The 224,104-nt window shown below is 63.2% G+C and carries 209 protein-coding genes, 4 tRNA genes, 3 rRNA genes and 2 pseudogenes (1 of these 218 only partly in view); 119 read left to right on the plus strand and 99 right to left on the minus strand.

The window, feature by feature from the left end; genetic code table 11:
• The 3 genes from BI347_RS11135 to BI347_RS11145 form a co-directional block, all read right to left on the minus strand.
• A protein-coding gene (locus BI347_RS11135) for a hypothetical protein (RefSeq protein WP_071115885.1) crosses the window boundary here: on the minus strand, window positions 1–561 show its 5' portion. It extends 441 nt beyond the left edge of the window; only the first 561 of its 1,002 coding nucleotides appear in the window; it begins with the start codon at window positions 559–561; the stop codon falls past the left edge of the window.
• A gap of 285 nt (window positions 562–846) precedes the next feature.
• The gene (locus BI347_RS11140) at window positions 847–1,272 is read right to left on the minus strand and encodes a hypothetical protein (protein WP_071115886.1); all 426 of its coding nucleotides are present in this window, start codon (window positions 1,270–1,272) and stop codon (window positions 847–849) included.
• Window positions 1,273–1,601: 329 nt separating this feature from the next.
• The gene (locus BI347_RS11145; protein ID WP_071112633.1) at window positions 1,602–2,303 is read right to left on the minus strand and encodes a hypothetical protein; all 702 of its coding nucleotides are present in this window, start codon (window positions 2,301–2,303) and stop codon (window positions 1,602–1,604) included.
• A 327-nt stretch (window positions 2,304–2,630) separates the two neighbouring features.
• Here BI347_RS11145 and BI347_RS23550 point away from each other — a divergent pair, with 327 nt between their 5' ends.
• From BI347_RS23550 to BI347_RS24800, 5 genes are all read left to right on the plus strand, one after another.
• Window positions 2,631–2,834 carry a hypothetical protein gene (locus tag BI347_RS23550; protein WP_139166934.1) on the plus strand — a complete coding sequence of 68 codons (204 nt, stop codon included), beginning with the start codon at window positions 2,631–2,633 and terminating at the stop codon, window positions 2,832–2,834.
• Between the two features lie 619 nt (window positions 2,835–3,453).
• Entirely contained in the window at window positions 3,454–3,738 is a 285-nt protein-coding gene (locus BI347_RS11150; protein ID WP_204378031.1) for a c-type cytochrome, read from the plus strand.
• Window positions 3,735–5,120: a D-arabinono-1,4-lactone oxidase gene (locus tag BI347_RS11155; protein ID WP_071115887.1), complete on the plus strand. Its 1,386-nt coding sequence runs from the start codon at window positions 3,735–3,737 to the stop codon at window positions 5,118–5,120. Before BI347_RS11150 ends, BI347_RS11155 begins: the two co-directional genes overlap by 4 nt.
• A complete protein-coding gene (locus tag BI347_RS11160; protein WP_071115888.1) occupies window positions 5,117–6,391 on the plus strand; it encodes an alanine racemase in 1,275 nt (424 codons plus the stop codon). The genes BI347_RS11155 and BI347_RS11160 overlap by 4 nt, the downstream gene beginning before the upstream one ends.
• 168 nt (window positions 6,392–6,559) lie before the next feature.
• A complete protein-coding gene (locus tag BI347_RS24800; RefSeq protein WP_071115889.1) occupies window positions 6,560–7,978 on the plus strand; it encodes a carbohydrate-binding protein in 1,419 nt (472 codons plus the stop codon).
• A 308-nt stretch (window positions 7,979–8,286) separates the two neighbouring features.
• On the opposite strand, the gene BI347_RS11170 is transcribed toward BI347_RS24800, so the two are convergent.
• Window positions 8,287–9,048: a DUF2076 domain-containing protein gene (locus BI347_RS11170; protein ID WP_071112638.1), complete on the minus strand. Its 762-nt coding sequence runs from the start codon at window positions 9,046–9,048 to the stop codon at window positions 8,287–8,289.
• Between the two features lie 337 nt (window positions 9,049–9,385).
• Window positions 9,386–11,002 (minus strand): methyl-accepting chemotaxis protein, encoded by a 1,617-nt coding sequence (locus BI347_RS11175; protein WP_071112639.1) that lies wholly within the window; start codon window positions 11,000–11,002, stop codon window positions 9,386–9,388.
• A gap of 269 nt (window positions 11,003–11,271) precedes the next feature.
• Here BI347_RS11175 and BI347_RS23555 point away from each other — a divergent pair, with 269 nt between their 5' ends.
• The gene (locus tag BI347_RS23555) at window positions 11,272–11,532 is read left to right on the plus strand and encodes a hypothetical protein (RefSeq protein WP_139167206.1); all 261 of its coding nucleotides are present in this window, start codon (window positions 11,272–11,274) and stop codon (window positions 11,530–11,532) included.
• A 198-nt stretch (window positions 11,533–11,730) separates the two neighbouring features.
• On the opposite strand, the gene BI347_RS11185 is transcribed toward BI347_RS23555, so the two are convergent.
• Window positions 11,731–12,711: a LysR family transcriptional regulator gene (locus tag BI347_RS11185; protein ID WP_071115891.1), complete on the minus strand. Its 981-nt coding sequence runs from the start codon at window positions 12,709–12,711 to the stop codon at window positions 11,731–11,733.
• Between the two features lie 95 nt (window positions 12,712–12,806).
• Between BI347_RS11185 and BI347_RS11190 the strand changes: the two genes are divergently transcribed.
• On the plus strand, window positions 12,807–14,030 hold the full coding sequence (locus BI347_RS11190; protein WP_071112642.1) for an MFS transporter: 1,224 nt from the start codon (window positions 12,807–12,809) through the stop codon (window positions 14,028–14,030).
• 73 nt (window positions 14,031–14,103) lie between these two features.
• Here BI347_RS11190 and BI347_RS11195 read toward each other — a convergent pair whose 3' ends face one another.
• The 4 genes from BI347_RS11195 to BI347_RS11210 all read right to left on the minus strand — a co-directional run bounded on the left by BI347_RS11195 (window position 14,104) and on the right by BI347_RS11210 (window position 17,210).
• Window positions 14,104–14,571, minus strand: a complete 468-nt coding sequence (locus tag BI347_RS11195) for a GNAT family N-acetyltransferase (protein ID WP_071115892.1) — start codon at window positions 14,569–14,571, stop codon at window positions 14,104–14,106.
• Window positions 14,572–14,975: 404 nt separating this feature from the next.
• The gene (locus BI347_RS11200) at window positions 14,976–15,365 is read right to left on the minus strand and encodes a hypothetical protein (protein ID WP_071112644.1); all 390 of its coding nucleotides are present in this window, start codon (window positions 15,363–15,365) and stop codon (window positions 14,976–14,978) included.
• Window positions 15,366–15,656: 291 nt separating this feature from the next.
• Entirely contained in the window at window positions 15,657–16,403 is a 747-nt protein-coding gene (locus BI347_RS11205; protein ID WP_083338825.1) for a hypothetical protein, read from the minus strand.
• Window positions 16,404–16,595: 192 nt separating this feature from the next.
• Entirely contained in the window at window positions 16,596–17,210 is a 615-nt protein-coding gene (locus BI347_RS11210) for a histidine phosphatase family protein (protein WP_071112646.1), read from the minus strand.
• A 509-nt stretch (window positions 17,211–17,719) separates the two neighbouring features.
• Between BI347_RS11210 and BI347_RS11215 the strand changes: the two genes are divergently transcribed.
• Window positions 17,720–19,615: a flagellar assembly protein A gene (locus tag BI347_RS11215; RefSeq protein ID WP_071115894.1), complete on the plus strand. Its 1,896-nt coding sequence runs from the start codon at window positions 17,720–17,722 to the stop codon at window positions 19,613–19,615.
• A gap of 277 nt (window positions 19,616–19,892) precedes the next feature.
• Here BI347_RS11215 and BI347_RS23250 read toward each other — a convergent pair whose 3' ends face one another.
• The 10 genes from BI347_RS23250 to BI347_RS11240 form a co-directional block, all read right to left on the minus strand.
• Window positions 19,893–20,036 (minus strand): DUF1484 family protein, encoded by a 144-nt coding sequence (locus BI347_RS23250; protein WP_239690866.1) that lies wholly within the window; start codon window positions 20,034–20,036, stop codon window positions 19,893–19,895.
• A gap of 97 nt (window positions 20,037–20,133) precedes the next feature.
• Window positions 20,134–20,292 (minus strand): DUF1484 family protein, encoded by a 159-nt coding sequence (locus BI347_RS24580; RefSeq protein ID WP_239690867.1) that lies wholly within the window; start codon window positions 20,290–20,292, stop codon window positions 20,134–20,136.
• 81 nt (window positions 20,293–20,373) lie between these two features.
• A complete protein-coding gene (locus BI347_RS24585; protein WP_239690868.1) occupies window positions 20,374–20,532 on the minus strand; it encodes a DUF1484 family protein in 159 nt (52 codons plus the stop codon).
• 80 nt (window positions 20,533–20,612) lie between these two features.
• Window positions 20,613–21,029, minus strand: a complete 417-nt coding sequence (locus BI347_RS11220; protein ID WP_071115895.1) for a DUF1484 domain-containing protein — start codon at window positions 21,027–21,029, stop codon at window positions 20,613–20,615.
• A 1,126-nt stretch (window positions 21,030–22,155) separates the two neighbouring features.
• A complete protein-coding gene (locus tag BI347_RS23560; RefSeq protein WP_139167207.1) occupies window positions 22,156–22,491 on the minus strand; it encodes a hypothetical protein in 336 nt (111 codons plus the stop codon).
• A 428-nt stretch (window positions 22,492–22,919) separates the two neighbouring features.
• Entirely contained in the window at window positions 22,920–23,687 is a 768-nt protein-coding gene (locus BI347_RS23565) for a hypothetical protein (RefSeq protein WP_139167208.1), read from the minus strand.
• Window positions 23,684–23,872: a hypothetical protein gene (locus BI347_RS23570; RefSeq protein ID WP_139167209.1), complete on the minus strand. Its 189-nt coding sequence runs from the start codon at window positions 23,870–23,872 to the stop codon at window positions 23,684–23,686. The genes BI347_RS23565 and BI347_RS23570 overlap by 4 nt, the downstream gene beginning before the upstream one ends.
• A gap of 223 nt (window positions 23,873–24,095) precedes the next feature.
• On the minus strand, window positions 24,096–25,604 hold the full coding sequence (lysS, locus tag BI347_RS11230) for a lysine--tRNA ligase (RefSeq protein WP_071115897.1): 1,509 nt from the start codon (window positions 25,602–25,604) through the stop codon (window positions 24,096–24,098).
• Window positions 25,605–25,687: 83 nt separating this feature from the next.
• Window positions 25,688–26,795, minus strand: a protein-coding gene (prfB, locus tag BI347_RS11235) for a peptide chain release factor 2 (RefSeq protein ID WP_139166937.1) whose coding sequence is annotated in 2 segments (ribosomal slippage) — window positions 25,688–26,710 and window positions 26,712–26,795 — 1,107 coding nt in all. Because the reading frame shifts where the segments join, the coding sequence is not laid out codon by codon here.
• 110 nt (window positions 26,796–26,905) lie between these two features.
• Complete coding sequence (locus BI347_RS11240; protein WP_071112652.1) at window positions 26,906–27,886, minus strand: malate dehydrogenase; 981 nt, start codon at window positions 27,884–27,886, stop codon at window positions 26,906–26,908.
• Between the two features lie 199 nt (window positions 27,887–28,085).
• Here BI347_RS11240 and BI347_RS11245 point away from each other — a divergent pair, with 199 nt between their 5' ends.
• The 13 genes from BI347_RS11245 (at window position 28,086) to sucD (ending at window position 42,047) form a co-directional block, all read left to right on the plus strand.
• Complete coding sequence (locus BI347_RS11245) at window positions 28,086–28,820, plus strand: GntR family transcriptional regulator (RefSeq protein ID WP_071112653.1); 735 nt, start codon at window positions 28,086–28,088, stop codon at window positions 28,818–28,820.
• A 223-nt stretch (window positions 28,821–29,043) separates the two neighbouring features.
• Window positions 29,044–29,421: a succinate dehydrogenase, cytochrome b556 subunit gene (sdhC, locus tag BI347_RS11250; protein ID WP_071112654.1), complete on the plus strand. Its 378-nt coding sequence runs from the start codon at window positions 29,044–29,046 to the stop codon at window positions 29,419–29,421.
• The gene (gene sdhD / locus BI347_RS11255; protein ID WP_071112655.1) at window positions 29,415–29,759 is read left to right on the plus strand and encodes a succinate dehydrogenase, hydrophobic membrane anchor protein; all 345 of its coding nucleotides are present in this window, start codon (window positions 29,415–29,417) and stop codon (window positions 29,757–29,759) included. The genes sdhC and sdhD overlap by 7 nt, the downstream gene beginning before the upstream one ends.
• Window positions 29,759–31,534 carry a succinate dehydrogenase flavoprotein subunit gene (sdhA, locus tag BI347_RS11260; RefSeq protein ID WP_071112656.1) on the plus strand — a complete coding sequence of 592 codons (1,776 nt, stop codon included), beginning with the start codon at window positions 29,759–29,761 and terminating at the stop codon, window positions 31,532–31,534. The genes sdhD and sdhA overlap by 1 nt, the downstream gene beginning before the upstream one ends.
• Before the next feature lie 14 nt (window positions 31,535–31,548).
• On the plus strand, window positions 31,549–32,259 hold the full coding sequence (locus BI347_RS11265) for a succinate dehydrogenase iron-sulfur subunit (protein ID WP_071112657.1): 711 nt from the start codon (window positions 31,549–31,551) through the stop codon (window positions 32,257–32,259).
• Window positions 32,256–32,504, plus strand: coding sequence for an FAD assembly factor SdhE (locus tag BI347_RS11270; protein ID WP_071112658.1), 249 nt, complete (start codon window positions 32,256–32,258; stop codon window positions 32,502–32,504). The genes BI347_RS11265 and BI347_RS11270 overlap by 4 nt, the downstream gene beginning before the upstream one ends.
• Window positions 32,505–32,562: 58 nt before the next feature.
• Window positions 32,563–33,852, plus strand: coding sequence for a citrate synthase (gene gltA / locus BI347_RS11275; RefSeq protein ID WP_071112659.1), 1,290 nt, complete (start codon window positions 32,563–32,565; stop codon window positions 33,850–33,852).
• Window positions 33,853–33,981: 129 nt separating this feature from the next.
• On the plus strand, window positions 33,982–36,807 hold the full coding sequence (locus tag BI347_RS11280) for a 2-oxoglutarate dehydrogenase E1 component (RefSeq protein ID WP_071112660.1): 2,826 nt from the start codon (window positions 33,982–33,984) through the stop codon (window positions 36,805–36,807).
• A 54-nt stretch (window positions 36,808–36,861) separates the two neighbouring features.
• Window positions 36,862–38,112, plus strand: a complete 1,251-nt coding sequence (odhB, locus tag BI347_RS11285) for a 2-oxoglutarate dehydrogenase complex dihydrolipoyllysine-residue succinyltransferase (RefSeq protein ID WP_071112661.1) — start codon at window positions 36,862–36,864, stop codon at window positions 38,110–38,112.
• A gap of 53 nt (window positions 38,113–38,165) precedes the next feature.
• Entirely contained in the window at window positions 38,166–38,351 is a 186-nt protein-coding gene (locus BI347_RS11290; protein ID WP_071112662.1) for a hypothetical protein, read from the plus strand.
• A 15-nt stretch (window positions 38,352–38,366) separates the two neighbouring features.
• Entirely contained in the window at window positions 38,367–39,800 is a 1,434-nt protein-coding gene (gene lpdA / locus BI347_RS11295) for a dihydrolipoyl dehydrogenase (protein WP_071112663.1), read from the plus strand.
• Window positions 39,801–39,962: 162 nt separating this feature from the next.
• Window positions 39,963–41,135, plus strand: a complete 1,173-nt coding sequence (sucC, locus tag BI347_RS11300) for an ADP-forming succinate--CoA ligase subunit beta (protein WP_021478969.1) — start codon at window positions 39,963–39,965, stop codon at window positions 41,133–41,135.
• 27 nt (window positions 41,136–41,162) lie between these two features.
• Complete coding sequence (sucD, locus tag BI347_RS11305; RefSeq protein ID WP_071112664.1) at window positions 41,163–42,047, plus strand: succinate--CoA ligase subunit alpha; 885 nt, start codon at window positions 41,163–41,165, stop codon at window positions 42,045–42,047.
• 88 nt (window positions 42,048–42,135) lie between these two features.
• Here the strand turns inward: sucD and BI347_RS11310 are convergent, their stop codons facing one another.
• Both BI347_RS11310 and BI347_RS11315 read right to left on the minus strand, forming a co-directional pair.
• A complete protein-coding gene (locus tag BI347_RS11310; RefSeq protein ID WP_071112665.1) occupies window positions 42,136–42,780 on the minus strand; it encodes a TetR/AcrR family transcriptional regulator in 645 nt (214 codons plus the stop codon).
• A gap of 45 nt (window positions 42,781–42,825) precedes the next feature.
• Complete coding sequence (locus BI347_RS11315; protein WP_158020768.1) at window positions 42,826–44,331, minus strand: MFS transporter; 1,506 nt, start codon at window positions 44,329–44,331, stop codon at window positions 42,826–42,828.
• A gap of 85 nt (window positions 44,332–44,416) precedes the next feature.
• Between BI347_RS11315 and BI347_RS11320 the strand changes: the two genes are divergently transcribed.
• The 4 genes from BI347_RS11320 (at window position 44,417) to BI347_RS11335 (ending at window position 50,105) form a co-directional block, all read left to right on the plus strand.
• A complete protein-coding gene (locus tag BI347_RS11320) occupies window positions 44,417–45,358 on the plus strand; it encodes a LysR family transcriptional regulator (protein WP_083338829.1) in 942 nt (313 codons plus the stop codon).
• Between the two features lie 130 nt (window positions 45,359–45,488).
• Entirely contained in the window at window positions 45,489–47,375 is a 1,887-nt protein-coding gene (locus BI347_RS11325) for a methyl-accepting chemotaxis protein (RefSeq protein ID WP_071115899.1), read from the plus strand.
• A 307-nt stretch (window positions 47,376–47,682) separates the two neighbouring features.
• Entirely contained in the window at window positions 47,683–49,566 is a 1,884-nt protein-coding gene (locus BI347_RS11330; RefSeq protein ID WP_071115900.1) for a methyl-accepting chemotaxis protein, read from the plus strand.
• 98 nt (window positions 49,567–49,664) lie between these two features.
• The gene (locus BI347_RS11335) at window positions 49,665–50,105 is read left to right on the plus strand and encodes a hypothetical protein (RefSeq protein WP_071112670.1); all 441 of its coding nucleotides are present in this window, start codon (window positions 49,665–49,667) and stop codon (window positions 50,103–50,105) included.
• Window positions 50,106–50,108: 3 nt separating this feature from the next.
• On the opposite strand, the gene BI347_RS11340 is transcribed toward BI347_RS11335, so the two are convergent.
• The 13 genes from BI347_RS11340 to iscR form a co-directional block, all read right to left on the minus strand.
• Window positions 50,109–50,561, minus strand: a complete 453-nt coding sequence (locus tag BI347_RS11340) for an LEA/WHy family protein (RefSeq protein ID WP_071112671.1) — start codon at window positions 50,559–50,561, stop codon at window positions 50,109–50,111.
• A 28-nt stretch (window positions 50,562–50,589) separates the two neighbouring features.
• Entirely contained in the window at window positions 50,590–50,916 is a 327-nt protein-coding gene (locus BI347_RS11345; protein WP_071115901.1) for a hypothetical protein, read from the minus strand.
• 103 nt (window positions 50,917–51,019) lie between these two features.
• Complete coding sequence (gene ampC / locus BI347_RS11350) at window positions 51,020–52,204, minus strand: class C beta-lactamase (protein ID WP_071112673.1); 1,185 nt, start codon at window positions 52,202–52,204, stop codon at window positions 51,020–51,022.
• A gap of 179 nt (window positions 52,205–52,383) precedes the next feature.
• Entirely contained in the window at window positions 52,384–52,998 is a 615-nt protein-coding gene (gene udk / locus BI347_RS11355) for a uridine kinase (RefSeq protein WP_071112674.1), read from the minus strand.
• 91 nt (window positions 52,999–53,089) lie between these two features.
• Window positions 53,090–53,725 (minus strand): glutathione S-transferase family protein, encoded by a 636-nt coding sequence (locus BI347_RS11360; RefSeq protein WP_071115902.1) that lies wholly within the window; start codon window positions 53,723–53,725, stop codon window positions 53,090–53,092.
• 143 nt (window positions 53,726–53,868) lie between these two features.
• Complete coding sequence (gene iscX, locus BI347_RS11365; protein ID WP_071112676.1) at window positions 53,869–54,063, minus strand: Fe-S cluster assembly protein IscX; 195 nt, start codon at window positions 54,061–54,063, stop codon at window positions 53,869–53,871.
• Window positions 54,064–54,078: 15 nt separating this feature from the next.
• Window positions 54,079–54,420, minus strand: a complete 342-nt coding sequence (fdx, locus tag BI347_RS11370) for an ISC system 2Fe-2S type ferredoxin (RefSeq protein WP_071112677.1) — start codon at window positions 54,418–54,420, stop codon at window positions 54,079–54,081.
• A 9-nt stretch (window positions 54,421–54,429) separates the two neighbouring features.
• Window positions 54,430–56,289 (minus strand): Fe-S protein assembly chaperone HscA, encoded by a 1,860-nt coding sequence (gene hscA, locus BI347_RS11375; protein ID WP_071115903.1) that lies wholly within the window; start codon window positions 56,287–56,289, stop codon window positions 54,430–54,432.
• A gap of 48 nt (window positions 56,290–56,337) precedes the next feature.
• On the minus strand, window positions 56,338–56,865 hold the full coding sequence (hscB, locus tag BI347_RS11380; protein ID WP_071115904.1) for a Fe-S protein assembly co-chaperone HscB: 528 nt from the start codon (window positions 56,863–56,865) through the stop codon (window positions 56,338–56,340).
• 105 nt (window positions 56,866–56,970) lie between these two features.
• Window positions 56,971–57,294 (minus strand): iron-sulfur cluster assembly protein IscA, encoded by a 324-nt coding sequence (gene iscA, locus BI347_RS11385; RefSeq protein WP_071112680.1) that lies wholly within the window; start codon window positions 57,292–57,294, stop codon window positions 56,971–56,973.
• Between the two features lie 13 nt (window positions 57,295–57,307).
• On the minus strand, window positions 57,308–57,691 hold the full coding sequence (gene iscU, locus BI347_RS11390) for a Fe-S cluster assembly scaffold IscU (protein ID WP_071112955.1): 384 nt from the start codon (window positions 57,689–57,691) through the stop codon (window positions 57,308–57,310).
• Between the two features lie 49 nt (window positions 57,692–57,740).
• Window positions 57,741–58,958, minus strand: a complete 1,218-nt coding sequence (locus tag BI347_RS11395) for an IscS subfamily cysteine desulfurase (protein WP_071112681.1) — start codon at window positions 58,956–58,958, stop codon at window positions 57,741–57,743.
• A gap of 30 nt (window positions 58,959–58,988) precedes the next feature.
• Window positions 58,989–59,480, minus strand: a complete 492-nt coding sequence (gene iscR / locus BI347_RS11400; protein ID WP_071112682.1) for a Fe-S cluster assembly transcriptional regulator IscR — start codon at window positions 59,478–59,480, stop codon at window positions 58,989–58,991.
• A gap of 306 nt (window positions 59,481–59,786) precedes the next feature.
• On the opposite strand from iscR, the gene BI347_RS11405 reads away from it, so the two are divergent.
• The 17 genes from BI347_RS11405 to BI347_RS11485 all read left to right on the plus strand — a co-directional run bounded on the left by BI347_RS11405 (window position 59,787) and on the right by BI347_RS11485 (window position 77,030).
• Window positions 59,787–60,908 carry a beta-ketoacyl-ACP synthase III gene (locus BI347_RS11405; protein WP_071115905.1) on the plus strand — a complete coding sequence of 374 codons (1,122 nt, stop codon included), beginning with the start codon at window positions 59,787–59,789 and terminating at the stop codon, window positions 60,906–60,908.
• Window positions 60,909–61,081: 173 nt separating this feature from the next.
• Complete coding sequence (locus tag BI347_RS11410; RefSeq protein WP_071115906.1) at window positions 61,082–62,677, plus strand: ABC transporter substrate-binding protein; 1,596 nt, start codon at window positions 61,082–61,084, stop codon at window positions 62,675–62,677.
• A 412-nt stretch (window positions 62,678–63,089) separates the two neighbouring features.
• A complete protein-coding gene (locus BI347_RS11415) occupies window positions 63,090–64,118 on the plus strand; it encodes an ABC transporter permease subunit (RefSeq protein ID WP_071112685.1) in 1,029 nt (342 codons plus the stop codon).
• A gap of 13 nt (window positions 64,119–64,131) precedes the next feature.
• On the plus strand, window positions 64,132–65,055 hold the full coding sequence (locus tag BI347_RS11420; protein ID WP_071115907.1) for an ABC transporter permease subunit: 924 nt from the start codon (window positions 64,132–64,134) through the stop codon (window positions 65,053–65,055).
• 10 nt (window positions 65,056–65,065) lie between these two features.
• On the plus strand, window positions 65,066–66,046 hold the full coding sequence (locus tag BI347_RS11425) for an ABC transporter ATP-binding protein (protein WP_071115908.1): 981 nt from the start codon (window positions 65,066–65,068) through the stop codon (window positions 66,044–66,046).
• Entirely contained in the window at window positions 66,039–67,010 is a 972-nt protein-coding gene (locus BI347_RS11430; protein ID WP_071115909.1) for a peptide ABC transporter ATP-binding protein, read from the plus strand. Before BI347_RS11425 ends, BI347_RS11430 begins: the two co-directional genes overlap by 8 nt.
• Before the next feature lie 112 nt (window positions 67,011–67,122).
• Window positions 67,123–67,530, plus strand: coding sequence for a VOC family protein (locus BI347_RS11435; protein WP_071112689.1), 408 nt, complete (start codon window positions 67,123–67,125; stop codon window positions 67,528–67,530).
• Window positions 67,531–67,630: 100 nt separating this feature from the next.
• On the plus strand, window positions 67,631–68,152 hold the full coding sequence (coaD, locus tag BI347_RS11440) for a pantetheine-phosphate adenylyltransferase (protein WP_193430970.1): 522 nt from the start codon (window positions 67,631–67,633) through the stop codon (window positions 68,150–68,152).
• A gap of 91 nt (window positions 68,153–68,243) precedes the next feature.
• The gene (locus BI347_RS11445; protein WP_071112690.1) at window positions 68,244–69,188 is read left to right on the plus strand and encodes a class I SAM-dependent methyltransferase; all 945 of its coding nucleotides are present in this window, start codon (window positions 68,244–68,246) and stop codon (window positions 69,186–69,188) included.
• Between the two features lie 130 nt (window positions 69,189–69,318).
• Window positions 69,319–69,660, plus strand: a complete 342-nt coding sequence (gene trxA, locus BI347_RS11450) for a thioredoxin (RefSeq protein WP_071112691.1) — start codon at window positions 69,319–69,321, stop codon at window positions 69,658–69,660.
• A 48-nt stretch (window positions 69,661–69,708) separates the two neighbouring features.
• A complete protein-coding gene (locus BI347_RS11455; protein ID WP_071112692.1) occupies window positions 69,709–70,257 on the plus strand; it encodes a glutathione peroxidase in 549 nt (182 codons plus the stop codon).
• A gap of 388 nt (window positions 70,258–70,645) precedes the next feature.
• Window positions 70,646–72,181 (plus strand): 16S ribosomal RNA (locus tag BI347_RS11460).
• An 82-nt stretch (window positions 72,182–72,263) separates the two neighbouring features.
• Window positions 72,264–72,340, plus strand: a tRNA-Ile gene (locus tag BI347_RS11465).
• Between the two features lie 118 nt (window positions 72,341–72,458).
• Window positions 72,459–72,534 (plus strand) — tRNA-Ala (locus tag BI347_RS11470).
• Between the two features lie 256 nt (window positions 72,535–72,790).
• Window positions 72,791–75,686 (plus strand): 23S ribosomal RNA (locus BI347_RS11475).
• Between the two features lie 130 nt (window positions 75,687–75,816).
• Window positions 75,817–75,931, plus strand: a 5S ribosomal RNA gene (rrf, locus tag BI347_RS11480).
• Together the 16S, 23S and 5S rRNA genes with 2 tRNA genes alongside form the textbook arrangement of a ribosomal RNA operon.
• Before the next feature lie 193 nt (window positions 75,932–76,124).
• Complete coding sequence (locus tag BI347_RS11485; RefSeq protein WP_071112693.1) at window positions 76,125–77,030, plus strand: ion channel; 906 nt, start codon at window positions 76,125–76,127, stop codon at window positions 77,028–77,030.
• A gap of 162 nt (window positions 77,031–77,192) precedes the next feature.
• On the opposite strand, the gene BI347_RS11490 is transcribed toward BI347_RS11485, so the two are convergent.
• A complete protein-coding gene (locus tag BI347_RS11490; protein WP_071112694.1) occupies window positions 77,193–78,983 on the minus strand; it encodes an ATP-binding protein in 1,791 nt (596 codons plus the stop codon).
• Window positions 78,984–79,112: 129 nt separating this feature from the next.
• Window positions 79,113–80,450 carry a CDP-diacylglycerol--serine O-phosphatidyltransferase gene (gene pssA, locus BI347_RS11495; RefSeq protein WP_071115910.1) on the minus strand — a complete coding sequence of 446 codons (1,338 nt, stop codon included), beginning with the start codon at window positions 80,448–80,450 and terminating at the stop codon, window positions 79,113–79,115.
• A gap of 186 nt (window positions 80,451–80,636) precedes the next feature.
• Between pssA and BI347_RS11500 the strand changes: the two genes are divergently transcribed.
• Both BI347_RS11500 and parE read left to right on the plus strand, forming a co-directional pair.
• Complete coding sequence (locus BI347_RS11500) at window positions 80,637–81,161, plus strand: RNA pyrophosphohydrolase (protein WP_071112957.1); 525 nt, start codon at window positions 80,637–80,639, stop codon at window positions 81,159–81,161.
• Window positions 81,162–81,275: 114 nt separating this feature from the next.
• The gene (gene parE, locus BI347_RS11505; protein ID WP_071112696.1) at window positions 81,276–83,240 is read left to right on the plus strand and encodes a DNA topoisomerase IV subunit B; all 1,965 of its coding nucleotides are present in this window, start codon (window positions 81,276–81,278) and stop codon (window positions 83,238–83,240) included.
• A 75-nt stretch (window positions 83,241–83,315) separates the two neighbouring features.
• On the opposite strand, the gene BI347_RS11510 is transcribed toward parE, so the two are convergent.
• The 3 genes from BI347_RS11510 to BI347_RS11520 all read right to left on the minus strand — a co-directional run bounded on the left by BI347_RS11510 (window position 83,316) and on the right by BI347_RS11520 (window position 85,426).
• Window positions 83,316–84,023, minus strand: a complete 708-nt coding sequence (locus BI347_RS11510; protein WP_071115911.1) for a hypothetical protein — start codon at window positions 84,021–84,023, stop codon at window positions 83,316–83,318.
• A 188-nt stretch (window positions 84,024–84,211) separates the two neighbouring features.
• Window positions 84,212–84,808, minus strand: coding sequence for a short chain dehydrogenase (locus BI347_RS11515; RefSeq protein WP_071115912.1), 597 nt, complete (start codon window positions 84,806–84,808; stop codon window positions 84,212–84,214).
• A 21-nt stretch (window positions 84,809–84,829) separates the two neighbouring features.
• Entirely contained in the window at window positions 84,830–85,426 is a 597-nt protein-coding gene (locus tag BI347_RS11520; protein ID WP_071115913.1) for a short chain dehydrogenase, read from the minus strand.
• A gap of 104 nt (window positions 85,427–85,530) precedes the next feature.
• Here BI347_RS11520 and BI347_RS11525 point away from each other — a divergent pair, with 104 nt between their 5' ends.
• The 11 genes from BI347_RS11525 (at window position 85,531) to BI347_RS11575 (ending at window position 96,022) form a co-directional block, all read left to right on the plus strand.
• Window positions 85,531–86,415 carry a LysR family transcriptional regulator gene (locus tag BI347_RS11525; protein WP_071112699.1) on the plus strand — a complete coding sequence of 295 codons (885 nt, stop codon included), beginning with the start codon at window positions 85,531–85,533 and terminating at the stop codon, window positions 86,413–86,415.
• Window positions 86,416–86,483: 68 nt separating this feature from the next.
• Window positions 86,484–87,041 carry a chromate transporter gene (locus tag BI347_RS11530; RefSeq protein ID WP_071112700.1) on the plus strand — a complete coding sequence of 186 codons (558 nt, stop codon included), beginning with the start codon at window positions 86,484–86,486 and terminating at the stop codon, window positions 87,039–87,041.
• On the plus strand, window positions 87,038–87,553 hold the full coding sequence (locus tag BI347_RS11535) for a chromate transporter (protein ID WP_071112701.1): 516 nt from the start codon (window positions 87,038–87,040) through the stop codon (window positions 87,551–87,553). Before BI347_RS11530 ends, BI347_RS11535 begins: the two co-directional genes overlap by 4 nt.
• 42 nt (window positions 87,554–87,595) lie before the next feature.
• On the plus strand, window positions 87,596–88,441 hold the full coding sequence (locus BI347_RS11540; RefSeq protein ID WP_071115914.1) for a type 2 periplasmic-binding domain-containing protein: 846 nt from the start codon (window positions 87,596–87,598) through the stop codon (window positions 88,439–88,441).
• Between the two features lie 47 nt (window positions 88,442–88,488).
• Entirely contained in the window at window positions 88,489–89,553 is a 1,065-nt protein-coding gene (gene hemE, locus BI347_RS11545) for a uroporphyrinogen decarboxylase (RefSeq protein WP_071112703.1), read from the plus strand.
• Between the two features lie 541 nt (window positions 89,554–90,094).
• On the plus strand, window positions 90,095–92,278 hold the full coding sequence (locus BI347_RS11550; protein WP_071115915.1) for a primosomal protein N': 2,184 nt from the start codon (window positions 90,095–90,097) through the stop codon (window positions 92,276–92,278).
• Between the two features lies 1 nt (window position 92,279).
• On the plus strand, window positions 92,280–93,686 hold the full coding sequence (gene dacB / locus BI347_RS11555) for a D-alanyl-D-alanine carboxypeptidase/D-alanyl-D-alanine endopeptidase (protein ID WP_071112705.1): 1,407 nt from the start codon (window positions 92,280–92,282) through the stop codon (window positions 93,684–93,686).
• Window positions 93,687–93,739: 53 nt separating this feature from the next.
• The gene (grxC, locus tag BI347_RS11560; RefSeq protein WP_071112706.1) at window positions 93,740–93,997 is read left to right on the plus strand and encodes a glutaredoxin 3; all 258 of its coding nucleotides are present in this window, start codon (window positions 93,740–93,742) and stop codon (window positions 93,995–93,997) included.
• A gap of 112 nt (window positions 93,998–94,109) precedes the next feature.
• Entirely contained in the window at window positions 94,110–94,562 is a 453-nt protein-coding gene (gene secB / locus BI347_RS11565) for a protein-export chaperone SecB (protein ID WP_071112707.1), read from the plus strand.
• Between the two features lie 8 nt (window positions 94,563–94,570).
• Window positions 94,571–95,011, plus strand: a complete 441-nt coding sequence (locus BI347_RS11570) for an SH3 domain-containing protein (RefSeq protein ID WP_071112958.1) — start codon at window positions 94,571–94,573, stop codon at window positions 95,009–95,011.
• Window positions 95,012–95,020: 9 nt separating this feature from the next.
• Window positions 95,021–96,022, plus strand: a complete 1,002-nt coding sequence (locus BI347_RS11575; protein WP_071112708.1) for an NAD(P)H-dependent glycerol-3-phosphate dehydrogenase — start codon at window positions 95,021–95,023, stop codon at window positions 96,020–96,022.
• 74 nt (window positions 96,023–96,096) lie between these two features.
• On the opposite strand, the gene BI347_RS11580 is transcribed toward BI347_RS11575, so the two are convergent.
• A complete protein-coding gene (locus BI347_RS11580; protein WP_071112709.1) occupies window positions 96,097–97,323 on the minus strand; it encodes an FAD-dependent oxidoreductase in 1,227 nt (408 codons plus the stop codon).
• 104 nt (window positions 97,324–97,427) lie between these two features.
• Here BI347_RS11580 and BI347_RS11585 point away from each other — a divergent pair, with 104 nt between their 5' ends.
• Window positions 97,428–98,249: an AraC family transcriptional regulator gene (locus tag BI347_RS11585; RefSeq protein WP_071112710.1), complete on the plus strand. Its 822-nt coding sequence runs from the start codon at window positions 97,428–97,430 to the stop codon at window positions 98,247–98,249.
• Between the two features lie 19 nt (window positions 98,250–98,268).
• Here BI347_RS11585 and BI347_RS24805 read toward each other — a convergent pair whose 3' ends face one another.
• The 3 genes from BI347_RS24805 to BI347_RS11600 all read right to left on the minus strand — a co-directional run bounded on the left by BI347_RS24805 (window position 98,269) and on the right by BI347_RS11600 (window position 101,704).
• Window positions 98,269–99,426, minus strand: coding sequence for an alpha/beta hydrolase family protein (locus BI347_RS24805; RefSeq protein WP_071112711.1), 1,158 nt, complete (start codon window positions 99,424–99,426; stop codon window positions 98,269–98,271).
• Between the two features lie 76 nt (window positions 99,427–99,502).
• Window positions 99,503–100,693: an FAD-dependent oxidoreductase gene (locus BI347_RS11595; RefSeq protein ID WP_071115916.1), complete on the minus strand. Its 1,191-nt coding sequence runs from the start codon at window positions 100,691–100,693 to the stop codon at window positions 99,503–99,505.
• A 45-nt stretch (window positions 100,694–100,738) separates the two neighbouring features.
• Window positions 100,739–101,704, minus strand: a complete 966-nt coding sequence (locus BI347_RS11600; protein ID WP_071115917.1) for a LysR family transcriptional regulator — start codon at window positions 101,702–101,704, stop codon at window positions 100,739–100,741.
• Between the two features lie 95 nt (window positions 101,705–101,799).
• Here BI347_RS11600 and BI347_RS23970 point away from each other — a divergent pair, with 95 nt between their 5' ends.
• From BI347_RS23970 to BI347_RS11630, 7 genes are all read left to right on the plus strand, one after another.
• Complete coding sequence (locus BI347_RS23970; RefSeq protein WP_158020770.1) at window positions 101,800–101,937, plus strand: hypothetical protein; 138 nt, start codon at window positions 101,800–101,802, stop codon at window positions 101,935–101,937.
• Entirely contained in the window at window positions 101,934–102,365 is a 432-nt protein-coding gene (locus tag BI347_RS11605) for an ester cyclase (protein WP_071112714.1), read from the plus strand. Before BI347_RS23970 ends, BI347_RS11605 begins: the two co-directional genes overlap by 4 nt.
• A gap of 80 nt (window positions 102,366–102,445) precedes the next feature.
• A complete protein-coding gene (locus BI347_RS11610; protein ID WP_338032392.1) occupies window positions 102,446–103,609 on the plus strand; it encodes an MFS transporter in 1,164 nt (387 codons plus the stop codon).
• Window positions 103,610–103,736: 127 nt separating this feature from the next.
• Window positions 103,737–104,600: a DMT family transporter gene (locus tag BI347_RS11615; protein ID WP_083338831.1), complete on the plus strand. Its 864-nt coding sequence runs from the start codon at window positions 103,737–103,739 to the stop codon at window positions 104,598–104,600.
• 91 nt (window positions 104,601–104,691) lie between these two features.
• Entirely contained in the window at window positions 104,692–105,789 is a 1,098-nt protein-coding gene (locus tag BI347_RS11620; protein WP_158020772.1) for a carbonic anhydrase, read from the plus strand.
• Between the two features lie 350 nt (window positions 105,790–106,139).
• The gene (gene adhE, locus BI347_RS11625; RefSeq protein ID WP_071112961.1) at window positions 106,140–108,803 is read left to right on the plus strand and encodes a bifunctional acetaldehyde-CoA/alcohol dehydrogenase; all 2,664 of its coding nucleotides are present in this window, start codon (window positions 106,140–106,142) and stop codon (window positions 108,801–108,803) included.
• Window positions 108,804–109,069: 266 nt separating this feature from the next.
• Window positions 109,070–110,461 carry an amino acid permease gene (locus BI347_RS11630; RefSeq protein WP_071115919.1) on the plus strand — a complete coding sequence of 464 codons (1,392 nt, stop codon included), beginning with the start codon at window positions 109,070–109,072 and terminating at the stop codon, window positions 110,459–110,461.
• Window positions 110,462–110,526: 65 nt separating this feature from the next.
• Here BI347_RS11630 and BI347_RS11635 read toward each other — a convergent pair whose 3' ends face one another.
• Window positions 110,527–111,429, minus strand: a complete 903-nt coding sequence (locus tag BI347_RS11635; RefSeq protein ID WP_071112717.1) for a LysR family transcriptional regulator — start codon at window positions 111,427–111,429, stop codon at window positions 110,527–110,529.
• A gap of 99 nt (window positions 111,430–111,528) precedes the next feature.
• Here BI347_RS11635 and BI347_RS11640 point away from each other — a divergent pair, with 99 nt between their 5' ends.
• Window positions 111,529–112,518 carry an aldo/keto reductase gene (locus BI347_RS11640; RefSeq protein WP_071112718.1) on the plus strand — a complete coding sequence of 330 codons (990 nt, stop codon included), beginning with the start codon at window positions 111,529–111,531 and terminating at the stop codon, window positions 112,516–112,518.
• Between the two features lie 69 nt (window positions 112,519–112,587).
• On the opposite strand, the gene BI347_RS11645 is transcribed toward BI347_RS11640, so the two are convergent.
• Window positions 112,588–112,962 carry a hypothetical protein gene (locus BI347_RS11645; RefSeq protein WP_071112719.1) on the minus strand — a complete coding sequence of 125 codons (375 nt, stop codon included), beginning with the start codon at window positions 112,960–112,962 and terminating at the stop codon, window positions 112,588–112,590.
• 39 nt (window positions 112,963–113,001) lie between these two features.
• Between BI347_RS11645 and BI347_RS23575 the strand changes: the two genes are divergently transcribed.
• Window positions 113,002–113,301, plus strand: a complete 300-nt coding sequence (locus BI347_RS23575; RefSeq protein ID WP_139166939.1) for a hypothetical protein — start codon at window positions 113,002–113,004, stop codon at window positions 113,299–113,301.
• Between the two features lie 30 nt (window positions 113,302–113,331).
• On the plus strand, window positions 113,332–114,531 hold the full coding sequence (locus BI347_RS11650) for a GGDEF domain-containing protein (protein WP_071112720.1): 1,200 nt from the start codon (window positions 113,332–113,334) through the stop codon (window positions 114,529–114,531).
• Here BI347_RS11650 and BI347_RS11655 read toward each other — a convergent pair.
• The 5 genes from BI347_RS11655 to mfd all read right to left on the minus strand — a co-directional run bounded on the left by BI347_RS11655 (window position 114,528) and on the right by mfd (window position 121,568).
• Entirely contained in the window at window positions 114,528–115,052 is a 525-nt protein-coding gene (locus BI347_RS11655; protein ID WP_071112721.1) for a DinB family protein, read from the minus strand. The genes BI347_RS11650 and BI347_RS11655 overlap by 4 nt on opposite strands.
• A gap of 83 nt (window positions 115,053–115,135) precedes the next feature.
• Entirely contained in the window at window positions 115,136–115,933 is a 798-nt protein-coding gene (locus tag BI347_RS11660) for a substrate-binding periplasmic protein (RefSeq protein WP_071112722.1), read from the minus strand.
• Complete coding sequence (locus BI347_RS11665) at window positions 115,930–116,700, minus strand: substrate-binding periplasmic protein (RefSeq protein WP_071115920.1); 771 nt, start codon at window positions 116,698–116,700, stop codon at window positions 115,930–115,932. The genes BI347_RS11660 and BI347_RS11665 overlap by 4 nt, the downstream gene beginning before the upstream one ends.
• 64 nt (window positions 116,701–116,764) lie before the next feature.
• Entirely contained in the window at window positions 116,765–117,394 is a 630-nt protein-coding gene (locus tag BI347_RS11670) for a Clp protease ClpP (RefSeq protein WP_071115921.1), read from the minus strand.
• A 775-nt stretch (window positions 117,395–118,169) separates the two neighbouring features.
• A complete protein-coding gene (gene mfd, locus BI347_RS11675; protein ID WP_071115922.1) occupies window positions 118,170–121,568 on the minus strand; it encodes a transcription-repair coupling factor in 3,399 nt (1,132 codons plus the stop codon).
• A 287-nt stretch (window positions 121,569–121,855) separates the two neighbouring features.
• On the opposite strand from mfd, the gene BI347_RS11680 reads away from it, so the two are divergent.
• Both BI347_RS11680 and rlmB read left to right on the plus strand, forming a co-directional pair.
• Window positions 121,856–125,125 (plus strand): bifunctional diguanylate cyclase/phosphodiesterase, encoded by a 3,270-nt coding sequence (locus BI347_RS11680; RefSeq protein WP_239690870.1) that lies wholly within the window; start codon window positions 121,856–121,858, stop codon window positions 125,123–125,125.
• A gap of 63 nt (window positions 125,126–125,188) precedes the next feature.
• Entirely contained in the window at window positions 125,189–125,938 is a 750-nt protein-coding gene (gene rlmB / locus BI347_RS11685) for a 23S rRNA (guanosine(2251)-2'-O)-methyltransferase RlmB (RefSeq protein ID WP_071115923.1), read from the plus strand.
• Between the two features lie 285 nt (window positions 125,939–126,223).
• On the opposite strand, the gene BI347_RS11690 is transcribed toward rlmB, so the two are convergent.
• On the minus strand, window positions 126,224–127,114 hold the full coding sequence (locus tag BI347_RS11690; protein ID WP_071112727.1) for a LysR family transcriptional regulator: 891 nt from the start codon (window positions 127,112–127,114) through the stop codon (window positions 126,224–126,226).
• A 104-nt stretch (window positions 127,115–127,218) separates the two neighbouring features.
• Here BI347_RS11690 and BI347_RS11695 point away from each other — a divergent pair, with 104 nt between their 5' ends.
• On the plus strand, window positions 127,219–127,662 hold the full coding sequence (locus BI347_RS11695) for a CidA/LrgA family protein (RefSeq protein ID WP_071112728.1): 444 nt from the start codon (window positions 127,219–127,221) through the stop codon (window positions 127,660–127,662).
• Complete coding sequence (locus tag BI347_RS11700; protein WP_071115924.1) at window positions 127,652–128,335, plus strand: LrgB family protein; 684 nt, start codon at window positions 127,652–127,654, stop codon at window positions 128,333–128,335. Before BI347_RS11695 ends, BI347_RS11700 begins: the two co-directional genes overlap by 11 nt.
• 72 nt (window positions 128,336–128,407) lie before the next feature.
• Here BI347_RS11700 and BI347_RS11705 read toward each other — a convergent pair whose 3' ends face one another.
• Window positions 128,408–128,914, minus strand: coding sequence for a Cd(II)/Pb(II)-responsive transcriptional regulator (locus BI347_RS11705; RefSeq protein ID WP_071112730.1), 507 nt, complete (start codon window positions 128,912–128,914; stop codon window positions 128,408–128,410).
• Window positions 128,915–128,994: 80 nt separating this feature from the next.
• Here BI347_RS11705 and BI347_RS11710 point away from each other — a divergent pair, with 80 nt between their 5' ends.
• Complete coding sequence (locus BI347_RS11710; protein WP_239690871.1) at window positions 128,995–131,370, plus strand: heavy metal translocating P-type ATPase; 2,376 nt, start codon at window positions 128,995–128,997, stop codon at window positions 131,368–131,370.
• A gap of 4 nt (window positions 131,371–131,374) precedes the next feature.
• Here the strand turns inward: BI347_RS11710 and BI347_RS11715 are convergent, their stop codons facing one another.
• Entirely contained in the window at window positions 131,375–132,085 is a 711-nt protein-coding gene (locus BI347_RS11715) for a putative metalloprotease CJM1_0395 family protein (RefSeq protein ID WP_071115925.1), read from the minus strand.
• A gap of 98 nt (window positions 132,086–132,183) precedes the next feature.
• Between BI347_RS11715 and BI347_RS11720 the strand changes: the two genes are divergently transcribed.
• On the plus strand, window positions 132,184–132,663 hold the full coding sequence (locus BI347_RS11720; protein ID WP_071116401.1) for an acyl-CoA thioesterase: 480 nt from the start codon (window positions 132,184–132,186) through the stop codon (window positions 132,661–132,663).
• Between the two features lie 81 nt (window positions 132,664–132,744).
• Window positions 132,745–133,419, plus strand: a complete 675-nt coding sequence (locus BI347_RS11725; RefSeq protein ID WP_071112733.1) for a TIGR01621 family pseudouridine synthase — start codon at window positions 132,745–132,747, stop codon at window positions 133,417–133,419.
• A gap of 6 nt (window positions 133,420–133,425) precedes the next feature.
• Here BI347_RS11725 and BI347_RS11730 read toward each other — a convergent pair whose 3' ends face one another.
• From BI347_RS11730 to BI347_RS11750, 5 genes are all read right to left on the minus strand, one after another.
• Window positions 133,426–134,235, minus strand: coding sequence for a ChbG/HpnK family deacetylase (locus tag BI347_RS11730; RefSeq protein ID WP_071112734.1), 810 nt, complete (start codon window positions 134,233–134,235; stop codon window positions 133,426–133,428).
• A gap of 54 nt (window positions 134,236–134,289) precedes the next feature.
• The gene (locus tag BI347_RS11735; protein WP_071112735.1) at window positions 134,290–134,679 is read right to left on the minus strand and encodes a GtrA family protein; all 390 of its coding nucleotides are present in this window, start codon (window positions 134,677–134,679) and stop codon (window positions 134,290–134,292) included.
• On the minus strand, window positions 134,676–135,689 hold the full coding sequence (locus BI347_RS11740; protein WP_071112736.1) for a glycosyltransferase family 2 protein: 1,014 nt from the start codon (window positions 135,687–135,689) through the stop codon (window positions 134,676–134,678). Before BI347_RS11740 ends, BI347_RS11735 begins: the two co-directional genes overlap by 4 nt.
• Window positions 135,690–135,706: 17 nt before the next feature.
• The gene (locus BI347_RS11745; RefSeq protein ID WP_071115926.1) at window positions 135,707–137,176 is read right to left on the minus strand and encodes an ArnT family glycosyltransferase; all 1,470 of its coding nucleotides are present in this window, start codon (window positions 137,174–137,176) and stop codon (window positions 135,707–135,709) included.
• Between the two features lie 135 nt (window positions 137,177–137,311).
• Entirely contained in the window at window positions 137,312–138,688 is a 1,377-nt protein-coding gene (locus BI347_RS11750; protein ID WP_071115927.1) for a peptide MFS transporter, read from the minus strand.
• 605 nt (window positions 138,689–139,293) lie between these two features.
• On the opposite strand from BI347_RS11750, the gene BI347_RS11760 reads away from it, so the two are divergent.
• On the plus strand, window positions 139,294–140,682 hold the full coding sequence (locus tag BI347_RS11760) for a tryptophanase (RefSeq protein ID WP_071112740.1): 1,389 nt from the start codon (window positions 139,294–139,296) through the stop codon (window positions 140,680–140,682).
• On the opposite strand, the gene BI347_RS11765 is transcribed toward BI347_RS11760, so the two are convergent.
• Window positions 140,657–140,875 carry a hypothetical protein gene (locus BI347_RS11765; protein WP_139166941.1) on the minus strand — a complete coding sequence of 73 codons (219 nt, stop codon included), beginning with the start codon at window positions 140,873–140,875 and terminating at the stop codon, window positions 140,657–140,659. The two genes, BI347_RS11760 and BI347_RS11765, sit on opposite strands and share 26 nt — an antisense overlap.
• 137 nt (window positions 140,876–141,012) lie before the next feature.
• On the opposite strand from BI347_RS11765, the gene BI347_RS11770 reads away from it, so the two are divergent.
• Together BI347_RS11770 and BI347_RS11775 are read left to right on the plus strand one after the other, a co-directional pair.
• Window positions 141,013–141,495, plus strand: coding sequence for a YbaK/prolyl-tRNA synthetase associated domain-containing protein (locus BI347_RS11770; protein ID WP_204378032.1), 483 nt, complete (start codon window positions 141,013–141,015; stop codon window positions 141,493–141,495).
• A gap of 3 nt (window positions 141,496–141,498) precedes the next feature.
• Window positions 141,499–141,831, plus strand: a complete 333-nt coding sequence (locus BI347_RS11775) for a hypothetical protein (protein ID WP_071112742.1) — start codon at window positions 141,499–141,501, stop codon at window positions 141,829–141,831.
• Window positions 141,832–142,080: 249 nt separating this feature from the next.
• On the opposite strand, the gene BI347_RS11780 is transcribed toward BI347_RS11775, so the two are convergent.
• The 6 genes from BI347_RS11780 to ccoN form a co-directional block, all read right to left on the minus strand.
• Window positions 142,081–142,611: a FixH family protein gene (locus BI347_RS11780; protein ID WP_071112743.1), complete on the minus strand. Its 531-nt coding sequence runs from the start codon at window positions 142,609–142,611 to the stop codon at window positions 142,081–142,083.
• A 3-nt stretch (window positions 142,612–142,614) separates the two neighbouring features.
• Window positions 142,615–144,048, minus strand: coding sequence for a cytochrome c oxidase accessory protein CcoG (gene ccoG / locus BI347_RS11785; RefSeq protein WP_071112744.1), 1,434 nt, complete (start codon window positions 144,046–144,048; stop codon window positions 142,615–142,617).
• 123 nt (window positions 144,049–144,171) lie between these two features.
• Window positions 144,172–145,101: a cytochrome-c oxidase, cbb3-type subunit III gene (gene ccoP / locus BI347_RS11790; RefSeq protein ID WP_071112745.1), complete on the minus strand. Its 930-nt coding sequence runs from the start codon at window positions 145,099–145,101 to the stop codon at window positions 144,172–144,174.
• A complete protein-coding gene (locus BI347_RS11795; protein ID WP_071112746.1) occupies window positions 145,098–145,289 on the minus strand; it encodes a cbb3-type cytochrome oxidase subunit 3 in 192 nt (63 codons plus the stop codon). Before BI347_RS11795 ends, ccoP begins: the two co-directional genes overlap by 4 nt.
• Window positions 145,290–145,292: 3 nt before the next feature.
• Window positions 145,293–145,907, minus strand: a complete 615-nt coding sequence (gene ccoO, locus BI347_RS11800; protein WP_071112747.1) for a cytochrome-c oxidase, cbb3-type subunit II — start codon at window positions 145,905–145,907, stop codon at window positions 145,293–145,295.
• Between the two features lie 19 nt (window positions 145,908–145,926).
• Window positions 145,927–147,351: a cytochrome-c oxidase, cbb3-type subunit I gene (ccoN, locus tag BI347_RS11805; RefSeq protein ID WP_071112748.1), complete on the minus strand. Its 1,425-nt coding sequence runs from the start codon at window positions 147,349–147,351 to the stop codon at window positions 145,927–145,929.
• Window positions 147,352–147,809: 458 nt separating this feature from the next.
• Between ccoN and BI347_RS11810 the strand changes: the two genes are divergently transcribed.
• Window positions 147,810–149,603, plus strand: a complete 1,794-nt coding sequence (locus BI347_RS11810; RefSeq protein ID WP_071112749.1) for a M61 family metallopeptidase — start codon at window positions 147,810–147,812, stop codon at window positions 149,601–149,603.
• A 94-nt stretch (window positions 149,604–149,697) separates the two neighbouring features.
• Complete coding sequence (gene pepN / locus BI347_RS11815; protein ID WP_071115928.1) at window positions 149,698–152,316, plus strand: aminopeptidase N; 2,619 nt, start codon at window positions 149,698–149,700, stop codon at window positions 152,314–152,316.
• Between the two features lie 80 nt (window positions 152,317–152,396).
• Here the strand turns inward: pepN and BI347_RS11820 are convergent, their stop codons facing one another.
• Complete coding sequence (locus tag BI347_RS11820; RefSeq protein ID WP_071112751.1) at window positions 152,397–152,822, minus strand: Hsp20/alpha crystallin family protein; 426 nt, start codon at window positions 152,820–152,822, stop codon at window positions 152,397–152,399.
• Window positions 152,823–152,938: 116 nt separating this feature from the next.
• Window positions 152,939–154,645, minus strand: a complete 1,707-nt coding sequence (locus BI347_RS11825) for an ABC transporter substrate-binding protein (RefSeq protein WP_071115929.1) — start codon at window positions 154,643–154,645, stop codon at window positions 152,939–152,941.
• 60 nt (window positions 154,646–154,705) lie between these two features.
• Here BI347_RS11825 and BI347_RS11830 point away from each other — a divergent pair, with 60 nt between their 5' ends.
• The 4 genes from BI347_RS11830 to BI347_RS11845 all read left to right on the plus strand — a co-directional run bounded on the left by BI347_RS11830 (window position 154,706) and on the right by BI347_RS11845 (window position 158,141).
• Window positions 154,706–155,923 carry an MFS transporter gene (locus BI347_RS11830; protein WP_071115930.1) on the plus strand — a complete coding sequence of 406 codons (1,218 nt, stop codon included), beginning with the start codon at window positions 154,706–154,708 and terminating at the stop codon, window positions 155,921–155,923.
• Window positions 155,924–155,981: 58 nt separating this feature from the next.
• Window positions 155,982–156,902 carry an alpha/beta fold hydrolase gene (locus BI347_RS11835; protein ID WP_071115931.1) on the plus strand — a complete coding sequence of 307 codons (921 nt, stop codon included), beginning with the start codon at window positions 155,982–155,984 and terminating at the stop codon, window positions 156,900–156,902.
• A gap of 88 nt (window positions 156,903–156,990) precedes the next feature.
• A complete protein-coding gene (locus BI347_RS11840; protein ID WP_204378033.1) occupies window positions 156,991–157,425 on the plus strand; it encodes a GNAT family N-acetyltransferase in 435 nt (144 codons plus the stop codon).
• A 92-nt stretch (window positions 157,426–157,517) separates the two neighbouring features.
• Window positions 157,518–158,141, plus strand: coding sequence for a 2OG-Fe(II) oxygenase (locus BI347_RS11845; RefSeq protein ID WP_071112756.1), 624 nt, complete (start codon window positions 157,518–157,520; stop codon window positions 158,139–158,141).
• Window positions 158,142–158,145: 4 nt separating this feature from the next.
• Here the strand turns inward: BI347_RS11845 and eutC are convergent, their stop codons facing one another.
• From eutC to BI347_RS11860, 3 genes are read right to left on the minus strand one after another with little or no spacing between them, the layout of a single operon-like run.
• The gene (gene eutC, locus BI347_RS11850; RefSeq protein WP_071115932.1) at window positions 158,146–158,949 is read right to left on the minus strand and encodes an ethanolamine ammonia-lyase subunit EutC; all 804 of its coding nucleotides are present in this window, start codon (window positions 158,947–158,949) and stop codon (window positions 158,146–158,148) included.
• Complete coding sequence (locus BI347_RS11855; protein ID WP_071112758.1) at window positions 158,946–160,325, minus strand: ethanolamine ammonia-lyase subunit EutB; 1,380 nt, start codon at window positions 160,323–160,325, stop codon at window positions 158,946–158,948. The genes eutC and BI347_RS11855 overlap by 4 nt, the downstream gene beginning before the upstream one ends.
• Entirely contained in the window at window positions 160,322–160,948 is a 627-nt protein-coding gene (locus tag BI347_RS11860) for a permease (protein ID WP_071115933.1), read from the minus strand. Before BI347_RS11860 ends, BI347_RS11855 begins: the two co-directional genes overlap by 4 nt.
• 233 nt (window positions 160,949–161,181) lie before the next feature.
• Between BI347_RS11860 and aroC the strand changes: the two genes are divergently transcribed.
• The 4 genes from aroC (at window position 161,182) to galE (ending at window position 166,219) form a co-directional block, all read left to right on the plus strand.
• Entirely contained in the window at window positions 161,182–162,282 is a 1,101-nt protein-coding gene (gene aroC, locus BI347_RS11865) for a chorismate synthase (RefSeq protein WP_071115934.1), read from the plus strand.
• 55 nt (window positions 162,283–162,337) lie between these two features.
• A complete protein-coding gene (locus BI347_RS11870) occupies window positions 162,338–163,759 on the plus strand; it encodes an EAL and HDOD domain-containing protein (RefSeq protein ID WP_071112761.1) in 1,422 nt (473 codons plus the stop codon).
• A 246-nt stretch (window positions 163,760–164,005) separates the two neighbouring features.
• Window positions 164,006–165,016 carry a terpene synthase family protein gene (locus BI347_RS11875; RefSeq protein WP_071115935.1) on the plus strand — a complete coding sequence of 337 codons (1,011 nt, stop codon included), beginning with the start codon at window positions 164,006–164,008 and terminating at the stop codon, window positions 165,014–165,016.
• Window positions 165,017–165,196: 180 nt separating this feature from the next.
• Complete coding sequence (galE, locus tag BI347_RS11880) at window positions 165,197–166,219, plus strand: UDP-glucose 4-epimerase GalE (RefSeq protein WP_071112763.1); 1,023 nt, start codon at window positions 165,197–165,199, stop codon at window positions 166,217–166,219.
• Between the two features lie 133 nt (window positions 166,220–166,352).
• Here galE and fumC read toward each other — a convergent pair whose 3' ends face one another.
• Window positions 166,353–167,738: a class II fumarate hydratase gene (fumC, locus tag BI347_RS11885; RefSeq protein ID WP_071115936.1), complete on the minus strand. Its 1,386-nt coding sequence runs from the start codon at window positions 167,736–167,738 to the stop codon at window positions 166,353–166,355.
• Window positions 167,739–167,883: 145 nt separating this feature from the next.
• Here fumC and acnA point away from each other — a divergent pair, with 145 nt between their 5' ends.
• Entirely contained in the window at window positions 167,884–170,559 is a 2,676-nt protein-coding gene (gene acnA / locus BI347_RS11890) for an aconitate hydratase AcnA (protein WP_071112765.1), read from the plus strand.
• A gap of 215 nt (window positions 170,560–170,774) precedes the next feature.
• Window positions 170,775–171,575, plus strand: coding sequence for a 4'-phosphopantetheinyl transferase family protein (locus BI347_RS11895; RefSeq protein ID WP_071115937.1), 801 nt, complete (start codon window positions 170,775–170,777; stop codon window positions 171,573–171,575).
• 87 nt (window positions 171,576–171,662) lie between these two features.
• On the opposite strand, the gene BI347_RS11900 is transcribed toward BI347_RS11895, so the two are convergent.
• The 6 genes from BI347_RS11900 to apbC form a co-directional block, all read right to left on the minus strand.
• Window positions 171,663–171,752: transfer RNA gene (locus BI347_RS11900), tRNA-Ser, on the minus strand.
• Between the two features lie 124 nt (window positions 171,753–171,876).
• Window positions 171,877–173,121 (minus strand): dicarboxylate/amino acid:cation symporter, encoded by a 1,245-nt coding sequence (locus BI347_RS11905; protein ID WP_071112767.1) that lies wholly within the window; start codon window positions 173,119–173,121, stop codon window positions 171,877–171,879.
• Window positions 173,122–173,527: 406 nt separating this feature from the next.
• Window positions 173,528–173,806, minus strand: a complete 279-nt coding sequence (locus BI347_RS11910) for a barstar family protein (protein ID WP_071112768.1) — start codon at window positions 173,804–173,806, stop codon at window positions 173,528–173,530.
• Entirely contained in the window at window positions 173,797–174,240 is a 444-nt protein-coding gene (locus BI347_RS11915; RefSeq protein WP_071112769.1) for a ribonuclease domain-containing protein, read from the minus strand. The genes BI347_RS11910 and BI347_RS11915 overlap by 10 nt, the downstream gene beginning before the upstream one ends.
• 59 nt (window positions 174,241–174,299) lie before the next feature.
• On the minus strand, window positions 174,300–175,076 hold the full coding sequence (gene murI, locus BI347_RS11920; protein WP_071115938.1) for a glutamate racemase: 777 nt from the start codon (window positions 175,074–175,076) through the stop codon (window positions 174,300–174,302).
• An 8-nt stretch (window positions 175,077–175,084) separates the two neighbouring features.
• Window positions 175,085–176,236: an iron-sulfur cluster carrier protein ApbC gene (apbC, locus tag BI347_RS11925; protein WP_083338835.1), complete on the minus strand. Its 1,152-nt coding sequence runs from the start codon at window positions 176,234–176,236 to the stop codon at window positions 175,085–175,087.
• A gap of 275 nt (window positions 176,237–176,511) precedes the next feature.
• Here apbC and BI347_RS11930 point away from each other — a divergent pair, with 275 nt between their 5' ends.
• The 5 genes from BI347_RS11930 to BI347_RS11950 all read left to right on the plus strand — a co-directional run bounded on the left by BI347_RS11930 (window position 176,512) and on the right by BI347_RS11950 (window position 181,858).
• Window positions 176,512–177,774 carry an MFS transporter gene (locus tag BI347_RS11930; protein ID WP_071115939.1) on the plus strand — a complete coding sequence of 421 codons (1,263 nt, stop codon included), beginning with the start codon at window positions 176,512–176,514 and terminating at the stop codon, window positions 177,772–177,774.
• A gap of 147 nt (window positions 177,775–177,921) precedes the next feature.
• The gene (gene metG / locus BI347_RS11935) at window positions 177,922–179,988 is read left to right on the plus strand and encodes a methionine--tRNA ligase (RefSeq protein ID WP_420837167.1); all 2,067 of its coding nucleotides are present in this window, start codon (window positions 177,922–177,924) and stop codon (window positions 179,986–179,988) included.
• 298 nt (window positions 179,989–180,286) lie between these two features.
• On the plus strand, window positions 180,287–180,472 hold the full coding sequence (locus BI347_RS11940) for a hypothetical protein (protein WP_071112773.1): 186 nt from the start codon (window positions 180,287–180,289) through the stop codon (window positions 180,470–180,472).
• Between the two features lie 219 nt (window positions 180,473–180,691).
• Window positions 180,692–181,330 carry a VC0807 family protein gene (locus BI347_RS11945; protein ID WP_071116403.1) on the plus strand — a complete coding sequence of 213 codons (639 nt, stop codon included), beginning with the start codon at window positions 180,692–180,694 and terminating at the stop codon, window positions 181,328–181,330.
• A gap of 451 nt (window positions 181,331–181,781) precedes the next feature.
• Window positions 181,782–181,858, plus strand: a tRNA-Met gene (locus BI347_RS11950).
• Window positions 181,859–182,038: 180 nt separating this feature from the next.
• Here BI347_RS11950 and BI347_RS11955 read toward each other — a convergent pair.
• From BI347_RS11955 to BI347_RS11965, 3 genes are all read right to left on the minus strand, one after another.
• The gene (locus tag BI347_RS11955) at window positions 182,039–182,920 is read right to left on the minus strand and encodes a GTPase family protein (protein ID WP_071115941.1); all 882 of its coding nucleotides are present in this window, start codon (window positions 182,918–182,920) and stop codon (window positions 182,039–182,041) included.
• Window positions 182,921–183,061: 141 nt separating this feature from the next.
• The gene (locus tag BI347_RS11960; protein WP_071115942.1) at window positions 183,062–183,574 is read right to left on the minus strand and encodes a hypothetical protein; all 513 of its coding nucleotides are present in this window, start codon (window positions 183,572–183,574) and stop codon (window positions 183,062–183,064) included.
• Between the two features lie 55 nt (window positions 183,575–183,629).
• Window positions 183,630–184,643, minus strand: a complete 1,014-nt coding sequence (locus BI347_RS11965) for a toxin-antitoxin system YwqK family antitoxin (RefSeq protein WP_139167210.1) — start codon at window positions 184,641–184,643, stop codon at window positions 183,630–183,632.
• Window positions 184,644–184,808: 165 nt separating this feature from the next.
• On the opposite strand from BI347_RS11965, the gene BI347_RS11975 reads away from it, so the two are divergent.
• Window positions 184,809–185,156 carry a helix-turn-helix domain-containing protein gene (locus tag BI347_RS11975; protein WP_071115945.1) on the plus strand — a complete coding sequence of 116 codons (348 nt, stop codon included), beginning with the start codon at window positions 184,809–184,811 and terminating at the stop codon, window positions 185,154–185,156.
• Window positions 185,157–185,164: 8 nt separating this feature from the next.
• Here the strand turns inward: BI347_RS11975 and BI347_RS11980 are convergent, their stop codons facing one another.
• The 3 genes from BI347_RS11980 to BI347_RS11990 form a co-directional block, all read right to left on the minus strand.
• Window positions 185,165–185,725, minus strand: coding sequence for a DUF5983 family protein (locus tag BI347_RS11980; protein ID WP_071115946.1), 561 nt, complete (start codon window positions 185,723–185,725; stop codon window positions 185,165–185,167).
• Entirely contained in the window at window positions 185,725–186,219 is a 495-nt protein-coding gene (locus tag BI347_RS22660) for a DUF3768 domain-containing protein (protein ID WP_083338837.1), read from the minus strand. Before BI347_RS22660 ends, BI347_RS11980 begins: the two co-directional genes overlap by 1 nt.
• A 79-nt stretch (window positions 186,220–186,298) precedes the next feature.
• Entirely contained in the window at window positions 186,299–187,252 is a 954-nt protein-coding gene (locus tag BI347_RS11990; RefSeq protein ID WP_071116405.1) for a DUF932 domain-containing protein, read from the minus strand.
• A 135-nt stretch (window positions 187,253–187,387) separates the two neighbouring features.
• On the opposite strand from BI347_RS11990, the gene BI347_RS11995 reads away from it, so the two are divergent.
• A complete protein-coding gene (locus BI347_RS11995) occupies window positions 187,388–187,618 on the plus strand; it encodes a hypothetical protein (RefSeq protein WP_071115947.1) in 231 nt (76 codons plus the stop codon).
• A 26-nt stretch (window positions 187,619–187,644) separates the two neighbouring features.
• Here BI347_RS11995 and BI347_RS12000 read toward each other — a convergent pair whose 3' ends face one another.
• On the minus strand, window positions 187,645–188,052 hold the full coding sequence (locus BI347_RS12000; protein ID WP_071115948.1) for a hypothetical protein: 408 nt from the start codon (window positions 188,050–188,052) through the stop codon (window positions 187,645–187,647).
• A 366-nt stretch (window positions 188,053–188,418) separates the two neighbouring features.
• Here BI347_RS12000 and BI347_RS12005 point away from each other — a divergent pair, with 366 nt between their 5' ends.
• From BI347_RS12005 to BI347_RS12010, 4 genes are all read left to right on the plus strand, one after another.
• Window positions 188,419–189,714, plus strand: coding sequence for an MFS transporter (locus tag BI347_RS12005; RefSeq protein WP_071115949.1), 1,296 nt, complete (start codon window positions 188,419–188,421; stop codon window positions 189,712–189,714).
• Window positions 189,715–189,744: 30 nt separating this feature from the next.
• Window positions 189,745–190,440 (plus strand): helix-turn-helix transcriptional regulator, encoded by a 696-nt coding sequence (locus BI347_RS22665; protein ID WP_083338838.1) that lies wholly within the window; start codon window positions 189,745–189,747, stop codon window positions 190,438–190,440.
• Window positions 190,437–191,186 (plus strand): class I SAM-dependent methyltransferase, encoded by a 750-nt coding sequence (locus tag BI347_RS22670; protein WP_083338839.1) that lies wholly within the window; start codon window positions 190,437–190,439, stop codon window positions 191,184–191,186. The genes BI347_RS22665 and BI347_RS22670 overlap by 4 nt, the downstream gene beginning before the upstream one ends.
• A 69-nt stretch (window positions 191,187–191,255) precedes the next feature.
• Window positions 191,256–192,749: an aldehyde dehydrogenase gene (locus BI347_RS12010; RefSeq protein ID WP_071115950.1), complete on the plus strand. Its 1,494-nt coding sequence runs from the start codon at window positions 191,256–191,258 to the stop codon at window positions 192,747–192,749.
• Window positions 192,750–193,470: 721 nt separating this feature from the next.
• Here the strand turns inward: BI347_RS12010 and BI347_RS12015 are convergent.
• Both BI347_RS12015 and yaaA read right to left on the minus strand, forming a co-directional pair.
• On the minus strand, window positions 193,471–193,983 hold the full coding sequence (locus BI347_RS12015; RefSeq protein ID WP_071115951.1) for a GNAT family N-acetyltransferase: 513 nt from the start codon (window positions 193,981–193,983) through the stop codon (window positions 193,471–193,473).
• 58 nt (window positions 193,984–194,041) lie between these two features.
• Window positions 194,042–194,815 (minus strand): peroxide stress protein YaaA, encoded by a 774-nt coding sequence (gene yaaA / locus BI347_RS12020; RefSeq protein ID WP_071115952.1) that lies wholly within the window; start codon window positions 194,813–194,815, stop codon window positions 194,042–194,044.
• A 125-nt stretch (window positions 194,816–194,940) separates the two neighbouring features.
• Between yaaA and dtd the strand changes: the two genes are divergently transcribed.
• Both dtd and BI347_RS12030 read left to right on the plus strand, forming a co-directional pair.
• Window positions 194,941–195,393, plus strand: a complete 453-nt coding sequence (gene dtd, locus BI347_RS12025) for a D-aminoacyl-tRNA deacylase (protein WP_071112778.1) — start codon at window positions 194,941–194,943, stop codon at window positions 195,391–195,393.
• 4 nt (window positions 195,394–195,397) lie between these two features.
• Window positions 195,398–196,462 carry an FUSC family protein gene (locus tag BI347_RS12030; protein WP_071112779.1) on the plus strand — a complete coding sequence of 355 codons (1,065 nt, stop codon included), beginning with the start codon at window positions 195,398–195,400 and terminating at the stop codon, window positions 196,460–196,462.
• 69 nt (window positions 196,463–196,531) lie between these two features.
• On the opposite strand, the gene BI347_RS12035 is transcribed toward BI347_RS12030, so the two are convergent.
• Complete coding sequence (locus tag BI347_RS12035) at window positions 196,532–198,361, minus strand: lytic transglycosylase (protein ID WP_239690873.1); 1,830 nt, start codon at window positions 198,359–198,361, stop codon at window positions 196,532–196,534.
• A 202-nt stretch (window positions 198,362–198,563) separates the two neighbouring features.
• Complete coding sequence (gloB, locus tag BI347_RS12040; protein ID WP_338032382.1) at window positions 198,564–199,331, minus strand: hydroxyacylglutathione hydrolase; 768 nt, start codon at window positions 199,329–199,331, stop codon at window positions 198,564–198,566.
• A 13-nt stretch (window positions 199,332–199,344) separates the two neighbouring features.
• Here gloB and BI347_RS12045 point away from each other — a divergent pair, with 13 nt between their 5' ends.
• From BI347_RS12045 to corA, 9 genes are all read left to right on the plus strand, one after another.
• Window positions 199,345–200,112: a class I SAM-dependent methyltransferase gene (locus BI347_RS12045; protein WP_071112781.1), complete on the plus strand. Its 768-nt coding sequence runs from the start codon at window positions 199,345–199,347 to the stop codon at window positions 200,110–200,112.
• Between the two features lie 11 nt (window positions 200,113–200,123).
• The gene (rnhA, locus tag BI347_RS12050; protein ID WP_071112782.1) at window positions 200,124–200,567 is read left to right on the plus strand and encodes a ribonuclease HI; all 444 of its coding nucleotides are present in this window, start codon (window positions 200,124–200,126) and stop codon (window positions 200,565–200,567) included.
• A gap of 49 nt (window positions 200,568–200,616) precedes the next feature.
• Entirely contained in the window at window positions 200,617–201,336 is a 720-nt protein-coding gene (gene dnaQ / locus BI347_RS12055; protein ID WP_071112968.1) for a DNA polymerase III subunit epsilon, read from the plus strand.
• 2 nt (window positions 201,337–201,338) lie between these two features.
• Window positions 201,339–202,025 carry a 2-C-methyl-D-erythritol 4-phosphate cytidylyltransferase gene (gene ispD / locus BI347_RS12060; protein ID WP_071115954.1) on the plus strand — a complete coding sequence of 229 codons (687 nt, stop codon included), beginning with the start codon at window positions 201,339–201,341 and terminating at the stop codon, window positions 202,023–202,025.
• Between the two features lie 22 nt (window positions 202,026–202,047).
• Window positions 202,048–202,524 (plus strand): 2-C-methyl-D-erythritol 2,4-cyclodiphosphate synthase, encoded by a 477-nt coding sequence (ispF, locus tag BI347_RS12065; RefSeq protein WP_071112784.1) that lies wholly within the window; start codon window positions 202,048–202,050, stop codon window positions 202,522–202,524.
• Window positions 202,525–202,626: 102 nt separating this feature from the next.
• A complete protein-coding gene (gene rpiA, locus BI347_RS12070; protein ID WP_071112785.1) occupies window positions 202,627–203,286 on the plus strand; it encodes a ribose-5-phosphate isomerase RpiA in 660 nt (219 codons plus the stop codon).
• Between the two features lie 101 nt (window positions 203,287–203,387).
• On the plus strand, window positions 203,388–204,092 hold the full coding sequence (phoU, locus tag BI347_RS12075) for a phosphate signaling complex protein PhoU (protein ID WP_071112786.1): 705 nt from the start codon (window positions 203,388–203,390) through the stop codon (window positions 204,090–204,092).
• Window positions 204,093–204,230: 138 nt separating this feature from the next.
• Window positions 204,231–205,724 carry an exopolyphosphatase gene (gene ppx, locus BI347_RS12080; protein WP_239690915.1) on the plus strand — a complete coding sequence of 498 codons (1,494 nt, stop codon included), beginning with the start codon at window positions 204,231–204,233 and terminating at the stop codon, window positions 205,722–205,724.
• A gap of 7 nt (window positions 205,725–205,731) precedes the next feature.
• On the plus strand, window positions 205,732–206,796 hold the full coding sequence (gene corA, locus BI347_RS12085; protein ID WP_071112788.1) for a magnesium/cobalt transporter CorA: 1,065 nt from the start codon (window positions 205,732–205,734) through the stop codon (window positions 206,794–206,796).
• A 46-nt stretch (window positions 206,797–206,842) separates the two neighbouring features.
• Here corA and pncA read toward each other — a convergent pair whose 3' ends face one another.
• Complete coding sequence (pncA, locus tag BI347_RS12090; RefSeq protein ID WP_071115955.1) at window positions 206,843–207,475, minus strand: bifunctional nicotinamidase/pyrazinamidase; 633 nt, start codon at window positions 207,473–207,475, stop codon at window positions 206,843–206,845.
• A gap of 129 nt (window positions 207,476–207,604) precedes the next feature.
• Here pncA and BI347_RS12095 point away from each other — a divergent pair, with 129 nt between their 5' ends.
• From BI347_RS12095 to BI347_RS12105, 3 genes are all read left to right on the plus strand, one after another.
• Entirely contained in the window at window positions 207,605–209,950 is a 2,346-nt protein-coding gene (locus BI347_RS12095) for a heavy metal translocating P-type ATPase (protein WP_071115956.1), read from the plus strand.
• Window positions 209,951–209,982: 32 nt separating this feature from the next.
• Window positions 209,983–210,192: a heavy-metal-associated domain-containing protein gene (locus BI347_RS12100; RefSeq protein ID WP_071115957.1), complete on the plus strand. Its 210-nt coding sequence runs from the start codon at window positions 209,983–209,985 to the stop codon at window positions 210,190–210,192.
• 127 nt (window positions 210,193–210,319) lie between these two features.
• Window positions 210,320–211,342, plus strand: a complete 1,023-nt coding sequence (locus BI347_RS12105; RefSeq protein WP_071112792.1) for a linear amide C-N hydrolase — start codon at window positions 210,320–210,322, stop codon at window positions 211,340–211,342.
• 27 nt (window positions 211,343–211,369) lie between these two features.
• Here the strand turns inward: BI347_RS12105 and BI347_RS12110 are convergent, their stop codons facing one another.
• Together BI347_RS12110 and BI347_RS12115 are read right to left on the minus strand one after the other, a co-directional pair.
• Window positions 211,370–211,687: a DUF190 domain-containing protein gene (locus BI347_RS12110; RefSeq protein WP_071112793.1), complete on the minus strand. Its 318-nt coding sequence runs from the start codon at window positions 211,685–211,687 to the stop codon at window positions 211,370–211,372.
• Between the two features lie 26 nt (window positions 211,688–211,713).
• Window positions 211,714–212,481, minus strand: coding sequence for a 3',5'-cyclic-nucleotide phosphodiesterase (locus BI347_RS12115; protein WP_071112794.1), 768 nt, complete (start codon window positions 212,479–212,481; stop codon window positions 211,714–211,716).
• 186 nt (window positions 212,482–212,667) lie between these two features.
• Between BI347_RS12115 and BI347_RS12120 the strand changes: the two genes are divergently transcribed.
• The 3 genes and pseudogenes from BI347_RS12120 to BI347_RS24975 all read left to right on the plus strand — a co-directional run.
• A complete protein-coding gene (locus BI347_RS12120) occupies window positions 212,668–214,533 on the plus strand; it encodes a S9 family peptidase (protein ID WP_083338841.1) in 1,866 nt (621 codons plus the stop codon).
• Window positions 214,534–214,665: 132 nt separating this feature from the next.
• A pseudogene (locus tag BI347_RS24970) lies at window positions 214,666–214,785 on the plus strand (family 1 glycosylhydrolase); the annotation flags it as partial.
• Between the two features lie 125 nt (window positions 214,786–214,910).
• A pseudogene (locus BI347_RS24975) lies at window positions 214,911–215,093 on the plus strand (family 1 glycosylhydrolase); the annotation flags it as partial.
• Between the two features lie 79 nt (window positions 215,094–215,172).
• Here the strand turns inward: BI347_RS24975 and BI347_RS12125 are convergent.
• From BI347_RS12125 to lgt, 4 genes are all read right to left on the minus strand, one after another.
• Window positions 215,173–215,856, minus strand: coding sequence for an amino acid ABC transporter permease (locus tag BI347_RS12125; protein ID WP_071112796.1), 684 nt, complete (start codon window positions 215,854–215,856; stop codon window positions 215,173–215,175).
• Window positions 215,853–216,593, minus strand: coding sequence for an amino acid ABC transporter permease (locus BI347_RS12130; RefSeq protein ID WP_071112797.1), 741 nt, complete (start codon window positions 216,591–216,593; stop codon window positions 215,853–215,855). Before BI347_RS12130 ends, BI347_RS12125 begins: the two co-directional genes overlap by 4 nt.
• 82 nt (window positions 216,594–216,675) lie before the next feature.
• Window positions 216,676–217,479 (minus strand): ABC transporter substrate-binding protein, encoded by an 804-nt coding sequence (locus tag BI347_RS12135; protein WP_071115958.1) that lies wholly within the window; start codon window positions 217,477–217,479, stop codon window positions 216,676–216,678.
• A gap of 194 nt (window positions 217,480–217,673) precedes the next feature.
• Window positions 217,674–218,525 (minus strand): prolipoprotein diacylglyceryl transferase, encoded by an 852-nt coding sequence (gene lgt, locus BI347_RS12140; protein ID WP_071115959.1) that lies wholly within the window; start codon window positions 218,523–218,525, stop codon window positions 217,674–217,676.
• Window positions 218,526–218,723: 198 nt separating this feature from the next.
• Here lgt and ilvD point away from each other — a divergent pair, with 198 nt between their 5' ends.
• The 3 genes from ilvD to BI347_RS24815 all read left to right on the plus strand — a co-directional run bounded on the left by ilvD (window position 218,724) and on the right by BI347_RS24815 (window position 221,334).
• A complete protein-coding gene (gene ilvD, locus BI347_RS12145) occupies window positions 218,724–220,577 on the plus strand; it encodes a dihydroxy-acid dehydratase (protein ID WP_071112800.1) in 1,854 nt (617 codons plus the stop codon).
• A 142-nt stretch (window positions 220,578–220,719) separates the two neighbouring features.
• Window positions 220,720–221,190, plus strand: coding sequence for a hypothetical protein (locus tag BI347_RS22680; protein ID WP_139167211.1), 471 nt, complete (start codon window positions 220,720–220,722; stop codon window positions 221,188–221,190).
• A gap of 15 nt (window positions 221,191–221,205) precedes the next feature.
• The gene (locus BI347_RS24815) at window positions 221,206–221,334 is read left to right on the plus strand and encodes a hypothetical protein (RefSeq protein WP_275637781.1); all 129 of its coding nucleotides are present in this window, start codon (window positions 221,206–221,208) and stop codon (window positions 221,332–221,334) included.
• A 247-nt stretch (window positions 221,335–221,581) separates the two neighbouring features.
• Here BI347_RS24815 and BI347_RS12155 read toward each other — a convergent pair whose 3' ends face one another.
• The 3 genes from BI347_RS12155 to BI347_RS12165 all read right to left on the minus strand — a co-directional run bounded on the left by BI347_RS12155 (window position 221,582) and on the right by BI347_RS12165 (window position 223,487).
• Window positions 221,582–221,902: an SMR family transporter gene (locus BI347_RS12155; RefSeq protein WP_071115960.1), complete on the minus strand. Its 321-nt coding sequence runs from the start codon at window positions 221,900–221,902 to the stop codon at window positions 221,582–221,584.
• Window positions 221,899–222,285: a DMT family transporter gene (locus tag BI347_RS12160; protein ID WP_204378035.1), complete on the minus strand. Its 387-nt coding sequence runs from the start codon at window positions 222,283–222,285 to the stop codon at window positions 221,899–221,901. Before BI347_RS12160 ends, BI347_RS12155 begins: the two co-directional genes overlap by 4 nt.
• A gap of 107 nt (window positions 222,286–222,392) precedes the next feature.
• The gene (locus tag BI347_RS12165) at window positions 222,393–223,487 is read right to left on the minus strand and encodes an AAA family ATPase (RefSeq protein ID WP_071115961.1); all 1,095 of its coding nucleotides are present in this window, start codon (window positions 223,485–223,487) and stop codon (window positions 222,393–222,395) included.
• Window positions 223,488–224,104 lie beyond the last annotated feature (617 nt).

Genomic DNA, 224,104 nt, shown 5'->3' on the forward strand with positions numbered 1-224,104 from the left:
GCCGGGCGCGCTGGGGTCGGTGGAGATGCCGGCCTGGGTGTGGCTGCCGGTGGGCAGCTTGAGGCCGAACAGCAGGCCGAAGTTGCGCGCGGCGGCGAAGCCCTGGTAGCGGCCTATCACTTTCACATCGCCCAGGCCCGAAGTGCTGGAGGTGTAGGCGCCGTCGGCCGGACTGGCGCCGTCCGAGCCGGTGCCCAGCGTGCTGTGGCTGCGGTCGATGTAGGGCAGCTGCACATTCACGCCCCAGTCGTCCGAGAAGGTGTAGTCGAAGCCCAGCGTCAGATACTGGTTGCGGGTGTATTGCTCCACTTCCTGATTGCCCTGGCTCAACTGGCTGGCCGCAGCCGGCGTGATGGCGCCGCTGCCGCTGCGCAGCTGGTTCTGGTCCAGGTAGTCGTAGCGGATGTCCATTTTCAGGCCGGGCTGGGTGGTGAAGCCCTGGCTTTCCCAATCGGAGCTCAGGGTGCAGCCGCAGCTGGCGCAGGCCAGCGCGGAGCCGGACGACGCGGCGATCAAGAGGGCGGGCAGCAGGCGCGGCAGGGAGGCATGGCGAGCAGGCATGGTTTTTCCTTGTAGTGGCATGGCGCGCCGCAGTATGGCCATTTGGCGGGCTCCCGGCCTGCGGCAAAACGTCGCAGCCAAGCATGCGCGCAAGGCAGTTTGGCATGATTGACGGCATTTTGCCGGGACGCTGGCCTTTTCTGTCCGGAAAGGCCAGGAGTATTGGCCGCCGCTGCCAATTCAGGGTGGTTAATTTGTATGAAGCGGGGCGGGGAGGCGTGAAAACCGGGCAGGGGCAAGGGGCTTGCCGGCTGTCCGGTTGGGGAAGATCAGGCTGGGCGCGGCTTAGCGGTCGCGCGGGTAGTCGCGGCGCTCGTCGCGGCGCTCGTCATGATGGTCGCGATGATCGTAGCGGTCGTGATGATCGAAGTGGCGTTGCTGGTAATGCGGCACATATACCCGGTTGTACCAGTCGTCTTTCACGAACAGCACGCGCTGGCCGCAGGCATGGTACTGGCGGCAGTAGCGGCTCCAGTGGCGGGCGTGTTCCGGCGGCACCCGCAGGTAGATGGGAGGCACGCCCACCGGCACCGGCTGCACCATCACGGGTTGGGCATAGACCACTTGCGGTGGCGGGTAGCCGCCGATGTCGATCTGACCATAGAAGCCGGGCTGGCCAATGCTGATGGATACGCCGACATTGGCGGCCTGGCTGGGCATGCTGGTCAGGGATGCGGCGATCAGCGCCGCGGCAGTCATCACGCGTTTCATGTTATCTGTCCTTTTCTGGCATGCAGGGTTGCAAACGTATGTTCGGACTATGGCAGCGTTTTGTTTCGCAAGCGCAAAGATTGCAACAGCAGTGATGTCGATTTGTATACGTTTACAAACATGATTGTGCCCTGATCGTCGATCTGTCCTGAGCGATGGAATCGGTGCGGCGCTTGCCGCGTGTGGATAGCCGGCTGCCGGATGGCCGGCGGTGGCGGCAAGTTTTTCGCGTGCTGGCTTGGCGGGGGGCGGGCAGGGATTGTTTGATGAAACGGCAAGGCGGCTGTCGCCGTTTGCCTTGCCGTTTCAGCCGCGGTGGCTGGCCTGCCTCAGATCGTCTGGAAGTAGAAGCGGTAATCACCTTGGCCAAACAGCATGGACATGCTGGTCAGATTGCTGTTGGCGGGGGTACCGACCAGAGTCAGCTCCGGTATCGAGTCGTAGCCAAACTCGTAATGGTTGGTCTGCCGGTTGAAGGCGAACTGGTAGAAGGTGTCGGTGCTGCCCACCTTGAAGGCGTACAGCCGGTAGTTGCTGCCGTCGAACAGCATCGACCAGCGGTGCCAGTCGGTATCGGGTGGCGCGCCGGTGACGTTGAGGGTGGGAATCGAGTTGTAGCCGTACTCGTAGTGGTTGGTTTCGCGGTTGAAGCCGAACTGGTAGAGCACGGTGGGGGAGCCCAGCCGGCGCAGATACAGCCGGTAGGTGCTGGTGCTGCTGTCGTAGAGCATGGACAGGCTGCTGGCGTCGGCATCCGGCGGCGCGCCGGTGATCTGCAACTCCGGAATCGAGTTGAAGCCGAACTCATAGGAGGAGGTGGCCGGGTTGAAGGCGGCCTGGTACAAGGTGTTGGCGCTGCTGCCCTTGAAGAAATACATCCGGTAATACTCGCCGTCATTGAGCATGGTCCAGCGCGTCCAGTTGGTATCGCTTGGCATGTTGCGGATCGCCATATTGGGGATGGCGCCGCCATAGGCGAACTTGTAGGTGCTGGTGTTCGGAACATAGGCGAACTGGTTGACTGATGACATGGTTGCTTCTCCATTGAGTGGTTGAAATGCTGCAAAGTCCGGTGACATCAGGGCTGGCGCCGGAACCTGCCCGGCGCGGAAGGCGATGCCGGCGCCTGGAACGGGCCGCGCGGCATCGCAACCGCCAGTCACGGCAGCCAGCCGGGCAAGGCGGGCTGGAGATGGCGGCGCTGTCATGGCCCGGTGTTTTCCGGCTGGCGCGGCAGCGCCGGGCCGGACTGGGGCCTTTACCATTTCGGTGTTGATCCACAGTGCCGGAGAAGGGCTGCCGACGCCGTGGCGATGGCGGCAGGCACCCGATCCCGTTCATGAATGGCGGAGCAAAGCTTGCAGCTGGCGGATAACCGAATAGGATTCTGTTTGCCGAATGGCGGAGTTAATTGGAAGCGGCACTTTGCTAATTCAATCAAGCTGGTTTTAAATGGCGATTTTGCCAGCGGCAATGCGGGCATTCATGTCAGTTTTTGGCGTTGCCGTTTGAAAAACAAAACGGCGCCGAGTAAATATTTTGGCAAAAGTCTATATGCCTGAGCCAAAGCGACATCAACTGAAGCAGTTCAATTTGGACAGTTTTATCGTCAGCGGCAAGCGATGAGAATGTCTATTGGAGTTCAATGCCGGACTTGAACCTCGCGTACAATGTTTCAATGGAAATTGAATTTGAAAAGACTGTTCCAACCATAGTCAATCCCGTCTTGGAAAAAAATTACTCAATGGCAAGATAAGAAACACTACTTACGATTGCTGTTGTTTTTCTCTCACATCCGGCGCGGTTATCCCGCCCGATCCTGTCAAGCCGGCCGCCCTGGGGGGGCGACGCTGTCCCCTTCTTGCCTTCGCCGGCATTGCGTTGGTCTTTTGGATGGTATTGGCGGGTAAATATCTACTGTCATAAAGACGGCGGCGATCCGGAAAAAACCGGCGTTATATTTTGCTCCAGGCTCATGGCGAAGCCGTTTTCGCCGCGCCGGGCCGTTACGGAAAGCGAGCCAGTCGAAATATGCGGATCCATTGCAGAGCAAAACGCGGGAGCGGCGCGCCGGCAGGCCGCGTCCGGGCAGGAACTGGCGCGTGGTGGTGGGTCTGTTTGCCCATTGCGCTGGGCCTGGCAGCCTGCGGCGGCCGGGAGGCCAGGCCGCAAGCGGCGGATATGCAAAAAGCCGAGGCCTTGCGTCCCGGCGACGCGGGGCTGGCGGAAAAATATCAGCGCTCCTGTCTGATCTGCCATGGCGCGCCCGCCAGCCAGGCGCCGCTGACCGCTTTTGCCCCCGCTTGGGAGCCCAGGCTGCGGCAAGGCATGCCGGCCTTGCTGGCGCATGTCCGCGACGGTTTCCAGGCGATGCCGGCCCAAGGCTATTGCAATGACTGCAGCGACGACGAACTGGAACGCCTGATCGTCTTCATGGCCGGCGCGCCAACCGGAGCCAATCAATGAAACCACTCGCGATGACCCGCCGACGCTGGCTGCAACTGGGCTCCGCCGCGATGCTGGCCGGCATCGCCGGCCGGGGAGGGACGCAAGCCGCCGCCGGATCCGCCAGCGCTTACCGCTGGCGCAGCTGGACCGGCATCAACCGCTGCCAGGCGCTGGCGCTGGAGATGCCGGCGGACGAGGCCGAGCTGGCGGCGCTGCTGCGCGGCAACGACGCCGCCTTGCGTTGCGTCGGCTCCGGGCACTCGTTTTCGCCGCTGGTGCCCACCGCGGGCCGGCTGCTGTCGCTGGACCGGATGTCGGGCGTGGTGGCGCAAGACAGGACGGCATTGACCGCCACGCTGCTGGCGGGCACCCGGCTGGCGCAGCTGTCGCGGCAGCTGGATGGCCAAGGCCTGGCGCTGCGCAATCTGCCGGATGTGGATGTGCAGACCTTCGCCGGCGCCATCAGCACCGCCACCCATGGCACCGGCGCGCGGCTGCAAGCCTTGCACGCCGATGTGTTGGCGCTGCGGCTGCTGACGCCGGCGGGCGAGGCGCTGGAGTTCAGCCGGGACCGGGATCCGGAGCTGCTGCAGGCCGCCAGGGTGTCGCTGGGCAGCTTGGGAGTGGTCACCCAGGCCACCATCAGCGTGGTGCCGGCTTATTATCTGCAACGCAAGGTCTGGTTGAGGCCGTTGGCCCAGCTGCTGGAGGCGGCTCCGGAATTGGCGCGGCAGCATCGCAATTTCGAATTCTATTACCTGCCCTTCACCGGCTATGCGGCGGCGATCACCCATGACGTCCGGGCCGGCGGCGCGGTGTCCCACCCGGAGTCGAACGACGAGGACATGTTGCGCGAACTGCGCCGGCTGCGCGACTGGCTGGGCCGCGTGCCCGACCTGCGGCGCTGGGTGGCGCAAAAGCTGATAGACCCGGCGCAGACCGAGCTGGCGCTGGACAAGTCCTGGCGCCTGCTGTCCACCGCCCGGCCCACTCCGTTCAACGAGTCCGAATGCCATGTGCCGCGCGAGGCCGGCATCCGCTGCGTGCGCGAGGTGATACGCAAGCTTGAGCAGCGCAACGAGGTGTTCTTCCCGCTGGAGTTCCGCTTCGTCGGGGCCGACGAAGCCTGGCTCAGCCCCTTCTACCAGCGCGACTCCTGCTCCATCGCCGTGCATGCCGCGGCGGGCGAAGCCTACGACTATCTGGTGAGCGATATCGCGCCCATCTTCCGCAAATACCAGGGCCGGCCGCATTGGGGCAAACTGCATGCGCACCGGGCTATCGATTTCGCCGCCCTGTATCCGCGCTGGAACGATTTTCTGCAGCTCCGGCGGCAGTTCGATCCCAAGGGCCTCCTGCTCAATCCGCATCTGCGCCAGGTATTCGGGATCCGCGCATGAACCGGCGCCAAGTGCTGGCCGCTTGCGCTTTGGGCGCGCTTGCCGCCGCGGCATACGCTCTCCGGCCGGCGGTGCGCGGCGGTCCGCATGACGGCTATTTCCGCAAATTGTCCGCCGCGTTGCGGCAGGCCGGCATCGGCACGCCGACGCTGGTGTTGGACCGCGAGCGGCTGCACGCCAACGCGCGGCAGATTCTGCGCAATCTGAATGGCCGCCTGCCGCTGCGGGTGGTGGTGAAGTCGCTGCCTTGCCCGGCCTTGCTGGAAGTGGTGGCGGGCCTTGCCGGCACGCAAAGGCAGATGCTGTTCAGCCTGCCGCAGCTGTTGGCGATGGCGCGGCAGGATCGCGACATCCTGCTGGGCAAGCCGTTGCCGGCGGCGGCGGCGCTGGCTTTCTACCGTCAGTTCGATGGTCGCGGCTTCCAGCCTGAGCGGCAACTGCAATGGCTGGTGGACACCCCGCAGCGGTTGGCGCAATACCGCGAGCTGGCGCGCGGCCAGGATCTGCGGCTGCGAGTCAATTTCGAGATAGACGTGGGTCTGCACCGCGGCGGCATCGCCAGCCTGGAGACGATGCGGAGCATGCTCGACATTGTGCAGGCCGAACCGCGGCTGCAATGGGCCGGACTGATGGGCTACGACGCCCACGTCGCCAAAATTCCCGATCTGCCCGGCCTGCGCGAGCAGGCCCACGCCCATGCGCGCGCGAGGTACGCGGTTTTCGCCGACGAGGTGAGAGCCAGGCCAGGGGTGTTCGGCAGCGCCAAGACGCCATGTTTCAATGCCGGCGGTTCGCCGACCTACCGGCTGTACGACGGTTCCGGCGTGGAGAACGAAGTGGCGCTGGGTTCGGCCATGGTCAAGCCAAGCGGCTTCGACAGCGCCATGCTGGCGGACTTGCAGCCGGCCTGCTTCATCGCCGCGCCGGTGTTGAAGGCGCAAGCGCCATTCGAGCTGCCCTACGGCGTGGAATGGCTGGGCGGCCTGCTGCGCGCCTGGGACGACAACGCCCGGCGCGGCTATTTCATTTATGGCGGCAACTGGTTGGCCGACCCAGTCTCGCCGCCGGGCCTGAGCGGCAGCGGCTTGTACGGCGCCTCATCCAACCAGCAGGTTCTGCTGGGTTCCGGCCGCCAGGCGCTGGCGGTGGACGATACGGTGTTCTTCCGCCCGCGCCAGAGCGAGGCGGTGCTGCAGCAATTCGGCGACATCGCGGTATACGAGCATGGCCGGATAAGCGAGATGTGGCCGGTTTTGCCAGCCACCGGCTAGTGTCGATGCCGGCGGCGCGCGGATCGCAAAGCGGTCGTGGCTGGCTGAAGGGACAGCACCCCTTTTCCGGTCCTGGCCATACCATGCCGATGGCTCAGTTAGGGCAGCGGTGAAGCCGCAACCGGCCGGAGCCGTTCCTTGATCCTTCCACTCGCAAAGGAGTCATGCATGAACCTATTCGCCAAACCCGAGCGCCGCGCGCTGGCTGACGACGCATCGCCGATGCCGCAGCTTCCTGGCCGTTTCATCATGGGTTTCTGGCATAACTGGCCATCGTCGCCCGGCAACGGCTACCAACGGGGACAATCGGCGGATATGGCGCTCACCGACATCCCAGAGGATTACGGCGTGGTAGCGGTGGCTTTCATGAAGGGCGCCGGCATCCCGACTTTCAAACCGTACGATATGAGCGACGAAGCCTTCCGCGCCCAGGTGGCGGAGCTGAACCGCCAGGAGCGGTCGGTGCTGATCTCGCTGGGCGGAGCCGACGCTCATATCGAGCTGCACGCCGGGCAGGAAGGCGCGCTGGCGGAAGAGATCATCCGGCTGGTGGAAACCTACGGCTTCGACGGGCTGGACATCGACCTGGAGCAGAGCGCGATTTCCGCCGCCGACAACGCCACGGTGATCCCGGCCGCGCTCAAGCGGGTGAAGGACCACTACGCGGCGCAGGGCCTGCACTTCATCATCAGCATGGCGCCGGAGTTTCCCTACCTGAAGCCGGACGGCGCCTATGCGGCCTATCTCGCGGCGCTGGACGGCTACTACGATTTCATCGCTCCGCAATACTACAATCAGGGCGGTGACGGCGTATGGGTGGACGAGTTGAACATGTGGCTGGCGCAGAGCGACGACGAGCACAAGGAAGACTTCCTGTACTACCTGACCGACAGCCTGATCCATGGCACCCGCGGCTATCTGCGCATCCCGGCCGACAAGTTCGCCATCGGCCTGCCGGCCAACATCGATGCCGCCGCCACCGGCTTCGTCCGTGATCCAGAGGCGGTGTTCGGCGCGCTGAGCCGGCTGGAGGCGGCCGGCAACCCGATCCGCGGCCTGATGACCTGGTCGGTCAACTGGGACGGTGGCCGCAATGCCGCCGGCGCATCGTACGACTGGGGCTTCATCGCCGATTACGCGCCGTTGCTGGAAGGCGGAGCGGAGGGAGAGCGTCCTGCCGCGCCGGGCAATCTGCGCGCAAGCGAAGCGGGCGAGGATTTTGTCGCGCTGAACTGGCAGGCGCCCGTCGGCGTGGCGCAATACCGTGTCTACCGCGACGGCCAGGCAGTGGGCTTGACCACTTCCACCAGCTATCGCGACAACGGCTTGCGGCCCGGTATGGATTACCGTTACCAAGCGACGGCGCTGGATGAGGCCGGCCGCGAATCCTTGCCTAGCAACAGCGTGGTTGCGCATACCGAAGGCGGAGGGGGCGAGCCGGATTTTCCGGAATGGCGGAACGGCCATTACTACCAGGTGGGCGATGGCGTCAGCTACCAGGGCCGCCGTTACCAGTGCCTGCAGGCGCATGAGTCGAATCCGGGCTGGATGCCGGACGCCGCCATCACGCTGTGGCGGCTGATCTAGGCGCCGCCGGATGGAAAAACCGTCGCGGATGCGGCGGTTTTTCATTTAGCGGCCTTGCGCTTATGCATCGGGCCTGCGTTTCCGCGATGGCCAGGCTCCGGCGCGCTCGCGGTTGTCGGCTGGCTAAGAGATGGCGGTTAATCATGGCGCGCGTTCGCTGCTGATCGCCGTTATTCTCCTGCTGATCGCACACCTGCCGGCATCGCATCGCGGCGCGGAAACGCGATCGGCCCCGGGCAAGCCGCGCGGGGCCGATCTGTCATCGCCAGGCTTGAGCGTGGTGTGCGCTGCCAAGCCTGCGCAGACGCTTAGACGTAGTCGCTGTTGTCATCCGCGGTGTCGTCGGAAGTGTCGGACACCGACGGGTAGTCGTCCTGCGATTGGGATGCCTGTTGGTAGCCGCCGGCGGAGTCGGACTCGTAGTAGTTGTTGACCGTGATGTACTGCTCCACCGGCGCTTCGTGTTCGGCAAAGCCTTGGCTTGAGCCATGGTCAAAACCGCCGCCGCCGCTGTGGCCGCTGTGCTCGTTGCCGCCAAACAGGCTTTCAATGCCTTGCACCAGGAAGGTGCCGGCCGCTACGCCGGCGGCGGTGGTGGCTACATTGCCGAGGAAGCTGCCGACGCCGCCACTCAGAAAACCGGAACGCTGGGCCGGCGCGGGTGGCTGATATGCCGGAGCCGGTTGTTGGTAGGCAGGCGCGGCCGGAGGGTAAGCCGGCGCAGGCTGCTGGTAGGCGGGAGCCGGGGCGGCCGGACGCGGCGCGGCGGGCGCGCCACTCCAGGCGGCGCCGGGGCTAGGGTCAAGGAAAGTGCCGGGCGCGCCAGCGGTGGCCGGGGGAGCGCTGCGGGCGGCTTGCAGATCGTTTTGCACCTGGGCGATCTGCGCCTTGGCGGCATTCAGCGCCTGTTCCTGCTGCATGCAGCGCAGCACCAGCAGATAGGCGGCGTCGGGTTGCGCGGCCACAGCCTGCGTGATGGCGGCGTTGGCTTGCGGGTCTTTGGCCACGCCACGGGTTTGTACCAGTTGGTTCAGGAAATTTTGCAGTGCTTGGGTTTCTTGCGGCGACATGATGGTCTTTCTGGGTTGAACGGGCCGGGATGGCGCAGCCTGATGCTCATTCCGGCAAAAAATGCCAAATTAATTTGTAAACGTATTGTATATGGATTTAGGGTTTTTCAGCAGCGACGGATGTGCGGTTGCGGCGCGAGTGTGAATAGTGGCATTGGACAACTCTGGCATCGGCGGAGATCAGGCCAGACCAATGCCCGTTCATCATGGCTGCTAGCGTTTTCCGCATCGGCATGGGGGAGGGGAGCGGCAGCGTCCTGCCGAGAGGGAAGCAAAAGCGGCTAGCTCATTCATGGGCTGTCCGCAATCTTGAAACCATCCCGGCAGGAGTCTGTGGTTACAGCTTATAGCGGGCAACTACTTTGTTCATTGTCTGCATGGCGTCATCCAGGGATTGCGCGGTGTCCGCAGTCTCTTTCGCCGCGGTGCTCGACTGGTTGGCCATCTGGGAGATCTTCTCCACCTGCCCGGCGATGGTGTTGCAGGCAATCGCCTGTTCCCGGATGGAGTCGGCGATCTCGCCCACCATCTGCAGCGCGGTATTGGACGATTTGCCAATTTCGCCGATGGCTGCCATGGCTTCGTCGGCGCGGATCACGCCGGATTCAACCAACTGCTGGGTTTCGCTCATGCGAGAGGTGGTCTTGCGCGAGGTGTCGGTGACGCCGCGGATCACCTGGTCGATCTCGCTGGTGAGGGTGGCGGTGCGTTCCGCCAGCTTGCGCACCTCATCCGCCACCACGGCGAAGCCGCGGCCGGTTTCGCCGGCCCTGGCCGCCTCAATGGCGGCGTTGAGCGCCAAAAGATTGGTTTGTTCGGCAATGTCCTTGATGCTGCTGACCGAACTGGCAATCCTGCCATTTTGCTCTTCCAGCTCGGTCAGGCTGTTGCTGGCATGGCCAACGGTGCTTGAGATGGAACGAATTTCTTCCGCGGTCTTGGCGATCACCTGCTGGCCATTGCCGGCATGGCGAGTGGCTTCGCCGGTTTGGACATTGCTGTGCTCGGCGCGGTCGCCCACATGATTGATGCTGACAGTCAGCTGCTCCATGGTGGCGGCGATGGCGGCGGAGGCCTCGTTCTGTTGCTGGGCGGCGGTCAGCACATTGCCGGCGGTGCGGGCGAGGTCCGAGGTGTAGCCGGACACCTTGCCGCAGTTTTCCGAGATATGGCTCAGGCTGCGGCGCAGGCGGTCCATCAACTGGTTGAAGGTGGTGGCGGTATTGCCGATTTCGTCATTGGGGTTGTGCACTCTCACTTGCAGCGTGAAGTCCAGCTTTTCGCCTATCTGGTTCATCACGTTGTTGAGTTCGTTCAGCGGCCGGGTGATGGACAGAAAGCTGCGCGCGCCGATGAAGCCCAGCAGCAGCGTGAGGAGAAGGGTGGCGCCGATGCTGATATTGCGCGATGAGTCGATCAGGGATTGGGCATCGGCCACCTCCTTGTTGACATAGCGCTGGTTGTAGTCGATGTGCGCCACAATCGCCTGGCGCAGCTCGTTGCCGACAGGAGTCACCTTGTTTGCCCTGATCTTGCGCGCGCCATCCATGTCGCTGTGCTCTGCTGCCGCCAGCATGGGTTGCAGCGCGGTGTAATACTTGTCCAGCAACTGGGCATCGTTGCGGTAGAGACCGCGGTCCACATCGTCGTTGATCATCTTGTCGTACTCGGCCAGAGCCGCTTTGGCGCCCTGGTATTCTTTTTCGACGTTGGCTTTGGCTATGGCCTGGTCGGCCGGGTTCACCGAGGTCAAGTCCTGCAGGCCAGCCAGGCGCAGCGAGGAGACGGCATTGCTGAACTTGTCCATGGCGGTCAGGCTGGGATAGTCGTTGGTGGCGAAGTTGGTGGCGGTGGTAGCCAGTTTTGATTGGACGTAAAGGCTGAACGAACTGATGCCTATCAAGGCCAGGATGGAAAGCAGAATGAGCAGCAAGATTTTTTTGGATACGGTCATGGCATTTGACTCCGTCTTTGTCGAGCATGGTATTCTATTTTTCTAGTCCATGAATGGATGGGCGGCAATTGCCATTTTGGTTAATAAACTAATCCTAAATGGGGACCTGCCTGGTAATTCTACTTATGCAGAGCGATATTTTGGCCATTTATTCGATGGGGGATAACTGTCTTGGCGGAGTGGAATTTAAGGGAAATTTTTTTAATCTTCCAGATGGTTTTTATCAACTGGCTTATGAATACTCAGAATGACGAACCGCGGCGAGGATATTGCTTTCCCGCAATCCATTCGATGGTTTCTTGAAAAGAATTTCTGCGGCACTCCCCGATTTCATCAAGCAGCGCAGCCTGGTTCCTCAGACGCAGGGCGTCGCAGCCCTGCCTCCTGTTGATTCCGCAGCGCCACAGCGCTTGGTTTTCTTGCCGAGGCGCGGCCATCTTTCTGCACTGCACATTTTCCATTTTTTTCTGCATTATTTGCTTTTGGCATGTCTTATCAATTTCGGAGGCGTGGGTTTGATTGGGTTTTGACTGCGATAAGCAAGCCTACGCCTTTGATCGCTGTGCGGATCGCAGTCTGCGCGGATGCGCGCATTCGGGTAGCAAGAGCCAGGCCATGGCGGAGTCGGCCTTTTCCAATTCAGTACGGTTTTGTCCGCCTGCCGTTTTCTCAATTTGGCAGGCCGCCATTGCCGTTTTCCGGCTTGTCGACAAACGCCGCCTGGGGGGCTAAGGCTTTTTATCGGCCTGAATCGCATCCGGCAGCGCCGCGCGCATCACTTCGACAAAACAGCGCAGCCGCGCCGGATAAAAGCGACTGTAGGGATAAACCAGGCTGACAGGCAGCGCAGAGGCCTGCCAGGCCGGCGCCAGTTGGACCAGGCGTCCGGCCGCCAGATCCTCGGCCATCACCCATGCCGAGCCCGCTCCCACGCCCAGCCCCATCGCGGCCGTGCTCCTCAGCGCATACAAGCTGTCGGTGCTCATGCGCGGCTCTATTGGAATGCGCGCCTCCTCGCCGGTGTCTATCCGGCGCAGCCTGATTTCGTGGCGGTAATAGGTTCGCAACGCCAGCCACGGCAGGCCGGCCAGCTGGGCGGGACTTTGCGGAATGACGCCGTCCGGCAGCAGCGACGGCGACGCCACCACGATGCGCGGCACTTCCGCCAGCTTGATGGCCACTAGCGACGAGTCGGTCACCTCGCCCACCTGGATGGCGCAGTCGATGCCGGCGGCGATGAAATCCTGGATCGAGCTGTCGTCGTGCAGCAGCCATTCCACCTTCATGCGCGGATAGCGCCGCAGATAGTCGGCCAGGGGATGGATCAGCCGCTCCTGGCCAAAGGCATGCGGCGCCACCACGCGCAAGATTCCTTCCGGTTCTTCGCGGGCGCCTCTCAGATCGGACTCGAAGGCCGCCCAGTTGGCCAGCAATTCCTTGGCGCGGGCAAAGCAACGCTCGCCGTCGTCGGTCAGCCGCATGCTGTGGGTGGAGCGTTGCAACAATTTCATCCCCAGCGACTTTTCCAGGGTCTGCAGCCGGCGGCTGATCGTTGGTTGCGTGGTGCCCAGTTGTTGGGCGGCCGCTGACAGATTGCCGGCTTCGACGATGCGGACGAAAGTCTGCATCAGTTCCAGGCGGTCGCCGGCATTGGCCGGTAGGCTAGCGCTCTGTTGCGGGCGCAGATCGGCGATTACGGGTTTTTTCATACGTAAAATGTATAACAAATCTACGTGTCGGCCTACTACCCTTTACCCACGGCGGAATGCAAACTCCATGCACTTGTTAACTGGGGCACGCCGCCATGACTTCCATCCAAAAATTGCATGACCAAGTTTCTGCCGCCACTTCCGCCGGTACCGGCCAGCCAGGCAGGGCGCTGACTTTTCTGCTGGCGGCCGGAGCCGGATTGTCGGTGGCTTCGCTGTACTACAGCCAGCCGATGCTGGGCATCCTGGCTGCCGATATCGGCGCCAGCAGTCGGGCGATAGGCTTTGTGCCGACGCTGACCCAGCTTGGCTACGCGCTGGGGATTCTGTTGCTGGCGCCGCTGGGCGACCGCCACGACCGGCGCGCCATCATTCTGCTGAAGTCGGTGCTGCTGGTGCTGGCTCTGCTGGCTTGCAGCCTGGCGCCTTCGCTGGCTTGCCTGCTGGCCGCCAGCCTAGCCATCGGCCTGACCGCCACGGTCGCTCAGGACATTGTGCCGGCGGCAGCCAGCCTGGCGCATGAGCAGCGCCGGGGCAAGGTGGTGGGCACGGTGATGACCGGCCTGCTGATGGGGATTCTGCTGTCCCGCGTGGTGAGCGGACTGGTGGCCGAGCATTGGGGCTGGCGCAGCATGTTCATGCTCGCCGCCGCAGGGGTGGCGCTGATCGGCGTTTCGGCATGGCGTTGGCTGCCGAAGTTTGCCCCGACCACCACGCTGCCATATCGACAATTGCTGGTTTCGTTGTGGGATTTGCTGCGTCGGCACGCCAACCTGCGCCAGGCGGCGCTTGCCCAGGGCTTGCTGTCGATGGGATTCAGCGCTTTCTGGTCGACGCTGGCGGTGATGCTGCATGCCGCGCCTTTCCATCTGGGCAGCGCCGCCGCCGGCGCGTTCGGCCTGGCCGGCGCCGCCGGGGCGCTTGCCGCGCCGATGGCCGGGCATCTGGCCGACCGCCGCGGTCCGGCGGTGGTGGCACGGCTGGGAGCGGGCCTGACCGCGCTTTCTTTCGCCGCCATGTGTCTGGCGCCGATGCTCAGTCTAGCTGCGCAGTTGTGGCTGCTTGGCATTGGCACCATCGGTTTCGATCTGGGCGTGCAGGCTTCTCTGATCGCGCATCAGACCATCGTCTACGGCATCGAGCCCGGCGCCCGCAGTCGCCTGAATGCCGTGCTGTTTGTCAGCATCTTCATCGGCATGGCCGCCGGCGCGGTTTGCGGCAGCTTGCTGCTGGCCCAGTGGGGCTGGCTTGCCGTCACCGCAGTGGCCGCTCTGCTGGCGCTGGCAGCCCTGGCGGTACGGATGGGGCGGTGGAAATAAACCGGTACCGCAATTAAATAAACCCGGCCAATCCGGCCGGGCTTTGCCTTGCGCACGCGATGGTGTTCGCCGGTTACGCGGGCAATTCCAGCCCGTAGATGATGAAGCCTTTGTTCTCCGCCACCTTGTCGTAAAGCGCGCGCGCCGTCTGGTTGGTTTCATGGGTCTGCCAGTAGACCCGATTGCATTGTCGCGCGGCGGCTTGCTGGTAGACCGCCTTGATCAGCTCGCGCGCCACGCCTTGCCCTCGGGCTTCCGGCACGGTGAACAAATCCTGCAGATAACAGACATCGGCCAGCCGCGTGGTACTGCGGTGAATGACGGTATGGACGAGGCCGATGATCCGCCCCTGATGTTCGGCCACCAGCGCGTTGACTGGCTCCGCGTCATCATGAAAGCGCGCCCAGGTCTGCCGGGTAATCTCTTCCGGCAGCGCCGTCTCGCCGCTCCTGCCGTAAAACGCGTTATAGCCATCCCACAGCGGTCGCCAGGCTTGGTAATCGTTCTGTTCCGCTGGTCTGACAACAATATCCTTCCACATTCTGCACCTCTATCCATTGATGATGTTATACCCGCCTTGTGCAGGCGCGGCGGCGCACACTCCTGGCGGTAGCCGGGCTGCCATGCCGTTGCCGGCATGGCTTGACCGTGAATTGCGCTTAAGCCGGGTGGTGTCGAGTCGAATGGATCATTTTAATGCAAAAGACATAATGTGGAGCGCTAGCACACTGAAAAAGACCGACAGTCGCGGTTACAGCGCATCGCGTGTCTTGCGGCGCGGCAAGGCGTGGGAACGCCAATTCCGGATTCTCGGCTGGCGCAAGCGGTTTCGCCGGCGGAAAACTTGGGTAGGGAAGGAGAGCAGGGTTCAGGAAAAGCGCGGATGTGAGAGGGGGTGTTTTGCCGAGCGCGGGCGCGGCCCGGAGGCCCGCCCGCGCCATGCCCTTATGCCAGGGTGAAGATCTGCGTGCCCAGGCTGCCGACTTGGATGACGCCGTCGCTATTGACGAAGGCGCGGGAGCCTTCGGCCAAAATGGTATTGTTGGTCAGGTAGGCGCCGTTCCAGCTGTCGACAATATTGTAGGCGCGGCCGTCCGGACGTTGGCTGCCGCCAAATGACAGGTTGAACGGCGCTACGCCATCCTTGCCTTGTCCCTTGTTGAAGACCCAGCCGTAATGGCCAACGTCGCCTTCGGTATGGAACGAACCGATAGGGCTGTAGTTCGCTTGATAGACCCCAGTGATCACGCCATTGGCCGGATTGGCCGAAGTGATCTTGAAGGTGAAATTCTTGTCTGCGGAAATATAATTCCCGGTTTGCGGTACGGACGACATGACTGATTCTCCTAAAACTACGACAGTGGTTGATTAGTAGAGAGCCCTGCCATCAATCTATAGTTGATGGAGTGAGAGTCGTGCCCTGCTAGGTCTTACAGTATCTATTTTCCATAAAACGTGATCCAACTTGGATGGCAAAGCAATGAGAAACAGCCAGGCCACCTCATGGTGGACTGGCTGTTTTTTACTGCGGCGGCTGGTTCGCCGTCCGGCTTGCCAAGGATGGCTAGTGTTGTTTCCGCCTTCGGGATTGCCGCGCGCTTGGCTAAACCTGAATCGCGCGCCGCCTTATCGAGCCTGCGGCAGCGGACCCTTGTTTCTGTCCCATACCGGCAGTTGGCCATAGACCACCAGATTGCCGTCCGCCTGCATGGCGAGGAAGGGATTGGGCGTGCCGGCAGTGCCGGACTGCCAAACCGGCCGGCCATTGGTGTAGATCACGAAGTTGCCGTCGGCCTGCATCCAGATGTCGGTTGCGCCCGACCCAGCCGTGCCGCTGGACCAGATAATCTGGCTGCCATTCTTGTACAGCACCAGGTTGCCATCGGTCTGGAAGATCAGAAAGTATTGGCCGACAGTGTAGCTGCTGCCCGGCGCGAAATGCGCCGGCGGCGTAAATTGCAGCGAGGGCAGATTTTGCATGGTGGCCGGGTCGCTGGTATGGCTGTCCCAGACGGGCTTCAGGCGATAAAACACCAGGTTGCCGTCGCTCTGCACATTGAGGAAGGTGCCTGCCCAGCCGGTGTTGAGTTGCCATGCCACCGCGCTGTTGGGGCGGTAGAGCACGAAATGGCCATCCGGCTGCATCATGGCGCGGATGGCGCCGCTGCCGACAGTGTTGCTAGCCCACAGCGCGCCGCTGGGGCCGTAAAACACCAGATTGCCGTCTGTCTGCAGAGTGAGGAAGTATTGTCCATTGTCCGAGTAGATCCGGTCGTTGAGGGACAGTGTCTGGCCGGAGGCCAAGGACTTGGCCTGGGCCGACAAGCCGAACAGCATCAAGCAGGCAGCCATCGCACACAATAGTTTCTTCATCGCATATTCCTTGTGGTTGGGTTGGTACCAGATGATTCACAGCTTTGCGATGCTACTGTTTATTATGAATAAATGACAATATCATTTTTGGTGGACTGTTATTTCGGCCATGTGGATTTTGACTTGTTCACACCCTCCAGCCCGGCTGGCAGGCCTAGCTAACCGCTGCCGATGAGCCGGGCCGGCAGGCGTTTAGTTGGCGCCGGGGCAGACGGTGCTTTGGCCGTTCAAGCCCTGTGTCTGGATGGAGAACGAGGCGCTGCGCTGGCTGCCGGAGCCGTTGATGGTGATGACGTAGATGCTGTCGAAGTCCGATCCGGACCAAGATGGAATATTGGCGGACTGCTTGAGATCGGCAAAAATCTGCTTGGCCAGCGTGACGATCTTCTTGTGTTCCCACGCGACGAACACGGTGGCGTTGGCGTAGCCGGCGCCGGTCAGCTTGGCGGCCAAGTCGGATGTCTGAGTGAAGCCGTAGCCGGTGTTGACCGGCATGCCCAGGCTGATTGCGGTGGGTTCTATCGTGGCCAGCGGGCGCACGTAGTAGTAGTTGCTGCCGGAGTCCGACACCTGGGTGGCGGGATCGGGCGCGAAGATGGCGTCCGGTGTGCCGAAGGCGCTGGTCAGCACCCTGGGCAGCGCCAGCGCGCGGTTCAGGCCCTGGCAAGTCAGTTGCCCCAGGCCCTGATCCGGCTTTTCGCCGTGGCGGATCATCACGATGGTTTCGGTGGCCGCATTGGCGTGGGCGGCCAGCAGCAGCAAGATTGCCGGCACGGTGCGGCGGGCCCGTGAAAAGAATGTGTTCATGCAGTTTTTCCTTGTTGGATGTGGGATATCGATGCGCGGCGCGCAACAGGGTTATAAAGCAAGACAATGTCATTATCATGAATGGCGGGCGCGATGCTGCCAGAGACCGTTCTTGGCGCCAAGGCCGTGCAGCGGCCCAAGCAGCATGGCCGCGGTGCTGGCCTGCGGGCAAGCGCAGAGCGGCCAGGGCGCAGGTTGCGGCTAGCGGTGGTTGTGGCAGATCCTGGCGGATTTTGCGGCGTGAATGCGGCGGCGAGGCACCCGCATTCCGGGCGCGCCGCTGGCGCAAAGCCAGCAAAACGGGCGAGAGTTTGCTACATTTCTAAAGCAGGAGTGGTTTTCAATTTCAAGCAAACAGATGGTCGCAGCCGGCTGTGTGCAACCCCAGGGCCGCGACGGATACTCAGCGAAGAGTCCAGGCAGGCGAGATCATGGCAAGTACGACAGATCCCCCGAAACCCCAGCCCTCCAGGACAGTCCGACCGTCCGATTCCAGCCAGCAGCTGACTTTGTCCGATTTCTTTCAGGTCCGCGACGATGGACTTTTCATCGCGCCGGGCGTCTTGGCTTCGGCTGGAGGCTGTCTCCAAGCGATCGATCAGCTGTTTGCGGCCGGCTTTTATCTATCCGGGCTCAATTACTCGCAGCTTTGCCACTATGCATACGACTTCGACCCGGCCAACGTCGGTTCCGCGCCGCCTCAACGCATCGCGCAGTCCATCCTGCCCTTCCCGGAAGAGCGGCGCTCGCTCTACCGCGGAGTTTCCGAGGTGGAAGGGGGCGCAGAGTACCTGTTCGAGCAGATTTACCTGACGCAGAGCGTCGAGGTGCCGGTCTACGGCAAGGACCAGGCTGGCCACGACATCATTGTCGGCAGCCGCGAAGAGGTTTACACCGCCCCGACCCAACTGCAGTTCGACGAACTGGTCGCTTATCTGTGGCAGCAGGGCGTGCGCTTCGGACTGAACGAAGCGGCGATCGGCGACATCCTCGCCCAGGGCAAGACCGGCCGCTACCGCATTGCCAGCCCGCGCCCGCCTGTTCCCGGGGTGGATGCCGGGGTGAAGGAGCAGACGACGGCGATGCATCGCGATGACCATCCACGCACGCTTGCCGATGGACGCGTCGATCTGACGCAGTTCCAGAACCGCTACCCGCAAATCAAAGCGAATACCGTGCTGCTGATGAAAACGCCGTGCATTCCCGGCCGGCCCGGACGCGCCATCGATGGCGGCCTTATCAGCGCGGCCGAAGCCCGGGACTTTGAGCTGGACACGCTGGGCGGCACCGGCACCGAGGTGCGGATAGACAAGGATGGCAATGAATGCATCGTCGCGGTCAATGACGGTTTCCTCAACATAGACAGCGCCACCAACCAGATATCGGTTGTCGACAAAATCGTCAACCGCGACGGCGTCAGCGTCCGCACCACCGGCGATTTGGCGCTGCAGGGCGACGAGTACGAAGAGCACGGCGAAGTGCAGGAGCGCCGCACCGTCACCGGCAAGAACCTGACCATGTTCAACAATGTATATGGCACGGTTCGCTCAACCGGCGGACGCATCCTGCTGAAAGAGAATCTAGTGGGCGGCGTCTTGCTGAACGATGCCGGGCCGATCAGCGTGGAGGGCCTGGTATCCAATGCCCAAGTGCGCGCCGAGCATGGCGAGATAACGCTCAATCGCGCCGAAAATGCATTGGTGATCGCCCGCAAAGTGCGCATCGCCGAGGCAAGCTGCTGCGTCATTCTGGCCGAGGATGTCGATATCGAACGCGCGATGGGCTGCGCCATCGCGGCCAAACAGCTTCATATCGGCAAGGCTGGCGCGCGCGCGAATCAGGAAACGGCGATTTCCATCTTGCTGCCGGATTTGTCCGGTTTCACCCGCAAGCTAGAAGCCCTGCAAAAGCAAGAACAAGATTGCCTGCAAAAGATTGAAACCATGCAAAAAGCGCGGGCGGCGCTGGCTGAAACTGAGGAACTCAAGCGTTATTTCGGGCTGGCGGCCCGCCTCAAGAAAGGCGAACTGCAATTATCGGCGGAACAGCAAGCCAGCTGGAAACGCATGTCGGAACAGCTTGCGCCGAAACTCAAGCAACTCAGCCAGCTCAATGCCGGCTTGAAGTCGCTGCAGGACGCGCAATCCGCCATCGGCACCCAGACCGCAGAGCTGGACGCGGCGCGCGAAGCCGCCGAGGCCGGCATACGCTGCAAATTAGAAGAACTCACCGGCGAAACCATAGTCCGCGCCTTGACGCTGCCTGTCGAGGCTCCCGCTCTGGCCGCGCTCCCGCTGGATAAATTGCGGGCGCGTTTGCGCACGTCTGATGCCCAGACCGTGCAATTGTTTGCCGACCACGAAGGCTGCTTCACCTGGCGCTACACCACGCGCCGCGCAAACTGATAGCGATGCGGACCAATCGGCCTGGCGAGGTTGGCGCGCTTGACAGGGTTTGCCGCTCCTGATCGGCAAGGTCAAGAAGCTACCCATCCGCGTCCGGTAATTCTTGATGCGGCTGGATGGCAGGTGGATGTGGCAAGCGTAGGGTGCAATACCCGGCCAGAAACATTCTGGTGAGGCAACCCTCGTGGCGGGCATTACACTGCCTCGGTGTACAGCAATATCAAAAACAGCCTACCGCTGGGAAGCGGGCAGGCTGTTGGTTTTTATGGAGTGGGGCTTACCGCACGCGGGTGAGCAGCGTCAGCGACTTGCCCATGCGCTTGTCCAGCGGCGCCAGCAACTCCGTGATGCTGCTGGATGGCAGGCGGACGTCGCAAGCGTAGGGTGCAATACCCGGCTCGAAGCGACGGGATGCAGCCATCTTTCAGCCGGGCATTGCACCGCCTTGGCATTCCGCGAAATCAAAAACAGCCTGCCGCTGGGAAGCGGGCAGGCTGTTGGCTTGTATAGAGCAGGGCTTATAGCACGCGGGTGAGCAGCGTCAGCGACTCCCCCATGCGCTTGTCCAGCGGCGCCAGCAACTCCGTGATGCGGCTGGATGGCAGGCGCACGTCGTAAGCGTAGGGTGCAACACCCGGCTTGAAATGATTGGAGGCAGCTATCTTCCCGCCGGGCATTGCACCACCTTGGGGTACAGCGAAATCAAAACAGCCTGCCGCTGGGAAGCGGGCAGGCTGTTGGCTTGTATAGAGCAGGGCTTACAGCACGCGGGTGAGCAGCGTGAGAGACTCGCCCATGCGTTTGTCCAGCGGTGCCAGCAACTCCGTGATGCGGCTGGATGGCAAGCGGACGTCGTAAGAGTAGGGTGCAATACCCGGCTTGAAACGATTGGATGTAACTACCTTCCAGCCGGGCATTGCACCGCCTTGGCATTCCGCGAAATCAAAAACAGCCTGCCGCTGGGAAGCGGACAGGCTGTTGGCTCACGGAGCAGGGCTTACAGCACGCGGGTGAGCAGCGTCAGCGACTCGCCCATGCGTTTGTCCAGTGGCTCTAGCAACTCCGTCATGCGGCTGGATGGCAGGCGCACGTCGTCGCCCAGGCAAGCGAGCAAATCGATCACGGATTGCAAACCCAACTGGCCATGGGCGAGGTGGCAGATGGACTCCACCACCGCCTGCTCGATGTCGTGGCACAAATGTGCCACGCGCGCGGCCGGTTCTCTGACCTTGGCTTGGTCCTTGCCGGCCAATTGCTCTTGCAAGGCGGCAAAGGCTTCATGCAGCCGGGTCATGGCTAGCAGGCTGGGCGGATGCGTGGGGACTTGGTTGTGCAGCAGCCAGCGGCTGCGGGCGGGGTGATGGTTGTTCAGGGAAAGCGCGAGGCGCGGGGAACTGCGGGTGATGCTAGGCATGGCAAAACCCTCCTGGATAGGTGCTTAACCCTGCCAACCCCAACGCCAAGTAGGGGTGGCAGGCACATGGCGGGATTGGCGTACCGATCCAGGAGCGGCGCATCATAGATGCTCCCACCATGGCCCGCCATAGAGGACGTGCAATGGTGTACGGACGCGACAAGGCCCAGCCTTGCACAGAAGTCCGCCTGAATGCGGGACGCCAATCCCGGTGCCGCTATTGAACAGCACGAATGAGATTATCCGGAGGGAAGGCTTGCGAGGCAAGGGAATAGGGTGGAAAACCGGCTGTATTTTGAAGCAGTAAGTAGAATCCGCTGCGCGGATGATGATTAGGATTGCCGGGGCTGCCCGGCGGCAGGGAGGGGATATTTGCTTGGCCAAATATCCCCTCCACCCCTAAAGGCCACCCTGCAAGCCTGGCCTGCGGCTCCCCGCCGGTTCCCGTCAGGCCCGAGGCGCGGCTGAACTCGTCCCGCGCTAACGTCGCGGGACTCAAACAAGCAGCCGCTTAAGACCTCGGGCCTGCCCCCGGCGGCAGGCTTGAAGGGATTCGGGCGCGTCGCAAACGGTTTGCGTTTTGTGAGCGATGAATAGCGCATGGGTGGGGTCAGCAATGTAGGGTGGGCAAATCTTGATTTGCCCACGGGTAACGGCATGGAGAAAGCGGGTGGGCAAGCTTTGAAGCTACCGCTCAGATAATCGTCCGGGATGCAACACCTACGGCCCTGGAGAAAACAGGCAAGTAGGCAGGCAAGCGGTGCGTCGCCCCTGCGGGGTGACGGCACCCTACGCTTAGAACCGAACCGACTTGCCCCTATCCCATCAGCGCAAGCCGACTCCGAAGCCCTTTCCAAGGTTTTAAGCCGCCGTCTGTTTGAGCGGGGCGACGTTAGCGCCCCGCGAGTTTGGCGGCGCCTTGGAAAGGGCTTCGGAGGCGGGGTTTCGCAGCGCTGCTGGGTCGCCTTTTCTTTCGTCCATTTCTTTTGGCGAAGCAAAAGAAATGGACCCGTCCAGCCGGGCGGAACCGGCACTTAATGATCTGTCCGCGGAGCGGACACAAAACCAATCAGTATTGCTCGGTAAGCGTAGGGCTTCGCGTGACTTTGTCCAACTTACGGTTCTATTAAATAATGCGAGGAACACCGGGCTTTCTGTCCATAGGCTCCTCGTCTTTCGCAATCATTTCTAGCAGGAGGAGAAACTTATTCGCTAAATCAATGTTGTTGCGTACCTCAATATTTATTGATGAGCTATTTTCCATGGCATTTTTCGCTGCAAATATTGTTGCGATGATCTGTTTTGAAATAGCGTGTTCGCTTCTCATTCCTACCGCTTTTTGACGAAGATATTGATAGAGCTCATTAAAAGCAGATAGTGAGAAGTCTTCTCGACATAGCAGTCTGTCAACTGAGTTGGTTTTGAGTTTGTCTAGATGCAGGTCGTAATCTGATGGTTTCATGAGTAATATCGAATATCCAAAATTGTATGACTGTATTTATGAGTAATTCTGAAAGAAAAATGGCAGTGGAGTAGATATGAATCAACTTTCCACTATGCCATCAACGTAAGCCGACTCTGAAGCCATTTTCAAGGTTTTAAGACGCGGGTTGTTCGACGCCGCGCGACGGTAGCGCGTACTGCTGGGCGAATCAAAGGTTCGCACGCATGTAGTTTCGGAGGCTCCTTGAAAATGACTTTGGAGGCGGGGTTTTGCAGCACTGCTGGGTCGCCTTTTCTTTCGTCCATTTCTTTTGGCGAAGCAAAAGAAATGGACCCGTCCAGCCGGGCGGAACCGGCACTTAATGATCTGTCCGCGCAGCGGACGAAAAATCAATTCGTATGATGTGGTAAATATTGGGCTTTGCATGGCTCAGTCAAAGCTTCGGCCTACGAACCATCCTCTTCGGCTGAGGAAAGCTTGAGATAAGAGATGTTTAGAGTACTAATTTGACTGTAAGGGAGAATTAGAATATCACCATTGATTGGGTAAAAGCGGGATGATTCTTTTTTGAATGATTTTAAGGCTCTGTTATACTTTCCATCATTTTCAAACTTTCTACGTTGGGCTCCATTTATCATTATTCTATCTAACTCGCCGGCATCATTTACTGTGTAGTCATACAATAATCCCATGTATAGAATCGAGCAATCTTTTAGTGAGATTACTGCAGAAATAACGACGCCGTCAGGATCGTAAGAGTGATCTAGTCCTTTGAAAAGGTAATACCATGGTGCTGAGCCTCGTGCTATATAGGATAGGCAACATCCACGTCTTTCTAGCTTAAAATACCTGACAATAATCTCCCTCCATGTAAGTGCAGCGAGAATCCCGAGAGCATGTGTGGAAATGAAGTAAAGTAGAATAGCATTAGGGTGTGAATTGAGGAAGGATACCTCATTAGTTAGATTTTTGCTGCAATTGCTACTTGTCAATAAACAAACAAGATCTCCAAGCTCAATTTCATAGCCTAGTGGCCGTGCGATATATAAAACAAAGCCGTTAATAATAAATGCCGATAGAATTGCTTGTAAGGCCGTAACGCTAAAAGGTGAGTGATCAAAGTTGCGAACTTCACTTCTTTGCTTGTGATGTCGAAAGAAAAATCCAGGAGATATTATAAGAAATAGGAATATTGCAGGGAAAGCAATATTCATTTTTCTTTACCATCGATGGGGATTAGTTTTGCAAAATAACCAATGGATTTTCCTTTGGAATCAGTGGTTTGAATTTCTTGGCTTGAATTTCCAATTGTTGCTGACGCAAGAAATTCACGTAACTGCTTCGAGGCTTGAGGGTCCTTCAAGACAGTCTCGAGGCGCTTGCTACGAGCTACTTTCATGATGAACTCCTTACGAATGTCTCATGAGTATAGTACATGCGACAATTTTTTGAATAACTTGTTTGTCAATAAGTTGGGATGTATCAAATTATAAAATGTTAGACTTTCAATTTAAATAATCTGCATCCATGAAATAGGTACCAGACCACATTTAGAAGCCAAAAAAAGCCGCTCACCTTGCAGTGAGCGGCTTTTCTTTAGCCCAATGTAAGCTCGCTAAATCTTACTCCGGACGCATATGCGGGAACAAGATCACATCCCGGATAGAAGGCGCATCCGTCAACAACATCACCAAACGGTCGATGCCGATGCCACACCCGCCGGTCGGCGGCAGGCCGTATTCCATCGCGCGGATGTAGTCGGCGTCGTAGTGCATCGCCTCGTCGTCGCCGGCGTCCTTCTGGGCGACTTGCGCCTGGAAGCGCGCGGCCTGGTCTTCCGGATCGTTCAACTCCGAGTAGCCGTTGGCGTGCTCGCGGCCGACGATGAACAGCTCGAAACGCTCCGTCAGGCCCGGCTGGGTGTCGGAGCCGCGAGCCAGCGGGGAGACTTCAACCGGGTAGTCGACGATGAAGGTCGGGTTCCACAACAGCGATTCCGCGCATTCTTCGAACAGCGCCAGCTGCAAGCTGCCCAGGCCCGGTGCCGGGGGCAGTTTGCCGCCCAGGCGCTTGATCTCGCTGGCCACCCAGGCCGCGTCGGACAGCTGCGCATCGGTGTATTGCGGGTTGTAGTGCTTGATCGCGCCGACGATGGTGAAGCGGTCGAACGGCTTGCCCAGGTCCACTTCCTTGCCCTGGTAGGACACGGTGGTGGAGCCGCAGGACACCAGCGCGCACTGGCGGATGATGGTTTCTGTCATCTCCATCATGCGCTGGTAATCGCTGTAGGCTTCGTAGAACTCGATCATGGTGAACTCGGGGTTGTGGCGCGTGCTCATTCCCTCGTTGCGGAAGTTGCGGTTGATCTCGAACACGCGCTCCAGGCCGCCCACCACCAGGCGCTTCAGGTACAGCTCCGGAGCCACGCGCAGGTAGAGCGGCATGTCCAGCGCGTTGTGGTGGGTGACGAACGGCTTGGCGGTGGCGCCGCCCGGGATGGGGTGCATCATCGGGGTTTCCACTTCCAGATAGCCTTCGCCCACCATCACGTCGCGGATCTTCTGCACGATCCTGGAGCGCTTGATGAAGGTTGCGCGGCTTTCCTCGCTCATGATCAGGTCGGCGTAGCGCTGGCGGTATTTCTGTTCCTGATCGGTCATGCCGTGGAATTTTTCCGGTAGCGGACGGATGTTCTTCGACAACAGGCGCACTTCGGTGGCCTGCACGGTCAGTTCGCCGGTCTTGGTTTTGAACAGCAGGCCCTTGACGGCGATGATGTCGCCCATGTCCCAGCGCTTGAAGTCGGCGTAGATGTCCTCGCCGACGTTGTCGCGGGAGATGAAGGCCTGGATGCGGCCGCTGACATCCTGCATGGTGGCGAAGCTGGCTTTGCCCATCACACGTTTAAGCATCATGCGGCCGGCGACGGCGACTTCGATTTTCTCGGCTTCCAGCGCTTCGGCTTCTTTAGCGGCGTGGTCGTCCTGCAGCGGTTTGGCAAAGTGGCTGCGTTTGAAGTCGTTGGGGTAGGCGATCCCTTTTTCGCGGATCGCCTGCAGTTTCAGGCGGCGTTCCGCCATGATCTGGTTTTCGTCTTGGCTTTGCGCCTGTGCTTGTTCGTGATCAGACATGATGACTCCGTGCCGGGTTGGTTTCCTGCGGCAAAACAATAAAAACGGCTTGGCCGGCCCCCTGGGGAGCCGGCCGGTTTGGCTTAGACGCCGTGCTTCAGGCTGGCTTCGATGAAGCCGTCCAGGTCGCCGTCCATGACGCCCTTGATGTTGCCCACCTCGTGGCTGGTGCGCAAATCCTTGATGCGGGACTGGTCGAACACGTAGGAGCGGATCTGGTGGCCCCAGCCCACGTCGGTCTTGGTGTCTTCCAGCGCCTGCTTGGCTTCGTTGCGCTTCTTCAGTTCCAGCTCGTACAGCTTGGCGCGCAGCATCTGCATCGCCTCGTCGCGGTTGCGGTGCTGGGAACGGTCGTTCTGGCACTGCACCACGGTGTTGGTGGGGATGTGGGTGATCCGCACCGCCGAGTCGGTCTTGTTGATGTGCTGGCCGCCGGCGCCGGATGCGCGATAGGTGTCCACGCGCAGATCGGCCGGGTTGATGTCGATCTCGAAGCTGTCGTCCACTTCCGGGTAGACGAAGACCGACGAGAACGAGGTGTGGCGGCGGGCGTTGGAGTCGAACGGCGACACGCGCACCAGGCGGTGCACGCCCACTTCGGTGCGCAACAGGCCGTAGGCGTACTCGCCCTCGATCTTCAGCGTGGCGCTGCTGATGCCGGCCACTTCGCCTTCGGACACTTCCAACACGTCCACCTTGAAGCCCTTGCGCTCGGCGTAGCGGGTGTACATCCGCAGCAGCATGCCGGCCCAGTCCTGGGCCTCGGTGCCGCCGGCGCCGGCCTGGATGTCCAGGAAGCAGTTGTTGGGGTCCATCGGGTCATGGAACATGCGGCGGAATTCCATCTTGGCCACCTTGGCCTCGACATCTTCCAGATCGGCCTGCACCGCGAAGATGGTGTCGTCGTCGTCCTCGCTCTTGCCCATGTCGAACAGTTCGCGGCTATCGGCGAGGGTGGCGTTGATGCCGTCCAGCACCAGCACCACGTCTTCCAGCTGTTTGCGCTCGCGGCCCAGATCCTGCGCCCGCTTGGGATCGTTCCAGATATCCGGGTCTTCGGTCAGGCGGGAGACTTCTTCCAGACGGTCTTTTTTACCGTCGTAGTCAAAGATACCCCCGAATGTCGGCGGCGCGGGCGGCCAGGTCTTCGATCTTGGCCGCGATTTGGTTCAGGACTTCAACTTCAATCATGCTCTACTCCAAATGGCAGTCGATATTAGTAAATTCAAATATGAAATTCTGGTTTGATCAAAGACAAAAAGCGCACCTTGCGGTGCGCTTTCTTCGATCCGGCTCGGGTATCAGCCAAACAGGTGAGCGATGGCTGCGCGCTCTTCTTCCAGTTCGGCCAGGGTCAGGTCCATCCGCTCGCGGCTGAACGCGTCGATTTCCAAGCCTTCAACTCGTTTGTATTCGCCATTTTCGCACACAACCGGTACGCCGTACATCACGCCTTCCGGGATGCCATAGGAGCCGTCGGACGGCACGCCCATGGTCACCCACTTGCCGTTGCTGCCCAGCACCCAGTCGCGGATGTGGTCGATGGCGGCGTTGGCGGCGGAGGCGGCGGACGACAGGCCGCGCGCTTCGATGATGGCGGCGCCGCGCTTGCCGACGGTGGGCAGGAACACGTCGCGGTTCCACACGTCGTCGTTGATCAGGGTCTTGACCGATTGGCCATCGATGGTGGCGAAGCGGTAGTCGGCGTACATGGTCGGCGAGTGGTTGCCCCACACGGCCAGCTTCTCGATCGCGGCCACCGGCTTGCCGGTTTTGGCGGCGATTTGCGACAGCGCGCGATTGTGGTCAAGACGCAACATCGCGGTGAAGTTTTTCGGATCCAGATCCGGAGCCGACTTCATCGCGATCCAGGCGTTGGTGTTGGCCGGGTTGCCCACCACCAGCACCTTGACGTCGCGGGCGGCGTGGTCGTTCAGCGCCTTGCCCTGCACGGTGAAGATGGCGCCGTTGGCTTCCAGCAGGTCCTTGCGCTCCATGCCCTTGCTGCGCGGGCGGGCGCCGACCAGCAGGGCCACTTTCACGTCCTTGAAGGCCACGTTCGGGTCGTCGGTGGCTACCATGCCTGCCAACAGCGGGAAGGCACAGTCTTCCAGCTCCATCATCACGCCCTTCAGCGCGGTTTGGGCTTGCGGCAGATCCAGCAGATGCAGAACGACCGGCTGGTCCTTGCCCAGCATCTCGCCACTGGCGATACGGAACAGCAGGCTATAGCCGATCTGGCCGGCAGCGCCGGTTACGGCAACGCGAACGGGGGCTTTCATTGGCGGAGTCTCCTTTGACGTATCCGATAATGAGCTGCAGATGTTGCTCTGCAGTATAGGTGTGGCAGGAAGTGTATCACGGCTGTTTATCGATTTGGGCTAATTGGTCAAGAATGTGGAGTCAAACAGCCGTTTAAGTATTATGTCTTATATAAGACTTGCCTTTACGCTTGATTTGTTTGGTGTTAAAACACAGATCATGACGGCCAATACCCTGAAAAGACAGCCGCTTTATGTCCAGGTCAAACAGCTGCTGCTGCAGCGGATGGGCGAAGGCGAGTGGCGGGCGCACGACGCGCTGCCCAGCGAATGGGAGCTGGCCGGCGAGCTGGGCGCGAGCCAGGGCACGGTGCGCAAGGCCTTGTCTGAGCTGGAGTCCGCCGGCTTGCTTTACCGGCAGCAGGGCCGCGGCACCTATGTGGCGCCGGTGCCGGGCGACTGGGGCGACGCCGTCCTGCTGACGCCGGGCCTGTTTTCCGAGCCGCCGGACGAGCTGGCGCGCGAATTTCTCGGCCTGTCGCGGCTGAATGCCAGCGAAGACATCGCCGATGCGTTGCAATTGCGGCGCTTAGCGCCTTTATTGAGAATTCGCCAGCTGTGGCGCTGGCACGGCGCGCCGGTGGCGCTGGACGACGTGCTGCTGCCGGCCGAGGCGTTTGAAGGGATGGAGGCGCGCTGGCTGCGCAACTCCGCCGGCGTGTACGCCACCTTGCAGCAGCGCTTCGGCGTGCGGCTGCGGGTGCGCAGCGAACAGTTCCGCGCCGAGATGCTGCCGCGGGAAGAGGCGGGGCTCCTGGGCGTGACCGGCATGGTGGCAGATGTGCCGGCGCTGTGCCTGTTGCGCTTGTCGGAGTCGATGGACGGCAGGCCGCTGGAGTGGCGGCAGCGCTACTGCCTGACGCACCAGCTGGCTTATACAGTAAAGCACGATTGAAGCGTCGCCGGTTTGACGCAGATTAAATAGGTCCGGAAGCAGTACGGGGTAGTCCGAGATTTGTTAGAATCCCCGGCGCATATTGCAAATGAATTGTCGGCAATATGCCAGGTATTGGCAGGCATCGCCCGAACACAAGGGCAGAACCGGCCAGGCGGGCGGTCCGTGGTGGGCAGTCCGTCATGTAACCCTCGTGGTCACAAAAACATCCAAGGAAAGCCTTATGCAGAAGCAAAGACCGAAGCATCTGGACTTGGCCAGGATCAGACTGCCCGTGCCGGGCTTCGTCTCCATCCTGCACCGGGTCAGTGGTGTGGCGCTGTTCTTTTCCCTCCCGCTATTGATCTATCTGCTGCACGGTTCGCTCAGCTCGGCCGAATCGTTCGAAACCTACCGCGCCGTGGTGTCGCACCCGTTGATGAAGTTGGTGCTGCTGGGTCTGATCTGGGCCTATATGCATCACTTCTGTGCCGGCATCCGCTTCCTGTTTCTCGATATTCACAAAGGTCTGGAACTTGAGACCGCCCGCGCGACCGCCAAGACCGTGCTGGTAGTCAGCTTGGTGCTGACCGTGGTTCTGGGGGGAGTCGCTCTATGGTAAACCGCAACGTTGTCGGCGCCGGCTACGGCCTGCGCGACTGGATCATGCAGCGCGTCACCGCCGTCGTCATGGTGATCTACACCGTGGCGATGGCGCTGTTTTTGCTGGCGCTGCCGTCCGGCTACGATGGCTGGAAAGAACTGTTCAGCCACACCTGGGTGGAAGTGTTGACCCAGACCACGCTGCTGGCCTTGTTCCTGCACGTATGGGTGGGCATCCGCGACGTGTGGATGGACTATGTGAAGCCGGTGGGCATCCGCCTGGCGCTGCACATGTTCACCATCGTATGGCTGGTTTCCTGTTTTATCTATTCCGTTAAAGTGGTTTGGGGGCTGTAATGGGCATACCTGTTCGTCATTTTGATGCGGTGGTTGTGGGCGCCGGCGGCGCCGGCATGCGCGCCGCGCTGCAATTGTCGGAAGCCGGCCTGAAGACCGCCGTGCTGTCCAAGGTTTTCCCCACCCGTTCCCATACCGTGGCCGCCCAGGGCGGCGTGTCCGCCTCGCTCGGCAACTCCGAGCCGGACAACTGGCACTGGCACATGTACGACACCGTCAAGGGGTCGGACTGGCTGGGCGACCAGGACGCGATCGAATTCATGTGCCGCGAGGCGCCGAAAGTGGTCGTCGAGCTGGAGCACTTCGGCATGCCGTTCGACCGCAATCCGGACGGCACCATCTACCAGCGTCCGTTCGGCGGCCACATGTCCGACTTCGGCGAAGGCAAGCCGGTGCGCCGCGCCTGCGCCGCCGCCGACCGTACCGGCCACGCGATGCTGCACGCGCTGTACCAGCGCAATGTGCGCGCCAACACCCATTTCTTCGTCGAGTGGATGGCGCTGGACCTGATCCGCGACGCCGAAGGCCGCGTGCAGGGCGTGGTCGCCATGGAAATGGAAACGTCTGAAATCGTCGTGTTCCAGGCCAAGGCCACCCTGTTCGCCACCGGCGGCGCCGGCCGCATTTTCGCCTCCTCCACCAACGCCTTCATCAATACCGGCGACGGCATCGGCATGGCGGCGCGCGCCGGCATTCCGCTGGAGGATATGGAGTTCTGGCAGTTCCACCCGACCGGCGTGGCCGGCGCGGGCGTGCTGATCACCGAAGGCGTGCGCGGCGAAGGCGGCATCCTGCGTAATAGCGCGGGCGAGCGTTTCATGGAGCGCTACGCGCCCAACGCCAAGGATCTGGCCAGCCGCGACGTGGTGTCGCGCGCGATGGTGACCGAGATCAACGAAGGCCGCGGTTGCGGCCCGAACAAGGATCACGTGCTGCTGGACATCACCCACCTCGACCCCGAGGTGATCATGTCCAAGCTGCCGGGCATCCGCGAGATCTCGATCAAGTTCGCCGGCGTGGACCCGATCAAGGCGCCGATCCCGGTGGTGCCGACCTGCCATTACCAGATGGGCGGCATTCCCACCAACTACCACGGCGAAGTGGTGATCCACGGCGCGCCGGTGCACGGCTTCTACGCAGCCGGTGAAGTGGCCTGCGCCTCGGTGCACGGCGCCAACCGCTTGGGCACCAACTCGCTGCTGGACCTCTTGGTATTCGGCAAGAGCTCGGCCAACTCGATGATCGAGTTCATCAAGCAGCAGCCGGAGGACCTGCCGGACCTGGCCGAGGCCGATGTCGAGCGTTCCATCGCCCGCGTCGCCCGCCTGGACAACCAGACCGACGGCGTGCAGGTGCACGAGGCGCGCGCCGAACTGCAGCGCACCATGCAGACCCACTGCGGCGTGTTCCGCTTCAAGGACATGCTGGCCGAGGGCGTGGAGCGCATCCTGGAAGTGGAAAAAATGGTGGCGCGGACCGAGATCGGCGACAAGTCCAAGGTGTTCAACACCGCGCGCATCGAGGCGCTGGAGCTGGAAAACCTGATCGAAGTGGCCAAGGCGACCATGATTTCCGCCAACGCCCGCACCGAATCGCGCGGCGCCCACGTCCGCGACGACGCGCTGGACACCGAGGCTACGCCCAACGGCCGCGACGACGTCAACTGGCTGAAGCACACGCTGTGGTTCCGCGACGGCAACCGTCTGGAATACAAGCCGGTGAACATGAAGCCGCTGACCGTCGACACGATCAAGCTGAAGGCCCGCACCTACTAAGGGTTGAACCAGAGATGACTACCGATACCATCAAATTCCGCATCTACCGTTACAACCCGGACCAGGATGCCAAGCCGTACATGCAGGACATCAGCATCGAGATGGACGCGACCGAGCACAAGCTCTTGGACGCGCTGGTCAAGCTGAAGACCAAGGACGACACGCTGTCGTTCCGGCGCTCCTGTCGCGAAGGCGTCTGCGGCTCCGACGCGATGAACATCAACGGCAAGAACGGCCTGGCCTGCCTGACCGACTTCCGCGGCCTGAAACAGCCGATCGAGCTGCGTCCGCTGCCAGGCCTGCCGGTGGTGCGCGACCTGATCGTCGACATGGCGCAGTTCTTCAAGCAGTACCACTCGATCAAGCCTTACGTGATCAACGACACGCCGCCGCCGGAACGCGAGCGCCGCCAGTCGCCGGAAGACCGCAAGGAGCTGGACGGCCTGTACGAGTGCATCCTGTGCGCCTGCTGCTCGACCTCCTGCCCGTCGTTCTGGTGGAATCCGGACAAGTTCGTCGGCCCGGCCGGCCTGCTGGCCGCCTACCGCTTCATCGCCGACACCCGCGACGAAGCCACCAGCGAGCGGCTGGACAATCTGGAGGACCCGTACCGCCTGTTCCGTTGCCACACCATCATGAACTGCGTGGACGTATGCCCGAAAAATCTGAATCCGACCAAGGCCATCGGCAAGATCAAGGACCTGATGGTCAAGCGCGCGGTATGACGACTTTCGATCCGATAGAGCTGAAACGGATGCGCTGGCGCTCGCGCCGGGGGCTGCTCGAACTGGACCTGGTGCTGGAGAAATTCCTCGCCGGCCCGTTCGGACGGCTGGCCCCGGCCGAGTTCGAGGCCTACCGCAGGCTGCTGGATCTGGCCGACACCGATTTTCTGGATATCGTCAGCGGCAAGGCCGATCTCGAGGATCCGGAAGAGATGGCCATTGTGGTGATCCTCAGATCGCTGTGACGGCCGAAACCTGAAACCACTCCAACAACAACGATATAAACCGACTGGGAGTATTGCTGTGGAAACTAATCGCAAAGTCACGCTCAGCTACAACGAGGGTAAGGACTCCATGGACCTGCCGGTCCTGGGGGGCACGCTGGGTCCGGACGTCGTCGACATCCGCTCCTTTGGCAAAACCGGCATGTTCACCTTCGATCCGGGCTTCCTGGCGACCGCCAGCTGCGAATCCGGCATCACCTTCATAGATGGCGATCTGGGCCACCTGTACTACCGCGGCTACCCGATCGAGCAACTGGCCGAGAAGAGCGACTACCTGGAGGTGTGCTACCTGCTGCTGAACGGCGAGCTGCCGACCGCGGCGCAGCACAAGGAGTTCGAGCGCGGCGTGATGCGTCACAACATGCTGCACGACCAGCTGATGAGCCTGTTCAAGGGCTTCCGCCGCGACGCGCATCCGATGGCGGTGATGGTGGGCGTGGTGGGCGCGCTGTCGGCGTTCTACCATGACTCGCTGGACATCTCCAATCCGGAGCACCGCCGCATTTCGGCGCACCGTCTGATCGCCAAGCTGCCGACCATCGCCGCCCAGGCTTACCGCTACAACAAGGGCCTGCCGTTCTCCTACCCGAAAAACGGCCTGACCTACGCGGAAAACTTCCTGCACATGATGTTCTCAACCCCGTGCGAAGAGTACAAGGTGAATCCGGTGCTGGCCCGCGCCATGGACCGCATCTTCACCCTGCACGCCGACCACGAGCAAAACGCCTCCACTTCCACCGTGCGTCTGGCGGGCTCCTCCGGCGCCAACCCGTTCGCATGTATCGCCGCCGGCATCGCCTGCCTGTGGGGCCCGTCGCACGGCGGCGCCAACGAAGCCGTGCTGAAGATGCTGGACGAGATCGGCAGCGTCGAGAACGTGGCCGACTTCATGCAGGGCGTGAAGGACAAGCGCTACAAGCTGATGGGCTTCGGCCACCGCGTGTACAAGAACATGGACCCGCGCGCCGCCATCATGAAGCAAACCTGCGACGACGTGCTGAAGGAACTGGGCCTGGGCGACAGCCCGAAGTTCAAGCTGGCGATGGAGCTGGAGAAGATCGCGCTGAACGACCCGTACTTCATCGAGCGCAAGCTGTATCCGAACGTGGACTTCTACTCCGGCATCGTGCTGTCGGCCATCGGCATCCCGGTGTCGATGTTCACGCCTATCTTCGCGCTGGCCCGCACCGTGGGCTGGATCGCCCACTGGAGCGAGATGATCGCCGATCCGGGCATGAAGATCGGCCGTCCGCGCCAGCTGTACACCGGTTCGCCGCGCCGCGACTTCGTGGAAGTCGCCAAGCGCTGACCGCCTGAACGCGGGGTTGGCTGGAGCGGGGGCTTCAGCCAGCCCTTTTTTCAGAGCGCTGGGGCAAGGCAGCCCTTGCCCAAGCGCTTTGAGCCATGCTGCAACGTAAGACAAAAGGGTAGCCAGACCATGATGCAATCCATGTACAGCCATTCTTACCTGTTCGGTGGGAATGCGCCGTTCATCGAGGAGCTGTACGAACAGTACCTCGCTGACGCCAATGCCGTTCCGCAAGAATGGCGCGACTATTTCGACAAGCTGGCCCAGTCGCCGGGCGCCGCCGAGCGCGACGTGCCGCACCAGCCTATCCAGGAGTCGTTCATCCAGCTGGCCAAGAAGCCCCAGTCCGGCACGCGCAGCAGCGCCGCCGACTGGGAGGCGATGCAAAAGCAGGTGGGCGTGCTCAAGCTGATCTCGGCTTACCGCGTGCTGGGCTCGCGCCAGGCCAATCTGGACCCGCTCAAACGCATGGATCAGCAGACCGTGCGCGAACTGGACCCGGCCACCCACGGCCTGACCGATGCCGACATGGCGGTGCAGTTCAATGTCGGCTCGCTGGTGGGCCCGCAGAGGCTGCCGCTGTCCGACATCCTGGCGCGCCTGAAGCAGACCTACTGCGGCAATATCGGCGTCGAGTTCATGCACATCACCCAGTCCGACGAGAAGCACTGGGTGCAGAAGCGTTTCGAGGGCGACCTGTCCACGCCGCGCTATGACTCGGCCAAGAAGCAGCGCATCCTCAAGCAGATCACCGCGGCCGAGACGCTGGAACGCTACCTGCACACCAAGTACGTCGGCCAGAAGCGTTTCTCGCTGGAAGGCGGCGAATCCGCCATCGCCGCGCTGGACCACTTGATCCAGAACGCCACCACCCAGGGCGTGCAGGAACTGATCATCGGCATGGCCCACCGCGGCCGCCTGAACGTGCTGGTCAACACCCTGGGCAAGCAGCCGCGCGACCTGTTCGCCGAGTTCGAAGGCAAGGCTGCCCAGCAGATGGCTTCCGGCGACGTGAAGTACCACATGGGCTTCTCGTCCGACATCCCGACCGCCGACGGCCCGATGCACGTGTCGCTGGCGTTCAACCCGTCGCACCTGGAAATCGTCAACCCGGTGGTCGAGGGTTCGGTGCGCGCCCGCCAGGACCGCCGCAAGGACGCGGAGCGCAAGTCCGCGGTGCCGGTGCTGATCCACGGCGACTCCGCCTTCGGCGGCCTGGGCGTCAACCAGGGCACCTTCAACCTGTCGCAGACCCGCGGCTACGGCACCGGCGGCACCATCCACATCGTCATCAACAACCAGGTGGGCTTCACCACCTCGGACACCCGCGATATCCGTTCTACGATGTATTGCACCGACGTGGCCAAGATGATCGAAGCGCCTATCCTGCACGTGAACGGCGATGATCCGGAAGCCGTCTGCTACGTGATGCAGGCCGCGCTGGATTACCGGATGACCTTCAAGAAGGACGTGGTCATCGATCTGGTCTGCTACCGCAAGCTGGGCCACAACGAGGGCGACGATCCCTTCCTGACCCAGCCGATGATGTACAAGAAGATCGCCAAGCATCAGGGCGTGCGCGCCATGTACGCCGAGCGTCTGGTGCAGGAGGGCGTGCTGAAGTCCGAAGAGGCCGACGCGCAGATCCAGGCCTACCGCGACGCGCTGGACAAGGGCGAGCACGTCGAACAGACCGCGCTCACCAACTACCGCCGCGAACATGCGCTGGACTTCAGCCAGTATCTGGGCACCCATTGGGCGCATCCCACCGACACCTCGCTGCCGCAGGCCGACATCCAGCGCCTGACCGACAAGTTCACCGCGCTACCGGACGGCTTCAAGCTGCATCCGACCGTGCAGAAAGTGTTGGCGGCGCGCAAGGCGATGGCCGCCGGCGAGCAGAACGTCGATTGGGGCATGGCCGAGACGCTGGCTTACGCTTCGCTGGTGACCAACGGCTTCGGCGTGCGCCTGTCGGGCGAGGACTCCGGCCGCGGCACCTTCTCTCACCGCCATTCGGTGCTGCACGACCAGAACCGCGAGAGCTGGGACCAGGGCGCCTATGTGCCGCTGCGCAATATGTCCGACAACCAGGCCGACTTCCTGGTGATCGACTCCATCCTGAACGAGGAAGCGGTGCTGGCCTACGAGTACGGCTACGCCTGTTCCGCTCCGGACCAGCTGGTGATCTGGGAAGCCCAGTTCGGCGACTTCGCCAACGGCGCCCAAGTGGCCATCGACCAGTTCATCTCCTCCGGCGAGACCAAGTGGGGCCGTCTGTGCGGCTTGACCACCATCTTGCCGCACGGCTACGACGGCCAGGGCCCGGAGCACTCCTCCGCCCGCCTGGAGCGCTGGCTGCAGCTGTGCGCCGAGCACAATATGCAGGTAGTGATGCCGTCCGAGGCCAGCCAGATGTTCCACATGCTGCGCCGCCAGGTGCTGCGTCCGTACCGCAAGCCGCTGGTGATCTTCCTGTCCAAGCGCCTGCTGCGCTTCAAGGATTCCATGAGCCCGATCGAAGCCTTCACCAGCGGCAGCTTCCGCCCGGTGATCGGCGACGCGACGGTGCAGGACCCGAAGAAGGTGAAGCGCGTGGTGCTGTGCGCCGGCCAGGTGTATTACGACCTCGCCGCCGGCCGCAAGGAGCGCGGCCTGGAGGACGAGGTCGCCATCGTCCGCATCGAGCAGTTGTACCCGTTCCCGACCGAGCAGGTGGCCGCCGAGCTGGCGCGCTTCACCCAGGCCAAGGAAGTGATGTGGGTGCAGGAAGAGCCGCGCAACCAGGGCGCCTGGTACCAGATCCGCCACCGCCTGGAAGGCCTGCTTTCCGCCAAGCAGCAGCTGTCGTTCGCCGGTCGTCCGTCGTCGGCCTCGCCGGCGGTGGGGTATATGAGCAAGCACGTCGCCCAGCTGAAAGCCTTCGTCGAAGAAGCAATGTCGGTAGCCCGCTGAGCCTACGAGAAAGATCAGGGGCGGCATGGCCGCCGCCCCGCCATGGAGAAGAACATGCTGATTGAAGTCAAAGTCCCGCAATTGCCGGAATCCGTATCCGAAGCCACGCTGATGAGCTGGCACAAGAAGGTCGGCGAATTCGTCAAGCGCGACGAAAACCTGATCGACCTGGAAACCGACAAGGTGGTGCTGGAACTGCCGGCTCCGCAAGCCGGCGTGCTGGTTGAGATCATCGAGCAGGACGGCGCCACCGTGGTGTCCGGCCAGTTGATCGCCAAGATCGACACCGCCGCGAAGGCCGGCGACGCCGCTCCGGCAGCCGCCGCGGCTCCGGCGCCCGCAGCCTCTCCGGCGCCGGTGCAGGCCGCCGCCCCGGTTGCCGGCGCAGCCGCCATGCCGTCCGCCGCCAAGCTGGCCGCGGAAACCGGCGTGAACCTGGCCAATGTCGCCGGCTCCGGTCGCGACGGCCGCGTGCTGAAGGAAGACGTGCAGGCCGCCGCCAAGCCGGCCGCGCCGTCGCAAGCCGGCCCGGTGATCGGCGCGTCCGCCGGCGCGGCGCTGTCGTCCACCCCGTCCGCCGTCAACGTGGCCTCCATCCTGTCCGGCCGTCCGGAACAGAGCGTGCCGATGTCGCGTCTGCGCCAGCGCGTGGCCGAACGCCTGATCATGTCGCAGCAAACCAACGCCATCCTCACCACCTTCAATGAAGTGAACATGAAGCCGGTGATGGATCTGCGCGCCAAGTACAAGGACCGCTTCGAGAAAGAGCACGGCATCAAGCTGGGCTTCATGGGCTTCTTCGTCAAGGCCGTGGTCGCCGCGCTGAAGAAATACCCCATCGTCAACGCTTCGGTCGATGGCAACAACATCATCTACCACGGCTACTTCGACATTGGCGTGGCGGTGGGCAGCCCGCGCGGCCTGGTGGTGCCGGTGATCCGCAACGCCGACCAGCTCAGCCTGGCCGACATCGAGAAGCAGATCGCCGAATTCGGCAAGCGCGCCCAGGAGGGCAAGCTGACCGTTGAAGAGCTGACTGGCGGCACCTACACCATCTCCAACGGCGGCACCTTCGGTTCGATGATGTCCACTCCCATCATCAACCCGCCGCAATCGGCGATCCTGGGCATGCACGCCACCAAGGAGCGCGCCGTGGTTGAGAACGGTCAAGTGGTGGTGCGCCCGATGATGTATCTTGCCCAGTCTTACGACCACCGCATCATCGACGGCCGCGAAGCGGTGCTGAGCCTGGTGGCGATCAAGGACGCCATCGAGGACCCGGCCCGTCTGATTCTCGACCTGTAACACGTCGGGCCGGCGCAAGCCGGCCTGTCCGAATCTGCAAGAACGGAGCATGAATGGATCTGCCTGACTGGTTTTACGGCGTCGCCTCGATACTGGCCGGCGTGGTGCTGCTCTTCCTCACCTGGAAGAAGCATCGGCGCGGCGTGCGCGAGGACGGCTACAGCCGGGTAGGCAAGATCGTCATCGCTCTGTTCATGATCGCTTTCGGGGTCTTGCTGTTCAAAGTGAGCAAGGCCTGATTCAAGGGAAATCCCATGAGCCAACAGTTTGATGTTGTAGTGATCGGCGGCGGCCCCGGTGGTTATGTGGCCGCCATCCGCGCGGCCCAGCTGGGCTTCAATACCGCCTGCGTAGACGCGTTCAAGAACCCGGAAGGCAAGGCCTCGCTGGGCGGCACCTGCCTGAATGTGGGCTGCATTCCGTCCAAGGCGCTGCTGCAGTCGTCGGAAAACTTCCACGCGGTGCAGCACGACTTCGCCAAGCACGGCATCAGCGTCTCCGGCGCCAAGATGGACGTGGGCCAGATGCTGGCCCGCAAGACCGACATCATCACCAAGAACGCCGCCGGCATCAGCTTCCTGTTCAAGAAGAACAAGGTGGCCAATGTGCACGGCCTGGCCGCCTTCAAGGGCCGCCAGGGCGACAAGTGGCTGATCGAAGTCACCGACAATGGCGCGGTGGTGGACACGCTGGAAGCCGCCCACGTGATCGTGGCCACCGGCTCCAGCCCGCGCGCGCTGCCGGGCCTGGCGACCGACAACCAGCTGGTGCTGGACAACGAGGGCGCGCTGGCGCTCACCGCCGTGCCCAAGCGCCTGGGCGTGATCGGCGCCGGCGTGATCGGCCTGGAAATGGGTTCGGTATGGAAGCGCCTGGGCGCGGAAGTCACCATCCTGGAAGCGATGCCGACCTTTCTGGCGGCGGCCGACCAGCAGATCGCCAAGGAAGCGTTCAAGACGCTGACCCGCGACACCGGCCTGGACATCAAGCTGGGCGTCAAGATCGGCGAGATCAAGGCCGGCAAGAAGAGCGTCGTTGTCAATTACGAGCTGAACGGCGAAGCGGTCAAGGCGGAATTCGACAAGCTGATCGTCTCCATCGGCCGCGTGCCGCACACCCAGGGCCTGGGCGCCGAGACCGTCGGCCTGCAGCTGGATGAGCGCGGTTTCGTCGCGGTGGACGAGCACTGCCGCACCAATCTGCCCAATGTATGGGCGATCGGCGACGTGGTGCGCGGCCCGATGCTGGCGCACAAGGCGTCGGAAGAGGGCGTGGCGGTGGCCGAGCGCATCGCCGGCCAGAAGCCGCATGTCGATTTCGGCGTGATTCCGTGGGTGATCTACACCTCGCCGGAAATCGCCTGGGTCGGCAAGACCGAAGAGCAGTTGAAGGCGGAAGGCGTGGAGTACAAGAAGGGCACTTCCGGCTTCGGCGCCAACGGCCGCGCGCTGGGCCTGGGCATGGCGCAGGGCACGGTGAAGATTTTGGCCGACGCCAAGACCGACCGCATCCTGGGCCTGCACATGATAGGCCCGATGGTGTCCGAGCTGGTCAGCGAAGGCGTGGTGTCGATGGAGTTCAAGGCCGCCAGCGAAGACCTGGCGCGCATTGTCCACGCCCACCCGTCGCTGTCGGAAGTGATCCACGAAGCCGCGCTCGCCGCCGACAAGCGCGCGTTGCACGGTTGATGGGAGCCGGGTCGTGTACAATGCGCACGACCCGACCGGTATAGGGCCGGATCGCCGAGCCGGGGGGCTCGCGACCGGTCCCGCCAACAAGGTTTGGCAAGCGATCAAGGAATAGAGGCAGAGGCGCATGCCCGCCATCATTTCCCCGAAAGGAAACCATAGATGAACCTGCATGAATACCAAGCGAAAGAGCTGCTGAGCCGTTACGGCCTGCCGGTGCAACAAGGCATTCTGGCCAAGTCGCCGGAAGAAGCGGCTGCCGCTTACGACAAGCTGGGCGGCAAGTTTGCCGTCGTCAAGGCCCAGGTGCACGCCGGCGGCCGCGGCAAGGCCGGTGGCGTGAAAGTGGTGAAGAGCCGCGAAGAAGCCGCCGAAGTCGCCAAGACCCTGATCGGCACCAACCTGGTGACCTATCAGACCGACGCCGCCGGCCAGCCGGTGAATTCGGTTCTGGTGTGCGAAGACATGTACCCGGTGCAGCGCGAACTGTACCTGGGCGCCGTGGTGGATCGCGGCAGCCAGCGCGTCGTATTCATGGTTTCCACCGAAGGCGGCGTGGAGATCGAAAAGGTTGCCGAAGAAACTCCGGAAAAGATCATCAAGATCGAAGTGGATCCGCTGGTGGGCATGCAGCCGTTCCAGGCTCGCGACGCCGCTTTCGCGCTGGGCCTGTCCGGCGCGCAGATCGCCGCGTTCAGCAAGCTGATGCTGGGTTCCTACCAGGCCTTCGTCGAAAACGACTTCGCGCTGTTCGAAGTGAACCCGCTGGCGCTGCGCGAAAACGGCGAGCTGGCCTGCGTGGACGGCAAGATCAACCTGGACTCCAACGCCCTGTATCGCCACCCGGAACTCTTGGCGCAACGCGACAAGAGCCAGGAGAACGAACGCGAAGTGAAGGCTTCCGAATTCGACCTGAACTACGTGGCGCTGGAAGGCAATATCGGCTGCATGGTGAACGGCGCCGGCCTGGCGATGGCCACCATGGACATCATCAAGCTGAAGGGCGGCCAGCCGGCCAACTTCCTGGACGTGGGCGGCGGCGCCACCAAGGAGCGCGTGATCGAGGCGTTCAAGCTGATCCTGGCCGACACCTCGGTGCAGGGCGTGCTGATCAACATCTTCGGCGGCATCGTGCGCTGCGACATGATCGCCGAGGCCATCATCGCTGCCGTCAAGGAAGTGAACGTGACCGTGCCGGTGGTGGTGCGTCTGGAAGGCAACAACGCCGAACTGGGCGCCAAGATCCTGGACGAATCCGGCCTGAAACTGACTTCCGCCCAGGGTCTGAACGACGCTGCCGAGAAGATCGTCGCCGCCGTCAAGGCCGTGGCCTGAGACCCGCACTGAGCTGAGGAATACAAAATGAGCGTATTGGTAAACAAAGACACCAAAGTGCTGGTGCAAGGCTTCACCGGCAAGAACGGCACCTTCCACGCCGAACAGGCGTTGAAGGTCGGCACCAAGGTTGTGGGCGGCGTGACTCCGGGCAAGGGCGGCGCCGAGCATCTGGGCCTGCCGGTGTTCAACACCATGAAGGACGCCGTGCGTCAGACCCAGGCCGACGCCTCGGTGATCTACGTGCCCGCGGCCTTCGCCAAGGATTCCATCTTGGAAGCCATCGACAGCGGCGTGAAGCTGATCGTCTGCATCACCGAAGGCGTGCCCACCCTGGACATGCTGTATGTGAAGAAGGCCGTCGACGAAGCCGGCATCCGCCTGATCGGCCCGAACTGTCCCGGCATCATCACCCCGGGCGAGTGCAAGATCGGCATCATGCCGTGGCACATCCACAATCCGGGCCGCATCGGCATCGTGTCCCGCTCCGGCACCCTGACCTACGAGGCTGTGGCGCAAACCACCGCGCTGGGCCTGGGCCAGTCCACCTGCATCGGCATCGGCGGCGATCCGATCCCGGGCACCAGCCACATCGATGCCTTGCGTCTGTTCCAGGATGATCCGGACACCGACGCCATCGTGATGATCGGCGAAATCGGCGGTTCCGCCGAGGAAGAGGCGGCCGAGTTCGCCAAATCCTACGTGACCAAGCCGGTAGTCGGCTACATCGCCGGCGTCACCGCGCCGAAGGGCAAGCGCATGGGCCACGCCGGCGCCATCATCTCCGGCGGCAAGGGCACCGCGGAAGAGAAGTTCAAGGCTTTCGAGCGCGCAGGCATCGCCTATACCCGCAGCCCGGCCGAAATCGGCAAAACCATGTTCGAACTGCTGAAAAGCAAGGGCATGATCTAAGCCACGGCCTCAGGCCCGCCGCGAAGCGGGCCGGCTATGCGAAACACCCCGAAGAGCGATCTTCGGGGTGTTTTTTATTGGGTTCTGATCAGGCGAAGCGGGCGCAGGCGCGCTGGAACGGCTGCTGGAAGCGCGGGCTGACGTAGGGCGACAGCAGATACATCAGGCTGCGGCAGCCGGCCTCCACCATGCGCTCCAGCTCGGCTGCGCTGGCGCTGTTGCGGATGGAGGTGACCCAGCCGGTCTGCACCATCTGGAAGTGCTGTACCAGGTGTTGCAGCTGGCTGTCGTCGCCTTGCAACATGCCCTGTTCGCGCAGGCGGGCAAACAGCTGGCCCAGCTTGTTGTTGAGCTGGCCGCGTGAGATCTGCTGGTGGTTTTCCGCCAGCACCGGGTTGACGCAGAACAGGCTGGGCAGGCTTTGCGGCAGGAAGCGGAAACTCCAGATGTGGCGCAGTGTCTTCTCCATCGCGCCCACCATCGCCTCTATCGAGTTGCAATGGTTGATGGCGGCGGACAGCTGCTCCCCCATGCCCTTCACGTAGCGCTGGTACAGCTCGTTGACTATCTCTTCCTTGTTGCGGAAGTGATAGTAGAGCTTGCCGGTGCTGATGTTCATCCGCTCGGCGATGTGGTTGGTGGTGATCACCCGTTCGCCCTCCTGGTTGAACAGCTGCAGGCTGGCTTCGATGATTTTGTCAAAGGTCGGCGATTGGCTGCCGCTTTTACGCATGATGATTTTTCCTGATGACTCGGACATGGTCGGGAGGGGCCGCGCTCACACCCGCTTGCGCAGAAGCGGCACGCTGGCGGCAAGGCCGAGCGCGATCCAGCTTTCCAGCCGGAAGAAATCCAGGCAGGACAGCAGCGTGGCCTGCCGGGCGAGTTCGCCGGCCAGCACTCCCAAGCGTTGAGTATCGCTCAAATCGGGCATGAATTGTCGCAATTGATGCAAAGCATCGACAAACTGTGGCGTATTCCAGGAAAAATTCTCGCCAAGACGGCTGTAATGCAGCGCGTTGCGCGCCTGCATGAATACCGTGGCCAGCGCGATGCCGGCGGAGATGGACACCTGGCGCACGATGTTCTTGGTCTGGTAAGCATGGCCGAACGCCGCGGGGGCGATGTCGCGGAAGGTGCGCTGCGCGGTGGCCATGATGAACAGCGACATGAAGCCGCCGTGGAGCAGCAGGATCAGCATCAGCCGCAGCTTGGTGGCCTCGCCGTTCAGTCCGCTCATCAGCCAGCCGTACAGCGCCAGCAGCAGGCAGCCGCACAGCATGGTCGGCGCCAAGCCCGGCGGCCGGCGCGAGCGCAGCAGCCCGGCGTACAGCATGGCGAAGCCCATGCCGGCGAAGAAGCTGATGGCCAACAGCGCGCCGCTGGCGGGCACATCGAAACCCAGCGCCTGGATGGCCATGGCCGGCAGGATGTAGCTGTTGGCCGAAACCAGCAGGTAGCAGCCGCTGTAGCACAGCAATCCAAGCAAGTATGCCGGCTGTTTCAGCGCCTGCCAGTGCTCGCGGTCCGAAGCGCGGCCGGGGTGCCGCAGGCGCAGGACGGCATAGCAGCCCAGGGCGGCCAGCAGCAGGCCCAGCAGCCGTTGCGGATGGCCGAACAACTGATAGGGCAGTTGCTGGATCAGCCATTGCAACAGGAAAGCGGCCGCCATCAGCCAGATGAAGGCGGAAGAGTGGTAGCGGGGGCGGGATGTCGCCGGCGGGCGCAGGGGCAGGCGCTGCGCGGCCCACAGCGCGGCCGGCAGGCAGGGCAGGATGGCCCAGAAGATGCCGCGCCAGTTGCCGGCGCGCAATATCATTCCTCCCAGCAGCGGGCCCAGCGCCGAACCCAGCAGCAGCGCCTGGCCGAAGGCCACCAGGCCGGCGGCGCGCCAGGCCGGCGGTAGCTGGGCCACTTCCAGCCGGGCGGCGGTGAAGAAGGCCGCGCCTCCCAAGCCCTGCACCGCCCGTCCGGCGATGAAGGCGGTCGGCGTCTGCGCATTGCCGGCGATCAGCGCGCCCAGCCCGAACAAGGCGACCGAGATTTGCAGGTGGCGGCGCGAACCCAGGCGCTGGACGCACCATTGATGGTTGAACAGCGCCACCACCGCGCATAGCGCGTAGGCCATCGCCGCCAGGCTGAATTCCTCCGGTCCGGCGCCGACGCCGCCCATCACATGGGAGGAGGCAAAATTGAGCATGCCGTTCTGCAGGAATTCCAGCCAGGCGATCAGCGCGATGGCGAGGAGTTGCGGCAGAGGGCGGGCGGAGGAGGACTGGGGCATGGCGGGCATTCGGCGATGGCGATGCCCCAGTGTAGAGAGCCCGATTTATTTAATAAAATCGATGTTTTTCATCTAATATATTACTGTGAATAATATTGATGCCGTCCAGCTGCGCAAGCTGGACCTCAACAGCCTGGTGGCGCTGCATGCGCTGCTCAGCACCCGCAGCGTCAGCCTGAGCGCCGCCAGGCTGTGCCTGGGGCAGCCGGCGGTCAGCCACATCCTCAAACGCTTGCGGGCGCTGACGGGCGACGAGCTGCTGTGCCGCCATGGCCGGCGCATGCTGTTGACGCCGTTGGCGGAGTCGCTGCTGGCGCCGCTGGAGGCCTGGCTGGAGCAGGGGCAGCGGCTGCTGCAGCCGCAGGTCTTCGATCCCGCCGCGCTGCAGGCCGAGTACCGGCTGGCGATGCCGGACTTGCTGGAGGCGGCCTTGCTGCCGGCTTTGATCGCCGCGCTGCAGGCGCAGGCGCCGGGATTGATCCTGCAGGTGGTGGCGATGCCGGCCGACCAAGTGGAGAGCGCGCTGGAGCACGGACGGATAGACGGCGCGCTGGGCTATTTCCCGCAGGCTTCCGCCCGGCTGGGCCGGCAGCCGTTGTTTGTCAGCCGCTTCGTCTGCTTCTACCACGCAGCGCAGATCGATATGCCCGCCGCGCTGCGCGCGGAGGATCTGGCGCGCCCGCCGCACATCCATACCTCTTACGCCGGCAACAGCGCCAGCCTGGTCGACGACTATCTGCGCGGCCAGGGGCGGCAAAGGCGGGTGATCGCTTCCACCGCCAGCCTGTTGGCGATTCCGTTGATCCTGGAGCGGCTGCCGGCGGTGGCGGTGCTGCCGGACATGATAGCCGGCGTGTTGCGCCGGGGAGACAATGCGCTGGAAATGCGGCGGCTGGCGGATGCCGATCTGCGGATCGGCATAGAGCATTTATGGCATCCGCGCCGCAATGCGGATCCGCTGCAGCAATTTTTCAACAGGCTGGTGCAAGAGCAATCCGCGGGTTTGGCCGGCAGGGAGCAGGAGTAGTTTGCAGCTGTTTTTTGCGGGATTTGCTTTAAAGACGGCAAGATTATTTAAATATAATGTTATTTTTAACGATGCATGTTGTTGGCCATGACGGATAATAGCCCTTTTATCAGCATCGGCTAATCATCTTATGCGCTCCATCCGACACAAGCTCATCTTGCTGACGGCGGTCTCCATCCTGGTTGCCACCCTAAGCGTCACCATCATTGCCTGCCTGAACATCCGCAACCACGCTTACGACGAAGCCAAGCGCGAAGTCACCCAGGTGCTGCAGCTGCAAGGGGGGCTGGTATCGGAATGGCTGGGTGTGCGCAAGAACCTGATCAGCGCCAGCCTCGGCAAGGCCGGCGATCCGCAGGCCAGCTACTATCTGCAGCAGATCGCCAAGGGAGGCGGCTTCAACATCATTTACGCCGGCCATGGCGACAGCGGCGAAATGTTCTACTCGGTGCCGGGCCGGGCGAAGCCCAGCGCCGACTACCAGCCGGCGCAGCGCCCCTGGTACCAGCAGGCCAAGGCCCAGGGCGGCCTGATCGTCACCGATCCGTACAAGGATTCCGAACCGGAGACCAAGGACAAGCTGGTGATCACCATCGCCGACAAGGCGCCGGGCCAGGAGATCGTCGTCGGCGGCGACATCCTGATCGACAAGCTGGTGAAATCGGTGCTGGACATCAAGCTGGCGGGCGGCGGCCATGCCTTCCTGCTGACCCGCCAAGGCAAGGTGATCGCGTATCCCAAGCCAGGCCAGGAGCTGAAGTCGATCAGCGAACTGATCCCGGCGCTGGACGACAGCCGCTTCCAGCAACTGGTGGCCAGCGGCGACGTGGCGCCGATGGAGATCGACGGAAAAACCTTCCTGGTGGACCTGCGCCAGGTGGAGGGCACCGACTGGGTGCTGGGCGTGGCGGCGGATGAAGAGGCGGTGCTGGCGCCGGTGACCCAGCTGATCTGGCTGATCAGCGGCGGCGTGGCGGTGGTGCTGCTGGTGCTGGTGGCTTTGAGCTCCGGCTATCTGACCCGACTGTTGCGCGGCCTGATCCAGGTGCGCGACGCGATGCGTGAAATTTCGCAGGGCGAGGGCGATCTGACCCGCCGCATCGAAATCCACGGCGAAGACGAAGTGGCGCAGACCGCCGAAGCGTTCAACCAGTTCGTCGGCCGCCTCAACGGCATGTTCCGCGAACTGCGCGGCGAGGCCGAGCAACTGGCGCACGGCGTGATCGAAGTGGGCGGCGCGGTGAAGCAGGTGGCCAACGACTCGCACCGCCTGGCAGACATCTCCAGCTCCAACGCCGCGGCGATCGAGCAGGTGACCGTCAGCATCTCGCATATCGCCGACGCCACCCGCGAAACCGATTCGCTGGCGCGCAACACTGGCGAGCACTCGCGCGAGAGCGCCGGCGACATGCAGCGCATCAGCAAGGAAATGGAGCAGACCAGCCAAGCGGTGGGCGAGCTGTCCGGCCTGCTGGCTTCGCTGGAGCAGCGTTCGCAGGAAATTTCCAAGATCACCAATGTGATCAGCGACATCGCCGACCAGACCAATCTGCTGGCGCTGAACGCGGCGATTGAGGCGGCGCGAGCCGGAGAACAGGGCCGCGGTTTCGCGGTGGTGGCCGACGAGGTGCGCAAGCTGGCCGAGCGCACCGGCAAGGCGACGGTGGAAATCAGCCAGATGGTGGAGAACATCCTGGGCGAAACCGGCAAGGCGGTGGGCAATATGCAGCGCACGGTGTCGGCGGTGGATACCAGCGTGGACCTGACCAGCCAGGCGCGCGGCCGGCTGATCGCCATCAGCGACGCGATGCAGCAGGTGATAGACAAGATCGGCGACGTGGCGCTGTCCACCAGCGAACAGCACAACGCCACCACCGCGATGGCGCAGAGCACCGAGTCGATCAACAACCAGATCCTGGATTCCGATGCCGCGCTGCAAGGCGCGATGCAGACGCTGGAAGCGCTGAACCGGCTGGCGCACAGCATGCAGGGAGCGTTTGGCCGCTTCAAGCTATAAAAACCAGGCGGCCTTGCCGCGTCCGCGTAGGCGAGTGTGGCAAAAATGCCATGTCGCACAACTATTATTGGTATGACAATCAGACTGTTCGAGTATTTGTGTTTTAATCTATCGCGGTATTTGTAAGCGCTGTTTACAATCACCCGGTCTTAAAAAACGCCAACTCGCCAAACGACAGTCAATCAAGCTCCAGGCATGGACTTGCCGCCCCGCGATGCGTGGGCGGTTTGCAGCGGGAAGGGCCGGGCAATTCGGCCCTTGCTTCGCGCTCAGCGGGTTGGCAACAGTCGATGAGAAGCTGATTGCCATGAAATCCATCCGTAGCAAGATTGCCCTGCTGTTGTCGCTAGCCATCCTGGTGGCGACCTGCAGCACCGCCGTCAGCGCTTATTTCAAGTTCCGCGACAACCTTTCCTCCAGCGTCGATACCCAGCTCGACCTGGCCATCACCGGCCAGCAGCGTTTTGTCTCCAGCTGGCTGGAACAGCGCAGGCAGATCATCGCCAGCGCCTTGCGCCATGGCGGCGAAGCCGATCCCACTCTTTACTTGCAGCAGCTGGCCGAAGCCGGCGGCTATACCCAGCTCTTCGTCGGCGATGGCGACACCAAGGGCATGGTCTATTCCATTCCCGGCAAGCAGAAGCCGACGCCTGAATACGATCCGGCCTCGCGCGGCTGGTTCAAGATGGCCAAGGCCAGCGGCCAGACCATCGTCACCGCGCCGTATCAGCCGGCCAGCGCTTCGATCAAGGATCTGGTGATCACCGTGGCCCAGGCGCTGCCGGGCGGCAACAAGGTGGTCGGCGGCGACATCGCCATCGGCCAACTGGTGAAGTCGGTGCTGTCGGTGTCGCTGCCGGGCAACGGCTTCGTGTTCCTGATGGGAAAGGACGGCAAGCTGATCGCCTATCCCAAGGCCGATACCGCGCTCAAGCCGCTGTCCGAGCTGATGCCGGAGATGGACGCCGCCCGCATCGGCAGCCTGCTGGACAAGCAGCAACTGGCCACGGTGCAGTTGGAAGGCAGCAGCCGTCTGCTGCGCCTGAGTTCGGTGGCGGGCAGCGACTGGGTGCTGGGCGTGGTGGTGGACCGCGAGCTCTTGGACGCTCCGCTGCGGCAGATGATGGTGGACATGCTGCTGGCGCTGGCGGCGGTGCTGGCGCTGACCCAGCTGCTGGCCGGCGCCTATCTGCGCCGCCTGCTCAAGGGCTTGCTGCAGGTGCGCGACGCGCTGCGCGAGATCGCCCAGGGCGAGGGCGACCTGACCCGCCGCATCAGCGCGAGCGGCGAGGATGAAGTGGCGCAGATGGCCGAGGCCTTCAACCAGTTCGTCGGCCGCCTGAACAGCCTGTTCCGCGAATTGCGCGGTGAGGCGGTGCAATTGGCCGACGGCGTGATCGCAGTGGGAGGCGACGTGGAGCGGCTGGCCGAGGATTCGCATGTGCTGGCCGACATCTCCAGTTCCAACGCCGCGGCGATCGAGCAGGTGACGGTAAGCATTTCCCACATCGCCGACGCCACTCGCGAAACCGACGAGCTGGCGCGCGACACCGGGGCCAATTCGCAGGCCAGTGCCGAGGAGCTGCGGCGCATCAGCGGCGCGATGGCGCGCACCAGCCAGTCGGTGGGCGAGCTGTCCGGCCTGCTGGCCTCGTTGGAGCAGCGCTCGCAGGAGATTTCCAAGATCACCGGGGTGATCCGCGACATCGCCGACCAGACCAATCTCTTGGCCTTGAACGCGGCGATCGAAGCGGCGCGCGCCGGCGAACAGGGCCGCGGCTTCGCGGTGGTGGCCGACGAAGTGCGCAAGCTGGCCGAGCGCACCGGCTCCGCCACGGTGGAAATCGGCAAGATGGTGGACAACATCCTGTCCGAAACCGGCAAGGCGGTGGGCAATATGCACAGCACCATAGGCGCGGTGGACAGCAGCGCGGAGCAGACCGAGCAGGCGCGCGCCCGGCTGGTGGACATCACTCGCGCGATGCAGCTGGTGGTGGAGAAGATCGGCGATGTGGCCTTGTCCACCGGCGAGCAGCACAACGCCACCACCGCGATGGCGCAGAGCACCGAGTCGATCAACAACAAGATCCTGGATTCCGACGCCGCCCTGCAGAGCGCGCAGCAGACGCTGAAAACGCTGGACGGCGTGGCGCGCAGCATGCAGGAAGCGTTCAGCCGCTTCAAATTGTAAACAAGCGAGCTTTTCCCGCGCCGACGCCAGCCCTGTGCTGGCGTTTTTGCTATTCAGGCGGGAAAATGGCAGAACGTGCTAATCAGAAAAGGCTGACGATGAACAAACTGTGGTTACCGCTATGGCTGCTGAGCCTGGCAGGCTGCTCGATGATTCCCACCCAGGAGGGGTATGCGCAGAAGGTGTACCGCTGGCAGGGCCGCGACATCAACGAGCTGTTGGGAGCCTGGGGCGCGCCGACCAAGAGCATGAAGATGCCCAACGGCAACACGCTCTATACCTATGACAAGGAAAGCACCGAGCAGCAGCCGTTGACGCAGAACACCCGCTTCGAGCCGGGCACCAAGCTCAGCGTCACCGACAGCAACGGCCAGACCCGGGTGGTGGAAACCCCAGGCCGCTGGGTGAATGGCGGCGTCAGCGGCGGCGGCAGCATCCATTACCAGTGCACCACCAATTTTGTGGTGGACAAGAAGACCCAGGAAGTGCTGAGCGTCAGCTTCGACGGCAACAACTGCCTGGCCTTGCCGCGCCAGTAGCGCTCATTTGCCGGCGCCCGGCAGCTGCCATTCGCCCTTGTTGTTGAACGGCAGGTTGGCCAGGCCGTTCAGGCCCTGCAGCTCGCCGCGGATTTCGTAGTTCAGCTTGCCCCCCGGCAGTTTCTGCCAGTTGGCCAATTGGCGGATCCAGGCGGCCAGCGAGGTATGCACCTGCAGCGCCACCAGGCCCTCGCCCTGGGCCGGGATGGACAGCTGCTGCGCGCTGGCGCCTTCCCCCAGTTGCTCGTCGCCCAGCAGCAGCTTGAAGTTGAGCCCGCTGGCGTTCAGCGGTATCGGATTGGGGTTGTTGATGCGCAGGGTGACGGTGAAGTTCTGTTCGAACAGCGTGCTTTTGCCCGGTTCGATATTGCTGAGGCTGACCTGCGGTTTCTTGAGACCGAAGGAGCCGCAGCCGGAAAGCAGCAATAGCAGCAGGGTGGTGGCGATCCATTTCATGGCGAGATTCCATCGATGAGGCAATCCGTCATTTTACCGGCGCGGCATGTGCCGTTGTGTAAAGGAACTGTGCTGAATTGTCGGGCGGCACGCCCCAAAAGAAACAGGCCATCGGATGATGGCCTGTTTCTTTTGGGGCGTGCCTAGTCAAAAACGCCTCGCCGGCGTCTTGTTCGGCGGCCGTTGCATGGTGGGATTGCCGGTGGTTTGGCTCAAGATCCCAGTCTTGCTCCAGTTCGGCCCATAGCGCCTGTTTTTGCGCGCGACGCTGGCCGGAGCGGCTCTGAGCGTGCGCGCCGCCCTTCTTCAGGATGGCTGCGCAAGCCAGCGGATTGCGCGGTTTGATGGTGTGCATGCTTGTTTCCAGATGGTTGTGCCGGATGGCGTGGCGATTCTTGACCCTGCGCGGGCTTTCTGTCAATGGGGAGCCGGAACGGGCCGCGCCCGTTCCGCCTGGCTCAGCGCGGGGACGGGGCGGACCCGTCCAGCCTGCCGAGTATCCGGTAGCCGGCGCTGACCCGCTCATCTAACGGATAGGACTTGTTGGCCAGGATCACCACTCCCAGCTTGCGGGCGGGAAGGAAGGCGACATAGGCGGAAAAGCCGTTGGTTGAGCCGGTCTTGTTGATCAGGACATCGGCAGCGGCGGGCTGGGGCTGTGGCAGTTTGCGGGCCGGCATGCCTTGATAGATGTAATCCGGCGCGTTGCCGGCAAGCAGTTGCTTCAATTGCAGCGGATACGGGTACTGCTCCCAGATCAGGTCCTGGGTCAGCACGCCGGCCTGGAAGTATGGAACATGGGTGGCGTCCACGGCGCGTTGCCACTGGCTGTCCAGTTTGCCCTGCCGCATATTGGCGTCCAAAAAGCGCGCCAGATCGGCGGCGCTGGCGCGCAGGCCATAGGCCTCGGCGGCCAGCACTCCCGGGCTCATCCTGGTCGGCGCATCCTGCTTGGTATAGCCCTGGGCGTAGTCCGGCATTTTGTCCGCCGGCACCTCGACGTAGCTGTGGCGCAAACCCAGGGCGGGGAACAGGCGCTTCTCTATCGCATCCGCGTAGCGCATGCCCAGGCTTTGCGCCGAAATCATGCCGAGCGCGCCTATGCCCAGATTGGAGTAGACGCGGTAGCTGCCTATCGGCTGGCTGGGTTGCCAGTGTTTCAGGTAGTCCATCAGCTTGTCGTCGTCGCTGACGCTGTCCGGCACGAACAGGGGCAGGCCGGAGGTTTGCGTGGCCAGGTTCAACAGGCTGGCCTGGTCCAATGGGCTGCCGCGCAGGGCCGGTAGGTATTTTCCGGGGGTGTCGGCCAGCGACAGCTTGCCCTGTTCCTGGGCATAAGCCGCCAGCGTGGCGGTGAAGGTCTTGCTGAGCGAGCCGATCTCGAACAAGGTGCTGTCCGTCACCGGCAAGTGCTCTTGCTTCGATGCCAGGCCATAGTTGTAGAGGTAGTGCTTGCCGTCGATGGTGACGGCCACCGCCATGCCGGGAATGGCGAGCCTTTCCATCAGCGGCTGTATGGTTTGATCCACGGCTTGCTTGACGAAGGCGGGATCGCCCCGGGAGGCGGCGTGGCTGCCGGCGGAGAGCAGGCTGGCGATCAGAAACGGCAGTAGCGGGAGGAGGCGTGGCTTGGCGGGGCGCATGGGCACTTTCGATCACGGGGTGGTTGAGCAGGGCTGACGGCATACGCCATCGGGGAGCCGGTTCAGAGCCGGGGAGCGACAGGAAAGTTCCGGTCTGGCGCGGCAGGACGCGGGTTCCGGAGATGGGAGCAGGGAGAGGACACAAGCGGCGCAGAGCGTCGCCTGTGCCAAACACAGGGTTACACCATCAGGCTGGCCACCTTGGTGGTGATGATGTCCACCGCCGGGTCGTTGGCGCCGTGGGGCAGGATCACGTCGGCGAAGCGCTTGGTCGGCTCGATGAACTGGTTGTGCATGGGCCGCACGGTGGACAGGTACTGCTCGATCACGTTTTCCATGGTGCGGCCGCGCTCGGCGATGTCGCGCTTGAGGCGGCGGATGAAGCGCACGTCGGAGTCGGTGTCGACGAAGATCTTCAGCGACATCATTTCGCGCAGCGCGGCGTCGTACAGCGGGAACAGGCCTTCGATCACGATCACCGGCGCCGGGTTGATGGTGACGGTGCGGTCGGAGCGGGTGTGGTTGGCGAAGTCGTACACCGGCATTTCGATGGCGCGGCCGTTGCGCAGGTCGTCGATGTGAGAGATCAGCAGCGGCCAGTCGAAAGCTTGAGGGTGGTCGTAGTTGGTGCCCAGGCGCTGCTCGAAGGTCAGGTGGCTCTGGTCGCGATAGTAGTAATCCTGGATGATCACCGCCGCCATCTCGGAACCAATGGTTTCCAGCACTTTGTTGGTAACCGTGGTTTTGCCGCTGCCGCTACCTCCGGCAACGCCAATGATGAAGGGGGTGCTCATGTCGGGATTCCTTGGTGTAATGAAATGATAAAAAACGCGCCATTCTAATGACTTATGGCGCGTTGTTCCACCCGATTTGCGACAGAATTGACTAAGCTTGCCGTTGCCCTTCCTCGCGGGCGGCTCGATACCACTCCTGCATGGCCGGCAGGGTCAGGATATGGCGGACATAGGCCTGCGAGACGTGCGGCAGCTTGACGTTGTAGGTTTCGAAGCGGGTGCAGATCGGCGCGAAAAAGGCATCGGCGATGGAGAAGCGGCCGAACAGGAACTCGCCGTCGGCCGCATGCCGCTGCCGGTGCTCTTCCCATAGCGAGACGATGCGCGCGATGTCGGACTCCACCGCCGGCGAGCTTTCGTAATCTATCTGCCTGAGCGAGATGTCCATCGACAGGCTCTGCCGCAGCGCGGCGAAGCCGGAGTGGATTTCCGCCGCGATGGAGCGGGCGACGGCGCGCAGTCTGGCGTCGTCCGGCCACAGGCGGGCGCCGGGGAAGCATTCCGCCAGGTATTCGCAGATCGCCAGCGAATCCCACACCCTGAGCTTGTCGTCCACCAGCACCGGCACCTTGCCTGCCGGGTTGGCGGCGAGGATGCGGGCCTTGCTGTCCGACAAGTACAGGTCTATCTGCTGTTCATTGAATGGCTCGTCCAGCATTTTCAGCACCAGCCAGGGACGCAGCGACCATGAAGAGTAATTCTTGTTGCCGATGACCAGGGTGAACATAGCGGCTCCGTATCTCGGGCGGGCGTCATTGCCGGCGCAGGTTGTTGGATCATACCCCCGCCATCGCGCTTTTTCATCCGCGTAGCTTGCAAAAAGCAGCATGCCCCGCGCGGGCGGGGCATGCTGGGGAGCGGAACGGCGGATTATTCCGCTTCGTCTATCCAGGCCTGCTGGATCGCCTCCAGCACCCGTTCGCCGCCGCGGCTATGGTCGTCGTCAAAGCCGGGCAGCATCACCACCCAGTTGTGCAGGTCGACGAAGCGCACGGTTTTCGGGTCCACTTCGGGATGGGCATCGGCCAGTTCGATGGCGATGTCGTTGACGTCGGTCCATTTCATGTCGCTTCTCCTGGCTCAGTGGTGCTCGCGGGCGTGGTTGATGGTGTAGCGCGGAATCTCGATCACCAGGTCCTCGTCGGCGACGAGGGCCTGGCAGGACAGGCGCGATTGCGCTTCCAGGCCCCAGGCCTTGTCCAGCAGGTCTTCCTCCAGCTCGTCGGCCTCGTTCAGCGAGCCGCCGCCTTCGCGCACGATGCAGTGGCAGGTGGTGCAGGCGCAGGACAGCTCACAGGCGTGCTCGATTTCGATGTCGTGGGCCAGCAGAACCTCGCAGATGCTCTGGCCGGTTTCGGCGTTGTCTATCACGGCGCCTTCCGGACACAGGTCGGCGTGGGGCAAAACGATGATGCGCGGCATGGCGTATCCTTACAGATCGGTAATCTTGTGGCCCTTCAACGCGCGTTGGATATTGCGGTCCATGCGGCGGGCGGCGAAGGTTTCGGTGGCGTGGTTGAGCGCGGCGGTGGCCTCGTTGATGCGGCGGGTGACGCCGTCGGCGATGGCTCGCTCGATGGTGTCCACCGCGACCGCCACTGCGGCTTGTTCGGCGTCGTCGAGCAGGTCGCCGTCCCGAGCCAGCGCGTTGCGGGTGGCGTCGCGCAGGCTTTCGGCGTCGACGATGGCCTCGCGCAGCTTGCGCGCCTCGATGTCTTCATGCACGTTGGCCATCGACTCGGTCAGCATGCGGCTGATTTCGTCGTCGGACAGGCCGTATGACGGCTTCACCTCGATGCTGGCTTCCACGCCGGAGGTCTGCTCGCGCGCGGTGACGGCCAGCAGGCCGTCGGCGTCCACCTGGAAGGTGATGCGGATGCGCGCCGCGCCCGCCACCATCGGCGGAATGCCGGACAGCACGAATTTGGCCAGGCTGCGGCAATCGGACACCAGTTCGCGCTCGCCCTGCAGCACGTGGATGGACATCGCGGTCTGGCCGTCCTTGAAGGTGGTGAAGTCCTGCGCGCGCGCCACCGGAATGGTGCTGTTGCGCGGGATGATCTTTTCGGTGAGGCCGCCCATGGTCTCGATGCCCAGCGACAGCGGCAGCACGTCCAGCAGCAGCCACTCGTCGTCCTGCTTGTTGCCGGCCAGCACATTGGCCTGGATGGCGGCGCCCAGCGCCACCACCTTGTCGGGATCGAGGTTGGTCAGCGGCACCCGGCTGAAGAAGTCGGCCACGGCCTTCTGCACATGCGGCATGCGGGTGGCGCCGCCCACCATCACCACGCCCTGGACGTCTTCCGGTGCGATGCGGGCGTCGCGCAACGCCTTGCGCACCGGCAGCAGGGTCTTGTCCACCAGGGTTTTGGTGATCTGGTGCAACTGCTTCTGATCCAGCTCCAGGTCCAGCGCCTGGCCGTCGGACAGGATGGCGGTGATGCGGGTGACGGCGTGGTCGGTCAGCGCTTCCTTGGCTTCGCGCGCGCGGGTGTGCAACAGGCGCATGTCGTGGGCGGACAGGCCTGACAGGCCGGCGGATTCCAGCATCCAGCAGAACACGCGGTGGTCGAAGTCGTCGCCGCCCAGCGCCGAGTCGCCGCTGGTGGACAGCACTTCGAATACGCCGCGGCTCAGCTTGAGGATGGACACGTCCAGCGTGCCGCCGCCCAGGTCGTACACCACGTAGGTGCCCTCGCTGCCGTTGTCCAGGCCGTAGGCGATGGCGGCGGCGGTGGGTTCGTTGAGCAGGCGCAGCACATTGAGGCCGGCCAGGCGGGCGGCGTCCTTGGTGGCCTGGCGCTGGGCGTCGTCGAAATAGGCCGGCACGGTGATCACCGCGCCGGTCAGTTCGCCGCCCAGGCTGTCTTCCGCGCGCTGTTTCAGAGCGCGCAGGATGTCGGATGACACTTCCACCGGGCTCTTGACGCCGGCGCACGTATGCAGTTGCAGCATGCCGGGGGCGTCGACGAAGCGGTAAGGCAGGCTGCCGATGTCTTTCAGGTCGGACAGGCCGCGGCCCATGAAGCGCTTGACCGAGACGATGGTGTTGTGCGGATCGCGGTTCTGTTCGCGTTGCGCCTCGTATCCCACCGCCAGCACGCCATCCGCGCCGTAGCGCACTACCGATGGCAGCAGGCTGCGGCCGTGCTCGTCCGGCAGAACGGCGGCGGAGCCGCTCTTGACGGTGGCCACCAGCGAGTTGGTGGTGCCCAGGTCTATGCCTACGGCCAGGCGGTGTTGGTGCGGAGCGGCGGAGAGGCCGGGTTCGGCGATTTGCAGTAGAGCCATGTCGTGGTGGTCTTTGTGTCGTTGCTCAGGGGCGGCGTCGCAGCCGGATCAATCCAGCAGGCTTTCGATGGCGTCGCCGATTTCCTGGTCCAGCTTTTCCATGAAACGCAATTTTCGCACCAGAACGGTGGCGCCGTCCAAGTCGGCGCGGCTGTCCAGCGCCTGTTCCAGCGTAGACAGCAGCGATTTCACCTCGCCGCGCAGCCGGGATGACAGGGTTTCCAGCCGGGCCAGGTCGCGGCGGGCGTCGTCGATGTCCTCGCGCCATTCCATCTGCGCCATCAGGAAGTCGCCCGGCATCGCGGTGTTGCTTTCCTCCTGGGTGTCGACGCCGGACAGCAGCAGCAGGTAGCGGGCGCGCGACAACGGCGATTTCAGCGTCTGGTAGGCTTCGTTGACGCGGGTGGACAGCATCAGCGCGCTGCGTTTTTCGGCGTCGGAGCTGGCGGCGTAGCGGTCGGGGTGAACCTGGGCGGCGGCGGCGCGCCAGGCGCCGTCCAGCTGTTGTCTGTCGATGGCGAAACGCCGCGGCAGGCCGAACAGGTTGAAGAAGTCTTGGCTGAAATCGGTGTTCATCAGGCTTCCAGAAGGACGGGTATGCATTGCGTTCCGCCAAAGAACAAGGCGGAGGATGACGTCTTGGCCGTCAACGCTCCGCCGGGGCTGGCGCGGCGCCAGGGATCAGACGTTGAAGCTCTCGCCGCAACCGCACTCGTTCTTGACGTTGGGGTTGTTGAACTTGAAGCCCTCGTTCAGGCCTTCCTTGCCGTAGTCCAGCTCGGTGCCGTCCAGATAGGCCAGGCTCTTGGCGTCGGTGAAGATGGAGACGCCATGGCTGTCGAAGCGCAGGTCGTCGTCGTTGGCGACATCGACGAACTCCAGCTTGTAGGCCATGCCGGAACAGCCGGAGGTCTTCACGCCAAGGCGCACGCCCAAGCCCTTGCCGCGCTTGGCGATAAAAGCGCTGATATGGGCGGCGGCGCGTTCGGAGAGAGTAAGTGCCATAACCGTTCCCGGATTACTTGCCGTGCTTCTGTTTATAGTCTTCCACCGCGGCCTTGATCGCGTCTTCGGCCAGGATGGAGCAGTGGATCTTCACCGGCGGCAGCGCCAGTTCCTCGGCGATGGCGGTGTTCTTGATGGTCAGCGCCTCGTCCAGCGACTTGCCCTTCACCCACTCGGTGACGAGGGAGGAGGAGGCGATGGCGGAGCCACAGCCGTAAGTCTTGAACTTGGCGTCTTCAATCACGCCGTCGGCGCCCACCTTGATCTGCAGCTTCATCACGTCGCCGCAGGCCGGCGCGCCGACCATGCCGGTGCCGATGCTGTCGTCGCCCTTTTCGAAGGAACCCACATTGCGCGGATTCTCGTAATGATCCATTACCTTGTCGCTGTATGCCATGATTTTCTCCTGCCAGCCCGCGCCGCGCGGCGCGGGCAATCTTGATGGATTAGTGCGCAGCCCACTGCACGCTGTTGAGGTCGACGCCGTCCTTGAACATCTCCCACAACGGCGACAGTTCGCGCAGCTTGCCGATTTTGGACTTCAACAGCGCGATGGTGAAGTCGATCTCTTCCTCGGTGGTGAAGCGGCCGAGGGTGAAGCGGATGGAGCTGTGCGCCATCTCGTCGTTGCGTCCCAGCGCGCGCAGCACGTAGGACGGCTCCAGCGAGGCCGAGGTGCAGGCCGAGCCGCTGGACACGGCCAGATCCTTGATGGCCATGATCAGGCTTTCGCCTTCGACGAAGTTGAAGCTGACATTTAGGTTGTGCGGCACGCGCTGGTCGATGTCGCCGTTGATGTAGACCTCTTCCATGTCCTTGATGCCGTTCCACAGCCGGTCGCGCAGCATGCGGATGCGCTCGTTTTCGCTGTCCATGTCCTCGCGGGCGATGCGGAAGGCTTCGCCCATGCCGACGATCTGATGGCTGGCGAGGGTGCCGGAGCGGAAGCCGCGCTCATGGCCGCCGCCGTGCATCTGCGCTTCCAGGCGCACGCGCGGCTTGCGGCGCACGTACAGCGCGCCTATGCCCTTGGGGCCGTACACCTTGTGCGCGGACAGGCTCATCAGGTCGACTTTCAGCGTGGCGAGGTCGATCTTGACCTTGCCCGGCGCCTGGGTGGCGTCAACGTGGAAGATGATGCCTTTCTCGCGGCAGATCTCGCCGATCTGCGGAATGTCCTGGATCACGCCGATCTCGTTGTTGACGTACATCACAGATACCACGATGGTGTCCGGGCGGATCGCGGCCTTGAATTTTTCCAGGTCGATCAGGCCGTTGTCCTGCACGTCCAGATAAGTGACTTCGAAGCCCTGGCGTTCCAGTTCGCGACAGGTGTCCAGCACCGCCTTGTGCTCGGTCTTGACGGTGATCAGGTGTTTGCCCTTGCTCTTGTAGAACTGGGCGGCGCCCTTGATCGCCAGGTTGTCGGACTCGGTGGCGCCGGAGGTCCAGACGATTTCCTTGGGATCGGCACCGATCAGCCGGGCTACTTCGACGCGCGCGTTCTCGACCGCTTCTTCCGCTTCCCAGCCGAAGCTGTGGCTGCGGGAGGCGGGGTTGCCGAACTTCCCGGTCAGGTAGGGAATCATTTTTTCGGCGACGCGCGGGTCCACCGGAGTGGTGGCCGAGTAATCCAGATAGATCGGTAGCTTGGGCTGGCTCATTTACATAATCTCCACAAGATGTTCAGGCGCTTACAGGGCTCGGCTGGCAGCGGCAAGGTGAGGGGTGCTACAGCTGTCGCGCTTGTCCTGCACCACGCTGGTCTCCTTGGCGTGCTGCTCGGCCTGTTCGGCGACCAGGCTGGCAAGGCTTACCTTGGAGAGGTAGTCGAATATGGTGACGTTGAGGTTGGTCCACAAGTCATGCGTCATGCAGCGCTGGCTGCCGCGGCAGTTCTCGCGACCGCCGCACTGGGTGGCGTCCACCGGTTCGTCGACCGCGGTGATGATGTCGGCCACCGAAATCTCGCGCGTTTCCTTGGCCAGGGTATAGCCGCCGCCGGGACCGCGCACGCTGTCCACCAACTCGGCGCGCCGGAGCTTGCCGAACAGCTGCTCCAGGTAGGACAACGAGATGCTCTGGCGTTCGCTGATGCCGGCCAGGGTGACTGGGCCGCCCTGCTCGCGCATGGCGAGATCCAGCATGGCAGTGACGGCAAAACGTCCTTTGGTGGTGAGGCGCATGGGTTTTCGTTCCGGTGGGTGGTACTGTCCCAGATTATACCTAATATCCGACTAAATTAGTCAAGTATTTGTCAGGCACACCTGCCACCGGATGCAGTAAAGCCGAATATTTTACTAGCTTTAACTTGTTGCCGGCTATGGATTTCTTACTTTTTGCGGGGGCTTGTGTAAAATCGCTGCAATCTTCGGCCGAGTCGTCCCGCATGGGGCCGGCTCCGGCATCGACGAGCCGTCCGGGACCCTGGTCCGCCGGCGCTTGTCCGCCATGCTTGCTCCCGCAACAGGGGGTGGAAAAGGAATAAAAACATGCACAAGGTTGTTATCAGCGGGACTGGCCTGTTCACCCCGCCCAATGCCGTCAGCAATGCCGAGCTGGTGGAGGCGTTCAATGCCTATGTCCGGGAATTCAACGCCGCCAACCAGGCGGCGATCGCCGCCGGCGCGGTGGCGGAACTGGCCGAGTCCAGCGCTGAGTTCATTGAAAAAGCCTCGGGCATCAAGCAGCGCTTTCTGATGGACAAGAGCGGCGTGCTCGATCCGGCGCGGATGACGCCGCATCTGCCGGAGCGCGGCAACGACGAGTTGTCGCTGCAGGCCGAAATGGCTGTCAATGCGGCGCGCGAGGCGCTGGCCGCGGCCGGGCGTCTCGCCGCCGACATCGACATGGTGATCGTCGCCTGCTCCAATATGCAACGGCCGTACCCGGCGATGGCGGTGGAGGTGCAGCAGGCGCTGGGTATCAATGGCTACGCGTTCGATATGAACGTCGCCTGCTCGTCGGCCACCTTCGGCATCCAGACCGCGGTCAATGCCATTGCCAGCGGCCAGGCGCGCGCGGTGCTGATGGTTAACCCCGAGATCTGCTCCGCCCACCTGAACTTCCGCGACCGCGACAGCCATTTCATCTTCGGCGACGCCTGCACCGCGGTGGTGCTGGAGCGCGCCGACGCCGCGACCTCGGCGCAGCGTTTCGAGGTGCTGGGCTGCAAGCTGGCCACGCTGTTCTCCAACAACATCCGCAACAATTTCGGCTTCCTCAACCGCTGCGACGAGGCTGGCATCGGCCAGCCGGACAAGTTGTTCATCCAGCAGGGCCGCAAGGTGTTCAAGGAGGTCTGCCCTATGGTGGGCGAGCACATCGTCAGCCATCTGGACAGCCTGCAGATCGGCGCCGCCGATGTGCGCCGTTTCTGGCTGCACCAGGCCAATTTGGCGATGAACCAGCTGATCGCCCGCCGGGTGCTGGGGCGCGACGCCGACAATGTCGAAGCGCCGGTGATACTGGATCGTTATGCCAACACCAGTTCGGCCGGCTCCATCATCGCCTTCCATCTGCATTCGCATGATCTTCAGGCGGGCGATGTCGGCGTCATCTCTTCTTTCGGCGCGGGCTATTCCGTCGGTTCCGTGGTGTTGAAGAAGCAGTAATCCGCTGTCACGGCTGGCAGCCGTCATGGCTGCGGCCGCCATAAAAAAGCCAGAGGGCGCTTGTCAAAAGCGCCCTCTGTGCATAATGTATCCCCCACCAGCCAAGTCACAAGGCTCAGGTTGAATATCAGAAAAGACTGTAAATAGTCTGGACAAAGGAAAAGGGAAACATTATGCAAGCTTTCAAAAAGCTGCTGGTTGCAGGCGCGATCGCGGGTTCTTCATTGGCGGCGCATGCCGCCGGCACTCTGGTGTTCTGCTCGGAGGGTAGCCCGGCCGGCTTCGACCCGGGCCAGTACACCACAGGCACCGATTTCGACGCCGCCGCGGAAACCGTCTTCAACCGCCTGGTGCAATTCCAGCGCGGCGGCACCAAGGTGGTGCCGGGCCTGGCGGAGAAATGGGATGTGGCCGCCGACGGACTGTCCTACACCTTCCACCTGCGCAAGGGCGTCAAGTTCCAGACCACCGACTACTTCAAGCCTACGCGCGATTTCAACGCAGACGACGTGCTGTTCACCTTCAACCGCATGATCGACAAGAATAATCCGTTCCGCAAGGCCTACCCGACCGAATTCCCGTACTTCTCCGACATGGGCATGGACGAGAACATCGTCAAGGTGGAGAAGGTGGACCCGTATACCGTCAAGTTCGCGCTGAAGAAGGTGGACGCCGCCTTTGTGCAGAACCTGGCGATGAGCTTCGCCTCCATCCAGTCGGGCGAATACGCCGATAAGCTGCTGAAGGACGGCAAGCCGCAGCTGATCAACCAGCAGCCGGTGGGCACCGGCCCGTTCATCTTCAAGCGCTACCAGAAGGACGCGCAGATTCGCTTCGCCGCCAACAAGCAGTACTGGGACAAGGCTGACGGCCCCAAGGTGGACAACCTGGTGTTCGCCATCACCACCGACGCCTCGGTGCGCTATCAGAAGCTGAAGGCTGGCGAGTGCCAGATCACCACCTTCCCGCGACCGACCGACATCGCCGCGATGAAGGCCGATCCCAAGATGAACGTGATCGCGCAGGCCGGCTTCAACCTGGGCTACCTCGCCTATAACGTCAAGCACAAGCCGATGGACAAGCTGGAAGTGCGCCAGGCGCTGGACATGTCCATCAACAAGAAGGCCATCCTGCAGGCGGTGTACCAGGGCGCCGGCCAGGCGGCCACCAATCCGATGCCGCCGACCCAGTGGTCGTACAACAAGAGCTTGAAGGACGCGCCTTACGACGTGGCCAAGGCCAAGGCGCTGCTGGCCAAGGCCGGCTATCCCAACGGCTTTGAAATCACCTTGTGGGCGATGCCGGTTCAGCGCCCGTACAACCCCAACGCCAAGCTGATGGCGGAAATGATCCAGTCCGACTGGGCCAAGATCGGCGTCAAGGCCAAGATCACCTCCTACGAGTGGGGCGAGTACATCAAGCGCGCCAAGGCCGGCGAGCACGACGCGATGCTGATCGGCTGGACCGGCGACAACGGCGATCCGGACAACTGGCTGGGCACCCAGCTGGGCTGCGACGCGCTCAACGGCAACAACTTCGCCAAGTGGTGCTACAAGCCGTTTGAAGACCTGATCCAGAAGGGCAAGAGCACCGCCAACGTCGCCGAGCGCACCAAGCTGTACATGAAGGCGCAGGAGATCGTGAAGCAGCAGCTGCCCTACACCGCCATCGCCCACTCCACCGTCAACCAGCCGATGCTGAAGTCGGTGCAGGGCTTCAAGGTCAGCCCGTTCGGCCTGAACTCCTTCTACGGCGTCAGCGTCAAGTAAGGCGGTCCGAGCAGGACGTAATCACATGAGGCGGCGGGGAGCGCGCTCCCCCCGCTTTGAGACAAGTGTAGGCGCAGGCAGCCGTCCGCTAGAGAGGGCGCCGGCGTCTACATGGCAGTATCTGCACAGGAATGGAGTGGAGGCGAGGGCAAGGAGCCGGCTTGAGGCCGGCTTGACCTGCGTCAAGCCGCAGGGCCGGGGAGGCTGATATTGTTCCCCTCGCCGCGGCAGTGGCTGCAGCTAAGGCTGGTGGGTGGTTTAGTTGCCTGTCCGCTGCCCGGCACCCGTTTTTCTCTCTTCGCCAGACGGCGATTCTCTATTTCTCCTCCTGTGTCGATTCCCTGCACGCGATGTCTGGGTTAGATGGCGCGCGCGGCGTTCAAGCCGCGTCCGCGTCCAGGAGAGTTTATCCATGTTTGCATTCATTCTGCGGAGGCTGGGCCTGCTGGTGCCCACCTTCTTCGGCATCACCCTGCTGACTTTCGGGTTGATCCGCATGATTCCCGGCGACCCGGTTGAGGTGATGGTCGGCGAGCGCACGCTCGACCCCAAGCTGCACGCCGAGGCGTTGCACCGCCTGGGGCTGGACAAGCCCTTGTACGCGCAGTATCTGGACTACGTCGTCAACCTGCTGCACGGCAATCTGGGCGAATCCCTGGTGACCAAGGTGGGCGTCTGGACCGAATTCAAGACCCTGTTCCCGGCCACGCTGGAGCTGGCCTTGTCGGCGCTGCTGTTCGCCATTGTCTGGGGGCTGCTGGCCGGCGTGCTGGCGGCGATCAAGCGCGGCTCGCTGTTCGATCACGGCGTGATGGGCATCTCGCTGACCGGCTTTTCCATGCCGATCTTCTGGTGGGGCCTGATCCTGATCATGTTCTTCTCGGTCAAGCTGGGCTGGACCCCGGTGTCGGGCCGGATGGATCTGATGTTCGACATCCACCCGCGCACCGGCTTTATGCTGATAGACAGCTACCTGGCCGAGATGGCCGACCCGGAAGGCAATGCCGGCGCCTTCAGGAGCGCGCTGTCGCACCTGATCCTGCCGTCCATCGTGCTGGGCACCATTCCGCTGGCGGTGATCGCGCGGATGACGCGCTCGTCGATGCTGGAAGTGCTGCGCGAGGACTATGTCCGTACCGCGCGCGCCAAGGGGTTGTCGCCGGCGCGGGTGATCTTCATCCACACCTTGCGCAACGCCCTGATCCCGGTGCTGACCGTGATCGGCCTGCAGGTGGGCACGCTGATGGGCGGCGCGGTGCTGACCGAGACCATCTTCTCCTGGCCCGGCGTCGGCAAATGGCTGATCGACGCCATCGCCCGCCGCGACTACCCGGTGGTGCAGAACGGCATCCTGATGGTGGCCACGCTGGTGATCGTCACCAACTTCATCGTCGACATCCTGTACGGCATCGCCAATCCGCGCATCCGTCATGCCAAGTAAGCGGGAATCCAACATGAGCAATGCAACGCAAAACCAGGCTGCCGCGCCGGCAGTCGACCTGGCGCTGTCCTATCCGTCGCCGTTGAAGGAGTTCTGGCAGGGCTTCGCCCACAACAAGGGCGCTGTCGCCGGGCTGATCTTCGTCATCGTGATCGTGTCCTGTGCGCTGCTGGCGCCGGTGCTGGCGCCGTACAGTCCGATCGAACAATACCGCGACCACCTGCTGACGCCGCCGTCGTGGCAAGCCGGCGGCAGCCTGCAGTTCGTGTTCGGCACCGACGAACTGGGCCGCGATATCCTGTCGCGGTTGATCCACGGCGCGCGGCTGTCCTTGTTCATCGGCCTGATGTCGGTGCTGATGGCGCTGGTCCCCGGCGTAGTGCTGGGGCTGTTGGCCGCCTTCTTCCCCAAGGTGCTGGGTTCCAGCATCATGCGGCTGATGGACATCATGATGGCGCTGCCGTCGCTGTTGTTGGCGGTGGCCATCATGGCCATCCTCGGGCCGGGCCTGACCAACGCGATGATCGCCATCGCCACCGTGTCGCTGCCGGCCTATGTGCGCCTGACGCGCGCCTCGGCGATGACCGAGCTCAACCGCGACTACGTGGTGGCCTCGCGCGTGGCCGGCGCCGGCCTGTTCCGGCTGATGTTCGTCACCGTGCTGCCCAACTGCATGGCGCCCTTGATCGTGCACGCCACCATGAGCTTTTCCTCCGCCATTCTTGAAATCGCCGCGCTGGGCTTCCTCGGCCTGGGCGTGCAGCCGCCGACGCCGGAATGGGGCACCATGCTCGCGTCCGCGCGCGACTACATCGAGAGCGCCTGGTGGGTGGTGACGCTGCCGGGCCTGACCATTCTGCTGTCGGTGCTGGCGATCAACCTGATGGGCGACGGCCTGCGCGACGCGCTGGATCCCAAGCTGAAGCGCGCCGCCTGAGGATAAAAATATGAGTCTGTTGCAAATCAAGAATCTCTCGGTGGAGTTCGGCGCCGAGAACAATCCCTTCCGCGCGGTGGAAGGGCTGGACCTGGCGGTAGAGCAGGGCGAGATCGTCGGTATCGTCGGCGAGTCCGGCTCCGGCAAGTCGGTCACCATGATGGCGATGATGGGCCTGCTGGAAGGGCAGGGCCGCATCGTCGCCGACGAGCTGAGCTTCGACGGCAAAGACCTGCTGACCATTTCGGCACGCGGCCGACGCAAGATCGTCGGCAAGGACATCTCGATGATCTTCCAGGACCCGATGACGGCGCTGAATCCCAGTTACACTGTCGGCTACCAGATCATGGAAGTGCTGAAAGTGCACCAGGGTCTGCGCGGCGCGGCCTTGAAGGCGCGCGCGCTGGAACTGATGCAGCAGGTGGAGATCCCGGCGGCGGCGACTCGGCTCTCTGCCTATCCGCACCAGCTGTCCGGCGGCATGAGCCAGCGGGTGGCCATCGCCATGGCTATCGCCTGCAGCCCCAAGCTGTTGATCGCAGACGAGCCGACCACCGCGCTCGATGTCACCATCCAGGCGCAGATCATGGAATTGCTGGTGTCCTTGCAGAAGAGCCAGAACATGGCGCTGATCCTGATCACCCACGATCTGGCGGTGGTGGCGGAAGTGGCGCAGCGGCTGGTGGTGATGTACGCGGGCCAGGCGGCCGAAGTGGGCCGCGTTCCCGGCATTTTCCGCCAGCCGGCGCATCCGTACACCGAGGCGCTGTTGTCGTCCATTCCGGAACACAGCAAGGGCGCGCACCGGTTGGCCACGCTGCCGGGCATCGTGCCGGGGCAGTACGACCGCCCCAGCGGCTGCTTGTTGTCGCCGCGTTGCCCGTATGTGCAGGAGAACTGCCGCAGCCAGCGGCCCGGACTCACCCCGCAGCCCAATGGCGCGGTGCGTTGCCACTACCCCCTGCTGGCCAAGGAGAAGCAGCATGACTAGCGTTTTGCAAGCGCGGGATCTGACCCGCTACTACGATGTGGCGCAGGGCTGGTTCCAGCCCAAGGCGCAGGTGAAGGCGCTGGGCGGCGTCTCGTTCGAATTGTCCGCCGGCCGTACGCTGGCGGTGGTGGGCGAATCCGGCTGCGGCAAGTCCACGCTGGCGCGCCAGCTGACGCTGATCGAACCGCCGACTTCCGGCTCGCTGTTGCTCGACGGCCTGGATGCGGCCACCGCCGGCGGCGCGGAGTTGAAAGCGATGCGGCGCAAGGTGCAGATGGTGTTCCAGAACCCTTACGGTTCGCTCAATCCGCGCCAGAAGATAGGCTCGCAGCTATCCGAGCCGCTGCTGATCAATACCGATCTGTCGGCCAAGGAGCGCGAGGATCAGGTGCGCTCGATGATGACCCGCGTCGGCCTGCGCCCGGAGCACTATTTCCGCTACCCGCACATGTTCTCCGGCGGCCAGCGCCAGCGCATCGCCATCGCCCGCGCGATGATGCTCAACCCCAAGATCGTGGTGGCGGACGAGCCGACTTCCGCGCTCGATGTCTCGATCCAGGCGCAGGTACTCAATTTGTTCATGGATCTGCAGGAAGAGTTCAACACCGCCTATGTGTTCATCTCGCACAATCTGGCGGTGGTGGAGCATGTGGCGGACGAGCTGATGGTGATGTATCTGGGCCGTGCGGTGGAGGTGGGCGACAAGGCCCGCGTTTACGGCCGTCCGTTGCACCCTTACACTCAGGCGTTGTTGTCGGCGACGCCGTCCATCCATCCGGAAGACCGCCGCATCAAGATCAAGATCGAGGGCGAGCTGCCCAGCCCGCTCAAGCCGCCGTCCGGTTGCGCCTTCCACAAACGTTGTCCGTACGCCAAGGAGCGCTGCCAGGCGGAGGTGCCGCAGCTGCGCGAGCTGGATCAGCGGATGATAGCCTGTCATCGGGCAGAGGAAATCAACGGCTGAGGCCGTTTTCGGCACAGCAGGCCCGTCGCGCTAGGCGCGGCGGGCTTTTTTATTTTAATGGCGTAAGACCGGCGTTACACTGGACGCCCCATCACCAGCAGGGAGGCAAAGCATGAATCTGTATCCTTATCTGAGTTTGAATGGTCGGGCCGAAGAAGCGCTGAATTTCTACTGTCAGGCGCTGGATGGCGAAATCGCGATGCTGATGCGCTATTCTGAGGCGCCGAAGGAGGTGGAGGGCATGGGCGATGCCGATCCGAACTGGATCATGCACGCGCGGCTGGTTTTCGGCGGCAATGTGCTGATGATCTCCGATACCAGCCGTCCGCTTGCGTCCAGCCAGCAGGTGACCTTGTCCATCAATCTGGAGGGGGATGTCGCCGCGGCCGAGAAAGCATTCGCGGCGCTGAGCGCCGGCGGCACGGTGACGGTGCCGCTGAACAAGACCTTCTGGGGCGCGCTTTTTGGCTGCTTCAATGATAAATTCGGCATTGGCTGGATGATCAATTGCCAGTTGTGACCGTTTTTTGACCGGCCGCGCGATGCGGCGCCATTTTGCCGCATCGCACAAATATTCCTTTACCATCCACCCCCCGCACGCTACATTCGCCATGGAACCCATGCCAAAATCCAAAGGAAAACGTCAATTGAAGAGAGCCGTGTATGCCGGAAGTTTCGACCCGGTGACCAATGGCCACCTGTGGATGATTCGCGAAGCCGTGGAGCTGTTCGACGAACTCATCGTGGCGGTCGGGGTGAACCCGGACAAGCACTGCACCTTCGATGTCGATCAGCGGGTGGGGCTGCTGCGCGAAGTCACCGTCGGTTTCAGCAAGCTGAGGGTTGACGTGTTCGAGAACCAGTTTCTGGTCAACTACGCGCAAAGCGTGGGCGCCAACTACATCGTGCGCGGCATTCGCACCGCCAGCGACTACGAGTACGAGCGCACCATGCGCTACATCAACTCCGACCTGCACCCGGATATCACCACCATCTTCCTGCTGCCGCCGCGCGAGTACGCGGAAGTCTCGTCGACCATGGTCAAGGGATTGGTGGGGCCGCGCGGCTGGGAGGGCGTGATCCGCCAGTATTTGCCGGAGCCGGTGTACCGCAAGATGCTGGCGATGTATTCCAACGGCTGAGACCGCGCTTACCGCTATAATGCGGAACTAGAATTGAATGCCGCGCCAGCCGAGTCTGGCGCGTTTGCTTTACGGGATTTGAGGGTTCGATATGCAGGATGTCAGCGCATTTGCCAACCGGCTGGCCAAGAATTACAAGCACTACGCCAAATGGGCGCGCCGCCAGGGCCTGGACGCCTGGCGCGCCTACGACAAGGATGTGCCGCAGTTTCCCTTCGCCGTCGACATCTACGGTGGCAAGGTGCATCTGCAGGAGTACGACACCGGCTGGGAACTGGCCGACGACGAATACCGCGCCTGGATAGATGCGGTGGTGGCCGCCATCGAGCAGGTTACCGGCATTGCCGCCGCCGCCGTGACGCTGAAGAACCGCCGCCGCCAGAAGGGCGTCAGCCAGTACGAGAAAGTGGGCCGCGAGGGCGATGACTTCATCGTCGAGGAGTTTGGCCAACGCTTCATCGTCAATCTGGACCGCTATCTGGACACCGGCCTGTTTCTCGACCACCGCAATACCCGCCAGCGGGTGCGCGGGGAAGCCGCCGGCAAGCGTTTTCTCAATCTGTTCGCCTATACCGGCAGCTTCACCGTCTACGCCGGAGCCGGCGGGGCGGCCAGCTCGGAAACAGTGGACATGTCCAATACCTATCAGGATTGGTCGCGGCGCAATTTCGAGCTGAATGGCCTGGATCCGGCGCGCCATCAGTTGATCCGCGCCGACGCGTTTCAGTATCTGGAGGATGCGGTGGAGGAGGGCAAGCGGTTCGACCTGATCGTGATGGACCCGCCGACCTTTTCCAACTCCAAGAAGATGCGGGACATCTTGGATGTGCAGCGCGACCATGTCTGGCTGATAGATTACGCGATGGCGCTGCTGGCGCCGGGCGGCAAGCTTTACTTCTCCAACAACCTGCGCAGCTTCGAGCTGGACGAGCGTCTGAATGAAGACTATCTGATCCGTGATTTGAGCGCGCAATCGGTGCCGGAAGATTTCCGCAACCGCAAGATCCATCAGTGCTGGAGCCTGCAAAAGCGCTGATGCCCGTCGGCGATAAGCATCCGCTATCGCGGGCATGATGAAATACAATGGGCGCATCCTCTTGCGCCCATTCTCCCCAGCGCCCATCTTGTAAAGTGTCATGAACACGCATTGCCGATAAGGATACAAGATGAGTTACCTCAATCTCGACGCAGACAACTTCAACGGCACTATCCCGCAGCAGGGCATCACGCTGTTGGATTTCTGGGCGCCGTGGTGCGGCCCGTGCAAGATGTTCGGCCCCACTTTCGAGGCCGCTGCCGCAAAACACCCGGACATCGTCTTCGGCAAGATCAATACCGAAGAGCAGCAGGCGCTGGCCAGCCATTTCAAGATCCGCTCCATTCCCACGCTGATCGCCATCAAGGACGGCGCCATGGTGTTCAATCAGGCGGGCGCGCTGTCGGCCGGGCAATTGGAACAGCTGATCCAGCAGCTGAAGGACTTGGAAGTTCAGGCTCAGCCGCAGTAAGCTGGCAACATCATTGATGCTGGCGCCGCAAGGCGCGGGGAGGCGGGTATGCGTATCCTGAGTGTTGCGCTGGTGTTGGCCAGCCAAATGGCGGCGGCGGCTTGTCCGGCGCTGCTGGACTACAAGGTGCCGGGATTGATGGGGGGCGAGATCAACCTCTGCCAGTACGCCGATCGGCCTGTCCTGGTGGTGAACACCGCCAGCCACTGCGGCTTTACGCCGCAGTTCACCCAGTTGGAGTCTCTATATAAGCAATATGGCCCGCGCGGCTTGGTAGTGGTCGGCTTTCCCAGTAACGACTTCTTTCAGGAGCTGGATAAACCGGCCGAGATCGGCCAGTTCTGCCAGGCTAATTACGGCGTCACCTTTCCCATGGCCAGCAAGGGGCATGTGCGCGGCAGCGATGCCCAACCTTTCTTTAAGGCATTGATCGCCGCCACCGATGACGCGCCTTCGTGGAACTTCCACAAATACCTGATCCTCCCCGGCGCCAGCAAGGTAGTTAGTATCGCGACCCGCACCAAGCCGGATGCGTCGGAAGTGGTTGACGCTTTCCTGCCTTATTTGCAGCCTCCGGCCGCTGCCGCGCAGCCTTGATGCGCGAAAGAAACGCTGATGGTTTTAGCCTAAACGCCGCAGACTGCGGCGTTTTTCATTGGCCGGCGAAATTCATGCCAGCCCAGTTTCATTGCACATCAATGACTTGGGTGGGTGGGCGCCGGTTTTTTGCATTTCATCCGGCAAAAGGTGTTGACGAGGGTGGGGCGCGGCGGTATAGTTCGCCTCCTCAGCTGACGCAGCGAACGAAACAAGCCGAACGAAACAGGTTCCGGCGGTGTTCGAAGCGGCCGGCACTGCTCTTTAACAGAACGAATAACCGATAGGTGTAAGTGCTTGGCGAAAGCCAAAAACTTGCACTGCAAGAGACAAGAAATACTTGTTTTATTTCTTTGAACTTGCGTGCCAGAAAATTTGCTATGAGATTGAACTGAAGAGTTTGATCCTGGCTCAGATTGAACGCTGGCGGCATGCTTTACACATGCAAGTCGAACGGTAACAGGGAGCTTGCTCCGCTGACGAGTGGCGAACGGGTGAGTAACGCATCGGAATGTACCGTGTAATGGGGGATAGCTCGGCGAAAGCCGGATTAATACCGCATACGCCCTGAGGGGGAAAGTGGGGGACCGTAAGGCCTCACGTTATACGAGCAGCCGATGTCTGATTAGCTAGTTGGTGAGGTAAGAGCTCACCAAGGCGACGATCAGTAGCGGGTCTGAGAGGATGATCCGCCACACTGGGACTGAGACACGGCCCAGACTCCTACGGGAGGCAGCAGTGGGGAATTTTGGACAATGGGCGCAAGCCTGATCCAGCCATGCCGCGTGTCTGAAGAAGGCCTTCGGGTTGTAAAGGACTTTTGTTCGGGAGGAAATCCCGCTGGTTAATACCTGGCGGGGATGACAGTACCGGAAGAATAAGCACCGGCTAACTACGTGCCAGCAGCCGCGGTAATACGTAGGGTGCAAGCGTTAATCGGAATTACTGGGCGTAAAGCGTGCGCAGGCGGTTTTGCAAGTCTGATGTGAAAGCCCCGGGCTCAACCTGGGAACGGCATTGGAGACTGCAAGACTAGAGTGCGTCAGAGGGGGGTAGAATTCCGCGTGTAGCAGTGAAATGCGTAGAGATGCGGAGGAATACCGATGGCGAAGGCAGCCCCCTGGGATGACACTGACGCTCATGCACGAAAGCGTGGGGAGCAAACAGGATTAGATACCCTGGTAGTCCACGCCCTAAACGATGTCAATTAGCTGTTGGGGGTTTGAATCCTTGGTAGCGTAGCTAACGCGTGAAATTGACCGCCTGGGGAGTACGGCCGCAAGGTTAAAACTCAAAGGAATTGACGGGGACCCGCACAAGCGGTGGATGATGTGGATTAATTCGATGCAACGCGAAAAACCTTACCTGCTCTTGACATGTACGGAACTTGCCAGAGATGGCTTGGTGCCCGAAAGGGAGCCGTAACACAGGTGCTGCATGGCTGTCGTCAGCTCGTGTCGTGAGATGTTGGGTTAAGTCCCGCAACGAGCGCAACCCTTGTCATTAGTTGCCATCATTAAGTTGGGCACTCTAATGAGACTGCCGGTGACAAACCGGAGGAAGGTGGGGATGACGTCAAGTCCTCATGGCCCTTATGAGCAGGGCTTCACACGTCATACAATGGTCGGTACAGAGGGTCGCTAAGCCGCGAGGTGGTGCCAATCTCATAAAACCGATCGTAGTCCGGATCGCACTCTGCAACTCGAGTGCGTGAAGTCGGAATCGCTAGTAATCGCAGATCAGCATGCTGCGGTGAATACGTTCCCGGGTCTTGTACACACCGCCCGTCACACCATGGGAGTGAGTTTCACCAGAAGTGGGTAGGCTAACCGCAAGGAGGCCGCTTACCACGGTGGGATTCATGACTGGGGTGAAGTCGTAACAAGGTAGCCGTAGGGGAACCTGCGGCTGGATCACCTCCTTTCTAGAGAAGGCGATCGTCAAGTACTTACAGCCTATCGGTTATTCAAGTTAAGGGCATGGCGGCGGAAGCCGTCGAGTCAACTGGGTTTGTAGCTCAGCTGGTTAGAGCACTGTGTTGATAACGCAGGGGTCGTAGGTTCGAGTCCTACCAGACCCACCAGTATGTATCTGGGTGATCTGAACTGGCACCCGGAGATAAAGCCGAAAGACAAGGCGCGAAGAAGCGACGTGTGCGGATGCACACGAGCGACTGAGCAACGCGGTATTTCGGATTTAGAGGGGGATTAGCTCAGTTGGGAGAGCACCTGCTTTGCAAGCAGGGGGTCGTCGGTTCGATCCCGTCATCCTCCACCACAACTCAAACACAAGCGAACTCGGAAGAGTTTGGTTCTGTTTGCGTTGTAATTTTAACGCCCGATCTTTAACAAACTGAAGAAGCCGAATATATAAGACGGCGAAATGAAAGCGTAGAGTTAATTCTGTACGCAGACAAATCGTCATCTTGGGTATTTGATTGTATCTAAGGCTGCGTCGCCATATCAAAAGGGGCGGTGCAGTCGTCGCACAAACACGCTCTGTCATGAAGTGACGTAGGTTACTGAAATGATAGGGTCAAGCGACTAAGTGCATCTGGTGGATGCCTTGGCGATCACAGGCGATGAAGGACGTGTAAGCCTGCGAAAAGCGTGGGGGAGCTGGCAATAGAGCTTTGATCCCACGATATCCGAATGGGGAAACCCGGCCCTTAGGGGTCATCCCGTGCTGAATACATAGGCACGAGGAAGCGAACTCAGCGAACTGAAACATCTAAGTAGCTGAAGGAAAAGAAATCAACCGAGATTCCGTAAGTAGTGGCGAGCGAACGCGGAACAGCCTGTATGTGATAGAGATTGAGTTAGTGGAAGGTTCATGGAAAGGACCGCCGTAGTGGGTGATAGCCCCGTACACGAAAACGCATTCTTGGTACTAAGCATACGAAAAGTAGGGCGGGACACGCGAAATCCTGTTTGAAGATGGGGGGACCATCCTCCAAGGCTAAATACTCGTGATCGACCGATAGTGAACCAGTACCGTGAGGGAAAGGCGAAAAGAACCCCGGGAGGGGAGTGAAATAGAACCTGAAACCGGATGCATACAAACAGTGGGAGCGGACTTGTTCCGTGACTGCGTACCTTTTGTATAATGGGTCAGCGACTTACATTCAGTGGCAAGCTTAACCGAATAGGGGAGGCGTAGGGAAACCGAGTCCGAATAGGGCGAATCAGTCGCTGGGTGTAGACCCGAAACCGAGTGATCTATCCATGGCCAGGATGAAGGTGCGGTAACACGCACTGGAGGTCCGAACCCACTAGTGTTGCAAAACTAGGGGATGAGCTGTGGATAGGGGTGAAAGGCTAAACAAACTCGGAGATAGCTGGTTCTCCCCGAAAACTATTTAGGTAGTGCCTCATGTATCACTTCCGGGGGTAAAGCACTGTTATGGCTAGGGGGTCATTGCGATTTACCAAACCATGGCAAACTCTGAATACCGGAAAGTGCCAGCATGGGAGACAGACAGTGGGTGCTAACGTCCATTGTCAAGAGGGAAACAACCCAGACCGCCAGCTAAGGTCCCAAATGATCAGTTAAGTGGTAAACGAAGTGGGAAGGCATAGACAGCCAGGATGTTGGCTTAGAAGCAGCCATCATTTAAAGAAAGCGTAATAGCTCACTGGTCGAGTCGTCCTGCGCGGAAGATGTAACGGGGCTCAAACTGATAACCGAAGCTGCGGATGGGCACAGTCAAATGTGTCCGTGGTAGGGGAGCGTTCTGTAGGTCTGTGAAGGTGTGTCGAGAGGCATGCTGGAGATATCAGAAGTGCGAATGCTGACATGAGTAGCGATAAAGCGGGTGAAAAGCCCGCTCGCCGAAAGCCCAAGGTTTCCTACGCAACGTTCATCGGCGTAGGGTGAGTCGGCCCCTAAGGCGAGGCTGAAAAGCGTAGTCGATGGGAAACGGGTTAAAATTCCCGTACTTTTGTGTAGTGCGATGTGGGGACGGAGAAGGTTAGGTCAGCAGACTGTTGGAATAGTCTGTTCAAGCCGGTAGGTGTGAAGAGTAGGCAAATCCGCTCTTCTTTAACACCGAGACGTGATAACGAGGGTCTACGGACCTGAAGTGACTGATACCACGCTTCCAGGAAAAGCCACTAAGCTTCAGCTACACAAGAACCGTACCGCAAACCGACACAGGTGGGCAGGATGAGAATTCTAAGGCGCTTGAGAGAACTCAGGAGAAGGAACTCGGCAAATTGATACCGTAACTTCGGGAGAAGGTATGCCTGTTGTGGTGTAAGACTTCGCGTCTGAAGCTATGACAGGTCGCAGAGAATCGGTGGCTGCGACTGTTTAACAAAAACACAGCACTGTGCCAACACGAAAGTGGACGTATACGGTGTGACGCCTGCCCGGTGCCGGAAGGTTAAGTGATGGGGTGCAAGCTCTTGATCGAAGCCCCGGTAAACGGCGGCCGTAACTATAACGGTCCTAAGGTAGCGAAATTCCTTGTCGGGTAAGTTCCGACCCGCACGAATGGCGTAACGATGGCCACACTGTCTCCTCCTGAGACTCAGCGAAGTTGAAGTGTTTGTGAAGATGCAATCTACCCGCTGCTAGACGGAAAGACCCCGTGAACCTTTACTGTAGCTTTGCATTGGACTTTGAAGTGGTTTGTGTAGGATAGGTGGGAGGCTATGAAGCCTGGACGCTAGTTCAGGTGGAGCCAACCTTGAAATACCACCCTGACCCCTTTGAGGTTCTAACCTTGGTCCGTGATCCGGATTGGGGACAGTGCATGGTAGGCAGTTTGACTGGGGCGGTCTCCTCCCAAAGTGTAACGGAGGAGTTCGAAGGTTACCTAGGTACGGTCGGAAATCGTGCTGATAGTGCAATGGCAAAAGGTAGCTTAACTGCGAGACCGACAAGTCGAGCAGGTGCGAAAGCAGGACATAGTGATCCGGTGGTTCTGTATGGAAGGGCCATCGCTCAACGGATAAAAGGTACTCCGGGGATAACAGGCTGATACCGCCCAAGAGTTCACATCGACGGCGGTGTTTGGCACCTCGATGTCGGCTCATCACATCCTGGGGCTGTAGCCGGTCCCAAGGGTATGGCTGTTCGCCATTTAAAGTGGTACGTGAGCTGGGTTCAAAACGTCGTGAGACAGTTTGGTCCCTATCTGCAGTGGGCGTTGGAAGTTTGACGGGGGCTGCTCCTAGTACGAGAGGACCGGAGTGGACGAACCTCTGGTGTACCGGTTGTCACGCCAGTGGCATCGCCGGGTAGCTAAGTTCGGAAGAGATAACCGCTGAAAGCATCTAAGCGGGAAACTCGCCTGAAGATGAGACTTCCCTGGAGGCTAGACCTCCCTGAAGAGTCGTTCGAGACCAGGACGTTGATAGGTCGGGTGTGGAAGCGCTGTGAGGCGTGAAGCTAACCGATACTAATTGCTCGTGAGGCTTGATCCTATCATTTGAGTGGCTTGGGAAACTGAGTGACGAAGATGGAGTGTGAGTGCGACACAATTGAGTACCCGAAAAAATATTCAGAACGCGTTGAGAGACGAGTTCAGGCTTCTTGAGTTTGTACCAGTTTATGTCTGGTGGCCATAGCGAGGTGGTCCCACGCCTTCCCATCCCGAACAGGACCGTGAAACGCCTTAGCGCCGATGATAGTGTGGCATTCGCCATGTGAAAGTAGGACACCGCCAGACGCCCGATAGCGGAACCCCAGCTCAATGAGCTGGGGTTTTTGCGTTTGGCGCACGCCAGACCGATGTCCTGATACCTGACCCAAGCCCCCGCGAGCGATCTGCGGGGGCTTAGGCGTTTAGATTCCTGTCATTGACCGTGAAGTGCATCCCGCACAAAATCAGCCATTTACAGGCTTCAACGAGGTAGCGGCAGATGGCTTTTCGCAACAGCAAGCCCGCGCGGCGTATCATGGCGGGCGATCGCAGCCTGTACATCCACAGCATGCCGCGGCACTCGCTGCATGATCTCTATCATTACTGCATGACCATCAGCTGGCCGCATTTTTACCTGTTCATCGCGCTGGCCTTCGTGGCCTTGAATCTGTTGTTCGCCGGGTTCTATCAGCTGCAGCCAGGCGGCATCGCCAACCAGTTCCCGCAAGGTTTTCTTGGAGCGTTCTTCTTCAGCGTGGAAACCCTTGCCACGGTTGGTTACGGCGATATGCATCCGCAAAGCCTGTACACCCACTGGATTTCAATGCTGGAAATCTTCATTGGCATGATGAGCATTGCGCTGATTACCGGCGTCACCTTTGCCCGTTTTTCGCGGCCAAGAGCGCGTATCGTCTTCACCAGGCAGCTTGTGGTGAGGCCGCTGAACGGTGAGCCAGTGCTGATGTTGCGCGCCGCCAATGCCAGAAATAATGTGATCATTGACGCCAGCGCCCGCCTGCGGCTGTTGCAACAGGAGATCACGGCGGAGGGAACGACATTTCGCAAGCTTTATGATCTGGAGCTGGTGCGAGATGAGCACCCGATGTTCGTGCTGGGCTGGACGCTGGTGCACAAGCTGGACGAGCGCAGCCCCTTGTACCAGCGCGATGCCGAGTCGCTGGCGGCGGTCAAGGCGCAACTGATCCTGTCCATCAGCGGCATTGACGAAACCACCATCCAGACCATGGTGGCGCGCCATACCTTCTCTCATCTGGACATCCGCTGGAATCATGTTTTCGCGGACCTGATCTATACCGACGAGGAGGAAAACGACCATGTTGACTACCAACTGCTGCAGGAGGTGAGGCCGCTGGCGTCCGGCGATGGTACCCACGATCGGCGATAGCTCGAGCCCGGTGCCGCTTGGCCGATGCCGGCCGAATCAGGCGCATTGAAAGCCGCTCTCTCCCCTTCATGATGCTTCGCGCAGGCAGCGCGGCTTCGTCCTGTCATCTTCCCGATGGCGCTATGGATGGCGCCGTTCCCCGATGGGTGGGAGGCAAGGGTCTCAAGCGGCGCTCGCAGGAAAGGTGATGATGAACGCGGTATGGTGACCGGGTTCGCTTTCCAGCCGGATCTCGCCCTTCAGGATCACCTGCACGATGTTGTGCACCATCGCCAAGCCCAGGCCAACGCCGCCTTGTCCCATGCGAGTGGTGAAGAAGGGGTCGAACACCTTGCCGTGCAACTCCGGCGCGATACCCTTGCCATCGTCTTCGTAGCGCAGCGTGATGTTGCCTAGCGACTGGCTGATACTGATGCTGATTGTGCCCTGGCCGCGCTCTTCAAAGCCGTGGGTCAGCGAGTTGGCCACCAGATGGGAGACCAGCTGTTCCAGCGCGCTGGGGTAGTTTTCTATCATCAGATGGGATGGAGCCTGCAACTCCACTTGCAGATGGGGATGATGCTCTGGTGGAACCAGCGCCTTGAGCAGCTGCGCGATCACCTGGCCGGGACTGAAGACACGCTTGGGCTGGTCAAGCTGGTCTACGGCGATTTGCTTGAAGCGGCCGATCAGGTCGCCGGCCTGTTCGCTATTGCGTTGCAATAGTTCGCAGGTTTCTCCGGCTTTCTGCAGGAAGTCCTGCAGTCCTTTGCGCGATAACAGCTTTTCGGCATCGGCTCGGGTGATGCCGTCCACATCGGCCTGTATCTGCGAGGAGCACAGCAATATATTGCCGATCGGGGTGTTCAGCTCGTGCGCCATGCCCGCCACCATCCTGGCCAGAGCAGTTTGCTTTTCGGCGATGCTGATCTGGTGCATGGCTTTTTTCAGTTCGGCGGTGCGGCTGGCCACGCGTTCCTCCAGATGGCTGTTCAACTGCTGCAGTTCCCATTCCGCTTCTTTGCGCAGGCTGATGTCGGAGTAGGTGCCTATCATCCGCAGCGGCTGGCCCTGGGCGTCATGACTGACCACCATGCCGCGCCCCAGCAGCCAGATCCAGTCCTGTTCTTTTTGGAAGCGGTGTTCGGTGACGAAGGAACCTTGTGGCTGGCGCAGATAGCTGGCCAGGTCGGCCAGCACGGTCGGCAGATCATCCGGATGGATGCCGGTCTGCCACAGCTTGAAGTCGCCTATCTCCGCCGACCGCGTCAGCCCCAGCAACTGCTGGCAGCGGGGGGAGAAGAAGATGTCGCCATTGGCGATGTTCCAGTCCCAGACGCCGTCGCCGGCGCCTTCCAGCGCGAAGTGCCAGCGCTCCTCGCTTTCGCGCAGCGCGCGCAGCGCCTTCTGTTCGCCGGCGCGCAGCAGCTCGAACTCGCGGCGCACCCGTTCGGCTTCGTCGGCGCGCAGCAAGGCGTCCTCCTGCGCGCGGGCCTTGTCGTTGTATATCTGCCTGAGGTCGCGCTCCACCATGCCGCGGAACTGGGCCAATAGTTGCTTGTAGGTGGGGGTGTAGGCGTTTTCCGTGCGATCGAGGACGCAGATAGTGCCGAATACGTCCTGATTGGGCCAGATCAGCGGCATGCCCATATAAGAGATCATGCCCAGTTTGATATCCGGGTTGTCGCACCAGTCGGGATCGGACAGCGCATTGGGCACGGTCAGTTCGCTGCGCGAAGTCATTACCGTTTCGCAGTAGAGCCCGGTGCCCAGATCGGCCATTTCATCTTCTTCGTAGGGGTTGTCGGCGCTGTGGCTGGAGAGGAAGACCTTGATGCGCGGCGGTTGCACTTGCATGATCAGCGCCGAAGGGATGCTGACTATCCTGGCCAGCAGGTCCAGCACTTGCTGCCATTTTTCCGCGTAGTCGTGGCTGATGGCTAGGCTGCGGGTTTCGACTTTGGCGGTAATCATGATGCCACTCCACTGCGTGCATGTGCTTAGTAGTTTTAGCATATGGCGCGTGTGGAGGCTGCAGCATTGCGCCGCAGCATGAAAAAGCCCCGCAGCTGCGGGGCTGGGGCGCGGTGTCGTGCTTGGCGTCTATAGCATCAGGTTCAGCATGCGGTCTATCCGCACCCGGCTGAGGCGGGTCAGCAGTTTCTTGATCTGCTCCGGATAGCGGCGGACATCTTCCAGTTGGCGGTAGTGCCCGAGCAAGGTGGTGTGCCGCAGGATGTTCTGCTGTTCCGCCTGGCTTTGCGCCTGCAGTTGCCGCTGCGGGTCGTGCAGCAGCAGCGCGTTTTCCAGATCCAGGCGGAAGGCGCGCGGATTGAGGTTGTTGCCGGTCAGCAGGATGTAGCGCTGGTCGCTCCAGATGCCCTTGAGATGGTAGGTGTTGTCGCCGTCCTTCCACAGGCGGACGCGCAACTCGCCGCGGTTGACGAACTGGCGCTGGCGCTTGACGAAGCGGCGCAGGTTCATTTCGTACAGATAGGGCAGGGCGCCTATCACGCGGAATGGCTGTTCGGGCGGGATGTAGAAGTCGTTGGCGGTCTTGTCGCCGACGACGATGTCGATTTCCACCCCGCGGCGCAGCGCGCGGTTGATCTCCAGAACCACTGAGCGCGGGAAGTTGAAGTAGGGCGTGCAGATGAACAGGTGGTGCTCGGCGCTGGCGATGACGTCCAGGATGACGCGGTTGAGCCGGTTGCCCTTGCCGATGCCGACAATGGCGGTGATGCTCAATTGTTCGGCGCTTGCGTCGTGGGTCATCCGGTATTGGCTGTGCACCAGCTTGTCGCGCAGCTGGCGGATTTCCTTGCGTATGCTGCGGGTGGGGGGCGTCGGCTTGTCCAGGCGGAATACCGCAGGATCGTTGAAAAACTGCTCGACCATGAAGCCGGCCATCGCATCGGCCAGCTGCGGGCTGCGGATCAGGTGATAGCGGTCGAAGCGGTATTTGTCCTGCTTGTGCAGATAGACATTGTTGAGGCTGGCGCCGCTGTAATAAACGGTGTCGTCGATGACGAAGCCTTTCAGGTGCAGCACGCCGAACAGCTCGCGGGTTTGCACCGGCACGCCGTAGATCGGGATGTCCAGTTCGCGGCGTGCGGCTTCTTCACGGTACCAGCTGGCATTGCAATTCGACTGGCCTTCGCCGATGCGGCCGCGCTGGGCGCGGTGCCAGTCCACCATGATCCGGATGTCCAGGCTTGGGCAGCGCTGCTTGGCCTGATAGAGGGCGTCGAGGATCTCCCGGCCAGCTTCCTCATTCTCCAGATACAACGCGCACAGATAGATGCGTTGCGTGGCCGCGGCGATGGCTGCCAGCAATTGCAGGCGGAATTCGCGGGTTTGCAGCAGCGTGGAGAAGTCTTCCGGCTGCAGGGGCAGCCAGGATAGACGGGACAGCGTGGGTCGATTGAGCAGAAATGCCATGAATGCGCAGTTGAATGACGTTCAATCGACGCATCGTAGCACCGTTTGACCGGTTTGGGGGAGAGAGCGGGTGGGGAAGGAACGCCGCTCAAGGCCAAACTGTGGGTGGCGGAAGGCCGCGCGCATGGCAAGGCGGCCGGAAATGTGCAAAAATTCTGGTAACTAGACGAATTGCAGGTTTTTTCCATGCTGGACCGGGACGGATACCGCCCAAATGTCGGAATCATCCTCACCAACTCCAGGAATGAGGTGTTCTGGGGCAAGCGCGTGCGCGAGCACTCTTGGCAGTTTCCGCAGGGCGGCATCAAGCCGGGCGAGAGCCCGGAGGCCGCGATGTACCGCGAGCTGCTGGAGGAGGTGGGTTTGCTGCCTCAGCACGTGAAGATCATGGGGCGCACGCGCGACTGGATGCGCTACGAGGTGCCGATAAACTGGGTACGCCGCGAATGGCGCGGCAGTTACAAGGGGCAGAAGCAGATCTGGTTCCTGTTGCGGCTGGTCGGCCGCGACAGCGACGTCTGCTTGCGCGCCACCAGCCATCCGGAGTTTGACGGCTGGCGCTGGAACGATTACTGGGCGCCGGTGGACGCGGTGATAGAGTTCAAGCGCGACGTGTACGAACGGGCGCTGTCCGAGTTGTCGCGCTTCCTGCGCGGGGTCGAGAGCCACCACGCCTATTTGGCGCGCATCGGCGCGCAGAGCGAGCATTGACGGCGGCGTCGTTTCAGCGCAACCATACGGCGGGCCGATGCCCGCTGTCTTTTTTTCCGCCGTCCCGTCCGGGGCGGCGCAGGCGCGAGTCGCGGATAAAGTAAGACCAAGAATATGAGCCAACAATACGACGAATCTTCGGTACGGGTGTTAAAAGGGCTGGAGCCGGTCAAAGAGCGGCCCGGCATGTACACCCGCACCACCGACCCCACCCATATCTGCCAGGAAGTGATAGACAACGCCGCCGACGAGGCGTTGGGCGGCTACGCGCGCAAGATCGCCGTCACGGTGCATCAGGACGGCTCGCTGACGGTGGAGGACGACGGCCGCGGCATTCCGGTGGGCCTGCACCCGCAGGAGGGCGTGCCGGTGGTGGAACTGGTGTTCACCCGGCTGCACGCCGGCGGCAAGTTCAACAAGAAGGACGGCGGTGCCTACGCTTTCTCCGGCGGCCTGCACGGCGTCGGCGTGTCGGTGACCAACGCGCTGTCCACCCGGCTGGAAGTGGAGGTCAAGCGCGACGGCGGCGTGCACCGCCTGGTGTTTTCCGGCGGCGACGTGATCGAACCGCTGGCCCGCGTCGGCGACTGCGGCGCCCGCACCAGCGGCACCCGCGTGCGGGTGTGGCCGGACGGCAAGTATTTTGAAAGCCCGCGCTATTCGATGCAGGAGCTGGAGCGGTTGTTGCGCGCCAAGGCGGTGCTGCTGCCCGGCGTGGCGGTGACGCTGACGGTGGAAAAGCCCAGCGGCGACGAAGTGAGGGTATGGCAGTACCCGGAAGGTCTGAAGGGCTACCTGGCCGAGCTGTGCAACGGCGACGAGCCGGTGGCGCCGCTGTTCGCCGGCGAGGCCTATATCGGCGACGACCACGAGCAGTTCGCCAGAGGCGAGGGCGCGCAATGGGCGATGGCCTGGTTCGAGGACGGCGCCAGCGGCGAGAGCTACGTCAACCTGATTCCCACTCCGGTCGGCGGCACCCATGAGGCCGGCTTGCGCGCCGGCGTGTTCGATGCGGTGAAGAGCTTCGTCGACCACCACAACCTGTTGCCGCGCGGCGTCAAGCTGATGGCGGAGGATGTGTGGAGCCGGGTGCGCTTCGTGTTGTCCGCCCGCGTGCTGGACCCGCAGTTCCAGGGCCAGACCAAGGACAAGCTGACCAGCCGCGACGCCTTGAAGCTGGTTTCGGGCCTGGCGCGCGACCCGGTGGAGCTGTGGCTGAACCAGCATGTGGAAGCCGGCAAGAAGATCGCCGAACTGGCGATACGCCAGGCGCAGAGCCGCCTGAAGTCGGTGAAGAAGGTGGAGAAGAAGAAGGGATCCGGTGTGGCGGTGTTGCCGGGCAAACTCACCGATTGCGAGAGCGAGGACATCGACCGCAACGAGATTTTCCTGGTGGAGGGCGACTCCGCCGGCGGTTCGGCCAAGCTGGCGCGCGACAAGGAATACCAGGCGATCCTGCCCTTGCGCGGCAAGGTGCTCAACAGCTGGGAGACCGACAGGGACCAGTTGTTCTCCAACGCCGAAATCCATGATATTTCGGTGGCGATAGGGGTAGACCCGCACGGCCCCGCCGACCATCCCGACCTGTCCGGCCAGCGCTACGGCAAAATCGCCATCCTGTCCGACGCCGACGTCGATGGCTCGCACATTCAGGTGCTGCTGCTGACGCTGTTCTTCCGCCATTTCCCGCGGCTGGTGGAAAACGGCAACATCTACATCGCGCAGCCGCCGCTGTTTCGCGTCGACGTGCCGGGCCAGGGCAAGAACCGGCCGCCGCGCAAGCTGTACGCGCTGGACGAGGGCGAATTGACCGCGATCCTAGACCGGCTGCGCAGCGAGAACGTGCGCGAGAGCGCCTGGGGCATTTCGCGCTTCAAGGGGCTGGGCGAGATGAACCCGGAGCAGCTGAAGGATACCACCATGAATCCGGACACGCGCCGCCTGAGCCAGGTGAGGGTGCGCGACGGCCAGCTGCAGCAGACGCTGGACACTTTCGTGATGCTGATGGGCAAGGGCGAGGCGTCCAGCCGCCGCAGCTGGATGGAGGCCAAGGGCAACGAGGTGGAGGCCGATATCTAGGCCGCTCCCGCTTGATGTCCAGCCCCGCTTAACTGCCTTGGCACAGGCGGCCGGCGGGGCTTTTTGCTGGCCGCTTCAATCGTAGGCCGACAGCAGTTCCGCCATCTTTTTTTGCCCCTGCGGAGAGGCGCAGGCGGCCCGCAGCCTGTCCAGCATCGCGCGGTCGCGCGCCAACGGGCTGAGGCGCGATACGTACACCGCCATCGGCTCGCGGCTGATCGGCAATTCGGACCACTGGTCGCCGGGTGACGAAATTTCGCGCAGCGTGCGGCCGCAGTCGGGACGCACGCACATCATCGCATCCAGCCGGCCGATGCGCAGCATGCGCAATCCCTGGTGCAGATCGCCGACCAGCACCGGCTGCGCGCCGGAACTGGCGATGAAGCGGTCCAGAGTGTGGGTACCGCGCAGGATGCCCACCGGACGCTGCCTTAGGCTGTCCCGGCTAAGCGCCGTGCCGCGGTAGATCACTGACAGCCGGATGGCGGTGGGGCGGCACAGCTCCAGGCCGAAGGCGTCGCGTTCCGGCGACGCGGTGAGCAGCGCCAGCGCGTTCTGGCCGCTTTTGAGGTCTTCCACCACCCGCGGCAGCGGCCGGATGTCCTGGCGCAGTTGCAGGCCGCTTTGCGCGGCCAGCCAGTGCAGGAAGCGTGGCGCCAAGCCGTCGCCGCTGGCGGCGTCGCCCCATGGTTCTATCGCCTGGCTGGACGACTGCACCGGTTCGGCGTGCGCCGTCTGCAACCACAATATCGATGCCAGCATGCCCAGCCATGTCCTGCCCATCGCGTCCCTCCGCCGTTGCGCGCCCAAGGCGTCGGGCGCGGCTAGTGCAGTATAGGCAGGCGTGTTCGGCGCCGGATGGTGCCGGCAGGCCGTTTACTTTGCTGCATCTGACGTCGCGGTATTGTGGGGCATGAGCCACCGCCACTCCGAGAGGAGGGCTGCGGCCAATGCCCAGGTGAATTGTGCCCTCACCAAACCTTGAACACCTGCCCGGTCTCGACGCCCTCTACGCTGCGTTGATAGGCGAGGGCGACTCGGGCGGCGGGCACCGGTTCAAAACCCGGAAAATAGCTTTGCAGCGGCTCCCACGATTCTTGCAGAACGTTGGGGCACACCGCGTTGATGCGCAGTCCCGCCGCCAGCTCCACGGCCGCACCGCGGACGAAGCCTTCTATTGCCGCATTGACGGCGCAAGCGTTGCTGCCATGCCGAATCGGGATTTCGTTGCCCATGCCGCTGGTCAAGGTGATTGAGCCGCCGGCATTGAGGAAGTGCTGGCCGATCAGAGCCAGGTTTGCCTGGCCCATCAATTTATTGTCCAAGCCGATGCGAAATTGCTCGGGCGACATCTCCGTCAAGTGGCCGAGATGCAGCAGGCCGGCCGCGCATATGATGGCATCCACCTTTCCTGTGCGCTCGAATAGTGCGCGAATGCTGTCCGGCTGCGTCATGTCCGCGTGGAGTTCTCCGCTGTCTCGACCGGCCGACAAGATTTGATGGCGGGACAGGGCGTGCTGAACCGCACGGCCTATGGTTCCTTTTGCTCCGACTAACAGTATTTTCATGTCTAGCTTTCCTTCCTTGGTTTACCACACGGTCAGCGTCTGGCCGTTGGCGATGCCTTCCACGCTGCGCACATAGGCCAAGGCGGCGCGGGCGGCGGGCACCGCTTCGAAGCCGGGGAAGTAGGGGGCATAGCCTTCCCACGACTCCTGTAGCACATTCGGGCTGACTACATTGATGCGTTGGCCTCGCGTCAATTCCAGCGCGGCGGCGGCGGCGAAGCCTTCCAGCGCGCGGTTGACGGCGGTGGCGTTGCTGCCGTGGCGGATGGGCTGCTGGCTGACGATGCCGCTGGTCAGCGTGATGGAGCCGCCGTCGTTCAGGTAGTGCTGGCCGGTCAGCGCCAGATCGATCTGGCCCAGCAGCTTGTCTTCCAGGCCGATGCGGAAGTTGGCGGCGGTGGTTTCCAGCAGCGGGCCGAAATGCAGGCTGCCGGTGGCGCTGACGATGGCGTCCAGCCGGCCGGCCTGTTCGAACATCGAGCGCACGCTGGCGCTGTCGGTGATGTCCACCCGCAAGTCGCCGCTGTTGCGGCCGGCGGTAAGGATCTGGTGATGGGACAGCGCTTGCTGCACGGCGCGGCCCAGCGTGCCGCTGGCGCCTACGATCAGGATTTTCATGGTGTGTCTCCATTGCGGTTGGCGATGGATGCAGTGTGCCGGGATTCTCCTTCTTGATTAATCCGTTATGATGAACAGGATTAATAACCTGGAGTTTCTAATTCATGGACAGGCTGCTCAGTATGGAGTTGTTCGTCGCCGTGGTGGACAAGGGGAGCTTCACCGCGGCGGCGGAGGCATATCGCCTGTCCCAGCCCATGGTCGGCAAGCATATCGCCGCTCTGGAAAAACGCCTGGGCGGCCGGCTGTTGGTGCGCACCACCCGGCGCCAGCAACTGACTGAACTGGGGCAGCATTATTATCAGCGCTGCCGCGCCATCCTGGCTGAGCTGGCGGCAGCCGAGGATGCCGCCGAGCTGCTGCGGCAACAGCCGCGCGGCGTGCTGCGGCTCAATGCTTCGGTGACGTTTGGCAGCTTGCGCCTGGCGCCGCTATTGGCCGAATTCATGGCGCGCTATCCGGAGATCGGGGTGGAGCTGGAGCTGAGCGACCAGTTGGTCGATCTGGTGGCGGACGGCTACGACGCGGTATTCCGCATTGGCCAGCTGGCCGATTCCGGCCTGGTGGCGCGGCGGCTGCGGCCTTACCGGATGATGGCGGCGGCTGCGCCGGCGTATCTGGCGGCGCGCGGCGTGCCGCGTACGCCGGCCGAGCTGGCGGGGCATGACTGCCTGGGCTTCAGCCGCTGGCAGCGCGATGACGGCTGGGACGCGCTGGCCCGCCGGCACGGCGTGGAGATCGGCGCCAGCCGCTTCCAGTGCAACCAGGGCCAGGCCTTGCGGCAGCTGGCGCTGGCCGGCGCGGGGCTGGCGCTGCAGGCGGAGGCGCTGCTGGCCGACGATGTGGCGGCGGGCCGGCTAGTGTCTTTGCTGGATGGCTATCTGCCGCCGCCCAAACCCATGCACCTGATCTACCCGGCGGACCGCCAACCTTTGCCGAAACTGAGAGTCTTCGTCGACTTCATCGTCGAGCGCCTGGGCGCGCTGTGAGTTTTATTGACCGCCCCTGTCAGAAATTCTCGTTTGTAGTGTTCCTGGCCCAAGAGTAGTGTCAAAGCATGAACACCGAACTGATCAAACCGCGCCGGCGCGACCTGTTTGCCGGTTTCTTTTCCGTCGGCATCACCGGTTTCGGCGGCGTACTGCCGCAGGCGCACAGCATGCTGGTGCAGCGGCGGCGCTGGTTGTCCGAGGCCGATTTCGCCGAACAGCTCGGGCTGTGCCAGGTGTTGCCCGGACCCAATATCGTCAATATGGCCGTGTCGGTCGGCGCGCGTTTTCACGGCGTGGCCGGCTCGATGTTGGCGGTGGCCGGCCTGCTGCTGGCGCCGATGGCCATCGTGCTGCTGTTGGGCACGCTGTATGGCCGCTACCGCCAGCTGCCGCTGGTGGAGCAGGTGATGCATGGCCTGGCCGCTGCGGCGGCGGGCTTGTTGCTGGCGATGCTGCTGCGGCTCTTGTCGCGACTGGAGCGCCACGCCTGGAGCGTCGCGGTGATGGCCTGCACGTTTGCCGCCATCGCCGTCTGGCGCCTGCCGCTGCCGTGGGTGTTGCTGGCGGCGCTGCCGCTGACGCTGTGGCTGGCCTGGCTGACGCGGCGAGGGAGCGCGCCATGATTCTGCTGCTGTTGTTGTGGCAGTTCGGCGTGCTGTCGCTGATGGCGGTCGGCGGCGCCAATGTGCTGCTGCCCGAGCTGCAGCGGCTGGTGGTGGAACAGGGCTGGATGAGCGCGCCGCAGTTTGCCGAGCTGTTCGCGCTGGCGCAGGCCGCGCCGGGGCCCAATGTGCTGGTGGTCAGCCTGATAGGCTGGCATGTGGCCGGCATGGCAGGCGCCTTGGTCAGCATGCTGGGCATGTGCCTGCCGTCGTCGCTGCTCAGCTACTACGTGTCGCGCTGGTGGGCCGAGCGCAAGGGCAGCGAGCTGACGCAGTTGATCGCGCGCGCGCTGCAGCCGCTGACGGTGGGGTTGGTGGGCGCCAGCGCCTGTCTGCTGCTGCAGGCGGCCAACCGCGACGCCGCCGGCTGGGGGCTGAGCCTGGCGGTGGCGCTGATCGCCTGGCGGCGCAACTGGAATCCGCTGTGGCTGTTGTTGCTGGGCGGGCTGATAGGCGGCTTGGGCTGGTTGTGATCCGCGGCCATAATACCGTTACCACCACGGAACGGTTCTGATATGGCGAGAGCACTCGGTCTGTTGCTGCTGTGCGGGGCATGGGCGTTGGCGCAGGCGGTCGGGACGAACATCAACTACGCGCTGGTGTCCGGCGACAATGATCCGCACTGGCCCTATATGCAGGCGCTGCTGCAGCTGGCGTGCAGCCAGATGCGGCAGCAGTGCGTGCTGCAGGCGGCGCGCGACATGAACCAGGGCCGGGCCACCGAGCAGATGCTGCGCGCCGATGGCCGCGTGGACCTGTTCTGGGGCATGACCAGCCGCGAGCGCGAGCGCAAGCTGCTGACGGTGAGGGTGCCGCTGGACAAGGGCCTGATCGGGTGGCGGGTGTCGCTGATCAACGCCGATCATCCCGACCTGTTCAAGAACGTCAAGACCCGCCGGCAGTTGACGGCTTTCCGCGCCGGCCAGGGCCAGGACTGGCCGGATACCCAGATATTGCTGCACGCCGGCCTGCCGGTGTTGACCAGCCCCGACTATCCCAATCTGTTTTCCATGCTGCGCCAGCATCGCTACGACTATTTCCCGCGCAGCGTGATCGAGGTGAAACAGGAACTGGCGTCGCCCAACAGCAAGGGGCTGATGCTGGATCCTTATCTGCTGCTGCACTATCCCACCGCCTTTTATTTCTTCGTCTCCCCCAAGCGCGCGGACCTGGCGCGGCTGCTGCGCCAGGGGTTGGACAAGAGCGTGGCCGACGGCAGCTTCGACCAGCTGTTCAAGGCCTTCAACGGCGACCACTTGCGCGAGCTCAAGCTGTCCGGCCGCACCATCATCGAGCTGGACAACCCGCTGTTGCCGGAGGACACGCCCTTGCAGCGGCGCGAGCTGTGGTTTCGCCCCTGAGGCGGGGGTGGGTATAATGCCTGCTGACCTCCATAGCGCGTGCCGACATGACCCAGCTGAGCAACGATACTTTCCTGCGGGCCCTTTTGAAAGAGCCGGTTGAATACACCCCGATCTGGATGATGCGCCAAGCCGGCCGCTACCTGCCGGAGTACCGCGCCAGCCGCGCCCGCGCCGGCAGCTTCATGGGCCTGTGCACCAGTCCGGATTTCGCCACCGAAGTGACGCTGCAGCCGCTGGAGCGGTTCCCGCTGGACGCGGCCATCCTGTTTTCCGACATCCTGACCGTGCCGGACGCGATGGGCCTGGGCCTGTATTTCGCCGAGGGCGAGGGCCCCAGGTTCGAGCGCCCGCTGCGCGACGAAGCCGCCATCCGCACCTTGCAGCCGGCGCCGCTGGACAAGCTGCAATACGTTTTCGACGCGGTGGCCAGCATCCGCAAAGCGCTGAACGGCCGCGTGCCGCTGATCGGCTTTTCCGGCAGCCCGTTCACGCTGGCCTGCTATATGGTCGAGGGTGGCGGCTCCGCCGACTTCCGCCACGTCAAGGCCATGCTGTACAGTCGTCCGGAGCTGCTGCACCACATCCTGGAGATGAACGCCCGCTCGGTGACCGCCTACCTCAACGCCCAGATCGACGCCGGCGCGCAGGCGGTGCAGATCTTCGACACCTGGGGCGGCGCGCTCAGCCACGCCGCGTACAAGGAGTTCTCGCTGGCCTATATGCAGCGCATTGTCGCCGGCCTCAAGCGCGAGTCCGACGGCCGGCGCGTGCCGGTGATCGTGTTCACCAAGAACGGCGGCCAATGGCTGGAAGACATCGCCGCCATCGGCGCCGACTGTGTCGGACTGGACTGGACCGCCGATATCGGCCTGGCGCGCGCGCGCGTCGGCGACAAGGTGGCGCTGCAGGGCAACTTCGACCCCAACGCGCTGTTCGCCGAGCCGGCCGCCATCGAGCGCGAAGCGGCGCGCATCCTGCAAGGCTATGGCAGCGGCAGCGGCCACGTCTTCAATCTGGGCCACGGCATTTCGCAGTTTGCCGATCCGGCTCATGCCGGCGCGCTGGTCGAGGCCGTGCACCGGTTGTCGCGCCCTTATCATTGCCAGTGACGTTTCCCGCCAAGCTAGTGCATCGCCTGGTGCGCGGCGCACCAGCTTGGTGCCTGTCGTGAATATTGAATGATTCCTTGTTTTTGTTTAAACAAATCAGTCATTTTCATGATGGGAATCCGCGGAAAAAATCCCGGTTTTTTTAAGTTTTTATTGCACTTGTCCTATTGCGGCCTTTGTTGACCGCCAGGGTATCCGAGCCCGCCAGAGCCGCTTTCGGCTCTGTTTCCAAATGGATATTTGCATCCCGAAAAATGTGTGTTGACAGCGGGCGACGCTGGTGTTCCTGGAGTTATGCACACCGCCTAGTCGCTGGCGCCTCGCTTGTCAAGCATGTGCGGGGGAAAATAGTCAACTTTATAAGTTGTTGAAAATAAAAGAGTTTTACATTTGATTAATTTTTGTGCAATCCAACGGAAACACTGATTTCATGGCTTTTTGCCAGGTATCACCAAGGTTGTTCACAAAGTTATCCACAAGATCTGTGCACAGCGGATGCAAAGCCTTGTCGCAGCAGGGTTTGCCTGAGGAAGGCATGTAAATGGATGGTAAGGATCTGGTCCAGGTGGTGGTGGATCTGCCGCTGCCCGGAACGTTCAGCTACCTGACTCAATCACCCGTCATGGGTGGCGCGCGAGTCTGCGTTCCGTTCGGAAATCGCCGGGTATGTGGCGTAGTTGTCGCGCCGATACCGGGGGAGGGTGTCAGCCAGATCGATGCGGCCAAGTTGCGATGCATCGAAACCGTGCTCGACGGCTTGCCGCCATTGCCGGAGGAGTTTCTGGCGCTGGTCGATTTTGCCGCCGGCTATTACCACCATCCGCTGGGGCCGACGCTGTTCACCGCGCTGCCCACCGGCCTGCGCGAGCCGCGCGATGTGCGCCGGGTCGACCAACGGCCCTTTGCGCTCACCGCTGCGGGTCTGGCTGAAGCTCCGCCAGCGCGGCAGCGCGCGCGGCTGGCGTTGTGGCAGGCCTTGCAGGACGGGCCGTTGCGGCTGGAGCAGGCCAAGGCGGTGACGCCGCAGGCCGGAAAGCTGCTGGCCGACTGGCTGGCCGAGGACAAGGCGGAGCGGATCACGCCGGAGCGTCCGCCTCTGGTGCTGGGCGAAGCGCCGGCGCTCAACGCCGAGCAGCGGGCGGCGCTGGACGCCTTGTGCAGCAGCCAGGGCTTTCAGCCCTGGCTGCTGCACGGCGTCACCGGCAGCGGCAAGACCGAGGTCTACCTGCAGTTGATCGCCGGCCACCTGGCGGCGCGGCGGCAGGTGCTGGTGCTGGTGCCGGAAATCAACCTGACGCCGCAATTGATCAACCGCTTCCTCGAACGCTTTCCCGGCAGCCGCATCGTGGTGCAGCACAGCCATCTAGCCGAAGGCGAGCGCATGCACGGTTGGCTGGACGCCTGGCACGGCGATGCCGACGTGGTGATCGGCACCCGATTGTCGGTGTTCACCCCGCTGCCGCGGCTGGGCCTGATCGTGGTGGACGAGGAGCACGATGGCTCGTTCAAGCAGCAGGACGGCCTGCGCTACCACGCGCGCGATCTGGCGGTGTGGCGCGCGCGCCGCGCCGGCATTTCCATCGTGCTGGGCTCGGCCACGCCCTGCCTGGAGACGGTGGCCAATGTCGAGGCCGGCCGCTACCGCAAGCTGGTGCTGTCGCAGCGCGCGCACGGCGCCGCCAGACTGCCGGATGTCAGGCTGGTGGATACCCGGCGCCGGCAACTGGTGGAAGGCTTGGCCGAAGGGGTGGTCGAGGCGCTGAAAACGCGGCTGGCGCGGCGCGAGATGAGCCTGGTGTTCATCAATCGCCGCGGCTTCGCCCCGGTGGTGGCCTGCACCGCCTGCGGCTGGACCAGCGGTTGCCCGCACTGTTCGGCCAAGCTGGTGGTGCATTTGCTGGAGCGCAAGCTGCGCTGCCACCATTGCGGCTGGGAGGAGCCGGTGCCGCGCGCCTGCCCGGATTGCGGCGATCCCGACATCAAGCCGCTGGGGGAGGGCACGCAGCGGCTGGAGGCGGCGCTGCAGCGCATGCTGCCCGAGGCGCGGGTGCTGCGGATAGACCGGGACACCACCAGCCGCAAGGACGCCTGGGATGAGGTGTACCGCAAGGTGAACGGCGGCGAGGTGGACATCCTGGTCGGCACCCAGATGCTGGCCAAGGGCCACGACTTCGGCACGCTGTCGTTGGTGACGGTGCTGGGCGCCGACGGCGGCCTGTACTCCGCCGATTTCCGCGCGTCGGAACGGCTGTTCTCGCAGTTGATGCAGGTGGCCGGCCGCGCCGGCCGCGCGGAGGCGCCGGGCGAGGTGCTGGTCCAGACCCAGTGGCCGGACCACCCGCTGTACCAGGCGCTGGTGGCGCACGATTTCGACGGCTACGCCGCCAGCTTGCTGGCGGAGCGTCGCCAGGCCGGTTTTCCGCCCAGCGTGTTCCAGGCGCTGCTGCGCGCCGACAGCCCGGAACTGGCGCAGGCCACCGCCTTTCTCAAACAGGTGCGCGCGCTGCTGGAGCCGCTGGCCGAGGGCGTGCTGATTTCCGGCCCGGCGCCGGCGCTGATGGCGCGGCTGGCGCAGCGCGAGCGGGCGCAGCTGGTGCTGGAGGCGGTGCAGCGCGGCGCGCTGCACCGCTTGCTCTTGCAGCTGCAGCCCTTGCTCGATCCGCTGGCGCGCCAGCATGGCCGCAGCCTGCGCTGGTCGCTGGATGTCGATCCGCAGGAGTTATGAGATGAAGATGACGAGACAATTGACGCTGCTGGCCGCGCTGGCGGTTTACGCCGCGCCGGAGTTGGCCCTGGCGCTGGATTTGCACGGCTTCAAGCCGGACGAGATCGCCGTCTGGGCCGCCGCTGTGGAAGGGGGCCAGCCCTTGGCGGCGCATCGCGCCGACGCGGCGGTGAATCCGGCTTCCACCATGAAGCTGCTCACCGGCTGGGCGGCGCTGAACCGGCTGGGGCCGGACTACCGCTGGAAGACGGCGCTGCTGTCGGCCGCGCCGCTGCGGGGCGATGCGCTCAGCGGCGATTTGTACTGGCTGGGCGGCGGCGATCCGCGTTTCGACAACGGCAATCTCTTGAGCCTGCTGTACAACCTGCGGCTGCGCGGCGTGCGCCAGCTGGACGGCAAGCTGTTGCTGGACAAGCGGGCGTTCAGCCGGCTGGCCAGCGCCGACGATTTCGACGGCGACGCCGGCAAGGCCTTCGTGGTGGGGCCGGACACCCATCTGACCAATCTGAAAGTGGCCTGGCTGACCTTCTTCAACGACGGGCATGGCGCGCGGGTGGCGCTGGACCCGCCGTTGCCGGGTGTCAATCTGCAGGTGGATGTCAAATCCGGCGGGGATGAGGCCTGCCCGGACGTGCGCCGCTTCGTCGCCATCCGCAACGATGGCCGCCATGTCAGTGTGACCGGCAGTGTGCCGGCCGCCTGCGACGGCGCGCGCGCCTACGTCAACGTGCTGGAGCATGACGAATTCGCCGGCCAGGACTTTGCCGCGCTGTGGCATGCGCTGGGCGGCAGCGGACCGCTGACGGTGGCGCAGGGCCGGGCGCCGGACAATGCGCGCGAGCTGGCGGTCTGGCAGTCGCAGCCGCTGGCGGTGGCGTTGGCCGACATCAACAAGTACAGCAACAACACCATGGCGCGCACCCTGTTTCTGACGCTGGGCAAAGAGGCCGGCGGCGGCGACACCGCCGCCGCCGCCGAGCGCGCGCTGCGGGAGCAACTGGCGCAAAGGCGCATCGACGACGCGAATCTGCTGGAGTTGGAAAACGGCTCCGGCCTGTCGCGGCGCGAGCGGGTGAGCGTCCGCCTGCTGGGCGAGGTGCTGCTGGATGCCGCGCGCGGGCCTTACGCCGGCGAGTTCTTGGCCAGCCTGCCCATCGCCAGCGAGGATGGCACGCTGAAGAAACGCTTCGCCGACCTGGGGCCGCGGCTCAGGATGAAGACCGGCACCTTGCGCGACGTGAAGGCGCTGGCCGGCTACTGGCAGGCCGCCGATGGCCGCCGCCTTGCCATCGTCGCCATTGTCAACAGCCCGCGCGCGGCGGAAATGGGCAAGGCGCTGGACGCGGTGGTCGGCGATCTGGTGCAGGCGTTCGATCCGGCGGCGGCGCGATCCGGCGCAAACCGCTAAGGCGCCGACTCAGGCTATAATCGACCCCGACAGACCTTAATCAGGCGAGGAATATGAAACCGGTTACCATGTACACCACCGCGGTATGCCCGTACTGCGTGCGCGCCAAGCAACTGCTGGCCAGCAAGGGCGTGAGCGGCATCCAGGAAGTCCGCATCGACCTGGACCCCGAGCAGCGCGACAAGATGATGGCCATCACCGGCCGCCGCACCGTGCCGCAGATCTTCATCGGCGACACCCATATCGGCGGCTGCGACGACCTGGTGGCGCTGAACCACGCCGGCAAGCTGGATACCCTGCTGGCGGACTGAGCGGCGCGCGGGCCGCGCCGGTTGGCCGACGCCGGCTTTCATGCGATGATGCCCGCCGTTGTACCCAATTAAAATTCGGCCGTCATGGCGACGGTTTTTTGTGAGAAAGAAAATGAGCGAACAACAAGAGCTGCAACCGGCGTTTTCCATCGAAAAAATCTATGTGAAAGACATGTCGCTGGAGGTGCCCGGCGCGCCGCAGGTGTTCCTGGAGCAGGCCCAGCCGGAAATCGATATGCAGCTGGCCAGCGCCGGCCAGCAATTGGACGACGGTTTCTACGAAGTGACGCTGACGGTCACCGTAACCGCCAAGCTGCCGGAAAAGACCATGTTCCTGTGCGAAGTGGCCCAGTCCGGCATCTTCCAGATCCGCAACGTGCCAGGCGACGACCTCGACCCGATCCTGGGCGTGGCTTGCCCGAACATCTTGTTCCCCTACGCCCGCGAAGCGGTGTCCAGCGTGGTGAATCGCGCCGGCTTCCCGCCGGTGCTGCTGGCCCCGATCAACTTCGAAGCCCTGTACATGCAGCAGCGTGCGCAGCTGGCCGAAGCCGGCAACGCCTGAGGTTGAGCATGAAGCGCCTCGTCATCACGCTGCTGTTGGCCCTGGGCATGGCCCAGGCCGCCCAGGCCCTGGAATTCCGCTCGGTCAAGGAAACCGGCGTCGCATTGTACGAGGCGCCGGCGCTGTCCGCGAAGAAGCTGTTCGTGGTCAGCCGCTATTATCCGGTGGAAGTGCTGTCCAGCCAGAAGGAATGGGCGCGGGTGCGCGACGCCACCGGCGGCATCGCCTGGATTCCCGCTGCCGCCTTGTCCAAGCAGCGCTGGCTGCTGGTGGTGTCGCCGCAGGCCGGCGTGCGCGACCGGGCCGGCGAAGACGGCAGGCTCTTGTACAGCGTGCCCAGGGACGGCGTGCTGGAACTGATGGAAGCGCCGCAGGACGGCTGGGCCAAGGTGCGCCACCGCGACGGCAGCATCGGCTATGCTCGTATTACCGACTTGTGGGGTTTATAAGGGCTTAGCATGAAACTGGCGATTTTGGGAGCCGGCGCCTGGGGAACCGCGCTGGCTATAGCTTTTTCCCGCCACCATCAGGTGACGCTGTGGGCGCGCGACGCCGCGCAGATCGCGCAGATGGCCGAGGCCCGCGCCAATCGGCGCTACCTGCCCGACTGCCCGTTTCCCGATAGCTTGACGCTGAATGCCGATCTGGCGGGCGCCCTGCTGGATGCCGAGCTGGTGTTGATCGTCACCCCGATGGCGGGCCTGAGGCCGACGCTGAAGGCGTTGACCGCGCTGCCGGTCCTGCCGCCGGTATTGTGGGCCTGCAAGGGTTTCGAAGCCGGCTCCAGCCTGCTGCCGCACCAGGTGGTGGCGGAGGAATTGCCGGCCGACCATCCTTGCGGCGTGTTGTCCGGTCCCAGCTTCGCCCGCGAAGTGGCGCAGGGACTGCCGGCGGCGGTCACCGTCGCCAGCGACGACGGCGATTTCGCCGCCCGCGTCGCGCGCGAGCTGCATAGTCCGCTGCTGCGCCTGTACGCCAACGACGACCTGGTGGGGGTGGAGGTGGGCGGCGCGGTGAAGAACGTGATGGCCATCGCCACCGGCGTCGCCGACGGCCTGGACTTCGGCCTCAACGCCCGCGCGGCGCTGATCACCCGCGGCCTGGCCGAGATCACCCGCCTGGCCATGGCGCTGGGCGCCAGCCCGCAGACCATGATGGGCTTGTCCGGCATGGGCGACTTGATCCTCACTTGCACCGGCGCGCTGTCGCGCAACCGCCAGGTGGGACTGAAGCTGGCCGAAGGCAAGCCCCTGCCGCAGGTGCTGGACGAGCTGGGCCATGTCGCCGAAGGCGTGGCCACTGCCCGCGAGGTGCTGACCATGGCCGAGCGCTTGCAGGTGGACATGCCGATCACCGCCGCGGTGTGCGGCCTGTTGTACCAGGGCCACGATCCCAAGCAGGTGGTGGCCGGGTTGCTGGGCCGCTCGCCCAAATCCGAATCCGGCGCGATGCTGGATTGAGCCGGCCGCAGCCGCCGTTTGCCGGCGGCGGCCACGGCCGAACGCCGCCTCATGTGTTTGGTTTTCCCTTCCTGTCAGTGCGGGCTGAAGGTCCGCCGTTCCAGCAACTGGTCCTCGGCGTCTTGCGACAAGCGGATCGCCTCCGCCGCCCGCGCCCGCAGCCCGCTCTGGTAGCTGGCCAGGCTGACCGCTAGCGGCTGCTGCCCAGCGGCGGCGATGCCAAGCTGCGCCGCCAGCGCCGCCGCGTCGCGCAAGGCGGTATTGGCTCCCAGGCCGCCGGCCGGACTCATCGCATGCATCGCGTCGCCCAGCACGGTGACCGGCCCGGCCGGCCAGTTGGCGTTTGCGTTGCCGCTGCGCACGCGCATCAGCGCCAGCGAGGCCGGTTCGGCAAGGCGAAACGCCGCCTGCAAATCCGGATGCCAGTCCCGCGCCACGCTGGCCAAGCGCGCGGCCCACTCGGCTCCGGCCGCCGCTTCCCCGTTTGGGGTTGCCTGGGCGAACATGCTTTGCGGGCAGTACAAGGCCCAGTACAGATAGTCGTCTACCGCGCTGAAGCGGCCAGCGAGTCCGGCTTGCGTTGCCAGTCCCGGCAGCGGGGCGGCGAAAGTCATGGCGTCGATCACGACCACGCACTCGTCGGCGAACACCACGGCCGGGCCGGCGCATAAGCGCGGCTCCAGCCGCTGCCGGTTGGCTGGCGTCAGCAAGGTCTTGCCGTACAGGCAAACCGCTCCGGTTTCCGCTGGCGCGGCGTTCGGCGCCAGCTGGCGCCGAACCTGGGAGTGGACGCCATCGGCCGCCACCAGCACATCGCACAGCCGGGACGCCCCATCGTCGAAATCGATGGCCAGCTTATCGCCTTGTTGCCGGAAGCGGGCAAAGCCCTTGCCAAATTGCACATGCGCTTCGATGCCGCATAGCAGGATTTCGCGCAGAGTCTGGCGATGGACTCTCAAATCGCCGCCGTCATGCTCGCTGTCCTCGGTTTGGGTGGCCGGACGCCAGTGTTCCGCGGCCCGGCCAACGGTTTCCCGCAGCTGGGTGTCGAAAAAGCGGCCGGCCGGGCCGGTTTGCGCGCAGCTCCGGCGGAACAGGCGGTAGAGCGCCGGCGGCAGGCAGTCGGCCAGCGCGCCGCGGCCGGCTTCGTCGATGCGGATGCGGTAGCCCTGCGTCCGGCTGTCCAGCGCGGGGTCTTTCTCGAATACGGTGAACGGGACACCCAGGCGTTTCAGGCTCTGGGCCAGACTCAGGCCGCCGATGCCGGCGCCTATGATCGCTACATGAAAATCCGCTGGCATTGCCGTCTCCTAGCCGCGTGTTGTTGAGGTGCGTTTAGTGTGGGTGCGAACCGGCAAGGGCTGATAGCATGGTATGGACAGAAAATACTGATAAACGGACAAACATGCCGCGCGACGTTGTGGCCAATATCGATTACTCCGACTACCTGGGCGGCCCGGTGCTGGTCGCCCATGCCGGCCATGCCGGACCGGACAGCGAGTTTCGCCTGGGAACTGTGGAATACGATTGGCACCAGCATGCGCGTGGCCAGCTGTTTTGCGTGGCCAACGGCCTGGTGCATGTGCGCACCCGGCAGGGTTCCTGGCTGCTGCCGCCTGGCCGGGCCGGCTGGATACCGCCGGGCGTCAGCCACAAGGTGGCCATCCGCGGCGCGATGAGCGGCTGGGGAGTGCTGATCGCGCCGGATGCCTGCGGCGGTCTTCCCGTCTCGCCCTGCGTGGTGGCCATCGGCGAGCTGTTGGGCGCCGTGGTGCATCGGACCGCGGCTTGGGACGACAAGCATAGCCTGGACGAGGCGCAGCAACGGCTGGCGGCGGTGCTGCTGGATGAGTTGCGCATGGCCCGGCCAGAGCCGCTGCATTTGCCGATGCCGCTGGACGAGCGCTTGCTCAGGATCGCCCGGCGGGTGATCGGACAGCCGGGCGGCGCCGAGACGCTGGAGGTCCTGGCCAGCCATGCCGGCCTGTCCGGCCGCAGCGCGCGCCGCCTGTTCGCGGCGGAGACCGGCATGAGCTTCGTCCAGTGGCGGCAGCAGGCGCAGTTGAGCCATGCGCTGGAGTTGCTGGCTGGCGGCGATTCCGTCGCCGCCGTGTCCGATGCGCTGGGCTACGCCGCGCCCAGCAATTTCATCGCCATGTTCCGCCGCATCCTGGGCGACTCGCCGGCCAGTTACTTCGCCAAGCGGCGGCAACCGGGCGAGGCCTGAGCCGCGGGCTGGCGCGGAGTCAGGGTTTGCGGCCCGGCCACACCACGTCCTGATCCACCGCGTACAGCGAGCAGGGGCTGGGACTGCGGTTCTGGCAGAAGCCCAGCGCCCGGTCGGTGGCGTCGCTGCCGTAGGCATAGCCCCAGTGGCCGTCGGGGCTGATGGCGAAGGCGCGCGGCAGGGGGCTGGAGAGGAAGCGGGCGTAGCCGTTGCGCCTGTCGTCGGGCTTGAGGTAGGGGATGCGGTCGCTGTCGTCCAGCGCGGCGTAGCCGCTGGATGCAGGGCGCGGCGCGATGCCCGGTTGGCGGAAGCCCAGCCCGCGCAGATAGTCTTCCAGCAGCGGCATCCAGATGGCGGCGCCGTGGGAGAACAGCAGGTGGCCGTTGTCGCCGAAGGCCGGCAGCAGCCGGTAGTCCAGCTGCGCGCCGCCGGCGCGGTAGACGCGGGCCCAGCTCTGCGAGTATTCCGGGCCGAAGAAGCGGTCGTTCTGCGTGTAGACCCACAGCATCGGTATGCGGGTCTGGCTGCCCATGTCGGCGAACAGTTGCTGCAACTGCGGTGCGGAGCAGGGCGTGCCGGGATGGGTGGCCGGGTCGCCGCCGGCGCCGCCGGCAAAGTTGATGGCGGCCACCACTCCGGGCGGATTCTCGGCGGCGGCGGCCACCGTGCTGATGCCGCCGACCGACTGCCCCAGCAGCAGCATGCGCTGGCTGTCGACATCGTCCCGGCGGCGGCCGTAGTCCAGCGCCGCCAGGATTTCCGCCACCGCCGGCCGCAGCGAGGCGGCGTAGTCCTTGCGCCGACAGGGGCCGGAATCCTCCGGGTCCAGCTCGCCGGCGCTGGAGCCGTAGCCCAGCCGGGTGGGCACCAGCACCACGAAGCCCTTGCGCACGAAATAGCGGGCGGCCTCCAGCATGCGGATCCGCGGCGGACTGGCGCGCTCGGCCGGCGTGGTGGCGCGGCCGTGGCTGATCACCACCAGCGGATGCGGGCCTGCTCCGACGGGGCGGTAGAGGGTGACGGTCATGGCATGGCTGCTGGCCTGGCCGTTGCCATCGGGCAGGCGCACCGGCAGCAGGATCACTTCTTCGCCCAGGTCGCGCGCCAGCGGTTCTTCGGCGCGGACGCCGCAGGCCAGGCCCAGCACCAGCAGGGCTGTCAGCAGGGGGAGTTTCATCGGGGCCGCTTTCGGTGGATGTCGTCGTCAGGCGCCGCAAGCGATGATATGGCCGACGGCCTCGATGTTTCAGGCGTCAGCGGCGCTGCGGCCCCAGTCCCAGTGCGTAACGGATCGCCTCGCGTTTGAGCGGCCCGGCCCGGTTGGCCAGTCGCAAGCCCAGGCCGCGCAGCAGCCTGAGCGGGGCGATATCGTTGGAGAAACCATAGCAGAAGGCGTCCATGCCTGCCTGCATCGCCAGGTTGGCCGGTTTGCGGGCGCGCTGGTAGCGCGCGAGCGCGGCCGCGCCGGCCCAGTCTTCGCGCTTGCCGTGGGCCGCCAGGATGGTTGCGGCCAACGCCGCCGCATCCTGGAAACCGAGGTTGACGCCTTGGCCGGCCAGCGGATGTATGGTGTGGGCGGCGTCGCCGGCCAGCGCCACGCCGTCTTTGACATAGCATTGCGCGTGGCGGCGGACCAGCGGGAAGCTGCCGCGCGCCGCGATGCGGACGATGCCGGGCAGCTTGCGCGGGAAGGCCTGGCTGACCGCGGCGATCAGTTCGTCGTCGCCGAGCGCGAGCAGCTGGCGGATTCTTTCCGGGCGGTGGTACCACACCAGCGAGGCGGCGTCGCCCGCCAGCGGCAGGAAGGCCTGCGGCCCGTCCGGCGTGAAGCGCTGCCAGGTGATGTCCTGTTGGCCGCTGTCCATCCGGCAGGAGAGCACCAGCGCGTGCATCGGATAGTCCCGGCTGGCGACGGCGATGCCGGCCGCCTCGCGCACCCGGGAGTGGGCGCCGTCGGCGGCGATCAACAGCCGCGCCTGCAGCCGGCCGCCGTCGGCCAGCGTCACTTGCGAGGCTTGTGGCCGATAGACAATGTCCTCCACTGCGGCCGGGCAGCGGTAGTCGACGCCGCCCTTGTCCAACAGCGCGGCGGTGGCGGCCAACTGCACCACGCGGTTTTCCACGATATGGCCCAGTTGCGCCACGCCGGCTTCGGCGGCGTCGAACAGGGTGCCGCCGGCCTCGTGCTGTTCCCACACTTGCATCAGCCGGTACGGCGCGGCGCGCATCGCCAGCAGCCTGTCCCAGGCGCCGATGCGCCGCAGGAATTGCGCCGAAGCCGGGCTGATCGCCGACACCCGCAGATCGGGCTCCTGTTCCGCGTCGAAAGGCTGCGGCGCCTGCTGTTCCAGCACGGCGATGGACAGGCCGTGGCCGGCCAGGGCGGCGGCTAGCGCGCTGCCGACCATGCCGCCGCCGACGATGACGATGTCGCGGTGTTCCATTGGGTTCTCCTTGTCAGGCCGGGCCAGCGCCGGCGCGAATGGCCGTCATTCTGACCATGCCGGCGGGGCGCCGCCTTGGTCTGGATCAAGGCCGCTTTCCAACAGCGAGCGCATGCGCGGCACCACGTGCTGGATGAAGGCCTCGTATTTGCGCGGCAGCGGATGACGGTATGGATAGACCAGGAACACCGGCCAGCAGTCGTGGCTCCAGCCCGGCAGCACCGGCGTCAGCCGGCCGGACTTCAGGTGTTCGATCGCCACGTAGTGGGGCAGCAGGGCGATGCCGCTGCCGGCGATGGCGCCGGACAATAGCGGCGCGTACTGGTGGCTGCTGAGCACCGGTTGAATCCGCACCTGCTTCTGCACGCCGTCCTTTTCCAGCAGCCATTCCGGCGCGTCGCGCAGCTTGGGCCGGCTGGTGTCGAGCAGGATGCGGTGATGGCTCAGGTCTTCCGGCGTCTTCAGCGGAGGCGCCTTGGCCAGATAGTCCGGCGCGGCGAACGCCCATTCGCGCACGAAGCCCAGTGGTTTGGCCACCAGCGCGTCGTCGTGGACGTTGCGGGTGCGGATGCAGAAGTCCAGCCCTTCGGAGATAGGGTCCTGCAGCCGGTTTTCCACTTGCAGCTTCAATTTCAGGCAGGGGTGCAGCACCGCCAGCTCGGCCAGGATGGGCGCGAGCAGGTATTGGGCGAAGGAGGTGATGGAGCTGATTACCAGCGGACCGCTGACCTCGCCCTCGGCTTCGTTGACGTCCAGGCGGGCGCGTTCCAGCAGGCTGCGCAGTTCGCGCGCGTGCACCGCCAGCCGCTGTCCGGTTTCGGTCAGCGCTACCCGGCGGGTGTTGCGCAGCACCAGCACTGTGCCGAGGTCCTGCTCCAGCGCTTTCACCAACTGGCTGATCCGGCTCTTGGTGCAGTGCAACTCGTCGGCGGCCGCGGTGAAGCTGCCGCAACGCACCAGCGCGTCGAAGGCCAGCAGCGCTTGGGCATCGGGTAAGTGATTTGTTCTCATTTCATGAACAGTTTGTCATGACAAATGCGGTTTTTCAATTCGATTATTCATAATACGATCGGATCATGATAAATGATTGAACAGTGGAGCCGGCAATGAGCTTATTGCGCCGTGGGTTGAAAAGGCTGCTGGCCTGGTGGTGGCAGGGAATGACGCTGCATGCCAGGCAGGCCTGCCGGGATGAAGTGGAAGCATTGGAGCGAATACGCAATCAGGCGGGAGAAAGACGATGAACAGCGATATCACGCGGCAGGTGGTGCTGGGCTTCCTGCGGGAGGTCAGGTCCGGGCGCAATCCGGACGCGGCGGGAATTTACCTGGCGGAGCAGGTGGCGGCCCACCAGCTGGAGTCGGAAAATCCGCGCGTCCTGGCGCGCAGCCCGGCCAATTATGCCGACCATGTGCGCGAATTCCGCCAGTTGTTCGGCGAGTTCACGCTGCGGATAGACGAGCTGTTGGTGAATGGCGACCGCGCTTACGCCCGCTGGACTCAGTTTGGCCATCATACCGGCCAGATAGATGGCTATCCGGCCAGCGGCAGGCCGTTGACGCTGATAGACAGCGCCTGTTACCGGGTGGCGGACGGCAAGATCGTCGAATACTGGATACAGGCCGATCGCTGCGGCTTGCACCGCCAATTGGCCTGGACCGAGCAGGGATGATGAGCCTGAACGCGAAGCTCTCCCGCCGGCGTGAGGAGGACGGCGAAGCAGGCCAACCGGCTACTTTTTTGTTGATGGTCATGTCGGCATGCGCGGCCATGAGCGTGGCCAATGTCTACTATGCGCAGCCCTTGCTGGACACGATCAGAGCCGACTTGGGCATCAGCGTGGCCGGGGCGGGCGGGATAGTCACCGCCACGCAGCTTGGCTGTGCGCTGGTGCTTTGTCTGGTAGTGCCGCTGGGGGATTTGTGGAACCGGGTGCGCTTGCTGCTGGTGCAGTTGGCGCTGCTGTTGCTGACGCTGTTGTTCATTGTCTGGGTCGCCAGCCCAACGCTGCTATTGCTGGGCATGGCGGCGGCCGGCTTGTTTGGCACGGCGATGACTCAGGGACTGATTGCCTATTCCGCGACGTTGGCCGCGCCAGAGCGGCGCGGCAGAGTGGTGGGCACCGTGCAGGGAGGCGTGGTAGTCGGATTGCTGCTGGCGCGGGTGCTGGCCGGTTGCATCAGCGATCTCGCTGGTTGGCGCGCGGTGTATCTGGCTTCCGCAGGGGCGACGCTGACCATGCTGCTATTGCTGGCGCGATTGTTGCCGCCGCGGCCGGCAAGGCGGATGGAGTTGTCTTATCCCATGTTGCTGCATTCCATGTGGCTATTGTTGCGGCGGGAACGGGGGTTGCAGATACGCGGCATGCTTGCCTTGCTGATGTTTGCGATTCTGGGAATATTTTGGAGCGCGATGGCGCTGCCGCTGAGCGCTGAGCCATTTGGCTACTCGCATACGGCGATAGGCGCATTTGGCCTGGTGGGGCTGGTCGGCGCGCTGGCGGCTGCCAAGGCCGGGCGCTGGACGGATCTTGGCTTGGGTCAGCGGACCAGTGCGGCGGCGTTGCTGTGCATGCTGTTTGCTTGGCCGCTGCTGGCCTGGATGGAGCATGGCTTGTGGGCGCTGATTGTTGGCATCATTCTGCTGGACATGGGCGGGCAGGCGATTCACGTGGTCAACCAGGGCATGATTTTCCGTGAGGCGACGACGGCGCACAGCCGCCTAGTGGCATGTTATATGCTGTTTTATTCATTGGGCAGCGGCCTGGGCGCGATTGCTGCGACCAGCGTATACGCCTGCTTGGGCTGGCAGGGGGTATGCGGGTTAGGCTTTGGCGTCAGCATGCTGGCCGTGCTGTTCTGGTGGGCTACCTTGGAGCGTATGCCTGAAACTGCCGCTGCTCAGTTGGCCGGATAGTGGGAGAGTGGCAGTTGCAGGTCTGCCGCCGGCGCCAGCCGCATTCGACAGCCGTCATCATCTTCTGAAACAATGCCTCCTCGACTAGGGCCGCGCAGATGGCCCGTGAAACCGTCTAGGAGTCGCTTTGCCCTATCTCGCCCTGAGCCTGGCCATGCTGTTGTGGGCCAGTTCCTTCATCGTTCTCAAATATGTCTTCGTTTTCTACCATCCGCTGGCGGTGCTGTTCGCCCGGATGGTGATCGCCAGCCTGTGCCTGTTGCCGTTGTTGATGGGCGGCCGGGTGCGCTGGCGCTATCAGGCCGGGGATTGGCGCTGGCTGCTGGCGATGGGTCTGGCCGAGCCCTGCCTGTACTTCCTGTTCGAGGCCAATGCCCTGACCTATACCAGCGCCTCGCAGGCCGGGGTGATCACTGCCACGCTGCCTATGCTGATGGCGATAGGCGCCAGCCTGTTCCTGCGCGAGAAGCAGGGCCGGCAGGTGTGGCTGGGCATCGTTCTGTCCTTTGCCGGAGTGATCTGGCTGAGCGCCGGCAGCCGGGCCGGGCCGGGCGCGTCCGATCCGGTGCTGGGCAACGCGCTGGAGTTCTGCGCCATGATCTGCGCCAGCGGCTATGTGCTGATCGCCAAGCGGCTGTCGCCGCGCTATTCGCCGCTGGCCATCACCGGCATCCAGACGCTGATAGGTTGCGCCTGGTTCGGCCTGCTGCTGCTGACGCCGTGGGGGCGCTGGCCGGACAACTACCACTGGCTGCCCAGCCTGTGGGTGCTGTACCTGGGCGCGGCCATCACGCTGGGCGCGTATGGCCTGTATACCTGGGCGGTGTCGCGCATTCCGGTGGCGCGCGCCGGCGCCTTCATCAATCTGATTCCGGTATTCACCGTACTGCTGGCCTGGCTGCTGTTGGACGAGCGCTTCCTGCCGTGGCAGGGCTTGGCCGGGATGCTGGTGTTCGCCGGGGTGTGGCTGAGCCAGCGCAAGCAGGCTTGAGTCCATGCATGCCGACTGGTGGCTTTTCCGGCTATAGTCGATGATGCAGAATAGAATGAATATTTCCTTTGATGACCTTAAGGACCAGAGCATGAAGCCTCGGCATATCAGATCGTGCATGGCGTTGCCGCTGCTGCTGGCGTTGCAGTCGGCATGGGCGGACGATGCGCCGGGAGCGGCGGAGCCCCAGGTGCAGCAGGTGATCAAGCTGCCGCTGCGGGTGGGCAAGCCGGCCCAGACGCCGGAAGGGCCGGCCGCGGCCATGCCTTCCCCATCCTCCCCGGCCAGCGGAACTCAGGTCAAGCCGGCCGCAGGCGGCAAGCCCGCGGAAGCGGGCAAGAAGATGGAGGCGGCCAAGAAAGGCGCTCCGGCCAAGGCTGATGCGGCAGCGCCGGAGAAAATGGAACCCGCGGTGCCGATGGGCAAGCCGCCGGCGCGGGATCTGAGCCAGCCCAGTCCCGAGGTGACGGCGCCGGGCGGCAGGCCGCACGCGGCCCGCAAGGCGCGTGCCAAGCCCAGACAGGTCGCGCATGCCGCGGCCAAGCCCGCGGCTGGCGAGACCGGCCAGGTGAAGAGCGTGGTCGGCAGCATACTCAAGGCCAACGGCGCCTATATCGCCAAGCATTCGCCGGGCTATCTCGCCAAGCTGGGCGAGCGTCAGATGCCCAGGGCCACGGTGGTGACCTGCTCCAATCCCGGCGGCCAGGTGGGCATGCTGGGCGGCGACGCCGACGGCGAGCTGTTCGTGATCAGCAATCTGGGCAACCAGCTGGCCACGTCGGAGGGCTCGGTCGAATACGGCGTGCGCCACCTGCACACGCCCTTGCTGATGTTCATCAGCCATTCCGGCTGCGGCGCGATCAAGGCGGCGGCCAGCGATTACAGCGCGATGGAGCCTGCGATCCAGAAGGAACTGGACAATATCGAGATACCCAAGGGCATCGACGCCACCAACGGCGCGCTGATCAACATCAACAACCAGGTGGAAGGCTCGATCCTCAAGTTCTCCGGCGAGGTAGAGGCCGGCCGGCTGGCGGTGCTGGGCGGCTACTACGATTTCAACAACGATCTGAAGCAGGGCCGCGGCCGGCTGGTGATCACCAATATCAACGGCGAGACCGATCCGGTCCGCATCCGTGAGCTGAGCCGCAGCGGCCAGTATTTCAAGTACGGTTTCATGGGGCGGTAGCGCCGCCGTTACAGCGATTCCTGTCTGGACTATCTGAAGAGCGCCGAATCGGCGCTCTTTTCGTTGGGAAACCGGCAATTGTTTGGCTATGCGCAAAATCGAATATCCGCAAACGGATTAACATGGTGGCGAATCAAGCGAATCAGCGGGTAGGCAATGCAAAAGCCTTGATTTTAATAAGGGCATGTGGCCTGCGATGTAATCGATTCGCTACAAAGGTTTGATGGCGCCGCCATCGTTTTGCGGCGGGGAATGGGATTTTCTCCGCATATTCATTCACTTTCGCAAACATGGCGCTGGAAATAAACCGCGCGGCGCCCGGCAATTTCATTTGGTTCTGGAGAGACAACATGGCTGTTAGCAATCAGATCGAGCTGGACGCGCTGGTGGCGCGTGTCAAAAAGGCGCAGACGGCGTTCGCGCAGTTCAGCCAGGAGCAGGTCGACCATATCTTCCGCTGCGCCGCGCTGGCCGCCGCCGACGCCCGCATCCCGCTGGCGCGGATGGCGGTGGCCGAAACCGGCATGGGGGTGATGGAGGACAAGGTGATCAAGAACCACTTCGCCTCCGAGTACATCTACAACAAGTACAAGGACGAGAAGACCTGCGGCGTGCTGTCCGAGGACGACACCTTCGGCACCCTCACCATCGCCGAGCCGATCGGCGTGCTGTGCGGCATCGTGCCGACCACCAACCCGACCTCCACCGCCATCTTCAAGGCGCTGATCTCGCTGAAGACCCGCAACGGCATCATCTTCTCGCCGCACCCGCGCGCGCGCCGCTCCACCTGCGAAGCCGCCCGCCTGGTGCTGGACGCCGCGGTGGCCGCCGGCGCGCCGCAGGACATCATAGGCTGGATAGACGAGCCGTCGGTGGCGCTGTCCAACCAGCTGATGCACCACCCGGACGTCAACCTGATCCTGGCCACCGGCGGTCCGGGCATGGTCAAGGCCGCTTACTCCTCCGGCAAGCCCGCCATCGGCGTCGGCGCCGGCAATACCCCGGCGGTGATAGACGAAACCGCCGACATCAAGCGCGCCGTCGCCTCCATTCTGATGTCCAAGACTTTCGACAACGGCGTGGTGTGCGCGTCCGAGCAGTCGGTGATCATCGTCGATGAAATCTACGACGCGGTGCGCGAGCGCTTCTCCAAGCATGGCGGCTACATCCTGAAGGGGAGCGAGGTCGAGGCGGTGCGCAAGGTGATCCTGCAGGACGGCAGCCTGAACGCCGCCATCGTTGGCCAGAGCGCGGCCAAAATCGCCGCGATGGCGGGCATCGACGTGCCGCCGACCACCAAGGTGCTGATAGGCGAGGTGAGCGAGGTATCAGAGAAGGAAGCCTTCGCCCACGAAAAACTGTCGCCGACGCTGGCGATGTACCGGGCGAAGGATTTTATCGACGCCTGCGACAAGGCCGAGGCGCTGGTGACCATGGGCGGCATAGGCCACACCTCGGCGCTGTACACCGACCAGGATCTGCAGGAAGAACGCGTGCGTTACTTCGGCAACCGGATGAAGACAGCTCGCATCCTGATCAACACCCCGTCGTCCCAGGGCGGCATCGGCGATCTGTACAACTTCAGCCTGGCGCCGTCGCTGACCTTGGGCTGCGGCTCCTGGGGCGGCAACTCCATCTCCGAGAATGTCGGCCCCAAACACCTGATCAACAAGAAAACCGTCGCCAAGAGGGCTGAAAACATGCTGTGGCACAAGCTGCCCAAGTCCATCTACTTCCGCCGCGGCTGCCTGCCGGTGGCGCTGGAAGACCTGGCCGGTAGGAAGCGCTGCCTGATCGTCACCGGCCAGTACTTGTTCGAGCACGGCTTCGTCGACGAGCCGATCCGCCTGCTGAAGAAGATGGGCCTGGAAGTGGAAACCTTCTTCGAAGTGCCGGCCGACCCGACGCTGGCGGTGGTGCGCAAGGGCGCCGACCTGGCCCACGCTTTCAAGCCGGATGTGATCATGGCGATAGGCGGCGGCTCGCCGATGGACGCGGCCAAGATCATGTGGGTGATGTACGAGCATCCGGAGGTCCACTTTGCCGATCTGGCGCTGCGCTTCATGGACATCCGCAAGCGCATCTACCAATTCCCGAAACTGGGGCAGAAGGCGATGATGGTGGCGGTGCCGACCACCTCGGGCACCGGCTCGGAAGTGACGCCGTTCGCGGTGGTCACCGACGAAGTGACCGGCGTGAAATATCCGATCGCCGACTACGAGCTGACGCCGAACATGGCCATCGTCGACGCCAATCTGGTGATGGACATGCCCAAGTCGCTGACCGCCTTCGGCGGCATCGACGCCGTCACCCACGCGCTGGAAGCCTATGTGTCGGTGATGGCCAACGAATACTCCGATCCGCAGGCCTTGCAAGCCTTGAAGATGCTGAAGGACTACCTGCCGTCGTCGTACCGCAACGGCGCGGGAGACCCGAAGGCGCGCGAACAGGTGCACAACGCCGCCACCATCGCCGGCATCGCCTTCGCCAACGCCTTCCTCGGCGTCTGCCATTCGATGGCGCACAAGATCGGCGCCGAGTTCGGCCTGGCGCACGGCCTGGCCAACGCGCTACTGATCAGCAATGTGATCCGCTACAACGCCGCCGACGTGCCGACCAAGCAGACCGCCTTCAGCCAGTACGACCGCCCCAAGAGCGTGGCGCGCTACGCCGAGATCGCCCGCCACCTGGGCCTGGAAGCCAATAGCGACCACGCCCGCGTCGAGAAGCTGATCGAATGGGTGGACGAGATGAAGAGGACGCTGGCCATCCCGGCGTCGATCCAGGCCGCCGGCGTGGCGGAGGCGGATTTCCTCGCCAAGTTGGACGCGCTGGCCGAGGCGGCCTTCGACGACCAGTGCACCGGCGCCAATCCGCGCTACCCGCTGATCAGCGAATTGAAGCAGTTGCTGCTGGACAGCTATTACGGCCGCGCCTACCGCGAAGCCTGGGAGCGCGAGGAAGAGGTGGAAGAGAAAGTCGCTAAAGGCAAGGGCAAGCTCAAGACGGCCTGATCCCGGCCTGGCATGCCGCAGCGCAACCCGGAGCCTGGCTCCGGGTTTTTTTACGGCCTGGAGCCGCGCCGGGCAGGAGGCGACTGCGGCGCATCATGGCTGATATGGGTTTGTTTTATGAAATTTGAATGCTAGTTGATTCATTTTAATTTTAATAAAGTGCTCAAATATTCATATCGATATGAATCTATGTAAAATGCTTTGTCATTCCGGCGCAACAGCACAAGCAATAGCCGGAAGTTCAACGTTTACACAAGGAGCACTATATGTCGGGAGAGCAACAGACCCTGCACCGGGGGCTGGAGGAGAGGCATATCAATCTGATGGCGCTGGGGGCAACCATAGGTGTCGGCCTGTTCCTCGGTTCCGCCACCGCCATCAAGATGGCGGGGCCGGCCATCATGCTGGCCTACGGCATAGGCGGTCTGGCCATCTTCATGATCATGCGCGCGCTGGGCGAAATGGCCATCCACAATCCGGTAGCCGGCTCGTTCAGCCGCTACGCGCAAGACTATCTGGGGCCGCTGGCCGGCTACCTCACCGGCTGGAACTACTGGTTTCTGTGGCTGGTGACCTGCATGGCGGAGATCACCGCGGTCGGCGTCTACATGGGCATCTGGTTCCCGGATGTGCCGTCCTGGTACTGGGTGCTGGCGGCGATGCTGGCGATGGGCGGCGTCAACCTGATCGCGGTAAAGGCCTACGGCGAGTTCGAGTTCTGGTTCGCGCTGATCAAGATCGTCACCATCGTATTGATGATAGCCGGCGGCTTCGCCATGATCGCCTTCGGTTTCGGCAACCACGGCGTGGCCACCGGCATTTCCAATCTGTGGGCGCACGGCGGTTTCATGCCGCACGGCTTCACCGGCGTGCTGATGTCCTTGCAGATGGTGATGTTCGCCTACCTGGGCGTGGAAATGCTGGGCCTGACCGCCGGCGAGGCCAAGAATCCGAAAAAGGCGCTGGCGCGCGCGGTGGATTCGGTGTTCTGGCGCATCCTGATCTTCTACATCGGCGCGCTGTTCGTGATCCTGGCCATCTATCCGTGGAACGAGCTGGGCACCCGCGGCAGTCCCTTCGTGATGACGTTCCAGAGCCTGGGCATCCCGGCAGCCGCCGGCATCATCAACTTCGTGGTGCTGACCGCCGCCTTGTCTTCGTGCAATAGCGGCATCTACAGCACCGGCCGCATGCTGTTCAACCTGGCGGAGCAGAAGCAGGCGCTGCCGCTGTTCGCCCGCGTGTCGAAAAACGGCGTGCCGGTGCCGGCGCTGCTGTTGTCTATCGCCGCGTTGCTGGTGGGCGTGCTGCTCAACTACCTGGCGCCCAAGGAGGTGTTCACCTGGCTGACCGCCATCTCCACTTTCGGCGCGGTGTGGACCTGGCTGATCATCCTGTTGGCGCAGCTGCGTTTCCGCCGCATGCTGTCGCCGGCGCAACTGGCGGCGATCAGCCACCGCATGCCGCTGTGGCCGTACGGTTCCTATCTGACGCTGGGCTTCCTGGCGCTGGTCATCGGCCTGATGGCCTACTTCCCCGACACCCGGGTGGCGTTGATGGTCGGCCCGGGCTGGCTGGTGTTCCTGGTGGCGGCGTACTACCTGCTGGGCTACCACAAGCGCGATGCCGCCGGGCAACTGGCGCGGCAGGGCCGCTGAGCGCCGCGGGGCCGATCCCGGCCTGTTCCCGCCGGGAGTAGGCTTTTTTCATTTCGGCGGCCGGTTCATGGCAGGCCGGCGCGCCCGCGCAGGAAGGCTATCAGCGCGCGCAACTTGGCCGGCGGCTGGCGGTGGTGTGGGTAGTAGAGATGGAAGGCCTCCGCCGGCGGCATGAAAGCGTCCAGCACCGCTTGCAGGCGGCCGGCGGCTATCTGAGGCCGAGCCAGGGGCTCGGCCAGATAGGCGAGGCCCGCGCCGCCCATTGCGGCATGCAGGATGGCCATATTGTCGTTGGCGATCAGCGGTCCGCTCAGCGCCAGCTGCAAGGGCTGGCCGTCCTGGACAAACTGCCAGCGGTATTGCTGGCCGTTGCCGCCGAAACGGTAGCCGATGCAGGCGTGGCGGGCCAGATCATCCGGCCGGGCGGGCGCGCCGCGCCGAGCCAGATAATCGGGAGAGGCCGCTACGATGAAGCGCAGCGGCTGGCTGATCTGCAGCGCGCGCATGCCAGGCTGCAGCGTTTCGCCGAAGCGTATGCCGGCGTCGAAACGCTGGGCGACGATGTCCACCAGGCCATTGTTGACGTCCAGTTCCAGTGTCAATTGCGGGTGGCTCGCCAGGAAGTCGGCCAGCAGCGGGTAGAACAACAGTTGGGCCGCGCTGTGCGGCAGTGTCAGCCGCAGCAGTCCGGCCGGTTGACCCTGCGACTGGCGGGCCTCTTCCAGCGCCGCGCCGATCTCGTCCAGCGCCGGGGACAGCCTGGCGAGCAACGCCTCGCCGGCTTCGGTCAGCGTGACCTGGCGGGTGGTGCGGGTGAGCAGGCGCACGCCCAGCGAGTCTTCCAGCTGGCGCATGCTCTGGCTCAGTGCCGAGGCGCTGACGCCCAGTTCGGCGCCGGCGCGGGTGAAGCTCTTGTGGCGGGCGATCCGGCTGAAGGCCGCCAGCGCGTCATGTTGCGTGCGCGACACTGTGAAGTCCCACTAAATAATGTTTGTCATTTTCGGTCATTTATCCGCACATTGCCATCGCCTATGCTGACGCTACTTCAACCGACAGGAGTCTTGGCAATGCAAAAACGCACACTGGGCCGCAACGGCCCGCAAGTTGCCGCGCTGGGTCTGGGCTGCATGGGCATGAGCGCTTTCTACGGCCCGCACGACGACGCCGAATCGCTGGCCACGCTGGATGCGGCGCTGGACCTGGGCGTCAATTTGTTGGATACCGCCGACATGTACGGCCCCTACACCAATGAAGAACTGTTGGCCAAAGTGCTGGCGCGTCGCCGCGGCGAAGTGGTGCTGGCAACCAAGTTCGGCATCGTGATGGACCCGGCCGATCCGGCGCGGCGGGGCGTCAACGGCCGTCCCGACTATGTGCGCTCCAGCTGCGAAGGCAGTCTGCGGCGGCTGGGCGTGGAGCATATCGACCTCTACTACCTGCACCGGGTCGATGCGGCGGTGCCGATCGAGGAGACCGTGGGCGCGATGGCCGAACTGGTGCGCCAAGGCAAGGTGCGCTACCTGGGCCTGTCCGAGGCGTCGGCGGCCACGCTGCGCCGCGCGGCGGCGGTGCATCCGATCCACGCGCTGCAAAGCGAATATTCGCTGTGGACGCGTGATCCGGAAGACGGCGTGTTGGCGGCCTGCCGCGAACTGGGCACCAGCCTGGTGGCCTACAGCCCGCTGGGCCGCGGCTTCCTCACCGGCGCGATCAAGAGCCCGGACGATTTCGCGCCGGACGACTTCCGCCGCGGCAATCCGCGTTTCCAGGGCGAAAATTTCCAGCGCAATCTGCAACTGGTCGAACGGGTGAAGGAGTTGGCGGCGGCCAAGGGCTGCAGCCCGGCGCAACTGGCGCTGGCCTGGGTGCTGGCGCAGGGCGAGGATATCGTCGCCATCCCCGGCGCGCGCAAGCAGGCCAATCTGCACGACAACCTGGGCGCGCTGAATGTCGTGTTGAGCCAGGAGGAATCCGCCAGGCTGGCGGCGCTGTTCGCCGGCGGCCAGGTCAGCGGCCTGCGCTACGCGGCCGAGGCGATGCCCTTGCTCAACCGTTAAGCCAGGCGCGCGTTGGTGGTTCCGCCTGAGCGCAAGCGGGTGCTCCGGCTTGCCAGCGGCTGGCGGCGCTCAGCGGCCCGGCAGCCTGGGCAACTCGTGCATGGGGATGGCGCGCGGCTTGCCGGTGGCGGGGTCGAAGCGCGGCAGCGGCTGGTAGCGGTCCCACGGCGCGCGCGGCGTCTGGCCCGGCAGCGCCGGGGATTGCACTTTGTCCAGCCGCTGCAGCATTTCCTGTTGTTGGCGCGGGGAGAGCGCGGCCGGGCTGTCTAGATTGGGCAACGGCATGGCTGGTTTGGTTTGCAGCGGCTTGGCCGGGGCCTCCATGCTGATGCGGGGCGCGGCCGCCGGTTTGGCCGGCAGCGCGAAATCGTAGGAGGGCAGGGGTTTGGCTGCCAGCTGCGCGCTACAAAGCGCCAGCGGCAGCAGGAAAAGGCGAAGGCGCATATCGGTTCCTGCTATGCCGGTCCGCCTGTGGACGGCCGGATGTTGGTTCTTGGGGGAAACGCTGGCTGGCGCGGCGAGCGGATCGCTCCGCGTGGCTGGCATGGATGCTGGCGCGGATGGAACATTGCGCGCAAACATCTGAAGGAAGTGGATATTTTATCCAATATGCGGGGGGAAGGGCAAGAAGACTGGCCGCAAGCGGCGTTGCGGCGATGCCACGGCGCATGGTTTTTCATGCGCAAGGCATCGCCGACGTCATGCACAGCGGTGGCTATCTGCTATGGTGTCTGCGTTTCGCGGGCCGACAATCCCGTCGGCGCGGCGATTGAGGCTGTCTGAGCGGGCGCCGTTTCATTCCATCCGACTTCCATGTCAAATCAAACCATACAAAGCATACAAAGCATTCTGGATTTCAAGGCAACTTTGCTCAGCACCACCGGCTACACGGCGATGCTGACCGGGGTGGTGGCGCTGTTCTGGTTTTACAACCGCAAGGAGCGCGCGCTGCTCACGCTGGGAATCGGCGGAGCCATTGCCGCGGGCGGAACCCTGCTGGCGTACCTGCCGCCATTGCTGGCGCCCTGGCCGATGCTGGTGTTGGATACCTTGCTGCTGCTGCTGTTCCATCCGCTGGCGCTGATCGCCACGCAACAGATGTTTGGCCGGCCTTGCAGCTGGCCTTTCACGGCCTTGTCGGTGGCGGTGGTGATGCTGGCCTTCGTCTACTGGGGGGGAATGGATGGCTATGGCCGCCGGGTGATGGTCACTTCGGGCGCGCATCTGCTGTACTGGATCATGGTCATCCGGCTGTTGTGGCGGCAGCGGCGCCAGGCCACGCCCGCCGGCCACAGGCTGGCCTTGGGGTTGGCGGCGGCGATCACGGCGATTGCCGCTTGCCGCTGGAGCGTGGCCTGGTATGCCGGGGACCCGGGTTTTGGCCAACGTTGCGCGATGTTCAATCTCTTCACTTCGCTGGGCCTGTTCTGGACCACCTTCTGCTTCAGCCTCAGCATGCTGTTCATCAGTTATGAGCGGCTGCTGCTGCAGGTCAAGCTGCAGGCGCAGCAAGACGGCCTGACCCGGTTGTACAACCACCGCACCTTCCATGAAAAGGCCGAAGGCCTGTTTATGCGCGCGCATGCCAGGCGGGAGCCATTGGCGCTGCTGCTGATCGATCTGGATCATTTCAAGCGCATCAACGATTGCCACGGCCATCAGGCCGGCGACGAGGTGCTGCGCCAACTGGCCGATTGCCTGCGCGGCGAGACCCGCCACGGCGATCTGCTGGGCCGGCATGGCGGCGAGGAATTCGTGGCGCTGCTGCCGCAGACCGCGCGTATCGAGGCCTACAATATGGCCGACCGCTTGCGGCGCGCCATCGCCAATCTCAAGCCGGTGGTGGGCGCCTGCCCGCTGTCGATCAGTGCCAGCATAGGCGTGGCCAGCCTGCGCGCCGACGAGCACGCCAACCTGGCCAGCCTGTTCCTGGAGGCGGACGTGCTGCTCTACCAGGCCAAGCACAAGGGGCGCAACCGCGTCGAAATGGAGCGCGAAGCGGCGGCGGGCTAGCCTGCGCGCGCGGTTTCGGCCTCGAGGTGGGCATCGCGCAGGTAGACCGGCAGGTCGGTCGCCGGCGGCGCGGCCGGCACCTGGTACAGCAGGTCGGCGACGAAGCCGCGGTGGTAGTTCTTGTGGTTGACGATGTGCAACAGGATATCGCCACGGCGCATGCTGCCGCGGCCGCCGTCGACAAAGGCGAAATCCACGACTTGGTCGTGGGCCGCCGCGTCCAGGCTGTCGGCATAGTTGACGTACCACTGGTCCAGTTGGCTCTGGTCCTGGCTCAGTTCGTCTAGGCCGGGGATGCGTTCGGTGCTGCGGCTGGCGTAGCCGTGCGGGCGCGCCAGCAGATGGCCCTGCCAGATGCGGTCCACCACCAGATTGTGGTTGAGCGTGCCGAGGATGCTGCCGAATAGGGTGGCGCGCGGTTTGAGCAGTTCGGTTTCCGGCAGCGATGACAGCGAGGCCAGCAGGCGCTGATTGGCCCAGGCGCTATAGCGGACCAGCATGCGTATATTGCGTAGCGGCATGGCTCAGGGGGCTTCCGTGAATGACTGGTCAAGCATATAGACAAAGCTGGCCGCCATCAATTCCATCGGCATGGCGTGGCGCTTCAGCCTCCCAGCCGGTAGCGCGCCAGGATGCGCGGGTAGTCGCCGCTTTGGCGCAGTTGCCGCAGCGCCTGGTTGAAGCGGTCGCGCAGCGTCTTATCGCGGAAGGCTGCGGGAAAAGCGGTGTTCTGGGGAAAGATGTCGTAATACGTCACTGCCGCATCGGTGGGCAGGCTGCTGGCCAGCTTGTCGCGGAACCAGCTGAATACCGTGCGGTCGATGATCAGCAGTTCCACCCGGTTGGCCCAGAACATCCGGCACTGGTTTTCCTGGCTGGCCGTCTCGTGATAGTTGTAGCGGAAGCGGCCGGACGGGTCGGGTTGGTAGATGGCCTGGAAGGTGGGGCCGAGATCGCGCCAGCCGTGTTGCCAGATGGCGAAGCTGTGTCCGCTCAGATCCAGCTGCGAGCGAATGTCCAGCCGCCGGTCCTGCTTGCCGATGGCGACATTGTGGTATTCGATGAAGTTGTCCGAGTAATACAGGCCCTTTTCGTCGGCGCCGTGTTCGTGCACCGCCGAGGCGATGTCGGCCTGGCCGCCGGCAACGGCCAGCAGCAGCCGCGAGTTGGGGACGATCGCGGTCTTCATCGCATAGCCCAGCCGCTGCAGCGCCGCCCGCATCAGGTCCACCTCGATGCCGGTGTCGCCCAACTTGGCGTCATGAAAGGAAAAAGGCGGTCGGCCGGAGGAGAAAACCACGCGAAGCACGCGGTCTGATGCCTGCGCGTCTTGGCAGGCCAGCAGCCCGCTGAGCAAGATTGCCGGCCAACCGCGGGTGGTAGTGTGGGCGAGCGGTTTCATTGACTGGACGATGCGTCGCGCGATTGCTGGACCAGTTGCTGGTAACGGCCGCTGCGATGCAGCGCGGCCAGGCCCTGGTTGAATTGCCGGATCAGCTGGCTGGCGTCGGGCCGGCGGCGGCTGACGATCAGGTAAAGCGCGCTGATCTGCTGTCTGCCCACGCTGGCGATGACGAAGGGCGAGCGCTCACCGTACAACTGGCGGATGGTGAAAGAGGCGACGAAGTCGTTGCACGACACCATGTCCACTATATTGCTGTTCAGCATTTTCAGGCAGTTGTCCAGCGTGGGCGGGCGCTCCAGCCGCCACTGGTATTTGCGGGCGTCGGCGGCTATGTAAGCGGTGGTCCAGCCCAGCGGCAAGCATAGCCGCTTGCCCCGCCAGCGGCCTTTCGCCGCATCTTCGTCGCCTTGGCGGACAATGTAGGAAAAATGGTCCAGATGCAACGGGGTGGAAAACAGGAACTGCTTTTCGCGGTTGGCATCGCGGGCGTAGGGAAAGCTGGCGGCGAAGCGATTCTGTTCCGTTTCCGAATAGCCGCGTTTCCACGGCAGGAACGCTATCCTGGGCGCGGCCATTCCCGCCGCGAGGAAGGCTTCGCGCACGATGGCCGCGCTGATGCCGCCCTGCGGCAGTTTTTCGCTGGAGTAGGGCGGAAATTCGCCGCTCGCCAGCGTCAGCGCGCCGCCATTCGTTTCGGCAAGGCCGTAGCGGGCGGCGCAGCAGGCGAGCAGCGCGGCGCAGGCGATCTTCAGGGTGTTGCTCATCCAGGCGGGCCCAAGTCGGTGTGTCTTGATTATCGACCAAGCCCGAGGCAAGGCAAGCCTGCGGCTAGCCGGTGTTTGGCGCTGGTTTCCGGCTCCTGGCCGGTTTGCGCGGCGCGATGGCCGGCTCGCCTTTCTTGATATGGCCCAGCCGGCGGCGGATGTTGTCGCTGTCTAGCCAGATGTCCTCGCCCTTCAGGATGTGGTCCAGCTCCTCGTCGGTGAGGAAGGGGCGGCAGATGTGGCGCATCACCTTTTCAAACCATTTGCCGCTGGCCAATACCTGCGCCTGCTGCTCGTTGCCCTTGCCTATCAGCGCGGACGAGTAGTTGTGGAACATCAGCTGGCAGGTGTCGTGCACGATCAGCTCGTCGCCGGCCAGGAAGATCAGCGCGCCCATGGAATAGGCGCGCGCTTCCAGGATAGTGACGACGTGGGCTTGGCTGGCGGTCATGTTGTTGATGATCTGCAGGCCGGTGTCGAAGTTGCCGCCCGGCGTGTTCAGGTGCAGGAACACGATGTCGGTGGCGCTGGCGGTGCGCAGCGTGTACAGCAGGTCGGTGTAGTGGATGGCCGCGCCTATCTCGTCGGACAGGTAGAACGATATCTGTCGCACCGTGCCTTGGCTTTCGTATTGCCGGTACCGCGGCAGCTTATGGCTGTCGTCGTCCTCTGGATCGGGATGCGGGCGGGTCATGGCGTCTCCTCTTCGCTTCTCCGCGCGGCTTCTTCCACTTTAGCCCTGTTGCGGGGGGCTTGCCTTGCATTGGAGCAAGCCGTCCGCTTGAGGTGAACACTGTTTGATCGGGAGTTTTGTGTCCGCTTCGCGGACAATGGTTTAGATGCCGGTTCCGCCCGGCGAACGGACGAGGGGGCTGCGCGGCCAGCCCCCTCGCGACCCCAGGCCGCCCCTCATCGCGCGAAATCCCGCCAAAAAAGCGCCGGACGAGGCGCCGCCGGAACTAGCCGCGCGCTAGCGTCGCGCGGCGTCGAACAGCCGGCGTCTTAAAACCTCGTCCGACGCTTCTTTGCCGGCGCGCGCTGAAGGGGAAAAGGGTTTGTCGCAAATGTTCAGCCAAAGCGGGAAGCTTTTAGTAGAAGTTTTGTCATGACCTTCAGGCTGAAAAATTCGCAGAGTTCACCAAAATTTAGAGTCGAATCGATGTGCCCCTATCCCCGTCAGCGCAAGCTGGCTTCAAAGCCATTTTCAAGGTTTTAAGACGCCGGTTGTTCGACGCCGCGCGACGGTAGCGCGCGGCTAGTTCCGGCGGCTCCTTGAAAATGGCTTTGAGGACGGGGTTTCGCAGCGCTGTCGGGGCGGCCTGGGGTTGTGAGGGGGCTGGCCGCGCAGCCCCCTCACCCGTCTGCCGGGCGGAACCGGCATTTAACATTATCCGCGAAGCGGATACCTGCTTTGATTAAAATGAAACGGCCAACCGGCAGGTTGGCCGTTTGCTGCTTGAGGAAGGAGATTACATGCTCAACTCCTTCAACACCTCCTTCACCTTCACGATCCGCTGCGCCACTTCCGGCAGCGCCTGCTCCACCCGCAGCTTGTCCTGGCCGGCCAAGCGGTAGTTCTTCTTGCTCTGGATCAGCAGGATGATCTTCACCGGGTCTAGCGGCGGGTTCTTGATGAAGGTGATCTGCACTGCCACCTCGCTGGCGTCCAGCTTCTGCACGCCCAGCTCCTTGGCGACGAGCCGCAGCCGGTGGCTCTCGATCAGCGTCTTCACGCTCTGCGGCGGCAGGCCGAAGCGGTCTATCAGCTCCTCGTGGATGGAGTCGATCTCGCCCTCCGCCTCGCAACTGGCCAGGCGCTTGTAGATCAGCAGCCGTTCATGCACGTCCGGGCAATAGGCATCCGGCAGCAAGGCCGGGCTGTGCAGATTGATTTCGGTGGTGACGCCCAGCGGCGCGTCCAGGTCGGGTGCGCGGCCCTTTTTCAGGTCGCGCACCGCCTGCTTCAGCATCTCGGTGAACAGCGAGAAACCCACTTCCTGCATCTCGCCCGACTGGCCCTCGCCCAGCACTTCGCCGGCGCCGCGGATTTCCAGGTCGTGCATCGCCAGATAAAAACCGGCGCCCAGCTCGCCGGACAGCTGGATCGCCTCCAGCCGCTTCTGCGCGTCGCGGGTCATGCCGTCCGGCGTCAACAGATAAGCGTAAGCCTGGTGGTGCGAGCGGCCGACGCGGCCGCGCAGCTGGTGCAGCTGGGCCAGGCCGAATTTGTCGGCGCGGTTGATCAGGATGGTGTTGGCGTTGGGGATGTCGATGCCGGTTTCGATGATGGTGGAGCACAGCAGCAGGTTGAAGCGCTGCTGCAGGAAGTCGCGCATCACCTGTTCCAGCTCGCGCTCGCGCAACTGGCCGTGGGCCACGCCTATGCGCGCTTCCGGGATCAGCTCGGTCAGCTTCTCGCGCATGTTCTCTATAGTGTCGACTTCGTTGTGCAGGAAGAACACCTGGCCGCCGCGCTTCAGTTCCCGCAGCACCGCTTCGCGGATCACGCCGTTGCTCAAGGGACTGACGAAGGTTTTCACCGCTAGCCGGCGCGAGGGCGCGGTGGTGATGGCGGAGAAGTCGCGCAGGCCTTCCAGCGCCATCGACAGCGTGCGCGGAATCGGCGTGGCGGTGAGGGTCAGCACGTCGACGTTGGCGCGCAGGCGCTTGAGCTGCTCCTTCTGCCGCACGCCGAAGCGGTGTTCCTCGTCGATGATGACCAAGCCCAGGTTCTTGAACTGGATGTCAGGCTGCACCAGCTTGTGGGTGCCGATGACGATGTCGACGCTGCCTTCCGCCAGGCCCTGCAGCGCCTGCTTGGTTTCCTTGCCACTTTTGAAGCGCGACAGCTCGGCGATGCGCACCGGCCAGTCGGCGAAGCGGTCGGAGAAGTTCTGGAAGTGCTGTTCTGCCAACAGGGTGGTGGGCACCAGCACCGCCACTTGCTTGCCGCCCATCACCGCGACGAAGGCGGCGCGCAGCGCCACTTCGGTCTTGCCGAAGCCGACGTCGCCGCATACCAGCCGGTCCATGGGTTTTCCGGAGCACATGTCCTGGATCACCGCCTCGATGGCGCTGGCCTGGTCCACGGTTTCCTCGAAGCCGAAGCCGGCGGCGAAGGCGGCGTAGTCGACATGGGACAGCGTGAAGCTGTGGCCCTCGCGCGCGGCGCGCTGGGCGTAGAGGTTGAGCAGCTCGGCGGCGGTGTCGCGCGCCTTCTCCGCCGCCCGCTTCTTGGCCTTTTCCCAGGCCGGGTTGCCCAGCTTGTGTAGCTGGATGTCGTCGGTGGCGCCGCCGGCGTAGCGCGAGATCAGCTGCAATTGCGACACAGGCACGTACAGCGTGGCGCCGTCGGCGTACTCCAGCTGCATCAGCTCGGTTTCGCCCTCGCCCAAGTCCATCGTCACCAGCCCGACGTAGCGGCCGATGCCGTGCGCCTCGTGTACCACCGGGTCGCCGGCCTTGACCTCGGCCAGGTCGCGCAGCATGGCGTCGGAGCTGCTGCGGCTGTGCTTGCGGCGGGTGTGGCTGCGCGCTACGTGCTGGTAGAGCTCGCTTTCGGTCACCACTGCGATGGCCGGGTCCGGCATCGCGAAGCCGGAGTAGAGCGGGGCAACGGTCAGCGCCAGCGCGGTCTGGCCGCCGGCGAAGTCGGCCCAACTGTCCACCGGGGTCGGTTTGATGCCGTTGTCGGCCAGGAAGGCTAGCATGGTTTCGCGCCGGCCCAGGCTTTCCGCCGCCAGCAGGATGCGGCGCTGTCCTTGGGCGATATAGCTTTGCAGACGATGCAGCGGCGTGTCGGAGCGGCGGTCCACCGCCAGGTCGGGCAGGGCCAGGCTGCCGGCGGCGGCGCAGTCGGAGGACAGCTCGATGCGGGCATAGGGCTTGAGCCTGGCCATCAGTTCGTCCGGGCGCAGGAAGAGGTCGGCCGGCGGCAGGATTGGGCGTTCCAGGTCGCCTCGCGCCATATCGTAGCGACCCTGGGCGTCGCGCCAGAAGGTTTCGGCGGCATCCTGCACGTCATGATGCAGCACCAGCAGCGCGTCCTCGCCCAAGTAGTCGAACAGGGTGGCGGTTTCATCGAAGAACAACGGCAGGAAGTATTCGATGCCGGCCGGCCACAGCCCCTGCGACACGTCCTTGTAGACGCGGCTCTTGCTGGGGTCGCCCTCGATGCGCTCGCGGTAGCGCTGGCGGAAGGCGGTGACGCCGCTCTCATCGGCCGGGTATTCGCGCGCCGGCAGCAGGCGAATTTCCGGCACCGGGTACAGCGTGCGCTGGCTGTCGGGGTCGAAGGTCTTCAGGCTGTCGATTTCGGCGTCGAACAGGTCTATCCGGTAAGGCAGGGCCGAGCCCATCGGGTAGAGGTCGACTAGGCCGCCGCGCACCGAGAACTCGCCCGGCGCCATTACCTGGGTGACGTGCTGGTAGCCGGCGGTGACCATGTCGCCGCGCAGCTTTTCCACGTCCAGCTGCTGGCCGGCCTTGAGAAAGAAGGTGCGGCCCAGCAGGTAGCCCACCGGGGCCAGCCGGCCCAGCACGGTGCTGACCGGCGCGATCACCACCTGGCATTCGCGCTGGCGGATCTGCCACAGTGTGGCCAGCCGCTCGCTGACCAGTTCGCCGTGCGGCGAGAAATGGTCGTAGGGCAGGGTTTCCCAGTCGGGGAACAGCGCGATGGATAGCTCGGGCGCGAAGAACGGCAGCTCGGCCTGCAAGCGCTGCGCGGACTGGGCGTCGGCGGTGAGAATCAGCAAGGGCTGGCGCTGGCGCGCCAGCGCGGCGATGGTTTGGCTGTCCAGCCCGTCCGGCAGATGGGCGCTGCGGGTTTTCTGGCCGGGGGGCGGAATGATCGGGAGCGTATCCAACTTGATCTGGCTTTACGAGGTTGTGCTTGTCGCGATTATAACAGTCCGCCAGCCATGCCCATGGGCTTTACCTGGCATCGGACGCTGGCGGGCGGAGGGAATCCCGGCTATCGTATGCCTTTGGCTCAAGTCTGTCTTATTTCAGCATGAAGAAATACAGAGTGTAATGTCAATGTGGTATCAGTAAAAAGAATAATGCAGCCCCAGGCGCCGTCGCCGGCGTCTGTCATGCGTCAGCTATCAGCAAGATCCGGAAAACCGGACGACAAGAAATGAAGGATCGGAGCGTGAGGACCACACCTTGGGTGGAGGAGTTGCTGGTTTTCCTGGGATTCGCCGCCTGCGTGGCTTTGTGGCCGCGCAGTCCGCAGGCGATGTTGTCGCTGGCCAGTTTTGCGCCGCATGGCTTGTTCTGCTGGCAGCTGCTGGCGCGCGGCGCGCGGCGCAGCTGGTGGTGGCCGCTGGCGGCGCTGTTGCTGGCGGGCGAGCTGGCCTCGCCGGTCTGGGCCTTGGCGCTGGCCGGCTCCTTGTTTTTGCTTCTGCCCGGCCTGCGCCTGGGCGGCCTGCTGCGCGCGCGCGCGCGTCCCGCCACACCGGGCGAATTGCGCCGCCTGCTGCTGACTCTGATCGCCTATCCGGCCTTGCTGGTGGCCCTGCTGCTGGGCGGTTATGCCTGGCTGGCCAGCGAGCAGGCAATGGCGCCTTGGTCGTGGTCGTGGCAGTGCTGGGCGGCGGTCAGTTCCGCGTTGTTCTTGTGCGCGCCGCTGGCCTGGCCTGTGCCGCGGCGGATGGCGGCGGCGCTGCGCATCGAGTTGGCGCTGATTCTGGCGCTGGTGGCAGGCGGGGTGTCGCTGCAGCTGTCTTGCGGCGCGGCGCTGAACATTCCCAGCCAGCTGCTGTATTTCCCCTTCATCCTGTGGGCTGCCTGGCGTACCGGCCTGGGCGGCGCCGCGCTGACCGCCGGCATGGTGACGCTGGCATTGTCGTTGGCGGCGCTGTCGCCCGGCTGGCCGCTGCATGCCGGCATGGGCAACGCCTCCACCGATCTGCTGCTGGCGCTGGCGTTGAATGTTTCCGGCCTGCTGGTGGCGATCCTGATGGACGGCCACCGCACTGACGAAGCGGCGCTGAAGACCTTTCAGGCGCGGATAGAGTCGCTGGTCAACAACAGCCCCACCATGATGTCGCTGAAGGACATGGACGGGCGTTACCTGCTGGTGAACGCCGCCTACGCGCGCCGAGTGGGGGTGTCCGCGCAGTCGCTGCTGGGGTGGCGGCCGGAGGACGTGTTCGACGCCGCCGACGCCGCGCAGATACGCGAGCAGGACCAGCAGGTGCTCAACCTGCTGTCGCCGCGCCAGTTCGAGGAGCATTTCAGCCTGAACGGCCTGGAGACCTATCTGCTGGCTTCCAAGTTTCCGCTGTTCGACGCCGATGGCCGGCCCGCCGGCGTCGGCAGCGTGGACACTGACATCACCTTGAGCAAGCGCGAGCAGAAAGCCAAGCGCGAAGCCGAGGAGCGCTACTTGGCGCTGGTGGAGCAGTCGCTGGTGGGCATCTACATCCTGCAGGACGAGCGGCTGGTCTACGTCAATCCCAAGCTGGCCGAAATCCTGGGTTACGAGCAGGAGCAACTGGTGGGCATGAGCATGAGCCAGGTGCTGATGCCGGGCGAGGCCAACCGGCTGCGCCAGCAACTGCTGCGCCGCTTCCGCGACAATATCTCGGTGATGCACTACTCCACCCGCGCGCTGCGCAAGGACGGCGTGCTGGTGGATATGGAGGTGCACAGCCGCCTGTTCGAGCTGGAGGGGCGCAAGGCGATCATCGGCGTGGTGATGGATATCTCCGAGCGCCTGCTGGCCGATACCAACCTCAGGCTGGCGGCCAAGGTGTTCGAGAATTCGGCCGAAGGCATTCTGATCCTGGATGCCGGCGCCCGCATCATCGCCGTCAACGACGCCTTCACCCGCATCACCGGCTACAGCGAGGACGAGACGCTGGGCAAGCCTTCGCGCATCTTCAGCCTGGGGCAGCAGGAGCGGGAGGCGATGCAGCAGGCATTGGCCACGCTGGGCCACTGGCAGGGCGAGATGCAGGACCGGCGCAAGAACGGCGAATGGTATCCGGCCGAGCTATCGATTTCCGCGCTACGCGACGAGGACGGCCAGCTGTCCAATTATGTGGCGGTGTTCTCCGACATCACCCAGCGCAAGGAGGCCGAGGAGCGGCTGCAGTTCCTGGCCAACCACGACCCGTTGACCCGGCTGCCCAACCGCAGCAGCCTCACCGCGCGGCTGGACGAGGCGCTGGCGCAAATGGCCAGCCAGGGCGGCCAACTGGCGGTGATGTTCATCGATCTGGACCGCTTCAAGCTGATCAACGACTCCTTCGGCCACCAGGCCGGCGACCAGCTGCTGTGCGAGATCGCGCTGCGGCTGGCGCGGGTGGTTGGCGAGCGCGGCCTGCTGGCGCGGCTGGGCGGCGACGAGTTTACCTTGCTGATGACCGGCTTCGACAAGCACAAGCAGCTGGCCGACATGGCCGGCGACATCCTGGCCGAGTTGGGCCGGCCGCTGAGCCTGGAGGCGCACGAGGTGTTCATCACCGGCAGCATAGGCATCAGCGTGTTCCCGCATGACGGCCAGGACGCGCGCACTCTGCTGAAGAACGCCGACGTGGCGATGTACCGCGCCAAGGATTCGGGCAAGAACACCTACCAGTTTTTCGACATCGGCATGAACACCCAGACCTTCGAGCGGCTGCTGCTGGAAAACGGTCTGCGCATGGCGCTGGAGCGCGGCGAGTTCGAACTGCACTTCCAGCCGCAGCTGGGCGCGGACAGCCGCAGTCTGGAGGGCGCCGAGGCGCTGATCCGCTGGCGCCATCCGCAGCTGGGCCTGGTGCCGCCGGTGCGCTTCATCGGGTTGGCGGAGGAAACAGGCCTGATCAAGCCTATAGGCGACTGGGTGCTGCACGAGGCCTGCCGTCAGCTGGCGGCCTGGGATCTCGAGGGGGTGAGGGTGCCCAGGCTGGCGGTGAACCTGTCGCCGCGCCAGTTCGGCCAGCCCTCGCTGCCGGCCAAGGTGGCCGGCGCGCTGCAGGCCGCCGGCCTGGCGGCGGAGCGGTTGGAGCTGGAAATCACCGAGAGCATGATCATGCAGAGTCCGGGCGAGGCGGTGAGTCTGCTGTCGGAACTGAAGGCGCTGGGGGTGTGGCTGTCGATCGACGATTTCGGCACCGGCTATTCCTCGCTGTCTCATTTGAAGCGCTTCCCGCTGGACACGCTGAAGATAGACCAGTCTTTCGTCGATGGCCTGCCGGCCGACGAAGACAACGCCGCCATCGCCGAGGCGATACTGGCGATGGCCAAGAAGCTGAAGTTCCACGTGGTGGCTGAAGGAGTGGAGAGCGAGGAGCAGGCGGCTTTTCTGCAGAGCAAGGGCTGCCACACGTTGCAGGGCTACCATTTCAGCCGGCCGCTGCCGGCGGCGGACTTCGCCGCGCTGGCGCTCGGCTGGCAGCGCCGGGACGAGATGGCCGGTATTCCGGCGTGAAGCTGGGCCTGGAGCCGGCTTGGCGCTAAAATGGCGGGATTGTGAATCGAGACCCCCCCCGCCATGAGCAACAAACGCCTGATACACGGCTTCCACGCCATCAACGCCCGCCTGTGGCAGAACCCGAAAAGCCTGCTGGAAATCTGGCTGGCCGGCGGCCGCCACGACGCCCGCGCCAAGGCGGTGCTGGACAAGGCGGGCGAGGAAAAAGTCAAGCTGCACATCGTCGATAAGGAACGGCTGGACAGCATGAGCGGCAACGCGCGCCACCAGGGTGTGGTGGCGATGATAGACGCCAGCATGAATTACGTGGATCTGGACGACGTGCTGGAAAACCTGTCCGAGCCGCCGCTGCTGCTGATTCTGGACGGCGTCACCGATCCGCACAATCTGGGCGCTTGCCTGCGCGTGGCCGACGCGATGGGCGTGCACGCGGTGATCGCGCCCAAGGACCGCTCCGCCACGCTGAACGCCACCGTGTCCAAGGTGGCCTGCGGCGCCGCCGAAGTGGTGCCCTACATCACCGTCACCAACTTGGCGCGCACGCTGCGCGAACTGAAGGACCACGGTGTGTGGATCGCCGGCACCACCATGGAGGCCGATACCGACCTCTACCATTTTGAAGCCGCCGGTGCGCTGGCCTGGGTGATGGGCGCGGAAGGCGAAGGCATGCGCAGGCTGACCCGCGAGCACTGCGACGCGCTGGTGTCCATCCCGATGTTCGGCACTGTGGAAAGCCTCAACGTGTCGGTGTCGTCCGGCATGGTGCTGGCGGAAAGCCGCCGCCAGCGGGTGGTCAAGGCGCAAGGGTGAGCCGGAGCTGCTAGTGTTTAACGCATTGCCATGCCATTAACCGATTTCGGGTGCAGGGCATTTTTCGTTCTGTTTTCAAACCAGGGTGGAGTTCGCTGCGCGGACGATGATTTACACGGCGGTTCCGTCCGCCGGGCGGGCAAGGGAGCTGTCCCGTCAGCTCCCTTGCAACCCTAGGTGGCCGCCGCATCCCGAGAATCCCGGTTTACCGGCACGGGTCGGGGCACTGGTGGCGGCTGACTGACCATGCCAGCCATTTAGCTTTTCCAATGACGCGATTTCTTCCTATTCCTGCCCGCCCAGCACGTCCCGCGTCAACGCCAGCCAAGCGCGCGCCGCGTGCGACAGGTAGCCGCCGCGCTGCCAGATCAGCGCCAGATGCCAGTACAGCTTGGGGTCGTACAGCGGGATCACGTCGTATTGCTCCGGATTCAGGCGGCTGACGATGCAGCGCGGCAGCAGGGTGATGCCCAGATTGGCCGCCACCAGCTCCACGATGAAGTCCCAGTGCGCGCTGCGGCCGACGATGTTCAGCGGCTTGCCCAGCTCGCGGAAGGCGTCGCCGATGCGGCGGCTGAGGGTGAAGTCGTCCGGATACAGCACCAGCGGCTGGTCGGCGATGTCGGTCAGCTGCACCAGCGAGCGGCCATGCCAGCGCGAGCCGGCCGGCGCCACCAGGCACAGCGGGTCGCGCACCACCGAGTAGTGGTCGAACACCTGACTGTCCACCGGCAGCACCGCCACGCCGATTTCCAGATCGCCGCTCCTGATGCGGCTTTCTATCCCCAGCGCGCCGTCTTCCACCATTTTCAGCTCGATCTGCGGGTAGCGGCGGCGGAAATGGCTGACCACCGGCGCGAAGAAGGCCACGCCCACCATGGGCGGCAAACCCACCACCAGCTCGCCGCTGCTGAGCGAGGCCAGGTCGGCCAGCTCGTGCTTGAGCTGGTTCATCGCCGACAGCACGTCCAGGCCGCGCTCGTAGGTGACGCGGCCGGCGTCGGTCAGGCGGAAGCTGCGGCCTTCGCGCAGGATCAGCGGCATGCCCAGCTCCTCCTCCAGCTGCTTCACCATCTTGCTGATGGTGGGCTGGGTGACGAACAGCGCCTCGGCGGCTTTGGTGAAGCTTTGGCATTTCACCAGTTCGACAAAGTAACGCAGCGCGCGGATGTCCATGTGCATTCCTATTTGGAATCATATCGATAATTTTAATTCATTTTTAGAATGAATGCCGGCTGGTTATACTTTGCACAACTCCTAAGTTTTGATGGAAGCCGATCATGGCCAGCCGCCTGTTTCACCGCCTCGCGCCCTTGCTGCAGACCTTCAGCCAGGTGTTGCTGCTGAGTCTGGTGTGGCTGGCGGCCAGCCAGCTGAGCCAGCGTTTCCTGCCCGTCATGCCGGCCGGCGTACTGGGCATGCTGTTGGTGCTGGCCGGGTTGTGGTCGCGCCTGTTGCCGCTGACATGGTTCAAGCACGGCGCGCGCTGGCTGCTGGCTGAGATGCTGCTGTTCTTCATTCCCGCCGTGGTGGCGGTGGTGCAGTATCCGCAGCTGGTGTTGAGTTCCGGGCCGCGCATCGTGCTGGTGATCGCGCTGTCCACCGTGCTGGTGATGGCGGTGACTGCGCTGGTGGTGGACCGCTGCTACCGACTGGAACTGATGTTGCGGCGCCGCCGCAGCAATCGCCAGGCGCAGCTGAAGGCGGAAGTCCATGGAGCATGAAATTGCATTGGTCTCGTTCGTACTCACAGTGGTGCTGTACGGGCTGGTGAAAAAGTATTACCTGAGAACCCGCAGCTGGTGGAGCACACCGATACTGGCGGTGCCGCTGCTGGTGATCGGCCTGGTGGTGTTGGCCCGCGTGCCCTACCACACCTATTTCGCCGATACCCGCTGGTTGACCTGGTTGTTGGGGCCGGCGACGGTGGCTTTCGCGATACCGATCTACGAGCAGCGCACGCTGATCCGCAAGCATTGGCTGTCGCTGGGCTGCGGCGTGTTGGCGGCGGTGCCGGTGGCGGTGTTTAGCTCAGTGTGGCTGGCGCGCTGGCTGGATCTGTCCGAACTGACGCAGAAAAGCCTGGCGCCGCGTTCGATCAGCACGCCGTTCGCGCTGGCGGCTTCGCACACCTTGGGCGGCTCGTCCGACCTCACCGCCTTGTTCGTGGTGGTGACCGGGGTGTTCGGCATGATGGTGGGACAGCTGCTGCTGGCGGTGCTGCCTGTGCGTTCTACGCTTGCCCGCGGCGCCTTGTTCGGCGCTGCGGCCCATGCGGCCGGCACCGCCAAGGCCGCTGAGCTGGGAGCGGAAGAGGGCGTGGTGGCCAGCCTCACCATGATGCTGGCCGGCGTGGCCACGGTGTTCGCCGCGCCCTTGATTGGATATTGGATTTAACGGTTCTTGTTGTGAGCTGGCCGCCGGTGGGGTGGTGGCCGGTGGGTTTCTCCTCCCCAAAACGAGCGTTGATTAGGGCCGGCCCTTGTGGGGTCGGCCATTTTTTTTGCCCGCGTGGTCGAAGTCGTGGCTGTGGCCATGGTTGTCCTGGCCGAACGGCGTGTGGCAGACGCAGGGCGAGCCTTCGGCCGCTTCCACTAGTGTCTGCAAAATGCCGCAATCAGCGGCCGGATGGCTGTCGTGGCATTTGTCGCGCAGCGCCAACAACTGCTGTTCCAGCAGCCGCAGCGCTTCCACCTGCTGATGCACCTTGGCGATCTGCTGGTCTATCAGCTGGTTGATGTCTTCGCAGTCGTGCTGGTGGTCGGCCTTGAACGCCGCCAGATTGCGGATGTCGGCCAGCGACATGCCCAGCGAGCGGCAGTGCAGGATGAAGTTCAACTCGCCCAGCTGCTCCGCGGTGTAGCGGCGGTAGCCGGAGGCGGAGCGCTGCGGCTCGGACAGCAGTCCCTCGCGCTCGTAGTAGCGTATGGTTTCCACTTCGCAGCCGGTCTGGCGCGACAGTTCTCCGATCAACATGATGCCTCCCTATCCAATCCGCTTGACCCTGTAGTCACTTCAGGGTGTGCAATGTGCCCAGACTATCAATGGAGGCGCATATGTCAAGCGCGACGCGTTACCGCAAGCCGATGAAACCGCACGAACACCACGCCGGACACAAAGCTGGCGGAGGAGATTGCTGCGCGGTGCGGGCGGAGTCCCAGCTGGGGCTGGCGCCGGCCGATGCGCACCGGCATGGCCACGCTTGCGGGGGGGGGCATGGCGAAGACCGCCATGGCCATGCGCACGATCACCGCCATGACCATGCTCACGCCGCGTCCTGCAGCGGTTCCGCCCTGCCCGGCCGGGTGAAGTTGGGCCAGGGCGCCGGCGCCCATCATTCGCGGCTGCAGATCCAGGCGATGGACTGCCCGACCGAAGCCAGGCTGATCGAGAAGGCGCTGTCCGGCATCGACGGCGTGGTGGCGCTGGAATTCAATTTCATCGAGCGGGTGCTGCTGTTGCAGCACGACCTGCCGCACCTGGACGAGGTCAAGCGCGCCATCGCCAAGGTGGGCATGCAGGCGGTGGAGCTGACTGGCGGCGAGCAGGCCGCGGCCCCGGTGGTGGCTTCGCGCCGCGCCAACCTGCTGCTGGTCCTGTCCGGCCTGACCGCGGCGGCTGCCGAGGGGGCGGCCTGGAGCCTGGGCGACGGCCAGCCGCTGGTGGCGGGCCTGGCGCTGGCATCCATCCTGCTGGGCGGCATTCCCACCCTGAAAAAGGGCTGGATCGCGCTGTCCAGCCGCACCTTGAACATCCATTTCCTGATGTCGGTGGCGGTGATGGGCGCGATGCTGATCGGCCAGTGGCCGGAAGCGGCGATGGTGTTGTTCCTGTTTTCCATCGCGGAAAGGCTGGAGGCGATGTCGCTGTCGCGCGCCGGCGAGGCGGTGCGGGCGCTGATGGCGCTGGCGCCGGAAACCGCCTGGGTGGCCAGCGGCGACGGCTGGCGCGAAGTGGCGGCGGCCGAGGTGGCGGTGGGCAGCCGCATCCGCGTACGTCCGGGCGAGCGGGTGCCGCTGGACGGCAGCATCGTCAGCGGCCACAGCAGCTTTGACGAGGCGCCGATCACCGGCGAGAGCCTGCCCAAGGACAAGGGGCCGCGAGACACGGTATTTGCCGGCAGCATCAACGGCGCCGGCGTGGTGGAGGTGGAGACCGGCGCCGCGGCTTCCGGCTCGGTGCTGTCGCGCATCATCGCCACCGTGCGCGACGCGCAGGCCAGCAAGGCGCCCACCCAGCGCTTCATCGACCGCTTCGCCGCCGGCTACACTCCGGTGGTGCTGGCGTTGGCCATCCTGTTCGCGCTGCTGGCGCCGACGCTGGGCTTCATGCTCTGGCACCAGGCCATCTACAGCGCGCTGGTGATGTTGGTGATCGCCTGCCCGTGCGCGCTGGTGATCGCCACCCCGGTGACGGTGGTGAGCGCGCTGGCTTCCGCCGCGCACCATGGCCTGCTGGTGAAGGGCGGCGCGCCACTGGAGATGGCGGCGAGCATAGACACGGTATGCCTGGACAAGACCGGCACGTTGACGCTGGGCCAGCCCAGCCTGACGCGGGTGATGCCGCTGGCGGGCAATGACGAGAACACGGTGCTGGCCTGGGCGGCGGCGCTGGACAGCCATTCCACCCACCCCTTGGCCCGCGCGGTGTTGGATGCCGCCGCGCAGCGCGGCATCCGCGCGCCGGAATCCCGCGAGGTGAGCGAACTGATAGGACGCGGCGTCAGCGGCAAGGTGGCGGGGCGCCATCTGCAGCTGGGCAGCCGTCGTCTGGCGGACGAGCAGGGCGCGCTGTCGCCGCTGCTGGAGCAGACGCTGCAGGCGCTGGAGGTGGCCGGCGAGGGCGCGCTGGTGCTGCTGGAGGGCGACCAGGCGTTGGGCGTGCTGGCAGTGGCCGACAAGGTGCGGCCGGAAGCGGCCGCCACCATCACCCGGCTGAACGCTATGGGTGTGGGGACGGTGATGCTCAGCGGCGACAGCCCACAGGTGGCGCAGGCGGTGGCCAGGCTGACCGGCGTCGGCGCGGCTCACGGCGGCCTGCTGCCGCAGGACAAGTTGCGCCATATCGAGCGCCTGCAGCAGAGCGGCAAGGTGGCGATGGTGGGCGACGGCGTCAACGACGCGCCGGCGCTGGCCCGCGCCGATCTGGGCATCGCGATGGGCGCGGCCGGTTCCGACAGCGCGCTGGAGACGGCGGGCGTGGCGCTGATGGACGACAAGCTGTCACGGCTGGCCGACCTGATCTCTCACGCGCGCCGCGCCGCGCGGGTGCTGAAGGCCAATATCGCCATCGCGCTGGGTATCAAGCTGCTGTTTTTCGTCTTGGCCATGCTGGGCATCGCCAGTCTGTGGATGGCGGTGTTCGCCGATGTCGGCACCAGCCTGATCGTGATCGGCAACGGCCTGCGGCTGGCCGGCAAGGTGAAGGCCTGAGGATTCAGGCGTAGGTGTCCACGTTCTGTCCGGGCTTGGTCTGGCTGTCCGACGGGGAGCTGGCCTGCTGGGCCTTCTGCAGCGGACTGAGGTTTGGGTTGCCGCTTTGCTGCTGCAGCAGCTGCATCCGCGCCTGCTGTTCCATCTGCGAGGCCTCCGCCGCCACCGCGCGGTCCTGGCCGGACGGGTCGACCGGCGCCAGAGCCGCGGTGCGCACCGTCTGGGCGTTCTGGATGGTTTCCTGCGGGGTATTGCCCTGGCTGACCCGTATGCTGACTTCGCCGCCTATCGCATACTGCTTGCCGTCAGGCCCCTGTTCATAGGTGAAGCTGGCCGCGCCCGCCAGCGCGCCGCCAGCCGCCTGGTGGGCGGCTTCGTGGCGGCGCACGTCGGTGTCGCGCGCCTTCAGTTCTGCCACCTGTTTTTGCTGGTCGGCGTTCAGCGGCTTGCCGTCCGGGGTTTTGGGCGTCGCGGGATTGCTGTTCTGCGCGCCGTTGCCGCCGCTGGAGCCTGAACCGGCGTCGTTGCCGCTTTTGCCGCTGGCGCTGCCGCCGGCCACGGCCTGGCTGCCGGAGCTATCGTTGCCGCCGCTGGATGTGGTGGGGATGCTGGCCGCCTGGGCGCGCAATTGCTGGCAGGCAGGGCATTGGCAATTGGGGCCGTGCATGCTGATGCCGTAACTGCCGCCGGCGCTGGCTACGCTGGAAATGGACATGGCCGGATTTCCTTCTAACATTTCAGTATAGAAGCGCTTGCCCGCTATTCCAGCGCGCGTGGCAGAATGTCCGCATGGAAATCATGCTGGAGAACGAAATGAATGAACAGGCGCAGGGACAGCGCGAGCTGGTGATGTCGGTATTGATGACGCCGGACATGGCCAATTTTTCCGGCAACGTGCACGGCGGCGTGCTGCTGAAGCTGCTGGACCAGGTGGCTTACGCCTGTGCCAGCCGCTACGCCGGCCGCTATGTGGTGACCTTGTCGGTGGATCAGGTGCTGTTCAAGCAGGCGATCCATGTCGGCGAGCTGGTGACTTTCTTCGCCAGCGTCAACCATGTCGGCCGCACCTCGATGGAGGTTGGCATCAAGGTGGTGGCGGAAAACATCCAGCAGCGCAGCCAGCGGCACACCAACAGCTGCTATTTCACCATGGTGGCGTTCGAGGACGGCAAGGCGGTGGTGGTGCCGCCCCTGGCGCTGGATACGCCGGACCAGCAGCGGCGTTTCCGCGGCGCGGAAATGCGCAAGCAACTGCGCATCGAGATGCAGCAGCGCAAGGACGCCATAGGCTAGGCCGGGAGGCTCCGCCGCCGGCCTGTTCCGGAGGCGGGGCCTGGTCTACAATCGGCGTTTGCCTTTCCGCCTTCCCCTCCCATGTATACCCTGATACACCAAGATCCCCGCTTTTACCTGGTCGACAAGCATGCCGGCGTCGGCTTCCACCGCGAAGGCGAGGAGGACGGCCTGATGGATGCGCTGCGCGCCGGGCTGGGCGACGCGGCGCTGTGGCCGGTGCACCGGCTGGACCGCATCACGTCCGGGCTGATTCTGGTGGCGCGCTCGGCCGAAACCGCTCGGCAGTTGGGCGAGGCGCTGGCCGGCCGCGAGGTGGAGAAATACTATCTGGCGCTGTCCGACCGCAAGCCGCTGAAGAAGCAGGGCAGGGTGAGCGGCGACATGGCCAAGGGGCGCGGCGGGGCGTGGCGCCTGTTGGCCAGCCAGGACAATCCGGCGCTCACTCAGTTTTTCAGCTACTCGCTGCAGCCGGGCGTGAGGCTGTTTCTGCTGCGGCCGCGCACCGGCAAAACCCACCAGCTGCGGGTGGCGCTCAAATCGCAGGGCGCGCCGATACTCGGGGATGTTCTCTATGGCGGCAGCGCGGCCGACCGCGGCTATCTGCACGCCTACGCGCTGCGTTTCAGCCTGGATGGCGAAGATTTCCGCTTCGTCTGCCCGCCGCGGCAGGGGGAGCATTTCACCGGCGCAGCCTGCCGGCAGCTGCTGGACACCCTGTCAGCGCCGTGGGAGCTGTCCTGGCCCAGGGCCTGATCGGCCTCAGGCGGCGACGGCGGCCGGCTGGAAGCGGCCGATTTCCACCTGGTGCCGGCGGCAGTGCTCGCCGAAGGCGTCGCTGATCAGGTAGTCGAACTCGCGGCTGCGGCTGGCGGCGATCGGGTCTTCGGCATCGCTCGCCGGCAGGCCGGGATGGCACATGATCAGCGCCTGGTCCGGCGCGCGGGCCAGCCAAGCCTGCATCAGTCCGGCGAAGTCGGCCTGCGGGCTGAGCGAATACATGCCGCCGAACCATGGCGCGGTGGCGAAGCCGTGCTCCTGCGCCTGTTCGTTGAAATTGATGCAGACGCTACGCAGGATCAGCGACTTGAGCCGGTTGTCGCCGGGGTGGCCCAGCTTGTCCGGCGCGCGCAGATAGGGCCGCTGACCCTGCGGCCAGCGCCGCAGAATGGCGTCGAACAAGGCGTCGCGTATCACCGGCAGCGCGTGCACATGCTGGTGGCCATCGACAAAATCCGGCAGCTGGCCGAAGTGTTCGGCGAAGCGGTCGATCTGCGATAGCGCCTCGTCCCGCAACGCCGGCTGCGACAGCTGGCGCAACTGGCTCTTCATCAACCAGTGCGACAGCGGCTTGGCCGGCGTGTCGAAGCCGTGGGTCAGATTGAAGTGCAGGCCGATGTCGGCGCGGCGCGCGCGGGCTTTCAGATCGCCGGCCAGCGCCGGCCAGTGCGGCGACTGGCTCATCACGCTGGTGGCGGACAGGCGCCCGGCGTCCAGCAATTGCAGGATGCCGGCGCTGATGCTGCCGGACTGGGCGAAGTCGTCGGCGCAGAGTGTCAATCGTTTTGTCATGAACAGTACGACCAGCGGCGTGCCGGAAAGTTTAGTGATCCGGCATGCCAGGCGTTAATTTGTTTGAGGGGCGGAGGCGAAGGCCCACAGCTTGCCCAGCAGGAAGGTGAGCACCGCCACGCTGAACAGCACGATGCACAGCGACAGCCGGTAATCCAGCGCGCTGAAGCGCAGCAGCAGGAAGTACATCGCCTCGTTGACGCAGAAGCTCAGGCAGGACACGCCGAAGAAGCGCGGCAGCGCCTGGCGGTGTGGCACGTGGCCTGCCTCGAAGGTGAAACGGCGATGGCCCCAGTAGCTGAGCTGGAACGCCGCCAGGAAGGCCAGCGCGTTGGCGAGGAGCGGCGGCAGGCCCAGCGGCACCATCACCAGCGCCACCAGCATGAAGTGCAGCAGCATCGCCGACACCCCCACCACGCCGAACCAGAACAGTTGCCGCGTCATGCCCGCTGGCCATCCCGCGGCTTGCTGATGCGGCTGATCAGATAGGTGGGGCGGCCCTTCACCTCGTTGAAGATGCGGCCGACGTATTCGCCCAATATCCCTATCGACAACAATTGCACGCCGCCCAGGAAGGTGACCGCCACCGCCAGCGTCGGCCAGCCGCTGACCGGGTTGCCGTACAGCATGGTGTGGATGAACTCCCAGATGGCGTAGCCTATCGACAGCATCGAGATGACGCAGCCGACCAGTGTCCAGATGCGCAGCGGCATATTGGAGAAGGCGGTCAGGCCGGTCAGGCCCAGGCCGAGCAGGCTGCGGAAGTTGAAGCTGCTCTTGCCGGCGCGGCGCTGCTGAGTTTGGGTTTCCATCGCCAGCTGGGTGAAGCCCACCCAGTTGTACAGGCCCTTCATGAAGCGGTTGCGCTCCGGCATCTGGCGCAGCGCATCCAGGATGCTGCGGTCCAGCACGCGGAAATCCTGGGTGTTTTCCGGAATCTTCAGCGGCGCGCCGCTGTTGAGCAGCGCGTAGAACACGCGGGTGAAGGCGCGCTTGGCCAGTGTTTCGTTGTCGCGGTTGGCGCGCACGCTGTACACCATGTCGTAGCCTTCGCGCCACTTCTCCAGGAACACCGGCACCATTTCCGGCGGGTGCTGGAAGTCGCCGTCTATCAGCACCGCCACGTCGCCGGCGATGTTGTCTATGCCGGCGGTGAGGGCGATCTCCTTGCCGAAATTGCGCGACAGCTGGATCAGCGTCACCGGTAGCCGTTGACCGGCCTCCAGCACCTTGGGCACGGTGTCGTCGCGGCTGCCGTCGTCCACCACCACCAGTTCGTGGCGCAGATTGTGCTGCTTCAGCAGCCGGTGCAGCGTCTCCAGCATCGGCACGATGTTTTCCGACTCGTTGTAGGCCGGGATGATGCAGCTGACCAGCGGGTCGAGCGGACGCTCGGCGGCGTGCAGCTCAAGCAGATAGGGCGGGACGAAGCCGGGTTGGCGAGTGTCGGTCATGGTTCGGTCCTGGGCGTTCAGTTGCTGCCGGCGGGGCGCAGCAGCAGCATGTGGTCCTTCATCACCGCGAATTCGCCCGCCCTGGCGTAATCGGCGGCGATGGGCGCGGGCAGGCTGGCGTAGTCGCGCTGCTCGGTGGCGATGAAGCTGCCTGGATGGGATGCCAGCAGCGCTGCCAATGCCTCGGGCTTGGCGGTGGTGCGCACCTTGCCTTGGCTGTAGAACTCGGCCGAGAACTCGCGGCGGCTGTCCCAGTAGATCAGGATGGCGTCGGACTGAGGCTGCTGTTGCTTCCAGGCGGCGATCACCGGCTTCTGGGTGCGGAAATAGCGCGCGCCATCGTGCCACTGTAGGCCGACGGCCACCAGTATCAGGATGCCCGAGACCATGGCCAGCCAGGGCAATGCGGAGCCGGAGGATGGACCGCGGCCGCGTTGCCATAGCTCCGCCATCAGCAGGGCGGCGCCGGGCAGCATCGGCAGCGAATACGGGAAGATGATATTGCCGGACAGAGTGAAGAACAGCAGCGTCATCAGCGTCCACAGCGCGAGGTACAGCAGCCAGCCGTCGTCGCTGCCGCCGCGGCACAGGGCCGGCAGGCGGCGGACATTGCGGGCCAGCCAGACCAGCATCGCCAGTGACCAGGGGAACAGGGCGCCGAAGGCGTACGGCCAGATCATGCCGCGCGGCGTGGCGTGGGCGAAGCCGTACTTGTCGCCCTTCCAGCCGGAGTCAAGGAAGCGGCTGACGTGTTCGCCCATGATGAAGTAGTTGAGGAAGCCCGGCGTGCGGATTTCCGCCCAGACATACCAGGGCAGCGCGACGGCGGCAACCAGCAGCGTGCCGGAAATCCACGGCAGCTCGCGCCACAGGGCTTTCCACTGGTTGCGGATCAGTACCCAGAAGAAGATGGGCATGCCCACCAGCACCACCGCCAGCGGGCCCTTTGCCAGCATTCCCAGGCCCAGGCCGGCGAAGAAGGCGTAGCGCCAAGCGCGGCCGCCGCCCTGCATCGCGTGCCAGAACGCCACCTGGCTCAGCGTGACGCAAAACAGCAGCGAGGGGTCGGTCATCACCGTGCCGGCCGCGCCGTAGAACAATAGTCCGCCGCCCAATAGCAGCGTGGTCGCCAGCGCGGCTTCGCCGCCATGGCGGCGGCGCATCAGGCCAGCGGTCAGCCACAGCGCGGCCAAGGACAGCAGCAGGGCGGGCAGGCGCGCGGCCAGCTCGTTGACGCCGAACAAGCCCATGCTGGCGGCGGACAGCCAGGTGGACAGCGGCGGTTTGGCCCAGAACGGCACACCGTAGTCGTGCAGCGGCGTCACCCAGTTGCCGGTTTCCAGCATCTTGCGGGCGATTTCGGCGTAGCGCGCCTCGGTGGTGTCGGTGAGCGGGATCGCCCACAGCGCCAGCAGGCGGATGGCCAGCAGCGCCAGCAGCACATAGCCGGCGGTTTTTTTCCAGGAGGAGGTTGCAGCGTTTTTCATGCAGAGTCTTGTTGTCAAAGCTGAATGTTCGGTTCGCGGCAAGGCTATCACAGACCGCTGGCCGCGTCTTCCCGGCGCGGACGCAAAAACGCCACCTCGGGGAGGAGGTGGCGTTCTGTCTGCAGCGTCGCGGGCTTATTGGCGGCCGTGCATCATCTTTTTCAGCACCGAGGCCAGCGCAAACAGCACCAGGGAGCTGGCGCCGGCCATCAGCACGAACAGCATGAAGAAGTCGTGCAGATTGTTGATGGCGTAGCCCAGGAAATGCGGCACCGGTTTGGTCGGGTCCGGATACAGTTCCGACAGCGTGCCGGCGAACTTGTTGGCTGCGGCGGAGGAGAGGAACCAGACCCCCATCATCAGGCCGGTGAAGCGGGCAGGCGACAGTTTCACCACCAGCGACAGGCCGATAGGCGACAGGCACAGCTCGCCGAAGGTGTGCAGCATGTACAGGCTGACCAGCCACAGCATGCTCACCTTGACGCCGGGCTGCAGGCCGTCGACGCCGAAGGCGATCACCAGATAGCCGATGGCCAGGAAGAACAGGCCCAGCGCCATTTTGGTCGGCGACGCCGGCTCCATGCCCTTGTTGCCCAGCTTGGTCCAGATCCAGGCGAACAGCGGCGCGAAGATCACCACCGAGATCGGATTGATGGACTGGAAGTAGGATGCCGGCACGGTGAAGCCCAGCAGGTTGCGGTTGGTCTGTTCTTCGGCGAAGAAGGTCAGCGAGGCGCCTGCCTGTTCGAAGGCGGACCAGAAGAAGATCACGAAGGCGGACACGATCAGGATCACCGCCAGCCGCTGCTTCTCGACGTTGGTCAGCGGCGTGTGTACCACTTTCTCGCCGCTGTCGTGATGGCGCTTGGGCGCCAGGCCGATAGGCGCGCCGGTCGGCGTCACCAGATACTTGTTCTTGAACAGACTGAAGATGACCAAGGACAGGAGCATGCCGAAGCCGGCTGCCATGAAGCCCCACTTGAAGTCGGCAGGGTTGCCGGTATCGCCGAGCGTGCCGCAAACCAGCGGCGCGATCAGCGAACCCGCGTTGATGCCCATATAGAAGATGGTGAAGGCGGAGTCGACGCGCTTGTCGCCCGGCGCATACAGCTGGCCCACCATCGACGAGATGTTGGGCTTGAACAGGCCGTTGCCGGCGATCAGCATTCCCAGGCCGCCGTACAGCAGCCAGGAGGCGGTGGCGACATTAGTCTCATGCAAAGAGCCGGAGAAGAACAGCATGAACTGGCCGATGGCCATCAGCACGCCGCCAGTCAGGATGGAGCGGCGGTTGCCCCAGTAGCGGTCGGCGATGTAGCCGCCGATCAGCGGAGTGAAAAACACCAAGCCGGTGTAGGTGCCGTAGATGTCGGCGGCGTGGGCCTTGTCGAACAACAGGGCCTTGAGCATGAACAACACGAAGATGGCGCGCATGCCGTAGTAGCTGAAGCGCTCCCACATCTCGGTCACAAAGAGCAGGTAGAGCCCCCTGGGATGCGATTGTGTCGACATAGAGATTTTTCCTTGTGTGACTTGAGACATCACTTAACGAGCGATGTTGTTGTTTTTTATGTATGCCTTGGATTTTGTAGGCAGCGCAAGATCATATCGGCTAAATGTTGAGATGTGAAAATTTTTTTAGCGAATTATTAATTACATTGTAATATTTAGAGCATTTACCTTGTTTTTTTGATGAATTTTGATAGTTGATTTTGCCGATTGCCATGCGTTTTATTCATGATGTTCATCGTTTACTGTATACAATTGATTGGTCAATATGTCTTTTGTATCGATATTCCGCTGTTGAATGTGCCGCCGGGCAGCGCTATGTTGACAAACAGGCCCGTAGCCATCATTCGGGCCGGACTCCCGCCAATGGCTTCCAAGGTGCCGCGATGAACATCCCGTCCCATGCCTGCCCGGCGCAGACCCCGCACGGGGGCCCGCGCCCCAACTGGTACACGCTGGACATCATCCTGACGTTCGATTTCCCCCACGCCTGATCGCCTTCCCCGCTCCGCTTCCTTGCCGCACCCATTGCAATGCGAACGTTTGCGTCTTCCCGGCGCGGCCGCGCCTGTGGCCAGTCGGACCGCGCGCGCACCAGGAGTCGAACCATGGCACGACGCATACCCGAGCCCTACCGCATCAAGATGGTGGAACCCATCCGCCAGACCACGCCGCCATACCGCCGCCAGGCCCTGGAGGAAGCGGGTTGGAATCCCTTCCTGCTCAAATCCGAAGACGTGTATATCGATCTGCTGACCGACAGCGGCACCGGCGCGATGTCGGACCGGCAATGGGCGGGCCTGATGACCGGCGACGAGGCCTATGCCGGCAGCCGCAGCTTCTTCCATCTGGCCGATACCGTGCAGGAGCTGTTCGGCTACGCCCACACCATTCCCACCCATCAGGGCCGCGGCGCAGAGCAGATACTGTTCCCGGAACTGGTGAAGCGTTGCCGTGGCGACAAACCGCTATTCCTTTCCAATTACCATTTCGACACCACCAAGGCCCATGTCGAAATGGCCGGCGCCCGCGCCGCCAATGTGCTGACCGACCAAGCGCTGGATACCGCCACGCCTTACGACTGGAAGGGCAATTTCGACCTGCGGCGGCTGGCTGCCGTCATTGCGCGGGAAGGCGCGGCCAATGTGGCGGCGATCATCGTCACCATTACCTGCAACAGCGCCGGCGGCCAGCCGGTGGCGATGGACAATATCCGCGCTGTCGGCGAACTGGCGCGCGCCAATGGGATTCCGCTGGTGCTCGACGCCGCGCGCTTCGCCGAGAACGCCTGGTTCATCCGCGAACGCGATCCGGCCTATGCCGGCGGCGACATCGCCGCCATCGCGCGCGAGATGTTCTCCCATGGCGACATGTTCACCATGTCGGCCAAGAAGGACGGCCTGGTGAACATCGGCGGCCTGTGCTGTTTCAAGGACGACGAGGCGCTGTTCCGCGCGGTGCAGGTGAACTGCGTGCCGATGGAAGGCTTTGTCACCTACGGCGGGCTGGCGGGGCGGGACATGGAGGCGCTGGCGATTGGCTTGCGGGAAGGACTGGATACAGACTATCTGCGCTACCGCATCGCCCAGGTGGCTTATCTGGGCGAAAGGCTGCGCGAGGGCGGGGTACCTATCCAGTATCCGACCGGCGGCCACGCGGTGTTCGTCGACGCCGCGCGGCTATTGCCGCAGATCCCGCCGGAGCGTTTCCCGGCGCATGCGCTGGCGTGCGAACTGTACCTTGAGGGCGGGGTACGGGCGGTGGAGATCGGTTCCCTGCTGCTGGGGCGCAATCCCGAGACCGGGCTGCAGGAGCCGTCTCCTTTCGAGTTGATGCGGCTGACCATTCCGCGCCGGGTGTATACCAACGACCATATGGATTACATCGCCGACTGCCTGATCGAGGTGAAAAAGCGCGCCAGCGCGGTCAGGGGCCTGAGGTTTGAATACGAGCCGCCGATACTGCGCCATTTCATGGCGCGGCTCCGGCCGGCATAGCGTCCCGCCCGGTCCCGCTGCCGAAGGCCGGCTTGCGGATGCGCATACTGAAGGCGCCGTCGCCTATCGTATTGAAGACGTTCTGCGCCGCCATGGTGATGGCGTGTTTGTTGACCTGGCCGCTGTTGACGCGGTTGGTCCACGGCTCCAGGATATTCACGCCCGACGACCCCACCGCCCATGAGGATGGCATCACCGTAGAAGCATGGACAACAATCTAGCCGCCGCGCTGGCGGCAGGCAAAATATCGGCGCCGGCCGGCTTGTGTTTGCGGTGGCTCGGCGTCATGTTTATCGGGTGGTCCGGACGATAGCCGGGAGAGGAAAGGGGATGGACATGTTTGAGCGTTTGCAGCGGCTGTTGGCGGAGGGAGGCGCCCGCTACCGGGTGATTGCGCATCCGGCCGAGGGCAATTCGCACAAGGTGGCGGAAATCCGCGGCACCGAGGTGGGGCAGGGCGCCAAGGCGATGCTGTGCCGGGTGAGGGACGCGCCCGGCCAGTTCGTGCTGGCGGTGCTGCCGGGCGACGAGCGGGTCGATTTCAACAAGGTGGCGGCGGCGGTGGGCGCGCGCAAGGTCAAGCTGGCCGACGCGGCCGACGCCGAGCAGGCCACCGGCTGCGCGATCGGTTCGATTCCGCCGTTCAGCTTTGATCCCGCCATCCGGCTGGTAGTGGACCGGCAGTTGCTGGCGCGCTACGGCGAGATTGCTTTCAACGCCGGCCGGCTGGACGCCTCCATTGTGCTGAACGGCGACGATTACCGCCGCCTCGCCCAGCCCATGCTGGCCGATATCTGCGCGATTGCGGAGTAAGTCATGGAGACTTTGGCTCTTTACGCGCACGCCATTTTGGCGGGAGGCGACAATCCGCGGATTCTCGGGCGCGAGCGACACGCCAGACGCTGGCGCGAGCGCGATTGCGAAGTGAGTCTGGAGGAATGCGTCTACCGCTTCGCCAACGGCGTGGTGATACAGCGCAGCGTGGAGCAGGACGATTATCCCGGCGAACTGGCTTGCGCCGAATGCTGGATCGGCTATCAGGTGCTGGAGTTGGGAGAGTCGCCCGGCATTTCGCCGATGCAGAAGACTTTCGACAACGCCTGCCGCGAAAGCTGGTGGCTGGCGTACCACGCTGCGCCAGGCGTTTAGCCCGGCTCCAGCCAGACGCTGGAAAAGTCGATCCAGCCGCACTGCGCCAGATAGACGTCCATCTCGTCCAGGCAGCCGATAGCGTTCAACGGCGCGCAGCGCAGCGCGGTAGCCATGGTTGACTGTGGATCGGCGCAGCTGGGCAGGCTCTCATCCGTTCGCGGCTAGTGTAGCTTGCGTACTCAGCCGGGTGCGCATGGTGGCCTGAGTGAAGGCGGCCCGAGTCGGCGGGCCGTCTTCATGGTCGGCTTAGTTGGCGGCCGGCTCCAGCCTCGGCTGGCCCAGCTGCACCATCGGGCCGTCGGCGGGTTTCCATTCGCCCTGGATGCGCCAGGTCTTGGCGTGGTCTTCCAACTGGATATACCAGTGGTTGGCGTTGACCGGGGCCTTGGGCAGGATGCCTTGGTATAGATTGGGGCCGGCCATGGTCATTTCGGCGTCCAGGTCGAAATCGTCCTGCGCCGGGTGGATCATGCGCAGCGAGATGGTATCCGGCAGCCGCGCCTTGCTGCTGGTGACCAGCCGCAGGCTGCGGCCGTCGCTGCCCAGCATCAGTTGTCCGGACAGCCCCATCTGGTCGGCCGCCTTGTCGCGGCGCAGCTCCATATTGATGGCCTTGCCCTTTTTGTAGTAGTCGTCGGTCACCAGGCCGTCGTCCGACTTGATGGCGGCGGCGAGGAAGAAGATGCCGACGATGATGGACGCCAGCGGGATGCCGAACAGAATCCACGGCCAGGGTTCCTTGTACCAGGGGCGGGGCGGGCGGGCGGTGTGCTGCATGCGTTACTCTCCGATGAAGCTGGACTTTTCTTCCACGCGCAGGGAAGGATGGTTGAGGGATTCGATCACGAAGCGGATGGGGTGGCTGCCCTTGGTCGCGTATTGCGGGTCGGCCTCCACGTGCACGGTGACGGATTCGGTTTCGGTGGCGCCGACGCGCACTTCCGCCTGCTCCGCCTTGGCGCGGATGCCGGGCAGGCCATTGGCTGTGATGCTGAATCGCTGGCTTTGTTCCGTGGTGTTGATGATCTTGATGATGTAGGTGTTTTCCAGCCAGCCCTCGTCGGTTTCGCGCACCAGCGAGGCGCGGTCGCGGATGATGTCCACCTTGAATGGCTTGCGCAGCGCCAGAGAGGTGACGGCAGCGCTGAACACGATGGCCAGCACCAGGACGTACATCACCACCCGCGGCCGCCTTAGCCGAGACGGAATGTCCTTTTCCGGATACTTGCCTTCCAGCGCGTTCTCGGTGGTGTAGCGGATCAGGCCGCGCGGGTAATTCATCTTGTCCATCACGTCGTCGCAGGCGTCGATGCAGGCGGCGCAGCCTATGCATTCGTATTGCAGACCGTTGCGGATGTCGATGCCGACCGGGCATACCTGCACGCAGATGCTGCAGTTGATGCAATCGCCAAGGCCCAGCTCTTTCGGGTCGGCGCCCTTCTTGCGCGCGCCGCGCGCCTCGCCGCGGGCTTCGTCATAGGAAATGATCAGGGTGTCGGCGTCGAACATCACGCTCTGAAAGCGGGCGTACGGGCACATGTACTTGCACACCTGCTCGCGCATGAATACCGCGAACAGATAGGTGAAACCACCGTAGAAGAACATCCAGAAGGTTTCCCACGGACCGTAGCCGAAGCTGGGGATGGCCGCCACCAGGCTGCGTATCGGCGTGAAATAGCCGACCAGGGTGAAGCCGGTCCACAGGCTGAAGGCCAGCATCAGCGCGTGCTTGGTGGTTTTCAGCCTGAGCTTGGCCAGGCTCATCGGAGCGGCATCCAGCTTGATGCGCTTGCCGCGGTCGCCTTCCACCCATTGTTCTATCCACAGCATGATCTCGGTGTACACCGTCTGCGGACAGGAATAGCCGCACCACAGCCGGCCGGCGATGGTGGTCCAGGTGAACAGTCCGAAGGCGCAGCACATCAGCAGCGCAGCCAGGTAGACAAAGTCCTGCGGCCAGACGGTGAGGCCGAACAGGTAGAACTTACGGTTCACCATGTCGAAGAACACCGCCTGGCGGCCGTTCCATTGTAGCCATGGCAGGCCAAGGTACAGCAGCTGGGTGGCGACCACGAACAGGATGCGGAAATTGTTGAACAGGCCCTTGACCGCGCGCGGGTAGATTTTCCGCTGCGATTCGTACAGCGGGACGGTTACCGTGTCCTTGCCCTGGTTTTCAACCTTGATCGGAATTTTCTTCAACGAGTCTGACATATCGTTTTCCTGAAGAAGATTTGGCGAAACTCACCTGGCGATGGGTTCTGCCAAAGCCTCTGGCGGGTGGGGCGGGAGAGCGGAGAGCGCCGCCCGCCAGAGCGGGCGGCGCAAAGGCCGGCCTTACTGTTCAGCCTTGGGGTTGTTGGACAGGCTCCAGACGTAGGCGGCCAGCAGATGGACCTTGCCTTCGCCCAGGAAGTCTTTCCAGGCCGGCATCTGGTTGTTGCGGCCGTTGGTGATGGTTTCGATGATGGTCTTCTCGGTGCCGCCGTACAGCCAGCTGCCGGAGGGGTGGGTCAGATTGGGCGCGCCCAGTTGCTGATTGCCCTTGCCGTCCGGGCCGTGACAGGCCGAGCACAGCGTGGCGAAGGTTTCCTTGCCGCGGCTGGCGCGTTCGGCGTCGAACTTGCGCGTTTTGGCGGAAATCGACAGCACATAGTTGGCCACGTCCTTGACCTTCTCCTCGCCCAGCACCGCGCCCCAGGCCGGCATCTGGCCGTGGCGGCCGTGCAGGATGGTGGTCTTGATGGTGTTGGGCTCGCCGCCGTACAGCCAGTCGTGGTTGACCAGGTTGGGGAAGCCCTTGGCGCCGCGCGCGTCGGCGCCGTGGCACTGCACGCAGTAGGTCTGGAACAGGCGCTTGCCCATTTCCTGTGCCTGGGAATCGGCGGCCACCGTCTTCAGGTCCTGCTTCAGGTACTTGTCGTACAGCGGCTGGTACTTGGCTTCGGCCTTGCTGCGCTCCACCTTGTACTGGTCGATGGAGGTCCAGCCGAACAGGCCCTTGAAGTTGCCCAGTCCCGGGTACAGCACCAGGTAGATGATGGCGATCAGCAGCGTGAGGTAGAACATCAGCATCCACCAGAACGGCAGCGGATTGTTGTACTCGGCCAGATCGCCGTCCCATACGTGGCCGGTGATCTCGACTTCCTCCCCTTTCTTGACCGTGGTCTTGGACTGGGTGAATACCAGCAGAGTGAGCCAGACGAGGCCGCCCAGCACGATCACGGAAATCCAGATGCTCCAGAAGTCACTCAGGTATTGATTCATTTTCTTGCTCCGTTGGAAGCCTGCTCTTTTCCGGCTTCCTGCACCTTGTCGTCGTCAAGGAAAGGCAGGTTGGCTGCCTCCTCATAGCGGCCTTTGGAGCGTTTGCTGTAGGCGATGATCAGCACCACGATGAAGAACGCGAAGCAGACCACGGTGAACAGCGAACGTCCTAACGTAACCCAGTCCATGGCTCAGCGCACATTCTTCAGCGCAAGGCCCAGGCCTTGCAGGTAAGCGACCAGCGCATCCATTTCGGATTTGCCTTCGATTTGGGCCTTGGCCTCGGCGATTTCCTTATCGCTGTACGGCACGCCCACCTTGCGCAGCGCTTCCATCTTCAGCGGCATCACATCGGCGTCGACCAGGTTCTTGGCCAGCCACGGGAAGGCGGGCATGTTCGATTCCGGCACCACGTCGCGCGGATTGGTCAGGTGCACGCGGTGCCATTCGTCGGAGTAGCGGCCGCCGACTCGGGCGAGGTCGGGGCCGGTGCGCTTGGAGCCCCATTGGAACGGGTGGTCGTACACCGATTCGCCGGCTACCGAGTAATGGCCGTAGCGTTCGGTTTCAGCGCGGAACGGGCGGATCATCTGCGAGTGGCAGTTGTAGCAGCCTTCGCGCACGTAGATGTCGCGGCCGGCCAGCTGCAGCGCGGTGTAGGGCTTGACGCCGGCAACCGGCTCGGTGACCGATTTCTGGAAGGCCAGTGGCAGGATTTCCACCAGGCCGGCCACGCTCACCACCAGCAGGGTGAGCACGATCAGCCAGCCCACGTGTTCTTCTATCAGTTTCTGGATTTTGTCCATGATTGTGTCTTTCGCCCCCTCAGTGCGCTTGTGCGGAAATGGCCGGAATCTTGGCGTCCACCGCGCGGCCGGAGGATACGGTGCGGAAGGTGTTGTAGGCCATAAGCAACATGCCGGACAGGTACAGGGCGCCGCCGATGAAGCGCACGAAGTGGTAGGGATAGGTGGCTTTCACCGCTTCGACGAAGGCGTAGGTCAGCGTGCCGTCCGGGTTCAGAGCGCGCCACATCAGGCCCTGGGTGACGCCGGAGATCCACAGCGCGGCGATGTACAGCACCACGCCGACGGTGGCCAGCCAGAAGTGCGCCTCGATCAGCTTGACGCTGTGCATGGTGTCGCGGCCGAACAGGCGCGGGATCAGGTAGTACATGGAGCCGATGGTGATGAAGCCCACCCAGCCCAGCGCGCCGGAGTGCACGTGGCCTATGGTCCAGTCGGTGTAGTGGGACAGCGCGTTGACGGTCTTGATCGACATCATCGGACCTTCAAAGGTGGACATGCCGTAGAACGACAGCGACACCACCAGGAACTTCAGCACCGGGTCGGTGCGCAGTTTGTGCCATGCGCCGGACAACGTCATGATGCCGTTGATCATGCCGCCCCAAGACGGCGCCAGCAGCACCAGGGAGAACACCATGCCGACCGATTGGGTCCAGTCCGGCAGGGCGGTGTAATGCAGGTGGTGCGGGCCAGCCCACATATAGGTGAAGATCAGCGCCCAGAAGTGCACCACGGACAGGCGGTAGGAATACACCGGACGGCCTGCCTGCTTGGGAACGAAGTAGTACATCATGCCGAGGAAGGCGGCGGTCAGGAAGAAGCCCACGGCGTTGTGGCCGTACCACCATTGCACCATGGCGTCGACGGCGCCGGAGTAGACCGAGTAGGATTTCCACAGCGTCACCGGCACGAAAGCGGAGTTGACGATGTGCAACAGCGCCACCGCCAGGATGAAGGCACCGTAGAACCAGTTTGCCACATAGATGTGCTTGACCTTGCGGATGGCGATGGTGCCGAAAAACACGATTGCGTACACCACCCAGGTGACGGCGATCAGCAGCTTGATCGGCCATTCCAGCTCGGCGTACTCCTTGCCGAAGGTGAAGCCCAGCGGCAGGGTGATGGCGGCTAGCACGATGACCAGCTGCCAGGCCCAGAAGGTGAAGGCTGCCAGCTTGTCGGAAATCAGGCGGACGTTACAGGTGCGCTGCACTACATAATAGGAAGTGGCGAACAGGCCGCAGCCGCCAAAGGCGAAGATGACTGCGTTGGTGTGCAGCGGGCGCAGACGGCCAAAGTGGAACCACGGCCCGAAATTGAGCTCGGGCCATACCAGCTGGGCCGCAATGATGACGCCCACCAACATGCCGACTATGCCCCAAACAACGGTCATGATGGCAAATTGGCGCACCACCTTATAGTTATAAGTGGATTGCGTTTCCATTTAAGGTTTTCTCCAAGGTTGCTAACTCAGAACATGACAAACCATGGCGGCTTGAACTTTCTTTTTGCATCCCAATCTGCAGAATCAGGTAGCAAGCCGCGGGGAACCGATCTATTAGAAGTTGAACCAGGTGCTTGACCTGTACTGATAGGCTTTGATGTCTGTATTAGCATTTCGCCAGCCTTTCCGACAGCACCAAATTTCCACTCGAACAATGCCGTTATTCTAAATCAATTGCCATTTGCGAGCCAGTTGCATAGCCGGCATGGATCGGTTCCTGCATGTCTTTACTTGCGATACTTCAAGGGTAGCAACGCGAACAGTTCATGTTGCCACTCATGCAATTGTATTGGCCTATCGGCAACGCTCCTTGATATGGATCAATGCGGCACAAGTGACGCCGCGAAATCCGCGGTAATGCTAGAATCATCAAGTTTTGCAACGCTTGCAGGCCGATCATGACCCAGTCCCTACCCGTGCATTATTCGCTGCTCCCCGTTTCGCCGGAGGCGCATGTATTTGAAGTCAGCCTCACCGTGACACACCCGGCCAAGAACGGCCAGGTGTTTTTTTTGCCGACGTGGATTCCCGGCAGTTATATGATCCGCGAGTTCTCCAAGCACATCATCAACTTGTCCGCCAGCTCGGCCGGCAAGCCGGTGGAGGTGCGGCAGCTGGCGAAAAACCGCTGGCAGGCGGCGCCGGTCAAAGGCGACTTGACGCTCAGCTACCAGGTGTATGCCTATGATTTGTCGGTGCGCGGCGCCTATCTGGACGGCGAGCGCGGCTTCTTCAACGGCACCAGCGTGTTCCTGGCGGCAGAGGGCTACGAGAACGACGTCTGCAGCGTCGACATCCACGCGCCGGAAGGAAAGTCTTATGCGGATTGGAAAGTGGCCACCAGCCTGCCCGCCGCGGACGTCAAGAAGAAGTCCGGCTTCGGCCGCTACCAGGCGTCCTGCTACGACGAGCTGATAGACCATCCGGTGGAACTGGGCGATTTCCAAAAGGTCAGCTTCAAGGCTTGCGGCGTGCCGCACGATTTCGTCGTCTCCGGCCGTTTCCAGGGCGATCTCAAGCGTCTGGCCGAAGACACCAGGAAAATCTGCGAATACCAGATCGAAATGTTCGGCAAACCGGCGCCGTTCGACCATTACGTGTTCATGCTGTTCGTTGGCAAGGATGTCTACGGCGGGCTGGAGCACCGCGCGTCCACCGCCCTGGTGGCCAACCGCGACGACCTGCCGGCGGCGGGCGTCGCCGAGATCAGCGACGGCTATCTGAAGCTGCTGGGCCTGATCAGCCACGAATACTTCCACAGCTGGAACGTCAAGCGGATGAAGCCGGCGGCGTTCGCGCCGTACGACCTGAATCAGGAGGGCCATACCCGCCTGCTGTGGGCGTTCGAGGGCATCACCTCCTATTACGACGACCTGGCGCTGGTGCGCAGCGGCCTGATAGACGAGAAGCGCTACCTGGGCCTGCTGGCGGAAACCATCACCGGCGTGCAACGCGGCGCGGGTAGACTGAAGCAGACGCTGGAGCAATCCAGCTTCGAAGCCTGGACCAAGTACTACCGCCAGGACGAGAACAGCCCCAACAGCATCGTCAGCTATTACACCAAGGGCTCGCTGGCGGCGCTGGCGCTGGACTTGCTGATCCGCCGCGACAGCGAGGGCAAACAGTCGCTGGACGACGTGATGCGCGCGCTGTGGGCCAAATGGCTGGCCGACGGCAAGGGTCTGGAAGAGGATGAGTGGGAAAAGATCGCCATCGAGACCACCGGCCTCAAGCTCAAACCCTTCTTCGACCTGGCGCTGCGCTCCACCCAGGAGCTGCCGCTGGCCGAGTTGCTGCAAAGCCAGGGCGTGGAGTTGAAATTTGAAGCCGGGCAGGGCGCGTCCGACCGCGGCGGCGTGGTGGACGCCTTCGCCGGCAAGCCGGCGCCGCTGAGCCTGGGCGCCAAAACCGTTGCGGACGCTTCCGGCGTCAAGCTGACGCAGGTGTTCGACGGCGGCGCCGCGCAGAAGGCCGGCCTGTCCGGCGGCGACGTGGTGGTGGCGCTGGACCGGCTGCGCGCGCATGACCTGGACAAGCAGCTGGCGCGCTACGCCGCCGGCGACAAGGTGAAGTTGCACGCCTTCCGCCGCGACGAGCTGTTGACGCTGGAGCTGACGCTGCAGGCTGCCGATGCCGATACCTGCCGCCTCAAGCTGCAGCCGCAAGGCGGCAAGTGGATCGCCGGCCGCTGAGGCCGGAATCAAGAATAAACGCATGCGGCGCCATGGCCGGCGCCGCAAGGTCTATCAAAGAGACCGGCGGGGACGCCGGCCCAAAGGAGGTTTCATGGCCCAGCAGCCAGAAGTGAAGTATCGCAAGGACTATCAGGCTCCGGCCTTTCTGATCGACCGCGTCGATCTGGTGTTCGATATCGAGGACAGCGCCACCCGCGTGCATTCGCGGCTAGTGATCACCCGCAACGGCCAGTCGCAGGCCGCCGATCTGACGCTGGAGGGAAGCGCCCGGCTGCTGAGCGTCACGCTGGACGGCGACCGTCTGGACGACAGCCGCTACGGCCTGGCCGACGACGTGCTGACCGTGCGCAGCGCGCCGGATAGCTTCATCCTGGAAATCGAGACCGAGCTGGATCCTGCGGCCAATACCAGCCTGATGGGGCTGTACGCTTCCAGCGGCAACCTGTTCACCCAGTGCGAGCCGGAAGGCTTCCGCAAGATCACCTACTATCTCGACCGTCCGGACGTGATGGCCAAGTTCACCACCACCATCAAGGCCGACAGGCAGAAGTACCCGGTGCTGCTGTCCAACGGCAACAAGGTAGGCGAAGGCATGGTGGACAAGAAGCGCCACTGGGTTAAATGGGTGGACCCGTATCGCAAGCCGGCCTATCTGTTCGCGCTGGTGGCGGGCAAGCTGGTGGCCTTGAAGGACAAGTTCACCACCATGCGCGGCCGCGAGGTTCAACTGGAAATCTGGACCGAACCTGCGGATCAGGACAAGACCCTGCACGCGATGGAGTCGGTCAAGCACTCGATGAAGTGGGACGAGGAGCGCTTTGGCCTGGAGTACGACCTCGACATCTACATGATCGTGGCGGTCGGCGACTTCAATATGGGCGCGATGGAGAACAAGGGCCTCAACATTTTCAACACCAAGTATGTGCTGGCGCGGCAGGACACCGCCACCGACACCGACTTCGAAGGCATCGAGCGGGTGATCGGCCACGAATACTTCCACAACTGGACCGGCAACCGCGTCACCTGCCGCGACTGGTTCCAGCTGAGTCTGAAGGAAGGCCTGACCGTCTACCGCGATCAGGAATTCGGCGCCGACATGAACAGCCGCGCGGTCAAGCGCATCGAGGACGTCAAAGGTCTGCGCGCCAGCCAGTTTCCGGAGGACGCCGGCCCGACCGCGCACCCGATCCGCCCGGACAGCTATATCGAGATGAACAACTTCTACACCATGACCGTGTACGAGAAGGGCGCGGAAGTGGTGCGGATGTACGAAACCCTGCTGGGCCGCGACGGCTTCCGCAAGGGCATGGACCTGTACTTCAAGCGCCACGACGGCCATGCCGTCACCTGCGACGACTTCCGCGCCGCAATGGCCGACGCCAACGACGCCGATCTGACGCAGTTCGCGCTGTGGTACAGCCAGGCCGGCACGCCGCGCCTGGCCGTGAGCTCCAGCTACAGCCCGGTGGAGCGCAGCTACACCCTGACCGTCAAGCAAAGCTGCCCGGCCACGCCGGGGCAGGAGCACAAGCTGCCGTTCCACATTCCGCTGGCGCTGGGCCTGGTGGGCGCCGACGGCAAGGACCTGCCGCTGCGCCTGGAGGGCGAGGCCGAGGCAGCGGGCGCTTCGCGCGTGCTGAACGTCAAGGCCGCAGAGCAGAGCTTCACCTTCGTCGACATTCCGGCCGAGCCGGTGCCGTCGCTGCTGCGCGGCTTCTCCGCCCCGGTCAAGCTGGAGTACGACTGGCGCGACGACCAGCTGGTGTTCCTGATGGCCAACGACAGCGACAGTTTCTGCCGCTGGGAGGCCGGCCAGACCTTCGCCGAGCGCCTGTTCAAGCAACTGATCGCCGATGCCGGCGCCGGCCGCGAGCTGAAGCTGTCGGAAACCTTCGTCGCCGCCTTCCGCGCGGTGCTGAAGGACCATGCCGCCGATCCGGCCTTCAAGGCGCTGATGTTGACGCTGCCGACCGAGGCGGAAATCCTGGAAATGGTCGACGCGGCCGATCCGGCCATCATCCACCGCGTGCGCGACTTTGTGCTGGACCAGCTGGCGCAGGCCTTGCGCGGCGAATGGCGCGAGGCATATGAAATGAACCTCACTCGCGACTACAAGCCGCAGGAGGCAGGCAAGCGCAGCCTGAAAAACCGCGCGCTGTGGATGCTGAACCGCCTCGACGACGCCTGGCCGGCCGAGATGGCGGCCAAGCAGTGCCTGGAGGCGGACAATATGACCGACCAGATGGGCGCGCTGCTGGCGCTGCGCGACCGCGACGGCGAAGAGCGCGACGAGTGCTTCACCGCTTTCGCTTCGCGCTGGCAGAACGATGCGCTGGTGCTGGACAAGTTTTTCGGCCTGATCGGCGGCAGCCAGCTGCCAGGGACGCTGCAGCATGTGCAGGCGGCGTTGCAGCATCCGGCTTTCAGCATGAAGAACCCCAACAAGGTGCGTTCGCTGCTTGGTGCCTTCGGTGGCAATATGGCTTATTTCCATGCTGCCGACGGCAGCGGCTACCGCTTCCTGGCCGACCGCATCCTGGAGCTGGACGCGATCAACCCGCAGGGCGCCAGCGGCCTCACCCGCGCCTTCCGTCGCCTGAAAAAGCTGGAGCCGGGCCGCCAGGCGCTGATGCGCGCCGAGCTGCAGCGGATGGAGCAGGCCGAGCTGTCCAAAGACGTCTACGAGATCGTGTCCAAGATTCTGGCCTGATCTTAAGGTTATGGATGGCGACATGAAAAACGCGCCGGCTTGCCGGCGCGTTTTTTGTTGCCGCAATGGCGTGGCGGCGTTTATTCGATGCGCAGCCGTCGACCGGTTCCGCCGTTGCGTTTCTTCGGCAGGGTCAGATTCAGCACGCCGTTATCGAATCTCGCCGCCGCGGTCTCGCGGTCGATGTCCTGCGGTAGCTGGAAGCTGCGCGACACCATGCCGTAGTAGCGTTCGCTGCGCAGCGGCCGCTGCTCCTGAAGGTCCTGATCGAATTGTTTGACCTCGGCCTTGATGGTGACCAGCGCGCCGTCGATTTCGACTTGGATGTCCTCCTTGCCGACACCGGGCAGTTCGGCCGCGACCTGATAAGCCTGTTCGGTCTCCTTGATGTCCATCTTGATCTGCGCCGGCAGCGCGTCGCCATGCAGCGGCTTGACGAGGAAACCGGGGGTGAAGTCGCGGAAAATCTCGTCAAACAGACTGTGTCGGGTGGGCAGCATGTTCATCTCAATCTCCTTTCAGTTCATCGGCTTACGGCGGGTTTGCCGTCCCGTTTACGGAGATAGGGGCTGGCCGCGCCGGATTCAAGAGGCGGCGGCGGCCGGATTTGATCGAGGTCAATTCAGCCGCGCAACCACAGCCCGGCGAAGTCGGTCCAGCCGTTGCCGCCCAGTTGCAGTCCCGCCAGTTGCGGGCTGGCGTCGTGGCCCAGCGTTTCGTGCGATAGCGGCAGCATCCAGCCCTCCCTAACCAGCCAGTCTCCGGCGCGGCGGTACCCATCCTGGCGCGCGGCGCAGTCTGGCTCGGCCTGCAGGCTGTGCATTTGCGCGCGCAGGCGGGCCAAGGTCGTTTCCGCCAGGCCAAGCGACAGCGTGCAGCAGCCGCTCAGCCATTCGAACATGCCGAAGTCGCGGTCATCGTGCAGCAGCTCGCTGCACAGGATCAGGTCGGCCTGAGAGGACCAGGCGGCGGGGGCGAAGAACTCGCGCCGCGGCAGGCAGCGGATGTCCAGCGTAATGCCCAGCAGAGACAGCCGTTCGGCCAGCGCGGCGGCCAGCGGCGGGAAGCAGGGCAGGTCGTAATGGAACAGCGTCAGCGTCCGGGCTGGCAGACGGGGCGGCTGGTGCGCCGCCGGGCGCGGGTGGGCCCAGCCTGGTTGCAGGCCGTGCGCTGGCGCGCGGTCGGCGTTGGCGGCCACTGGATGCGGCGAGGCGAGGAAGCTCATCAGCGGCAGACGCTGGCGGTCGGGTATGCGCGGGCTGCCGGGGCGCAGCAGCAAGTAGGTGCAGGCCGATTGCAGCATGGTGGCGCCGCGCTGGTTGCCGTATTCCAGCCGCAGGTGGAAGCCCTGTTCGGCCGGAGGGGGGATGATCCATAGCTCTATCGCATCCAGCAGCGCTCGCTGGCGATAGTGTTGCTCGAAGGCGGCCAGCCTTAGCCGCTGCGGGCTGTGCAGCTCGACGCGGAACGGGCCGCTGCCCACTGGCATGCGCGCGAAGTCGGCGCCGCGCCGCAGCGGCACGATGGAGGCGTTGGCGGAGGCTAGCCGCTGCGGCCACAGGTAGTCCGCCTCGGTCAGGCGGCAACTGAACGACAAGGCATCGTCGATGCCGATGTCGCGCAGGTGGGCGTAAAGCGGGTGGCAGGGGTTGTCGGAGCGCTTGAGCCGCAGCAGGCTGGCGGCGGCGGTTTCCGCGTCCAGCGGGGAGCCATCGTGGAAGCGCAGGCCGGGGCGCAGCCAGAAGCGCCAATGCCTGCCAGCGGCATCGCTTTCCCAGTGGTGGGCCAGCGCCGGCCGCAGTTCCCGGCCCTGCTTGTCGTGGCGGCACAGCCGATCGAAGATCTGCCGCACCAGGTGGGCCTCCAGTCGGGAGTTGACCTGCTGCGGGTCCAGCGTCAGCGGCGCGTGCGGAATCGGAATGCGCAGGCTGCGGCCGCTGTCGCTGGCGCCCAGGTGCAGGGGCATGCTGGCCAGCAATTGTTCCTGCCTGACCGGCGGCAAGCGCGAAAACGCCTGCTCCAGCTGGCCTTGTGCCAGCATCCGCTGCAATTGCTGCCAGTCCAGCTGATCGGGGCTTTGCAGCAGTTGCAGGGTGGAGTGGTGGCCGCGCCCGCGGCCGGCCTGCCAGGCAAGCCAGCCCCGTTCACGCATCCGCGCCAGCTGCAGCCGGGCATTGCGTTCGCTGCATTGCCAAAGCGCCGCCAGCTGCGGCAGGCCGGGTTGGGCCGGCGCGCCGCCGAAGTTTTGGTACAGCAGCTGGTATTGTTGTTGCAGGCGCATGGCGGTCTCGAAATAAAAGCGGAAGTATTTATTGTGGATTATATCCATTTTTACATTCCGCTTTTTCGGCAATACTCCATGCGTTGCTTTTATCTTCAAGGTGTTGCCGTGTCATTACGTTCCCCGGTGCTGCGCCGCGTGCTGCTGTCGTCTTTTCTGTTGTCGCTGTCGCGGGCGGTGATCTCCCCTTTGCTGGTGCTGACGCTGGGCAAGCAACTGCAGCTGTCGCTGCAGGCTACCGGCACGCTGTTGGCTGCGGTGCTGCTGGTCTCGGCGCTATTGGGCCTGTACGGCGGCTATTGGCTGGACCGGCTGCCGCGCGGGCCGGCGCTGGGGGCGGCGGCGGTATTGATGGCAATAGGCAGCCTGCTGCTGCCGTACGGCCACAGTTTCTGGCTGGTGACTGCCGCGCTGGCGGCGGGAGAGCTGGCGATGGTGGTGTACGGCATAGCGGTGAAGGCCATCTTGAGCGATCTGGCGGCGGAGGAACAGCGCAGCAAGGCGTTTTCCATGCGCTACACGCTGGCCAATGTCGCCTGGGCGCTGGGGCCGATGCTGTGCAGCGGCCTGTTGTCATGGCGCGAGCTGGCGCCGTTCTGGCTGGGAGGGCTGCTGGCGCTGGCCGGTTGGTTGGCGCAGCCGCGGCTGCCGGATGCCGGGCGCGATCCGTCCGCGATGCCGGAGGGCTTTGCCGCCACGCTGCGCACGCTGGGCGGCGACCGGGTGCTGGTGTGGTTCACAGTCAGCAGCCTGTGCGCCAATGTGGTATATGGCCGTTTTTCCAGTTATCTGCCGCTGTACCTGCTGACGCGGATGGGGGAGAGCGAGGCGATGCGCTGGATGTCGGTGCTGATCAGCTGCAACGCCATCGTGGTGGTGGTGCTGCAGTATCCGCTGGGGCGGCTGCTGAAGCCTAAGCGTTTGCTGCGCGCCATCATCGGCGGCTTCCTGCTGATCGGCGCCGGCATGCTGTGGCTGGGCTGGGCGGACAGCTTGCCCATGATGTGCGCGGCGATCGCCTTGTTCACCCTGGGGGAAATCGTTTTGGTGCCGGCCGAGTATTTGTACATCGACGCCATTGCGCCGGAAGCGTTGAAAGGCAGCTATTACGGTGCGCAAAACCTGGCCACGCTGGGCAGCGCGTTGGGACCGGCGCTGGTGGGCGTGCTGTTGGCGCACGGACCATCGATGCTGGTGTTTGCCGCCATGGCCTTGTTGTGTCTGGTTGGCGTCGGGCTGGCGGTTTACAGCGAGCGGCTGCGTTTGCAACGGCGGCAGGCCGTCGGCGCGCGCGGCGCTTCCGTCTTGCCGGGTTCTTTGTCATGATCAAGCGTTTGCTTGAATCGCCGCGCAGACGGCGACGGCATGACCCAGCGAGGAGAGCATGGAGAAACTGCAGCAAGATCTGTTTGTGCCGGTGGGCGACGGCGAACAGCTGTACCTGAAGCGTGTTTGCGGCCGCCGGGGTGGCGAGCCGGTGCTGATGGTGCATGGGGTGATGGCCAATGGGCGCACCTTTTATACCGAATCCGGCAAGGGGCTGGCGCATTACCTGGCCGATGCCGGCTACGACGTGTACGTGGCCGACCTGCGTGGCCGGGGCCGCAGCACTCCCAAGATCAGCCGCGCCTCGCGCCATGGCCAGACCGAAACCATCTGCGAGGACCTGCCGGCGCTGCACGCCTTCATCCAGAGGCGCAGCGGCAGCCAGAAGCTGCACTGGATCGCCCATTCCTGGGGCGGCGTGCACATGACGAGCTGCCTGGTGCGCTTTCCGGAGATCGCGGCCGAGGTGGCCAGCCTGGTCTATTTCGGCACCAAGCGCAGCGTGCGGGTGAGCAACCTGAACAAGTTGGTCGAGGTGGATTTCATGTGGAACATCGCCTCGCGCTGGCTGATCCGCGCCTGCGGCTACCTGCCGGCGCGCCGCATCCGGCTGGGCGCCGACGACGAGAGCGACAAGAGCCATCTGCAAAGCATGCTGTGGGCGCAGCCCAGGCCCTGGGTGGATAGCGACGACGGCTTCGACTACGCCGCCGCCGCGCGCGCCAGCCGCCTGCCGCCGGCCTTGTACTTCGCCGCTGCCAACGACCCCTGCCGCGGCCATCCGGACGATGTGCGCCGCTTCCGTGACGAGTCCGGTCCGCATGTGTCCTGCCTGCATCTGCTGTCGCGCCGCGCCGGCCATCTGCACGACTACAACCACGTGTCGCTGCTGACTCACCCGGACGCGCCGCGCGACCATTTCCCCTTGGCGCTGGACTGGCTGGCCGGACGGCGCGACAAAGTGGCGGAGAACTATTGACGGCGCGCCGGAAACTAGTCGGCCGCGGCCGAGGTCCATCGCCATTCGATCTTTAAACAAGACAAGGTGGCGTTGAATGATGTTCCGCATGGTTCGCTCCGACGATATCGACACCCTGTTCGAGGTGCGCGCCGCCACGCGCGAAAACGCGCTCAGCCGCGAGCAACTGGCTGCGCTGGGGATTACCGCGCAAGGCATGGCCGAGGCGCTGGACTCAGGAGCGGTGAAAGGCTGGGTTTGCCTGGCGGCGGAGCGCATCGTCGGCTTCTGCCTGGCCGACATCGGTGCCGGCGAAATCCTGGTGCTAGCGGTGTTGCCGCAGCATGAGGGACGCGGGGCGGGCAAGGGCCTGCTGCAGCGGACGATAGCCGCCGTTTGCAAAGATCGGGTGTGGCTGGCGGCCAATCCCGACCCTGCCGGCCGCGCCCACGGCTTCTACCGCGCCTGTGGCTTCCTGCCGAATGGCGAGCGGGATGAGCATGGCGACGAAATCCTGGTCTACCGCGCGCAGCTGTCCGCTTGAGCACCCGCCTGCCGGAAGTTTGACGCCGCGCATTCGCCTTGCGGCGCGGCTTGTGGTAGAAAGCGTCAGCCCGTTTTTTTAGCGCGACCATCATGACCCAGTTGCAATTCGATCTCGACGCCGTACTCGACACCCTGGCCGAAAAAGGCTGGGTCGTTATTCCGCAAGCGCTGCCCGGCGAGCTGGCGCGCAATCTGCGCGAAGCCTGCCTGCAAGTGTGGGATGAGGGACGCTTCCATCAGGCGGCAACAGGCCGCGCCGGGGGCCAGGCGCGCCGCGCCGAGATCCGTTCCGATTCCGTGTTGTGGCTGGATCAGGTGGCGGAGCTGCCGGCCGTGCGGGCCTACCATTCGGCGATGGATGAAATCATGCAGGCGGTGAACCGCGGCCTGTACCTGGGCCTGGCCGAGCTGGAGTCGCACTTCGCCGTCTATCCGCAAGGCGCTTTCTATAAAAAGCATCTGGACCGCTTCCAGGACGACGACGCGCGCATGCTGAGCACGGTGTTCTACCTCAACGAAAACTGGCCGGCGGACAGCGGCGGCCAGATACGCCTGTATCTGGACGGCGATTGCGGCGAGCATGTCGATGTGGAACCGGAAGCCGGCACGCTGGTGCTGTTCCTTGCCGACCGTTTCTGGCATGAAGTGCTGCCGGCGCGCCGGCAGCGGCTGTCGGTCACCGGCTGGTACCGCCGCGGCAGCCTGCCGTGGTAGCGGTTCAGCGCTGAGCCAGTCGGGCCTGGCGCGCCAATAGCGCCGCCCAGCCCGGATCGTCGGCGCTGTTGTCCTTCAGGGCGATGCCGGTTTGCGCGCCGCGCGCGGCGGCGATCAGCCAGGCCAGCTTGAACGCCGCCAGCGGATAGGGCAGGCCATCCGGCCGCACATTGGAGATGCAGTTGCGCTCGGCGTCGCTGCGGCCCACCCGTGGTGCGCCGGTCAGGTACAGCCCCAGGCTGTCGGGCGAACTCAGGCCCGGCCGCTCGCCTATCAGCATCACAGTCATCTTCGCCTCAAGGCATTCCCCGGCCTCGTCGGCCAGCGCCACCCGCGCCTCGCGCGCAAGCAGCAGCGGACCGATCTGCAAATCCATTTCCTTCAGCCGCGGCAGCAGCTCCATCAGCAGCGGCCGCGCATGCTGGGCGGCGGCGCGCGAGGACAGGCCGTCGGCCAGGACCAGCAGCAGGTCGCAGCCCTTGCGCGTTTCCGCCAGCAACCGCTCGCGGCTGACGGCGTCCAGCCGGCGGCCCAAGTCCGGTCGTTGCAGGTATTCGGCGCGGTTGACGGCGGCGCTGTGGACCAGCAGCACGCGGTGGCCATCCGCCTGGAGCTGGCGCGCCAGTTCGGCGTCGTCCAGCGGGGTGTGCACCGCGTCGCGCGCCTGGGCGTGGGCCAGCGCGAAGCGCAGCGTCTCGCGGCTGGGGAGGCTGCTGCCGGCGCGGCCCAACGCGATGCGGGCGGCGGTGAGGGACGAGAACTCGCTCCAGCCGTCTTCCGTCACGATATGCTTGTCGGGCTGGCTCATAGGGTCTCCATCATCGCCAGCAGCTTCTGCTGGCGGGTTTGCGGCAACAGCCGGCCATGGCGGGTGATCTCCATCGCCTCCAGCCAGTCGTCGAACTCCGGCGCGCGTTTCAGGCCCATGAGCTGGCGCAGGTAGAGCGCGTCGTGGAATGAGGTGCTCTGGTAGCCCAGCATGATGTCGTCGGCGCCGGGCACGCCGATGATGAAGTGCACGCCGGCCGCGCCCAGCATGGTCAGCAGGGTGTCCATGTCATCCTGGTCGGCTTCGGCGTGGTTGGTGTAGCAGATGTCGCAGCCCATGGGCAGGCCCAGCAGCTTGCCGCAGAAATGGTCTTCCAGGCCGGCGCGGATGATCTGCTTGCCGTTGTACAGGTATTCCGGGCCGATGAAGCCGACCACGGTGTTGACCAGCAAGGGCGAGAAGCGGCGCGCCACCGCGTAGGCGCGCGCCTCGCAGGTCTGCTGGTCCACGTCCCAGTGGGCGCCCGCCGACAGCGCGCTGCCCTGGCCGGTTTCGAAATACATCACGTTGTCGCCCACGCCGCCGCGTTTCAATTCCAGGGCGGCCTGATGCGCCTCGTCTAGCAGCGCCAGGCTGACGCCGAAGCCGGCATTGGCTTTTTCGGTGCCGGCCACCGACTGGAACACCAGGTCCACCGGCGCGCCCTGGCGGATCAGCTGCAGCGTGGTGGTGACGTGGGTGAGCACGCAGCTCTGGGTGGGTATCGCGTAGCGCTGGCGGACTTCGTCCAGCAGCGCCAGCAGCTGGTGGATGGCCTGCGGGCTGTCGCCTGCCGGATTGATGCCCACCACCGCGTCGCCGGCGCCGTACAGCAGGCCATCCAGCATGGCGGCGGCGATGGCGCGCGGATCGTCTGCCGGGTGGTTGGGTTGCAGCCGCACTCCCATATGGCGGGGCAGGCCCTGGGTGTTGCGAAAGGCGGTGACCACCCGGCATTTCTTCGCCGCCAGCACCAGGTCCTGATTGCGCATCAGCTTGGATGCGGCCGCCGCCATTTCCGGGGTCAGTCCCGGCGCCAGCGCGGCCAGGCTGTCGGCGTTGGCGGCGTCGGACAGCAGCCAGTCGCGCAGACCGCCGACGGTGAGGTGGGAGACGGCGGCGAAGGCGGCCGTGTCATGGCTGTCCAGGATCAGCCGGGTGACTTCGTCTTCCTCGTAGGGGATCAGCGCCTCGTTGAGGAAAACCGTCAGCGGCAGCTCGGCCAGGCACATCTGCGCCGCCACCCGCTCCTCGGCGCTGGCGGCGGCGACGCCGGCCAGTTGGTCGCCGGAGCGCAGCGGGCTGGCGCGCGCCATCAGGGTTTTCAGGTCGGCGAAGCGGTAACGGCGCGGTCCTATGGTGATGGCGTGGCTCATGTCGGCGCTCGTGCGGATTGGGAGGCCGGGGCCGCCGCGGCGTCCGCCGGCCCCTCCAGCATGGCGTCGCCGTCCGCCGCCGCGCGCTGCTTGCCGGTCAGCAGGAAATAGGCGAAGCCCAGCAACAGCGTAACAGCAAAAACCGCGGCCAGCAGCTGGTTGTTGTAGGCCATGGCCAGCAGGCAGACCATGGCGCAGATCAACGCCAGCGCCGGCAGCCACTTGGGCAGGTGGCCGGCGCGCGCGAGTGCGAAGATCTGCCGCGAATAGCCGATGATGATGCCGTGAAACGACGCCACCAAGCCGAACAGCCCCAGCCATACCAGCATGTGCAGCCAGCCGCTGTGCTTGCCCACTATCATCTTCATCGCCTGCGGCAGCGGGTCGTTGATATCGGCCAGCCTGCTCCAGTCGCCGGTGCCGCCGGGGTGCGGGATGGCGGTGGTCAGCTCGGTGAAACGGAAAATGAAGGCGGCGTGCATCCGCGCCACGAACCGCGAAGTACAGAGAAAGCCCAGCGTGCCGGCGGCGACCCCGCCGTAGCTCCAGCCGAAGTATTCGCCGGATATCACCAACCCCACCGCGATGCCCGATAACGGCCAGCCGCCCAGCTTGCGGGCCAATGCTTGTGTCGATGCGTTGATGGCTTTTCCTGTGCGTTTGTTATCCTTGCCGGAGTGGAAGGGCGGATATGCCGCATCGCTTGAGTATGCAAAAAAAATGCCAGCCTTGCCGGCAGATTTGCCGATCCGCAGGCCGCCATCGCCTGATTCCGGTGCATGGCCGGCAAGGGCATGCACCGCGATGGGCCGTGCTAGAATCGATTGCAATACGCAATGGAGCAGGGGAAAAGCAGATGTCTGGCAATAGCATGGGGCGCTTGTTCACGGTAACTTCTTTCGGCGAGAGCCATGGGCCGGCGATAGGCTGCGTGGTGGATGGCTGCCCTCCGGGGCTGGCGCTGTCCGAGGCCGACATACAACTGGAGTTGGACCGGCGCAAGCCCGGCACCAGCCGCCACGTGACCCAGCGCCGCGAGCCGGACACGGTGGAAATCCTGTCCGGGGTGTACGAGGGCAAGACCACCGGCACGCCGATCGCGCTGTTGATCCGCAACACCGACCAGCGCAGCAAGGACTACGGCAATATCGCCGACACTTTCCGTCCCGGCCACGCCGACTACTGCTACTGGCATAAGTATGGGGTGCGCGATCCGCGCGGCGGCGGCCGCTCGTCGGCGCGTGAAACCGCGGTGCGGGTGGCGGCTGGCGCCATCGCCAGGAAATGGCTGAACGAGAAGCACGGCATCGTGATCCGCGGCCACATGACGCAGATCGGCGAAGTGGCCATTCCGTTCACCAGCTGGGAGCACACCAATCAGAACCCTTTCTTCGCCGCCGACGCCGACATCGTGCCGCGGCTGGAGGAGTATATGGACAGCATCCGCAAGAGCCTGGATTCGATAGGCGCGCGGCTGCGCGTGGTCGCCGACAACGTGCCGGTGGGCTGGGGCGAGCCGGTGTTCGACCGCCTGGACGCCGACATCGCCTACGCGATGATGAGCATCAACGCGGTGAAGGGCGTGGAGATCGGCGCCGGCTTCGGCTGCGTGGCGCAGCGCGGCAGCGAGCATGGCGATGAGCTGACGCCCGAGGGCTTCGCCAGCAACCACGCCGGCGGGATGCTGGGAGGCATCTCAACCGGCCAGCAGATCGACGTTTCCATCGCCATCAAGCCCACCTCGTCCATCGCTCAGCCGCGCCGCTCGATCAACAAGCAGGGCGAGGCGGTGACGATGGAAACCCACGGCCGCCACGACCCCTGCGTCGGCATCCGCGCCACGCCGATCGCCGAGGCGATGCTGGCGCTGGTGCTGATCGACCATGCTTTGCGCCACCGCGCGCAATGCGGCGATGTGCGGGTGGAAACGCCCAGAATTGCTGGGCATATCGGCTAGAATTTATAGATACCGGCCGGAAATCGCCCAGGCCTGTTCGAGATAGGATGGCACCATGCTGAAAAGTCTGATTGATGGCTTGGCCGGACGCCTGAAGAAAACGGCGACAGACGAAGCGGTCCAGGGGCCTGAGGTCAAGCCGGAAAGAGTCCTAGTGGCGCTGCCGGAGCCGGAGGAGGTGCCGACCGACCTGCCGGCGACCCTGGGCTTCGTTTCGCACCAGCCGGTGATGGACCGGCAGCAGAGGGTGGTGGCCTACGACTTCTTCGTGCGCCAGGGCAAGCGCAATATCGAGGCGGGCAAGCAGCAGGAATTCGACCGCTTGCTGTTGTCGACGCTGCAGAACATGGACGTGTTCCGGCTGCTGGCCTATCGCCGCGCTTTCGTCCATATCGCGATGACCTCGCTGGACGAGCCTCTGCTGCGCCAGATGCCGGCGGGCAGCGTGATATTCGTGCTGGAGGTGGTGCCCGGGGTGATCGTGGCCGAACACATGCTGACGCAGCTTGATCATCTGCAGAAGCTGGGGCTGCGCTTCGCGGTGGAGCCGGCGTCCTACGATCAGTCCATCCTCAGCCCGGCCTTGCAGGCCGACCTGTTCAGCCGGGTGGACTTCATGGTGCTGGACTTCGCCGGGCCGTCCACCCGGGTGCTGGCCCCCATACTCGATCAATTGCCCAAGCGTTATCCGGGCGCGCGCTGGATGGCGCGCAATGTCGGCACCGCCGAAGACCTGGATGTCTGCCTGCGCGCGCCGGGTCATAACCGTTTCGCCTTGTTCCACGGCCCTTTCGTCACCACCGCCCACGCGCTGGAGGGCGGCAAGGTGGACACCAGCCAGACCCGCGTGCTGCAGATCATGCGGCTATTGCGCACCAATGCAGATCCGAAGGAGGTCGAGGCGCAGTTCAAGCTGGATTCGGTGCTGTTGTTCAAGTTGCTGCGCTTCATCAACTCCCCGGTCCACGGCTTGTCGCGCAAGGTGCAGACCATAGAGGAAACCCTGCTGCTGCTGGGCAGGGAAACCCTGTTCAAATGGTTGTCCATGTTGTTGTTCACCTCGCGCAAGGAGGATGGCACCGCCGTCTCGCTGCTGGAAAAGTCGCTGATCCGCGCCCGCTTCATGGAAAAGCTGGGCGGCTATCGCGGCAACAAGCTGGAGTCGGAGCACCTGTTCCTCACCGGCATGTTTTCCTTGCTGGACGTGCTGCTCAACATTCCCTTCCCCGATGTGCTGGACCCGATGGAGCTGCCGCTGACGGTCCGGGAGGCGGTGGTGGAGCACAAGGGCATCTTCGCCTCCCATCTGTCGCTGGCTCTGGCCTGCGAGCACGGCGACAACGTGCAGATAGAGGCGCTGGTCAGGGTGCTGGATTTCGATCTGGAGCTGGCCAACCAGTACTATCTGGATTCGGTGGTGTGGGCGCAGGTGGTGCTGCGCGAGAGCGAAGTCCACAATAACGTCGAGGCGATCTGACGCCTGGCCGGCGCGCGTCCCGGCGCCCGCGTTCCTTCCAGGCTTGCCTGCCGCCCGATTTGCCGGGACTGGACAGCCGCCATCTTCCTTCGTCTCCTCCGCGCTTGTACAAATACCTAGCGGCCGGCATCCGGCGGGAAGAGGCCCTTTCCTTGTGTATGCTGCAAGAAGGCCCCTTCTCCGGGTGATCCCATGCCGACCGTTTTCCTTCCACCCCTGCGCGGGGCGCAGCGCCAGCAAATTGAAGTGCGGTCCCGCAGCGCGCTGGAGGCTTGCGGATCGACGCTGCGCTTCGACTTGCATTTTCCCGGGCACTGGCGGGCGCCGTCGGGACGCAATCCTTGCGCGGCGGCGATGGAGCAGGAGGTGCTGGACTGGTTTGCCGGCTTGGGGTGCACTGCGGCGGAGCTGGAGCGGGTTCAGGGTTTCTCCGTGAGCAATTACGTCGGCCAGCCCTTTCCGCGCTTATCTCGGGAACGGACCCTGCTGGTGGGAAAATTCATGGCGATGTGGCTGTTATGGGACGACATCCAGGTGGAGAGGTTGCAGCGGATGTGGTCCCACGGCTTGCCCGATCCCGACTCGCCGGCGCAGATGTCGCGTTTCGACCGTGGTTGGGGGCAGCTGTTCGCCGATCTGGCCCGCCGCCGCAGTGCCGGCTGGATGCGCGCGCTCAACCAGGGCATGGCAGACTGGTGCCGGGCGGCGACGCGGGAGGCCAATGTGATGCGGCAGTGGCATGGCTTGGGCCGGTTGCCGGATTTTTCCGCGCAGCTGGAGTTGCGCATCGCCACCATAGGCATGTATGTCGCGCTGCGTTTGCTGGAGGACGCCTGCGATCAGGAATTCCCCGACAGTTTCCACGCCCGGCCGGCGGTGCGCCATCTGGCCAGATTGTCCAATCTGCTGGTCGGCCTCGGCAGCGACCTGTTCAGCCTGGGCAAGGATCTGGCCGGCGGGCAGATCAATTTGGTGCTGGCGCTGACGCAAGGCCAGGGCCTGAGCGCGGAGGAGGCCATACGCCGGCTGTTGGAGCTGCATCGCCAGGCGATCGGCGAGTACGATGCGCTGGCGGATGAAGCCGAGGCGCTGCCGGGCGTTGCCGCGGCGGATGTCCGCCGTTGGCTGGACGACATCCGCTACGCCACGCTGGGCCTGACGCTGTGGGAGTCGCAATCGCCGCGCTGCCGCGAGCATGCGGTGTGGATAGACGGCCGCAAGATGGCGCTGGATCTGGTCTGGCGCGAAACCGCCTGACTGCCCGTTCTCGCTTCCCGGCGTTGCCGGACTCGTGTGTTACCATTTGGCACGCATGCCGGATGGCCTTCCCTTCGCCCGCTGATGGTTTCCCTGGATGGCACTCTTTCGGACATGCATGCCTGGCTTGATGCATGTCTGCGGCGTTTCGCACCTGAAAAACGGATTGAACAGATCATTATGAGCGCAACTATTCTTGTCACCGGCGCCGCCGGTTATATCGGATCGCATACTTGCGTCGAACTTTTGGCGGCGGGTTTTGATATCGTTGCCGTGGACAATTTCTGCAACAGCAAGTTCGAGGCCATTCGCCGGGTGCAGGAACTGGCCGGCCGCACACTGGCTTTCCATGAGGCTGATGTCCGAGACCAGGCCGCGCTGGACGGCATTTTCTCCCGGCACCGGGTCGACGCGGTGATCCACTTTGCCGCTTTGAAGGCGGTGGGCGAGTCGGTTGCCCAGCCCTTGCGCTATTACGAGAACAATGTGGTGGGCACGCTGACGCTGCTGGAGGCGATGCGGCGGGCTTCGGTGCGGCAGATCGTCTTCAGCTCCTCGGCCACGGTGTACGGCGACCCCGCCGAAGTCCCCATCCGCGAGGACTTCCCGATTGGCGTCATCACCAATCCCTATGGCCGCAGCAAGCGCATGATGGAAGAGATTCTCGAGGATCTGTCGCGTTCCGAGCCAGGTTGGCGGATCGGACTGCTGCGCTACTTCAATCCAGTGGGGGCGCATGCCAGCGGACGGATAGGCGAGGACCCCAACGGCACGCCCAACAACCTGATGCCCTATATCAGCCAGGTGGCGGTGGGCAAGCTGGCGCGGCTCAGCGTGTTCGGCGGCGACTACCCGACGCCGGACGGCACCGGCGTGCGCGACTATATCCATGTCGTCGATCTGGCGATTGCCCACGTCAAGGCGGTGCAGGCGCTGGCAACGGTGGACGGCGTGTTGACGGTCAATGTGGGAACCGGCCAGGGGTGCTCGGTGCTGGACATGATCAAGACATTCAGCCGCGTCAGCGGGCGGGACATTCCTTATCAACTGGCGGAGCGCCGCGCCGGGGATATCGCCTGCTGCTATGCCGATCCGGGCAAGGCCGAGCGGGTGCTGGGCTGGAAGGCCGAGCGCACGCTGGAGGACATGTGCCGCGACAGCTGGAGATGGCAGCAAGCCAATCCTCGCGGCTACGAAGCCTGAGGCGTCCGCGCCAGGGACCGTCGCGGGCATCTGCCATCTCTGCCGCGGCTGGCGCCGGATGCGCCGCGCAAAGACGCGGCGTTCCGGTTCCTGCCAGTCGCTCTTCAGCCGGTGTGCCAGGCGGTGAGGCCGTTCATACCATGTTTTCCGGCTTGACCCAGGCGTCGAACTGCTCCGCCGTGACGTGGCCCAGTTCCAGCGCCGCCTGCTTCAGCGTGCCGCCATGCTGGTGGGCGTGCTTGGCGATGGCGGCGGCCTTGTCGTAGCCGATATGCGGATTGAGCGCGGTCACCAGCATCAACGATTGCTCCAGCAGCTGGGCGATGCGGGCGCGATTGGGCTGCATGCCGGCGATGCAGTGCTCGCGCAGGCTGGCCATGCCGTCGGACAGCAGCCGCAGGCTTTGCAGGAAGTTGTGCGCGATCATCGGCTTGAACACGTTCAGTTCGAAATTGCCGGAGGCGGCGCCGATGCCGATGGCCACGTCGTTGCCCAGCACCTGGCAGCACAGCATGGTGACGGCTTCGCACTGGGTTGGATTGACCTTGCCGGGCATGATGGAGCTGCCCGGCTCGTTTTCCGGCAGAGTCAGCTCGCCCAGGCCGCAGCGTGGACCGGAGGCCAGCCAGCGGATGTCGTTGGCGATCTTCATCAGCGCGGCGGCCAGCGTCTTCAGCGCGCCGTGGGCGGCCAGCATCGGCTCATGGCCGGCCAGCGCGGCGAATTTGTTGGCGGCGCCGGCAAACGGCAGGCCGGTCTGCAAGGCCAGCACTTCGGCCACCCGGGCGCCGAATTGCGGATGGGTGTTGAGGCCGGTGCCGACTGCGGTGCCGCCCGCCGCCAGCTGGCACAACGCCGGCAGGCTGGTTTGCAGCGCCTGCTCGGCCAATTGCAGCTGGGCGGCCCAGCCGGAGACTTCCTGTTCCAGCGTCAGCGGAGTGGCGTCCTGCAGATGGGTGCGGCCTATCTTGACGATGCCGGCGAACTCGCGGGACTTGGCTTCAAGCGCCTGGCGCAGTTCGGCCAGGCTGGGCAGCAATTGGCGCGCCATTCCCAGCGCCGCGGCCACATGCATCGCGGTGGGGAAGATGTCGTTCGACGACTGGCCGCGATTGACTTCGTCATTGGGGTGGACCAGCCGCCGGATGCCGCGCTCGCCTCCCAGCAGCTCGGACGCGCGGTTGGCCAGCACCTCGTTCATGTTCATATTGCTCTGGGTTCCGGAGCCGGTCTGCCACACCGACAGAGGAAACTGTCCGTCGTGCCGGCCGGCCAGCACTTCGTCGGCGGCGGTGACGATGGCTTGCGCCTTGGCGCCGTCCAGCAGCCCCAGCTCCATATTGGTCAGCGCGCCGGCGCGCTTGACCATCGCCAGTGCCAGTATCAGTTCCTGCGGCATCTTTTCGCTGGAAATGGCGAAGTGCTCCAGCGAACGCTGGGTCTGCGCGCCCCATAGCGCGCTGTCGGCCACGTCGATGGGGCCGAAGCTGTCTGTTTCCACGCGTTGCGTCTTGTTCATGCGGCTTTCTCCCGGCAGCCTGAACTGAATTCCGAAGTCATAGTCTTAGCCTATTCTGGTAAGTGTTCGATTCGAAGGGCCTGACGCCGGCATCCGGCATCCCGCCCGAGCCTATTCCGCTTGTCGATGTCTACAGGAGTCCACCATGTCCCTGCGTGCCCAAGACAGTTTACGCGAATTCCAGCTGGCTTCCGGCCAGACCGTCCGATTCCATTCCCTGCCGGCCTTGGCCGAACTCGGCGTCGGCGATGTCCGCCGCCTGCCGGTATCGTTGCGCATCGTGCTGGAGTCGCTGTTGCGCAATCTGGATGGCCAGCGTATCGGCGAGGACCACGTCCGGCAACTGGCCAACTGGCGTCCGCAGGACGCGCGCAGCGAGGAAATCCCCTTCGTGGTGGCGCGCATCGTGTTGCAGGATTTCACCGGCGTGCCCTTGTTATGCGATCTGGCGGCGATGCGCAATGTGGCGCAGCGCTTCGGCAAGCCGCCCAAGATCATCGAGCCGCTGGTGCCGGTGGATCTGGTGGTGGACCACTCGGTGCAGGTGGATTATTTCAGGGAAGGCAATGCGCTGGATCTGAACATGCAGCTGGAGTTCCACCGCAATGCCGAGCGCTACCGCTTCATCAAGTGGGGGATGCAGGCCTTCGACACCTTCAGGGTGGTGCCGCCGGGGATAGGCATCGTGCATCAGGTGAATCTGGAATACCTGGCGCGCGGCGTGCTGCAGAAAGACGGCGTGTACTATCCGGACACGCTGGTGGGCACCGATTCGCACACCACCATGATCAATGCGCTGGGCGTGGTGGGCTGGGGCGTGGGGGGCATCGAGGCCGAGGCCGGCATGCTGGGGCAGCCGGTGTACATGCTGACGCCTGATGTGGTGGGTGTGAACCTTAGCGGCAGGCTGCGCGAGGGCGTCACCGCCACCGACCTGGTGCTGGCGGTGACGGAAATGCTGCGCAAGGCCAATGTGGTGGGCAAGTTCGTCGAGTTCTTCGGCGCTGGCGCCGCCACGCTGACCCTGCCGGACCGCGCCACGTTGGCCAATATGGCGCCGGAGTATGGCGCCACCATGGGTTTCTTTCCGCCGGACGAGCAGGCGGCGGCTTATCTCGCCGCCACCGGCCGCAGCGATGCGGAAGTGGATGCGTTCAGCCGTTATTTCCAGGCGCAGGGGCTGTTCGGCATGCCGGCGGCGGGGGATATCGACTATAGCCGCGTGCTGGAACTGGATCTGGCCGGCGTGGTTCCCTGCGTGGCCGGGCCCAAGAGGCCGCAGGATCGCATCGCGCTGCCTGGACTGAAAGAGCGGTTCGCCGAACTGCTGGCGCAGCCGGCATCGAGCGGCGGCTACGGCAAGGCCGGCGCCGCGCCGGCGGCCGGTGGCGCGCTGGACCACGGCTCGGTAGTGATCGCCGCCATCACTTCCTGCACCAATACCTCCAACCCCGGCGTGATGCTGGCGGCCGGCATCCTGGCGCGGAAGGCGGCGGCGCGCGGCCTGAAGGTGGCGCCGCATATCAAGACTTCGCTGGCGCCCGGTTCGCGGGTGGTCACCGATTATCTCGCCAAGGCAGGACTGCTGCCGCCGCTGGAGCAACTGGGTTTCCGGGTGGTGGCTTACGGCTGCACCACCTGTATCGGCAACTCCGGGCCGCTGGATGCGGCGCTGGAGGCGGAAATCACCGGCCAGGACCTGATCTGCGCCGCGGTGCTGTCCGGCAACCGCAACTTTGAGGCGCGCATCCACCCGGCGATCAAGGCCAACTTCCTGATGAGCCCGCCGCTGGTGGTGGCTTTCGCGCTGGCCGGGCGGGTGGACATCGATCTGGACCAGCAGCCGCTGGGCGCGGACGACACCGGCCAGCCGGTGTATCTGCGCGAGATCTGGCCCAGCCAGCGGGAGGTGGCGGATGCGCTGCTGCGGGCCACCGATCCGGCCACTTATCGCCGGCTGTATCAGGACTTCGTCAGCGGCAATCCGCTATGGAGCGCCATCGCCGCGCCGACGGGGCAAGTGTACGGCTGGGACGTCTCCAGCTATATCGCCGAGCCGCCGTTCTTCCAGGGTTTCGCCATGCAGCCGGCGGCGGTGCCCCAGGTGACGGGGGCGCGGGCGCTGGCCATCTTCGGCGATTCGGTCACCACCGACCACATCAGCCCGGCTGGTTCGATCAAGGCCGCCTCGCCGGCCGGCCTGTATCTGCAGCAGCAGGGCATCAAGCCGGTGGATTTCAACAGTTACGGCTCGCGCCGCGGCCACCATGAAGTGATGATGCGCGGCACCTTCGCCAATGTGCGCATCCGCAACCTGATGCTGCCGCCGGACGCCGACGGCCGGCCGGTGGAGGGCGGCCTGACCTTGAGCCAGCCGGACGGCGCGCAGAAATTCATTTACGACGCGGCGATGGAATACCAGAAGGCGGGCACGCCGACGCTGATTTTCGCCGGCGAGGAGTACGGTACCGGCTCCAGCCGCGACTGGGCGGCCAAGGGCACGCGGCTGCTGGGCGTGAAGGCGGTAGTCGCCAGAAGCTTCGAGCGCATCCACCGCTCCAACCTAGTGGGCATGGGTGTGCTGCCGCTGCAGTTCAAGGGCGCGGACAGCGCCGCCGGCCTGAAGGGCGACGAGGAGTTCGACCTGAGCGGCCTGGAGGGCGGCATCCGGCCGCAGCAGGATGTCACGCTGACCATACGCAGCCGCGATGGCCGGAGCCGGCAATTGCAGCTGCTGCTGAGGATTGATACCCCGGTGGAAGTGGAGTACTACCTGCACGGCGGCATTCTGCCTTATGTGTTGCGGCAGCTGTTGAGCTGAGCGCGTGTGGTTTTGCCTCTTGCGGGGCGAAGCCGTGAAGGTTGCCGGGCTCGTCCATCTGGCAGGAGGTGAATCCTGCGCTGCCGCATGTCATGCGCTTGCCGCCGCGGGTTTTCATTTGATCCCGCCTCTGTGGCTGGAGTAGTCTTGTCGGCTCTGCGGCATTCCGGCGACTGCGATTTCGGCGATGCGCATTTTCAGGCGGGCGGGTGCCGATGATGGTTGAGGATATTCAGGTCTGGCTGACGCCTCTGGCGCGTTGCCACGATCCCTTTTTGTTGGAAGCGTACGCGGCCTTGCTGTCGGGCGAGGAGCGGGTGCGCTGGCGTGCCTTCGTATTCGAGCGCGACCGACATGCCTACCTGGTGACGCGCGCGTTGGCGCGGACGGTGCTTGGGGAGAGGTTGGGCGTCGATCCCGCGCGACTGGATTTTCAGCGCGGCCCTTACGGCAAGCCCAGCCTGGGTGGATCCGCCGCGGGCGCGGGGCTGAGCTTCAATCTGTCACATACCGACGGCATGGTGGTTCTGTCGGTCGCGGCGGGAAGGGAGCTGGGGGTGGATGTGGAAAGCGTCATGCGGCCGCCGGCGCTGGATATCGCCTGGGACAATTTCTCCAGCGAAGAAGCGCGCGAGCTGTCGGCCTTGGGGGGGAGTGCCAGGGCGGATCATTTCTGGATGCTCTGGACTTTGAAGGAAGCCTATCTTAAGGCGCTGGGCTGCGGACTGAACGCGCCTTTGGACTGCATTTCCTTCTCTGCGCGCTCTCCGGGCGAGATTGTTTATGCGCGGCAGCGTTCCGGGGACGCTGACGCCCGCCGTTGGCATTTCTGGCATTGGGCGCCGTCGGCTTCGCATGCGGCGTCGCTCTGCGTCGAGTCCACCGCCGCCGCGCCGCCCGGTTTGATCCTGCGCGAAGCGCTGCCGCTGGCGCGCGCGGTCGAGCTTCCCTTCGCGCCCGCGGTCCAATCGATCCGGGAGCGAGCCTCGTCCCTGGCCTGGCCGGGCGCGGGGTGAGCGAGCGTCAAGCCGTGTGCGCGGCCTTGGACAAGCGGCAGACAAAACAAAAAAGCCCTTGATTTCTCAAGGGCTTTGATGCGTTGCTGGCGGAGAGGGAGGGATTCGAACCCTCGGTACGCTCGCACGTACGCCTGATTTCGAGTCAGGTACATTCGACCACTCTGCCACCTCTCCGGCGCCAGACAAGAAACGCATTCTAGTTGCAGATGCAGTCCTTGTCAATATCAAATTGCAGGATTCTGCGCATGAAAAACGCCACCGCGAGGGTGGCGTTTCTGTTGGCGCGAGGCTGGCGGATTCAGGCGTGCTTGCCGGGCTTCAGCTCGCCTTCCCATTTGGCCACCACGGCGGTGGCGATGGAGTTGCCCACCACATTGGTGGCGGAGCGGCCCATGTCCAGGAAGTGGTCGATGCCCAGCAGCAGCAAGAGGCCGGCTTCCGGAATGTTGAACTGCGACAGCGTGGCGGCGATCACCACCAGCGACGCGCGCGGCACGCCGGCCATGCCTTTGGAGGTCAGCATCAGGATCAGCAGCATCGAGATTTCCTGCGCCAGGGTCAGGTCTATGCCGTAAGCCTGGGCGATGAAGATCACTGCGAAGGTGCAGTACATCATCGAACCGTCGAGGTTGAACGAGTAGCCCATCGGCAGCACGAAGCTGGCGATCTTGTTGGACACGCCGAAGCGTTCCAGTTGTTCCAGGGTTTTCGGGTAAGCGGCTTCCGAGCTGGCGGTGGTGAACGACAGCAGCAGCGGTTCCTTGATCATGCCCATCAGATGCAGCAGGCGCGGGCCGACGATCAGCACGCCGACGGCGATCAGCAGCGCCCATAGAATGCCTACCGACAGGTAGAACTGGGCCATGAACTTGCCGTAGGTGGCCAGGATGGACAGGCCTTCCTTGGCGACGGTGGCGGCGATGGCGCCGAATACCGCCAGCGGCGCGAAGTTCATCACGTAGCTGGTGACTTTCAGCATCACGTGGGCCACCACATCCATCACGTCGATCAGCGCCTTGGCGCGTTCGCCCAGCGCGGCCATCGCGCTGCCGAAGAACACCGAGAACACCACGATCTGCAGGATTTCATTGCCGGCCATCGCCTCAATCACGCTCTTGGGGATGGCGTGGGTGACGAAGTCTTTCATCGAAATGGCGCTGGCCTTGATGCCGGAGTCGGCGTGCAGATCGGGCAGCGGCAGGTTCAGCGCCACGCCCGGCTTCAGGATGTTGACCATAATCAGGCCCAGAGTCAGCGACGCCAGCGAGGCGCCAATGAACCAGCCCATGGTCTTGCCGCCGATGCGGCCAACCGACTTGGCGTCGCCCATCTTGGCGATGCCGACCACCAGGGTGGCGATCACCAGCGGCGCGATGATCATCTTGATCAGGCGCAGAAAAATGTCGGTGAGGATAGACATGCCATCGACAAAGGTCTTGATGGCGGCGGCATCGGTGCCGGCGTACTGACGGAATAAGTAGCCGACCAAGATGCCCAGCAGCATTCCGACCAGGATCAAGGCCGTGAGTTTTTTCGACTTCATTGAGTTGTTCCTGCCTGAGTTTGAGACGTTTCAAAACGAGCGCCGCATTTTTCGCAACATGACATCTGACTTTAAGGGGGTCATGCGTGCTTGCCGTGTGTCCGGCATGCTTCGCCATGTAGCGGCCGAGCTACTTTATTGTTTTAGCCGGGATTGCCGGGTTTTTTGCCTGTTCTTGTCGGACAGGTGAGGCGGGCCGAAGGTTAGCGATTATAGTGAGTTAGCGATGGCTTGTCTTGGCGGGATTTCGATAATTGTGGTTCATATTCGAATGTGTTTGTTGTTTTTAAATGATTTTTGAATTTAAATTGCCTTGATGATTGTCATTGACATGCCATTGTCGACATGGTCATGAGGCAAAAAAAGCAGCCTGTGGCTGCTTTTGTAGCGGGGCGACAACGCGTGGCTAGCGGTGGATGTCCAGTGTGACGTCGCCGCGCTCTGCGGCCACGGTTTCCAGAATGTCCAGCACGGCGGCGTAGACGTCGGCCCCCAGCGCTTTTTCCGTCTCGGCGGTTTCGCGCCAGATCAGTTGATACGGGCCTGGCACTTCGTTGGCCAGGCAGTCATACAACGCATCCAGATTGCGGCCGAAATGGGGCGGCAGCCGCAGTTGGCGGCTCATTTCATTGAACAGCTGTTGCAGGCTGAGGATATGGCGTAGTTCGCACACGGTTACCGGCATGTCGCCACCTCGACGAAGCGGTTGTAGTGGTCGACGCTGACGTAGCGCTGTCCCTGGCGGCTGAATACCAGCCGGTTGGCGCCGCGCTTGCCGCCTTTGTAGTTCAGATCGGCCTCCTGCCACTGGCCTTGGGGCAGTTGCTTCTCGTAGTTGCCGAAACGGTCGCCGCCCATGGATTTGCCACGCAGCGCCGGCACGCTCCACAGGCTGCGGCCCGGATGCCAGCCGGCGGCCTGGGCCGCGCGCTTGGTGACGAATTTTTCCGGCAGCCTGCCGTCGTGGTTCAGGCTTTGCAGGGCGTCGGCCAATTCGGCCGCGTCCAGTTTTCCGCCAACCTGCCGGTTGGCCTGGGCTGCGGCGTCGCGACAGGAGGTGGCGGCGAACGCCGGCAGGCTGAGCGCGCTCAGCAGCAATAACAGCAGTCTTGTTTTCATTACGGGTCCGGTTGCTAAGGTGAGGCCACGCCTGCTTGGGCGGGACCTCGGTAAGGGGGTTAGTCCAGAGGCACCGACTCTACCGGGTAGCTGTGGCCTATCAGCCGCGGCAGGCGCAGCCTCATGTCGTTGCCGTCGGCGGTGCTGATGAAGCGGTAGTGGCTGTCGCCCTGGCTGTCACGGCCATGCTGTCGCAGCAGGTCGCAGACGCGGCGGGCGATGGCCTCGGCCGGGTCGTACAGCTGGATCGCGTCGCCGGTGACTTCGCGGATCAGCGGCGCTAGAAACGGATAGTGGGTGCAGCCGAGCGCGATGTGGTCGATGTTTTCGGTCAGCAGCGGTTCCACTACCCGGCGCACCAGCGTGCGGGTGCGCTCGCCGGACAATTCTCCCGCCTCCACCTGCTCCACCCAGCCGTGGCCGGCGCGGCGCAACACATCCACGTCGCCGGCGTGCGCGTCCAGCAGCGTTTTGACCCGATCGCTGGCCAGCGTGTATTCGGTGGCCAGCACCGCGATGCGGCCGGTGCGGCTCATCGCCGCCGCGGGTTTGATCGCGGGTTCGATGCCGACGATCGGCAGCGAAAACTCCTCGCGCATTGCGGTGATGGCGGCAGTGGTGGCGGTGTTGCAGGCCACTACCAGCAGGGTGGCGCCCTGGCTGGCCAGGTAGTGCCCCACCTTGAGCGCCCGGGCTATGATTTCGTCCCTGCTGCGCTGGCCGTATGGGCAGTAGGCCTGGTCGGCCAGATAGGTGATGGGCCAGGCGGGCAGCGCGGCGCGCACCGCGCGCCACACCGACAGGCCGCCAAGCCCGGAATCGTACATCGCAATCATGTTGCCGCTCAGTTGTTCTGGATGACGATCTTGGGAAATTTGCCGGAGAAGTCCTGAGCTTTCTCGCCCACCTTCACCGCCACGCGGCGGGCGATGGCGCGGTACAGCTCGGCCGGCTTGCCTGCCGGATCGGCCGCCACGCTGGGCTTGCCGGCATCCACCGCCAGGCGGATGGCCAGCTCTAGCGGCAGAGAACCCAGCAGCTCGACTCCGAAGTCGGCGGCCATCCTGGCCGCGCCGCCTTCGCCGAAGATGTGCTCGGCGTGGCCGCAATGGCTGCAGATGTGGATGGCCATGTTCTCCACCAGGCCCAGGATGGGCACGTTCACCTTCTGGAACATGGTGACGCCCTTGCGCGCGTCCAGCAGCGCGATGTCCTGCGGGGTGGTGACGATCAGCGCGCCGGTGACCGGCACTTTCTGCGACAGCGTCAGCTGGATGTCGCCGGTGCCCGGCGGCATGTCTATCACCAGGTAGTCCAGATCGTCCCAGCGGGTGTCGTTCAGCAATTGCTGCAGCGCCTGGCTCACCATCGGGCCGCGCCATACCATCGCCTGGTCCGGGTCCACCAGGTAGCCGATAGACATGGTCTGGATGCCGTGTCCGACCAGCGGCCGCAGTTTGCCGTCGACGGACTCGGGGCGCTGGCCCTGCAGGCCCATCATCAATGGTTGCGACGGACCGTAGATGTCGGCGTCCAGCAAGCCGACGCGCGCGCCTTCGGCCGCCAGCGCCAGCGCCAAATTGGCGGCGGTGGTGGACTTGCCGACGCCGCCTTTGCCGGAGGCGACGGCGATGATGTTCTTCACGCCCTGCAGCAGCGGCACGCCGCGCTGGGCGGAGTGGCTGACGATCTGGCTGCTCACCCGCACTTCTACCGCGCGGCCTTCCGCGATCGGCGCCAGCGCGGTTTCAAACTGCTGGCGCACCGCGTCGAACTGGCTGTTGGCCGGGTAGGCCAGCACCACCTCCAGGCTGATGGCCTTGTCGCCGATCTGGAGGTTCTTGACGTTCTTGGCCGCCAGGTATCCCTTGCCGGTATTGGCGTCGATCAGCGGCTTGAGGGTATCGAGGATCTGGGTTTCGAGCTGTGCCATGGTTTCGTTTTGCGTGGCTTGGTCGGCTGATGCGCCGAACATACGGGTGAGTTTGGAGAACATGCTGCGTTCCGGCTGAGGATTTCCGAGTATTTTAGTCGGATTTGTCGTGAGGCGCACCGCGCCCGCTGGCTGCCATCTTACTCCTGTACGCAGGCAAAGGGCAGGGGAGGGGCGGCCGGATGCGCGGCGCGGGGCAAGTTTTTTTGATGAAAGTCATTGAAAAGAGTAGAATTGTCGGCTTTTCTCGAGTTGCGGCGCTGCCGCAGCGCCAAAGGCTCGGCCCCGTCAGGCCGCGGGCCCTGTTCTTTAAGCTGAAGAAAGGCATCTCCCGCTTTATGCAGTCCTCCAAACACGCCACTCTCACCTGGTCCAACCTGCTGTTCCCGCTGGCCCTGGTGCTGTTCGAGTTCGCCGTCTACATCTGCAACGACATGGTTCAGCCGGCCATGCTGTCCGTCACCCGCGAATTCATGGTCGACGCCGCCTGGGCGCCGGCTTCGATGACCGCCTTTTTGGCCGGCGGCGCGCTGCTGGCCTGGCTGACCGGCCCGCTGTCCGACCGCATCGGCCGTCGCCCGGTGCTGCTGTTCGGCGTCGGCTATTTCGCCATTACCTGCCTGGCCACTTATCTGGTCAGCTCGATAGAAGCCTTTATCGCACTGCGCGTGCTGCAGGGCATCGGTCTGTGCTTCATCAACGCCGTCGGCTACGCATCGCTGCAGGAGTCGTTTGAAGAGAGCGCGGCGGTGCGCGTCACCGCGCTGATGGCTAATGTGGCGCTGATCGCGCCGCTGGTCGGCCCGCTGGCCGGCGCCGCGCTGCTAGAGCTGGCGCCGTGGCGCAGCGGCTTCCTGTTCATCGCCGGCCTGTCGCTGCTGTCCTTGCTGGGCCTGATGTGGAAGATGCCGGAAACCGTGGCGCCCAGCCATGAGAGGCTGCCCTTGTCCAATATGGGCCGCGATTACCTGAAGGTGTTCGGCCAGAGCCGCTTCGTGCTGTCGGCGCTGTGCATTCCGCTGTTGGCGCTGCCGCTGATGGGCTGGATCGCGCTGTCGCCGGTGCTTTTGGTGCGCGATCTGCACATGAGCGCCGTGGAATATGGCCTGATGCAGATCCCGGTGTTCGGCGGCCTGATCGCCGGCAACCTGGCGCTGGCGGTGGTGGCCGACCGCTGGCCGCTGGGCCGCTCGGCGCTGGTGGGCATGTGGCCGATCGTCGGCGGCTTGCTGCTGATGGCGGTCGGCATCATGTTGTCCGCCACGCCGCAGTACTGGATGGCGGCCGGCATGACTCTGATGGCCTTCGGCGAGGGCCTGGCCTTCGGCGTGCTGTACCGCTTCGCGCTGATGTCCAGCGACGCGGCCGGCCGCGGCACGATTTCCGCCAGCATGAGCATGCTGTCGATGGCGGGCTACGCGCTGGGCATCGAGCTGTTCCGCCAGGTCTACCAGGCGGCCGGTCTGGCCGGCTACGCCGTGGTGGCGCTGAGCTTCTCGCTGGCCTACGTGGTAGTGGCGCGCCGGATGGTCGGCATCGCCATGGCCGAGCGGGCGGCGCCGGCGGTTGAAGAAGGCAAGCTCGCCAGCCAGGGCGCCTGAGTTTCGCGGAATCCGCTGTCGCAAGCCCGGAAGCCCCATGCTCCGGGCTTGCGCTTTTGTGCGGGGCTATATTTGGGCGCGCAAGCCTGATGACCGCTCGCCCGTTCTGTCTCTATAATCGATCGCTTGAGATTGCCAATCCAGGGAATGATCCGAATGACCAAACGCAAGATTCTGGTGACCAGCGCACTGCCTTACGCCAATGGCGCGATTCACCTCGGCCATATGCTGGAACAGATCCAGACCGACATCTGGGTGCGCTTCCAGAAGATGCGCGGCCATGAGTGCTATTACGTCTGCGCCGACGACACCCATGGCGCTCCGATCATGCTGGCTGCCGAAAAGCGCGGCATTTCGCCGGAACAGCTGGTGGACGAGGTGCGCACGCTGCATGTCGCCGATTCGCAGGGCTTCCTGATTGGGCACGACAATTACTACAGCACCAACAGTCCGGAAAACAAGGAACTGGCGAGCCAGGTGTACAAGGCGCTGCGCGCCGACGACAAGATCGCCGTGCGCACCATCGAGCAGCTTTACGATCCGGAAAAGCAGATGTTCCTGCCGGACCGCTTCGTCAAGGGCGAGTGCCCGAAGTGTTCCGCCAAGGATCAGTACGGCGACAACTGCGAAGTCTGCGGCGCCACCTACAACCCGACCGAGCTCAAGAACCCGTACTCGGCGGTGTCCGGCGCCAAGCCGGTGCTGAAAACCTCCGAGCACTACTTCTTCCGTCTGGGCGAGTGCGCCGATTTCCTGAAGCAGTGGACCAGCGGCAGCAGCGCACGCGCCGATGGCGCGATCCAGCCGCATCTGCAGCCGGAATCGCTGAACAAGATGAACGAGTGGATCGAGGGCGGCCTGCAGGACTGGGACATCAGCCGCGACGCACCTTACTTCGGCTTCGAGATTCCCGACGCGCCGGGCAAGTATTTCTATGTGTGGCTGGACGCGCCGATCGGCTATATGGCCAGCTTCAAGAACCTGTGCGACCGCACTGGCCTGAACTTCGACGAGTGGTTCGGCAAGGATTCCCACACCGAGATGTACCACTTCATCGGCAAGGATATCCTGTATTTCCACGCGCTGTTCTGGCCGGCGATGCTGAACTATTCCGGCCTGCGCGCGCCGACCGGCGTGTTCGCCCACGGCTTCCTGACCGTGGACGGCCAGAAGATGTCCAAGTCGCGCGGCACCTTCATCCAGGCCAAGAGCTATCTGGACTGCGGCCTGAATCCCGAGTGGATGCGCTACTACATCGCCGCCAAGCTCAACGGCCGCATCGAGGACATCGACCTCAACCTGAACGACTTCGTGGCGCGGGTGAACTCCGACCTGGTGGGCAAGTTCGTCAACATCGCCAGCCGCTCCGCTGGCTTCATCGCCAAGCGCTTCGACGGCCAGCTGGCCGGCAGCGTGTCCGACATGGAGATCCTGGCCCGGCTGCAGGCGGCCGCCGACGAGCTGGCGGCGGCGTTCGAGGCGCGCGAGTACGCCAAGGCGCTGCGCGACATCATGGCGCTGGCCGACGTGGTCAACGCCTATGTCGACGCCAACAAGCCGTGGGAGCTGGCCAAGCTCGAGGGGCGGGACGCGCGGCTGCAGGAAGTCTGCACCGTGCTGATCAACGCTTTCCGCCTGCTGACCATCTACCTGAAGCCGGTGCTGCCCAAGCTGGCCGAAGGCGTCGAGTCCTTCCTCGACGTGGCGCCGCTCGCCTGGAGCGATGCGCAGGCCTTGCTGCTGGGCAAGAAGATCAACGCCTACCAGCACCTGATGCAGCGCGTGGACCCGGCATCGATAGACAAACTGATAGAAGCGAACAAAGAGAACATGCAAGCTACCCAAGACGCCCCGGCTGCGGCCCACGAGCCGCTGGCCGAAACCATCAAGATCGACGACTTCGCCAAGGTGGACCTGCGCGTAGGCAAGGTGCTGGAGTGCAACTTCGTCGAAGGCTCGGACAAGCTGCTGCAGTTCACCGTCGACCTGGGCTTTGAAAAGCGCAATATCTTCTCCGGCATTCGCAAGGCCTATCAGGAGCCGGAAAAACTGGTTGGCCGCCATGTGATCGTGGTGGCCAACCTGGCCGAGCGCAAGATGCGTTTCGGCGTATCGCAGGGCATGATAGTCTGCGCTTCCGGCACCGATGACGGCGAAGGCCTGTACTTGCTGGACGTGGATGCCGGCGTCAAAGCGGGCATGCGCATTGGTTGATGTATTTCGTACCGTCAGGTCTTGATCTGGATCATGGCAAATAAGTAGTATTACCAAGTAGTTTAATGAGACTTGGTTATCGTGACCCCGGCTACCATATTGGTAACTGGGGTTTTACTTTACCGCGCAGGCGCCAGGCGCCTGCCACGCATCCGTCACGGCCTTGTCATCCTGGCTTGCTACAGTTTGGGCAGGCGACTGAGAGGCATCGCTTGCGGCGGAACTTTTTTTCAGGCATAACGACTAATATCAGATATGTGTATGTTTTTTAGTGAAAAAAATAAAAAGGACGTGAATTATGAAAATCTCGCAATTGAAGCCAGGCTACAAAGTTTTCGAGCATAAGGACAGCGGTAGCGTGGTCCACTACGAAGTGGTCAGCATCCGACAGGTTGGCAAGATGTTTGAAGTGACTTTCCGATCGGCGCTGGGACTGGCAAGCGCCATGTATCCCGCCAATGGATTCATCCAGGCTGCGGCCTGATTCCAATCCCGAATATTACGGCGGCGCTTGCGCCGTGCGCCAAGTCAAAGCCCCGCGATGCGGGGCTTCGCTTTTTCCTCTGCCGCCAGCTCGTCCGATCCGCCTTCGGGTCGAGCTGGGAGGCGCGTGCAGCGGTGGCTTGGCTGGGGCGTGCTGGATGCTGTTGTTGACAATGGCATGGAAAGTCAGCAGGTTGACTATTTTTTCAGAGCTTTCTCCATGTCCAGACGCGTCCAATTGCTGCTTGAGTTGCTGATCAATTTCCTGCTGCCTTGGTTGTGCTACCGATGGGCGCAGCCTCACCGGGGAGAGATGGCGGGCTTGTTGTTGTCTTCCGTGCCTCCCATGGCATGGAGCGTTTGGGAGCTGTGGCATCGTCGGCGCGTCGATGTCATGAGCATGATGGTCTTGCTGGGTATTGTTTTGTCGCTGCTGGCGATGGTGTTGGGCGGAGGGGAGCGGGTGCTACTGTTGCGCGAATCGCTGCTGTCCGGGTTGTTCGGCGTAGCCTTCCTGTTGTCCATGCTGCTGCCCAGACCGTTGGTGTTCTATCTGGCCCGGACGGCGCTTGAGCGGCAGCGGGAAGATGGGGGTGGACATTGCGAGCAGCTGTGGTCGCAATCGCCTTTCCGGCGCGGTATGCGGAATATGACCGCGGTGTGGGGTTGTGGCCTGGTGCTGGAGATGCTGTTGCGTTGCTATCTGGCCTGGCACTGGCCGGTGGAGCGCTCCTTGTTGCTGCTGCCCTGGATCAGTTATGGCGCGATGGGCCTGCTATGCGGCGCCACCTGGTTGTTGAGGCGGCGGTTGGCTAGGGAGCTATCGCCTGGGCAAGAGGTGGCCGGGGCGGGGGCTTGAAGTGGTGTTGGATTGGCATTGAATATTGAATCCGGGTACAATCTGGATTCTCCTGAGCGCAATGCAAAAAAATGGGCCGCACAAGGCGGCCCGAAGTTCCGTGATGAACACTTAGGAGAACAGGTATTGCCGTAATCTGTCTGCGCTGGCAGTCGCCTACAGGCAGCAACACCCGTCAAAATGCACAAGGCCGGTTCCGCGTCCGGAAGCGGTTGGCAGACCACATTCCGGTTGCGTGACACCGCTGCTTTCGCTTCGGTGCCGACCACGTTGTTAATGTAGCGGTCTTTTGTTGATGGCTTATGTTTTTGCCGCCGGCATCTGTTAAAGAGTATGAACAGTGGCTTGCGCTGGATTTGAAAATAGTTTCAGCTGAAAGCTTGACGTCAGCCCTCTTGAGGGATATAGTTCGCTCCTCTGCACGAAACACAGCGCAGACACAGAATTCAGACGCGGGGTGGAGCAGTCTGGTAGCTCGTCGGGCTCATAACCCGAAGGTCGTAGGTTCGAATCCTGCCCCCGCAACCAAATAAAGCAAGCACTTAGGCCAACTTTTCGAAGTTGGCCTTTTTGCTTTTCCGGACCGTGTAACCGCTGTGTAAGCGGATTCGATCCGTCTCGGTCGCTGTGAATCTACGCGGTCAGCAGGCGGTTCCTGCAGGATGCGATGCCAAGCATCCCCTTCATCAAGCTACCTGTTGTTCTCTACTACCAGCCAAACAGTTTGCTGAACCAGCTTTCCACGCGATATGAGATCGTGGTCCAGGTCTCGCGCAAGATCGTCTTGGCGGCTTCTTTGATCGTATCCCACAGCCCACCTATGGATTCCCGCTGCATGGAAGGCGTCACGTACTCGGCGCGGGTCTCTCGCGTGACGCTCCACTTTTTTTCTTTGGGCAGCCTATGGATGATTTGCTCGATCAGGATCTGTAGGCCGTAGCCTTCCACGGCGGAAGTGATGAAGATCTGGGTCAATGGCACGTTGAACAGCTGGCTGACCTGGAACTGCTTGCGGCTGATGTTGGTTAGCTGCTGCGGGCCGGGCATGCTGCGGCTGAAATCCCATTCCCGGCAGGGCTCGATCTTATCTACCTGATTCACCACGAACAGTAGCGGAATATCGTGCTCGATCAGATAGGGCAGGATCAGGCGCTGATAGCACTGCTCGTCTACGCTCAGCGCGCGATCATCTGCTTTGATCAGCCACAGCACCAGATCCAGCTCGGGCAGCATCTCTTGATACTGCTTGGCGTAAGCGGCTTCCTTATCCTGGCGTTCGCCGACGCCGGGTAGATCAATCAGCGAGATGCCTTTGCCGTTCTGGTAGGCCAGAGTGTATTCGGAAGCGCCGACGGTGCAAGGCGCGACGTCATCGACTTCGGCGACTTCTTGCCCGAACAGGGCATTGCACAGGCTGGACTTGCCGGCGCCGCTTTTGCCCATCAAGCCAACTGCGGCTTCGTAATTCACCAGCTCTTCGATGCGCTCGCGCAGTTTGTTCAGCTGTTCGTCGCTGAATGCGCCGGCATGGGACTGGAAGGGCTGTTGCAGCCATTGCGCGAGTTCTTGCCGTGAGGCAGGTGGTGTCATGATGCTTTCTCCAAGAAATAGCACGCCCATCCTCGGTACGCTGAGGATGGGCGTTATGCCGTCAAAGGGGGATCAATAAGATTGGCTGCGCTGCTTGGACAGACCGTCAGGGCCGATGCCAACCAGGCCGCTAGATAGGCTTCAGCCGGTCAGCTGAGTTTTATTGCAGGCCTTCTTCGCGAATGGCGAGATCGCGCCGCGATCCCCCTTCTTGTAAAACCATTTCTGCGCCACGCTCCAGGGGATTTCCATATTGCGGCTGTCGTAAAACTTCATATCGCGCATGAAAACCAAGTTGGCGGCGGCCTTCAGGTTCGTGATCTGCTGCAAGCCTTCCTCGAATCCATCGGCATGGGTGCCATTGGCAATCCAGGTGGCGTGGTGGAAGGCGCAACCACCTTGCGACGCAGTCGTGCCGCCATTCTTCATCCGCTTAAAGTCGTGCTCGGCATCGGCGTAGGCTTTTTCTTCCAGCTTGGATGGATCTCGGGAATTGCCCACGCAGAACGCGGGGCCGCCCGCGCTGCCTTCTTTTAAACCGTTTAAGGCGCATTGGTAGGCTTCGCGATACTCGGCGGAGTTCTTGCCTCCAGCCGCGAAGGCGGAACCGCAGCTCAGCAAGCTGATCAGGGTGAGTAGGGTCAATTTACGCATTGTGTTCTCCACGGATAAGCGCACGATTCTCGGATCGTGCTGTTAGTAAAAGGGCTCAGGTATTGGCAGGGGATTTGCCTTGTTTGCATTGCTGCTCCCACTCCGCTAGCTGATCGTGGTTGATCAAGGCGAAGTCGCCATCAGGGGATGCTTTGCGGAATGCGGCGACCCAGGCTTCCTGGCAGGCGCTGAGGGCGTCGGATGGCTGGGCGGTCTGTTTCGCGCGCTCCCGGTCATCGGCAGTGCTGTAGTTCACTTCACTGCCGTTTTGGTAGGTGGCATCGATGTCCAAGGCACCATTGTCTTTCCAGGTCTGATACGTGCCGTTCAGCGCGCCGTTTGCCCATTCGGCGTGCAGGGTGGGTTTGCCGGTTTCTGCAGAGAATGACTCTTCAATGCCATCTTTGAGGCCATTCACCGACATGGCACGGTAAATGACACGCTTGCCATCGGGGGCGTAGCGGATGATTTCTCCCTGGTATTTTCCATTCTCAAATTGAGCGCGCCCTGTGAGATTGCCGGTGTTGGCGTCAAAGTTCTCTTCTGTGCCAACCAAAATGCCGTGCTCTCTGTTCACGCGGTAAATCAGCTTATGCGTTTGCGGACTGAAGACTTCCAGCTTCCCGTCGATTGCGCCTTTGGCAAAGGTGGCGTTGATCACCGGCTGATCACTGTTGTCAGGCGTGAAGGTCTTGACCTCTCCATCCAACAAGCCTTGGCTGAAATTCAACTGCATGACGAGATGGCTGGAGTTGGGCTGCTTGCAATCTGTTTTGCCATTCAGCAGGCCATCTTCGATATGGGCATCGCAGAGGGGAGTGAGGTCTATGGCGGTGCCGAGGATATTATTTGCAGTGGCGAGCAAGTCGCTCCGTCCTTGGAGCCTTGCCCAAATCTGGGCGAGGGGAACATTGCTTACCTTGCCGCTGAAGGGCTCGTTGGCGCCGTTTTTATAGATCTTGCCGTTGACGACTTCCGCATTGCGGAACTCCAGAACATGCCCGGAGCAGCCGGCTAGCGCGACAGCCATCGCGCAACTGAGCAGGCGGATGCGCGGGAGGGGTTTCATCACAGTTTTCCTTATTCGATAGAGGAGAGGGGCGGGCGATTCGGGATGACGAGCTATATCGCCCCTTTACATTGAAATTCTACTTAAAAGGTTGAATTTCAACTCTTTGGGCACTTCATGTCAATGGGTTGGTTCACGACCATTAAGGTTGAAATGGAGCGTGTAATGTCAAACCTTGATGTGGAACAGTTGAACCAGCGGGTCGGGCAGGCCGTGGCCCGCCATCGCAAGGCGCTGGGGATGAACCAGGAAGACCTGGCGGAGAAGCTGGGCGTCGGCCTGGAGGCGATATCGCGTCTGGAGCGCGGGCGCATCAAGCCAACCTTGGTCCGGCTATTGGAGCTGGCTGAGGTATTGGGCTGCAGCGTGAATGATCTGCTGTCGGAAACCAGCGTCAATCCAGGCGATCAGGCGCGCTACCTGGAACAACTGCTGGCTCGCTTGAAACAGGCAGATCGCCAGTTGGTGGTGGACATGGTGGAACAACTGAGCGACCGCCTGGCGCAGCCTTGATGCCAGCGCTAGCGCGCGCAATGAAGCTGATCGCGATAGGTGGCAAACGCGGTTTGATCGGCGAAGCCGCTCATCGGGAAATACTCGGCATCATCGTCGGCATCGTCTAAATCCACGACCTTTACCTCGCAATCCGCCTGCGAGGCATACACGCCTTCGACTTCCCCACCTGAAATGACGACCAGAATCGCCTGCGGCGTAGACGGCGCAGCGCTGTCGTTGGGTGCTTGGCTACCCGTATCTCCCTCTTCCCAGTCGTAGCTGGGCAAGGCATCGATCTCATCGCCATCCGCGTCCAGTCGCACCCAGGTCGCGGCCGGATAGTTCGCCTTAACCCAGCTGGCAATGCGCTGCAGATCGGGATGATCTGGAAACTGTTCGGCAGGATCGCTATCGGTTTCACCCAGGGCGATGAAGAAGCCGTGGCTGTACTCGGCGTATTCCAGCTCGACCCAGCCGCCGACATTGATTTGCAACCAGGCGTTGGTTTGTTGGCGAATGTGAGAGGTGGAGAGCACGGGAAGGGTCATGACCCAGTGTGCGTCATTGGGTTGATGGGGCATCGGCATCAATATTCCTCCGCCAGCATGAGGGTCAGCACCCGGCGCGTTTGCTGGGCATCCCAAGGGGCTTCGCTGCCGAATTCGCTATCCAGCGCGTAGTAGTCGATTTTCCAGAACACGGTGTCGCCATCGATCTCCACCTGGCCAAAGTCGTGCTCCAGATAAGGATCGTTACCGGCGTGGAACACGCGGGATGTCCGGATCGCGGCGAGGAAGCGCTCAGGCTCGGCCAGCGCGGCAAACCCTTGCGTGCAGCACACTTGGCCCAAGTCGTGCGTGGAGAATGGCAATCCCGCACGCAGCTGATCATTGAGTTCGGCGGTGCGCAGTTGATTCAGCAGCCAGGCGCCAGTTTGCGGCAGCTTGTTGATGCTCAACCGCAGCGCGGCTGGATCTGTTTGGTGCTGTCCAGATAGCAGATCGGCTATCCATTGGCGGATGCCTGTGGCGTCTTGAGCGGGGCAAACGCGGCCGTCCAGCGTTTCGATACGGTGGTGCATGGAGAGGTCTCCGAGTGACGGGCATAAAAAATCCCCTGTCTGGTCAAGCCAGAGCAGGGGAGCGAGGGAAAGGAATGGGTCAGTTCAGCAGCAGTAAGGCGTGTTTGAGGGCGTTCTCCTTCAGCTGCGCGCCTTGGCCGAACCAGGCGGAATCCAGCCGGTGATCTTGGCTGCGGGAGCGGCGGCGGTGATCCACGTATTCCGTCACCGCATTCAGCAGCCCCCAGGCGGTGCGATGGCTACCGGGCAGCAGGGCGCCGCGTCCTTCCCCGGCATAGAGGGACGTCACTTGCTGCATGGCGCGTGAAACCGGGTCATCCGGCGACGCCATCACCGGTTCGCGCAGCACATCGCTGAAATACTGTTTGGCCTCATCGGGCGAGATCGGACGGTTGGCCAATTGCTTGATATCGACCATGAAACGGTCCCAAGCCGACAAACCGATGCCCAGCGACTCCTTGACCAACTTCGGATCAAAGCGGGTGGAATGTGGCACTTTGACGCCGCCGCCCTCGCGGCCGACGACGAACTGCAGCGTGTTGTTGCAGACCACGCGCACCGAGGTGAACTGCGCGGTGGTGCAAAGCGTGCCATCGCAGCTGGTGGCCAGCAGCAAGTAAGCGTTGACCTGATCCTGGCCTTTGACCTGCGTACCCTGTCCAGTACGCGCCAGCGCCCACAACTTGCGGCCGCCCTTGAGCACGCCAGCTGTTTCCAGTTCAAAGCCGCCGGCATGAACCAGATCGTTATAGAAATGCAGCACCTCCTGCGGCTGCACCACTTGATAGCGGCTGGAGACGACCGACAGCGGCGCCAGCGTATCCGAGCGATACAGCACCTTGGCGTCGCTGTGAGAGCGGATATGGATGGCATCGGCAGCGGTATTGAACAGCACCTCCGCTTCCTGAATCGACCAATCCAGTCCCGCCTCGCGCTGCCAGACCTCGACAGGCTGCCCAGTCGGCAGGCTGTTGCCCAAGCCATGCCAAGGGGTTTGGCCGACATAGGCCATGGTTTCCACTAAATGCGACATATCGAACTCCATGAGGGGAGGCTTCATCATTTCAAATGGATGAAGGGGGAGGATGAGAACGTTTGGGAAAAATCAAGCCCAGCTCAAGTCGATGATATGTAGTTGAAAAAATCTAGATTCGATTAGGAGCGCAGCATGAAAGCCATATTTGAGAAGGCCATCAGCCGAGTAGCGCGGATTTTAAAAGGGAAAAATACTGAAGTGAAAAGGGCAGAGAGGAGAAAGCACCTGGCCTCGGTTTGCAGCTATGGCGTAACTATCTCGTCGGAGGTGGAGGAACTGCTAGAACAGCTTTTTGAGCAGATGAGCAGAGAGGAAAAAAGCCCCATGTGCAGCAATGGGGCAAGGGTAGAAATCAAAATGTGATTCAAATGGGTATAAGGTCAGCCACCTTAATGCGCGCTCGCCATCTTGGTGAGTGGTCTAACCCTGGTTTGTATTTCCGTAATAATTTCCATGCCTTCCTGCAAATCCACCATATAGTTTCCCGCTTTTATATTTCCGGAAATTTCTACATTGGCAAGCGGCACTGCATAGCGCTCAATGTAGCGTTGGTAGTCCTTTAGCAATAGATCGCAAACCCGCAACATAGTTTGAGGATTGTTAGCCAGGATGGCATGGCCCAGCAGGTCAAAGTTGTGCAGTGTATCCGCGAGCTGCCAAATATCTTTACTGTTTCGTAAGCGGTGAGTGCGGCCAGTCGCTTGCTTGCTATGCTGTCGGATGGTGGTCGCAATGTGAGCCGTATAGTACAAAAGCCGTGCCAGTTCGCTTGTTAAATTCAGCTCCTGTGAGTTCATGATCCGCACCTTGTTTTATTCGTTTTTAATCTATCTGTCTGTCCGGTTGCCGTCAGTCAAGTTGACTGCGCTTGCTAAAGCCATCAGTGAGTCGAGTAAGAGTTTAGTGCGAAATATTATTGTCCAGCCAATATACAGTCGTGATGAAAACTGATAAGGTGTTGAATAATATCCAAACGGCATCGGATTGGTTTGCGCATAATGCAAACGATGCGGCGAGGCCTCAAGGAAAATAATTTTCCTTGACAGTGTTTTGCGGCTATGAGTCACTTTCAACTCAAGATAAAGGTCAATATTAATCGTATTGGTTTTGAATAGTACCATCCTAATATTGATACAACTACTTAATTCAATCAGAGGCTTCCAATGGAAAGCGTACCAGCAATTGCAGCAAAGAAGATCACAGTTAGAATTGTGCCTTGGCTGATCATTTGTCTAACCATGGCCTACATCGACAGAACCAACTTGGCTTTTGCACAATTTTCCTTGGCGAAATCCTTCGGAATTGATCCATTAGTTTTTGGGACGGCTGCAGGGGTATTTTTTGCTGGATATATTGCCGCAGAAATTCCTAGTAATTTACTGTTGCTAAGATTCGGCGCTCGGAGATGGCTGGCAAGAATTATGATCAGCTGGGGCGTGGTCACGATGTCAACTTACTACGTCCACACAGATACTCAGCTGTATATTGTCAGATTTCTGCTTGGAGTGTGTGAGGCAGGGTTTTATCCCGGAGTACTGTTTTATTTGACACGCTTCATTCCAATAGAGAATCGTGCCAAAACCAATTTCCTTTTTATCTCCGCGATTCCGCTATCCGCCGTGATCGGCAGCATATTTTCGGGCTGGTTATTGGAAACGATCTCTAAATCGCATTACTTAGGCATGGCTGCATGGCAGTGGTTGTTCTTGACAGAAGGTCTTATGACCATTTTTATTGGTATTGCACTGCTCTTTGTGCTGCCGGAGAGCATCAAGTCTGTAAAGTATTTAACTGATGCTGAAAAATTGCAATTAAGCGCGCACATACAAGCACAGGAAGAAACCAAAGCTGTGATTGGATCGCCGCTGAAAGCGCTGTTGGATTTGAAAGTTTGGATATATGCAATAGTGACTTCTGCCTCAGCATTTTCCATGTATTGCATTTCATTCTGGCTCCCGCAGATCATCAAATCCTTTAATGTTGCCAATACATTGCATATCGGCTTTATCAATGCCATCCCATGGGGCTTGGCGCTTGTCGCGCTAGCGACGTCGTTTGTTATGACTAGAACCATAAAACGGCCAATTTTTATCTTGTCCCTGTTGTATGGAATTGGATGCTTATCATTATCTGCCATCTTGATTAATGGCATAAGCGTGATAGCAAAGCTGGGCTTAATTTCGATTGCGACTACTGCGATTATGCTGACCTATCCCGTATTTTGGTCGTTAGTCAATTTCCTTAAAGGCAAGGCTGCGGCAGTTATTTTTGCTGTGATCAATTCCATTGGCAGCTTGGCTGGGTTTATGTCGCCCATCATGATGGGATATGTCATCAAGGCAACGGGGAGTCCACAGATTGGTATCGTAATCATGTCCGGCTTTATGGGGTTGGCTGTGATTTTGCTTTTTGTGATTCACATTGCCTTTACAGAAAACAAGCGTGCCGCAGCTTTCTGATATTAATGATATCAATGGAGATTCATTGAAATGTCAGATTTGCCAGATCTCATAAAAACACAAATAGATTCCTCAAGGCATAGCTGTGGCGTCAAGAATAAAACGCACCAGTTTCTTTATGCGCATAGTCAATACCTTTCTGTTGTGGGAGCTTCATGTCTAGAGGAGATTTTAGGCAGGCACACGTATGACCTGCCTATCAACTCTGTTTCGGAAGGGCACGATTATGATGCTGAGGATGGGATTGTGCTGCGAGAGGAGCGGCCCGTTATTTCCTTGCACTGCTTTCGGAATGGATCGGTATACAATGAAATTACCTATATCAAAGAGCCGTTATATTCCTCTTCAAATAAATTGGAGTGGGTTTATTTTAGGACATTGAACTATTTGAAGGTGGATACATCAAATCAAGTTGATGAAGGCAAGCAGGGCAGCGAGAGTAATCGCGAAAAGATACTGAAGTGCCTATCTAATCTAACCGACAAAGAATTCAAGATTCTAGAGCTTTTTTGCGCAGGAAAACAACCAAAGGAAATTGCTTTTGCTACCAATACTTCAGTTTCCACTATTTCTAAGGCGCTAGCAAGAATAAAGTCTTCGCTCAATATTAGCAATAACTTCGATATTATCAGAACAATAAATGCCAACAATATGCAGCCATTTCTGCATAGTCGTGCCTCGGATAACTTTGGTGTAGTTTACATGGACATAATGAGGTTGCCATGATGATATCTGATAGTCATGCCCTGTTTGAAGCTGCTGGCTGTGCGATGACCCTCAACAACACAGGTGTCATTACCGACAGTAAGGATTTTGTTTCTACTGCTTTTTGCAATCAGCCGGTATCTGCTTTTCCTCTACTTGAGATCGGTGCGGGATTTGGTTCGAATTCAATTTCTGCTTTAAAAAATGGGCACACGGTCATATGCAATGACTTAAGCAAAGAGCATTTGGAGATCGCTAGCAGGAACGTGCCTGCTGAAATGTTGCAACGGATTACATTTCTGGATGGTAGTTTTCCTGATGAAATTGATCTGACAGAGAACTCCATTTCATCCATTCTGTGTTGTCGGGTTTTGCATTTTTTCAATGGCCCAGGCATTGATAAAATGCTGAATGCCATGTCCAGGCTATTAATTCCCAATGGGCGAATTTATGCAACTGTCGAGACGCCGTTCATTGGTAATTGGAAGTCTTTCAGACCGGAGTATGAAGCAAGGCTTGCCGCTGGTCATCCTTATCCTGGCTTGATCGAAAATCATCGCATGCACGATAGCATAGCGTTTTCGAATCAAATTCCTGATGTTTTGCATCTGTTTGATCTTGATAGTTTTAAAAAACTATTCACTGACCATGGCTTTATGGTTGAGCAAGCCGCATACATCAATCGACAAGGTGTTTTCCCCGTTGAGTGCTTGTCTGATGATGGTCGGGATAGTGTTGGGGTGATTGCTATAAAGCCGGCGAACTAGAAAGCACACCATCTAGATTTGTGATTTTTTGCACGTAAACCAGAGATAGTACAAAAAAGGAAAGCATACATGTCTACCGGTACGATCAATTGGCAGAAAAAAGCAGAGCAATTGCATTTCGAAGGCCGCGCCTACATTGATGGCGCTTACCGGAAAGCGCTGAGCGGCAAAGAGTTCACAACGATCAATCCCGCAACCGGCAAGGTGTTGGCATCTATTGAGTGGTGCGGTGAAGAGGATGTGGAGCTAGCGGTGCGTGCAGCGAGGCGGGCATTCGATGGTGGCGCATGGTCCGAGCTGGCACCGCGTTCCAGGATGGAAATACTGAAACGATTTGCCTCGCTCATCCAGGACAATATTGAAGAATTAGCGCTCTTGGAATCATTGGATGTTGGCAAACCCATCGCCAACGCTCTAAGCGTTGATATTTCCAATACGGCTTACTGCATCAGTTGGTTTGCCGAGCTGATTGATAAGGTTCCGGGTGAGGTTGTGCCTGTCGATCCGGCGTTGCTTGGCATGGTGACGCGCGAGCCTGTCGGCGTGGTGGCAGCCATTGTACCGTGGAACTTCCCTTTGCTGATGGCAAGCTGGAAGTTCGCTCCGGCGTTGGCCGCAGGCAATGCGGTCATTCTGAAGCCCTCTGAGAAGTCGCCCCTTACCGCAATCCGTGTTGCGGCTCTGGCTGAAGCAGCGGGCATTCCGCCTGGTATTTTTCAGGTCTTGCCGGGGGCGGGGGATGTTGGCCAGGCCTTGGCATCACATCTGGATGTGGATTGCGTCGCCTTTACCGGCTCGACGGCGGTTGGCAAGCAGATCGCCAACTATGCGGCACAAAGCAATCTCAAGCGTGTGTGGTTGGAGTTGGGCGGGAAAAGCCCGAATATTATCTTGGCAGACTGCAAGGATCTTAAGGCCGCTGCGAAAGCAGCAGCTGGTGCAATTTGTTATAACGCTGGTCAAATGTGTACGGCAGGGTCTCGTGTCTTGGTGGCTAGAGAAATACGCGAAGCCTTCTTGTCTGAACTGAAAGTGGCGATGGCTGATTATCGTCCTGGAGATCCATTGTCACCTGAAACGAACTTGGGTGCAGTTGTCGATCAACGGCAGTTTGATAAAGTCCTGTCTTATATAGCGCAAGGACAAAAAGAAGGCGCTAAGCTGCTACAAGGTGGTGCTGCTGTCCAAGCTATCCATCCAGATGGTTTGTTTATTGAGCCTGCTATTTTTGATTGCCCGCAGCCCAACTTGACGATTTGCCGTGAGGAAATATTTGGACCCGTGTTGTCAGTGATTACCTTTGATGGTGTAGATGAGGCTGTGCGGATTGCTAATGATAGCCAATATGGGCTCGGGGCGGCAGTGTGGACTCAGGATGTCTCGACAGCGCACAAAGTGGCACGTCAACTGCGAGCCGGTACGGTTTGGGTCAACTGCTATGAAGAGGGTGGGGATATGAACTTGCCGTTTGGTGGCTATAAACAGTCTGGCAATGGTCGCGACAAGTCATTGCATGCGCTTGAAAAATACACAGAACTGAAGAGTACTTTGATCAAGCTATAACGATATTTTGTTTACAGCATAAAAAGGAGTGGGAAAAAAGAGAGGCTAAGCCTCTCTTTTTTATGCCGTAACTTTGAATGCACTAGAAGATTCTAAATCTTATCATTCGTAAAATGATGAATCAATTATTAAGTAAAAAACCACTATGACGCGAGTTGAAGGGTGATGTTACACACTACCCGTACTGAGGTGAGCTGAGCGGAGTGGCCAGCATCTATCGTAGCTGGTGGCGAGCAGTAGATAAGCTTTCACCGGGTCGACGTTGCGAGTCTGGGGTTCTTGGCCGGTTCACGCCAGTGCCCACAGCCTGTGGACTGTCTCGGGAACCGTAGACAAATTCCCGCCTCACGCCGAAGCCCGTTCAAAGCCCTCGGGACTGATGCCCGTTCTGCTGACGCTGGCTGCGCCGGCCTGGGCGTGGTCATGCGCCTTGGGTGGTGGACAGTTGGCGCAATCTGACGCCGGGCAGCGTTTTTTGCGGCAGCTTTTTCAACTGGAGAGCGGCGCACCAAGAGTTTTGCCGGCTGCTACACGGCATTTCCTGCTGTTCGGTTTTCGGCGTAAGCCCTTGGATTCTGGAGCCGGGCGACGGTCGGGGGCCTAAGCAGCCAGTTGCGCGACGAGGCGCAGCGGCAGGCATTCCGAATGCAGGGTTATTCGCAATCTCATGCCGCCATTCTGCATGCCGGAGACGTGCTGCGAGATGTGCGGGAGATCCTGGCTAGCTATGTGTCGCCTGCTGCTGGCCGGGATGATTCCGGGCGAAAGCTGTCAATGCGGCGCCGCTGATGCGGTAATACACTTTGTCCTCCACCACGCTGGCGCCGATGTGGCGATAAAACGCCAACGCTGCCGCATTGCCGCGCTCGGCGGTCCAGTCCAGCCGTTGGCAGCCATGCTCCAGCGCCAGCCGGGCCAGCGCCTGCAGCAAGGTTTTGCCTGCGCCGCTGCCGCGGGCCTCTTCGCAGGTGAACAGGTCTTTCATGAACAGTTGGCCGCTGTACTCCGGCGCCGGATAGAGCAGGGAGAAGGTGGCCAAGCCCAGCGTCAGTCCGTCTCGCTCCGCCAGCATGGTCTGCACGCCGCAATGCGGCTGGAACAGGTTGGCGGTGACATAGCGGGCCGACGCGTCGAGCTTGGCCCGTTCCGCGCCGAAGTAATGCTTGTCCATTTGATAGAACAGCTCGGCGAGGGTATCGCTGTCGGCGGGAGCGGCCAGGCGGGTGGTGATCATGGTGCCATCCTGTGGGACGAAGCTGTTGATGCCAATGCTATCGGACCAGACCGGCCGCTCATTCCAGATCGCGGCGGAATACCCAGCTCAGTTCGCTGGACGCGGCAGGGTCGAAAGCATAGCCTGCGCTGTCGAAATCGCGCAGCGCTTCCGGCTGCCTGACCCGATTTTCCGCCGCCCAGCGCGCCATCAGCCCCCGCGCGCGCTTGGCGTAGAAGCTGATGATCTTGTAATGGCCATTCTTGCGGTCCTGGAATACCGGCGTGACGATGGCGGCGTTCAGCCGCTTCGGCTTCACCGACTTGAAGTACTCCTCCGACGCCAGGTTGACCAGGGTGTGCTGTCCCAGCTCCGCCAGTTGCGCGTTCAGTGCGTCGGTGACGATATCGCCCCAGAACTCGTACAGGTTTTTGCCGCGCGGGTTGGCAAGGCGGGTGCCCATTTCCAGCCGGTAGGCCTGCATCAGGTCCAGCGGACGCAGCACGCCGTAGAGGCCGGACAGGATGCGCAGGCGCTGTTGCAGATAGCCGGTGGCGTCGGCGTCCAGGCTGCCGGCGTCCAGACCTTCGTAGACATCGCCCATGAAGGCGTACAGCGCCTGCTTGGCGTTGTCGGGCGCGAACGTCGGCCGCCAGTCGGCGTAGCGGCCGACGTTGAGGTTGGCCAGCGCATCGCTGATGCTCATCAACTGGCTGATTTCCAGCGGGCTTTTCCGGCGCAGCACGCCTATCAGCTCGGCGCTGTGGCTCAGCAGGGCGGGCTGGCTGAATTGCTCGGAGGCCGGGGGCGTTTGGTAGTCCAGCGTCTTGGCCGGCGAGATGACCATCAACATGCGGCAAATCCTTTTGGTGAATAGCCGGCTATTGTACCCAAGCTCGCCGCATCCGGGCGCGCCGGTCGGCGCGAGGAGGGCGGATTGGATAGAATGAATCGTGTTTGACGATGAGGATAATCCGGATGCGGGTGTTGGTGCAAAGAGTGAGCCAGGCGGCGGTGACGGTGGCAAATGAGGTGACGGGGCAGATCGGCGCGGGCTTGCTGCTGCTGGTGGGGGTGGGGGAGGCGGACGGCGCCGAGGACATCGCCTGGCTGGTGCGCAAGATCAGCCAGTTGCGCATTTTCAACGACGAGACCGGGGTGATGAACCGCTCGCTGCTGGAGAGCGGCTGCCAGGCGCTGGCAGTCAGCCAGTTCACGCTGTACGCCAGTGTGAAAAAGGGCAACCGGCCGTCGTATTCGCGCGCGGCGCGGGGCGAGGTTTCGCAGCCGCTGTTCGAGCGCTTCGTCGCCGAACTGGCGGCGACGCTGGGCCAGCCGGTGCCCACGGGGGTGTTCGGCGCGGACATGCAAGTGGACCTGGTCAACGATGGCCCGGTCACCATCTGGCTGGACAGCCGCAATCCGGAGTGAGGCGATGAACAAGCTGCCGTGGCGGGTGCTGGTGGTGCCGTATTACCTGAACCGCTATGCGCGCCAAGTGCATGTGCTGCGGGTGGCGCTGGCGTTTCTGTTCGGCCTGTTGCTGACGGTATGGACCGGCATGCCGCACGGCGGCTGGATGCTGGTGACCATCCTGATCGTGCTGGGCGGGGTGCCGCACTGGGGCGGCGTGCAGCGCAAGGCGCTGGAGCGGATGGGCGGTTCGCTGCTGGGCGCGCTGGCAGGTTTGGCGGCCATCGTGCTGCATGGCTGGTCGCCTTACGCCTGTTATGCGTGGATGCTGGTGGTGGTGGGTTTCAGCACCTGGCATGCGCAGGGCGGCGGCGGCTATCTGGCGTTGCTGACGGGCATCACACTGGTGATTGTCGGCGGCTTGGGCGACGAGCCCATCGTCGAGGCTTTGTGGCGCAGTTGCAATGTATTGCTCGGCTCGCTGATCGGGATGGCGGCGGCGGCCACTCTGCCGCTGCGGGCGATGGACAGCTGGCGTTTTCTGCTGGCGGACAATCTGCGCGAGGCGGCGCTGCTGTACAACCGCATTGCGCGCCGGCTGCCGGTGGAGGGCGATGCCGCGCTGGAGCAGTTCAACGCCAGGTTGATCCGTATGCGCGGGTTGCTGCCGGCGGTGACGCAGGAGTCGTCGCTGGCGCACAGCCAGCTGGATCAGGTGCAGCGCTGCCAGCGCGGCATGTGGACCTTGCTGGATCGGATGGCTGAGGTGGCGGAGACGACGCCGGCACTGGTGGAGGAGGGGTCGCCGCGGCGCGCCATCGTGCTTGCCTTGTTGCGCGCTGCGCACGCGCTGCGCTTCAATCAGCCGCAGCTGCTGGAGCAGCCGCTGCCGGCGGCGGACAATCCGGCGCGGATGCAGTGGCCGTCGCATTGCCACTGGCTGGTGGCGGAGTTGACGCTGACGGTGGAGGAGTTGCGGCAGAACCTGCAGCGGACCCTGCCGCAGCTGATCGCCGTGCCGCCGCCGGCGCGCAGCCTGGTGCGGCGCATGCGCGGCGTTGGCCGCGGGACGAATCAGGCTCGGTAGGCGCGTGCAGATGCGGAACGGCCCGGAATTTTCCGGGCCGTTTGTTTTGCGGCGGTGCGACGGCGGCGTTTACAGGCCGACTATCTTCACTTTCTGTCCTGGCTGCAGGTGGTTGGCCTGGCGGCTGCCGTTGATGCGCTGGATATCGTTGTGTTTGACGCCGAAACGGCGGGCGATGCTGAACAGCGTGTCGCCGCGCCGCACCGTGTATTCGGTGGAGTGGCGGGACGGGGCCGGGCTGGCGTTGCTGACCTTGACCAGGGATGGATCGCCGCCGTTGTCGGACGGGGCGGCGCTGGCCAGCTGGGCGTCGCCCTGGTCGATGGTTTTCAGCTGCAGCTCTTGGCCCACCTGCACGATATTGCCTTCCAGGCGGTTCAGGGTTTTCAACTCGTCCACGCTCAGATTGTTGCGGCGGGCGATGCTGTACAGGGTGTCGCCGCCGGAGACGGTATAGCGATCCAGATCGCTGGTGGCCAGTGACTGGGCGTCGGCCTGGCTGCTTGCCATGTTGGCCGCGCTGGCTATGCGGATGGCCTGGGCTACGGTGCTGTCGCCGGCGCTTGCCGTCTGGGCGGTCGGAGCGGGCTCCATTTTTGCCTCCGGCGCGGCAGGCACGGCTGCCGAGGTGTCCGCCATGGCGACGACGGTTGCGGCTGGGGTGGCCGCTGGCGGAGTGCTGACGGCCGCGGCGGTGTCGACCTGAGCCAGCATGGTGACGCCTGCCGGGGCTCTGTTCAGCGGGGTATCTATGGACTCCACCGGCTGGCCGTCGTTCATCGCCTTGTTCATCGCCACCAGCACCGGTTGGCCGGCTTTCAGCGTGGAGCCGGACAGGCGGTTGGCGGCCAGCAGCTGGTTGGCGCTCATGCCGTGCTCGTTGGCTATGTCTTTGGCATTGGCGTCGCTCTTGGGAATGTAAACCTCCCAAGTCAGCAGCGGCTTGCTCCATTTGTCGAGGTTCGCCTCGAATTTGTCCGCCTTGCCGGCGGGAAGCAGCATCTGTCGTCCCGCCTTATACGCGTACACCGGCAGGTTGAAGGCCGGGTTGAGTTCCTTGAATTCCGCCACCGAGATGCCGGCCAACCGGGCGGCGATGTCGATGTTCATGTGTTTGCCGGTGGAAACTGCGACGAAATAGGGCTTGTTGGGGAACTTGTCCAGCCGCATGCCGTATTTTTCCGGATTCAGCAGGATGTTGCGCACCGCCAGCAGCTTGGGCACGTAGTTGCGGGTTTCGTTGGGCAGGCGGATGTTTTCGTAGGTTGGGGGCAGGCCGGCGGCCTGAGCCTTGGCCAGCGCGCGCGCTACATTGCCTTCGCCCCAGTTGTAGGCTGCCAGCGCCAGGCTCCAGTCGCCGAACTGGGCGTAGAGGTTCTGCAGGTAATCCAGCGCGGCGCGCGTCGATTCCATCACATCGCGGCGGCCGTCGTACCACCAGGTCTGCTCCAGGCCGTACTGGCGTCCAGTGGCAGGCATGATCTGCCACAGGCCGGAGGCACCGGTGGGGGAGATGTAGGCGGGGACGCGCGACAGCGCGGTGGGGACGAAGGCGCTTTCCACCATCGGCAGCAGCGCGATCTCGGTTGGCATGCCGCGGCGCTCAACTTCGTTCATGATGTGGAACAGGTATTTTCGGCTGCGGTCCAGCGTGCGTTTGAAGTACTCGGGCCGGCTGGCGTAGAAGCGCTCCTGGCGGCGCACCACGTCGGCATTGACCTCGTCCAGCCTGAAGCCTTCCCGCGCCCGCTTCCAGACGTCGTCGCCATTGCGCAACAGGCTGGAGTTTTGCAGCATCATGTCCAGGCCGGCGGCCAACGCTTCGTCCACGCCGGGAGCGCGGACGGCAGGATCGGCGCCGGCGATGGCCGGCGATGCGGATAGCAATGCTAGGGACACGGTTAGTGCCAACGGGGTGAGGCGTTTCATGCAGACGGGCCCATAATTCTAATTCCGGCTGATCCTAAACATGCACTTATAGGGTGTCAATTGAAAAAACCAAATAATTTCATGTGCTTTCATTGTTAATAGCCTATCTCTCCGGCGTGTGAAGGAGATTGGCGCGCGGCTGCGGGGAATTACTTATCCGGCATGGCTTTTTTTAGCGAAAATCGTCCTTCCAGGCGCGCAGACGGGCGAAACTGGCCGCTTCGTCATCGTCTTCGCGGCCCCCTTGCGCCAGCAGGCTTTGGCGGATAGCCGGCTCCGCGCAGCGCAGAAAGGGGTTGCTGGCGAGTTCCAGGGCGATGGTGCTGGGCAGGGTGGGCTGGCCGCGCTCGCGCAGTCCCTGGTCGCGGCTTTGCCGCACCGCCAGCACCGGATTGGCAGGGTCGGCGGCCAGGGCGAAGCGCAGATTGGACAGCGTGTATTCGTGGGCCGGGTAAACTTTGGTCGATGGCGGCAGTTGCGCCAGTTTTTTCAGCGAAGCCAGCAATTGCGCCGGCGTACCCTCGAACACCCTGCCGCAGCCTGCGGCGAACATCGTGTCGCCGCAAAACAGGGCGTCGTCGATCCGGTATGCCAGATGGTCCAGGGTGTGGCCGGGAACCGCCAGCACCGTCGCATCGCCCATCGGCAAGCGTACGGTATCGCCTGCCTTTACTTCCTTGGTCACGCCGGCGATGCCGGGGGGGCCGTAGACCACGGCGTCCGGCCAGGCCCGCGCCAGTTCGGCTAAGCCGCCGCAATGGTCGGCGTGGTGATGGGTGACCAGGATGGCGTCGAGCCGCAGTTTTTCCCGCTGGAGGAAACGCAGCAGAGGGGCGGCTTCGCCCGGGTCGACGGCAACTGCGCGACCGTCCTGTTGCAAAACCCAGATATAATTGTCTGAGAACGCCCCGATCGGGGTGACGTTGAACATGGCTGGCATAAGGCCTTCCTCAATGAAAAATTCGTTTGGCGGCTGGCTGACCGGCACCGAGCTGGGCCGCTATCTGCTGGCGCGCGAGCAAGACTATTTCGAGCGGGTGGTGGCGGATGTGTTCGGCTACCACGCGGTGCAGGTCGGCGTGCCTGAAATTGACTGCCTGCGCGGCAACCGCATTCCCTGGCAATGCCGGGTGGCGGATTGCGGCGCGGTGGACGTCTGTTGCGATCCGGCCTTCCTGCCGTTTGAAAACCGCAGCCTCGATCTGCTGGTGATGCCCCATGTGCTGGATTTTACCACCCAGCCGCATCAGGTATTGCGCGAAGCGGACCGGGTGCTGATGCCAGAGGGCCGTTTGATTCTGACCGGCTTCAATCCGTTGTCGCTATGGGGGGTGCGGCGGCTGATCCAGGGGCGGGAGTCGGTGCCGTGGAACGGCAGCTTCCTGACCCAGCTCCGGGTGAGGGACTGGCTGACGCTGCTGGATCTCGAGCTGGAGGGCGCCGCCTTCATGGCCTACGCGCCGCCGTTCACGCGCAGCGACTGGCTGTGCCGCTGCGGATTCATGGAGGGCGCGGGCGAGCGCTGGTGGCCGCTGGCCGCCGGGGTGTACGGCATCGAGGCGGTCAAGCGCCAGCGCGGCATGCGGCTGATCACCCCCAGCTGGAAGCAGAAGCAGGCCAAGAGCAAGGGCGCGCTGGGCGTGGTGGCGGGCAACGAGCGCCAGCATACCCACAAGCGGCGCGATACAACCGAGCGGGACGGCGCGCCGTCCTGCCATTGACTAGAGACAGCATGACTACGGAAGACAAGGTCGAGATCTATACCGACGGCGCCTGCAAGGGCAACCCCGGTCCCGGGGGCTGGGGCGCCCTGTTGCGCTACAAGGGCAAGGAGAAGGAGATCTGCGGCGGCGAGCGCGGCACCACCAACAACCGGATGGAGATCATGGCGGTGATCCGGGCGCTGGCCTCGTTGAACCGGCCCTGCAATGTGGTGGTCTATACCGACTCGCAATATGTGCAAAAAGGCATTTCCGAGTGGATACACGGCTGGAAGGCGCGTGGCTGGAGGACCGCGGCCAAGGAGCCGGTGAAGAACGCCGACCTGTGGCAGGAGCTGGATGCCGAGCGCAACCGCCATCTGGCGGTGGAGTGGCGCTGGGTAAAGGGCCATGCCGGCCACGAATTCAACGAAAGAGCCGACCAGCTCGCCAATAAGGGCGTGGAGTCGGTCTGAGCAAGACAAGTTGTGGCCGCGCAGCATGGCGCGGCCCGCGGGAAGCAGCATGAGACAGATTATTCTCGATACCGAAACCACCGGTCTCGATCCGCAGCAAGGCCACCGCATCGTCGAGTTCGCCGGTCTGGAAATGGTGGGCCGCAAGCTTACCGGCAAGCACTTGCATCTTTACATCCATCCCGAGCGCGACATCGATCCGGACGCGCAGCGGGTGCACGGCATCTCGTTGGAGTTCCTTGCCGGCAAGCCGGTGTACCGCCAGGTGGGGCAGGAGATCGCCGATTTCCTGCGCGGGGCGGAGCTGATCATCCACAACGCGCCGTTCGACGTGGGCTTTCTCAACGCCGAGTTCGCCAAGATGGGGCTGGAGCCGGTAAGCGCCTTGTGCGCCGGCGTGATCGACACGCTGCGCGAGGCGCGCGACATGTTCCCGGGCAAGCGCAACAGCCTGGACGCGCTGTGCGACCGTTTCGAGATAGACCGCTCCAACCGTACCCTGCACGGCGCGCTGGTGGACTGCGAACTGCTGTCCGAAGTGTACCTGTGGATGACGCGCGGCCAGGAGAGCCTGGCGATGGACATCGACGTGGAGCTGCCCGGCGACGCCGGCGGCGCCATCCAGTTCGAGCGCAAGCCGTTGAAGGTGCTGGCCGCCAGCGAGGCGGAGCAGGCCGAGCACCAGGCCTATCTGGACGCGCTGGACAAGGCGGTGAAGGGGCCGTGCTTGTGGCGCAGCCTGGAGCAGCCGGCGCAGGCGGAAGGCTGACCATGGCCAGATACATCGCCCTGGTGCCGGCGGCCGGTTCCGGCAGCCGTTTTGGCGCGGCCAGCCCCAAGCAGTACCTGCAGCTCAACGGCAAGCCGCTGATGTGGCACACGCTGGCCACGCTGGCGGCGGTGTCCGCCATCGACGAGGTGGCGGTGGTGATTTCCCCGCACGACGAGTGGTTCGACGATTTCAACTGGGATCTGCCCAAGCTGCGCGTCTACCGCGTCGGCGGCGCCACCCGCGCCGAAAGCGTGAGCCACGGACTGGCGGCGGTGGCTTGCGGCGACGACGACTGGGTGCTGGTGCACGACGCCGCGCGCTGCTGCGTGTCGGTGGCGGCGGTGGAGCGTCTGATCGCCACGCTGGCCGGGCATCCTGTCGGCGGCTTGCTGGCTTTGCCGGTGCCGGACACCGTCAAGCGCGCCGACAGCGAAGGCCACGTCGGCACCACCGTGCCGCGCAACGGCCTATGGCTGGCGCAGACGCCGCAGATGTTCCGCGCAGGGCTGCTGGCGAACGCCTTGCGGGACCAGCCGGCCGACGACATCACCGACGAGGCGTCCGCCATCGAGCGCGCGGGCCTTAAACCATTGCTGGTGGAAGGCGACGCGCAGAATTTCAAGGTGACCTATCCGCGCGACCTGGCGCTGGCGCGCGCCATCCTGGCCGCGCGCGATGGTCAATAGATTGCAAGATTCGAGGAATAAGATGTTCCGTATCGGACAAGGCTACGATGTGCATCAACTGGTGGCGGGCCGGCCGCTGATCCTGGGCGGCGTGGTCATTCCGCACGACAAGGGTCTGTTGGGCCATTCCGACGCCGACGCGCTGCTGCACGCGATTACCGACGCGTTGCTGGGCGCGGCGGCGCTGGGCGACATAGGTCGCCATTTTCCGGATACCGCCGTCGAATTCAAGGGCGCGGACAGCCGAGCGCTGCTGCGCGAGGCCGTCGCCCGGGTGCGGGCAGCCGGCTGGCGGCCGGTCAATGTGGACAGCACGCTGATCGCGCAGCAACCCAAGCTGGCGCCGCACATCGACGCGATGCGCGCCCATATCGCCGCGGACCTTGGATTGGACGTAGGCGCGGTCAACGTCAAGGGCAAGACCAACGAGAAACTGGGCTACCTGGGCCGCTGCGAGGCGATAGAAGCGCAGGCGGTCTGCCTGTTGATGCCGGCTTAAGGCGGTTTGCGGGCGGCATGCGATGGCGGTCCGCTTGTGGGATAATCGCGCAACGTCGCTCATGCCGGGCATGAGCCCTCACACTCGCCAGGAGGCCTTATCATGCTGACCCAGGATCAATTGAAACTCGCCGTCGCCAAGAAAGCGCTGGAATTCGTGCCGGAAGACGCCATCATCGGGGTGGGCACCGGCAGCACCGTCAACCTGTTCATCGAGGAACTGGCCGGTATCAAGGGGCGCATCAAGGGCGCGGTGTCGAGCTCTGAGGCCTCCACCGCCCGGCTCAAGGCCCACCACATCCCGGTGTTCGACCTCAACGAGGTGGAAAAGCTGCCGGTCTACATCGACGGCGCGGACGAGATCAACCATCACTTGCACATGATCAAGGGCGGCGGCGCGGCGCTGACGCGGGAGAAGATCGTGGCCGGCGTGGCCGACGAATTCGTCTGCATCGCCGACGAGAACAAGTACGTGGCCATGCTGGGGGCGTTCCCGCTGCCGATCGAAGTCATCCCGATGGCGCGCAGCTACGTCGCGCGCCAACTGGTGAAGCTGGGCGGCCACCCCGAGCTGCGCCAGGGCGTGGTCACCGACAACGGCAATGTGATCATCGACGTGCACGGCCTGCAGATCATGAAGCCGGTGGAGCTGGAGGAAACCATCAACCACATCGCCGGGGTGGTGACCTGCGGCCTGTTTGCCCGCCGCCGCGCCGACGTGCTGGTGCTGGGCCGGCAGAGCGGGGTACAGGTGCTGCGCTGAGCGGCGCGCCGGACTGAAAATTCGTGGTAGGACGGCGTGTCACGCTGCTGTCATCTGCTTGTCTTACCATTTTCTTTTAGCTGCAAGACCTTGAGGCGAACATGGCAGAACATATTTCCAAGCAGTTTGACATGGAGCTGGAAACCATCCGGACCCGGGTGCTGCAGATGGGCGGGCTGGTGGAGCAGCAGATCCTGTCGGCCATCGATGCCTTGATGTCCGGCGACATCGTCCGCCTGGACAAGGTGATCGCCGAGGATGCGCTGGTCAACGCGATGGAGGTGGGCATTGACGACGACTGTCTGCACATCATCGCCCGCCGCCAGCCGGCGGCCAGCGACCTGCGCATCGTCTTCACCGTGATCAAGATCATCACCGACCTGGAGCGCATCGGCGACGAGGCGCAGAAGATCGCGCGGATGGGCAAGACCATCCACCAGTCCGAGCGCTTCCAGATGCCGCGCTTCCGCGAGATCCAGAAGATGGCCGAATCGGCGCTGGCGATGCTGCGCCGCGCGCTGGACGCCTTTGCCCGGCTGGACACCAGCGCCGCGCTGGAACTGGCCGAGGAAGACCAGCGGCTGGATGAGAACTTCGCCGCCGAGCTGCGCCAGCTGATCACCTTCATGATGGAAGATCCGCGCACCATCAGCATGTCCATCGACACGCTGTTCATGTCCAAGGCGATAGAGCGCATCGGCGATCACTCGAAGAACATCTCCGAATACGTGGTCTATCTGGTGAAGGGCAAGGACATCCGCCACACCACGCTGGAAGACAAGAAGCGCGAGACGCTGGGACATTGAGCGAGTCTCGGACATGACGCTGGAGCCAAAATGGCGGTAACATTTCACGGTTACCGCCATTTTGCTTGCCGCGCGCGCCGGGCTCCGTTCGCCCCGCGCCAAAGCGTCAGGCGCAACCGAACAAGAAAAGGGGTGTCTTTGACACACGCCACGCCCCCCCACACCGTGCTTGCCACCATCGATCTGGGCTCCAACAGTTTCAGGCTGCAGGTCTCCCGCGTAGTGGACGACCAGCTGTACACGCTGGACGTGATGAAGGAGACCGTGCGCCTGGGCGCCGGGCTGACCGCCGACAAATACCTGAACGACGACACCCGCGAGCGGGCGCTGGCCTGCCTCGCCCGCTTCGGCGAGCGCCTGCGCGGCTTTGTGCCGGCCCAGGTGCGCGTGGTCGGCACCAATACCTTGCGGGTGGCCAAGAACGCGCCCGGCTTCATCGCCGAGGCCGAGGAGAAGCTGGGTTTCCCGATAGAAGTGATCGCCGGCCGCGAAGAGGCCCGGCTGATCTACCTGGGCGCCGCCCATTCGCTCCCCGACACCAAGGAGCGCCGCATGGTGGTGGACATCGGCGGCGGCTCCACCGAGTTCATCATCGGCAGCCACTACAAGGCGTTGGTCACCGAAAGCCTGCCGCTGGGCTGCGTCAGCTACACGCTGCGCTTTTTCCCGGATGGCAAGTTGACGCGCAGCAACTTCCGCGACGCGGTGCTGGCGGCGCGCAATGAGATCCAGCGCATCCGCCATGAATACCGTCCCAGCGAGTGGCAGCTCGCGGTGGGCACCTCCGGCACCGCCCGCTCGCTGCGCGATGTGCTGGAGATCAACGATTGGAGCCGCGCCGACATCACGCTCGCCGGCATGGAGCGGCTGCGCGCCATCCTGATCGAGCAGGGCAGCATAGACGCGGTCAAGGTCAACGGCCTGAAGGCCGACCGCGCGCCGGTGCTGGCCGGTGGCTTGGCCATCATGATCGCGGTGTTCGAGGAGCTGCAGGTCGAGAAGATGATCGTCACCGAGGGCGCGTTGCGCGACGGCGTGTTGTATGACCTCCTGGGCCGCCAGCGCGAGAAGGACATGCGCGACAGCACGGTGGCGCTGTTCAAGCGCCGCTACCATGTGGACACCCAGCAGGCCGAGCGCGTCAACCAGCTGTCGGAGAAACTGTACCGGATGGTGGCCGGCGAGGACGTCGACCAGGACATGCTCAAGCGCTTGTGCTGGGCGGCCAAGCTGCACGAGATCGGCTTGTCCATCGCCCACACCGCCTATCACAAGCACTCCACCTATATCCTGCAGAACGCCGACATGCCCGGCTTTTCCAAGCGCGAGCAGGCGACGCTGGCCGCCATCGTGCTGGGCCACCGCGGCGACATGGGCAAGATGACGCAGTACATCAGCCAGCCGGCTTTGTGGCAGGCGGTGGTCGCGCTGCGGCTGGCGGTGCTGTTCTACCGCAGCCGCATCAATGTGGAGCTGCCGGCCCGGCTGGATTTGCAGCAGCACGCCAGCGGCTTCACCCTGTCGCTGAGCAAGAGCTGGCTGAGCGACAATCCTCTGTCGGCCAGTAGTTTCCGCCAGGAAGTGGGGCAGTGGAAGAACGTCGGCTTCCAGCTCGACATCGTGCAGGAATAGGCGGCGGATGCGGCATCCGGAACTGAAGGAGAGGCTGCCGACGCTGGGCGAACAGCCCGGCAGCTTGTTGTCGGTGGGCGCAGCCAAGCACGCGGCGACCGACTTGTCGCTGTTCGACTACGACGGCGACGATTGCCTGGAGCGGGCGGCGCTGGCGTTGGCCGATCTGGCCGGCTACCGCCGGCGCGGCGAAGTGCTGTGGCTGAACGTCTACGGCCTGAGCGACGCCGACGCGATCCAGGCGGTGGGCGAGCGCTTCGGCCTGCACCCGCTGGTGCAGGAGGACATACTCAACGCACGCCAGCGTCCCAAGCTGGAAGAGTACGACGACTACCTGTTCCTGGCCTGCCGGGTGTTCGACTACCAGGGTGGCGGCCGGCTGCAGTCCGACCAGATGTATCTGGTGTTGGGGGACGGCTTCGTGCTGACCTTCCAGGAGCGGCCGACAGGGGTGTTCGAGCAGGTGAGGGACCGGCTGCGCAAGGGCCGCGGCGCTTTGCGCAAGCGCGGCGCCGACTACCTCGCCTATTCGCTGCTGGACGCCATCATCGACGATTACTTCGGCGTGCTGGGCCAGTTCAACGACAAGGTGGAGCGCACCGACAGCCAGCTCTTGCAGGGGCGCGACAACGGCGTGCTGCGCCAGATCCAGCGGTTGAAGCGCGACTGCCTGAAGCTGCGCCGCGCGCTGATGCCCTTGCGCGAGGTGCTACTGTCGCTGAACCGCGGCGAGCAGGAGCGCTTCGCCGACGATACCCGCGTCTATCTGCGCGATGCCTACGACCATGTGGTGCATGTGCTCGAATCGCTGGAAATGAGTCGCGAGATGGTGGGCGACATGATGGACCTGTACCTGTCCACCCAGTCGCACCGGCTCAACCTGCAGATGCGGGTACTGACGGTGATCACCATGATCTTCATGCCGTTGACGCTGATCGCCGGCATCTACGGGATGAACTTCGAGAACATGCCGGAGCTGAAGTGGCGCTATGGCTACTATCTGGTGCTGCTGGCGATGGCCGCCATTTCCGCCGGCATGGGCTGGTGGTTCTGGAGGCGGAGGTGGATTTGAGCGCGCAATAATGGAAAAAAGCCGGCAAGCGCCGGCTTTTTTGCGCTTACACCTCGTCCGAGCGCAGCCGCTTCACGCCGGCCTGGCGCATTTGCAACCAGGCGTCGGACAGGGAGCCGTCGATGTCTATCGCGCGGCAGGCGTCTTCGATCACGGTGGTGTCGAAGCCGGCGGCGCAGGCGTCGATGGCGCTCCAGGCCACGCAGAAATCGGTGGCCAGCCCCGCCAGCCACAGGCGCTTGACGCCGCGTTCTTGCAGATAGCCGGCCAGGCCGGTGCGGGTGGCGCGGTCGGCTTCGACGAAGGCGGAATAGCTGTCCACCAGCGGGTTGCAACCCTTGCGCACGATCAGGCGGGCGTGCTGGATTTCCAGTTCCGGGTGGAAGTCGGCGCCGACGCTGTCCTGCACGCAGTGCTCCGGCCACAGCGTCTGCCTGCCATAGGGCAGCTCGACGCTCTGGAAGGGCTGGCTGCCGGGATGGCTGCCGGCGAACGATATGTGGCCCGCCGGGTGCCAGTCCTGGGTCAGCACCACGTTTTCAAACAACAGCGACAGATGGTTGATCAGCGGCACCACTTCGTCGCCGCCGGGCACGGCCAGCGCGCCGCCGGGACAGAAGCTGTTCTGCACATCCACCACGATCAATGCACAGTCGGCGCCATAACGTTTCAGGGGCATGGGGCTACCTTGTTGTTGCTCGTCAGTCATCTTGTTAACACGGCAGGGGCCAGGGGTAAAGAGCGCCGGGCGCCGCGCCGTTTGCGTTTAATACCCTTGGGGGGTATATAATGGCGACAGGAGAACACGATGACCCAGTCCCTGCTTACCTTGCCGGTCGCCGGCATGAGTTGCGCCGCCTGCGCCGCCCGCATCGAGAAACAGCTTAACCGTCTGGACGGCGTCGAGGCGTCGGTCAGCTTCGCCAACGAGAGCGCGCAACTGCATTACGATCCCGAACGCAGCAGTCCGCAGCAACTGGTGGACGCCATTGTCCGCTGCGGTTTCACCGTACCGCGCCAGGCGCTCAATCTGGATATAGGCGGCATGAGCTGCGCCGCCTGCTCCGCGCGGCTGGAAAAGGCCTTGAACCGGCTGCCGGGGGCGGAGGCGATTGTCAATTTCGCCGCGGAGTCGGCGCGCGTAGAGTTTTTGCCTGGCCTGATCGATCAACAGCGCCTGCTGGCCGAGGTGCGCCGCGCCGGTTTCGAGCCGGTTTTGCAAAGCGCCGATGGCGGCGAAGCCGCCGCCACCGCGCGCTACCGCGGCGAACTGGCTTGGTTTGCGGTCTCCGCCTTGCTGACCCTGCCTTTTATGATCGAGATGGTGGTGATGTTCGCCGGCGGCCATCACGGCTGGCTGCCCAGGATGTGGCAGCTGGCACTGGCCACGCCGGTGCAGTTCGTCGTCGGCTGGCGTTTCTACCGCGGCGCCTGGCAGGCGCTGAGGGGAGGCGTCGCCAATATGGACGTGCTGGTGGCGCTGGGCACCAGTATGGCCTGGCTGCTTTCGGCGGCGGTGACGCTGTGGGACATCCCCGGCCAGCATGTGTATTTCGAGGCTAGCGCGGCGGTGATCACGCTGGTGTTGCTGGGCAAGCTGCTGGAGGCCAGGGCCAAAGGCAAGACCTCGGCGGCCATCGCCGCGCTGATGAAGTTGGCGCCCAAGACCGCTAGGCTGGAGCGCGATGGCCAATTGGTGGAAGTGGCGGTGGACAGCCTGCGGCGCGGCGACGTGGTGGTGGTGCGCCATGGCGACAATCTGCCGGTGGATGGCGAGGTGGTGTCGGGCGAAGCCTGGCTGGACGAGAGCATGCTGACCGGCGAGAGCCGCGCGGTGCTGAAGCAGGCCGGCGACAGGGTTTGTGCCGCCACCCGCAACCAGGACGGCATGCTGAAGGTGCGCGCAACCGGCGTCGGCAGCGAAACCCAGCTGGCCGGGATCGTGCGCATGGTGGCGGCGGCCCAGGGCAGCAAGGCGCCGATCCAGCGGCTGGCCGACAGGATTTCCGCCGTCTTTGTGCCGGTGGTGACGGCGCTTAGCCTGCTGACCTTCCTCGCCACCGGCTGGATGGGCGGCGACTGGGCGCAGGCGCTGATCCGCGCGGTGGCGGTGCTGGTGATCGCCTGCCCGTGCGCGCTGGGCCTGGCCACGCCGACCGCGGTGATGGTGGGCGTGGGCAACGGCGCGCGGCGCGGCATCCTGTTCCGTAACGCCGCGGCGCTTGAGCTGGCCGGCAAGGTGGCGGTCCTGCTGGTGGACAAGACCGGCACTCTGACCGAGGGCCGGCCGACCTTGCGCCATGCGTTGGCGCTGAGTGGCAGCGAGGCGCGGTTGGTGCAGCTGGCGGCCAGCGCCGAGGCCGGTTCCGAGCATCCTCTGGCCCACGCCATGCTGCAGAGGGCCAAGGAGTTGCAGCTGCCGCTGCTGTCCTGCTCCAGCTTCCGCGCAGATGTCGGCAACGGGGTGGAGGCGGCGCTGGCGGATGTGGGCATGGTCAGGGTCGGCGTGCCGGAGTGGGTGGGGGTGGAGCTTCCCGCCGCGGCGCAGTCCTGGCGGGCGGAGGGCGCCACGGTGGTGGCGGTGAGCCTGGACGGCGAGTCGCAAGGCCTGCTGGCGCTGGCTGATTCATTGCGTGACAGCTCCGCCGCCGCGGTGAGGGATTTGCAGGCCTTGGGAGTGAAGGTGGTGATGCTGACCGGCGACCAGGAGGCTACGGCCCGCAGCATCGCGGCTCAGGCCGGGATCGTCGAGTGGCGCGCCGGCATGAAACCGCAGGACAAGGCCGGCGTGGTCAGGGACTGGCAGGGCAAGGGCGGCAAGGTGGCGATGCTGGGCGACGGCGTCAACGACGCGCCGGCGCTGGCGGCGGCGGATGTCAGCCTGGCGATGGGGGCCGGTTCCGACGTGGCGATCGCCGCAGCCGACATCACGCTGATGCACGGCGATCTGCGGCACGCGGTGGATGCGATCCGCCTGTCGCGCGCCAGCCTGGCCAAGATCCGCCAGAATCTGCTGTTCGCCTTTGTCTACAATGCGCTGGGCATTCCGCTGGCGGCGCTGGGCATGCTCAATCCGGTGATCGCCGGCGCGGCGATGGCCGCCAGCTCGGTATCTGTGGTATCCAATTCGCTGTTGTTGCGCCGCTGGCGCTGAGCCGGCGGATTTTTCAAATTCAAGGAGACGATATGACTGAACTGATTCTGAACATAGACGGCATGACCTGCGGCGGCTGCGTCAAGAGCGTGACCGGCATTCTGGAAACCATGGCCGGCGTCGGCGCGGTGCAGGTCAGCCTGGAGGACAAGCGGGCGAAAGTGGATTACGACGAGGCCGTGGTGTCGCCGCAGGAGCTGGCGGCAGCGGTAATCGACGCCGGCTTCGACGTCAACTTCTGAATCCCGTGATTTCGGCCAGTTTTCTTCGGCGGCGGGACGCGTTCTGCTAAATGCCTTGTCCCGCTGCCTGTCGCGTCGACGGCGCCGCCATGGCGGTTTCGAGCGGGCATGCCGAGGGAGGCCGGAGATGTGCACGCATTTTCAACTGCAGTCGCAGGACAAGCAGATCGTAGTGGGCCGTTCGATGGAGTTCGCCAAGCCATTGCTGCCGGCGTTCTATGTGCAGCGCCGCGGCGAGTCATTCTCGCAGCCGGTGTGGGCCGGCGCGGAGTTCCAGAAGATGGCCGACGCCGAAGCCTGGACCGTCAGCTACGGCTATGTCGGGATCAGTTCCGTCAACTTGCCGCTGCCGGGCATCTCCCAGCGCATCGTCACCGACGGCCTGAATGAAGCCGGGCTGAGCGTCAGCCTGCTCTGGTTGCCGAATACCCGCTACCAGGAGTTTGCCAGCCTGAAGACGACGGTGCTGGCGCCGCTGTTCGCTGACTGGGTGCTGGCCCATTGCGCCAGCGTGGCGGACGTGTGGGAGCAGTTGCCGACGCGGCAGTTCTGGCTGCCGGACTGGCTGGCCAAGTCCCTGCCGCTGCACGCGGCCATTGTCGACAAGGACGGCCGCTCCATCGTGGTGGAGTTTCAGGACGGGCAGCAGAAGATCTACAACAATCCGGTGGGCGTCTGCACCAATGCGCCGTGGTTTCCCTGGCATCTGGACAATCTGGGCAACTACCTGAATCTGACGCCGGACGATCCACAGCCGCAGGAGTTCGGCAGCCTGAAGGTGTCAACGCCCGGCCATGGCGGCGGGCTGAGCGGACTGCCCGGCAATTCCACCCCGCCGGCCCGCTTCGTGCGCACCGCCTACCTGAAGCAGTTCGCCGACCCGCCGGCCGATGTCCAGCAAGCCTATACCCTGGCCACCCACTTGCTCAACGCGGTGGATATTCCGCGCGGCACCATTCGTGAAGGCAAGGAGCAAGACCATACCCAGTGGGCGGTGGTGAAGGGCTTGACGACCGGCGAGATCGGCCTGCGCACCTACGACAGCATGCAGTACACCGGCGTGAGGCTGGCCGACATCGATTTCGCCACGGTGGCCAGCAAGGTGGTGCCGGTGGAGCCTCTGGCCGACATCACCTTCATCAAGGTATAAGCACGCGGGTGCCGGGCGGCGGCGGTTTCAGTCCCCGCCCAGCATGCCGTACTCCACCGGCGTCTTGACGTAGAACACCTTGACGCCTTCTTCGCGCAGCCGTTCCAGCAAGCGCTCGGCCTCGTGGCCGCTCAGCGCCATCGTCACCTCCTCGGGCTGATCGGTCAGCTCGAAGAAGCGGGCGGCGTGGATGCGCCGGTCCTGGCCGAAGCCTTCGCTGGCGGAGAACAGCGTGGCGCCGCCGATTCCCAGGCGATGGGCCTCCTGCATAAGCCACTCCGCCAGCGGCACGCCATGGTGGCGGTGTCCCTGCTGGGTGAAAAACGACAGCTGATAACCTTGCATGGCGATCCTTCCTGGCGGGCTGCGGTTCACAACTCGATCAATGTGCCTTCTTTCAGCGGATAAACTCGCAGGCCGGCCGGCACGCCGCCTTGCAGCTCCTGCAGCAGCGCGTCGCGGCAGCAGGGGTCGGCATGCGATATCCAGAGATGGACGTTGGCCGGCATATTGGCCAGCAGCGGCGCCAGCGTGGCCGGCGCCATCTGGCTCTGCTCGCAGGCTTCATGCTGGCGGTCGTTGCTGTAGGTGACTTCGCAGATCACGTCGGTCAGCGATGGCACGCCGCCCACCCAGTGCCAGAAAGCCGGGCAGGGACCGGAGTCGCCGCTGAAGGCCAGCGCCCGCCATGGACCTTCTATCAGCCAGCCTATCGCCGGCACGCGGTGCTGGGCCGGCAGCGCGGTGGCCAGGCCGTCGACGAGGGGAATGGTATCGCCGACCTGCACCGGCATCATGCGCAGCCATGGGCATTCCTGCGAGGGCGTGCAGGTGTAGTCCGGCCAGATTTCGCCGTTGAAAACATGCTGATGCAGAATGTTCAGCGTTTCCTCCTGTCCATACACCTCCAGGCCGCTGCCGCGGTAGCTGGCGTGGACGTGGGCGAGCAGGGGCAGCAGCGCGCAGTGGTCGATATGGCTGTGGGTGAGCAGCACGCGGCGTATGGCCAGCATGTCTTCGGTGCTCAGGCTGCCGCAGCCGGTGCCGCAGTCCACCAGCGTGTCCTGGCCCACCTGGAAGCAGGTGGTCTGGCCGGGATATCCCACGCAGGCGGAAGCACCCAGAATTCGGATGTGCATGCAACGCTCCCATGCTTGTGCTGAGGGTTTATTGCATTGTAGATCAAGGCGTTTGGCGCAATGGCTGGCGTTATAATTGAAATGACTTCGACATATTGTGATGCGGCCGGGCCAGGGCTATGATCGTGGTTCCGTCTGGAAAGCCGGTTGGCCGGCGGCGGATACAAAGAGATGAGGAAACAAATAATGCAGAAACAAATTCTGACCGCGTTGGCGGCGTCGTTGCTGTCCGGTTCCGTGCTGGCGGCGGACATTCCGTTGCGCGACTTTTTCCGCAATTCGGAGCAGAGCGGCTTCAGCCTGTCGCCGGATGGCCAGAGCGTGGCCTTCCTGTCACCGTGGGAAAGCCGCAAGAACATCGTGGTGCGCCGTTCGGGCAAACCGGATCAGCGCGTCACCGCGATCAAGGACCGAGACCTGTCCGGCTATTTCTGGAAGGGCAACGACCGGCTGGTGTACGTGAAGGACAATGCCGGCGATGAGAACTTCCACCTGTACAGCGTGGATCTCGCCAGCGGCGAAACCCGGGATCTGACGCCCTTCCCAGGCGTGCGCGCCGACATCGTCGATGGTCTGGTTGACCGCGACGACGAGCTGCTGGTGCAGCTGAACAAGCGCAACCCGGAAATCTTCGACGTCTACCGCGTCAATCTGAAAACCGGCGAATTGAAGCTGGAGGCGGAGAATCCGGGCAAGGTGGCCAGCTGGGGCACCGACCACGACGGCAACATCCGCATCGCCACCGAGACCGACGGCGTCAACAACACCGTGCTGTACCGCGACGAGCCGGGCGGCAAGTTCCGCAAGCTGCTGACCACCAACTTCCGCGAGAATTTCTCGCCGCTGTTCTTCACTTTCGACAACCAGCGTTTCTACGCCGCCAGCAATCTGGGCCGCGACAAGGCCGCCATCGTCGAGTACGACCCGAAGACCGGCAAGGAGGTGAAGGAAATCTATGCCCGCCAGGACGTGGATGTGAGCGATCTGGGCTTCTCGCACAAGCGCAAGGTGATCACCTGCGCAGAGTTTGAAACCGACAAGCCGGGCCGCCAGTGTTTCGACGAAAAGAGCGAGGCGCTGCTCTCCAAGCTGGAGGCCAGGCTGCCGGGCTACCAGGTGGACATCGTGTCCAGCAACCGTGACGAGAACCGCTTCGTGGTCAGGGCCTGGAACGACCGCACCCGCGGCAACAGCTATCTGTACGACCAGGGCAGCGACAAGCTGGAGCTGCTGGCCGAGTTGGCGCCGTGGCTGAAGGAAGAGCAGATGGCCAGCATGCGTCCGGTGCAGTACCAGAGCCGCGACGGCCTGACCATCAACGGCTACCTGACTTTGCCGCGCGGCAAGGAGGATGCCAAGAATCTGCCGGTGATCATCAACCCGCACGGCGGACCATGGGCGCGCGACAGCTGGGGCTTCAATCCGGAAGTGCAGTTCTTCGCCAGCCGCGGCTGGGCGGTGCTGCAGATGAACTACCGCGGCTCCACCGGCTATGGCCGCAATTTCTGGGAGGCTTCGTTCAAGGAGTGGGGCGGCAAGATGCAGGACGACGTCAGCGACGGCGTCAATTGGCTGACGAAGGAGGGCATCGCCGATCCTAAGAAGGTCTGCATCTACGGCGGCAGCTACGGCGGCTACGCCACGCTGGCGGGCATCACCAAGACGCCGGAGCTGTACCGTTGCGCGGTGGACTATGTCGGCGTGTCCAATCTGTTCACCTTCATGAAGACCATCCCGCCGTACTGGAAGCCGTTCCTGGATTCCATGTACGAGATGGTGGGCAATCCGGACAAGGACAAGGCGTTGCTGCGCGAGCGCTCGCCGGTGTTCCATGTCGATCGCATCCAGGCGCCGCTGCTGGTGTTGCAGGGCGCGAAGGACCCGCGCGTCAACATCAACGAGTCCAACCAGATCGTCGACGCGCTGAAGAAGCGCGGCGTGGCGGTGGAGTACATGGTCAAAGACAACGAGGGCCACGGCTTCCACAACGAGGAAAACCGCTTCGACGCCTACGGCGCGATGGAAAAGTTCTTCAACAAATACCTGGATTGAGTTCCGGTCCCGCGCAGACCACCCCGCCGGCAGTCACGGCGGGGTTTTTCATGCGCCGAATGCGGCGTCACGGCCAGAACTTGCCGCCGGACGCGGCGACCAACCGCCATTGCCACCAATGCGGAGACGCTCATGCAGCACTCACGGCTGCAACCCTTTCCCGATGAGTTCCTGTGGGGCGCGGCCTCGGCCGCCTATCAGGTGGAGGGGGTGGGCGACGCCGATGGCAAGGGGCCGTCGGTGTGGGATGTTTTCGCGCGCGAGCCGGGCCGCACCTTCCAGGGCAGCGATGGCGAGGTGGCGGTGGACCAGCCGCTACGCGCTACCGGTACTGATTACCGAGAACGGCCTGGGCGAGTTCGATACGCTGCAGCTGGGTGCATGACGATTACCGCATCGCCTATCTGCGCAGCCATCTGCAGGCCTGCCGGCAAGAGATCCGCGACGGAGTGGAACTGCTGGGCTATTGCGCCTGGTCGCTCACCGACATCCTCAGCTGGCTCAACGGCTACCAGAAGCGCTACGGCTTTGTGTATGTCGACCGCGACGAGACCGACGCCAGGGATCTGCGACGGGTGCGCAAGGACAGCTTCTTCTGGTACCCGCGGGCGATCGCCAGCGGCGGCGAAGACCTGGGGGCTAGGCCAGCCGTTTCCAGCGACGCCCGGCGAGATGGCCGCCAAACTGCAACAGCCCGCACAGCGCCAGATAGCCGATGGCGATGGCGCAGAAGATTTCCAGCGGATACACCTGTTCGCGGTTGTTGACCTGGGTGGCGACAAAGGTGAATTCGGCCACGCCGACGATGTAGGCCAGCGAGCTGTCCTTCAGCAGCGAGATCCACTGGTTGACGAAGGATGGCAGCATGATGCGCAAGGCCTGCGGCAGGATCAGCCAGCGCAGCGTCTGGCCGCGGGAAAAACCCAGCGCCAGCCCGGCGTGCCACTGGCCGCGCCCCACCGCCTGCAAACCGGCCAATACCGCTTGGCCCAGATAGGCCGAGTGGATCAGCGCCAGCGCCAGGATCACGGTCAGCATGCCGGGGATGTCGACGCCGAACAGCAGGGGCAGCAGGAAATAGCACCAGAAGATCAGCATCAGCACCGGAATGGCGCGCAGCAGCGCGGTGAGCGCGCCCAGCAGCCGTTGGACAGCGGTCGGCGCCGTCAAGAGCGCGATGCCCAGTCCCAGGCCCAGCAGGCTGGCCAGCAGCGCGGCGGCCGCGCTCAGGCCCAGCGTCAGCAACAGGCCGCCGGGTTCGCCGTTGGCGAGATTGCCTATCAGCAGGTAGTCCAGGTTGTCGCGGATCACGGCCGGCATCATCGCAGCGTCCTCCAGGCAGGTTCCGGCCGCTGTCCCAGCCATTGGGTGGCCAGCACCAGCAACAGGTACAGCACAGTGGCGGCGGCGAAAGACTGGAAGGCGAGCAGGGTCTCGGTTTCCACCTGGCGGGAGGCGTAAGAGAGCTCCGCCAGGCCGATGGCCATGGTCAGCGAGGTGTTCTTGACGATGGCGGTGTACTGGCCGATAAGCGGCCGGCGCACCAGCTGCCACGCCTGCGGCAGCACCACCCAGCGCAGCACCTGCCAGCCCTTCATGCCCAGCGCCCGCGCGGCCAGCCGCTGGCCTGGCGGCACCGCGTTGAGCCCCGCCTGCAACTCGCCGCAGATGAAGCTGGCGCTGTACAGCGTCAGCGCGGTGAATGCCGCCAGAAACTCAAACGAAGGCCACGGCAGCTCGAGGCCGAAGGGCAGCGCCAGCGCGTGCGGGGCGTTCAGCCAGAATTTCACTTCGTCCGGCAGCAGGCCGGACACGCCGAAATACCACAGCAAGAGCTGCACCATCAGTGGCGTGTTGCGGTGCAGGCTGACCAGCGCTTGGGCACCTAGCCGCAACGGGCGCAGAGGGCTGTCCAGCAGCCCGGTGAGCGCGAGACCGAGCAGGCTGGCGGCGGCTATCACCAGCAGCGACAGCCAGCCGGTGAGCAAGGCGCCCTTGGCCAGCCAGAAGAGGTAATGCGGCTCCAGCCAGTTGTGGCCCAGCCAGGAGGGGGGAGTCATGGTTTGCTACCTGTTGCGTATCCGGAAAAGGCAAAAACCGCCGGGGGGACGTCCGGCGGTTGCTGGCGACGGCGGGCCGGCTTCAGCTGGCTTGGCCGATCTTGAAGTCGCGCGGCAGCGGCGCCTTGGTCTTGGGGCCGAACCACTGGTCGTAGATCCTGGCGGCCTGGCCGGACTTTTCCAGTTCCAGCAGGCTGTCGTTCACTACCTTGGCCAGACGGGCTTCGCCCTTGGGCAGGCCGATGGCCTGGTATTCGCGGGTCAGCGTGAACGGCGCCAGTTCGTACTTGGCCTTGTCCGGCGCGTTGGCCAGCAGCGCGGCCAGCTTGGAGCCGTCCTGGCTGATGGCCTGGACGTTGCCGTTGCGCAGCGCGGTGAAGGCCAGCGGGGTGTCGTCGTAGGCCACCACGGTGGTCTTCGGGTATTTGTCGCGCAGATACACTTCCTGGGTGGTGCCCTTGTCAACGCCTACGCGCAGGCCGGCCAGCTGTTCCGGCTTCTGCAGCGCGCCCTTGCGCACGATGAACTGTTGGCCGGAGGCGAAGTAGGGCAGGCTGAAGTCCACCTGTTTCTTGCGCTCGTCGGTGACGGTGAAGTTGGCGGCGACGATGTCGGCCTTGCCGGACACCAGGAGCGGCACGCGGTTGGCCGGGTTGGTGGCCACCAGTTGCAGCTTCACGCCCAGCTTCTTGGCGATGTATTGCGCGACGTCCACGTCCAGGCCGACGATCTGGCGGCTTTTGGCATCCAGAAAGCCGAAGGGCGGGTTGCTGTCGAAGGCGGCGACGCGGATCACGCCGGCTTTCTTGATGTCGTCCAGGCGGTCGGCCAGGACCGAGGTGGAGACGGCGGCAAGCGCAATAGCTAGGGCGAGGGTCTTTTTCATGGCGGGCCTTGTTATGTTCATTCGAAATGCGATGATTTGCCGACCATGCTATCCGCTTTATCTAATAGCGTGAAATTATTAAAAATTAATTCAATATTCCAATTTTTGAATTTTCGGGGCGGGGCGCGCGCCGCGGCGGCGGAAAGAGAAAAGGCCAGGCTATGCCTGGCCTTCTGCCCTTCGCAGCAAACCGGTCAGGCCGGCTTGCGCTTGCCGAAGAACACGAACAGCGCGACGCCGATGATGATCATCGGCAGGCTCAGCCACTGGCCCATGCTGATCACGTCGGACTTGCCGAAGATGCCGGCGTCAGGATTGCGGAAGAACTCGCTGATGAAGCGGGCCAGGCCGTAGCCGATCAGGAACAGCGCCGACACCTTGCCGCGCGCGCGCGGCTTGCCGCTGTACAGCCACAGCGCGGAAAACAGCACGATGCCTTCCAGCGCGAACTCGTACAACTGCGACGGGTGGCGCGTGAGGCCGCCGTACTGCATCAGCATGTTCATCAGGTCGGACGACTGCTGCGCCTCGGCGATGTCGTCCATCCGCGCCTGCGGGAACAGCATCGCCCATGGCAGGTCCGGGCTGGCTACCCGGCCCCACAGCTCGCCGTTGATGAAGTTGCCGATGCGGCCGGCCGCCAGGCCCAGCGGCACCAGCGGCGCGATGAAGTCGGTCAGCTGCCAGAAGGTGCGCCCCACCTTGCGGCCGTACCGCGCCACCGCCACCAGCACGCCGATGAAACCGCCGTGGAAGGACATGCCGCCCTTCCACACCATGAAGATCTCCAGTGGATGACTGAAGTAGAAGCCGGGCTGGTAGAACAGTACCTCGCCCAGGCGGCCGCCCAGCACCACGCCGACGGCGCCGTACATCAGCATGTCGTCCAACTGGGCGACGGTGAGCACGTCATTGCCCCTTTTCAGGCGGTATTTGCCCATGGTGAGGAACAGGGTGAAGCCCAGCAGGTACATCAAACCGTACCAGTGGACCGCCAGCGGGCCGATATGGACGGCGACCGGGTCGAACTGAGGATGAATCAGCATTTGTCAGTGATGTGCGTTTGCGGTAAAAGAAATGTTGACGGAGATTATACGGAAAGCGTTCCCCGCCGTCGCGCCGCTCATCCGCGGCGAGGCGGCTCAGCAGCAGGCCTATTGGGCACCCGCAGGCCTGCCGGCTCCAGCCTACCCGGCTGTTGTGACGGAGCGTAGTCCGGATTTGCAAACATTCAAGGAAGCCTCATGCCCCAATACCGCTCCCGTACTTCCACCGCCGGCCGCAACATGGCGGGTGCCCGCGCGCTGTGGCGCGCCACCGGAATGACCGACGCCGACTTCGGCAAGCCCATCATCGCCATCGCCAACTCCTTCACCCAATTCGTGCCCGGCCACGTCCATCTGCAGAACATGGGCCAGTTGGTGGCGCGCGAAATCGAAAAAGCCGGCGGCGTGGCCAAGGAATTCAACACCATCGCCATCGACGACGGCATCGCGATGGGTCACGGCGGCATGCTGTACAGCCTGCCTTCGCGCGACCTGATCGCCGACAGCGTGGAATACATGGTCAACGGCCATTGCGCCGACGCGCTGGTGTGCATTTCCAACTGCGACAAGATCACTCCCGGCATGCTGATGGCCGCCATGCGCCTCAACATTCCGGTGGTGTTCGTCTCCGGCGGGCCGATGGAGGCCGGCAAGGTGCAGTGGGGCAACGAAGTGCGCAAGCTGGATCTGGTGGACGCGATGGTGGAGGCCGCCAACAGCGCGGTGTCCGACGAGGACGTCGACCGCGTGGAGCGCTCCGCCTGTCCCACCTGCGGCTCCTGCTCCGGCATGTTCACCGCCAATTCGATGAATTGTCTGACCGAAGCGCTGGGCTTGTCGCTGCCGGGCAACGGCAGCCTGGTGGCCACCCATGCCGACCGCAAGGAGCTGTTCCTGAAGGCCGGCCGCGTCATCGTCGAGATCACCAAGCGCTACTACGAGCAGGAAGACGCCTCGGTGCTGCCGCGCAGCATCGCCAGCAAGCGGGCGTTCGAGAACGCGATGAGCCTGGACGTGGCGATGGGCGGCTCCACCAATACCGTGCTGCACCTGCTGGCCGCGGCCAGCGAGGCCGGGGTGGACTTCAAGATGGCCGACATCGACCGCATCAGCCGCGGCGTGCCCTGCCTGTCCAAGGTGGCGCCGGCCACGCAGAAATACCATATGGAAGACGTGCACCGCGCCGGCGGGGTGGTGGCGATTCTGGCCGAGCTGGACCGCGCCGGCCTGATCCACCGCGAGGTGCCCACCGTGCACAGCGCGACGCTCGCCGCCGCGCTGGAGGCCTGGGACGTGATGCGCCAGGGCGAGGACAGCGAGGCGCGCCGCTTCTACCGCGCCGCGCCGGGCGGGGTGGCCACCACCATCGCCTTCTCGCAGTCGATGCGCTATCCGACCGTGGACGACGACCGCGCCGAGGGCTGCATCCGCGACCAGGCCCATGCGTACTCGCAGGATGGTGGCCTGGCGGTGCTATACGGCAACATCGCCGAGCGTGGTTGCATCGTGAAGACCGCCGGCGTCGACGAATCCATCCTCAAGTTCACCGGCCGTGCCCGCATTTTCGAAAGCCAGGAGGCGGCGGTGGAGGCCATCCTCGCCGACCAAGTGGTGGCCGGCGACATCGTGGTCATCCGCTACGAGGGTCCCAAGGGCGGGCCAGGCATGCAGGAGATGCTGTATCCCACGTCCTATCTCAAATCCAAGGGGCTGGGCAAGGCCTGCGCCTTGCTGACCGACGGCCGCTTCTCCGGCGGCACCTCCGGCCTATCCATCGGCCATGCTTCGCCGGAAGCGGCGGAGGGCGGCGCCATCGGCCTGGCGGAAGAGGGCGACACCATAGAAATAGACATCCCGAATCGCCGCATTCATCTGGCGGTGGCGGACAGCGCGCTGGCCCAACGCCGCGCGGCGATGGAGGCGCGCGGCGGCAATGCCTGGAAGCCGCTGGGCCGCGAAAGGGCGGTCAGCCCGGCCTTGCGCGCCTACGCGGCGATGACCACCAGCGCCGACACCGGCGCGGTGCGCGATGTGTCGCAGGTGGAAAAGTAGCGCGCCGCCGGGCAGGATCACAAGCAGCCGGGTCCGGCTGCTTTTTTTATGTTTATTAACATGATTTCAATGACTTTTAATATGTCCGCGCGCCGGCTTGATTATGATGCCCGCTGACTGACTGGTTAAAGAAAGTGATCCGGTGAGACAGACGATTTTCCTGGCGCTGTGCGTTGGCGCGAGCGCGGCGGCGCATGCTCAATCCTGGGGCGAGCCTGATGTGAAAGCCGGCGACAAATGGGTCTACCGAATGACCACGGAAAAGGCGGGGGCGGGCTGGGGCGAGACCAGCAATGAATTTACCGTCGCCCGGGTGTCGTCGAGGCTGATCTACCTCGAGACCAAGAAAGCCGGCACCAGCCAGCCGCCCAGCGTGTCGTTCTGGAACCGCGACTGGAGCGTGGTGCGCGAGTTCGACGGCGTGGAGACACTGACCAATCAGCCCTTGTCCTTTCCGCTGACGATAGGCAAGAGCTGGGCGCTCAAGTACACCGATCCCCATCCGGCGAATAACTTCAAGAGCCTGCAATGGGACAGCAAGTACACGGTGGTCGGTTTCGAGCCCGTCGAAGTGCCTGCCGGCAAGTTCAACGCGCTGAAGATCGAGGCCTAGGGACAATGGAGCGGCGTGCGCAAGCCGTCGGTGTCGGTGGGCCAGGCCATCAGCAACAATGCCGGCAATACCACGGTGGTGGGGCAGGTGCGCAAAGTGGACAGCCAGACGTTCACCGGCCGGACTTACAAGGCGTTCTGGTAAGTGCCCGAAATCAAGCGCTGGGTGAAGTCGGTAGAGGAATATTATGGCGGCGGCGGAACGCGCAACGAGCAGTACGTTTCCGAACTGCAGTCGTTCTCGCTGGACAACAAGTAAGCTCGGTCTTTCCCGGCGGGGCGCGCCCCGCCAGCCTGTCCAAGAACGGGCCGCCCTTGCCGGGCGGTCTGCCAAGGGGGCAGCCGGGCCTGAGAATTGCACCGTGCGGTGAAATTTTCGGGCCTGGCTGTTATTACACGGTGGACAAGGTCACCACCGCGGCGGAGACGATGGCGATGCCGGCCCAGCCTATCGGCTTGAGTTTCTGTTTATACAGCACGCGCGCGCCCAGCGCGGTGCCCAGGATGCCGATGGCGCCCCACAGCGCGTAGGCTATCGCCAAGTCCATGCCTTTCACCGCCTGCCCCAAGAGCGCGAACGCCAGCCATACCAGGGTGATGGCGCCGAAACCCCAGGCCTTGCGGCGGAAACCGTCGGATTTTTCCAGCATCAGGTTGGCGCCCACTTCTATCAGCGCCGAAGCCAGCACGAACAACAGATAGACGGTTTTCATGCCGCCACCTCGTCATGGGTTTCGCCCAGCGTCACGCACGCCAGCCCCAGCAAGGCCAGGCCCAGGCCCAGCAGTTCCTGCGCCACCAGCTTTTCGCCGAATAGCCAGACGCTGACCACGGTGAGGCCGATCAGTCCCAGGCCTTCCCACACCGCGTAGGCCACGCCTACCGAGATGGCCCGCAAGGCCAGCGACAGCAGGTAATAGGACAAGGCCAGCGCGCCGGCCATCAATAGATAGCCTTGGTAAGCCCCGCTGCGGGCGGCGACGGCCATGAAGGAGGTGCCGACGATTTCGCAGGCGATGGCGGCCATGAGCGTCAGCCAGGCCAGGGACAACGGAGAGAGTAATTTTTTCGACATAGTGTTTATAAAAATAGACATAACACCAGTCAGACTCGGCTCTCCAGCGGGAAGTTCATTTCAAAAGTAAACGCTACCAATTTTCTAGGCTGCCGCGCTGGCGGTTCCAATCCGGCTGGTCTGGGGTCTCATTCGTCGTCCAGCGCCGTCTCGCCATCGCGCATTTGCAATGCAAACTGCCGCAGCGGCCGATGGCGCCGGATCAGCGTCGCCAATTGCGGAGAATGGCTGGTCACCCACAACTGGCTGTAGCGGCTGGCCTCGGCGATCAGCCGCGCCAGCGCGGGCAGCAGCGCCGGATGCAGACTGTTTTCCGGCTCGTTCAAGGCCATGAAAGCCGGCGGGCGCGGACTGAGCAGCGCCACCGCCAGGCACAGGAAGCGCAAGGTGCCGTCGGACAACTCCGCGCTTTCCAGCGGCCGCAGCAAGCCGTTGCGCTGCATCAGCAGCTGGAAGCGGCCTTGCTGGACCTCCACCTGGAAGCCGCTGTCGGGAAAGGCGCTGGCCAGGATATCCCGCAATAGATCGCGATCGCCGATTTCGACGATGGTTTGGTAGGCGGCGGCCAGGTTGGCGCCATCGTGAGCCAGAACCGGCGAGCGGATGCCGACTTGCGGCGCGCGCAAGGGCGAGCCCGGCCACACTGCGAACTCGTGGTAGAAGCGCCAGTTGCGCAGGGTCTCGCGCAGTTGCGACAGCTCGGGGTAGCGGTGCGGCTCCGCCAGTTGGCCGAAGATCGACTCCTCGGCGCGCAGGCTGGTGGGGTAGGCGTTGCGTTCGCCGTCTGCGCCGCAGAGGAAGGCCGCTTGGTTGCGCCGTTCCAGCAGCAGGGTGGAGGGCCGGCGGCCGTGGCCGGCCAGCCACAGGTTTTCCTCCTTGATCAAGGGGTCCAGCGCGAACAGGCTGCTGCTGGGTTCGGGGTAGCCCAGTTGCAGTTCGTAGTCAAAGTCATCCAGCCTGGCCGACAGAATCATGCGCCTGGGCGCGCGAGCGCGGTCGCCGCGGCGCGGCCCTCCGGCCCACATCGCCTTCTGCACGCCGCCTTCCTGCGCCAGCGCCGGCGACAGTCGGCCTTCGGCGGCGTCGTGCAGCAATTTGATGGCTTTGTAAAGATTGGATTTGCCGCAGCCGTTGGCGCCCACCACCACATTGAGCGCGTCCAGTTCCAGCGTGAGTTTGCGGATGGAGCGGAAGCCGGACAGGTTGAGGCTGTGTATGGGCATGGCAGGGGAGGAATCGGTAAACAAGCTGGGACTGTTGCGGGGGCGGCGGGTTCCTGGCGATGCGGGAGCGGTGGAACTGGCAAAACGGCGGGTAAGTTGGTTAGGTCTTGATGTTTGTCATAATCAAGTCAGGCGATAGTGCTAGCATAGCCCACGCTCCTGTCCGACAGTCGGGAACTTGTGAGGGGCGGCGTCGGTCCAGCCCCTTCCCGCGCGCGTTTTGTCTGTATGTCCTCTATTCGGTTCATTTGGTAAAAATCGAATCATTCCGCCGTTTCAATATTCGTTTTGTTTCGTAAGTGAAATATTTGCGAAATGACAATAGAATTTGTGACTCTATGTAAATTACCATATTGGGTTTTTGTGCGACAGGCGCTTGCGAGATTGCCCATGCCTTTGCGGCCTGTTCTTGTGGCGAATGCGGCAGGTGGACAGTTGGACAAGTTGTGAAGATATTGTGTATATCGCAATGATTTGTAAGATTTTTGCCAGGGATTGCGCGGCGGGTAGGCAAAAAAAATGCGCGGTGCCTTACGGCCCGCGCCAAGTCTACAAAGGAGAAATAGAGGAGAAACTATCAAGAAGCAATTGCTGCATCTCAACGAGAACGGATTATC

This window comes from Chromobacterium sphagni (genome assembly GCF_001855575.1).
Lineage (GTDB): Bacteria > Pseudomonadota > Gammaproteobacteria > Burkholderiales > Chromobacteriaceae > Chromobacterium > Chromobacterium sphagni.

Bases quoted from the DNA above. Each gene is read 5' to 3' on its own strand.
- BI347_RS11930 (WP_071115939.1), top strand. From the start codon at position 176,512: ATGCAGTCCTCCAAACACGCCACTCTCACCTGGTCCAACCTGCTGTTC.
- BI347_RS11325 (WP_071115899.1), top strand. From the start codon at position 45,489: ATGCGCTCCATCCGACACAAGCTCATCTTGCTGACGGCGGTCTCCATC.
- BI347_RS11660 (WP_071112722.1), bottom strand. From the start codon at position 115,933: ATGAAACCGCTCGCCCACACTACCACCCGCGGTTGGCCGGCAATCTTG.
- acnA (WP_071112765.1), top strand. From the start codon at position 167,884: ATGTCCCTGCGTGCCCAAGACAGTTTACGCGAATTCCAGCTGGCTTCC.
- BI347_RS11710 (WP_239690871.1), top strand. From the start codon at position 128,995: ATGTCAAGCGCGACGCGTTACCGCAAGCCGATGAAACCGCACGAACAC.
- BI347_RS11610 (WP_338032392.1), top strand. From the start codon at position 102,446: ATGTCGGCATGCGCGGCCATGAGCGTGGCCAATGTCTACTATGCGCAG.
- gloB (WP_338032382.1), bottom strand. From the start codon at position 199,331: ATGCCAGCCATGTTCAACGTCACCCCGATCGGGGCGTTCTCAGACAAT.
- BI347_RS11915 (WP_071112769.1), bottom strand. From the start codon at position 174,240: ATGAAAACAAGACTGCTGTTATTGCTGCTGAGCGCGCTCAGCCTGCCG.
- BI347_RS11655 (WP_071112721.1), bottom strand. From the start codon at position 115,052: ATGCCGCTACGCAATATACGCATGCTGGTCCGCTATAGCGCCTGGGCC.
- BI347_RS11575 (WP_071112708.1), top strand. From the start codon at position 95,021: ATGAAACTGGCGATTTTGGGAGCCGGCGCCTGGGGAACCGCGCTGGCT.
- BI347_RS11140 (WP_071115886.1), bottom strand. From the start codon at position 1,272: ATGAAACGCGTGATGACTGCCGCGGCGCTGATCGCCGCATCCCTGACC.
- BI347_RS12105 (WP_071112792.1), top strand. From the start codon at position 210,320: ATGTGCACGCATTTTCAACTGCAGTCGCAGGACAAGCAGATCGTAGTG.
- dacB (WP_071112705.1), top strand. From the start codon at position 92,280: ATGAAGATGACGAGACAATTGACGCTGCTGGCCGCGCTGGCGGTTTAC.
- grxC (WP_071112706.1), top strand. From the start codon at position 93,740: ATGAAACCGGTTACCATGTACACCACCGCGGTATGCCCGTACTGCGTG.
- udk (WP_071112674.1), bottom strand. From the start codon at position 52,998: ATGAGCACCCCCTTCATCATTGGCGTTGCCGGAGGTAGCGGCAGCGGC.
- BI347_RS11665 (WP_071115920.1), bottom strand. From the start codon at position 116,700: ATGAGCAACACCCTGAAGATCGCCTGCGCCGCGCTGCTCGCCTGCTGC.
- BI347_RS11725 (WP_071112733.1), top strand. From the start codon at position 132,745: ATGTATACCCTGATACACCAAGATCCCCGCTTTTACCTGGTCGACAAG.
- BI347_RS11445 (WP_071112690.1), top strand. From the start codon at position 68,244: ATGCAGGATGTCAGCGCATTTGCCAACCGGCTGGCCAAGAATTACAAG.
- BI347_RS11405 (WP_071115905.1), top strand. From the start codon at position 59,787: ATGCACAAGGTTGTTATCAGCGGGACTGGCCTGTTCACCCCGCCCAAT.
- BI347_RS11995 (WP_071115947.1), top strand. From the start codon at position 187,388: ATGAAAGCCATATTTGAGAAGGCCATCAGCCGAGTAGCGCGGATTTTA.
- BI347_RS11700 (WP_071115924.1), top strand. From the start codon at position 127,652: ATGGAGCATGAAATTGCATTGGTCTCGTTCGTACTCACAGTGGTGCTG.
- BI347_RS11500 (WP_071112957.1), top strand. From the start codon at position 80,637: ATGCTGGACCGGGACGGATACCGCCCAAATGTCGGAATCATCCTCACC.
- sdhC (WP_071112654.1), top strand. From the start codon at position 29,044: ATGCAGAAGCAAAGACCGAAGCATCTGGACTTGGCCAGGATCAGACTG.
- BI347_RS24585 (WP_239690868.1), bottom strand. From the start codon at position 20,532: ATGCCCGGCTGGAAGGTAGTTACATCCAATCGTTTCAAGCCGGGTATT.
- BI347_RS12120 (WP_083338841.1), top strand. From the start codon at position 212,668: ATGCAGAAACAAATTCTGACCGCGTTGGCGGCGTCGTTGCTGTCCGGT.
- galE (WP_071112763.1), top strand. From the start codon at position 165,197: ATGAGCGCAACTATTCTTGTCACCGGCGCCGCCGGTTATATCGGATCG.
- BI347_RS11870 (WP_071112761.1), top strand. From the start codon at position 162,338: ATGCTGAAAAGTCTGATTGATGGCTTGGCCGGACGCCTGAAGAAAACG.
- BI347_RS11415 (WP_071112685.1), top strand. From the start codon at position 63,090: ATGTTTGCATTCATTCTGCGGAGGCTGGGCCTGCTGGTGCCCACCTTC.
- BI347_RS11945 (WP_071116403.1), top strand. From the start codon at position 180,692: ATGTCCAGACGCGTCCAATTGCTGCTTGAGTTGCTGATCAATTTCCTG.
- BI347_RS11190 (WP_071112642.1), top strand. From the start codon at position 12,807: ATGACTTCCATCCAAAAATTGCATGACCAAGTTTCTGCCGCCACTTCC.
- BI347_RS11855 (WP_071112758.1), bottom strand. From the start codon at position 160,325: ATGAGCCACGCCATCACCATAGGACCGCGCCGTTACCGCTTCGCCGAC.
- BI347_RS11670 (WP_071115921.1), bottom strand. From the start codon at position 117,394: ATGACCCGCCCGCATCCCGATCCAGAGGACGACGACAGCCATAAGCTG.
- BI347_RS11455 (WP_071112692.1), top strand. From the start codon at position 69,709: ATGCGTATCCTGAGTGTTGCGCTGGTGTTGGCCAGCCAAATGGCGGCG.
- BI347_RS11290 (WP_071112662.1), top strand. From the start codon at position 38,166: ATGGATCTGCCTGACTGGTTTTACGGCGTCGCCTCGATACTGGCCGGC.
- BI347_RS11360 (WP_071115902.1), bottom strand. From the start codon at position 53,725: ATGTTCACCCTGGTCATCGGCAACAAGAATTACTCTTCATGGTCGCTG.
- BI347_RS11585 (WP_071112710.1), top strand. From the start codon at position 97,428: ATGCCGCGCGACGTTGTGGCCAATATCGATTACTCCGACTACCTGGGC.
- iscR (WP_071112682.1), bottom strand. From the start codon at position 59,480: ATGCGCCTCACCACCAAAGGACGTTTTGCCGTCACTGCCATGCTGGAT.
- fumC (WP_071115936.1), bottom strand. From the start codon at position 167,738: ATGAACAAGACGCAACGCGTGGAAACAGACAGCTTCGGCCCCATCGAC.
- ccoP (WP_071112745.1), bottom strand. From the start codon at position 145,101: ATGAATCAATACCTGAGTGACTTCTGGAGCATCTGGATTTCCGTGATC.
- BI347_RS23560 (WP_139167207.1), bottom strand. From the start codon at position 22,491: ATGAAACCATCAGATTACGACCTGCATCTAGACAAACTCAAAACCAAC.
- odhB (WP_071112661.1), top strand. From the start codon at position 36,862: ATGCTGATTGAAGTCAAAGTCCCGCAATTGCCGGAATCCGTATCCGAA.
- BI347_RS11690 (WP_071112727.1), bottom strand. From the start codon at position 127,114: ATGGACATCCGCGCGCTGCGTTACTTTGTCGAACTGGTGAAATGCCAA.
- BI347_RS22670 (WP_083338839.1), top strand. From the start codon at position 190,437: ATGATGATATCTGATAGTCATGCCCTGTTTGAAGCTGCTGGCTGTGCG.
- BI347_RS12130 (WP_071112797.1), bottom strand. From the start codon at position 216,593: ATGACTCCCCCCTCCTGGCTGGGCCACAACTGGCTGGAGCCGCATTAC.
- ccoN (WP_071112748.1), bottom strand. From the start codon at position 147,351: ATGGAAACGCAATCCACTTATAACTATAAGGTGGTGCGCCAATTTGCC.
- BI347_RS11715 (WP_071115925.1), bottom strand. From the start codon at position 132,085: ATGTCCATTTCCAGCGTAGCCAGCGCCGGCGGCAGTTACGGCATCAGC.
- BI347_RS11910 (WP_071112768.1), bottom strand. From the start codon at position 173,806: ATGCCGGTAACCGTGTGCGAACTACGCCATATCCTCAGCCTGCAACAG.
- BI347_RS12125 (WP_071112796.1), bottom strand. From the start codon at position 215,856: ATGATGCCGGCCGTGATCCGCGACAACCTGGACTACCTGCTGATAGGC.
- hemE (WP_071112703.1), top strand. From the start codon at position 88,489: ATGACCCAGCTGAGCAACGATACTTTCCTGCGGGCCCTTTTGAAAGAG.
- eutC (WP_071115932.1), bottom strand. From the start codon at position 158,949: ATGAGCCAGCCCGACAAGCATATCGTGACGGAAGACGGCTGGAGCGAG.
- BI347_RS11905 (WP_071112767.1), bottom strand. From the start codon at position 173,121: ATGAAGTCGAAAAAACTCACGGCCTTGATCCTGGTCGGAATGCTGCTG.
- hscA (WP_071115903.1), bottom strand. From the start codon at position 56,289: ATGGCTCTACTGCAAATCGCCGAACCCGGCCTCTCCGCCGCTCCGCAC.
- pssA (WP_071115910.1), bottom strand. From the start codon at position 80,450: ATGGCATTTCTGCTCAATCGACCCACGCTGTCCCGTCTATCCTGGCTG.
- BI347_RS23970 (WP_158020770.1), top strand. From the start codon at position 101,800: ATGAGCTTATTGCGCCGTGGGTTGAAAAGGCTGCTGGCCTGGTGGTGG.
- BI347_RS11765 (WP_139166941.1), bottom strand. From the start codon at position 140,875: ATGCCATCCTCATGGGCGGTGGGGTCGTCGGGCGTGAATATCCTGGAG.
- adhE (WP_071112961.1), top strand. From the start codon at position 106,140: ATGGCTGTTAGCAATCAGATCGAGCTGGACGCGCTGGTGGCGCGTGTC.
- BI347_RS11770 (WP_204378032.1), top strand. From the start codon at position 141,013: ATGGACATGTTTGAGCGTTTGCAGCGGCTGTTGGCGGAGGGAGGCGCC.
- aroC (WP_071115934.1), top strand. From the start codon at position 161,182: ATGTCTGGCAATAGCATGGGGCGCTTGTTCACGGTAACTTCTTTCGGC.
- BI347_RS11730 (WP_071112734.1), bottom strand. From the start codon at position 134,235: ATGACAAAACGATTGACACTCTGCGCCGACGACTTCGCCCAGTCCGGC.
- BI347_RS11340 (WP_071112671.1), bottom strand. From the start codon at position 50,561: ATGAAATGGATCGCCACCACCCTGCTGCTATTGCTGCTTTCCGGCTGC.
- BI347_RS11535 (WP_071112701.1), top strand. From the start codon at position 87,038: ATGATTCTGCTGCTGTTGTTGTGGCAGTTCGGCGTGCTGTCGCTGATG.
- BI347_RS11540 (WP_071115914.1), top strand. From the start codon at position 87,596: ATGGCGAGAGCACTCGGTCTGTTGCTGCTGTGCGGGGCATGGGCGTTG.
- BI347_RS11775 (WP_071112742.1), top strand. From the start codon at position 141,499: ATGGAGACTTTGGCTCTTTACGCGCACGCCATTTTGGCGGGAGGCGAC.
- BI347_RS12015 (WP_071115951.1), bottom strand. From the start codon at position 193,983: ATGATCACCACCCGCCTGGCCGCTCCCGCCGACAGCGATACCCTCGCC.
- dtd (WP_071112778.1), top strand. From the start codon at position 194,941: ATGCGGGTGTTGGTGCAAAGAGTGAGCCAGGCGGCGGTGACGGTGGCA.
- coaD (WP_193430970.1), top strand. From the start codon at position 67,631: ATGCCAAAATCCAAAGGAAAACGTCAATTGAAGAGAGCCGTGTATGCC.
- dnaQ (WP_071112968.1), top strand. From the start codon at position 200,617: ATGAGACAGATTATTCTCGATACCGAAACCACCGGTCTCGATCCGCAG.
- sdhD (WP_071112655.1), top strand. From the start codon at position 29,415: ATGGTAAACCGCAACGTTGTCGGCGCCGGCTACGGCCTGCGCGACTGG.
- ispF (WP_071112784.1), top strand. From the start codon at position 202,048: ATGTTCCGTATCGGACAAGGCTACGATGTGCATCAACTGGTGGCGGGC.
- rlmB (WP_071115923.1), top strand. From the start codon at position 125,189: ATGAGCAACAAACGCCTGATACACGGCTTCCACGCCATCAACGCCCGC.
- BI347_RS11795 (WP_071112746.1), bottom strand. From the start codon at position 145,289: ATGGACTGGGTTACGTTAGGACGTTCGCTGTTCACCGTGGTCTGCTTC.
- BI347_RS11240 (WP_071112652.1), bottom strand. From the start codon at position 27,886: ATGAAAGCCCCCGTTCGCGTTGCCGTAACCGGCGCTGCCGGCCAGATC.
- BI347_RS11490 (WP_071112694.1), bottom strand. From the start codon at position 78,983: ATGATTACCGCCAAAGTCGAAACCCGCAGCCTAGCCATCAGCCACGAC.
- BI347_RS11150 (WP_204378031.1), top strand. From the start codon at position 3,454: ATGCAAAAAGCCGAGGCCTTGCGTCCCGGCGACGCGGGGCTGGCGGAA.
- BI347_RS12045 (WP_071112781.1), top strand. From the start codon at position 199,345: ATGAAAAATTCGTTTGGCGGCTGGCTGACCGGCACCGAGCTGGGCCGC.
- BI347_RS11310 (WP_071112665.1), bottom strand. From the start codon at position 42,780: ATGCGTAAAAGCGGCAGCCAATCGCCGACCTTTGACAAAATCATCGAA.
- BI347_RS11840 (WP_204378033.1), top strand. From the start codon at position 156,991: ATGGTTCGCTCCGACGATATCGACACCCTGTTCGAGGTGCGCGCCGCC.
- BI347_RS11720 (WP_071116401.1), top strand. From the start codon at position 132,184: ATGAATGAACAGGCGCAGGGACAGCGCGAGCTGGTGATGTCGGTATTG.
- BI347_RS11280 (WP_071112660.1), top strand. From the start codon at position 33,982: ATGATGCAATCCATGTACAGCCATTCTTACCTGTTCGGTGGGAATGCG.
- BI347_RS12000 (WP_071115948.1), bottom strand. From the start codon at position 188,052: ATGAACTCACAGGAGCTGAATTTAACAAGCGAACTGGCACGGCTTTTG.
- sucD (WP_071112664.1), top strand. From the start codon at position 41,163: ATGAGCGTATTGGTAAACAAAGACACCAAAGTGCTGGTGCAAGGCTTC.
- BI347_RS11810 (WP_071112749.1), top strand. From the start codon at position 147,810: ATGACCCAGTCCCTACCCGTGCATTATTCGCTGCTCCCCGTTTCGCCG.
- BI347_RS11605 (WP_071112714.1), top strand. From the start codon at position 101,934: ATGAACAGCGATATCACGCGGCAGGTGGTGCTGGGCTTCCTGCGGGAG.
- parE (WP_071112696.1), top strand. From the start codon at position 81,276: ATGAGCCAACAATACGACGAATCTTCGGTACGGGTGTTAAAAGGGCTG.
- BI347_RS11245 (WP_071112653.1), top strand. From the start codon at position 28,086: ATGACGGCCAATACCCTGAAAAGACAGCCGCTTTATGTCCAGGTCAAA.
- BI347_RS11960 (WP_071115942.1), bottom strand. From the start codon at position 183,574: ATGCGTAAATTGACCCTACTCACCCTGATCAGCTTGCTGAGCTGCGGT.
- BI347_RS11975 (WP_071115945.1), top strand. From the start codon at position 184,809: ATGTCAAACCTTGATGTGGAACAGTTGAACCAGCGGGTCGGGCAGGCC.
- BI347_RS11620 (WP_158020772.1), top strand. From the start codon at position 104,692: ATGAAGCCTCGGCATATCAGATCGTGCATGGCGTTGCCGCTGCTGCTG.
- BI347_RS11600 (WP_071115917.1), bottom strand. From the start codon at position 101,704: ATGAGAACAAATCACTTACCCGATGCCCAAGCGCTGCTGGCCTTCGAC.
- BI347_RS11195 (WP_071115892.1), bottom strand. From the start codon at position 14,571: ATGTGGAAGGATATTGTTGTCAGACCAGCGGAACAGAACGATTACCAA.
- ilvD (WP_071112800.1), top strand. From the start codon at position 218,724: ATGCCCCAATACCGCTCCCGTACTTCCACCGCCGGCCGCAACATGGCG.
- ampC (WP_071112673.1), bottom strand. From the start codon at position 52,204: ATGCGCCCCGCCAAGCCACGCCTCCTCCCGCTACTGCCGTTTCTGATC.
- BI347_RS11510 (WP_071115911.1), bottom strand. From the start codon at position 84,023: ATGGGCAGGACATGGCTGGGCATGCTGGCATCGATATTGTGGTTGCAG.
- BI347_RS11430 (WP_071115909.1), top strand. From the start codon at position 66,039: ATGACTAGCGTTTTGCAAGCGCGGGATCTGACCCGCTACTACGATGTG.
- BI347_RS11750 (WP_071115927.1), bottom strand. From the start codon at position 138,688: ATGTCGACACAATCGCATCCCAGGGGGCTCTACCTGCTCTTTGTGACC.
- BI347_RS11205 (WP_083338825.1), bottom strand. From the start codon at position 16,403: ATGAAGAAACTATTGTGTGCGATGGCTGCCTGCTTGATGCTGTTCGGC.
- BI347_RS11845 (WP_071112756.1), top strand. From the start codon at position 157,518: ATGACCCAGTTGCAATTCGATCTCGACGCCGTACTCGACACCCTGGCC.
- BI347_RS11580 (WP_071112709.1), bottom strand. From the start codon at position 97,323: ATGCCAGCGGATTTTCATGTAGCGATCATAGGCGCCGGCATCGGCGGC.
- sucC (WP_021478969.1), top strand. From the start codon at position 39,963: ATGAACCTGCATGAATACCAAGCGAAAGAGCTGCTGAGCCGTTACGGC.
- BI347_RS12135 (WP_071115958.1), bottom strand. From the start codon at position 217,479: ATGAAAAAGACCCTCGCCCTAGCTATTGCGCTTGCCGCCGTCTCCACC.
- BI347_RS11740 (WP_071112736.1), bottom strand. From the start codon at position 135,689: ATGACCGACACTCGCCAACCCGGCTTCGTCCCGCCCTATCTGCTTGAG.
- BI347_RS11345 (WP_071115901.1), bottom strand. From the start codon at position 50,916: ATGCACACCATCAAACCGCGCAATCCGCTGGCTTGCGCAGCCATCCTG.
- BI347_RS22665 (WP_083338838.1), top strand. From the start codon at position 189,745: ATGTCAGATTTGCCAGATCTCATAAAAACACAAATAGATTCCTCAAGG.
- BI347_RS11515 (WP_071115912.1), bottom strand. From the start codon at position 84,808: ATGAAAATACTGTTAGTCGGAGCAAAAGGAACCATAGGCCGTGCGGTT.
- sdhA (WP_071112656.1), top strand. From the start codon at position 29,759: ATGGGCATACCTGTTCGTCATTTTGATGCGGTGGTTGTGGGCGCCGGC.
- ccoG (WP_071112744.1), bottom strand. From the start codon at position 144,048: ATGTCAGACTCGTTGAAGAAAATTCCGATCAAGGTTGAAAACCAGGGC.
- iscU (WP_071112955.1), bottom strand. From the start codon at position 57,691: ATGGCATACAGCGACAAGGTAATGGATCATTACGAGAATCCGCGCAAT.
- BI347_RS12095 (WP_071115956.1), top strand. From the start codon at position 207,605: ATGACCCAGTCCCTGCTTACCTTGCCGGTCGCCGGCATGAGTTGCGCC.
- BI347_RS24800 (WP_071115889.1), top strand. From the start codon at position 6,560: ATGAACCTATTCGCCAAACCCGAGCGCCGCGCGCTGGCTGACGACGCA.
- BI347_RS11705 (WP_071112730.1), bottom strand. From the start codon at position 128,914: ATGTTGATCGGAGAACTGTCGCGCCAGACCGGCTGCGAAGTGGAAACC.
- BI347_RS11200 (WP_071112644.1), bottom strand. From the start codon at position 15,365: ATGTCGTCCGTACCGCAAACCGGGAATTATATTTCCGCAGACAAGAAT.
- BI347_RS22660 (WP_083338837.1), bottom strand. From the start codon at position 186,219: ATGCACCACCGTATCGAAACGCTGGACGGCCGCGTTTGCCCCGCTCAA.
- BI347_RS11315 (WP_158020768.1), bottom strand. From the start codon at position 44,331: ATGCCCCAGTCCTCCTCCGCCCGCCCTCTGCCGCAACTCCTCGCCATC.
- BI347_RS11145 (WP_071112633.1), bottom strand. From the start codon at position 2,303: ATGTCATCAGTCAACCAGTTCGCCTATGTTCCGAACACCAGCACCTAC.
- fdx (WP_071112677.1), bottom strand. From the start codon at position 54,420: ATGCCGCGCATCATCGTTTTGCCCCACGCCGACCTGTGTCCGGAAGGC.
- BI347_RS11780 (WP_071112743.1), bottom strand. From the start codon at position 142,611: ATGCAGCACACCGCCCGCCCGCCCCGCCCCTGGTACAAGGAACCCTGG.
- BI347_RS11485 (WP_071112693.1), top strand. From the start codon at position 76,125: ATGGCTTTTCGCAACAGCAAGCCCGCGCGGCGTATCATGGCGGGCGAT.
- BI347_RS12010 (WP_071115950.1), top strand. From the start codon at position 191,256: ATGTCTACCGGTACGATCAATTGGCAGAAAAAAGCAGAGCAATTGCAT.
- BI347_RS11820 (WP_071112751.1), bottom strand. From the start codon at position 152,822: ATGAACATGCTGCCCACCCGACACAGTCTGTTTGACGAGATTTTCCGC.
- murI (WP_071115938.1), bottom strand. From the start codon at position 175,076: ATGATTGCGATGTACGATTCCGGGCTTGGCGGCCTGTCGGTGTGGCGC.
- yaaA (WP_071115952.1), bottom strand. From the start codon at position 194,815: ATGTTGATGGTCATCTCGCCGGCCAAGACGCTGGACTACCAAACGCCC.
- iscX (WP_071112676.1), bottom strand. From the start codon at position 54,063: ATGAAATGGACCGACGTCAACGACATCGCCATCGAACTGGCCGATGCC.
- BI347_RS11435 (WP_071112689.1), top strand. From the start codon at position 67,123: ATGAATCTGTATCCTTATCTGAGTTTGAATGGTCGGGCCGAAGAAGCG.
- BI347_RS11825 (WP_071115929.1), bottom strand. From the start codon at position 154,645: ATGGATATAATCCACAATAAATACTTCCGCTTTTATTTCGAGACCGCC.
- BI347_RS11695 (WP_071112728.1), top strand. From the start codon at position 127,219: ATGGCCAGCCGCCTGTTTCACCGCCTCGCGCCCTTGCTGCAGACCTTC.
- BI347_RS12160 (WP_204378035.1), bottom strand. From the start codon at position 222,285: ATGTCTATTTTTATAAACACTATGTCGAAAAAATTACTCTCTCCGTTG.
- lgt (WP_071115959.1), bottom strand. From the start codon at position 218,525: ATGCTGATTCATCCTCAGTTCGACCCGGTCGCCGTCCATATCGGCCCG.
- BI347_RS12155 (WP_071115960.1), bottom strand. From the start codon at position 221,902: ATGAAAACCGTCTATCTGTTGTTCGTGCTGGCTTCGGCGCTGATAGAA.
- BI347_RS11395 (WP_071112681.1), bottom strand. From the start codon at position 58,958: ATGAGCCAGCCCAAGCTACCGATCTATCTGGATTACTCGGCCACCACT.
- BI347_RS11980 (WP_071115946.1), bottom strand. From the start codon at position 185,725: ATGCCGATGCCCCATCAACCCAATGACGCACACTGGGTCATGACCCTT.
- pncA (WP_071115955.1), bottom strand. From the start codon at position 207,475: ATGCCCCTGAAACGTTATGGCGCCGACTGTGCATTGATCGTGGTGGAT.
- phoU (WP_071112786.1), top strand. From the start codon at position 203,388: ATGGCAGAACATATTTCCAAGCAGTTTGACATGGAGCTGGAAACCATC.
- BI347_RS11270 (WP_071112658.1), top strand. From the start codon at position 32,256: ATGACGACTTTCGATCCGATAGAGCTGAAACGGATGCGCTGGCGCTCG.
- corA (WP_071112788.1), top strand. From the start codon at position 205,732: ATGCGGCATCCGGAACTGAAGGAGAGGCTGCCGACGCTGGGCGAACAG.
- BI347_RS11335 (WP_071112670.1), top strand. From the start codon at position 49,665: ATGAACAAACTGTGGTTACCGCTATGGCTGCTGAGCCTGGCAGGCTGC.
- BI347_RS24805 (WP_071112711.1), bottom strand. From the start codon at position 99,426: ATGAAACTCCCCCTGCTGACAGCCCTGCTGGTGCTGGGCCTGGCCTGC.
- BI347_RS11595 (WP_071115916.1), bottom strand. From the start codon at position 100,693: ATGGAACACCGCGACATCGTCATCGTCGGCGGCGGCATGGTCGGCAGC.
- BI347_RS11160 (WP_071115888.1), top strand. From the start codon at position 5,117: ATGAACCGGCGCCAAGTGCTGGCCGCTTGCGCTTTGGGCGCGCTTGCC.
- BI347_RS12030 (WP_071112779.1), top strand. From the start codon at position 195,398: ATGAACAAGCTGCCGTGGCGGGTGCTGGTGGTGCCGTATTACCTGAAC.
- metG (WP_420837167.1), top strand. From the start codon at position 177,922: ATGATCCGAATGACCAAACGCAAGATTCTGGTGACCAGCGCACTGCCT.
- pepN (WP_071115928.1), top strand. From the start codon at position 149,698: ATGGCCCAGCAGCCAGAAGTGAAGTATCGCAAGGACTATCAGGCTCCG.
- BI347_RS11835 (WP_071115931.1), top strand. From the start codon at position 155,982: ATGGAGAAACTGCAGCAAGATCTGTTTGTGCCGGTGGGCGACGGCGAA.
- BI347_RS11745 (WP_071115926.1), bottom strand. From the start codon at position 137,176: ATGAAAAACGCTGCAACCTCCTCCTGGAAAAAAACCGCCGGCTATGTG.
- BI347_RS23570 (WP_139167209.1), bottom strand. From the start codon at position 23,872: ATGAAAGTAGCTCGTAGCAAGCGCCTCGAGACTGTCTTGAAGGACCCT.
- BI347_RS11210 (WP_071112646.1), bottom strand. From the start codon at position 17,210: ATGAACACATTCTTTTCACGGGCCCGCCGCACCGTGCCGGCAATCTTG.
- BI347_RS11175 (WP_071112639.1), bottom strand. From the start codon at position 11,002: ATGACCGTATCCAAAAAAATCTTGCTGCTCATTCTGCTTTCCATCCTG.
- secB (WP_071112707.1), top strand. From the start codon at position 94,110: ATGAGCGAACAACAAGAGCTGCAACCGGCGTTTTCCATCGAAAAAATC.
- BI347_RS11410 (WP_071115906.1), top strand. From the start codon at position 61,082: ATGCAAGCTTTCAAAAAGCTGCTGGTTGCAGGCGCGATCGCGGGTTCT.
- BI347_RS11990 (WP_071116405.1), bottom strand. From the start codon at position 187,252: ATGTCGCATTTAGTGGAAACCATGGCCTATGTCGGCCAAACCCCTTGG.
- BI347_RS11530 (WP_071112700.1), top strand. From the start codon at position 86,484: ATGAACACCGAACTGATCAAACCGCGCCGGCGCGACCTGTTTGCCGGT.
- lysS (WP_071115897.1), bottom strand. From the start codon at position 25,604: ATGTCTGATCACGAACAAGCACAGGCGCAAAGCCAAGACGAAAACCAG.
- ispD (WP_071115954.1), top strand. From the start codon at position 201,339: ATGGCCAGATACATCGCCCTGGTGCCGGCGGCCGGTTCCGGCAGCCGT.
- BI347_RS11760 (WP_071112740.1), top strand. From the start codon at position 139,294: ATGGCACGACGCATACCCGAGCCCTACCGCATCAAGATGGTGGAACCC.
- BI347_RS12100 (WP_071115957.1), top strand. From the start codon at position 209,983: ATGACTGAACTGATTCTGAACATAGACGGCATGACCTGCGGCGGCTGC.
- BI347_RS11520 (WP_071115913.1), bottom strand. From the start codon at position 85,426: ATGAAAATCCTGATCGTAGGCGCCAGCGGCACGCTGGGCCGCGCCGTG.
- BI347_RS11650 (WP_071112720.1), top strand. From the start codon at position 113,332: ATGTCAAATCAAACCATACAAAGCATACAAAGCATTCTGGATTTCAAG.
- BI347_RS11220 (WP_071115895.1), bottom strand. From the start codon at position 21,029: ATGCCTAGCATCACCCGCAGTTCCCCGCGCCTCGCGCTTTCCCTGAAC.
- BI347_RS11170 (WP_071112638.1), bottom strand. From the start codon at position 9,048: ATGTCGCCGCAAGAAACCCAAGCACTGCAAAATTTCCTGAACCAACTG.
- BI347_RS11965 (WP_139167210.1), bottom strand. From the start codon at position 184,643: ATGAAACCCCTCCCGCGCATCCGCCTGCTCAGTTGCGCGATGGCTGTC.
- BI347_RS23575 (WP_139166939.1), top strand. From the start codon at position 113,002: ATGTTGGTTCTTGGGGGAAACGCTGGCTGGCGCGGCGAGCGGATCGCT.
- lpdA (WP_071112663.1), top strand. From the start codon at position 38,367: ATGAGCCAACAGTTTGATGTTGTAGTGATCGGCGGCGGCCCCGGTGGT.
- BI347_RS11955 (WP_071115941.1), bottom strand. From the start codon at position 182,920: ATGACACCACCTGCCTCACGGCAAGAACTCGCGCAATGGCTGCAACAG.
- BI347_RS11630 (WP_071115919.1), top strand. From the start codon at position 109,070: ATGTCGGGAGAGCAACAGACCCTGCACCGGGGGCTGGAGGAGAGGCAT.
- BI347_RS12110 (WP_071112793.1), bottom strand. From the start codon at position 211,687: ATGCAAGGTTATCAGCTGTCGTTTTTCACCCAGCAGGGACACCGCCAC.
- BI347_RS11735 (WP_071112735.1), bottom strand. From the start codon at position 134,679: ATGACGCGGCAACTGTTCTGGTTCGGCGTGGTGGGGGTGTCGGCGATG.
- BI347_RS11155 (WP_071115887.1), top strand. From the start codon at position 3,735: ATGAAACCACTCGCGATGACCCGCCGACGCTGGCTGCAACTGGGCTCC.
- BI347_RS11550 (WP_071115915.1), top strand. From the start codon at position 90,095: ATGGATGGTAAGGATCTGGTCCAGGTGGTGGTGGATCTGCCGCTGCCC.
- BI347_RS11570 (WP_071112958.1), top strand. From the start codon at position 94,571: ATGAAGCGCCTCGTCATCACGCTGCTGTTGGCCCTGGGCATGGCCCAG.
- trxA (WP_071112691.1), top strand. From the start codon at position 69,319: ATGAGTTACCTCAATCTCGACGCAGACAACTTCAACGGCACTATCCCG.
- rnhA (WP_071112782.1), top strand. From the start codon at position 200,124: ATGACTACGGAAGACAAGGTCGAGATCTATACCGACGGCGCCTGCAAG.
- rpiA (WP_071112785.1), top strand. From the start codon at position 202,627: ATGCTGACCCAGGATCAATTGAAACTCGCCGTCGCCAAGAAAGCGCTG.
- BI347_RS11420 (WP_071115907.1), top strand. From the start codon at position 64,132: ATGAGCAATGCAACGCAAAACCAGGCTGCCGCGCCGGCAGTCGACCTG.
- BI347_RS12115 (WP_071112794.1), bottom strand. From the start codon at position 212,481: ATGCACATCCGAATTCTGGGTGCTTCCGCCTGCGTGGGATATCCCGGC.
- BI347_RS12005 (WP_071115949.1), top strand. From the start codon at position 188,419: ATGGAAAGCGTACCAGCAATTGCAGCAAAGAAGATCACAGTTAGAATT.
- iscA (WP_071112680.1), bottom strand. From the start codon at position 57,294: ATGGCACTTACTCTCTCCGAACGCGCCGCCGCCCATATCAGCGCTTTT.
- BI347_RS23250 (WP_239690866.1), bottom strand. From the start codon at position 20,036: ATGGCTGCATCCCGTCGCTTCGAGCCGGGTATTGCACCCTACGCTTGC.
- BI347_RS11425 (WP_071115908.1), top strand. From the start codon at position 65,066: ATGAGTCTGTTGCAAATCAAGAATCTCTCGGTGGAGTTCGGCGCCGAG.
- BI347_RS24580 (WP_239690867.1), bottom strand. From the start codon at position 20,292: ATGCCCGGCGGGAAGATAGCTGCCTCCAATCATTTCAAGCCGGGTGTT.
- apbC (WP_083338835.1), bottom strand. From the start codon at position 176,236: ATGTTCTCCAAACTCACCCGTATGTTCGGCGCATCAGCCGACCAAGCC.
- BI347_RS11940 (WP_071112773.1), top strand. From the start codon at position 180,287: ATGAAAATCTCGCAATTGAAGCCAGGCTACAAAGTTTTCGAGCATAAG.
- BI347_RS11640 (WP_071112718.1), top strand. From the start codon at position 111,529: ATGCAAAAACGCACACTGGGCCGCAACGGCCCGCAAGTTGCCGCGCTG.
- BI347_RS11895 (WP_071115937.1), top strand. From the start codon at position 170,775: ATGATGGTTGAGGATATTCAGGTCTGGCTGACGCCTCTGGCGCGTTGC.
- BI347_RS11265 (WP_071112657.1), top strand. From the start codon at position 31,549: ATGACTACCGATACCATCAAATTCCGCATCTACCGTTACAACCCGGAC.
- BI347_RS11185 (WP_071115891.1), bottom strand. From the start codon at position 12,711: ATGAAAAAACCCGTAATCGCCGATCTGCGCCCGCAACAGAGCGCTAGC.
- BI347_RS11645 (WP_071112719.1), bottom strand. From the start codon at position 112,962: ATGCGCCTTCGCCTTTTCCTGCTGCCGCTGGCGCTTTGTAGCGCGCAG.
- BI347_RS11330 (WP_071115900.1), top strand. From the start codon at position 47,683: ATGAAATCCATCCGTAGCAAGATTGCCCTGCTGTTGTCGCTAGCCATC.
- BI347_RS12165 (WP_071115961.1), bottom strand. From the start codon at position 223,487: ATGCCCATACACAGCCTCAACCTGTCCGGCTTCCGCTCCATCCGCAAA.
- hscB (WP_071115904.1), bottom strand. From the start codon at position 56,865: ATGAACACCGATTTCAGCCAAGACTTCTTCAACCTGTTCGGCCTGCCG.
- ccoO (WP_071112747.1), bottom strand. From the start codon at position 145,907: ATGGACAAAATCCAGAAACTGATAGAAGAACACGTGGGCTGGCTGATC.
- BI347_RS23565 (WP_139167208.1), bottom strand. From the start codon at position 23,687: ATGAATATTGCTTTCCCTGCAATATTCCTATTTCTTATAATATCTCCT.
- BI347_RS11525 (WP_071112699.1), top strand. From the start codon at position 85,531: ATGGACAGGCTGCTCAGTATGGAGTTGTTCGTCGCCGTGGTGGACAAG.